Genomic DNA, 210,358 nt, shown 5'->3' on the forward strand with positions numbered 1-210,358 from the left:
GTTCAAAGGTTCCCAGATATTCAAACGAAAGGACTGTTTTTTGCCAATCAGTTATACTCTGTTGTCCCAAAGGAGATCGAGAATAACCAAAATATTGTGTTGATTCTAATTCAGAAGAGTTATAGTCATACCCAAACGTTAACCTATTGCTCAAATTTTCTAATGTATTGGTTTCAATAACTAAGCTATTAATAAAATGCTCACGATCACTTATGTTCTTGCTTTCAAGAATCTCACCGTTATTAACACAAATTGCATTTGGATCTTCACAGCCTGAAGCTCCAGAAAAGTTTCCTCCCGGTCCTCGGGTAACATTCAATACAAAACCATCCCCGTTATTTCCGGAGGGTACCCAATCTGTTTGGTCATTATTGTAGGAAGAATTAAAAGTGATAGATACTTCATCAATAGGATTGAATTGGAAGTTTCCTCTAAATCCTAATCCTTGGGTTCCGCCCCCATTATTGATAACTCCTTCTTCATTTTCATACTCACCGGATAGATAGTAGGTAAAATCTTCAACTCCGCTTGATACACTCAGATTATACCGTTGAACTAAGCCATTTTGTAACCAAGATCCGTTATCCGGACAATTCGCTTCTTGAAAGCGGGTTCCATCATAGGTTACTAAGTTATCTCCTCTACATTCTCCCATGAATAACCCCGTAGGATTATCTTCTTTTGGACCAAAATGTCCCATATTATTAAATCCACCCGTAACACCAGCATTCCATTGTGTTTGACCTGCCTGACCTTGCTTTGTGGTAATTCGAATAACACCACCCGAAGCCTCTGTTCCATACAATGTCGTAGCCGCAGCTCCTTTTACAACATCAATACTTTCAATATCATTAGGATTTATGTCATTCAACGGGGAAGATGACTGTCGAGAAGCTTGATGAGTTGGCGTATCATCTCCACTAATACGTATCCCATCTACATATATGATGGGATTATTATTTTGGGAAATACTGTTATTACCGCGAAGACGAATAGTACCTCCAGCACCTGGATTACCGGAGTTCGCTAAAATAGTAGCACCGGTAATACGACCATTTAAAATATCCTGAGTATTGCTTACCGCTCCAGCCTCAAAATCATCGGAACTTACACGCGAAAGACTGGTACCCACTTCTCTAGATCTCATTTCACCCGTAGCTGTTACTACTACCTCATCGAGACCTACGGATTCGGACTCGAGTTCAACATTCACCTCATTTGTTTGACCAACAACGGTAATTTGTTGACGATAATTTTTGTAGCCGATAAAACGTATCACAAGGGTATATTCACCCGCTTCAAGGCCTGTTATCTCAAAGTTACCATCTGCATCTACAGAAGCACCTTTATTTGTTCCTTGCAAAAGAACGTTTGCTCCTGGCAAAGGTTCTCCGGTACTAGCTTCAACAACAGTACCACTAATAACTCCATCCTGACCCTGAGCAAAACTGTCGGTAAAAACTAAAAACACACCCATTACCAAAATGGCAAGAATGGCACCTACCTTTCTTTTTCCACGTTTATCAAAAATTCGCCTGTAAATATTCGGTTTCATGTCCCTGATATTTTGATTTATAAAGTTATGTTCATGCCAGCTTAAGCCTTAAAACTTAAACCCAATAAAACGTCCATTGCATAATTTGCAACAACTATGCCAGCTATATATTAGAAGTTTTACGTAAGCAGAGGCCCCCTAAAAAACTAACGTTGTTATAATTCATCACGCTTTGTGAGAAAAGCTCACACAAAATTGTTACAATGCCATATTTAATTGTGTTATTTAACTTTTAGCATATACTTATTTAATGGCATTATTTCTGCATTTCTTAAAAGCAGTATTGTAAAGTTGAAAAAAAAATTTCTATGAATTTCCTCGGCATCCAGAAAAACCAAAAAATTATCCTGATTGCTGCCTTCGTAATCTTATTCATTACTATAGCATCTTTCTATCTATATAGGGGGGTTCTCAGGTCAGAAAAAGAAATAATTGAAGACAACAAAAATATCACTCAAACTGCCGTAAAAAAGGTCTTAGCTGAAGCAGAAAAAGACTTGACACCCGTTTGGACAGAGTATTTAGAAGGTAAGGATAAAATTACAAAGCAAGATGAAAGAGTAGCAGATTCTTTATTATCAAAAGATGTTAAAAATGTATTGAGAAATTTTCATCGATTAGAGGGGGGCCTTTATTTTTATGAGCTTGATGAATTCATTGGATATAGTTTTCCAACTATTGAAGATCCAAAGCCTGCTTTTGGCCCTCCCCCCCGTTCATATAATATAATTCGTGAACAAGCTCGTAAAACAATCCAAAAAGATACCTTATTAACTGAACTTCATCAGTTTGACCCTGCTATTTTTCCCCTTTCAACTATACCTATCTATGTAGATGGAAAATTAATAGGTGCTGCCTGGGCACGCATCCATATCGAAAGGAAACTTGCAGCCTCACAAAATATCCAAAGCGGTACCTTCTTTTTAACCTCTGGGGCCATATTGCTTGGACTATTTTTTACTGTTTTAATTGTTTGGGGATTACGGAAACGAGTACAAGAGATTAAAGAAGGGCTTTCCAAGATGAAGTATGATCCTTCACATCGCCTAAAAGAATACCGTGGTGCTTTTGGAGTTATTAGTAAGGCTATTAATGAAATGACCGATGCTCAACAGGAAGAGCAAGAAAAACGGAAAAAGCTAGAAAAGGAACTTTTCCAAAAAGAAAAAATGGCAACACTTGGAAATTTAATTGCAGGTACGGCCCATGAAATTAACACCCCAATTTCAATCATTAAAACCCGTATTCAAATTTGGGAACGTAAACTGAGTAAAATTAAAAATGGTCAAGAGTCTCCTTCAGTAGTTTCTGATAAATCATTAAAGCTTGTTCACAATGAAATTGAAAGGGTCTCAAAACTAATTAAAAGACTTTTGCTCTTCTCAAAACCAACCGTCGATCCTCATCAAAAAATAGATGTGAATAGTTTACTTGATGAAAAGTCTGACTGGTTAAAAGAAGCATATCCAACCCACGATATTACCTTTCAAAAAGACTTTCAAGAGGACCTCCCTTCTATATTCGGCAACAAAGAATCTATAGAGCATGTTTTAACAAATGTTTTAAAAAATGCTGTTGAAGCTTCACCGGAAATATGCCAGATTGTGCTATCTACTTCTTACAAACAAATGAATGATTTTTTAACAGTTAAGGTTAGAGATTTTGGATCAGGGATGCCTGAAAAAATTAAACCTAAAATCTTCGATCCATTTTTTTCCACCAAACCTAACGGCACCGGTCTTGGTTTGTCCATATGTAACGAAATAGTTAAAACCCATAAAGGATCGATATATTTCGAAAAACCTGACAAGGAAAATTCAATTTTAGAAACCTGGGATGATAATACAGATACAGAACAAGTGAAATTTACGCGTGGAACAATCTGTGTTATAAAACTTCCAGTATCAGATCAGCCTACTAACTAATTATGGTTTCTAATCACATCCTGGTAGCAGACGATGAACCCTCAATGCGGCTCAATATTATAGAGCTTTTAGAGGATGAAGGCTATTCAATATTACAGGCCTCAAATGGATCAGAGGCTATACAACTAGCTCTTGAACATCAGCCGCTTTTAATACTTATGGATATTAAAATGCCTGAGCTGTCTGGGTTACAAGCTTTAAAAACGATTAAAAAAAAGCTTTCAGAAATTCCAATCATTATCTTTACCGCATTTGGGTCCAATGAAAAACCCATCGAAGCTATGAAAGCCGGGGCATTTGATTACCTTGAAAAACCATTTGACATCGATGAATTTCTTTCAATTGTAAATGCAGCAATTGAACAACGAAATAAACTGGACTCCTTTGATACCGGATCATCCCAAAATAATAACAATGAATGGCCCGATATTGAGCAACATATCGTCGGTACTAGCAAAAAGATGCGGGAAATCCTCAAAATGATCGGCAAGATTGCTCCTAAAGATACAACCGTCTTGTTAGAGGGAGAAAGTGGTACAGGAAAAGAGGTAATTGCAGATGCCATCCATCGTCACTCTAACCGATCAAATGAACCATTTATTAAAGTAAATTGTGGTGCCTTGCCTGACTCGCTTCTTGAAAGCGAACTTTTTGGGCATGAGGAAGGTGCTTTTACCGGAGCAAATCAACTGCGATTGGGACGATTTGAACTAGCCGACGGAGGCACTATCTTTTTGGATGAGGTCAATGCTTTAGCACCAGCTACTCAAATTAAGCTACTTCGGGTACTTCAAAACTTCACCTTTGAACGTGTTGGGGGAGAAAAAACTATGAAGACAGACGCTCGAGTTATAGCTGCAACGAACAAAAATCTAAAAAAGGAAGTAGAAAATAATAATTTCAGAGAGGACTTATTTTATCGGCTTAATGTTCTAAACCTTTCTATCCCCCCCTTGCGTGAACGACTAGATGATATTGAACCTCTAACCAAATATTTCCTTAAAAAGTATGCGCAAAATAAGGAAATGTACATTTCCGAAGAAGCTCTTGAATATCTTAAATCTTATCATTGGCCCGGTAATGTAAGAGAGCTTGAAAACACTATTGAGCGAGCCACAGTATTAATGAATGGCACCGTTCTTGAGCGGAAAGATCTTTCCATATCGTTGAAAGCTGATCTCTCGAATATTTATGAAAGCCACACCGAAGATGGAAATATTCCAATGCAGAAGATTGTACAGTCAGTAGAAAAAGATCTAATCATCAAAGGACTTCACCGTACCAATTGGAATAAATCGAAAGCTGCCAAACTTTTGGGTATCAACAGACGTCTTCTGTATTCAAAGATTGATCAGTATAACATCAAAGAGAATTCCAGTTAACTAAACCTAAATTAAGTTAATCTCGCACAGGTTTTACGGATTTTTTGATAAAAACTTTGGGAGTTGAGTGTCTTAAGGAGGGGAGTTTTGATGATAACACGAATAGAAAAAGCTAATGCTACCTGCATAGTTGTTTTAGCATTGTTTTAGCACAAAATACTAAAGCCCTGCAACTCAATGAGTTACAGGGCTTTGCGTGGGACCGGGCGGAATCGAACCGCCGACACCGCGATTTTCAGTCGCGTGCTCTACCGACTGAGCTACAGTCCCAACTCGAATAAGAGTTGCCAAATATAAAATCTTTTAAACTTTATACAAAGAGGATATTCGGAATTTTCTTCCAAACCCTACTCTACTTCAACATCCCGCAAACGTATCTGCAACGTTCGGCGGCCATTCCATTCATTTTCCTCCAGTGAATAGGCAATATTAAGCTGATTATCATCCCCGTTTCGAATCACCGGCAGATATTCGTGCATGTTAAATCCGATTACATCGAATGCGCCCGAGCCGTTTTGCTTTACCTTCATCTTGAGATGTCCCTTGCCTACAATTGTGGGCACTCCCACCACTTCGACATCGCGGCTGACAAATATGGGGCGCAAATTTCCGGGACCAAAGGGCTCGAACTGGCTCATCAGTTTCCAAAAGCGCATATTTACATCGCTGAGATCAAGCTCACAATCAATTTTCAATTCGGGTTTAAAATCCTCGTCAGAAAGTCGTTCCGCAGCAATATCATTAATGCGCTGCCGAAACTCCTTGAGATTTTCTTTGGCAATTGTCAAGCCCGCGGCGTATTCGTGTCCGCCAAACTGCTCGAGTAAATCTTCGCATTCCTTAAACGCCTCGTAAATGTTAAAGCCGTCAATACTTCGGGCTGAACCCTTAATTTTTCCATCCACCGTACTCAACATAACGGCGGGACGACCATAAGTATCCACCAGCCGGGAGGCCACAATTCCAATTACCCCAAGATGCCAATCGGGATGGTGTAAGACCATTGATGAAATCTTATCCAGGTTATAATTTTTATCCACCATGGCCTTGGCCTCTTCCATGGTTTCCGAATCTTTATCGCGCCGCGCCACATTAATACTTTCCAGCTCATGAGCCCTGGATTTCGCTTCGGCAGGTGTATCAGAAATAAGAAGCTGCACCGCCTTTGTTGCATCCCCCATGCGTCCGGCTGCATTAATTCGCGGACCGATTGAGAATACAATATTTGAGGTTGTTATTGAACCAATACTTAAATTTATAAGATCCAGCAACGCCTTAATACCTATGCGGGGTTCCGAATTAATCAACTTAAGCCCTTCGCGCATCAATATTCGATTTTCGTCCTCAATAGGCACAATATCCGAGGCAATAGAAACAGCCACTAAATCCAACAACTTAAAAGCTATTCGATCCGCCAAGCCAAGTTTTTTTATCGTACCCTGGATCAGCTTAAATCCAACCCCGGCCCCCGAAAGTCCATCAAAGGGATAGTTGCAGTCATTTCGCTTGGGGTCGAGCACAGCCACCGCATCGGGAATGGTATCACCCACATTGTGATGGTCACAAATAATGACATCAATACCTTGCTCTTTAGCCTGCTCGGTTTCCTCAACGGCTGTAATCCCACAATCTACCGAAACAATCAGATCAGTATTGGTATCAATGGCATACTGTATTCCTTCCTGGTTGATACCATACCCCTCCTTAAACCGATGGGGAATATAGAAATCCACCTCAACGCCAAATTCTTTAAGGAAAATATACAATATGGCCGTAGACGTAGTACCGTCCACATCATAATCTCCATAAATAAGAATTCGCTCTCTGTTGCGGATTGCCTCTGCCAATCGAGTCGTTGCTTTATCCATATCCTTCATTAAAAAAGGATCATGAAGCTGACTCAGATCGGAACGAAAAAAAGCTTCCGCTTTATCATAGGTATCAACGCCCCGCAATACAAGGAGGCGAGCTATTTTTTGGGGAACTCCCAGCTGATCTTGTAAATCGGATACAGCTTCTTCGTTCTCCGGCGTGGTAAAAACCCAGCGAAAAGACATAGTTATCTGTTTTTTTCTTTTTTGTCATAAATAGCGTACCGACGATCAAGCCGAATAGCCATACTGCCCTGCCTTTATTGTAACGATCGGCCGGGGTTTTCATTGACTCTTAATTTAAAATACAATATCCGCAGTAAAATTCATCATCAAAACTAAGCACATTGCAACTTAATTTTAATCACCGGATACCGTAACAAGCCTCAAAATACTACTAAATTTGCGCCATTTTTTGTACTTTCCCATACGCTGTTTAATCAGGCTATTTTGATATAAAGTCTATTGTGATAGAAGATTTTTTATGCTGATAGGATCATTGAGGAGCAACAGTTTTATCGAACGTGTCAATGTGATTTAAACCATATAACCATGGAATCAACTACTTTAGAAAAAGAAACAGCTACCGAACTAAGTGGGGATTTCCCACTGTTCGACAAGCTGAAAAATTATGAACATGAACAAGTTGTTGTTTGCTCAGAGCCTTCGATGGGGCTTAAAGCAATTATCGCTGTTCATGATACAACATTGGGACCTGCTTTGGGCGGCGTTCGTATGTGGCCCTATAACAATGAACAGGAAGCCATTCGCGATGTGCTCCGTCTCTCTCGCGGTATGACCTACAAAGCAGCCATTTCGGGACTTAATCTCGGCGGCGGAAAAGCGGTTATTATTGGCGATCCGCGCAAAGAAAAAAACGAAGCCCTGTTTCGCGCTTTTGGACGGTATGTCGACAGCCTCGGCGGCCGATACATCACTGCTGAAGACGTGGGTACAGATGTTCAAGCAATGGAGTGGGTTCGCATGGAAACCAAATATGTAACCGGTTTACCAAAAGCGATTGGTGGAAGTGGTGACCCATCCCCGGTTACCGCTTACGGCGTATATAAAGGGATGAAAGCCTGCGCTAAAAAAGCATACGGATCTGATTCTTTGGAAGGAAAACGGATTTCCATTCAGGGAGCCGGGCACGTCAGTTCATACCTTGCAGAATTTCTGGAAAAGGAAGGGGCCGAACTCATTATCTGTGATATTTATGAGGATAAAGTAAATGACCTTGCCGATAAAGTTGGTGCCGAAGTTGTAGACCCCGATGACATTTACGGGCTGGATGTCGATATCTTTAGCCCCTGTGCTCTCGGCGGAATTATCAACGATGATACCATGGACCAGTTCAATTGCGACATCATTGCCGGTGCTGCAAACAACGTACTTGATGAGGAAGAGAAACACGGGCAGATGTTATTAGATAAAGGTATCTTATATGCTCCCGACTATGTTATTAATGCCGGCGGACTCATTAACGTGGCCAGTGAGCTGGAAGGTTACAATGAAGAGCGAGCCCAGGGCCAAGCCGAAAAAATTTATGATACCATTTTGGATATCCTGAATTATTCGGAAGAAAATGATACTCCTACTTTTACCGCTTCAAATATTCTTGCTGAAAAACGAATGAGCGATGTCGGTAAAATCCATAATATCTATACTTCACAAAGTAACTTTACCGGCCATATCGGTGATCTTTACAAACACGCGAACTTGTAATAGTGAAATTCCAATTTCATACATATGGCGGCTCAACAAAATGTTTGGGCCGCCTTTTTTGTTGAGCGTTTGAAAATGTAGAACAAAATGAAGGTTTATGATATCAAAAGAAGATTTTATACAAAAAGATCGTCTGATAAAAGGAATTGCCAAGGACGGGAGTCTTAAAATATCAGTCGTTAAAACCACAAATGTTGTTAAAGCAGCCCGTAAAAAACACGGCTTGTCCCTATTAAATACTGTACTATTGGGACGTGCTCTTACCGGTACCATGCTTATGGCATCAGAACTGAAAGGCGAAGAAAGACTCAAAATGCGTGTCGAGGGACAAGGTCCTGTAGGACTCCTTGTTGCCGAAGCCAATCGCGTGGGTGAAATCCGCGGCTATGTTCAAAATCCCCGGGCAAACCTCAATTATAACGGTGGAGATATCGATATTAGTGATGGTTTGGGTGTAGGCGTGATGACAATTAGCAAAACGCTATACAACGAAGCGGAACCCCGAAACAGCAGTATTGAACTCATCAACGGCAATATTACGGATGACCTGGCCTACTACATGGTGCAGTCTGAACAAATACCCTCGGCCATTTTGCTGGATGTGGGAATTGACAAGGATGGCGAAATCACTGAAGCAGGCGGATTGATGATCCAACGCATGCCGGATGCCCCAGAGGGAGTCATCGACCAGCTACAGCAAAAGCTTTTACAATTCGATTCCATCAGCCAGATGCTTGCCGATGACCTCTACATTGATGACATCATGGAAAAAGCCATGGATCCCATCAATGTAAAAGAGCTTGATCGCCAGCCGGTCGACTTTTTCTGCCGTTGTACGCGCAAACGATTTAAAGATGCCCTCGCTATGCTTGGCTACGAAGATCTGAAAGAGATTAGCGACGAAGGACAAGAGCTCGTATGTCACTATTGTAACGAGCACTATAATATCAGAAAAGATGAAATTGAAGAATTGTTGAGAGAGACCAAAGCAAAGATGAACTGAGAAGATATCAGAGGTATGGGATGTCAGGTCGCAAACATATTGTAATTATCGGTGGTGGATTTGGCGGTATTTCCGTAGCTAAAAAACTTAAAAAAGCGGATGTCGATATTACTATTATCGACAAAAATAACCACCACCTTTTTCAGCCGTTACTTTACCAGGTTGCTACAGCCGCTCTTTCGCCGGGAGATATTGCCGTCCCTATTCGCGCTATTTTGGGCAAACGCAAGGGATTAAAAGTATTGCTTGGCAAGGTTACCGGCGTTGATAAAAATGAAAAGTTCGTCTCCTTAGAAAGTGGGCAGAAAGTTAGTTTTGACTACTTAGTGCTGGCTCCTGGAGCACAATACAATTACTTTGGCAATGATGACTGGAAGCGATATGCTCCCGGACTTAAATCGGTAGGAGATGCCCTCCAAATTCGTGAGCGTATTTTGCTCTCCCTCGAAAAGGCCGAGCAACTCGAAGATCCTAAATTACGCGAACCCTATCTGACTTTTGTAGTTATTGGCGGCGGACCAACTGGTGTCGAGATGGCCGGTGCTATCGGCGAAATTGCCAAGCGCAACATGATGCGCGACTATAACACCTTCAGCAAAAATGAGACCCGCATTTTTCTGGTCGAGGCGGCACCCAAAATATTAAATGGTTATCCTGATTCTTTATCCGAACGTGCCCGTGAAACACTGGAGGAGATGGGCGTACGTGTCTTAGTAAATACTCCCGTTACTGATATCAACCATCAGCAAGTTTCATTTTCGGAAGGAGCTATCGATACCCCAAATATTATCTGGGCAGCCGGCGTTGCAGCATCACCCTTACTATCATCCCTTGAGACCGAGCAAGATCGCACCGGACGCGTATTTGTTAATGACGATCTTTCTATTCCCGGGCATTCGGATATTTTTGTGATTGGTGATGCTGCACATAAAGAGGATGAAAACGGAAACCCACTTCCGGCCCTGGCTCCTGTTGCTATTCAACAAGGTGAATTTCTCGGGACATCACTCCAGAATGAAATTAACAAAAAAGAACGGGGTACTTTCTATTATGTTGACAAAGGCACCATGGCAACAATCGGACGAGCCAAAGCCGTTGCCGATATCCGTGGATTTAAATTCAGCGGCTTTTTTGCATGGATATTGTGGTCGGTTGTGCACATTTTCTTCTTGATTGGCTTCCGAAATCGCTTTCGCGTTTTTGTAGAGTGGATGTGGCATTACTTTACCTTTAAGCGCGGTGTACGGCTTATCACTGATCGATTCAGTAAAAATGAAGAAAGGGATAACTCTTAGAAAAGACGTTGGCAAATCCTGAGAGTTTAGGAACGAAATCTTTTGTTACTTTGCCATTGCAACTCCCCTTTCGTATCTCCAATTTAGGTACAACCAACAACAAATTATTTATCCTATGAAATTTATAAACCTCCTCTTTTTACTCCTCCTTTTGTCTCCGGTTAATCTTTTGGCTCAAGATCAAAGTATTCGCGATTACGGTATTGAAATTGGAGTCTTACCGCCGGGTGAACAAAATGCAATCACTGATGTAGAAGGAGTTCAGGTGGGGCACCAAACGATCGTTGAGGGTGATAATGTCCGTACCGGGGTGACAGCTATTCTTCCACACGACGGAAACATTTTTCAACATAAAGTACCGGCTGCCGTGCATATTGGTAACGGCTTCGGAAAACTGGCCGGCTCAACCCAAATTGAAGAACTTGGCAACCTGGAAACGCCTGTCATTTTAACCAACACACTAAGCGTACCAACAGCCGCTGATGCCCTGATCGACCATACATTTAGTTTTTCAGAAAACGACAATGTCCGCTCTGTAAATCCAGTTGTTGGAGAAACCAACGACGGCTATTTAAATGACATCCGCGGTCGACATGTGTCCAAAAAAGATGTACTTACTGCTATTGAAAATGCGAAGTCAGGGAACGTTGAGCAGGGCAATGTGGGAGCCGGAACCGGTACCATCGCATTCGGGTTCAAGGGCGGCATTGGCACGTCCTCACGCAAACTTCCTAACGACCTTGAGGGATACTCGATAGGTGTTTTAGTGCAGTCTAATTTTGGAGGGGTACTCCAAATTGCGGGCGTTCCCATTGGAAAAGAGCTTGACAAATACTATCTGAGTGACGAACTGAATGAAACACCCAACGGTTCCTGCATGATTATTGTAGCCACCGATGCCCCATTGGATGCACGAAACTTAGAACGTCTGGCTAAACGTGCTATCCTGGGAATGGGGAAAACAGGCGGTATCGCATCGAACGGAAGTGGTGATTATGTTATTGCTTTTTCTACGGCCGAATCGGTACGGATTCCCTATAACTCAGAGCAAGATCTTAAATCCCAGAACGTTCTTCGTAATAGCGCAATGTCACCGCTTTTTATGGCAGTAAATGAAGCTACTGAAGAGGCCATTATTAACTCTCTTTTCCATGCTGAAACGATCACGGGCAGAGATGGCCATACCGTCAAAGAACTACCGGTAGAGCAAGTGTTAAAAATGATGGAGAAGTCTGGGAGAGATGGGAAATAGATCCTAACCCAAAGCTTTTCCCGACACATTGGGATTCAGGATCGACAAAGAAATTATTGCAAAACACCTGATGGATTTAAATGATCACGTTGCGAAAGAAGAGCCACACCCACAAGTTTCACTTGCATTGGGATTATCAAAAGTAAAACCCCGGGCATCCAGCCCATCGGGATAATCCACAGAAATTCCCTTTAGATACATCATATGCTTGGGATCAACGATAATTTTAATACCCTGACTGATGATCACTTCATCGTCTTCAGATTCATAATCAAAACCAAGCTTATAGCTCAATCCCGAACAGCCACCGCCTTCTACCGCAACGCGTAAGAAGATATCATCATCCAGATCTTCATCCTCCCGAATCCGGTGGACCTGTTCGGCAGCACGTTCAGTAAGCTGCACGGCAGGTCCGCTGAATTCTACCTCGGCAGATGCCTGCATTTCTTCCAATGGAGAACGATTCTGTTCTGCACTCTTATTCTCATCTTCATCATCAACGAGATCAGCAATGACACTATCTAAATTGTCTTCCGGTTCTGCAGGCATTGTAGTGATACTTAAAAATTAACGTTCACTTTTCTGTGAATATGTAAAGTAATCCGTGTTATCCTTCCGAGTCAAATTTAATATTTCAGCTGCTACCAAGTTCACCAAGGTTGCCGAAGCTCTATCCCGGGGAATATCCACGATTTGTGCAAATTTCTTAACGGTTATTTCACCATATTCATTCAAATATCGAAATAATCTTTGTTCATCAGGGCCATATTCAAAAGTTACCCCTTCATCCGAATTTTGTTTCTTTATAATCTCAATAAGTTCTTTACTGGCTACTTTGTTCTGATCGTTCTCGCGCATAAACACAATCTGTTCATTATCTCCTTTCACATACACCGGTTTATCAATCACTTCCGGCACTTTTATAACCAGAAGATCGCGCTCACCAAAGTGCACGATCTCAATTTTGATATCCACTGCCGGGTCACAGAGCTTCTTTGCAGCCTTATCAAGCAGAAACTCTTCTTCCTGATATCCCATCACCCCTACGAGCGATTTGTCATCATCCACACCAATAAGAAGGGTTCCCCCTTTGGTGTTGGCAAAAGCGGCAATTTCTCGTGCAATTTTATAAGCTGACGGGATGGTACGTTTAAATTCCAGATACATTCCTTCACCGGTCTGAGCCAGATTCTTCACATCGAGGTAATCCATCTCAGAAAGTGAGGCTGTACTACGATTTTGAGAATACATAGCCACTCAATCTTTTTTAGTACAAACGAAGGTAACAACAAAATATTAAGTACAAATGAACTTCCCGAACTTATAGCATTCTATCCTTTTGTACTCTAAATCACAATTTCCTCTTTGGGATTCCGGGTCATCAGGTCGTACAGCATATCTTTGGGATCCTCCTGTTCAAAAAGCACGTGGTAAACGGCCCCGGTAATCGGCATTTCAATATTTAGCTTGTTACTCCAATCAAAAACGGAGCGTGTCGTCTTAACACCTTCAGCTACCATATTCATTTTTGAAACAACCTCATCCAGACTCTTTCCCTGGCCGATATTATATCCTACAAAACGATTACGGCTGTGCTCACTGGTACAGGTTACAATCAAGTCGCCCATGCCGGCTAATCCGGAAAACGTATCTTGCGAAGCTCCCAACTGCATTCCCAGGCGTTTCATCTCGTGCAACCCGCGCGTCATGAGTGCTGCCTTCGCATTATCACCAAGCTCAGCCCCATCAACAATACCGGCGGCAATTGCCATAATATTTTTTACCGCTCCACCAATCTCAACGCCGATAATATCATAGTTGAGATATACCCGGAACATGGGAGTCAAGAAAGTTTCCTGAATAATCTGCGTGGTGCGCTTGGAATTAGCACTGGCTACTACCGTGGTAGGCTTAAACTTGCTGACCTCTTCGGCATGACTGGGACCCGATAGCACACCGATATGATCGTCTACAATAGTCCCCTGAAGTACTTCGCTAAGCACTTGGGACATCGTCATAAAGGTATCATTCTCAATACCCTTGGCAACGCTCACCACCATTTCATCTCCATTAAGATGTGGTTTTATATTCGCAGCCACTTCGCGCATAGCGTGGGACGGCGTCGCAAAAACCACCATCTCCGGATCATCAAAGCATTCTTTGGGATCTGTTGAACATTCTATGGAGTCCGGCAGCGTTACATCCGATATATAAGCAGGATTACGATGCCTTTTATTAATACCATAGGCGATCTCTTTTTCTCGCGCCCATAACTGTACTTTATTTCCAGCTCGCGCCAATACAATGGATAACGCTGTTCCAAAACTACCGGCGCCAATAATAGTTATTTTCTTCACAATAGTTAGCTACCCGATTGCGGTTTTTCTTCTTTATTGAGCCATCCAACGGCGGGTTTAAAAGAACTGATCTTGTTTTCGGTTCCATTCAAAAGCCGTTTGATATTTCCTTTGTGCTTAATGATTATTGCCAATCCAATAAACCCGGCAAAAATTAGGATACTGCCATCAATATCCCAGCCATATCCATAGCGTAACGCAACAAGCACCAACGGATAAACAAAGGCTGCAACTAATGATGCTAACGATACAAATCGACTGGTAAGTAACACAACAAGAAATACAGCGGCTGCAATTCCTACCGATACGGGCTCTATACCACACAGCATTCCTGCTGCCGTAGCCATACCTTTTCCACCCTCAAAATTGGCATAAAGTGGAAACATGTGTCCCACAACGGCCGCAATTCCACAAGTGATACTCAGAAAGGGAACCAAACTCCAAAATTCGAACAGGCTTACCGGACCAGACCCGATAAAATAAGCCAACTGGCTAATCCAAAGTGAACTGGCAAATCCCTTAAAAAAATCAATCGTTAATACAGCAACACCTGGCTGCCACCCTAAAAGACGAAAAGTGTTGGTAGCCCCGGCATTACCGCTGCCGTGATCTCGAATGTCAACGCCCTTGACAATTTTTCCAACCCATATTGATGAGGGAATGGATCCCACCAGATAACTCAACAATAAAACAACTCCAAGTGCAATCATATCTTCTGATTAAGTGAGAAATGCCAACCGGCTGAAATATAAAAGATCGCATGATAAACTCGAGGAAATTTCTCGAGTAGCTACAATATTCTTATACGTGCTCCTCAGCGTGGTATGATGATCGAACCAGCGGACCACTTTCAACATGCTCAATACCAAGTTCTTCACCAATCTCTTTATACTCTGCAAATTGATCGGGATGCACCCACTCCTCTACCGGCTGATGCATCTTGGTAGGCTGCATATATTGTCCAATAGTCAATACATCAACATCATGATCGACGCAATCTTTCATCAGTTCAATAACCTGTTCACGCTTTTCGCCAAAACCAACCATAATGCCGGTTTTTGAACGAATGCCCTGATCTTTCACGCGCTGAAGCAATTCGAGCGAACGCTCATATTTTGCCTGCGGACGGATGGTGCGATACAGATCGGGTACCGTTTCAAGATTATGACTCAATACATCGGGCGGCGTATCAATTACAATTTGCAGGGCCTCCCATACGCCTCGGAAATCGGGAATCAGGGATTCAATAGTCACACCGTCAATAGCTTCACGCAACTGGCGGTGACATTCGGCAAAAATAGGTGCCCCGCCGTCTTCACGCTCATCACGATTTACAGAAGTTAATACTACGTGTTTTAGCCCCATCTCTTTTGCCGCTTCGGTAACCCGTCGCGGCTCATCCCAATCCAATCCCTGTACCGGTCGACCTGTTTTAACCGCACAAAACGAACAAGAACGCGTGCAGACATCCCCCAGAATCATAAAAGTAGCCGTACCTCGTCCCCAGCATTCACCCATATTCGGGCAGCGAGCCTCCGAGCAAACGGTGTTAAGCGACTTATCCCGTACAGTCTCCGAAACTTCCTTAAACTTTTCGCCGGATGGCAATTTTACGCGTAACCAGTCCGGACGACGCTGAGAGGTTTCGTTACGATCTACAACGTTGAGTTCTTTAATCATGGAACAAAAATAAAATTATTGGGATGCTGCTTTTCTTTCAGAATTTTTAAGATACGAAAATTGATCGTCCAGTTCAGGCAATGAATCCACTTTTGATATGGTTACATCAAACACCTCCTGAAAATGGGTTAGAAGATGTTCTTTTACTTTTGATTCGTTCACCCTATGCCCCAGCAACTCTTCTAAGCTGGTTACTTCTTTATCCGTAATACCGCAGGGTACAATATGATTGAAATAGCTGAGGTCGGCATTTACGTTGAAGGCAAAACCATGCATGGTAACCCAGCGACTACACCGAATGCCCATGGCACATATTTTCTGATCCCCTACCCATACGCCAGTTAAACCGTCAATACGTCCGGCTTCTATGTCATATTCGGAACAAGTTCGGACTATGACTTCCTCGAGGTAACGCAGATACTTGTGGACATCGGTAAAATGGCGATCGAGATCCAGAATGGGATAACCAACTATTTGTCCGGGCCCGTGATAGGTGATATCACCGCCTCTATCAATCTCTATAAATTCGGCATCGATATTTGACAGTTCTGCCATTCCTTTGAGCAAGTGTCCCTTATCGCCGCTTTTGCCCAACGTATATACGTGAGGATGTTCTACAAACAGGAGCACATCGTTGCTTTCATCACCCGGCTTGTAGAGTTTCTGTTCTTTACGTCGACTCAATTTTTCATCTCCCAAGCGCTGTTGGATGGTTGTCTGCAGATCCCATACCGGGCGGTAGGGAGCGTGACCTAAATCGTAAAAGTTAACCGTATTCATAGCACCGTCGAATTAGGAATTAAAAATTTAGAATTAGGAATAAGAGTGATATACTCTCAATTCCTAATTCTTCATTCCTAATTTTTAATTACAACCCTCCTACCTTCAGAAAGATTCCGCAAAAAAACAGTTAGCTTCCTAAATGCACGCCTTCACCGTAAGCTTCGGCAGCAGCTTCCATCACTGCTTCTGACATCGTTGGGTGTGGATGCACAGCACTGATAATTTCGTGTCCCGTAGTTTCCAGATCACGAGCTACTACAACTTCTGCAATCAACTCAGTAACGTGCGATCCTATCATGTGGCAACCCAGCCATTCGCCGTACTTCTCATCAAAGACAACTTTAACGAATCCTTCTTCGTGGCCGAGCCCTGTGGCCTTACCGCTGGCAGAAAATGGAAATTTGCCGACTTTGACATCGTAGCCTTCCTCTTTGGCCTGCTCTTCCGTATATCCCACCGAAGCAATCTGCGGCTCGCAATAGGTACAACCTGGAATATTATTGTAATTCATTGGCTGTGGATCTTCACCGGCCAAGTTCTCCACACAGTTGATACCTTCGTGCGAAGCCTTGTGCGCCAACCATGGGCCACCGGCCACATCACCTATCGCGTAAATGTTTTCTACTGATGTTTGATAAGTCTCTTTATCAACCTGAATGGCCCCTTTTTCATATTCAACGCCGATATCATCAAGTCCGATTCCTTCTACATTCCCAGCAACACCAACGGCTGAAAGCACCACATCCGCTTCGACAACTTCCTCATCGTCACCGGATTTAATCGTAACTTTCACACCGTCACCGTCTTTCTCAACTTTTTCGACCGTGCTTCCAGTACGGATATCCATACCTTTCTTCTTGTAGATCTTTCCAAGCTCCTTGCCAATGTCTTTGTCTTCCACCGGCACAAGCGAATTCTGAAGCTCGACAATCGTTACATCGGTTCCGATGGTATTATAGAAATAGGCAAACTCAACTCCGATAGCACCGGCGCCAATAATCACCATCTTGTCGGGCTGCTCTTCGAGCTTCATCGCACGCTCCGAATCGATAATCATTTCTCCATCGATCGGCAAGTTCGGTAGTTCGCGCGGACTGGCTCCTGTAGCAATAATAAAGTTGTCGGCATTAATTTCTTCGACAACTTCATCACTGTCATCAAGTACATTCACCTGATCTTTTGAGGCAAAAACACCCTTTCCTTCAAAGACCTCTATCTTGTTAGCCTTCATCAAAAACTGAACGCCCTTGCTCATCTTGTTAGCCACATTTCGGCTGCGGTCAATCATTCCGCCAAAATCGGCAGAAAAGCCATCCACATTTACACCATAATCGCCGGCATGCTCGATACTTTCATACACTTCTGCTGAGCGCAGGAGCGCTTTCGTAGGAATACATCCAATATTCAAACAAACGCCGCCGAGGTGACGTTTTTCAATGATTGCTGTATTAAAACCTAATTGTGAAGCGCGAATCGCAGCCACATATCCACCGGGACCTGATCCAATTACGCAGACATCAAATTCTTTTGCCATGGGACTAATTGATTTATGTTTGAATAAAAATGGTTGAATGATTGATTTGAACCTTACATCGTTACATCAGCAATTTGATAAATCAATCATTCGGCCATTTTCAAAAGCCCTCTAATTTAAGAATTATAGACGAGAGATATAAGGTTTTACTCTGCGATTCTTTGGGATATAAAAACCTACTGTTAAACAAGGCTTTTATATCGGATTACTTAAAATCTTAGCTGCTATCCCGGGATATTCCCGAGCTAAATCTTCAGAGCTAATCATCTCAAAATCTTCAAACTCAAAGCCGGGACTCACCGTACAACCCACCAACGAATAGCTACCGGTGGTATAAGCGCGCTGACAACAATACCCGGGCACCAGCCGCTGGAACTCAACATCATCAGTAAAATCATTACCCAGCTTAAGCTTTTTTAGCTCTCCATCCCGATCAACTACTTCCAGAATCAGCGTATCACTGGCATAAAAATGCCAGAGCTCGTCCCATTGTACACGATGCCAATCAGATAATACGCCCTCCGTGAGTAAAAAATAGATCCCCGTTCCAGCGGACCGTTCCATCCCATCCAACAGTTTCACTTGTTGTTCGCTCTTATAAGTTTCTCGGTAGTACCCTCCTTCCGGGTGAGGACTTAAATCTAACCTATCAATTATTTGCTCAACATCATCCATATTAATTGTTGAAACTTTTTTGTTTCAGATCCATTTAAAAACAAGTGTTCACGAATTGTTAATAATTTAGACTGTTTTATGAAGCGAAGCAGATCATATTTGCCAGCCCTAATTATAGCAATTTTTATCGCATTTATTTTACAATCCTGCCTGGATTCAACAGGGCCTAAAAATGAAGAATCTGAACAATCCTATTCACATGTGCAAAATCCCGGGACTTCTGCCAATGATTTTCTGGCTGACTCTAACTTTACACATCTGGTTGTAGAAGTGGATTACATGCCGGGCTATGAGCCAAATGCGGAAGCCCTTGACAGCCTTGAAACATTTTTCAAACAGCGGCTTCACAAAAATTCCATCACAATAAAAGAGCCCACCGAAATCGAATCACGAAACCAGGATTCATACAGTGCTAACGATGTTAGAGATATCGAATCTGAAGAACGATCTACTTTTTCGGAGGGTGATACGCTGGCAGCCTATTTTATGATTGTTGATGGCGAATACAGTGAGCGTGAGCTGATGGGAATTGCTTATTATAATACTTCAAACGCTTTCTTTGGCCCGGCTTACGACGAGGCCAGCAGTGGTCCCGGCTCAATCTCCCGCTATCGAGTAGAAGCCATCTCATTCCGACACGAGTTTGGACACCTCTTCGGACTTGTCGATATTCCCAATTCGGGCACCGAAATGCAGGAGCCGCACCGAGATCAAGATCAGGGTAATCACTGTGATAACGACCAATGCCTGATGTATTATGCTACACAAACCACCGACTTAATTGGCAATACCGTAGGAGATGAAGAAATTACTTCCCTGGATGAAAATTGCATTGCAGACTTAAGAGGTAACGGGGGCAAGTAGTATTGAGTTCTGAGTAATGAGATTCATAAAAACTAACTCACATTAACTTAAACCGCATTTTATACAAATATCCGCGTTATGAGATTATTTAAACGAGTATCAGTCTTTATTCTTTGTTTTTCGCTGGCCATCTTCATTTATAGCTGTTCAGATTCCAGTACTGATCCAGGTGATCCGTCACAAGAAGAGTTTAACAGCAAAGCAGGAACCGGAGAGTCGGCCGAACACTTCTTACAAAGTGATACCTATAGCAATATCGAAATTGAACTTGACTATATGGAGGGATATAAACCAACAGAAGGAGCAATTGATAGCTTAGAATCCTTCTTAAATAATCGACTCAACAAAAACAGTATTACCATCAATACCAGCAAAATTCCTGCCCGAGGCGATGGCCCCTATTCCACAGAAATGATCACAACTATTGAAGAAGATGAGCGTGATAATTATACCGAAGCCAGTGGTAGTACGCTCCACGCCTATATTGTAGTTGTCGATGGCGAGCTCAGTGATAATCCTAATGTATTGGGAATTGCTTATTGGAATACCTCAATGGCTCTGTTTGGAGAAACAATCGACAACATAAGCAGTTCTGACCCTACAAGTCCCAGCGAACAACAGGTTGAAAATACAGTATTACGCCACGAAGTTGGCCATAACATGGGATTAGTCGGTAACGGTACTCCTACACAATCCGATCATAAAACGGAGGATAGCGCCCATTGTACAAACGATGAATGCTTGATGGCACCGTCGGTACAAACCGGTGATATTTTCCAGAATATAAGTGGAGATGTTCCTTCTCTTGATGAAGCTTGTATTCAAGACCTGAAGGCAAACGGAGGAAAGTAATATAGATTTGAGTATTGAGTCATGAGTAGTGAGTATGTTATAGTTCATATTTCACTACTCAAATACCATGACTATAATCAACCTTGCTTAAACTTGAAGAGGTTCTCGGCACCTACTTTCTCCTCGGCTTGGTTTAATGCATATTTGCTGTCAAACAGTACAATAGGATTTCCTTCCATATCCGTGGTCACGTGGGTAGAATAGCTGCTCTCCAGCTTATCGCTAACCTCCTGATCATCACTCAGCCAGCGCGCCGCGTGATACGAAACAGAATTCATATGCAGCTCGGTATTATATTCCGTTGACATACGATGTTTTACCACATCAAACTGAAGGGCGCCAACCGTTCCCAGCAATAGCTCATTCCCAACGCCATCGGGAACCTCAAAAACATGTACAACCCCCTCTTCGGCCAGCTGCTTGAGTCCCTCACGCAACTGCTTTCTTTTAAAGGGATCTTTGGTTGAAACCTTCATAAAGTGCTCGGGCGTAAAGAGTGGAATAACATCAAATTTAACAGGATCATCGCTGTAAATCGTTGTCCCAATGCGGAACGAACCGGGATTAAATAACGACACTACATCTCCGGGATAAGCTTCTTCCAAAATATTACGCTCGTCACCCATCAGCGTATGTGGTGTCGACATTTTTACCTTGTTGCCCGTATTACTTTCAGTGACTTGAAGTCCGCGCTCAAACTTTCCGGATGTAATACGAAAAAAGGCCGCACAGTCGCGGTGATCGGGATTCATATTGGCTTGCATCTTAAAAACAAAACCAGAGAATCCACGATCGAGGTCACGGTCTTCACCGCTTTCATCCTGATACGGCTGCGGAGGATTCGCCAGCTCTGAGAAGTAATCCAGAAACACATCCAGTCCAAAATTATTAAGTGCTGAACCGAAAAATACAGGCGTGGCCTTACCGTTGGCAAAAGCCTCATCATCCATCATCTCCATCATGTCTTCGGTCAGCATCACTTCTTCGCGAAATTTCTCCTTGTCAAAATCAGAGAGACGCGCTTCTTCAATTCCCTCTTCCAAATCGTACAATTCCGTTTCGGCCTTTTTTGCCCCGTGTTCTTCCTTTTTCTGCAGATGCAGTTTCTTGCCGATCAGATCATAAATACCCTGAAAGTCACGCCCGTAGCCCAACGGCCAGGAAGCGGGAACAGGCTCAATGCCCAACTGATTTTCAATATTGCTAATGACTTCCAGCGGTTCCAATCCGGGTCGATCACACTTATTTACAAAGGTGATAATGGGAATTTCTCGCATCTTACAAACTTCGAACAGCTTCTCGGTCTGCTCCTCAACTCCTTTGGCAACGTCAATTACCATAAGTGCGGTATCGGCAGCAACGAGTGTCCGCAGGGTATCCTCAGAAAAATCTTTGTGGCCCGGTGTATCCAGCAGATTGAATTTAATGCCGTCTTTTTCGAATCGAAGTACCGATGACGTCACCGAAATTCCTCGCTCCTTCTCAATAGCCATCCAGTCGGAAGCCGCATATCGGTTAGCCTTACGCTGACGGATAGAACCCGCTTCGTGAATCGCCCCACCATACAGAAGCAACTTCTCGGTAAGCGTTGTTTTACCCGCATCAGGGTGCGAAATAATTGCAAACGTACGCCGGCGCTTGGCCTCTTCTATAATTTCTTGCTGACGTTTTGTTTTGGTCTTGGACATGAAATAATCTCAGAGTTGGATATTCAAAAAGCCTGTAAAGATAAGGAACTTTCGGGCATATATCACCCTACCAAATAGACTTTCCAAGTTTTGTAAAGTCTTAGTACTATTTAAAACAAATTCATCTGTTTACTTTGCCGGTCTATAGGCCAGGCGGGCATCGGGTCAATTTCAACTAAATCAGACAATAGTTGGTGAAATCGTCGCGCATTTTTGGGCTGACTTACTTTATCGGGCGTATGGATAAACACATAGGGATGCAGGCCCTCTTTAATCCAATCGGCGACCACGATTGCCCACTCTTTTAAATAAGGTTCATTGCCAACGGGGTCGTTAGATCCCACGAAACGCACAAAAGGACGAGCCGCTGTATTATCAAATCGCACTGGTACTTTTGGCTTCTTCTTTTTTGCTTTGAGTACCGAGGTTTCCTCGGATTTCATGGCGTGCAATTTCCGCGTATCAAAAATTACCCGATCAATACTGTAGCTTTTAAGCAGTCGATTCAAGCGATGCTCCTGGCGGCCGTGATTAAAAAAGTCGGGATGCCGAACCTCTACGGCATAATGATAGGAACTGGGCAAAAGGCTAACTGCGTTTTCCAGCCGTAAAAATTCATCCGAAGAAAAATTGGGTGGGAGCTGAATATGAAATGGTCCCAACCGATCTGCAATGGGATCAAAAGTCTCAATAAAGTTTAGAATATCATCCTCAACATCATCCAGACGTTTTTCATGGGTTATTGACCGGTGAAACTTAAAACAGAATTTAAATCCGTCCGGCGTAGCCCTTTTCCATTTTGTCAGAGTCTCTTTCGAAGGGATATTGTAAAAGGTCGTATTCCCCTCTACGGCATTAAAAACTGAGGAATACTGTTTTAGAAAGTCGTCCGGTTTGGCATCATCGGTAAAAAAATTACCGACCCAATCTTTCAGGCTCCAACCGGTACAACCAAGATGATATTTTCGGATTCCCATGCGAAAATTTTAGCTATAACATTAACACCGTCTATCGTCTTCAACGGAACAGCATCAAATACCGTTCTTTTGAATCTACTTTTCCGGCGGCATAGTTCCAAAAATACGATCCCAGAACGTTGTAGAAACCCCAAAGGCCTTATCCGGATATTTGTAATGGTGCAGGGCATGATGCCTATATTTTGTTTTTAACACTTTCGGTACTTTTCGTTTGTGAACAGCAATGTGTACCGAGACGTATATAAGATAACCGGTCATGAATCCCGGCATAAACACATATACCCAATCACCTAAAATCAGTGAAAAGGCCAGATAGAGTAATCCAACGATAATCAGCCCGGGAATGGGCGGCATCATTAGTCGTTCTTTGTCCCGCGGGTATTCGTGATGAATCCCGTGAATCGTATGAGCTATTGCATGGGCAACTTTTGAATTCGGAAAATACTCATCAAGATGATTGATATACCGATGAAAAAGATATTCAAAAAAGGTCCAGAAAATCATGGCCCCAAAGAAAACGGCGACCGCGGTTCCAAACGAAGTCGCCATCCCTTTTATATAGCCGATATATAGCAATCCGAAAACAATACTGATATAGATTGTTGCCGATACAGGAGCCGGTGCTTTGGTCATCAATTCAAGCACATTATTATCAAATAAAGCGCCCTGCCCCTTGTTCTTTATCTCTTTCTGATTCATAGCTCCCTCTCTCCTTTTTATCCATTTAAAACCTCCCGAGGTATATTTTACATTTTTTGAATGATAAACGCTACTGTAATATCTACATGAGAAGATGTAAAAACTACTCTTGTTGAATGCTATCAACTGGATTAATAAGAGCCGCACGCAAGGATTGATAGCTTACGGTCAACAGACCGATACCGATTGTAACAATTCCTACCGTCACAAAGATAGCTGCAAGGTTCCATCCCAACTCTATTCGGTAGGGAAACTCCTGCAACCACTGAACTACTAAATAATAGATAACCGGCCAAGCTATAATATTTGAAATCACAATAAGCTTCAGATAATCCTTCGATAAAAGTGCGACAATATTGGGAACGCTTGCCCCCAGGGTTTTGCGGATTCCAATCTCTTTTGTTCGTCGGGAGGCCGTATAAGAAGCAAGTCCAAAAAGTCCCAGACAGGCCACTAAAATACATAACAGGGTGAAAAAGCCAGAGACGCTGCTCATTTGTGCTTCAGACTTATAAATTTCTTTTAGCTTTTCATCTTGAAAAAAGTATGTGAACGGATCTATATGGTTGACTCCTTTCCAGGTAGCTCTGAGATCTTCGATCCCATTTTGAGTACTTCCCGCTGCCAGTTTCACCGTGGCAAATTCAATATTTCTAACGGTCGGACGTCCTTCCTTTACCAGATTAATGACCAGCGGAGAAATCTCTTTCTTGATGGAGGTGTAATTAAAATCATCAACAACGCCAATCACTTCAAAAGGTTTGCGCTCGTCTTCTGCAGTTGTATAATAGAATCGTGCTCCCAACGCATCGCGCGGTGTTTGGGCATTAATTTGATTCAACATCGATTTATTAATCAGGATAGAATTCTCTGCATCGGCAGGATAATCTCGGGAAAAGCTCCGCCCGGCCAGTAATTCAATACCGTACGTTTCAAGGAAATCGTGCCTTACATGGAGTGTCATATTTGTAGGCGGTGCATCGGGCTGGTTCGCAGGCGAATATTTTGAAAAGATCTGCCTATCAGATCCCAAAATCTTGCTCATTCCGGTAACCCCCGTGATATGCGGACTCTTAAGCGCTTTTTCTTTAAACTGATCAAACTCCCAGGCGATAAGAGTCTGTGTAATCGGCATTACTACAACCTGCTCTTGATCAAAACCCATTTTTTTATCCTGCATGTGTTGCAGCTGCAAATAGACGATAAGAGTACCAATAATCAGAACCACAGAAAGAGTGAATTGAAATACCACCAACCCCTTACGCAACAATTTTTCTCCCGCACCGCTTTGCGTACTCTTAGATCCATGCATAATAGATACCGGTTTAAACCCAGATAAGTATAGCGCTGGATATAATCCCGCGAGCAAAGCGACTATAACAAATAAAATTAGTAACCCGGCAATTACCTTCCCATTCATTATAACTTCAGCTCCCAACGGGATATTCAAAAATTTATTAAACCAAGGTAATGACAGATAGACCAAAAAGAGTGCCATCAAAAATCCTAACCCTGTCATTAACATCGACTCTCCCATAAATTGCCCGAAAAGCTGCCCTCGTTGTGCTCCCAGCACCCTTCGTATTCCAACCTCCCGGGCTCTTTCGGTGGAGCGAGCGGTACTTAAATTCATAAAGTTAATGCCTGCAATAACCAAGATCAGTACCGCCACTACCGAAAACAGATACACATAAAAAATAGACCCATTGGCTTCCATCTCTTGGTCCAGATTGGAGTATAGGTGGATATCAGTGAGCGATTGCAGACTTAACGTAATTGTTTCTCCCTTTTCGCGATCAGCATAATTTTTATCTACAAAACCCGAGAATTGCGACTCCAACTCTTGCGGGGCAACACCGTCTTTAAGCAACACATATGTCCAGCAGGGATTCCAGAACCAGCGCTCCAAAAATTCACGTGACCCATACAACTCCGGTAAGCTGTTAAACGATACCAGCATATCAACCTGGAAGTGTGAAGTTTCAGGCAAAGCTTTCATCACTCCGGTAACTGTAAACTCTTCGACCCCTTTAAAAATCAACTGTTTGCCGATAGGATTCTCATCCCCAAAAAAGCGACGAGCCTGCTCTTCAGTAATTACCGCCGACCTCGGCTCATCAAGCGCTGTTTTTGGATTTCCTCGGACAAGATCAGCAGAAAAAACATCAAAAAAAGTAGAATCTACCACATAGAAATGGTCCACACGGAATGATTCTTCGGTCTGGGCATTCAGAATAGTTCGTACTTCTTCCTGCATATCAAAAAAGCGAACCGTTTTTTCTATCTGACCCGAAAAATCATTTTGTAATGTCGGCCCTACGGGGAAAGGCGTAGTAGCACCGGATTCGTTCTTGGAGGAAGTTTCCGTTGTTTGTGTTACGCGGTATATACGATCAGACTTTTCATGAAACTGATCATAACTGAGCTCATGCAACACATAAGCTGCAATAAGCAGACAACTGGCAATGCCTATTGCTAATCCCAATACATTAATAAATGTAAACCCCTTTCGCTTGCCCAAATTACGAAAAGCAATCTTCAAATAATTTTTAATCATAGCCTTTTAAACTTCTAAAACTCAATTACCTCTCAAGAATATTGCCGATCTTATATCAAGAAGAGCTACAGCACCCCCATTTGTTACAAAATTGGCCCTGTCTTAAAACAATTTAATGAACTATTATTTTGAAGATTGCAGGTAGGGAATAATCTGTTCGCGTAGCAGATTAAAAACCGGCTCTTTATAGCTGCGAGACTGCGTTGCATTATCGAGCGCACCGGTTAACACTATGGTGGCATCAAGTTCAGGGATCATAAAGATATACTGGCCCCCGAATCCCCAGGCAAAATATACCTTGTATCCGCCAACCAGTTTATTCCACCACATGTATCCATAATCGTAGGGATTAAAATTACTGCGGGTATAGGTTTTGAATGAATCGACAATCCAATCCCTGGATATAATTCTTTTCTCATTATAAACGCCATCATTCAACATCATTTGGCCAATTTTAACCATATCCCCAGGAGCTAACGCCATATTATTTCCGCCCATATAATACCCTTGCGGGTCGCGATCCCATCCGCCCACCTTTATATTCATCGGCCCAAAAAGCTGCTTTTCTGCAAACGACTTGGTACTCATTCCTGTAGTCTTACTTACAATTACTGACAACAAATGCGAGGTACCGGTACTGTAGGCCATATCACCGCCGGGCTGTTTTTCCAGCGGCTGATCCAAGGCAAATTCAACCCAGTTATTACTTATTACCCAGCGTCCGTAGTTGTGAAAACTGGTGGTTTCCAAACCGGATCGCATCGTTAGCAAATCTTTAATCGTGATCGTTTCCTTTATAGAATCAGGATTGGCGTTAAAATAATCCTCAAAATAAGGTCGGATGGGTTGCTCTATTGACTCGATATATCCTTCTTCTGCGGCTATGCCTACCAACAGCGAAATAATACTTTTTGAGGCAGATTTGATATTCGTCGTTTCGCCTTCTTCCATCCCGTTAAAATAGAATTCGGCTAACTGCCCACCGTCTTGCTGAATCAACAAGCTGGTAACGGAGTTAATGGAAGAAGCGCTTCGTTGAATTTGCTGAAGGGATACAGAATCGGGGTGAACTTCTGCTTTACCTAAACCGGAAACACCTAACAAAAAGAGAATTGGTAAAAAGGATTTAACTTTACTTATCATGAATCATATTCAAATCTACTTTTAGTCCTTATGTCACTCATACCATCTGCTCTTTGATATGGTTCCCTGTTACTTGTTTTTAATCTTTATCAAAAGTTATTCGCTACGTAGACTTTCTACAGGATTAATTGATGCGGCTCGCATTGCTTGCCAGCTAACTGTTGCCAAAGCAATACCTACGGCAATTAATCCTGAAATCAGAAAAATTCCGTATCCAATATCAATGCGATAAGCGAAATTCTGTAACCATTTATTCGTCACATACTAGGCAACAGGTACGGCAAGTATAAATCCCAAAAGAACAAGTTTTAAAAAATCCTTACTAAGCAAAGCTACGATACTCCCAATTCTTGCACCTAATACTTTTCGAATACCAATCTCCTGGGTACGACGCTCAGCAGCAAATGCCGATAGACCGTATAACCCCAAGCAGGCAATAATAATCGCAATAATTGTAAAAAGAACCACAATGCGTCCCAACCTAAATTCGGTTTTATACATTGCTTTAAATTTTTTGTCCAAGAACTCATAGTCGAATGGTTGGCTGGGCGCATACTCTTTAAGCTCTGACTCAATAATTTCCAATCCATTTGTAATTTTATCCGGCGATAACTGGACTAATAAATTACCAACCGTACTCCAGGACGTTGGTTCAAAAAGCTGAAGAGTTACAGGTTCAATTTCTTCTTTCAGTGATGTAATATGAAAATTCTCAACTACCCCAATTATTTTTCCCTCTTCTCTAAAATTAACGTTTTTACCTATAGCATCGTCAGGCATCCAGCCCAAGGCGGTAGCTGCTTTTTCATTAATCACATATGCCTGATTACGATCAGCAGATAAATCCTTTGAAAAATAGCGACCAGCAACCATATCAATATCTAACATTTTTAAAAATTCATAGTCCACCACGGTTGGAGCAAAAATAATTGGTTCATTTGAATCTGTTTTCACCTGTGATGAGATGGTTTCTGGTTTGTATCCTAACCTTAGATTAAATCCACCAGGCATACTACTCACTATCGAAACTTCTTGAATAGAGGAGTATCCACGCAATCGATCTTTGAGGTTTTCTCTGGTATCCCATGCTGTACTATTGGGCAAACGTACAGATACCACTTGCTCTCCGTCAAAACCCAGATCCTTTTCTTGTGTATATCTTAGCTGCTGATAAACAACTAATGCACTAATGATAAGTATAACTGCCAAAGTAAACTGTATAACCACAAGCGTTTTTCTGAGCCACGAAGCAGAACTTCCTTTCTTAAACTTATTGCGTAATACTGAAGCTGGTGCAAACCGAGACAGATATAATGCCGGATAAAATCCAGCCAAAACACCTATAATTGATGCCACCAGTAAGAGCCAAAGCAAAAAGCTGATATCAGTCTGCCAATGAAGTTCCGTCCCAAATAACTGATTAAAATAAGGAAGAGCCAATATCGAAATTATTCCACCTATAACATATGAGCTTATACTTATCAGGACTGATTCGCCCAAAAACTGACTAATTAATTGGGTTCGAAAAGCTCCCAATGTCTTACGAACTCCCACTTCTTTAACTCGGATAGAAGTACGTGCCGTAGCTAAGTTAACATAGTTTACGCACGCAATACCCAAAATAAAAAGGGCTACAGAACCAAAAAGATACAGATATGCTCTATTACCCGTAAAACCGCTATTGTTGCTAAGTTCTGACAGGTGCAATTCTTCCAATGGTAAACTAAAAAAAGATTGATCAGGTTCTTTGCCTTCCGATACTTCGTAATGAGCTTTCACCAACTCATCAAACTGATCTGAAAGCGAGTTTGCAGCCTCCGTTGATGTTAACAAACCATATGTATGGGGTGAAAACCCTCTCCACGATGAGATATCCCTTGCTGCCGCAGGTCTCGTTTTATATGACAAAAGCACATCATATTGCATAGTTGAATTGGCCGGAGCTTCTTCTACAATACCCGCTACCTGTAAAACCTTAACGGTATCGCTTCGCTGCCAATATATCCGTTGACCAATTAAATCATCAGATCGCCCAAAGATATTTTTTGCTGCTGAGGGCGTAAGTATAATATTATTCGGTGTCTTCAGTGCCTCTTGGGGATGACCCTGTAACAAATCAAAGGAAAAGAGTTCAAAAAAATCTGGCTCTACATATTTTGCATTATCAATTTTTACAAAGTTCTGCTCTGTATCGCTAAGAAGTAAATCACCGGTTATAGAAACCCGAGTCGCTTTTTCTATGGCCGGCATTTCCTCAACCATAGCATCAGCTAACGGATAAGGAGTTGCCCGCATTTTCCCCCACATATCGCCTTCGGTTCCTACGACAACGATACGATCAGACATTTCGTGAAAGGTATCGAAGCTCAGCTCTTCATTTACATACAGCGAGATGAGAATACAGCACGCCATTCCAAGAGCAAATCCGAAAATATTAATAGCCGTATAACTTTTATGGCGCTTAAAATTCCGTAGCGTCGTCTTGATGTAGTTTTTCAACATAATGGATGCTTCAAGTCTCCCAATAGTTTATTGGCGGCAATTTTATACCCTCTCTACAACCTACACGTGAAATCCGTCCTCAACTTCTTCTTGTACTATTTGTCCATCAAAAAGGTTTATTGTGTGCTCGGCATAACCCGCATCGTGTGGAGAGTGAGTCACCATCACGATAGTCGTGCCCTGGTCGTTAAGCTCTGCCAAAAGCTTCATCACTTCATCTCCGTGGTCGGAATCCAGATTTCCTGTTGGCTCATCGGCCAGAATTAATTTAGCGTTCGCTACAACTGCTCGAGAAATAGCTACGCGCTGCTGCTGACCACCGGAGAGCTGCTGCGGAAAGTGATTACGACGGTGTATCATATTCATGCGATCGATAGCAGCTTCCGCCTTTTCCTTACGTTCATCTTCGGGCATCCCCAGATACAGCAGTGGGAGCTCTACATTTTCAAAAACGGTAAGCTCGTCAATCAGGTTAAAACTCTGAAAAACAAAGCCGATATTTCCTTTGCGGAGTCGGGCTCGCTCGCGTTCTGACTTATCAGACACTTCATAATCCAGAAATTGATAGGTGCCTTCTGTGGGATTATCAAGCAGCCCCAAAATATTTAGCAGCGTCGACTTCCCGCATCCCGATGGACCCATAATAGCACAAAACTCTCCTTCACTTATTTCCAGATCTATGCCATTAAGAGCTGTTGTTTCAACTTCATCAGTGGTATATACCTTTTTAAGATTATTTGTCTTGATCATAGTCTAATGTATTAAGGTTTCAATTATTAGCATCATTATTCTAAATTTAGAACCTCATTTTCGCCAAAAGAACCGTAATTAGATGTTATCACACGATCGCCCTCATCCAGCCCAGATAGGACTTCAAAATAATTTGGGTTCTGTCTCCCCAATCGGATGTCATGCCTTACCGCTTTATCGCCATCCTCTGTAATTTTATATACCCAATTACCACCGGTCTTTTGATAAAATCCGCCTCTATCCAATACTAATGTAGATCCCGATTCCCCGAGCATAAGCTGAATGCGGAGTGTCTGTCCGCGAGTAAGATCACCGGGAACCTGTTCGGTAAATTCCATATCTACCTTAAACTGTCCGTTTTCCACAACCGGATATACCTTGGTAATCTCCAGCTGGTGGGTATTACCGTTATAATCAAACGTACCTTTCAGACCCGTTGTAACTCTGGAAAGATGATACTCATCTATTTGTACACGAACTTTGTAGTTATCCAAAATATCGACTTGCCCAATCCGCTCACTGGATGAAATAGATTGCCCGGGATTAAGCTCAATGGTAGATAGCTGTCCCGATATCGGGGCCATCACCACCAGGCGATCTAAAATATTTTGTACCGCTTCCAAACTTGTCCACATCCGCTCCAGCGACTGATCAATCTGGCGAAGTTGTTGGCTTGACTTAATAGAGTCCTGCTTAAAGGATTCATAGATCAAATCATACCGCTTTTGCTGGTAGTCGTAGTTTTCTTGCGTCTCCAGAAACTGCTGCTCGGCAATAAGATTTTGCTCGTACAACTTCTTCTCGCGTTCGAAATTCGATTTCGTTATTTCCAGCTGATTTTCTGCCTGTGCTAATCGCTCTTTCAGACTCAGTGTATTCTGCTCAATATTGAGACGAGAATTTCGCGTTTGGTTGATCTGGTCATATATAGCAGAGGTTTGTTGCAACACATTGAGACGTAAATCAGAATTGGAAAGGACCACAATCGTGTCTCCCTGCTCTACCATCGCTCCAAACTCTTCATAAATGTCATCAACCACTCCACCTTCTACTGCGTCCAAGTACATCGTCTGGATAGGCTGTACTGTACCCGTAACCTGGATAAACTCTTGAAAAGGTTCTTGCTGAACGGCACTGATATTTATTGTAGCTCGATCCACATTTAAGGACGACCGTGCATCCATAAAACCAAAACTGTATACAAAAGCCGACAGAATAACCACCCCCGTGATGATCATCCCCAGCTGTTTCTTGCCCCAGCTGCTTTTCTCAATCTTTTTATCCATTCCCTCACTGGAAATACGTGAATCATTCTCCGTGGCCATTACTCAGCCCTAAATTATTTTCAATTCCTATCTTTTTTTGTTGACTCGGAACTGCAAGAACATACCTTTCCCACATACCATTAAGTTATACAGGAGTTCCAATGAACCTACTTGTTACAAAAAAACACATTTTAGAAATCAATTACCGTATCACAACCAAATGTTAATCATCCAATATATCATCAATTCGATTCTTTAGTCTTCTGTCATATTTCTCGCGTTGATGCGATGGTACTGAATAGTGATACTCAGGATTTGTTATAATTATTTTGGTCTGATTCTTTCCAAGACGCTCTACAACGACTTTTCCCTGATCCTGCTGAACAGACTGATCATTAACAGCCGCCTGAGAATTAAAAATAATGGTATATTTATTTCCCTCATCCGACTTTTGAGCAAAACCTATATTGAGCGAACTACTACGAATGGCTTGTTCCACCGTTTCCACCATCGTATTAAAATCATGCTCATATGTAATAGAACGGTCACCCGAAGTGGTCTCCAGCGAACCACATCCTTGCAGAAAAGTTATTACTGTAATAGTAAATAAAACCAGCACTCTCTTTTTAATAGTATTCATAAAAATTGACGCTAAGTTATCTTTTAAATTTTGAAAAATTAGTATGAAAAATATATACAATAAATTGAGTTGTTTCTAAAACCTTTGTCCTCCTTACACTTGGGCGCTAACGAATACTTTTCGCCTTTTATCTATCACCTCGTATATTTCAGCAAATTAATAATCACTTTCGAGTTGCATAGTTATGCCCAAAAAGCCGCTGCTTACGGTATCCGTTGTTGTGCAAAATCATCGGGATGTTATCGAGTCCACGCTGACATCGCTCTATGAAATAGAGGGTATCCCTTTTGAACTTTTCCTTATTGATGACGGATCCAACGATAACAGTGATGAAGTTATTCAATCGGTTCTGGACTACTACCAGCACGAACAAACCTTCTATTTTACCCACGAAAAGCCGATAGGGTTGGGCAATTCGCTGAATGAGATTTTATCGCAACGGAATGGGCGACTCTTCTGGGCACCCCTGACCATCTCTGATATTGACATCGAACAATTAAGCCTACGGTTGGAACAACTCACTGAATCAACCAACAGTGTGCTGGCACTTCAAAATCATGAGCTGCCCACTGGATATAAAGAGTGGATCAACCTTCTTCAACAAAAGAACTGGCCACAGAACGGCTCTTTTATCTGGGATTTATCAGCCCTCTCAACTGGCAACAGGTTCTTCAATCCTTACCTAAAGGAGTTTCACGGACTTGAGCTGGCTGCCCGGCTCGGTGATATCTCATCGATCAAAAGTACAAAAAGCTGGTTTGCTCCAAGTAGCCTTTTTGAAGCTCCCGAACCCGACTTCAATATTCGGCAAGAACTGCTGTTGACCCTTCTTCGCCGTGCCGATTACGGTGGACAAATGCGAGAAACAATCCTTAAAACCCTTCAAAACCTCTCCGTAAAATCAAAAAAATCCTACGACAACGACCTACTTAACGAAGCAGTGCAGATGAAACAGGAGGGGCGATTTAACTCGGCGCTGGAACGTATTGAAGAAGTGCTGGAAAACAATCCAAGTCACAGTGGGGCCCGTAATCTCAAAATTAAAATCCTGGAAAAAAAGCGTCGATACGTAGAGGCATCAGAGCTCAAACACCAGATTTCAAAATCACAAAAGCAAAAAGAGAAAGAAGAAAAAGAAAAGCCCAAACAACAACCAACTACTGAAACAACTCAGCCATCCGAGCCTGAAGATGTTACCACAAGTCTGATTATCCCAACGACTACCTATGGCAAGCCCGCCCTCGAACACTGCCTTCTTTCGGTTTCGGAACATTGCGACACCTCTCAACTCGAACTTATTGTCATTGACAATGCCAGCCTGGATAACACACACGACTACCTGGATGAGCTCAAAGAACGAAACTTCTTAAACTGCCGGGTCATCACCAACACAAAGAATGCGGGCTTTGCTGCCTCTGTGAACCAAGCGATGGAAAAAGTGAACGGAGAATATGCCTGTATTATCCACAACGACATCGAGTTTGTTGACGACGCTATTACACAGCTTCGGGATTTGATGGAGTCTCAGCCCGAATACGCTATTATAGGACCCACAACAAATAAAACCCTCAATCCTGATCAAGCATCCCAGAACATTCAAGAAGACAGTTCCGATATTATTCGTGCAGAATATCTTGACAGTTTTTGTATGATGCTTCGTACAGATGCGAATTTAGAGATGGATGAGACCTTCCAACTGGCATTTTTTGAGGATATTGATCTCTGCTTTCAAGCTCGATCCAAGGATTTTAAAGTCGGTATTGCTCCGCATATTCAGGTTAAGCACCACTTTGGTACTACCACATTTTCGCTGGATCTGGATACCGAAAGCGAACAGTACTGGCAAAATGTCTCCTATTTTAATGAAAAATGGAATATCGAAGTCTTTTCTGAAGATGAACTAAAATCGCTCAGTACATTTGATCAGCTGTTGGCACTGGATGATCTCGTAAATCCATTATTCCCGGAGCCCAAAGTCCAACAGCAGTTCGAGCAGCTTTTCACCGATGAATTAAAAACAGAAATCCTAAAAACCCAGCACGATGAGGAAACGCTCTGCAAGCTTGTCCACCTGTTTATGGTGATGGAAGAGCGCGAAATTATGCGTCACCTCGAAGATAAGCTCAACAATATTGATATTCCTGCATCACTTATTTATCAACTGGTGCGCTTTTATTTCAACCGCAATATATATTCTCGTTGTAAGCACTACCTCAATCAACTTAAGCCGCAAAATGAATCGCTTCGCGCCGACCTGTATCGTTTAGCTATCCTCGTTGAAAACAAAGATCTTGATGAGGCTATACCTATGCTTAAAGAATTGATGGGGCACGCTCCTGCAAATCCAATGCTGTATAAACTGGCCGGTGATATTCACAAATTTAGCGGTAATAAAGAAGAGGCGATTTCATTTTACGATCTGGCAGAGCAAATCAATCCTTTTGAGTTTACCAACGAAGAGAAAGATGCGTTTGGGTTTAAACTCTAAAATGATCGCTTTCCCATAAAGACTGGCTTAAAAAAGAAAGACCCCACCGATCAAGGTAGGGCCTCCACTATTCATCAAGAGAGACGCCTAAAAAGGCGCCTTGTAATTTCATCAATTATATACAGAGTTCAAAATATGATTACGGTTAAATTTCGTAAAAATTTCTCAACGAACCATAATCTCTACGGTATTCAATAGCTTTTTTAGGCTTTCTGCCGTATCCAGCTTATCCTGCTTTTCATAACTGTTAATAAGATTCCGGATACATCGAGCAAGGATATCCTCCTCAGTGCTGGTCGAAAAATGTTTACTTTTGGGCTCTACACCGTTCTGTTTTAGAAAGTAATAACATTGATCGTACGTAACTACTTTTCCATGATCGAAAGGATCAATCAAAATTTCTTCGTTCGCCGTTTTATACTTCATCATAAAATGAATCGGCATGTTGATCCCATAAAATGGAAGATCCAGGCGCCGGCCAATAAACAGCACAATTAGGGCCAGCGAAATAGATAACCCTTGTCGCCGGTCAATTACGCGATTCAAATAAGAATTGTATGGATTATAATAGTCATTCGTGCTTCCACTAAACTCCAGATCCTCAAACACAAAATTGAGCACTTTGTGCATTTTTTGTGTCTGGCTGAGCGAATAGCGCACATCATCGGCAATCATGTCAGCAAAACGATCGAGTTTCTTCTTGTACTCTCTTTCGCGCAGTGTAGGATTATCAAATCGCGATAAAATAAACACCGCATTCTCCAACTGTTCCATATTCGAAAGCCCACCGTCGAGCACATCCATAAAATCCTGCTCTACACTTCCGAAGGTAATATGCTGAATAATCTCATTGATAAGCTCCCGCGCTTCTGCATCATTGGTCTCTCTTTTCTGTTGATCGAGCAATGGCACGGCTGTTTCCCCAAGCTCAAACAAGCGATTGCGAACTTCTGATTTTACAAAGGGATCGGGATCATCCAATAAATAAACAAGAGATTCTATTTCTGACTTTTTAGCTGACATTATTTTAAGGATAAATTCTATTTACCATCTGATTAGTATTTGGAAACAGCTTTGACCGTCAAATCGTGCGAACAAAATAGAGAAAAAGTTTTTGAATTATCTACCTAAATCTCAATTTAAATATTGCCCGTTCAAAACGTATATTTGGCCTTATGTAATAAGCTTATCGACCAATTTTTTAATCTATTCAATAAAAATATTCATGAAGCTATCCGTTACGTCCGAAACCGGATTATTAAAAAGCGTTATTGTCCACACTCCCGGCAAAGAGGTTTCGCTGGTAAACCCTGAGCTCAAAGACGAGCTCCTTTTTGATGATATCATTTTTGAAAGTGACGCTCGTAAGGAACACCTGGAGATGCTCAAAATTTTCAAAGCGGCTATGCCTGCCGATGGGGAAATTCATGAAATTACGGATCTGTTTGGCCAAGCTCTTGATACTGAAGATGCTCGCGGATATTTCATTGAGAAGCTAATCACCCGTATGCCGGAAGAAAATCTTAAAGCTATTGAACAAAATTTGCTTGCCCTTTCGGGGGGCGAACTGCTTCGCTTTGTGATTGACGGGGCAACACCTTCTATTCCCAACTTTAATATGCATCCCACGCCCAACCTCTTATTTACCCGGGATCTGGCTGCCGTTGTCAACGAGAGTATTCTCTTATCACGTCCGGCTAAAAAAGCCCGCGTTCGGGAAGCGGTGCTCATGGAAACACTGATCAAATTTCATCCGCTCTTTGCTGATATTAAAGAAAAGACTATAAAAATTTCGGACCAAGAATCCATTGAGGGGGGCGATGTACTTGTTGCCTCTGATAAAGTTGTGCTTATTGGTATGAGTGAACGGACCTCATTCAGCGGATTGATGAATGCCACTGAAGGGTTACTGCAGCAAGGCGTTGAACATGTTCTTGCCGTAGACATCCCCAAGCAGCGTTCTTCCATGCATCTTGATACTATTTTTACCTTTGCCAGCGAGAACGAATGCGTGGCTTTTCCTCCAGCTATCACCGTACGCAGTAACAACGTAGTTGCCCTGCGATCCCAAAATGGTTCTATTATTTCGGAATCCAAACCCTCATTAAAAACAGCACTTGAGGAATTATTGGATCGCGACTTAACGTTCATCAATTGCGGAGGAAATCAACGCACCAATCAATTTCGCGAACAATGGACCGACGGCGCTAACGTTTTTGCAATAGCGCCCGGTATTATTGTAGGCTACGAACGAAACACAAACACCTTTAACGAGTTGAAGGAACATGGATATCAACTGATGAATCAATATGAATTTATTGAAGAATACCACGATACTCCCTTTGACCCTACAGGCAAAAAAATTGCCATCAGCTTTTTAGGTCATGAACTCTGTCGCGGTCGCGGCGGCGCCCGATGTATGACCATGCCCATAGCAAGAGAATCCTAAAAACAGAGCAGCACCTTTGGATAACAAACCCACCACCGAGACAACCGGATTTCAAATCAGTGACTTTACAGCCAAACCCACTATTTGGGAAACTATGCAGCGCGATCTTGATTCCAAAACGGTAACCAAACATTTATCTTTATTTCTAATTACCGTTCTTACCGTTTCGCTGGCCGGCGCCAGCTTTGTAGGCTTTAATCCCGCACCATTTCCCTTAGCACTTCCTTCTTTATCTGACTTTTATCGCGGACTTCTTTTCTCCGGACTCCTTTTAGGATTTTTGGGTGTGCATGAATTTGGCCACTATTTTGCTGCTCTCTATCATCATATTAAAGTTACACTGCCCTATTTTATTCCTATTCCACTGGGCATTGGTACCGTTGGAGCTGTCATCCGTATCAAACAGAAAATTAACGACACTTATAAAATGTTTGATGTAGGCGTTGCTGGCCCTTTGGCCGGTTTTGTCGTCTCTCTGGGGGTTTTACTATACGGATTTTCAACCCTGCCCGATCCCTCATTCATCCAAAATTTCGCAGGTCACGAAGCAGTCAAAGAATACGTCGCCCAATACGGGGTATTTCCCGATAATCCATTACAAGAAACCAACGGTAAGGTTTTGATTGTTGGAGATACGCTGCTTTATGGTCTACTGGCTTCCTTTTTTGAAAATGTACCGCCTATGTGGGAAATGTACCACTACCCTTTTTTATTTGCGGGATGGCTGGGACTCTTTTTTACGGCCCTCAATCTAACACCTATTGGTCAGCTCGACGGTGGACATATACTCTACTCCCTCATCGGATTTGAAAAGCACAAAATCGTAGCACGGATCTTTTTTGCTGTGCTTATTACGCTGGGAGGAACTGAAGCAGTGCCTTTTATCCATTTGTCGCTTGGTGAATTTTCTTATCCCTATGGGCTGCTAAGCTGGATCATTTGGGGCGGCGTATTAATGATGCTGCTGCGGAAAGCCTTCCGAAACGACTTCGAGTGGATAATACCGGTATTTACAGCCTCACTTGGTGTAACAGCCTTATATTTATTTTTCGTTGTTGGGAACCTTACAACCGCAGGATCACTAATCTGGGTCGTCTGGTCATTTTTTATCGCTTATTTTGTTGGAGTTGAACACCCTCCGGCACTGCGTGAACGCGAGCTTGACCCAACCCGAAAATTTCTGGGATGGCTCAGTATGGCTATTTTCGTGCTCTGCATCAGTCCCAACCCACTGTATTTAATTTAAAAATCGTTATCTTTACTCGCTTTTAACCGCAAAAACCTAATCTCTCTATTTGATGCGTTATCTATTACTCTCATTTGTTGCCCTACTCTTTATTTCATGCTCAAACGAAACTCCTGAAAATGTATCTGAACGGGTAAATCAGCTCATTGCCGATGACAACTATACCCAGGCTTTGGATATCTTAGATAATGCCAATCCCGAACAAACAGATGCGGACCTGCCCAAACTCAAAGAAAAAACATATCTCAATTATGGACTGTACTTGGAGTATCGGGGTCCTGAAGACAGTACCATGCGCGACCGAATGACCTCTGCGCTGGAACAATTTATTGAGGTGCTTAAATTAAATCCTGACAATGAGAAAGCACGAAAAGAGATCCAACAAATTATGGGTATTTACAACACTATGCCCGAAAAATCGCCCGGTGAAGATATCGTTGCGGAGCTGAATAAGTTGGGGTTTGATTATTAAGTAAAGCTGTCAGCGTTCAGCTATCAGCCTGTACTTTTTTTAGTAATGACGCTAGCATACGCTTAATTTCGGTTACTTTTTTGAGCAATATTTTAAACGTTTTTTTATCAATAAATTCTAAATCTTTACTCAGTATCAACTGGTATTCTAATTCCGAAGCCGAACCAAACGCAATGTTTAAAAAACGTGCAAGTTGTGGCTGGGTATTCCTGCCACAGCCTTCAGCAATATTTGAAGGAATTGAGGCCGAGGATCTACGCATTTGACTTATCAAACCATACAATTCCTCTTTAGGATATGAAGAAGTGAATTTATAAATATCCAGTGTTAAGCTATGACTCTTTTCCCATATTTTTAAATTTCTAAAATTTTTCATGGCCCCTATTTTTAATAAGTTAACTGATAGCTGAACGCTGATAGCTTTAGCTTTGCTAACTTAGTAAGACACTTGAAGCTTAAAATCCTTACATCCTAAAACATGTCTAACAACTCCAATCCAACGATAAAAAACCGTAAAGCACGACACGACTATCATGTCGAAGAAACCTACGAAGCCGGTATCGTTTTACGGGGAAGTGAGGTTAAATCACTTCGCGATGGTAATGCCAGCCTTAGCGAGTCTTTTGCGTACCTCCAAGATGGAGAGGTATTTTTGCGGGATATGTATATTAAACCGTATAAAGAGGCTTCATACACCAACCACGATGAGCGACGTGAACGCAAACTGCTGCTGAACAAAAGAGAAATTGCTGAACTTGATAAAGCTGTTTCCCAAAAGGGATACACCATTGTACCTCTTAAACTTTATTTTAAAAAAGGTTACGCCAAAATTTTACTGGGTCTGGCACGCGGTAAGCAAAAACATGATAAACGTGAAGATATTAAAGAACGAGATACCCGACGCGAGCTGGAACGCAAGTATAAAGGCACCTACAAGGTTAACATGTAACCGGCAATGCCATGTTCGGGTTTAAAAAATGGCGGCGTAAACGTCTGTTAAAGAAAGGCTTTTCGGATAACCAGCTTGCGATTCTAAAAAAGCACGTTCCCTACTACCATCATTTACCAGCTCATCTTCAGAAAAAGCTGGTCGGATTAACAAAAATTTTTCTGTACGAAAAACGTTTTGAAGGATGCGCCGGTCTTATAATCACAGACGAAATTCGAATTAGCATTGCTGCCCAAGCGTCTATCCTTCTACTGGGAACGGAAGACCTCTCCTACTTTTATGAGGATTTACGATCGGTGCTTGTATACCCCAAAACATATGTAGCCAAAGTAAAACAACGGAATAACGGTATTTTTGTTGAGGAAGGGTTTGAACAACGCCACGGCGAAGCATGGTCACACGGCTATGTTGTTTTAGCTTGGAATGAGGTCCAACAGGGAGCCTCCGATATCCACGACGGACAAAACCTCGTATTTCACGAATTTGCCCACCAGCTGGACTACGAATACGGGGCTACCGACCAGATCGAACAGGATTATGGCGAATCCCATTTTTTATCCTGGGCTCGGATCTTAGGCAATGAATACCAACAATTTCTTACATCCATCAAGCAAAACCAGCAGACCCTTATCGATGAATATGGAGCTACCAATCCGGCAGAGTTTTTTGCTGTAGTCACCGAACTGTTCTTCGAAAAACCGAAAGAACTAAAAAGCAAACATCCCCAATTGTACAGCCAGTTCAAAGAATTTTACCAACAAGACCCCGCCGATTATATAAAGTTGTAGTAAATACACTATTGAGATCACTGAATCGTAACACTCGTATTCAGCTCGGGACTATTTTTTAACGTCTGATAAATTACGCAGTACCGTTCCGTTAATTCAATAAGCTTTTCTATTCTTTTCCCCGAGGCTGCTGTATTTAACTCAAAGTTCAATGTAATGGATTTAAAACCCACTGGTGCTTCTTTAGATACGGCCAGCGTACCCCGAAAATCAAGCACGCCTTCCGCTCTAACCGTACCCTCTCCGATCTCAATTTCCATAGCCGTAGCTACCGACTTTAACGTTACTCCGGCACAAGCCACCAATGCTTCCAGCAACATATCGCCCGAGCAGGCTTGCGAACCATCTCCCCCAGTAGCCGGATGTAATCCTGCTTCTGCTTCACCGGCATCAGTCGGAACAAAACATGCGATATCTTCTCCCAGCTTACCCTCAACATGCAGCGTATATTCACCTTCTTCGGGATTGGTCTTATATTTTTCCTTTAGTGGGGCTTGGCGGGCGCGTAACTCAGACTTCTTCATCTACAATATTTTTTTTGATTACACATTTAACGTTCAAAAAAGAAAATAAGCTTTCAATAACCCAGCTCCCAGTTAACCTTACATCAATTTACAACAGCAGACATATTTTTGGGGAAACATAAATTACAGCTCAAAGACAAAAGGCCGCCCTGTTCGGACGGCCTTTTGATATAGTTTCGAGGGATGATCTGTAAGCCGAATTCTGTATCCCGACTGCTGTCGGGATGGCAATCATTTATCTGGTCCCCGAATCACTTCGAGGCTCGAGCACTCTACCCGGCTGTATTGCGACGAGCAGCGCACAGCCTGCATGAGCTTGCACCCCATGAGGTTTTCCCTGCCTCCGAATGTTACCACCGGAGCGGTGAGCTCTTACCTCACCTTTTCACCTTTTCCCAGAAGCCAAATGGTCATCATGGGTAGTCTGTTTTCTGTGGCACTGGCTATCCCGAATAATCGGGATCTTCCCGTTAGGAAGCACGGTGCTCGTTGGTGTTCGGACTTTCCTCCCTCCTACGCCTTGACGCAGGTGGCGATTGCCCGATCATCCCTTTAATTCCATGACTTTAAAGAACTAAAACACTTCTATAAACGAAAAAGATGCACAACATCATATAAATTATATGCTGTACATCTTAAAAACAGTCAGCCAAGAAGAAACGTTCTACAGTGTGAGTTCCTCTTTGGCATTTTCAAAAAACGAAGGATGCACTACGATACGTCCACTGTTTTCGTCAATAATGATTTTATTCTTTTTTCGCACTTCAACCTGTGTCTGCGGAGGCAATGCCATTCCCAGTGCGGCACCACGTTCCATCGGCACAACTGCCAGACCGTTTGAAAGCCCTTCCCGGAGTCGTTTATAGCTTTTCAGATAGCGTTTATCGATATTTTTCTCGACCTCTTCGCGCTTATCCAAAAGCATATCTTCCTCTTTCTGGGTATCCTTTTTTACCTCCTCGAGGTTTTCTTGCTTTTCTTCGTGCAACTCTTCAATATCATCCAGCTTTTCTTGAAGCTTCTCCATCTCGGGGTCAACTTCTTGAAGACGCTTTTCTATCTCTTCTAACCGAGATTCTGAGTTTTCGATTACCTGCTTTTGAGATTCAATTTCTTTTGTCAGTGCATCATATTCGCGATTGTTACGCACCGACATCTGCTGCTCTTCATATTTCTCCATCTTATTTTCAGCATCCTTAATCTCGAGCTCCAGGTTATCTCTTTCAACCTTCAGCTCTTTCTTCTCTTCTTCAAGACGACTGATTTTTGCTTCCAGCCGATTGATGTCAGTTTCAATATCCAGAATCTCTTCTGGCAAATCGCCACGCAGTTGTTTAAGCTCGTCTATTCTGCTGTCGATATATTGAAGATTCGCTAATTGTTGTAGTACTTCTTCCATAGATTAGATTACGTCGTTTATTCCTGCGGATTTTGTTTAGCATCAGGCAAATACACCTGCATTGGATTGGTGATTACTTCGGTTTCAAGAACTTCCAGCTCTTCAAACGCCTCAGTAAGTTCTTGCTGAAGGGCCGCCACCACCGGCACTTCGCTTTCGTAATGGCCTACATCGACCAGTAAAAAATTCTCTGTATCAGTAAAATAATCGTGATATTTAATATCGGCGGTAACAAACGCCTGGGCACCTTCCCCTATCGCATTTCCGGTAAGTGAAACACCCGCACCGCCACAAACAGCTACTTTTTTAATGCGGTCAACGGATCCCGAAAAACGAACGGCTTTTACATCAAGTGCCTCGGCTACGGTATTTAAAAATTGTTGCTGGGTCAATCCCTTATCGCGATAAAAACCAACGACCCCCATACCTACATTCTTCGACGGACTGGCAACATCCATCACTTGAAAACTACCGTGGTGTAACAGCCCATTCTTTTCGAGCTCTTTCTCCAAATCAGCAACATGATGCTCATCAATAATAGCTTCGTATGTAAACTGATGGTCTTTTTTGCCCTCTACCTTGTAATAGTGTGCTTCCTCAGCCGAATAGTAGTTCAATAGCTTTAGCACCGAATCACTTTCGGAATGACTGGTTGTCAATACAATTTTTCGGCTGATATTGTAGCTGTTATCAAGGAACTTCAGATTTTCAAGACCCAACTCTTTTGCCAACACAAAAGAAACACCATCGAGGGCCGCATCGAGATTGGTATGAGCGGCAATCAATCCTATATCATTCTTAATGAGCTTAAAAATAATTTTGCCCTGCTCATTGGTAGGATTGATAGAATCAATACTTTTGAAAATCAGGGGATGATGTGCGACAATGAGATCGCAATTATTTGCTATCGCTTCATCAACAACATCCAGCGTTATATCTAAACAGGTGAGAATTCGTGACACTTGCTGGTTTGGATCGCCGACGAGCAGACCTACATTATCGTAGTCGAGTTTTGTGCTGGGCGGAGCCCATTGATTTAGGAAGGTGGATATATGCCGAACCTGAATATTCATTTGGGCTATCGGCCTCCGTGCTTTAAAGTTGCGATTCTACAGCACCTGAGGCGATGTAAAAATATATCAGAGTCGAAATAAAAAATACTCAGTGTGTGAACTGTCAATTTACCTTTTATTCTTTAATTCAGACTCATAAAATACCATTTTAATAGCTTTCTTAAAAGCTTATTTTTAAAGTGATGCTTGGTTGTTCATCAATCAATATCAACATTTAGTATAACCCAAACAGATTTGAAAACTGGTATTCTATGCCCGAAGACATTTGTAATAATATTAAAGAGCTACAAAACAGGATAACTCGAGCTTGCAAAAGTGCAGGACGCGATGCCAATGAAATTACGCTCGTTGCGGTCAGCAAAACAAAACCGGTTGAGGATATTAAGACAGCATATGGCTGCGGCCAAATCCATTTTGGGGAAAACCGGGCGAAAGAATTGCAGGATAAGATGGATGATTATGAGAATGAGGACATCCAGTGGCACATGGTCGGCAACCTGCAAACGAATAAAATAAAATACATGGTTGAGCGTGTAAATTGGATTCACTCTATCGAAAAAAGCAAATACCTCCGAGAAATAGAGAAACGGGCATCCCGTATTGATCGTGTCATCAACACCCTGATACAAATTAACATCAGCGGCGAGGAGCAGAAAAGCGGCTGCGAACCCAAAGACTTAAAAGAAATCCTCGAATATGCACAAGGACTCGACCACGTACGGGTACGCGGACTCATGGGGATGGCAACATTTGTAGATCCCGAAGAGGTAGAAAAAGTACGTCCCGAGTTTAAAATGCTCAAAGAAATACGGGATGAACATCAAAGCTATGAATCAGAAAATGTACAGCTCGATGAACTTTCTATGGGGATGACAAACGATATGGAAATTGCCATACAGGAAGGTTCTACTATGTTGAGGGTAGGCCGGGCCATATTTGGTGAACGTAACTACTGAGCAAAAATATCGTTATAAAACCTTTCAATCTTATTGAGATTTAGTACATTACAAAAGGTTAACTAAAATATCGCTTATTATGGCAGCATGGATTTGGGTACTTATACCGCTGGTTGCAATTATTGGTGCTTTCATCATCGAGTATCAGAAGAATAAGATGTCGATGAAGAATCGCAGCCGACAGAATGAGGAGGAAGTCGAAGATCTCCGAAAGTTGATCAATTCCCTAAAAGGTCGGATCGAAAACCTCGAAGCTATTGCTGCCGGCGAACCAGATGATTTTTCTACTGGGGCGGGACGAGGAATGGAAGAAATTGAAATTGACGAATCCTCAACCGTTAAAGAAAATAAGAAGGAAGTTTCTAATCTTGCAGATAAAAAAAGGAAAAAATCATGAGTGAAGATGCGATAATTGTAGCAATTGTTTTTGGATCAATCCTTGGCATGATTGCTATTCCCATGCTTATTAACTTAGCTAAGAAGTGGGTCGACCGGAACAACAGCTCCATTCCCGAAGAACAATTTGATCGGTTGGCCAAAGCGTTTATGCAACACAAGAAAGATACGCAGCGCCGTATTCAAAACCTGGAAGCGATTATCAGCGACGATGATCCCACTGAAAGCTCGCAAAATAAAGAAGCAACAAATAAAATTGAGGCTCCAAAGGAAAGCATAGAATTTGATGATTCTGATAATGTCTCGGAAGAATCAGAATCTAATGGTAATGAAAACAATTTGCGGAACATGCTTCGGGAATAGCATGTTAAACTAACCACTTTATTTGACAGATAGCTCATACATACTATGAAATTAACAGCTCTTGAAATAAAACAACAGGAATTTGATAAATCACTGCGTGGTTACGACAAAGACGAGGTTCAAGCGTTTCTAAACCTGATGTCGAATGAGTGGGAACACATGGTAGCAAAAAACCGTGAGCTCGAAAAACGAATTGACGAGCTGGAAGAAAAGCTTAAGCATTACGAGCGTGTTGAGGAAGCTCTTCACGAAACGCTGCAAACAGCCAAAGAATCGGCCGAACAAAAGCTAACTGGGGCCCGTAAAGATGCCCGCAACAAAATTGAAAAAGCTGAAATGGAGGCCGAGTCTATTGTCCGCGAAGCTACCCAGCAGCGACAACAGGTGCGACAAAGTATCATCCGACTGCTTGACCGACGTAAAGAAATTATTGGGGGCATCCGGTCCTACCTGGAGATGGCTCAGGAATCCCTCGAACAGTTTTCCAAAGACGAAGCTGCCCTTTTTGATCTACCAGCCGAGGAAGATGAGTTTTCTGAAAAGTTAAGCGAACAGGCCAAACGGCGCAATAAGGCTCTCCTTGATGAAGATGACAATCAACTCGATGATGAAGGACAGAGCATGCCCCCCGGCAGTGAAAATATTGATGATTTAATTGACGAACTCGACTAACTTCTTCTGCGTTTGTCATATCGGGCCTAACAATATCTTTTGGCAAATGTGATTTCCTATCTATATAGGCTTTTTATATTTTCTATAATCTATTTGAACCACTAAGATTACTGTATTTATGCAAAGAGATACTGTTGAAGAATTTCGAGAAAAGCGCGATGAAGCCCTTTCCTTTCTTAAAAATGAAACTGATGAACAACCGGATTATTTAATCATCCTCGGAACCGGACTCGGTCGCCTCGCTGATGAGATCGATGTTGTTGACAGTATTTCTTACTCCGAAATTCCACACTTCCCTGATTCTACAGTAGAAGGTCATGCCGGGAAACTTCTTTTTGGATCTCTCAGCGGGAAAAAGGTTGTAGCAATGCAGGGGCGCTTTCACTATTACGAAGGCTACTCCATGCAAGAGATTGCCTTTCCCCCTCGCGTTCTTCATGCTATGGGTGCCGAAACACTCATTGTCAGCAATGCCAGCGGGGGCATGAATCCCAATTATTCCCGCGGCGACATCATGCTGATTAACGATCATATCAACATGTTTGGTGACAACCCGTTAATCGGCCCCAATGACGATGAGCTCGGTCCCCGATTCCCTGACATGAGTGATCCCTATACGGAAAGCTTGCGAAAAGTAGCCGAAAAAGTAGCCTTGAAAAAAGGAATCAAAATGCACGAAGGGGTGTATTTAGCACTTAGCGGACCAACGATGGAAACAAAGGCGGAATATCGATTTCTCCGAAATATCGGTGCCGATGTGGTCGGCATGAGTACCGTCCCGGAAGTGATTGCTGCTGTCCATATGGGAATGGACGTACTCGGCATTTCGGTAATTACCGACGAATGTTTTCCCGACGCTCTTGAACCTGTCGATATTGAAAAGGTATTAGAAGCCGCCGGCGAAGCAGAACCGGCCATGACCGAAGTAATTACCGGTGTACTACAAGAACTTTAGTAATTATAAGATGCCAACTCGCTACAGCCATATTTTTCTGATTAGCTTTTCAATTCTTCTGTTAAGCTGTAGTACCACTGATAAAACGAAGACAGCCCCGGAAGTCTCCAGAGAAAATGTCAAAGTGGTGACAGAAACCAAACCTGCAATTATTGGAGGAATAGATGCTCTTTATCAGCAGCTAACATATCCTTCTAATAATTCGCGACAGACCTCGACTATTACATTAGAAGCCAACATACTGGTTAATAAAGATGGGACAGTGGGGCAAGTTTCCTTCAATAAAGATCAATATTCCAAATATAAAGAAGCAGCCCGTGAAGCCATACATGCAGTTAATTTCGTGCCGGGTAAACGCAATGGCGAAGCTGTTAATATGTTTATTACTATCCCCATTCAGTTCAATGCCCAATAAAGAAGGCAACTTGCTATATCCGTAAGAAAATTTACTGTCAGGAATAAAAAATTATATCAATTTTAATTCAAAAAGCGTTAATTTACAGAAGCCTTTCTTTTCTTTAAAAAGGATATAAGAAAGCAACTAACTTACCATATCACCAAACCTTAATCATATGTTTAACGGTGATTTTAATGATGATATTTGGGATGAGCATCAGTGGGAATCTCACCTGAATGATATCGAACGAAAAAGTACCCGCCTTCGGAAATTTATCATTCCCGAACACACCGGTAACATTCCCCGATGGCTTAAACTTCTACAGGAAAGCTCAGACGAGCTTGATGCAGTAGATGCCTTTATTGAGGAAGAGCTGCTCATTGATGAAGCCTATTTCCCGGGCGAAGACGATGAAGAGATTGATGATGACGATGATGGAGAAGAAGAATGGGAAGACTTTTTATTCGACGATTTTGAAGACGACTTCTTCTTCGAAGATGAAGAGGAATATGACGATTTTGATGCCGGCGAAGAGTGGAAGGAACTCAGCGATGACTTTGCAATGTCAAATATGGGTTCAATAGATACGCTCTACATATACAATACCTCTCGCACATTGGCGGCAGCCGTATTACAATGGGCCGAAACCATCAGTCCCAAAAACATTACGCCTGATTTCAATGAATTTATTGGCAATATATTAAAGGTTGGTGCTAAAATTGCCGGCGGATACAGTTTTGGATTTGATCGCGATTTTCTGGGCGGCAATATCGCCTATACCAAAAAAGCTCTGTACTGTTCAAATGATGCTCTTCTCATTTTGCAGCGCGACCTGAAAGGAAGCTCCTATATCACCCAAAAACAGTACTATTACTTCCACGAACAAACCTTTACCCTTCGCAATGATATTGGCATATATATCCAAGAGTTGCGCGATGAGTTCTACAATAGAATATAACAGTGCTAAAGTATTGTGGTGTTAAAGTGTGTGCACTTCAACACCACAATCTCCAAACACTTTCCCTTCTAATCCCAAATAGCCACCTCTCGGTTCCCTTCTGAATCCGAACTCCCGCGGAACATTCCGTTCGTATTCATATCCGTATATATATTTCCATATTTATCTACAGCAATCATTCCGGCCTCACCGGGATTTAAAACCTCTTGCAGCAGATAGTCCCCGGCTTCCTCCAACGATGCCGGCTTATATTTCATATACGAACTTACCGTATGTCCCGAAACAGCACGCATAATTTTTTCTCCCCAGCCGGTCATTGAAACAGCCACCACATCGCTGGCGTAGGTGCCGCTTCCAATAATAGGTACATCGCCAACGCGACCAAACTTCTTGTTTGTCATACCGCCTGTAGACGTTCCGGCAACGATTTGTCCATCCTTATCAACAGCTACAGCACCGACCGTACCGTATTTTTCGCCATCGGCATACAGGGCTGTTTTATCTTCTTCGGGGATAAGGCTTGACTGCTTGCCATCCCCTTCCTCCTCTTGATCCAGAGCCCGTTGTAAAGCCTCGTAACGAGATTCGGTATAAAAATACTCCTGATCTACGCGTTCAACACCCACCTTATCGGCATATCGTTCGGCCCCTTCCGTAGCAAACATTACGTGCTCAGAAGTCTCCATCACCTTTCGGGCAAGGGTAATAGGATTTTTGACGGTTTTAACACCTGTCACTGTTCCGGCTTCACGGGTATTCCCAACCATAAATGCAGCATCCAGCTCGTGTTCTCCATCATGCGTAAACACCGCACCTTTCCCTGCATTAAACCGGGGATTATCCTCCAGATAGTTAATCACCTTTTCTACCGCATCCTCAGCAGAACCCCCATCAGCTAAAATGTCTTCTCCAATAGTCAACGCTTCATCCAGATCATCAAAATAAGCTTGTTTTACCGAATCCGGGCGGTCTTCAGAAATGGCTCCCGCTCCTCCATGCAATGCCAGCGCCCACTCTTTTTTCTGCTGTTCCTGCTGGCCATCTGATTGCGTACATCCTACTACAAGTACAATGGCTAATAAACCAATAAACTTTTTCCCTAATCCCATATCAACATATCCTTTAGTTATTATTTAGAGGTTTCAAAATTATAAGCACCGCAATTCTCTTTTCAAAGTCGCACTATCAGTTATAACATCATTTAATAGCTGTAAGGTTTAGCCTCCTTAGCGGTCATACTAATGTGAGCATTCATCAAACATATCAATTTCCTTTCGCATCCTATCCTGCCATCAGAATAACACTATTGCTGGCGGCGGGTATTATCGTGGATTATCAGGCTGATCTTTCACTGTCGGTTTGGACACTTATTTTTGGATTTGCGGCTATCTTTTACCTCATAGCAGAAGTCACCTATCGCAAATCTCTGGATAGCCGGACCTATAATATCGCTATCCTTTCTTATTTAGGACTCATCCTCAGTTTTGGTGGAACCTGGCATTCTTTTTGGGATTATCGCGATCTCCCCGAAGAGGCTCAAGTTATTAATACCTACACCTGGGAAGAGCTGACATTTAGCGGAAATATCCACCAGATCAAACAAACAAGTACCGGTAAATTTCAGGTTGATGTCGATGTAGAAACCACAATTTTTCCTGATGATCTTGTTTGGGACAAGTCATTTACGTTACGGGCCGTACTCAATCCTGCTTATCATAATGTACCTGTGGACTTAGAGCTTGGAAATAAAATCACATTTGTAGCCACTGTATATCCACTCGAGGAAAAGCGAAACCCTTCCGAATTCAACTACAAACAATATCTTGCTTCCCAAAATATCCACGCCCAGGTGGGGATACAGCAAATAACATCGATCACTCCTGTCCATACTAATTGGCGGTGGACATTTCTGAGAAAACACGTACTTAATGCCATCGATAACAACTTTAGTAAGGAAAGCTCTTCCCTGGCCAAAGCTCTTTTAATCGGATATAAAAACGAACTGGCACGAGAAGATAAGATTTCGTTTTCAAGAGCCGGACTTTCCCACATCATGGCAGTATCAGGACTACATGTAGGATTTTTATTATTCCCATTTTGGCTGGTGATCCCATTCTTCTGGACACTCAAGTATGGTAAACAAATCGGGATTACCCTACTTATCATCACGTTATTTATATATGCTGGTCTCACGGATTTTTCTCCATCGGTAACCCGAGCTTCCTTAGTGGGAATACTGTTGGCCTATGGCAAGCTGTTTCATAAAGTCCGCGACTCCAAAAATCTCACCGCCGTTGCAGCGCTCATCATTTTACTAATCAATCCTTCAGATCTCTTTTCCATAGGATTTCAGCTTTCGTTCGGGGCCGTTTACATTATTCTGCTCACAGCGCCCGTCATTCAACGCCGACTACCTGCCTGGATTCGTTTCAGCTGGTACGGCAAGCCTATCATGATTATCATTATTTCATTTATCGTTCAAGTTGGTCTTTTCCCGCTGCTTGCTTATTACTTTGGTGAATTTTCACTCGTCGGTCCCTTGGCAAATGCTTTTGTCATTCCTTTTTTGGGGATTGTCGTACCCTTTGCCCTCGCCGTACTTTTAATAACACCCTTTGCCTCCGACGTTGCACAAACGTTGAATTATCCTGTTGATATCTTTCTGCAATGGTTACACAACTTTGTTGACTTTGCAGCCAATCTACCTTGGAGCTGGGTCCAAGTTCACGTTGACAGCCTGCTATTTTTCGGGATCTGGATTGTCATCATCTTTTTTATTGCTTCCCTCCCCATCCCCAAACTTCGCTGGAAGTTTTTAGCTCTGCTTTTACTCGTCAGCTGCCTTCACCAGGGAAACAGGGTTGTCCACAAACTTTCTCCTACTACACTAAATCTTACGTTTTTTGATGTGGGACAAGGTGATGCTGCGCTTATCAGCACTCCCAACAACAAACACTTTTTAATTGATGTAGGCCGTTGGCAACCCGACTACAACAGTGCAAAATATATCATCATACCCCACCTAAAAGAGCAAGGAATAGAAAAGCTGGACGCTGTTTTTCTTTCTCATCCCCATGCAGATCATATCGGCGGAATTCTCGAAATTATTGATTCTTTTCCGGTGGATACCATTTACAACTCTGGTACAAGCTATAATTCACAGCTTTATAAAACGTACAATCGAAAAGCTTCTGAGCATAAGATCCCTATTAAATCTCTGCACGCCGGTGATCAAATTAACATCGATCCCGCCATAAGAATGTTTGTTTATGGTCCACAGAAATCTGTTGCTCAATCAAATGTCAACAACCGATCACTGGTTTTAGAGTTAATTTATGGAGATACAGAGTTTCTTTTCATGGGTGATGCAGAACACCGGCAGGAAAAAAATATCCTAAAACACTTTCCCGGACTCATAAACACTGATTTCCTTAAAGTTGGGCATCACGGCAGTAAAACCAGCTCTGGCACTTTACTCCTGCAATCAACGACCCCTCATATAGGTGTTGTCTCACTGGCAAAAAGCAACCGATTCGGGCACCCGCATCGAGAGGCCTCCCGGCGAATACATGAGTATATTTCTTCACTCTATTTTACCAGTCTGGAGGGAGCAGTGCAATTTAGTTCCGATGGTAAAAACATCTATAAACAGTAATTAGCCTCAGCCCCTCCGCCATACAATTGTTTTACCACTACTAAACAAGAAAAGAGTTGGAATCTGATCACTAAAACTTTTTATTTATATGGTTTGAGGAAACATCTATTTTATTATATACAATTTTTATGCCCGAAAAGGAACGACCAAGCTTCGAAGAAGCTTTAAAAAGACTGGAAGACATCGTTAATCAACTTGAAGACGAATCTATTTCACTGGAAAAATCTATTGCTCTCTACGAAGAAGGGATAAAGTTATCCAAAATTTGTACAGAAACACTTGAAGAAGCAGAGCTTCGCATCAAAAAAGTAGCGGATCAGCATAATGATGACAACGAAAAAACATAATCACATATGGAATTTGAAAAAGTAACCCCTGGTCCTCTTTTAGCAGAAATTGATTCGCCTGACGACCTAAAGAAACTGGATCCTGAACAACTTGTGGACGTATGTGATGAGCTTCGGGATTTTATTATAGATATTGTTTCGATTCACGGTGGACACTTTGGGGCGAGCTTGGGAGTAGTAGAAATGACGGTGGCGCTCCACTATGTCTATGATACTCCCGAAGACCTTCTACTTTGGGATGTTGGTCATCAAGCATACGGACATAAAATTCTTACCGGTCGGCGTGATAACTTCCATACAAATCGTAAATATGGCGGGCTTTCGGGATTTCCTAAACGCAGTGAAAGCGAGTATGACACATTTGGCGTTGGTCACTCCAGCACTTCTATTTCTGCAGGACTCGGCATGGCCGTTGCCCGCGATCTTGATCAATCCGGCAAAAAGGTTGTTTCAGTGATTGGTGACGGAGCTATGACCGGCGGACTTGCCTACGAGGCCATGAATAATGCCGGGGTTATGAATTCCGATATTCTGGTTATCCTTAATGACAATAACATGTCTATTGATCCCAATGTGGGAGCAATGAAAGAATATCTGACTGAAATAACGACCAGCAAAACATTTAATAAGCTACGCGATGAAATTTATGATATGCTCGGTCACTTTAAATCGGCCGGCGAAAAAATGCGTACCGTTGCATCACGTCTCGAAAAAGCTATTTCCACCGCTATTACGCCCGGCGGATTATTTCAGGCATTAGGTTTTAAATACTACGGACCCGTTGACGGGCATAACGTGGATGCCATGCGTCGACATCTCGAAGATCTTAAAGATATTCCCGGCCCAAAACTCTTGCATGCCGTAACGGTCAAAGGAAAGGGATTTGCTCCTGCGGAACGTGAGCAGACTAAATGGCATGCGCAAAGCAGTCCGTTTGATAAAATTACCGGCAAGCAAATTGATCCGGACACGACGCCCAAGCCCCCCAAGTATCAGCACGTTTTTGGTGAAGCTATTGTAGAGCTTGCGGATGAAAACGAAGATATCGTGGGGATTACTCCTGCCATGCCAAGTGGATCGAGCTTATGGCCGCTGATGAACAAATATCCCGATCGTGCATTTGATGTCGGCATTGCAGAACAGCACTCAATAACCTTTGCAGCCGGGCTGGCGGCCGAAGGCAAAAAAGCATTTGCAGCCATTTATTCTACTTTTCTGCAGCGTGCTTACGACCAAGTAATACACGATGTGGCTATTCAAAAACTTCCGGTAGTATTTTGTATTGATCGTGCCGGACTGGTCGGTGCCGACGGGCCTACGCATCATGGTCTATACGACATTTCGTATCTCCGCAATGTGCCAAATATGATTGTTTCTTCTCCAATGAATGAGGAGGAGTTGCGCGATATGATGTATACCGCCTCAAAATATGATGAGTGTGCCTGGGCTATCCGTTATCCGCGAGGACGTGCAACCGGAATGGACTATCCCGAAGGTTTTAAAGATATGGAAATTGGCAAGGGACAAAAACTGCGCAACGGTGAAGAAATTGCGATCCTCAGCTTTGGTCCCTTCGGCAACTACGTAATAGAGGCTGCTGATGATTTAGCCGAAGAAGGCATTAACGTAGGACATTTTAACATGCGATTCGCCAAACCGCTTGACACCGATCTTATTGATGAAATCTGTCATACCTACGAACACATTATCACAATCGAAGATGGAACTAAGTTAGGTGGATTCGGAAGTGCAGTAACTGAATACTTGGCCGACAAACCGCACCATATTCCCACGACCATCGTGGGTGTTCCTGATCGCATTGTTGAACACGGTAAGCAGGAAGAGCTTCACCACGAAGTTGGACTCGATCCCGAAGGTATTAAAAAGAAATTACGCGAAGTCCATGAAGCTGTTTCTTTGAAAGCGTAACGATATTACATATAAGCTCCAGAACCAAAGTGTTTAAGTGAAAGAATAACTATAAAAGAGAGGCTGGCAAGAATAGGTGAGCCTTTTCCGCTTCATAAACGGGTTAGCTGTATCTCCTTCTTATCATTTTTTAATATACCATGTTAGCATTGAACCTCTTTTGGAGTCAATATAAATTTGTGGCAGAACTGCGCGAAAGGCCACTGAATCTGAACTTCGTTTCTTTTGATGTAAAATTTCAATCGCTTCCTTCACGTGGTATTTAGCATGTAGTCTGTACTTAAAAGCATTTTCTGAAAATACAAAGTCTACATTTCGGCTGCGTTCAACCTCAATATTATCCGACGCTATTACCATTGCGTATCGTTGATCCATAGCGCGATAGGTTGTCCAGGCATTTAGGGTATAAGTGTCTGCTTTTATTCCGGCAATTTTATAGAATCCAGTGGAGTCGGTAGTTACCCTTAACAAATCTGAATCTTCAAGAGGTAGATTGGATTTATCATTTAGAAAGACTGTGGCATTTGGAATTGGCTTAGCGGTTTCAAGGGAAATAATATAACCACTAATACTATATTGAGCGTTGACTGAATTTACTACGAAAATTAAACTAATCCCGAGGAATAGTAATTTTTTCATCTCCAGTGAATATTAAAATTTATAATGGGTTATCTATATCTCCATTTCCCCAAAGCAGTAAGAAAGATAATTGTTCTATATACCTAATGACCTTGCATATAACTTGTGTACATCTAGGCGTTTTTTAGAGACAATGACACATTAACTATCGATTTTTAAAATATGGAATATACCGTCATTAACACATTCTACTAATTTCGAATTGTGTGATGCAGGGATTCCAAAACTTCTAATCGTTTCTAATAGATATTTATCAAAAAGGATCTTTTCATGAATGGCCTGTTGACTTATATCATTAGGATAATCAGACATTGCTTTTTTAGAAGCCTCTTCCTGAGCTTTTTTGGCTTCCATACATACCTTATCACGAGTTGATGGATCGGAAGGATAACCTGGAATATTATTAACAACACCAGCTTGCGAATTTTTGATATACCACTTAGTCCCAGAAAAAAGATTAATTTGTAGCCAATCTTTTTGAGTTTTTTGGACTTCAAAAATATCACCTTTTTGGGCGACTATATTCAAAGAGGAACTCGTATTAGGCTGATTATAGAGATAAGCTTTATCTTCTATTACCTTAACATTTGTTTGTGCTGTACTTATGCATGGAAAGATAAGAAGTAAAATTAATGCTACTGATGAAATAGTAAGCTTTAAATGGCTACGCATATGATGTTATTTTAATAGTTAATGCTTTAGTACTGACTTAGAGTTTAGCAAGTTGCACCAAACAATATTTCAAACTTTTTTAGTCTATCTCAAAGTATCCTTGTGGAAATCTTACTAACATTGTAGTTACCTAAACATATCCCGTGGAGCCCACCAATTTTCAATTTTTGCATGCAGGTAACCGATGAAATAGTCACCGTAAAGCCAGCCCAAAAACAAGCAGATTATCGCATATAAACTCAGAACTAAATAAATAACAGTACTATTAGATAAATACACAACTGCAAAACTCATTGGAGTCACTTTAAGTAAAAATACACCAAAGAGTAAAGCAATTACGGCATTCCTCAGCTTTTGCCACACACTCGGCTTTTTACATTCTTTCATTTTTGTTTCATCTATCTCCATTTCACAGCATCACAATTTCATCTAATAATTAGGTACAACACCACACATAAGTCCAAATTGTCCTGGCCAAAACTTATAATATAGCGGACTAGAATCAGATCGATGTACCTTTTGTAATCTCTCCTCATTTTATCATTTCCACCAATTCCCCATCCTCATACCGCTTTTGTCTAGTAATATTGCCCTCTTCGTCGTACTCAGTCATAAGTCCCTGTTTCACCTGATCTCCGTTGTAAGAATGTTCAACTGAAAGCTGCCCATTCTTGTGCCACAAGCGGACATGACCCATTCCATCTTCACTCTCGGTAGGCGGGACATTTTCGTACACTAAAATTCCATTTTCATACATTTTCTTAAGCAAAGGTTGATTTAGATATATGCCATGCTTTTGTCGAACGGTGTCTCCGTCATCATAATAAATGACAGCCCTCGTTTGTATCCCGTCTTCAAAAAACTGCTTCATGTGCAGACTGTCAGTATCGGAGTGATAAATCTTTTGAGTCCCCGTGAAAGGTTCTCCGGAAGAAGTGTAATGGGTGCCTAAGGGCTTCCCAAGTTCCTCATTTCGTTTGGCATCATAATGAAGCTCTACATCGCTGTAGGTTGTCTGAGGATATTGAACCTTGTATTCGGTCTTTTTGGTGCAGAACGTAAGGACAAGCAAACCCAGCACAGGTAGGAGCAACAAGCCTTTAGAACCGGACCTTATAGGCGAATACGTTCGAAACATCATGCGCAATCGCTTTTTGGTTAGTGAATAGTTAATCCTGCTAGTCGTACTCATGGGTTTATTTGCGGCACATGCTTGAATCAGCAGTTTGTGGTAGTCGCTTGCCGATGAAACCTTGCTTACAACTGATCCATCTGCTATGAATTCATGATTCAATTGAACAGCGTGTTTGAATAGGTAGATGAACGGATTAAACCAAAAGATGACTTTCAGAAACTCGACGAATAAAACATCCAGAGAGTGTAACTGGCGGACATGTGTCAGTTCGTGATCCAGGATTTCCGGTTCAATATCCCCAGATTCATACTGTTCTTTTTCAAGGAATATAAACCTGAAAAATGATTGGGGAGTAGTAGGTTCATTTAGCAAGACCAGCGTGGCAGGACCTACTTTTTCATGCCTTCCGGCTTTAATTTTATTCCATATTTTCAATATTCCACCCGCAAACCGAATCAAAAGATAAAGTGTAATCAATCCATACAACCCAAACAACAGAACCAATATACTTACTGACCACTTTGAGCTTTCAGCTGTATCCGGGCTTATCTCAGCCTTGGGCATGGCTTCCTTTTTGGGTGCAATCAACGGATCAACCGTGTTATTTACGGCTTCGGCCGGGGCATTAACCACTCGCTCCATCTGTTTCATCTCAATTCCTGCAATTGACTGTCCGGGATAAATCTCAAAAGAGGTCAACGGTGCTGTTAGTCCAAAGACTAATGCGAATAACAAAAAGAACCGGTTGAAACGATGTATCTTTTCTTTTTCAAGAAGTAGTTTGTATAACCCATAAAGAAGCCCTAGCAGTAAAGTAGATTTAAATAAATAGATGATCATCGGTTTTTCCTCTCGATTTCTTTTTCAACTATAGTTTTCAATTCTTTCAGCTCTTCCTCGGAAAGCTCAGTTTCTGATGTGAAGAAAGAAGCAAACTGAGAAGCTGAATTGTTAAAAAACTTCTTGATTAGCTTGTTTACATGTTTTGAAAAGTAGTCCGATTTCTTCACCAGCGGATAATACTGCCGGGAACGACCCATTTGTTCATAACCGACAAAGCCTTTGTCTATCATCCGCTTAAGTAGCGTAGCAACTGTACTGTTCGCAGGCTTTGGTTCAGGATATTTTTCAAGCAGGTCATTGAGGAATGCTTCTTCAAGTTCCCAGAGATACTGCATCAATTGTTCTTCAGAATTCGATAACTTCATACCATTCTACATTTATAGAACTGTTTCTACAAATGTAGAAATAAAATGGTAAATAATCCAAATTCTTATTTAATAGTACTAAATTGATGAAAAAGAAGGGCTAAAGCCTACAGCTAACTCTATTCACTCTTATTTTTAAATCCTAAGGATAATTAAAATTCTGAGGTTTTTTTAATTTTATGTATTAACGACCTCAAACTCAGCTTCCTTTTCAAGCGCAGATTTTAATCGTTTTTCATACTCTTCAGCTGATATCTCAATACAGCCAAACTGTGCTAAATGCTCGGTCCAAAATTGCGTATCCCAAAGCTCAAACCCGCCCCTTTTTAGTACTTGGTGCGTCCAATACAAGGCCACCTTTGAAGCCTCTTTAGCCCAACCGAAAAGTGACTCTCCAAAAAAAGCAGCTCCCAGCGAAACGCCATATTGTCCGCCAACAAGCTCCCACTTTTTATTATAGACACTCACCGAATGCGCATGTCCCAATTCGTGCAAACGACAATACGATTCAATAATTTCGTGTGATATCCATGTAGAATCCCGATCTGCACACGCTTCCATAACCTGACGAAAATTGTAATCAAATTTGATATGGTAGTGTTGATTACGAACGATCCGCTGTACGTTGGATGAAACATGAAAATTATCCACAGGAATAATGCCGCGACGGCTTGAAGTGTACCACTTAGCCTCCTCATCATCACGTGAATCCGCCATCGGAAAAATTCCGTTGGCATAAGCATTTAATAATTCTTGGGGACCGATCATCTAAATAAAGCGTATCTCATTGTCATAATCTTACTACTACTTATAGATCCTGAAACCTCGATTGTCGGAACACAGCAAGTTCAGGGTGACACCAACTCATTACGCAGCAGAGCTACGCAACCAGACAATCATTAAGGATCTACACCTTTAATCTCGTTCTGTCCCTCCGGTACGGAACGTCATTTACTTATTTTTCAATTTCTCCAAATTATTTTCTGCTACTATATTTATTTAGACCCTCAAGGTATATAAAACCTGAGGGTTATGATCTATACTAATAGGAATAACTGCACTGCAAGAAGGTAGCATCGTCACTGCCAATGGGAGAACCCGGTGGTGGAGTCAACGGCTCCGTAGGCATAAACATTTCGCCTTTATCCTTAAATTGCTGCAACGTTCGATAGCCATACAACAATGAAGCCACCCGCTGTTCATTCTCGGCTCTATTTTCGGCCTCATCGCGCATCCACTCTCGTAACGCTTCAAGCTTAAAGTTCGTAACGGCACGCACTTGGGAGGAGGCATTTTCAGCTGCAGCCAAATTCATCATCTGATACAATACTACATGGTTGATCGTATTCTGTACGGCTCCCTTATATCCGCCGGAAGACTTTTTATGCCAAGTGTTTGCAATCACCACATCCAGCATATCTCCTAATCCCAAATTAGAAGAATCGCGTGCCTCCGATCCCACCAATCGGGCGGCTCTTTCCTTATTAAACAATAGTTTTGCACTCATGGCAGCAGCTGTTTCAGCAGCACCGATGGGATCAAAAGTAGGGTCAGTATGACTGTTAAATAACTCCCGCGAATCGTAGTATCCAATAGGCCTTGGAGGAATCAGCTCTACAATACGCTTAGGCATTGTCAGCTGCTCTGCGGATAATGTTTTAAGCATGGCATCTAATGCAGCACGTTGTGTTGAATCTGCCACCGGCTCAGGTCCCGACTGATTATCGCCCCGTAACTTATAGCTGTAATCCTGTCCACCGACAAGTTTTACCGTACCCTCTATTTGATAGCGGTGATACAGGTAAATCGGTACTAACGCATCCTCTAACTCAGCCATGGATGAACCCTGCGGAATATTTGACTCCGAAAAATTCTCCAAGGCAATATCCCGTACATCCAGAATATGGTGCAGCTGATCAACAGCATCTTCACCGTTATCCCAGAGATGGGCTTTGGGATGCGCTCCGCCTGCGGGACGAGCATCTGCATCAGAGATAAAAAGCAGTCCCTCATCAATAGCATCTTCGAGCACGTTATTCAACGCCGCCTCTTTGCTTGGTAAATTCGAAACATCCTTATATCCATATTCCACAGATACTTTATCCCATTCTCCAATACCGGTATCGTAGGCATCAGACAAATCAAGCGTACTGTCCCGGGTGATGCTTACTTTAGGAGCAGGATAATCCATAACCGACGCGCGATCGTTGGTGCTGGCGGCAAAGTTGTGGGCAATGCCCAGCGTGTGACCAATTTCGTGCGCCGAAAGCTGACGAATTCGTGCCAGCGCCATCTCCAGCATGGGATTATCTTCGTCAAAAGTTTCTCCCTCTTTGTAAGGGGATAATAATCCCTCAGCAATAAGATAATCCTGTCGTACACGAAGTGATCCCAGAAGCACATGCCCTTTTATTATTTCTCCGGTTCGCGGATCTACCACCGACGAACCATACGACCATCCACGCGTTGAGCGATGCACCCAGTTAATCATATTATAGCGCACGTCCATGGGATGCGCACTGTCGGGTAATACTTTAACCCGAAACGCATCCTTATATCCTGCGGCTTCAAAAGCCTCATTCCACCAGCGGGCACCATCCAGCAATGCCCCGCGAATGGGCTCCGGCGTTCCCGGATCTAAATAATAGACAATAGGCTCAACAGGCTCACTCATTTCCGCATCGGGATTTTTCTTCTTGAGGCGATGCTTGGTAATAAAACGTTTGGTGAGCGACTCACTGATCGGCGTGCTATAATCCTGGTAGCTGATACCAAAATAGCCCGCCCGCGGATCAAACTTACGCGGCTCAAAATTGTCGTCCGGAAGCTCCACAAAAGAGTGATGTTGACGAACAGTAATCGCATCCGAAGTGGGCGTCACTGAGCGCACCTGTCCGCCGGGATCACTGCCCGTAAAAGTAAGCATTGCTTCAAATTCCGTGTTTTTAGGAAAGTTCATGGTGGCCTCACGGTACAGTGCCGACCGACTTTTATCCACGCTGAAATTTCCTTCATTACTGCTCTTTAATCGCTCGCTGACCCCGTGAGCATCACGCATTAAAAAGTCCGTTATATCGATAAGCACAGCATCCTCATTCTGGGCAGCGACTTCAAATCCCCATAACACCGACCGAGCAAAAGCGTCGCGCACCGATTCCTTTTCTTTGGGATTGTCGGTGATCGCCCGATAGGAGTAGTTGGGCTGTATAATCAGCACCTTGGGACCGCGCCGCTCAAACTTAACAATGCGATCGTCGCCCAGCTGATTGCGATCGAGACCAATATCATTTGATCCAATTCCCGCGGCAAGTGAATTGACGTACAAAAATTCCGTATCGAACTTGTCAACTTCTAACCAAATCTTTCCGGAAGCATCGTCCCAATAATAAGTAAAGTATCCCTCCTGCTTTTCAACTCCCTGTGTTTTTTCACTGATCGAGGGGAGATCCTGAGAAAATCCGGTCGCCGTAATAAATAGAACTGTGAATAGTAAAACAGAAAGTCGTTTCATTGGTGCACTATTTTATTGGGAGTTAAAACCGTTGGTAAATAACTGTTTTTTGTAGAAAGATTAAAATCGGGATACATCTTTTAAAGAATATTGTCCAAAACAAAGATGCCCGGCGCTTTGGAAGTGCCGGGCATCTGAATAGCATCATAAAAGAAATCAATCGTTATTCATCGCCTTCATCATCGGCATATATTTTAGCCAGATCGTTAATCATCTGCTCGTCGATACCAGACGTTACAAATCCACCATCGTGATAGAGGTTCTGCATAGTAACTTTACGCGTAAGGTCAGAAAACAGGGTTACGCAGTAATCCGCACATTCATCAGCAGTAGGATTTCCCATAGGAGCGATCTTATCAGCAAAAGTGTACATGCCGTCAAATCCCTTGATACCTTTACCTGCCGAGGTTCTGGTCGGAGCCTGGGAAACCGTATTTACGCGGATTCCGCGGTCGGCCAGACGGCTTCCGTAGTTCCGGGCAATACTTTCGAGCAGTGCCTTCGCATCATTCATGTCGCTGTACTTAGAGAATATACGATGCGCACCGATATACGAAAGCGCAACAATGCTTCCGCCGTCAGCAAGAATATCTGCCTCATCGGCATAACGAATAACCTTGTGCAGCGAAATAGCTGAAATATCCATCGTCTGCTGCATCCACTGGTAATTCAGTTCTTTATAATCTTGTTTTTTACGCACATTCGGAGACATTCCGATGGCATGGAGCATAAAATCGATCTTGCCATGCTCTTCTTTTACATTCTGCATCAACTCCTCAATCTCATCCTCGTTGGTCACATCGCAGGGGAAAACCTCAGCGCCCGTTTCTTCCGATAACTCATCCAAATCTCCAAATCGAAGGGCCACCGGGGCATTGGATAATGAGAACTCTGCGCCCTCTCGCTTACATGCCAATGCGATCCTCCAAGCTATACTGCGCTCATCCAGCGCGCCAAAGATCAATCCTTTCTTTCCCTTAAGCAGTCCATATCCTTGTTGGTCAGCCATAAAATAGTATCCTCAATTTCTTTGAATTCAATAGATTTCTGTCGGAAGATAATAAAAGAATCATAAAAACTGTCATTACACATTTTGCCCGATCACTTACCATATTTCTAATAAATAATTCTGTTGATAACCCAAAAAAATGTCCTTATTTTGCGGGACTCTCATTCCCATGTCGTATCCGGGAATAGAAAAAAACAGTTTTAAAGCTTAGATAGTCAGTAACACATGTTTCAAGATCTCTCATCAAAATTAGATAGCGCCTTTCAGAAGCTGAAAGGCGAAGCTAAGATCACCGACGTCAACATTGCGGAGACGGTGAGAGAAATACGTCGCGCCCTGCTCGATGCCGATGTGAACTATGAAGTTGCCAAAGAGTTCACGAACAAGGTAAAAGAGCGCGCAATGGGTGAAGACGTGCTTACGGCCGTTAATCCCGGTCAGCAGTTTACTAAAATTGTACACGATGAGCTGACCCAGATACTTGGTCAAGAACGGGTGGATATTTCCGTTGCACATACGCCGCCCACGGTTATTTTGATTGCCGGCCTGCAAGGTTCCGGTAAAACGACCTTTAGCGCCAAGCTGGCCCGTTACTTGAAACAGGAAAACAATCGTAATCCTATTTTAGCAGCTGCCGACGTTTATCGTCCGGCTGCAATTGATCAGCTTAAGACACTGGCCGACTCTATTGACGTGCCGGTGTACTCTATCAATCAGAAAGATGCGGTGCGCGTAGCTAAAGAAGCTGTGAATATGGCCAAGAGCCTGGCACTTGATACTGTTATTATTGATACGGCCGGGCGTATGCACGTGGATGAGAAAATGATGAACGAGGTGGCTGAAATCAAAGAAGCTGTTGAGCCGCACGAAACGCTGTTCATTGTTGACTCTATGACAGGACAAGATGCTGTGAATACAGCAAAAGAATTTAACGAAGTCATCAATTATGATGGCGTAGTATTAACTAAGCTTGACGGTGATACCCGCGGCGGGGCGGCCCTTTCGATTAAGAAGGTGGTCCAAAAACCGATCAAGTTTGTAAGTACCGGCGAAAAGCTGGATGCTCTTGCTCCCTTTTATCCCGAGCGGATGTCGAAGCGTATTCTCGGGATGGGTGATGTTGTATCACTCGTGGAGAAAGCACAAAAAGAATTTGACGAAGAAGAAGCACAAAAGCTGCAGAAAAAGATTAAGTCGGACGAGTTTGATCTTGAAGACTTTTATCAGCAGCTGCAGCAAGTGAAAGGCATGGGCAACATTCAGGATCTGGTCGGAATGATTCCCGGCGCCGGAAAAGCCCTGCAAGAATCTGATACAGAAATTGATGAAGACTCCTTCAAGCCCATTGAAGCAATCATTTGCTCAATGACTCCGGAAGAGAAACACAATCCGGACATACTTAATGCTACGCGAAAACGACGCATCGCCAAAGGTTCCGGAACACGCGTTTCGGATATCAACGATCTGCTAAAACAGTTTGAGCAGATGAAGAAGATGATGAAGTCGTTCTCCGGCATGGGTAAGATGGGCAAATTAATGCAAGGCATGAAGGGGATGAAAGGAAATTTACCATTTGGTTAACACCACTGATGCCGACTGTTTAGCCCAGTAAGGTATCTTTTTATATAAATATATTGCGCAAGATTCCGACAATATCCTCTATTAGAAATCAACGCAAATTTAAAATTATAACTAAGGAGATAATCCATTGTTAAGAATAAGATTACAACGTAGAGGTCGAAAAAAGCGACCGATCCATCACATTGTTGTTGCGGATAACCGCAAACCCAGAGATGGTCGAATTATTGAAGATTTAGGTCGTTTTGACAACGTAACCCCTAAAAATCAGCTTGATTTAAATCGTGAGCGTGCGCTCCACTGGTTGAAGCAAGGAGCACAGCCCACCGATACCGTTCGTTCTATTTTCAAGGACGAAGGGATCATGTACGAAATGCACCTGATTCGCTGGGGTAAGTCGGAAGAAGAAATTGAAGAAGCTCTTGCTGAATGGCGTGAACGTCGTGAGGAAAAAGAAAAAGAAGTTCCTACGCGCAAAGAACGTCAGCAGGCACTCTTGGAAGCGGAGGAAAAAGAATTCCAGAAGCAGCTTAAGAAAAAAGCTGAAGAAGCTGCTAAAGAAAAAGCTAAGCAGGAAGCTCTTGCCTCTGAAGAAGATGATGAAGAGGAAGAAGCCGCAGCAGAGGATGAGGAAAAAGCAGAAGTAGCTGAAGAGGATGATCAGCAAGAAGCTGAAGCACAAGAAGAAACGGCTGATGAAGAATCTCCTGCACCGGAGACTTCGGAGACTGAAACTGAAGAAGTCGAAGCCCAAGAGGAAGAATCTGATGAAGATGATTCTGAAGATAAAGCTGAAGCCCAGGAGGAAGAGTCTGCCGAAGAAGCCAAAGCAAAGGAAGAAGAGGAAGACAAAGATACTGAAGCTGCTGCCGATGAGGACGAAGAAGAATCAGAAGCAGAAGGACAAGTATCAACAGATATGTTAGCCAAGGAGGCTATAGAACATATTGAGAACACTCCTCTTGATGAGCTTGAAGGCTTTGTCCCTGAAGACGAAGATCGGGTAACCGTTCAGCGTGCTTTGGACGATAAGAAAGAAGAATAGTTAATAAAGTAATTAGCTGAAGGTGATCTGCACCTTGAAGGTGAAGACCACCTGAGAATATATGCTGGAACCAGTTGAAAACCAGTACGAAAAAATCGGGTATATTTCCCGATCGCACGGCGTACAGGGAGAAGTATTAATTATTCCCGACATTTACGCGCCAACACTTTTTGATGTTCTTGATCTGGTACGTATTGAAACGGCCAGAGGGGATTTAGTCCCCGCTCGTGTTGAGTCGGTACGAGTGCAAGAAAAAAACAACCGACTTTCGTTCTTTGTAAAATTTGAACACGTAACGGATCGCACACAGGCCGAGAACCTAAAAAACTCTTCGGTCTATGCCGATCGCGAAATTGTTGAATCCCTGCTTGATACGGATACACTACCGCTGGATCTGACCTCCTTTGCAATACTAAGTGATGGACAATCCATTGGCAAGGTACAAGAAATGCTGGAAAACCCGGCACATCCGATCCTTCAAGTAGTCACAAACGAACAGGAGCAATTACTCATCCCTATTGTAGATGAGTACGTTGCCGATATTGATGAGGAAGCAAAACAAATTCAATGCAAAAATCTGGACCAGCTGAAAGGTATATAACATGATGCGCATTGATATCATATCGGCCGTACCGCAGCTTTTGGAAAGCCCGCTGAAACACAGCATTGTGGGCAACGCTCAGGATGAGGATTTGGTTGAAATCCATACTCATGATCTGCGTGACTATACTGAGGACAAGCATAACAAAGTAGACGATTATCCCTACGGCGGCGGTGCTGGCATGGTGTTAACACCACAGCCGATTTTTTCTTGCATTGAGCACCTGCAAAGCCAACGGAATTACGATGAGATCATTTTTACGGCTCCAAACGGAACACCGTTTAAACAGGAAGACGCCAACAAGTTGTCGACTGACAAAAATCTCATTTTTCTATGCGGACACTACAAAGGAGTCGATCAGCGTGTCATAGATTCGTTAATCACCAAGACATACAGCATTGGCGATTATGTACTTTCGGGCGGCGAATTGCCGGCTCTTGTGATGGTTGATTCCATTGTACGGGTATTGCCCGGTGTTTTAGGCGACTCTGAAAGTGCACTTACGGACTCTTTCCAAAATGAGAAACTACTGGAAGGTCCCGTTTATACGCGTCCCGCTGAATTTAAGGGGATCGAAGTGCCGGAAGTGCTGCGATCAGGTGATCATCAAAAAGTGAAGGAATGGCGACATCAACAGTCGCTTGAGCGTACGAAGGAAGTACGTCCGGATATTTACAAGAAATTTCGAAACGAACAGTAGTAAGGTAACATTATGGATAAGTTAAAATTAGCAGAACAGACATTAATTAACGATGAGTATCCCGAGTTTAAAACCGGTGATACCGTTGTTGTTCACTATCGCGTTCGCGAAGGCGATAAGGAGCGAATCCAGAAATTTGAAGGACTCGTAATTTCTCGCCGCGGTACCGGTGCCAACCAGACATTTATGGTTCGCAAAATTTCCGCAGGAAATATTGGAGTTGAGCGTATTTTCCCGCTCCACTCTCCTTTTGTAGCCAAAATTGAGCTCAAAAGACAAGGCGATATCAAGCGCTCCAAGCTCTATTATCTGCGTGAGCGTCAAGGAAAATCTGCACGTGTGAAAGAGAAAGATCAAAACCAAGATAACGTACGTGAGCTGAACCGAAAAGCTGAAGAAAAAGCAGCTGCGAAACAAAAAGCTGACGAAGAAGAGTAATCTCTTCTATACTTGCGTTGATTTTATTGGTCTGATCTGCAGATAACCAAACAAAGATTGGAAGGCCATTCTATCCCTTTAGTGTGGGTGGAATGGCTTTTCTATTTAATTTCTAAAAGAGCACCTTGCTTAGCCGCTCTATAGGAAACAACAATCTCTCATCACTACGTTCAAGATGACAAAAACTTTTATGCTAAATTACATAATTGTCATTTCGACCAGCGGGAAAAATCTTTGTTTAATACGTATTGAACAAAGCAACTTGGCAAGTCAATCGCCAAAGACCTATCTCTTCACTGCCTCATACACCGTCATTGGTGGAATATTACGCCATTCCCAAGAGGTTTTTACGTTGCCAAAGGTATCTCGAAGCGGATCTTCAAGATGTCCTGATGTTTGATAGGCCAGGAACTCCCCGCCATCGCGCAAGAGCTTAAAACTTTGGTCGAGAACAGACGATTTAACTTCCGCATCTAAAAAAGAAAATGGAATGCCGGAAATAATAAAATCTACTTGCCCAATGATATCCTCGGGCAACCACTCGGTTACATATTCTACGCTCTGGTCGTAAAACATGGTCCGGGGATCTTCAATCTGTTGCAGTTTCTTAAACAAGATCTCATTTGTTTCAAAAAGATACAGTTGCGAATTGGACGTCATTTGGTCAAGCAAATAATGAGCAAATACGCCCGCTCCGGCACCATATTCAACTATAGTGATATCTTGTGAAAAGTCAATCGGCTGACATACGGTGTGCACGCAAAAGCGTGAAGTGGGCGTAACCGAAGCAACATCTTTATCCTTAAAAAAACTTTTGAGATATGCTAATGTACTCATTGTTGGTTATTTGTTAATTGCTATTGGTTATTTGTACTTCCCGCTTACTAATAACAAATAACCGATAACTAATTTAGTCCAGTTCGTTTTCAAGTTGTTCGATCTGATCGCGGATGCGCGCCGCTTCTTCGAACTCCATATTTTGCGCAGCTGTATACATGGAATCACGAAGATATTCCAAAAATTCCTCTTTATCATCAAAGGTGACCTCGTTCATCGCAGGATTGGCCTTGTACTTTATACCATCGTCAGCCACTTTCACCACTTCAAGCGGATCCTCACGATCTCCATCTTTGTCTTCGAGATCAAAGTCTTTATTTGAAATAAGTGCAGGATCAACGAGTGGTTTAAGCTCTTTCTCAATGGTTTTTGGTGTAATACCGTGCTCTTCGTTGAATTCTTTCTGAATCTTACGACGACGCTCAGTTTCGTCGATTACCGTCTGCATGCTGTCTGTAATTTTATCGGCGTACATGATCGCTTTCCCATCGACGTTTCGCGCCGCACGACCAATTATCTGAAAGAGGGATGTCTCAGATCGTAGAAATCCTTCTTTGTCGGCATCCAAAATGGCTACCAGGCTGAGCTCGGGTATATCAATACCCTCCCGCAGCAGGTTGATTCCAACAAGCACATCAAAGTCGCCGCGTCGGAATTTGAAAAGCACCTCTACCCGCTCCATCGCATTAAGCTCGCTGTGCATGTAGGCAGCTGAAATACCGACGCTTTTGAGATATTCGCTGAGCTCTTCACTAAGTCGTTTCGTCAGTGTAATACAAAGCACTCGATCCCCTTTGGCAACACGCTCCTGAATTTGTTCCAGCAGATCATCAATCTGATTATCCACGGGACGTACCTCAATTTCAGGCTCCATCAATCCGGTCGGACGTACAATCTGCTCGACAAAAACACCCCCGCTTTTTTCAAGCTCGTAGTCACTCGGGGTGGCACTTACAAAGATAGCCTGATTCGTTACTTCCTCCCATTCCTCAAAAGTAAGCGGGCGATTGTCCATCGCTGATGGCAATCTAAAACCATTCTCTACCAACTCAATCTTACGGGATCGGTCCCCGCCATACATCGCCGAAATCTGAGGTACAGTCTGGTGACTCTCATCTACGACAAGCAGAAAATCATCCGGAAAATAATCGAACAAGCAGTACGGGCGTTCACCCGGCTTTCGGTTACTCAGATAGCGAGAATAATTTTCAATGCCAGAGCAATACCCGATTTCCTGCATCATCTCGATATCGAAAAGCGTCCGCTGCTCCAGTCGTTTGGCCTCCAGATGTTTTCCCTCATCGTTAAGAGTTCCAATACGCCAGTGCAGCTCATCCCGAATTTGCTCGATGGCGTCCTGAAGTCGATCTTCAGTCGTCACATAGTGCGATGCGGGATAAATTCGGAACTCCTCTACAGTGTCCAACAGATCCCCGCTTTCGGGATCTACAATTTCCATCTTCTCGATCTCATCGCCCCAAAAGTGAATGCGGAGTCCATGTTCGGCATAGGCCGGATACAGATCTACAACATCGCCTCGCACCCTGAACGTCCCGCGCTCAAATTCGCGATCGTTCCGCGTATAGTGCAGATCCACAAGGTCATAAAGCAATTTGTTTCGAGGGACTTCCGTGCCCGTTTCCAAGTTTATAATCAGCTTTTCATACTCAGACGGTGAACCAATACCGTAAATGCAACTCACTGATGAAACAATAATTACATCTCGGCGCCCGGAAAGCAGTGAGCTGGTGGCTCGTAGCCGAAGCCGCTGAATTTCATCATTAATTGACAGATCCTTTTCGATGTATTTATCCTGGGAAGAAAGATATGCCTCCGGCTGATAGTAGTCATAATAGGAGATGAAAAACTCGACCCTATTATCCGGGAAAAAGTCACTGAGCTCACGATACAGCTGGGCGGCCAGTGTCTTATTGTGACTCATCACCAGCGTCGGTCGTTCTACTTCATCGATCACGCCCGAAACCGTTCGTGTTTTCCCCGAGCCCGTAATACCAAGTAGGGTCTGATATTTATCACCGTTTTCAACCCCCTCTACCAACTGTTCAATAGCTTCGGGCTGGTCTCCGGCCGGCGGCCAGGGAGATTGTAAATCAAAATGGGACATGTATATTCTTTTAACTTTTGTCCCCCTTTAGATCCCCGGAGTTTCCCAAAAGACAAACTCCGCAAATATTTATTTCCCTCTTAATTAAACTCCGGGGATCTTGGAGGAATTTCTATTCACATTGTAATAAAACGAAAACAGCGCTGAATCATTCTCTTAAAATCCCATATTTTTAGGGAAATTAACAGCTAAGCTTCCATTTAATTTCCAGCTCCCATTGCGTTTTTTATCTATTGATAAATTTATTTCACGATCAATAAATTTGTATTTTAGGCAGCTTTAATACTAATACAGGCAGTTATCTGTGCCACGACTCGTAGCACGAGTTTAAACGCCAAATTTTTCAGGATAAAGAAGTTATGACCCCAAAAGAAAAGGAACTCGGTCCACAACGCAATCGCATTGATGAAATTGATTCTAAGCTCCTCGAACTTTTGGCCGAGCGTCGGGAGATTGTGCACGAAGTCATAGACAAAAAAATAAAAAATCAGCTCCCTATTTTTGCTCCTAAGCGGGAAGATGAAAAAATAGACAAATTTAGAGATATGGCTGCTGACCATGATCTCGATCCTGACTGGGCCGAGGATTTTCTTCGAATGATTATGGCTTCATCACGGGCAAGCCAATCTCGCAATGAATTCCCTCGAGCAACCGAAGCCCCTAAACACATCCTTATTGTCGGAGCCAAGGGCGGCATGGGGAGTCTTTACGCTCGCATTATCGAGCAAACGGGCCATCATGTTTACAAAATTGACAAGCATAACTGGCACGAACTCGAAGAAATTGTTCCTAAACTTGACTTGGCTATCGTTTCCGTTCCTATTAATGTAACGGTAGATGTCATTGAGCGGCTGGCACCGAAGCTCAAGTCAGAAACCATCTTAGCAGATTTTACCAGTAATAAAACTGGGCCTATCGAAGCGATGAAACGGGTTCATGACGGACCCGTTTTAGGATTACACCCTATGCACGGTCCCGATGTAGATAACCTCTCTAAACAGCTTATGGTTGCTTGTCCGGTACGTAATACCGAGGCTCTGCAGTGGGTAATCGAGCAATCAAAATTATGGGGCATGCGTGTAGTCGAGGCCAATGCTGAAAAGCACGATCACGTAATGCACATGGTGCAGGGACTCCGTCACTTTGTGGCTCTCACTCACGGCTCATTTATGAAAACCTATGATTTAAAACCACAGGATATTCTGGATTATTCATCGCCCATCTATCGTGCCGAACTGATGATGACGGGACGTATTTTTGCTCAAAGTGCGGAACTGTATGCTGATATTGTTTTTGCCAATGAAGAACGTCGCGAACTGTTGCTTAACTTTATCGAACACAACGAAAAGCTGGCCCGGATGGTCAAAAATGATGACAAGGAAGGATTCATTAAAGAGTTTGAGTCGGTCACTGATTTCTTTGGCAAGTTTGCATCCCAAGCCCTAAAAGAAAGCGGCTACCTTATCAACCGGCTGGCCGATCGATTTGCATGATTATTTCCCGTGGATCCTAACCATGGGGAATACTTAAGGTAAATGTAGATCCTTTGTCCAATTCACTTTCAACCGATATCTGTCCACCGTGCCGCTCGGCCAGTTCGTTGCAAAGTTTCAATCCAATACCACTTCCCTTTTCGTTTTGGGTTCCTTCTTTTTGGGGATGCTTCCGATCATGAAAAAGTCGCTCGACGTATTCCTCAGACATACCCATTCCCTCGTCCTTAACAGAAACGTGCCAGTGTTCCTCATCACGATTTATACTCACTTCTATTACATCACCTTCATCTGAAAATTTAAGTGCATTGGAGATGAAGTTTCGAGTAATCGTCGCAATCAATTGCTTATCAGCATAAACCTGAAATGATATCTCACTACTAAACTGCAAATCAATACCCTTCTGCTCAGCAATAATCGCAAGCAATTCAATCGTATCCCGTACTGTTTCACAAATTGAAAACTTCTTTTTATTTAGAGACAAATCATCTGTTTGAATACGCGCCCAATTCAACAGATCTCCCAATAAGTCTGACATTTTCAGCGCTGACTGTCGAATAATACTCAGGTTTTCTTTCAAAGCCTCTTCATCTTCCATTTCACTAAGCAACAAATCTGATAAACCCAAAATAGATGACAGCGGAGTCTTAAGGTCGTGGCCAACAACTGAATAAATTTTATTCGTCATATTATTCAACTTTTCAAGCTGCTGGTTTCGCTCAAGCAATTTATTCTCCATTTGTTTGCGCTCAGTAATGTCATTACTGATACCAACCAGCCCCACGATATTTCCGTTGCTGTCTTTCAAAGGAATCTTGGAAACCAGTAGCACATACTCTTTTCCATCAATTTGGGTGTAGGCGTCCTTGTCAATAATAGGTTCACCGGTTTCCAGTACCTGGCGGTCTTCATTTTCTGAAAGTGCTGCAATCCCTTTTTTGCTCAAGTCCGCATCCCTTTTTCCCAAAATCTGCTCTTCCCGGTCAAAGCCCCATAATTCATACTCGGACCGATTTGCCAGTATCTTGCGACCGTCCAGATCCTTTACATAAACGCATGCCGGAATGTTATCAATAATAGTACGAAGCAGATTATGTTCCTCTTCCAAATTTAGCTCAGCCTCTTTGCGATTATCAATATCAATAATACTTCCGGCCATACGGATCGGGTTTCCATCCTGATCATAGGTAGCCTTCGCCGAACCCTGAAACCACCTGTGTTCTCCAGACTTAGTCTGTAATCGATACTCTAAGGTTATAGAATTACCGGTCCCGGCACTTAAATAATTCTCCAGAGTATCAAATGCTCTTTTCTCATCATCGGGATGCATTAGTGATCTAAAATTATCAATATTGGCTTTAATCTCTTCCTCCTCGTATCCCAACAAGTTATAAAACTCGGATGACCACCACTGTTCTTTTTTATCAATATCCATCCAGTCCCAAATGCCTATATTGGCCTCATCTAGTGCCAATCTATACCGTTGTAAAAGTGTACTATCAGCTTCAGACAATGATTTATTTTTTAGTGTTGAAACTATTTCAGTATGGTCTATTAAATCCCCTGTTCCAATATATTTTTTATTCTGATTTTATTAAAATCAACTATTATAGGGAAAAGGAACCCTTTCTATTAATACTCTCATTAATGAAAACTTGCGATATCATCCAATTATTTTTTACTGATATCCGGGACTTTTACATTCTCTTCGGGATATCCTACCACTAAAAGAAGAAACGGTCGCTCATTTTCCGGACGACCTAATATTTCATTGAGAAAACCCATGGGACTGGGCGTATGAGTAAGGGAGGCTAATCCGACGTTATGAATAGCAGTGATTAATATTCCCGTTGCAATCCCAACCGATTCTTTAACAAAGTAATGCTTCTCCTTTTCACCGTTTTCTTTGATACCGTAACGCTGTGAAAATATAGCAATAAGATAGGGCGCCTCTTCCAGAAAAGGTTTATCAGCATCAGTACCAGGCGGAGCCAACGCCTCCAGCTATTCATCAGTAGCTCTGTTCTCGTAAAATTCTTGCTCCTCCTCTTCAGCTGCCTCACGAATTTCCTTTTTAACTTCCGGATCACCGACAACCGCAAAATGCTACGGCTGCTTGTTCGCTCCATTGGGAGCCGTACCGGCCGCTCGGATACAATCTTTAATTATCTCTATTGGCACTTCTCTGCTCGAAAAATCACGCACTGTCCTGCGCCGTTTTATATCTGTATAAAACGAACGGGCTCGCTGATACATTTCTTCAACAGGATACTTTTATAGTCTGTGTGTTCCACGAATTTTTACTGCTCATAATGTTGAAATAGTTTGTCTTTTATTTACAAATCTTACAACCAATAAGGTCAGGGTGATCCTGGACTTTTTTACCAGATCTGACATCACGCAGTAACCACAAAATTAATATGTCCCCGCTGGCTGCAAGGGTAAAAAAGAACCCAAATCCCAGCAGCCATCCATTCTGGAAGATAAGGGCAAATAGATAGGGTATTATACCTAACATGATCCCCGGCATTGCCACACCCCAGCGATAATTAGTTACCTCTATTGCTTCGGGACAGTGAACATAAGGCGTCAACACCATCCACTTAAATCCAAAATGAATTTTCTCCCACGGAATATCATCCATCCACCACCAGCTTAAAGCATGGATAAATTCATGTAAAACAATCCCCAAAAAAATAATAATTAAAAAGAACAACGGATTACCAATTCCCTGAATAATATCTACCCCAAAGGATGACCACCCATAAAGAAACCCATAGGGGATATAATATCCCACGATAATAGGAATATAAGCTAACAATGAGTACATATTAGCTTCCCAAAAAGATAGCGTATACTTCTTCATATCGGTGTTTCTCCTTTTATATTGCCTTTTAGACTATACTAAATCAATAAAGATTTAATCATAACTCCCATTTTCTCTACCCGTTTTCAAAAATTCCACCCACTCCCACTCTTGTTGCAATCGGTCGCGATAGCGATTTCGCAATGGTAATTTACTTAACTGCACCATAAGCTGTTTAGCCAAAACTATATTATTTTGAAATATTAAGTAATGAATCAACTGCTGGTAATCATCGAAATATTTTTTATCCAGCGATGCCTCCAATAACTGATGGGCATACAGTTCCACCATTTGCCACTTCTCCTGTTCTATTGCTTTGCGGACACTTCGAATCTTTGTCCGGTATAGTGCCTCATTAAAAGCAGCAGAATCAGGTAGCATATTATCGTAGGTCATCTGGCGATATATTTCCCACTGTAACCGATTATTCCGCGTTTCCAACGCCGGTTTTAGCAACGAGTCCGAATTTTCCTCAAACAACTGCTTACCTTCTGAAAGATGTCGATCTGCCATTTCCCAATCACCAACCATGGCAAAGGCATCCGCATAAAGAAGCTGTAAATCAACTGTCGTATCGACAAGCACTGCCGCCTGACGCACTTTTGGGGACTGCCCCTCTATCAAATTACGATAGCTCCACCCGGTTTTAATGGGAGCTGTGCTATCCGCTTCAACCAAGGCCCGGTCTAAAAATTGCAACGCCCGTGCGGTATCCTGATTCGCCAGAGAAAAGCGATAATTATCATGGGCAGTAGCAAAATCAGAAACTACATGCGGACACTCTTTTTCAAATAGCGATCGCATCCCAAAAATACGCCGTGCAACCTGTTGATCTATGGTATCTGTGTCAACGGTATCCAACACAGCATGCCATTCACTCGTCAATGTTTGCCAATCCGTTTGATACGCTTCTGCAATACCTCCTGTTTGGTAAGCTTTTTTCAGATATTCTATGGGATAATTCTGCATCAAAAACCGTACAAAAGATCCGCTTGTGGTATAATTAACGCCCGATCGTCCGCCGTAAAATCCCCAAAACGAAAATGCCCTTTCCAGTTCTTCTGCTGAAGGATATGGCTTTTCGGATACCACTAATTGGTGAATCGTTGAGGTCGATGAGGAACCTCCGTCAATAGCCACGGCAATGCCTTCAATCAGTCCGATAGTCCAGCTGGCGTTAAACCAGTTGCCAAACTTTTTGGACATCACGTGCACCAACTCATGTTTGAGGCTGCTGGAAATTTGCTCTTTGGCGATATGCAATTGATCCTGCTCTAACCACACCGGTACATAACTGGTGAACTTGGCGCCCACCAACTCCTTTTTCTGCCAGGGATGTCCGTATAAATAGCTTTCTATTTTATCTGCAGTATCTCTCTCAGTCAGTGCAAGCTGATTGGAAATCTGATCAAAATAAAACTCGTGCTCTTTCGCCAGCAAATTTATTTCGTAATCACTGTACAGCCGCTGATGGTAATACAGCTCAAAGTGCTCGGTGGATTGATGTCCGCCCAAGACTTTTTGTAGATGTGATCGCGGGGAGTTAATGCCTAACTCGGTTAGCTGTGTATAACTGATTAAGATTGCAACTGCCGAAAATCCCACCACCCATTTCGAATATCGATCTTTATCCAAAACTGGAATGTGCCAGAGAAGGATAGCCCACAACAACGTCAGCATGCGAAAAAAGCCGGTTGCTCTATTTACTCTCACAACCTCATCATAAATGGGTCCCGGCCAACCACCCCAAACGTGATTAAAAAAATACACCTGCGGATAGGTCAGCAGTTCAATCAGCAGAATGCCAATCCCGATAAATAACAGAATGCCAACCGTTATCGCCTTGGCATAGGATAATTTTAGGCTTCGAATTAGTCGACCGATTGCATATCCAAAGAAGACGCTGGGCAGTGGAAACAGCAACCAGTAGGCCAGCCCATGAATACTAAAACAGCCGGTAAGCAACGCATTTACAAGTAATGGCAAGCCTATCAAGAACAGGTAGCCGGTAATTTGCAAGGCCACATGAAAATCTCTTTCTGTGGATTTGTTGGTAGCCGAAATTCCAGCCCAGAAACATCCCACCAGAGAAATAAGTATGGCAGATTCGATGTGGAAGTCGCCGACCAAAGGGATAGAAAGTAGGGCGATTCCAGCAATGATGGGGATAAAAAATGTTTGCCACTTATATGCTGTCCAGTTATTCATAAAACATAATGTAAGGGGCAGAAGTGAAATGGCAAAGGTGAAACGAAACACACGTTTCACTTTTCACGTTTGCCATTTCACTCAACGTAAACACGCCCAATACACCCAGTAAATCAGCACAAATTGTAGTGGTAAGCGAAGGATCGTTACCATACTGTATAATGAAGTGTACCCTGATTTCTGAATGGATTCGACAGTCATATTGATATTTGCAGGAAATACGGCAACTAACAACAAAATCAGCCCCCATCCTGCCCAGACTTGTGTCCTCTCAAAGAGAATTCCCAATCCACCGAGCACCTCTGCCGCCCCACTAACGTAGACCATCATAAGGTGATAGGGAATGTAATCCGGCATAATTCCGGTAAAGAGCTTCGGTTTTACAAAATGGAGTATTCCTGTTATTAAAAACAGGGCTGCAAGAATATAACGGTGAACTTCAGGTGATATCTCCATATTATTTTTGAAATAACGTGGAAAGGACAAACCAGATATTTTCTTTTCGCTCCATCAGGCGGCGCTTAAAATAGGGAAACCACATAGTACCAAAGGGCACGTAAATACGGGCGTTGTATCCATTAGCGGCAAACTCTTCCATCGTTTCCTGGCGCAGACCATACAGCATCTGAAACTCAAATCGAGACTTCCCGATATCGTGTTCCCGAGTATACTTTTGAGTCCAATCAATTAATTCGTCATCATGCGTGGCGATGCGCGGATAAGGAGTATTATGCAACAACACTTTCGCGTATTCCTTGAAGGCCTCGCGGATGTCATCCATATTTTGTAGCGCGATATCTTTAGGCTCTTTATACGCACCTTTGCAAAGCCGTACATCGGCCCCAATTTCGGCCAACTGGTTGATGTCTTCTTTCGTACGATGCAGATAGGCTTGAATTACAATACCTACATGCTTGCCATACTCTTGAAAGGCCTCCCTAAAAATATCGATAGTCTGCTGGGTATAATCGGAACCTTCCATATCAATACGGACAAACTGATCGTTTTCGCGGGCAACATCGAGCAATCTAAACAGGTTATCTCTACAGTAGTTACGGTCGATATCCAGCCCCATCATCGTAAGTTTAATTGATATCGTGCTGTCCAATTCTGACTCATCGATATCATTCAGAAGCTGTATATAGTTCTCAACGGTCTCATCCGCTGTTTGGCGATCTTCTACGTTTTCGCCCAATAAATCGAGAGTTATCTTTATCTCTTTTCTATTCAGCGTTTTTACTTTAGGGAGGGCCTGATCAAACGATTCTCCCGCCACAAATCGCTTGGCAAGTACAAATGGTAATTTCATAAATCACTTTCATTTTATCCTGTTTCTAAGCTGTCTAAAAATAATGAATTGATAGCAGCTCTCCTACCTCCAAACCTTCTGTCAATTCCTAAATTTTTGAAACACTTTTGGAATAAATAACGTATAGGCAAACTGTGATTTTAAAAATTTTAACAAGGAGGTTTTATGACTGCCCGAAATGTATATTTAACCAAAGTTTTACTTGCTCTGACGTTCTCACTGATTTTAACTCTTCTTTTAGTGAGTACATCAGTTGCTTTAGTTAACTCCGGATCACTCGACCAAGATGATCCCTACCGTACCGAAGAATTTAATATTAACACCCCCGGAGAGCTTCAGGTTCGTACATCAGGCGGACATATTACCGTTGAGGGATCAAATTCCAACTCGGTTCGTGTTGAGATGTACGTACGCAAGGATGGTAAAAACCTTAGCCCAAGCGACATCAACCTTGACGAATGGGAGATTGATATATCAAAATCAAGAAATTCTGTCAAAGCCATTGCCAAATATAAAAAAAACAACAACTGGTCGTCATGGAATAACGATCGGCCGTCTGTTTCATTTGTCGTACTTGCCCCAAAGGAGATGAGTACCGACCTCAGAACAAGCGGTGGTCATATCGAGGCACAGAATCTTGAAGGAACTCAAACTATTGCAACAAGCGGAGGTCATCTAAACCTGAAAAATCTAACAGGAACCATTGACGCCAGAACCTCCGGCGGGCATATCGATCTTTCAAATCTTGAAGGTGATCTTAATGTTCGAACAAGTGGTGGACATATCAGTGCCAACATCATAGCCGGAACACTACAGGCTAAAACCAGTGGGGGACACATAAAACTTTCAGATGTAAACGGAAGTGTTAAAGCATCAACAAGCGGGGGTAGTATAACCGCCACCCTCAATGCTATTGATCAATTTGTCGATCTAAAAACAAGCGGCGGTAATGTAGATATCACCATTCCCAAAAACATTGGCGTTGATCTACATTTAAAGGGTTCTTTTGTTCGTGGAAAGTTTAATAACTTTTCCGGAGAGATGGAAAATGACGAAGTTGATGGCAACCTTAATGGCGGTGGGCCCAAAGTATCTGCCCGAACTTCTGGTGGGACTGTCTCGCTCTCTTTTAATTAACCAAACTAATCAGAAATTTTTTGGGGAGACTAATAGTACCACCTCCCTTATTTTTTAATTCTGATTAATAGTCACTGTATTTCCCTGACCTGACTGACGTACTTGCGCGGAGTTGTTACTTCCTCGCTGAGAAATATCAACATTGTTAAAACTACCACGCTGTACTGTCTTGATTGTATTTGATGCACCTGCCTGTTGCGATCTGAACAAATTGTAACTTCCGACCTGAAGGACTTCGTTTTCGGTTCGGTTAAAAGTGCCAAAAACGTCTCGTGAATAAATATCCTGTCTTACCCTATTATATGATCCATTTTGTGTTACAGACAATTGTGCATTATATGCATTAAAAACATTCTGCATGGTCGAATTATAATTCCCAATGGAGCGAACTATAAAATCTGAATAATATGTATTGTATAGAGCTTGATTCGTATAATTAAAATCTCCAACATGGGTTACTAATCGTCTATTTCCAAAACTGCCCACAACTTGATCATCCAGCTCATTATTTTGTCCAAGCTCGTTATAACTTAGGTTATTGTTTACTTGAGCAATTCTCGGTGATGACTGCCGGCTATTCTGCTGTATGAAATTAAAATCCATTGCCGTCACTCCTTGGTTATTTACTATCCAGCTAACACCAATTTTCTTAGCGATTTCAGGGAGATCAAAAAATAGATCCTCAGCTAACTGGTCTTGGTCAACCAGCTCGGATTCCTTATCACTTTTTTCAGGCTTTTTAAGCTTAATCTTTTCAACCTTTATACCCGAAGTATCAATATTCCTCTGAATATTCGGCTTTACAATTTTAGAATAACGATATAAGGGCACCGTCGGTTTACCAGTATAATCTAAATCGCTTAGTGTGCCATCATCCGGAATGTCTATATTAGGAGAAAGGAAATAAGAATTCGGGGGTGCTATCTGCTTCGATTCAGGAGCAGGAGGTGGTGAAGAAATGGTATCAATAAGCCGTTGCAAATCATGTTTCAAGAAAAATACCAGTGCTACCAGTATAACAAGAGAAACAAACCTATAGAACCAATATTTTTGACGTGAATTTTTCATATCTGAGAAATATCATAGCCACTCCTTATCAAACTATAACAACGAGCATTTAGTTACTTAGTCTGCGTATTTACCGCTTACCACCACAGAATCTATTGTGTTATGGTGAACATATTTTGAAAACTCAGCAATATTTTTTTCGCCGGCCGCAAGAGCCGTATCTCCTTCTTCCTTGGAAAAGGTTTCTCCTGAGGTGTAAATCTTAAAATAAACTTCGTATCTGTCTATTTCGATATCATCACTTCTGTTTGTCACTTCGTACTCCACATCCGCAAATGTACTGTCACTACCTGTGTTATCATTGTTAACCCTTCTTTCGTTCCAGGCACTTACTTCGGCCGTTAAACTTTTTTCCCCACTTCCATTTTTGGGATCAAGGTAAATCTGTGCCGTCGCTGTTTTACCTTCACGAACGTTCACGCTTACTGTTGTAGACTCAAATTCGGATTTACTGGCTGTTATATTATAGTTACCCGTAGTAACTTCATTAAGGCTAAAACTACCGTCCTCATTGGTGGCTATAGAGTTTGTGGCCGGAGAAGTAGTAATATTTGCCCCACCAATTCCCTCCTCGGTTTCACTGTTTAACACCTGTCCATCGATATTACCAAAGGTTTCGGGAGATATCGTTTCCTTGGAACAACCGACAAGTAAGGAAAAGCAGATAACAAATAGCAGACACTTATTTATGTACATTTCTAGAATATTAAATTTCACAAATTTATAGTTATTCAATTATAAGCTGTTGGTTTCGTGAACTGGACTCAACTTTAAAAACAGGCATTGACCCTTTTTGAAAGAAAAACTCAGATCCAGAGGCTGTAGGTACTTGTTCAGCTCTAATATTTGCTCCATTACCTAACATATTGATAGATGCTCCCATCGAATTACCGTCCTGGGTAAAATTAAGGGTATTACTATTTCCTTGAACATTCACAACAGAAATTAACCTATCCCCCTCTTGTGTAAGATCGGTTATATTACCACTGACATGATTCCCGGGACTTCCAATCAATATTTTGCCGATATTACTATTTCCATTTTGAGTCAGACTCGAAACATTGTTACTACCATATTGCGTTATTGAAGCATAATTTCCTTCAGCTGATACTCCACCAAACAAAGCACCCGTCGAACCTGAAAGTGCAAAGTTGTGGAATAGGCCAAAACTTTTTAAGGCTTCATTATGCTCGATTCCGGGATTCTCAACCTGTTCGATTGATACCGGACTTCTTTCCTTACTATCTTGAGCTTGTGCTCCCAAAAAACCAGCCAAGCAAAATACAATTGTGATAATTAGTGTTTTCTTTAACTTCATAGCAAACCTCTTTTTGGTTTATGAATATTCTTTCTCAATACGAGAATCATATTTTATGATAATTTATTGCAAAAACTTTGGTGAATAACTTACACCAGTACTTACGTTCCACATCTGATCATGTATCGACCCCTTACTTACTCCATCAAGTCCATCCCGAATCAAATAACGATAGTTAAATCCTACATGGACTCCAATTCGTTCTGATATCCGGTAATCTAATCCCGCTTCAGCCGAAACCGTTGGAAAATATCCCCTACTCGAAAATTCGGGCTTACTGTCATAAGTCATATTTCCCACGCCTATTCCAGCAAAAGGAGAAAGCTTTGAATTAGGTGTAAAGTGTCCATTTACCGTTAAATCAAAAGCGGTATAAGGTCTTGAAAACACCTGTTGTGCTCCAATTTTCGACCGTTCTACACTTCCTTTTAACGAAAGCTGTCGACTTAAAAAGTATTCAGCCTTTATAGCTCCACCAATCTCATCGTTCGCTGCAGAATAACTACCTATATGACTACCAAACAAAAAGTTTGCAGAAATATCTAAACCCGATCGCAACTTTTCGTTATCATACAAACCAAAGTAGTTTGTTTTTTCACGCTCTTCCCACTCCTTAATACTCTTATATTTTTTTTCATACTCATTAAAAGCAGTAGTGTCTCGAGCACTCCAAATCCCTTGATCTTCCCCTCTGATGATAAGCATTTTCACCGCCTCATCGATCGCTTCGGTAACAGCCATTAGGGGCGGTTCGTTATAAGTAAATCCAGCTTCCGTCTCCAATAGCCGATTAGTATCCACATAACGGAAGACACCGCTTTGCAGCTCCTGCGAAATTATTGATTTGGTTGTATGAACCGTTTCAAGCACCCGCCCGGTTTTTGTAGACACCGCTCGCAAATAGATCGTTACCTGGTCTTTTCGAAACTGTCCGGAAGCACCGGTTCCAAGCAAGCGTGCCCCACCTCCACCCGTAATAACATTGGTATCATATCCGATGATGCCCCCTTCTAATAACACTCCGGCAAATAACAACGGCGAAAGTCGACCGCTTTGGTTATTCTGCTGGCGTGTTTTTTGGATAATTTGGCGCTCATTCAACAAGTTCGATACCCCTTCTCGCTCAATGGGTGTAAACCAACCGGAGTCTTCCATTGATTTAATAAGTATGGAAGTAGCTCCCTGTGTAACAGCCGTAGACCAACTTGCAACCCTCTCAGAAGGCTTATATTGGCCGGTTTGATCGCGAAATCTATAAACGGCCGCAACTACTTTGCTTTGAGGTTCCGGCATCTCTTTCAGACTTTCGTGAACCTTGCTGTTAATTCCCGGTTTTACCCTTTCAGTCTCCAATGGTTGCAGTGTAGAACTACATGCACCTAAAGTCATCGTGATAAATAATAACAGTATACACGCTGTAACAGATTTATCTTGCATCAATTGTGCAATCTATGTTTTAGAAATATAATTTCTTGTAGTGTAGAAAACTGGTAGAGAAGATTCAATCTCCACCAATTATTAAGTTAAGTTGGAATATTTGAAGCTGATTCCAAAATTATCTAAATCATTTAATTCTGTGTAACATTTGTTGTGTTATTCATACCCTTTTGATTGACCGTAGCATTATTATTGTCAGAATGTTGATAGATATTAGCCTCGCTGTTTTGTGATGAAATATTAATACCAACGCCCTGATTAATTATTGCGTTATTATTGTCTCCATTTTGCAATATATATCCAGCGTTATCAAGAGCAAAACCACCATTAATACCTTGGTTTATTCTCACACCGTCGCCATTTCCATTATTGTCACCATTTTGAATAACAGTGGCTGTATTACCTTCAGCAGTTCCTGCTCCAGAACCGGGTCCGGCAAGTGATAATTTTGATCCCTGCAAAATAGTTGTAGATGAATTATTGTTGCCACTCTGAATTATCGTAGCAGTATTATCTAAGGAAGATGATTGGGCTTGTACCCCTTGATAGATTATACCTGTATTGCCTACTCCATTTTGAGTCATATTTGCACTCCCTCCTTCGGTACTACCTGCAAGACCCTGGCGAATTTGAGCGGTATTTCCACTCTTTCTTTGCTCCACGGAAGCATTTGTAGATACAGCAGTACCACCGTTATATACCCCTTGCAGAATATCTGCATAACCATCCGTTCCCGACTGGTCTATAGAACTTGAAGAATTTAGAGCAGTACCGGCATCACCCTGAATAATAAAGGCTTCAAAAGCACCATCTTGCATGATCGTAGCTTCGTTATCTTCTGCTACTGCTACAGGGCTCGACGCATATTTTTGCGTCCCTTGGTATACGGTTGCCTTATTATCCCCAACTTGGGTAACGGTGGCTTCGTTTTCATCCCCAACCTGTTCCGTTTCAGCATCATTCTGTGCAAAGCCCATCGTAGTTGAAAACAATACTAAAGCGGTAATGACAAATAACTTCTTCATAATATATTGCCTAATATTCAAATTGATGACTAAATAAAGTTTTAAAGAAAACCGTGAGAGGAGTCTTCCATCCTCTCCGGTCATAGTGTACTTGAAATTTTATGTTCCTCCTCCTACACCAGATTGACTTACCGTAGAGGAGTTGCCACTCCCAGTTTGGGTAACACCAGCACTGTGGCCGCTACCGGTTTGCGCTACCGTAGAAGAATTATTGTGGACTGACTGACTTACACTTGCAGTATTCCACAATCCGGTTTGATTAATCGTAGAGTTATGATCTGTTCCGCTTTGGTTAGAAATTGCTGTATCCCAAGCACCGTGAGAATCAATAATAGAAGTATTACCTTCTCCATTTTGAGAAATATCCGCATTTAGACGGGCTCCAACCTGCTCAACATCAGCAGTATTTATAGCTTGTTGAGGGCTACCAGTCTGTTTTACATCTGCTTTATTAAAAGCACCTATCTGAGTAATATCAGCATCAGCGTGATGTTCTTGCCAAACTCCAGCTTTTTGGAATGCACCAATCTGATTTAAGAACAGGTCATTTTTATCCGAAGAAAAGACTCCAGTACCGTTCTTTTGATATGCGTTTCCAGAGTAATCACCATAAGCACCAAGGACATTTCCATTTCCAGATTGATTTACAGTCAGCTCATTATATCCGGCTTGTTTTGAACGACTTTCATTCTCAGAACCCGTCTGTGTTACAAAGGCCTCAGAATTAGCCTGATTCTGATCTACAAAAGCAAAGTTTTCACTTCCGGCTTGCTGAGTGATTTCCGTCAAATGACCAGTTCCAAAATGGGAATCCTGATCAACAATAGCATTACTTTCGGAACCGGTTTGTGTCACCGTTGCATTATGACTATTACCATCCTGTTCCACTGTAGCATCGTTATTCTGTGCAAACGCCATAGAATTGGCAAATACCAGAACAAATAAAAGCGAGGTTAATTTTTTCATAAGTAGGTCTTCTTTTGTTGAAAATTAGATCAAATGGATAAATTAGCTCCCAGGATTTAAGCTACCTGGGAACTAAATGGAGTCAATTCTTTACGAGCCTCCTCCACTGGACTGCATTACATCAGCAGTATTATTATTTCCTGTCTGGGTTACTGAGCTGGAATGACCATTGCCAAATTGTTCTTGGTTTGACCAATTACCCATACCATCTTGTGAAACGGTAGCATTAAGATTACGACCATCTCCCAGTTGCCAGGCATTATTATCTTCACCAAGCTGAATAACTTCTCCATTATTACTGTGGCTTGATCCATGTCCTGTAAAGTCTTGGGAAGCATAATTACCAAGACCATCTTGATCGATGAGCATAACATCTCCCATGTATCCGTTATTAGAACCATTTAGATCTTGCATGGCTTCATTGGATTCGCCATTCTGATACACTTCCCCATGGTTATGAGCACCACTCGCGTCTTGATCTACCGTGTTGGAAGTACCATACTGTTCAGCAGTCAAACTTAAGGTATACCCGCTACCAGTAGACTGGGTTAGGATATTTTCTGATCCAGATTGAAGACCCCATACATCTTGCCCTCCATTATAACCGGGAGCATATTGCGTTTGGGTAGCTTCATTATCAGTTCCATCCTGCTCGATATAGGCAGAGTTCAGACCATTACCTCCACCCCCAGTTTGGCTTTGATCAACTGTGGCGACGTTGCCGGAACCCATCTGTATAACATCAGATTCCTGTGCCCCGCTATTATCTGTAAACTGAACTACATCAGCTTCATTTGTAGAACCCACTTGTTCCACATATGAATCTTGATTATCTCCTTCTTGATCCACTGTCGCATCGTTGTTCTGTGCAAATGCCATAGAACTGGCAAACACCAAAACAAAGAGTAATGTGGTTAATTTTTTCATAATATTATTTTTTTTGATTTGTACCCATAAACTGAGAGAATTTCTCCCAGTTTTAATTAGATAGAATAATTTTTAGTGATTATCGGGGAGAACAACTCTCCCCGTAAAATCACTAATGAAAACTATTTTAGTTTTGAATTACAGTGGCACTGTTAGCACTACCATTTTGGGTGATACCAGCAGTGTTATCCATACCAAGTTGAGAAACTGCTGCAGTGTTACCGACAGCTCCGTAAGCACCATCTTGGTCAACATTCAGAGTATGGCCTCCCTGGCCTCCCTGAAGAGCATAACTGCCGCTTCCGGACAGACCGTTAACGGAGTGCCCATCACCGAGCTGGTTAATATCTGCACTGGAACCACTTGTTCCATTTTGCTCCAGATAGATATCGGAATCACCGTCTTGTCTAACGTAAGCATCATTTGCACCTGCATCTTGCAGAATCTGTGCAAAAGCCCCATCGCGCTGTTTGATATTAACCAAGTCAGAGCCATACTGCTCAATACGCAGTTCACTTCCCAGACGTCGTACTCCTGTGGATCCCAGCTCTAATGTACCTTGCTGTTCAACATAGAGCTCGCTGTTCTCTTGATAGGCTTTAGTGCCTTCACCACCAAGCCCGAGGACTGAATGTTCTTCGCCGTAATCTTGGTTGATTTCGGCAATAGATCCATCAACTTGCTCAAGAGCAACATAGTCTCGACCTGTTTGATTAATTGTTGCTTCGCTACCATTACTCTGGTCTAAAAGCACATTATTGGTATAAGCACTGGAACCATACGGACTGGCTCCGGGATTATTCCCGTGCTGGGTGATATCGGCATCATTATCTCCCTGAACCTGTGTTATAGTTGCATTATTAGAATTGTTTCCATCTTGGTCGACCATAGCATCGTTACTGCTTCCAGTCTGGGAAACAGACGCATCGTGCTGCGCAAATGCCATGGAACTGGCAAACACCAGCATAAATAAAAGTGTTGTTAGCTTCTTCATACTAATTATGTGGTTTTTTATTTGAATAACTTTAATTAGAAGTGATTAATAGGAAAGGGAACACATCCCTTTCCTATAACCACCTATCAGATTTTATTAGTTCTGAGTAATTGTGGCTGAGTTTGAACTTCCAACTTGGCTAACAGCTGCAGTATTACCTGATGAGCTTTGCATAATATCTGCCATGTTAGAACTACCATCCTGTAATACAGAACGTACAATGTTGGAACTACCACTTTGATCAATCATCAGCTCGTTACCGTCACCAAGCTGAACGAGACCTTGTCCACCTTCTTGACCAGGTACTCCACCGGACTGTACGCTTTGCGTACCAGCGGACTGTCCCCAGCCATTTTGAACAATATCCATAGTGTTATTCACACCATCTTGGTAAGCACCCGTACCTGTTCCGGTACCAACAGCATGATCGCCGTCATCAGTTTGCAGGATGTCAATAATGTTACCAGCTGCACCAGTAGAGCGCTGTCCTTCAATATCAACGAAGTTGCCCACTCCCTCTTGCGTTATGTAAGCTTGGTTGCTTTGACCACTTTGGTCAACATCATGCACAGTATTATTATTACCGATTTGATCAACATCAATTAGACCATTGGTACTTGGCCCATGTTTACCTTGTTCTGCATGTTGTTTCACAAGGTTTCCATCGCCTATTTGTTCGACATCGTAAAGATTACCAGCACCATATTGATCCAGCAATGCCACATCATTTTGGTCACCGGCCTGATTAACAACAGCCTCATTCATGGCTGAAACACCATTTGCTGCCTGATACTCCTGATCAATACTGGCACTATTGCCTGAACCATTTTGATCTACCGTCGCATCATTCTGTGCAAATGCCATAGAACTGGCAAATACCAGAACAAAAACTAACGTAGTTAACTTCTTCATAATAGGTTACCCCTATGTTATTTTTATTCAGATTAATTGAATTAACAAGCCAACTTATAATTATTCCGATCACCGGAATATGATTCGGTGGCTTATTCCCGAATCTCATAGGAGCGAACAGTACGGAAGGCAAATCCCATTGAAGAAGCGATCACAAATTGTTATATTAGGATCTTTTAATGTTCTTCAATGGGCGGCATCAGAGTTCCACACTTCTCCAAACCTTTCGGTTGGAGAAGATCCCTGGTGCTGCCTTCCTTATTTTATTCAGCTCCTAAATGCTTCGTGCAATTCCATTACAATTCTCTTTGTTTTAACAATTTTACCTTAATTTCCTCCAAAGTTACTGCCGGAAAATCCCGAAGGAATCGTAATACTTGTAGACTCACCGGATAATATATTCTGGATATTGACCTGTACCCCATCGGGACCAGGATTTATACTGATGTTAAACTCTCCAAATTCATAGGTGCTCTGTTCACTCAGATCAATGCCCCCTTCACCACCAAAGCGATCACCAATAATTTGACGCGTCAATTGTGAGAGCACCTGGCGTTGCAGTGATTGTTCAAAGTTTGCTAATGGATCTCTTCTAAATCCGGATCCACCTTCTTGGAACTTGTTTTGCTGATTCGCAGAATTAAGCATCCACCCATAATTGGCCGGGCTACCCCCAAAAGCAGGATTCATCGGTCGATACACAAAATCCTGCGCTTGTGTTATTTGTGGAAGAAATAATGCAATTCCCACGAGCAATGATAAAACACCAATTATAAATTTACACTTTCTCATTGATTAATACCCCGCAAATTCATTTTGAATGGATGCTTGCTGAACTAATCTTTTTTTGCACAATGAAACAGCGCGTTTAGCTGCTTTTTCTGTTTTATAATAACGCGGCTCCAATCGATTCCTAAAGACCAGTTGATTATCAATTTCGATCTGTATCATCGTTCCGCGCGAAGGTGTTGGCTGTTCTGAAACCGTAATAGTAAAATTACTGATGTCCTTGGGATCTTCCCAGTGCTTATAAAAGATGGCATAAAAATCCCGTCCCATTTTACTTCGTGTTTCATCTAACACCATCCCCCCAAATCCCAATCCTTCATAACTATCTACCCCAGATCCTTCTTTCCTTTTCTTCTTTTTCTCTACTAACTGATTAAAGGTTTCCCGGAACTTTTTAAGCTTCTTGTCATCCTTCTTTTCCTTCTCTTCACGCTCAAATTTTTTGTTCATTGCTAACACCCTGTTAACATCATCTGTTGTTACAGTAAGGCGCAAATCTTGGACAATATGGGTGGGGATCTCCAGTTCTTGACCGGGATAGATGAAGTGGGGATTCTTAATCTTGTCTGCATTTGCTTTATAGATATCAATCCACCAAATAAAATTGCCGAATTCTGCAGCAATTTCGATCAATGTATCACCCGGCTCTACCTCATACGTTAATGGTTCCGGATCATAATCTGTTGTTCCGAGAAGGAAAAAACAAGACAGGATAAATATTATACAAGTAGCGAACCTCATGATCCATTGACCCATACTAACCTACTTACCTAAAACTAGATTTTATTGTCTCTTCTTGACTGCTTCTAATACGTCCTAATAGTCTCGATCTGAGCTCAAAAAATCAACTACTTTAAAAATATCTAATAGTTTTATAGCAAGGCTAAATATACTTACCTATTCGCAAGATGGGACATTCTTTTTTAACAGAAAACTACTTTTGCGTTTCTTTTCCCGTCATAACCATAATATGTGCCCATGGTTTTCCCGGTTCCATAATCCATGGAGCACCCTTACTGGCAGGTTTTTTGGATAGTCCCGTGGATTCTACTGTGGCATATGGAACATAAATAACATAAAGCGGTGATACATTTTTGACCATCCCTGTCGTGTAGTCAAATCCATTCTTTTTGCCTGTCAGAGAATAAAGCGCCATCGGTTTTTTAGGCAACTCAATTTTCCCCTCTTCAATTTCCTTATGGCGGATACTGTCAACCTTCTCTCGAGATAACCCTTTGGCTTTTAGTTCCCGTCCTCTTTGCATAAATGGCTCTAAGGCCTTGTGATAGCATACAACATGAAAATTACCTTGTTGGGGATCATCTGCAATACAAATTAACTGATTAGACCCCTCACGCAAGCTGGTCAACTCCCCATCCTCATTATACCCCAAAACCCTGGCTCCCTCTTTCATTTTATCGGGGGCGGGACTAACAGCAGCTTTTATCTGATCTTCTTTACTTAGCGTATCAGATTGTGCATGAACAATTGAGGTGCCAATTAAAAATACACTTGAAATAACAAGGATAAATATTGTAGTGATCTTCACAATGTGATGCTTTTAATTAAGCGGTTATAATGTGGGATCAAGTATAAACAAACCATTTGAAATATCACTAACAATAATAATCCCACTTTCAAAAAAGGGATAATTACTCCAGGCTCCATCAAAAACCTGATTATCATCATCGGGAAATGTATCAAAATAAGCGACTTCTTCCAGCTCTCCATCTCCAATATTATCGAGACTTAATATACGGAGTCCCGCCGTATAATTAGCCTGATAGGTATTGTTGCCCTTTATATACTGATTGTGATCAATGGACGTTGTATTTGCTTCATGCACACCAATCAACTCAGGATTGTCAAGATCTTGCAGATCCCAAATATAGGTCTGTGTACTGAGACCTCTTCGCTCATCAAATTCATCACCGAGTAAAAAATAGCGATGGTCTTCGGTTAACCATCCTTGATGAGCATAGCCATTATTTTCATAGGTAGATTTTGCTATCGTCTGGGTGTTTTCTTTATCGGTTACATTAGCAACCACCAAATGACTTTCGGCGGAGTTAATGCAAATCTCATCTCCATGATAATTCGTATCCGGACCATCGTATACCACACACTGTGTGTCGTGTACATATCCCGTAAAATCGAAACCAACGGTACTGTCACTGTGGAAACCTGCAAATTGAGGATCGAACGGACTTTTAAGATCGATGATATGCAACCCTCCACCATAGGTATCTGAACCAACGACATATCCATATCCTGTTTTTTTGTTAATGGCAATGTTGTGGGCATTTTCAAAACCATCGTAATGATAATCTTCCCTGAACATCACCGGCGCATTTTCTACTTCCCGAAGCCGAGTCAAATCAAAAACCTGCATGCCATGGAATTGACCATCACTTACCACATACAAGTGATTTTGGTATACCTTGAAATCGCGCCATGATGATTTATCCTCATGCATTACTTCTGCGCGCTTTCTTGTTTTTCCCGATGAACCCGAGGCAGATTCGGATTCCTCTAACTTTCCGACAACCTGAGGATCAGACGCAGTTGAAAGGTCTACAAATGTTACACCACCTACGAGCCCGACCAAGGCATACTCGGTTCCTGTTTCCGGGTCGGTCCATCCCCAAATATCATTTAAAGCCTGACCATCACTCAATGGTTCGGCCAATAAATTCTCGGGCGTTACCATTGCTACCAAATCGATGTTATTACATTCATACATCCCATTTGATAGCCCATCAACACATTCGAATTCTTCAGGAATCTCAATAGATGAATTAAATCCCTCGGCCCCATCATCATTTGTAGAATTGCTACTGCAACTAATGCCTAATATTAAAACAAAAATCAATAAAATTAGGACATGCGATTTCATAATAATCAGGGCTTTTACAATTCTAACTACACAAGACTGTCAAAGTTTCATTTTACGTCTTGCTTAAAGATATGCCCTTTTTAGAAATCTTAGAACAGTACTTATTCATTAATTACTATTCTTCGACCCGCTATTTTTAATTTGGGATATCACTCCACTCTTCGAAATACCCAAGTTAATTTCCCAACACAGCAATGGGTTTTATCTAAGCTAATTTCGATGGGATCATTTTGCCCATTTTGGGATTTGGCAAATAGTTTATTCTGTTCCTTCTGCAGACGCCGTAACATAGTTTCGTGAGATGAAGCAATAAGGAATATTTCATCAGGAGTAGGATCTTCATTGAGGTCAATTACAGCAATGTCATTCTCTTTTACCGTTGGAGCCATCTCATTCCCGTCACTAACAACCCCTATTAAACTGTTAGAACCCGGCAATCCACCAACCCCATTTGAAATATCGGTATAGATGTTCCCCGCTTTAGGACTGTTATTAAAATCTGGCCTCATATCTTTTATATCCAAAGATGTATAAACAGGAATAGCCTTTTGAATATTAGCCCCATCTACCGTTCTTTTGTCACCTTTACCCTCCAGCAACCAATTTTTATTTAAGTCACTGCATCTCTCAATTACTCTCTTCAGATCTAACCTTCCCCTGTTCTTTTGCATGCTTAGGGTACTGGGCTTAATGTCTAAAAAGTCTGCAACCTCTGCATCGGTCTCTAAATGATACGCCTCTTTTATACGTTCTAATATTGCATTCACTTTGTATTAATGCCTATATTTTATAAGTTCACATTATGTGAATAAACAAATATCCAATTTATAAATAAACAACTTTTAAATTGAAAACAAATGCAAAACAGAAAACGCAATGAAGCTGAAAAAGAGGTTATGAAAATGATGATTGATGCTGATATCACTCAAAAAATGATTGCCAAGCATCTTGATATTACCCCTCAAGCTGTAAACAATCGACTTAAAAGAGGCAGCGTCGACCCACTTATCAAGGCCATTGAGGAATTAAAAGAAAATCGTTCGTAAGCCAAAAAAGGACTACTCGCGAACTCTATTCAGTGTTTCTCATAAATAAAAGTTAGGGTTGAGAAACTTAGACCAGTTCGAAAAGCATACTTCGAATTTTATCTCAAAATCCATGCTCTTGAACAAATGATAAAGGAGCTTACCAAATTATCGTTCTTCGAAATAAAGATTCATAAACCGGCTTTCTTGGTCTAAATTCCCAATTAATACTAACTCACTATTGGGGTAAGTTTTTTATCTGGAGCAGGATTTATTTTCTGTTGTCCATTCTGTTTGATGGATAACACGCTGCATCCGGTATTTTTTCTAATATTGGATTCTACCAGGGTTTTGCCAACTAATAATTGCGGGTCTACAAGTTAAAGACATTTAGAGCTTCCGTGATCATAACTACGTCGTTACGTTCAAGGATATTAAAAATTACATCGGCTCCCATAGTGGCGTAAGACATTACAAAATCAGCTCCGGCTCTGTGCAATATTGACACATTACGCTGTAGCGTTGCCCGACTGATAATTTGGATATCGGGCCGCAGCCGACGAGCATAAATCGTTAGATAAATATTCATATCATCATGAGTTGACATGATGATGTACGGCGCCTCTTTAATTCCTGCTTTTTGGAGGATCTCCAGATCTTCGCCTCCTCCTAAAATATATTTCTCATTATCACGAATTCGTTCGGGATCTTTTTCTATAATCCGGTAGTCCATGCCGCGTTCTTCAAATGCTTCAGCCGTTCCACGTCCCTCCCGCCCCGCACCTACAATAATTACGGGGGGCCATAGATTGTCATATTTTCATCATAATTGCGAAACTGTTCAACTGACCCTGCTAAAAGAAATACACTTTCTTTGTTGATTAAGGTATCCGGTGTTGGCTTATTAAATTTCTACGCTCCCATACGCCCACAATATTAATGTTCAACTCTTCGCGCAGGTTACTTTCCGCTATCGTTTTGCCAACAAGGGGAGTCCCATCAGCTGTCGCTTCTGCAGTAACAAGCTCCTCAAAACGTCCTACTACGTGCACCCGCGAATCCTGACTTATTGTTCTTCGTGAGAGAGTCTTCCCCATCATTTCTCCCAGCTGAATAACATGATCTGCACCTGCCATCTTCAACAGGTCCACAAAATCGGCTGAGTTCGCCGTGGTAACTATCGTAACTTTATCATCAAACTCACGAACTGTATTACTGATATTGGAATTAACCATATCAGTACCCATAGAAACCACCATCGATGCATTTTCTACCCGCAGTCGCTTATACGTTTCGGGATCATCCAAGCCGCCAAACACAACTTGGTACCCTTCATCATATAACTCTAAAGCTTTGGGTAAATCAGTTACCAACAGGACATATTCATAGCCATATTGATCCAATTTTTCGATTAGTGATTCTGAAATAAGAGCAAGATGCGTGATAATCACATGGTTCCGGGTATCCTGAGGCAACTTTCGGGGTGCTCTTGCTTTGGATTGAGCCTCGAGCCAAGGTGCATAGAAAAATTCTATCAAGGTAAATGGCAGTGATATCATACCTGACATCAATACAATAACCGAAAACACTCTGCCCAAATCACTGGTAAAGGTAATATCGCCGAATCCAAGCGTGGACATTACCGTGAGCATCCAATAAAATCCTGTTACCCAGCTGTGCTGCTGTCCCTCATACAAATGATAAAATGAAAAATAACGTTGTACGCAATAATTAGAGTCGAAAGTGCTGCCAAAAATCGAAGGAGCCGCTTTATGTTTACTTTAGTATTGCGATTGGAAAGGAAGTAACTGATTTGCTAAGTAAAAAATTTTATGCTCTATCTAATAACCTGAACTAAATAAAATCAAAGACGTACTTGATCAATCTAATACTTTATTTTGATTCTTATGGAAATCTCTTTATCAAGCTCAGGATCTTAGCTCAATACGCTAATGTAGCACCAGCACAAGTAGATCTTATTCTAACACAAAGCGGAAGGTAATAGTACCCCATTGCGACTGCTGTGGTATCCCTGATGGCAATCGAGAAAAACGCCAACTGCGAAGCGTTCGCATTACTTCTCGTTCCAATTCCGGGTTCATTTTTTTGAGCGGCACAATACGTCCGATAGAACCATCCGGCTTCACCTCAAATCGAATAGTAATGGTTGCTTCGGCATCGGTTGTATTATCCGGGAGAGGCTGTACCATAGGATTTCGTTCGATATCACCCTCCCAATTAAGCTCGTACGGTGCTGACTTTTCCTGCTCATTACCGGTACCCTGATCGGCATTAAGTTCTCCGGTATTCCCTTGCTTATCACCGCTGCTTTCTGCGCCCTCTTGCTGCACTTCGTCTTCTTCTGTCTTCGGCGGGATGGTTACTTCTTTGGGTTCATCGGTTTCAGTATCTTCCTGCGGATCTACTTTATCGGTTTCCGGTGTTTCAATTGGCTCTTCCTCAATTTCTTCAGTTTGGTCGGGAGCATCTACCGGTTTCGTCGTTTCTTCGGTTGATTCCTGCTGTTCCTCAACCGGTTCGGGTTCTTCGGGCTCCGGGTTTTCAGGTTCAGTCTCTGACGGGTTGGGACGGGTGGCCACCTGCTCGGCCTGCTGCTCGGCATATTCCGCAGGCGTTCCCGTTTGAAACTCCCCGAACTCTACTTCAATAAATGAGGGGCGTACATTCGACTCAATAGAAAAGGTATAAAGTAAAAAAACAATAACCAGAGCCACGTGTATCCCACCCGTTACCGCAAGGGCAAAACGATCTTCTTCGTTATTGAATACAGGTTGCTCCATATACTCGTTTCTATCTTACCGTGATGCCTGTTCTGTTGCCATTACTATTTTTAAATTCAGTGCCTTTGCTACATTCATGACCCGCACAGCATTGTCAATAATAGCATCTTTATCTGCTCTTAAAACAAGTGTAGCTTCCGAACTATTCCCTCTGGCTTCCCGGAGTGCCGATGCCAGCATGCCACTACTGGTAGGCTCACCATCAACATAAAATTGTCCCTCTTTGGTTACAGCAACGGTTATAAATTGGGCCTCAGTCTGTGCACCGGTTTCTGCTTTGGGGATATCGACCTTAATCCCAAAGTTGGTAACAAACGACGAGGTCAACAGGAAGAAAATCAGGAGCAACAATACAATATCTGTCAGTGACGACTGTGAAAACAGCGTCAGTGGCTCCATACGGTCATCATCTTTTCTAAAGTCCATTATCCTACCTTCTCACGCTCTTTTTCTTTCTTATTTGATGGTGCCTGCAATAAGTCGATAAAATCTGCTGATGCATTTTCAAGCTCGTGAACCATACGGTTGATTTTACCCAACAAGAAGTTATAAAACCCATAAGCAATAATACCTACAATCAATCCCGTTGCCGTTGTAATCAATGCCTCCCAGATACCTCCAGCCAACACACTTGGATTTACATTACCCTGCAGCGACTGTATGTCCATAAAGGCCTCAATCATACCGGTAACCGTTCCCGTAAATCCTACCAACGGAGCAACACCAGCTATCGTAGCCAACCAGTTCATTCGTTTTTCAAGGTGATAAATCTCCTTTTTCCCGGCATTACCGATAGCATCTTCAATATCTCTAATGGGGCGTCCCAGCCTGCGGATACCTGCCTTAAGAATACGTGCCAAAGGTTTATCTATGCCATCGCAATAGGTTAAAGCACGCTGTCGGTCGCCATCTTTTAACATGCTTTCAACCGTGCGTAAAAAACCATCGATTTCTATTCGCGCATTATTTAACGAGCGCCAGCGCTCGGCAATAACATATACCGCTACAATCGACAGGATAAACAACGGAATCATAAGTACACCGCCTTCTGCCAGCAGTTCAAACATTGACATTTGTTCCTGTTCTGCAGCCATACTCAACGTATCTGCGGCTGTCGTATCAGTCTGTGCTTGTATTAACAAAAAGAATAACGCTTGCATAATTTTATATTGTTACGAGTATGTTATTGAATTCTTTTTATGAAATTATTATCTCGATATTGCTCTGGAATATCACCTGTTGCCTGCTGGGCATCACCAACCGTCTCAAACTGGCCAATACCAACACGGTAGTAGGTGGTTCCCTCTACCTGGGCCTGGCTTATTAATGCCCTATAGCCAGCCCCCTGTAATTGCTGACGATTTTGCTCTGCTTGTTGTTGATCTCGCAGAGAATGTACAACAATGGTATAACCATTAGCAATAGCTTGATTGGGTTCTCCCATCAGCCCATATCGATCTTGCTGCTGGGGAGCCGTTTCCGTACCAGTACCTTCTTCCCCTGTTGATACTGCTGACGGCTGCTCAGGTTCCACAGCCTCTTCATCTTCATCAGATTGTTCCTCTGACTCCGTATTATCAGAATTTTTAACAGGATCTACCGTCTCTGTAGGTTGAGGAGATGTCGTTGCAATTTCAGAACTGCCCGTTCCGGAAAAACCAAAATCATACATCAGCCATCCACCAATTCCTACAACCAATACCACTACTACAGCAACAATAACGGTTCCAATAGTATCCCTTGGCTTTTCATTTTGTTCCCCTACAACTTCTTCTTCAGAATCGTTTTCATCAGCCTCATCCTTTTGGGCTTCGACTTCTTCCTTCTCAGTCTCCAAAGACTCTGACACAGAAGAGGATTCCCCTGCTTTTCCAAAGACGGTATTAAAAACTTCTTCTGCTTCTTGCTGATCCTGTTCTATTATACCTTCACTATCTGTAATTTCCTGATCATCGGTAGTTTTATCATCCAGCTCCGGTTCAGACTCGACCGTTTCAGATTCTTGATCTTCGTCCTTCTCACTTTCGGTGGCACCAGAATCAAAAGCCCAATCATGCTCTGTATCCACACCACTGGATCCAGCCTCCGTCATATCTACGTCGGGGACTTCCTCATCACTTTCAGGCTCTTTAAAAGCCCCAATAAGCTCTATAGGTTTCATCCCCGCATACTTGTTGTTGATCTCCGTCTCAAGAGTGTCTCCGGGCTCAAACTGCAACCTTCCCTCCTCCATGCTAAAGGTCCCGAACCCTTCCACTTCAAAGGTTTTACCATCTTCAGCCGCCTTTTGGATTCTGTTTATCAACTCTGAGAGCTGCGCCTCAACCTGTTCGCGCTCCAATCCCGTTTTTTCCTCAAGAAGTGATATCAGCTGTTCCTTATCGATAGTCATATCCCCAGTTAATTTTCCGGAATAAAAGTGATGGTATCCTTAGGCGGCATCATCACAACCCGGCCGCTGTCATACTGTTTTTGAAACTGTTTCTGATGTTCAAATTCGAATCGGCCAACGCCTTCGAGATGTACATCATTTTTCCGAGCTATTTCTTCACGTATAACTTCAGAAAAAGCTTTGATAAACTCTTTATCCATCACCATTATAATTTTACTGTTACCCCGCCGTACGCTTGAAATGGTCGCTCATTATAGCCTTGCCAAACCTCGTAATCCTGACTTAATATATTTACCAATTTAATGTAAGCTCCAAACCGTTCTGTAATCTGCACATCAGCCTGGCCGCCAAGTAATATAAAGCTATCCAGCTTTTCGTTTGTTTGAAAAGTTCTTCGTGAACCTACATAATCAGCCCACGCTTCGAAAGTAATTCCATCGAAAGGTTGCACAGTTACACCGGAGTTAACACCAATTTTCTCCTCATACGGGATGCGTCCACCATCCTTAAGCTTGGGCGACCGCAGGTAGACCTTCCCATTTATCTGGAATTTTTCGGGAATAATTTGGTGTACCACACTCGCATAGGCAGAAACTTTATACGCATCTCGATACTGCATTTCATAATATTCATACCCTTGATTTCCGAACGGTCCATTATTAGAGCGCAGGAAAATGGGATAGTCCGACATATCCTCGTACTGGAATCCAAAGTTAAACTCACCCTGATCGGTATATTCTATACTGGCCTCTCCTTTTCCATACATGCGATAGGTATGCCGAAGTGTATTATTTACCGTCAAAAATCGGTTCTCTGAATGTCGCTGTTCTAATGTTTTTACGTAAGGGTTTGCCCCGGCAGTAACTTTTAACGTTAGTATATCCATCAGGGGATGCTCTACCGTAACCTCCGGTCCCAGATAAATCTGATCATCAAAACTATTTTGGGCAAAATAGACGCTGGCATCAATCTTTACATTGGTCGCATAGTTAAAAAGGCGTTCATACACTACACCACCTTGGGCGGTAAACCAAGAGTCTTGCGCTATCGTATTTTCGTAATTTCCACCCTTGGCACCAGCCTTAACAGTAAAAGTCTCGTCGGTATTTCCGCCAGCCCATCGTTTAGCCAAAGAAAGGTTATATACTCGTTCTTCACTCTTGCCTGTTAACGAACCCGCATTGTTCAGGTCAATATTATAGTAGCGGATATTGGCATCTGCCTTCCAACCGGTAACTGTATTTTTAAAATGTCTGAATTCAGTTCCTAAATTAATGCCGTTATACTCTTTGCGCGCATCGGCCGGTATAGTTGTAGTCGGAAGGTCGAACATGTTGTTAAAGCTCGTTTTAACACCCCCATTCACTGCCAGCTGACTTTTTTCGCTCAGCTTTGTAGCATATTCTGCATTGGCATCAAAAAAGCGAAAACTGCTGTTTTCGTTATCCAGATGTCCATCAGAAGAGGAATAGTCAAAATCCCCGCCGATATAACTTTTATTACTCAAACGCTTTACACCCCAAAATTCTGCTTCGGGACTTACGTAGCTTCCAAAACCCAACCGGCTGAATACATTCTTCGGAGAAGAATACGGAAATGCCATATATGCCGGCGGCTCGGGACGGGATAACTGACTTACCGGAAGATTGGCAACGACTTGCTCATGCGTTTCCATAAAGGGCGTGCGGTTGGGATCAATCTGATATACTCGTGGATTGGGATCAAAACCTAAAATGGGTTGTCGGCGCAATCCGGGAAATCGAGCCTCAAACTGGCTGCGGATCTCAATATCCTGTGGATCTATTTCCGGGAGCATCGAGGATTCCGAATCCTGCTGTTGTTGTGCAGCTATGGGGTTAGCTGCCAAAACCATAACGATAATAAATGCTATTGCTGATATCCCTTTCATAAGTTTTTTTTACTGCTATAATGCTCAAAAACAAGTGTTAAAGGTACTAATTTTTTTGCAACGATTAATGTCTCAATTAAGGCAATTTTATACCCGGTTCCGGCCTATCTGTTTCGAATAACGAAAAAAGAATCAGAGAATTGCTGCAAGACCTATTTTGCAACGAAAAAAGTCCTTACCCATTCTTAGAATAAAATCAGACAACCGGCTCACCCGCCTTGGTAGATCGGAGCTTATCAATAAACAGAAATACGGGCGTTATACTTGAAACAAATAACACCATTACTCCGTGGGTAACCGTAGCATAAGCGATTCCGGTAACGGCGGGGACGGCAAATAATACCAATAGCGACTGCTTTACAAAATAGTGATAAGTTCCCAATCCACCGGGCGACGGTATAGCAATACCGATGGCCGAAATAACAGTAATTACGAGTGCATCCAACATATCCAAATTATACGCCTCCTGCATATCAAACATCCAAAATGGAATATAGGTCATCAACGTGTAGCATAACCAGATAAGGATGGTATAAAGGATAAACAACCACCACCGTTCTACATCGCGTGCTGCCAACAGACCATTGCGAAACATAATAAAGACTCTTTTCGCCTTAAAAATCCATTTGCGCAGCACCTCAAACTTAGTACCAAGATAAACGATAAACTTAATCAGCAAAAAACCAATACCAACCACCGCTGCCAATAAAAAAGCCACCCATAAATAGGTAAGTATGCTCGATTCATTTGTGAGAAAGTTAATCGTTTCATTTCCAAAAATTTGCCGCAGCAGGTTCATATCGGCAATGACATACACCGATACCACAACCATCAGAAAAGCCATTACGGCAATATCAATTACCCGCTCTAATACAATTGTCCCCATTAATTTGGAACTGCTTAGTCCCTCTTTCTTACCCACATACACCGGACGGGATACTTCACCAAAGCGCGGGCCAACCAAATTCATCATGTATCCAACCAGTACTCCCGAAATCAAGGTAATGCGATCAAGCTCTTCTTTATCCTGTTCAATGAACAAGCGCCAACGTTCTGCTCTAAAGATATGACTAAACAGAGCCGTTACAACAAAAGGAAACAACCATCCAAACTGGATGTTCTTCGAATATTCCCACACTTCTTGCAGCTGTACATTACGAAAAGCCAACCACAGAAAAAGAGCCGCCAACGATAGTGCAAGCCCAATCTTAATTACTTTTTTATACATCAATCTCTAAGAATATATTAGTTTCGCATGTCAACTTTTTCAGCGCTCTCGGGATAGCTAAGCTTAAACATGTCCTCCTCGGGTTCCATAAACTCACCATCAGAAAAGGTAGTAGTAATTACATTATCAGCTGGATCTAAAGCTTCAATCTTTTTCGGCACCAGACTCTTTGAAAGGAAGATTTCGACCTTTTTATATATCGCAAAGGGATCTTCCGAAGACAATAATATATATATTTCATCGTCTCGCTTCTCCTGTGTCTGTACCGTAAACGTAGAATCAACTCCATTCAGAATTCGCGAGGGGGCAAAGTCATCATCCTCCGGCTCGTATTTGCTAATGATAACCCGATTTCTATCCTCGTCATAAACCATAGACGTTTCCCCATCCACAACCACAGATTTATTATCGGCTTCTACTCTATACTGCTGACCTCCAACCCAAATACGTCCATTGCTGGCAACAGTATCCTGGGTGTAAGAATCTACAGTTTGATGATGAAAATCAGCCTTAAATATAGATCCCTCTTCAAATGTCTGTTTTAATTCCGAGAAATAGGACTGCTGCCCCAGCGCCAACGCAGGCAACCCCAAACCAACAACTATTACAATGAAAACTATTTTTAAATTATCGCTCAAATTCTTCCAGATCATCTAATAATTCCTCTAATTCTTCTTCATCGTCAACTAACACATCTCGCGCCGTACTGCCCTGATACGGACCAACGATACCGGCATTATACAGCTGATCAACAATTCGTCCGGCACGATTATAGCCAATCTTAAGCTTACGCTGCAGCAGCGATACCGATCCCTGCTGGTGCAACACAATAACTTTGGCAGCCGCTTCAAAAAGTTCATCAATATCCTCGAGCGGGTCAGGGATGTCACCACTTGACGAGGTTTCATCTTCTAAAACAGGTAACTCGTACTTATTATTGTATCCCCGCTGATTTCCAATAAAATCGGTAATACTTTCCACCTCTTCTGTCGATACAAAGGCATTCTGAATTCGCGTCATGCCGCCGCCGTTGGTAAACAACATATCACCACGACCAATAAGCTGATCAGCACCGCCGGTATCAAGGATCGTTCGCGAATCTACTTTCGAAGCAACCTGATAGGCAATACGTGCAGGGAAATTAGCTTTTATCGTTCCGGTAACTACATTCACTGACGGACGCTGCGTTGCAACGACCAGGTGAATACCTACCGCACGAGCCAACTGAGCAAGTCGGGCAATCGGCTCCTCAATATCTTTTCCGGCTGTCATCATCAAATCAGCCAGCTCATCAATCAGCACCACAATATACGGCAGATGGCGGTGCCCTTCTTCCTCATCGAGCTCCCCGTTGTCAAACTTTTCATTATATGCCCGGATATCACGCACCATACCATCCTTAAGCAAGTCGTAACGCTCATCCATCTCTTTAGTTAAGCTTTCCAAAGTCTCTTTCGCTGCAGAGGTATCCGTAATAATAGGTTCTTCCGCGCCGGGCAACGTCGCTAAAAAATGTTTTTCGATTTTCTGAAACAGCGAGAGCTCAATCTTCTTGGGATCGATCATCACAAATTTCAGATCATCCGGGTGACACTTATACAACAGACACGTAATGATCGTATTGATACCCACCGTTTTACCAGATCCCGTAGCACCGGCAATAAGCAAATGCGGCATCTTGGTCAAATCTACCATAAACACTTCATTCTCGATAGTTTTCCCAAACGCCACCGGTAACTCAAAATCACTTTCTACAAATTTCTTTGTGTTAAGAACCGACTTGATAAAGACCGTTTCACGCGACCCATTTGGAACCTCAATCCCTACCGCCGATCGCCCGGGAATGGGTGCCATAATACGAAGTCCTTTCGCCGCCGTCGCCATCTTCAAGTCATTGGCATAACTCTCAATCTTACTGATTTTTACGTCCGGTGCTGGATCAAGTTCGTACAGCGTAACCGTAGGACCTACAATTGCATTAATACTGCGGATCTCAATATTGTGACGCTTCAGCTTATCGAGGATAATACGTTTGTTCTCCTTAATCTCGTCGAGGTCAACATCATTGCCTTCATTAGGCGGCGAATCCAGTAGATCAATCGTCGGGAACTTATAACGAACCTTAGGAACCTCCTTCGCCTTATCCTTATTCTGTTTATCCAGCTCTTTTTCACCGGCTTGCTCATCACCTTCACCCACATATACCGAGATATCGACATCGTCTTCCTCATCCTCAGCAATTTTCTTCTTCTCAATATCGGCACGTGGACGCTGATCGAGTGATTTTACTTCTTCTTTTTCCTGTCGCATTCGCTCACGATCACGTTTCTGCGACTCTTCTACAATATCATCAATAGAGCGAGGTTCAGGCTCCTCTTCTTCAGATTCGGTTTTTGTTTGGGGCTTAGCCCGTTGCTTTTCTTTGGTTTGGGATTTTTCACGCATTTGCTGTTCGGCCTGCCGCTGCTTCTCAATCTCTTTTTGCTCGGCTTCCTGCTGCTTGCGTTTTCTTTTCTCCTCTTTTTTCTGGCGGCGACGTTCCTTCCAATCCGCATACGACTGCTTTACATTTGCAATCCAATCCTTTACCCGCTCTACCGTATGCTGAAGATCACGGTCGAGCAGTGCCAGCAAGGTTGTTAGCAACAATACCGACAAAATAATAATAGAGCCAATGCCCGTAATATTTTGCAAGACGCGGGCTATATAAAAACCAGCCGAACCATTCCATACCGACTCAACCCACTCATAATTAGTATTGACCCACCCCAAAATAGTTGACAACAGTACCATACCCCAAATACCATAAGCTGTTGGCCACAGCATTAGGCTGATATCCCGATTTCTAAAAATGAGCCAGCCGTACCCTATGATGATAAGCGGTATGATGATGCTCATATATCCAAACAACAGATGGACAAAAAAGTGTGCCAGATAAGCCCCAATAACCCCCAATCCATTTTGGATACGCAGAACCGGTCCTTGATCAAGCGCAAACAAACTATCGGTCGACAGCGATTGGATGAGCGTATAATCCGATGGGTTATATGTAACAATACTAAACCCGATCAGGCCCCCGACGGCCATCACCAGAATACCCAGTATTTCCATTTTTCGGGATTCGGAAAGTCCTCCCAAAAATCCGCCTGATTTACTGCTTTTTGCCATTTATATCTGTAATAATTCCTTCTTTAAGTGCAGGTAAAATATCCGTAATACTGCGTTGACAACAGTACTCAAGATCATCTTCGCTTACAATATCCTTGAGGCGCACTGCATAATTCGATGATTTGATACTGTTTTCTATATCATCACCAAATTTTTCATAAAGACCAAAAGCAACTTTTGCTCCGTCCCTTGCCTCATTAGGCAAATCCCCCTCACAAAGTTCGTAAATTATATTCCCGGCACAAAGAATATCCTCCAGCGAAAGCCGGCCACGCCATCCGGCACAAACCAGTAGCACCTCTTCATCAAGATTCTGCAAATATTCAACAATGGCATCAAGGTTCAAAAACGAACCTACGATAATCTGGTCTGCCAAACTGCAGCGCCGAATTGCCTTTGTACCGTTTGTAGTATTCAGCATAATTGTCTTGCCATTTACCACATCCTCGGTATGTTCCAAAGGGGAATTTCCCAGATCATACCCGTCAATCGTTACCCCATTTTTTTCGCCACTCATCATAAAGCTCTTCGCATCTAAGTTATGCGAAATCTTGCTGGCCTCGTCCATATCCTCAACGGCGATAATACCCTTTGCTCCATTTTGTAATGCCGTAACCATTGTTGAGCTGGCCCGCAGCACATCAATCATTACCACTGCTTTGTCGCGAATATCCTCTTCCTTAAAAGAATGGGCCGACGAAAATACATCAATTTGATTTATCATATGCTATAAATTATAGTATCGTAATCTCTGTTTATCCCGGTTAACAACTTAGCAACAATTCCCTTATACAACTACTTTTTATTTCACAAACGGTGGTTTTGTTACTGCTGCCTCGGCTTTTTTGTTTCGAATCTCTACAAAAACAGATGATCCCTCATCAGCGTATCCAATATCCACATATCCCATAGCAATATTAGTGCCCAGCGTAATTGAACGAGAACCACTGGTTACAAAACCGATCTCATTGTCCTCTTCATCAAAAATAGTATAGCCCTTTCGTGGGATCGATCGCTTATCATCAATAGTGAGACCAACCAGCTTTCGTGAAAGTCCTTCCTCTTTGGCCTTAACAAGCGCATCACGCCCCATGAATTCGCCCTTATCCAATTTCGTGAGCCAGCCCATACGTGCTTCGAGAGGATGCGTGTCTTTTGTGATATCGTTGCCGTAAAGCGCAAATCCCTTCTCCAACCGCAGAGTATCCCGAGCACCTAAACCACAGGGCTCGATACCGAACTCTTCGCCCGCTTCCATAATCGCCTTCCAGATAGCTTCGGAATCAACGTTATTTTTATTGAAATAAAGCTCAAATCCTTTTTCCCCGGTATAGCCAGTGGCAGAAAGCGTCACATCATCAAAACCTGCCAGCTTACCCAGTTCAAAGGTATAGAATTTAATAGCAGAAAGATCCGTATCCGTCAGCTTTTGCAGGGTTTCTACGGATTTTGGTCCCTGTACCGCCAACAGGCAGGTATCTTCAGAAATATCAGTCAGCTCCGCATCAAACGAATTATTCTCGGCAATCCACTCAAAATCCTTATCGATATTTGAAGCATTTACCACCAGCATATACTCGTTCTCTCCCAGCATATAAATCAGAAGATCATCCACAATACCGCCGTCCTCGTAACACATTGCGGAGTACTGTGCCTTGCCGGGCACCAAATTTGACACATCATTAATAGTCACATACTGAATTAGATCCAGAGCTTCATCGCCCGTCACATAAAATTCGCCCATATGCGATACGTCGAACATACCCACCTTTTCACGCACGGCATTGTGCTCTTTTCGGATGCTCTCGTACTGCACCGGCATCTCAAATCCGCCAAAATCGATGAGCTTTGCTCCGGCTTGTTCATGAAGATTGTAAAAAGGGGTTCGTTTTAACATGGTGGTTTGGTATTTCTTTCATTTCTAAACTTTCAGTCGCCCAAAATACGGATTTCGCAATAGAATAGAGAATCATAATTAAACGCAGATACGTTTTGACTACCCCCTGTTAGGAATCTAATCCCGCGGATGAATCCATGAGCTAATTTTGTGCATAAATTCGCTTGAAGCGAATTTTTAAATACTCTTTTTAACCTGATGCGTTCAACTTTAGGTTATCGTTACATTAGCCTAAAACCATACGTACAGATCCTGAAACAAATTAAGGATGACATGTAAACTCATCAGTTATAATTTGTTCTAAGTTTCATTGGGTTCTATTTAACCGAATTCTTTCTCCCCAATCAGCGTTTAGCATGTGGCAAGAAATCCTTATCTTTCAAGACTGAAAAATTTAGCGACAACAGAACACTTTTACCCAATGGCCATTAACAAGCAACAAGTACGTACGGCACTTACCCATGTGATGCATCCTGAGATGGAAAAAGATCTGGTCACCCTCGATATGATCGAAGATCTTATTGTTCAGGATTCGTTCATCACCTTCACAATTGATCTCCCTGAAAAGGATCCCAAGTTGGAATCCAAACTCAAGGAGATGTGCGAAGATGCCATTCGTAAATTCGTGGACGAGAATGCCGTACTCGATATAACGACGGCCGTCAATATCTCGAAGTTTCGTAATAACGAAGACAAAGGCGAATTCCCGGGACAGGGACATCGAAAGAAAAAAGACCAGCAGCAAGATCAAGATGAAGAAGTCCTTTCGGGTGTTAAAAATATTATTGCTGTCGCTTCCGGAAAGGGCGGTGTAGGCAAATCTACAGTAGCGGTAAATCTCGCTTGTGGATTAGCCCGCACCGGTGCAAAAGTTGGGTTGTTGGATACCGATATTTACGGTCCCAGTATTCCTACGATGATGGATGCCCACGGACGACCTAATATTACCACCCAGAAGAAACTCATCCCCAAAGAAAAATATGGCGTCCGCTTTCTGTCTATGGGTATGCTTGTTGATCCCGACCAGGCGATGATCTGGCGCGGCCCCATGGTAACGAGTGCCGTCAAGCAGTTTATGAATGAAGTAGAGTGGGGCGAACTGGATTATATGGTCCTCGATCTCCCTCCCGGGACAGGCGATATTCAACTGACGCTGGTACAAACCGTCCCGCTGACCGGAGCTGTTATTGTTTCTACTCCTCAGGATGTAGCCCTTGATGATGCCCGAAAAGGCGTGGCGATGTTTAAGAAAGTAAATGTGCCAGTATTGGGTATGGTTGAGAACATGGCCTATTTCATCCCCGAGGATATGCCGGATAAGAAGTATCACATCTTTGGCAAACATGGGGTTCGCGACCTGGCTGAGCGCATGGGAACCAACTTTTTAGGTGAAATCCCGTTGGAACAAAAGGTGCGCGAAAGCAGTGACGAGGGCAAACCTATTGTGCTGGGCGATATGGAGACAAAGTCGGCACAGAAGTTTGTTGAGCTATCGAATAATGTAATTCAGCAGCTGGCTATTCGAAATCAGAAACAGGACGCGACTGAGAAAATCGACATTAAGATTCGTCCATGACCCTCATATCATGCTGAACTTGTTTTCAGCATCTATCGTTACAGATCCCGAAATAATACCTGTCCCAACCCATCGGGATTCTGTATACAACTCTGGACTTTTATCTATTAGTTTGACCTGAATTCCGTTTCTGCTTTTTTAGTATTATACCGCTGATCAAGTACCAGCTTTCGGTATTCAAAAATATCCCGCAGCTTATTTTTGATCAGCATTTTATTCACAAGCTTGCCAAGCATTCCATACGGAGGCATGTAGTTCACTTCATCAATCATCCTTACCCCCAATTCTGCCTCTTCTATTTTATGATAGTGATACCAAAAGCGATACGGACCAATGCGTTGCTCATCAACAAACTCTTTTCCCGGAACAATGTGTTTGATTTCGGTCACCCATTCCGAATGTCCCAGTAAAGGCAATTTCACATCATATTGAACCAACAAACCATTGTACATCATATCGGGCACTTCACTGATAATCGTAAAATCGAGTTCCGGGGGAGTAATCTCATTTAAGTTTTCCGGGCGGGATATAAATTCCCAAAGCTGATCTACTGAAGTATCTAACACCTGCTCTTGTCGCAATATATACATGGAACCGTTTATCATATTATCAGTTGTCTAACGATGAAGTACCAACCGAATTTCTTCACCCAAAGGTTCCATCATTACTCATTTTTATACCTTCTACATAGCTTGGAAGGCACAATATCAGAACTTTTTAATTGCCAAAGAGTAACAATTATTCTCGCTCACTTAATCCCAATAAAAAATTCCAAATCGTGAGGGCCGCCAATTTCGCGGTTTGATTGTCTCGATCATGCCGCGGATTAACCTCCGACAGATCAAAAGAGGTAACCTCCTTGTTGCGTCCGGCCAAGTATGCGGCTGTCAGCCACAAATCGGAAGGTAACCCATTTGCACACGGGGCACTTACGCCCGGCGCCTGTGATTGATCAACGGCATCCATATCAAATGTTACCATGAGTCGGTCGCTCTCGTGTTGATGGAACAACCCCGAAATTGAGGTAATATTGGTTTCATCCCGAAGAAGATATGCTCCACCGGACTCTTTTATATACTGCAGATGCGACCGAGATACAGAGTGAGGTTGTAATCCCGCTGCCAAATACATTTCCGCACAACTACTTTCATGTTCCATAGCCTGACGAAAGGGCGACCCAGAATGCGCTTGTCCATCTTTTAACGGACGCACATCCGTATGGGCATCCAAATTAAAGATTGCCGTTTTTAACCCTGCTTTGGCATAACCCAGAAAATGTCCGAAGGCTGTTTCGTGTCCGCCTCCTAAAATTATAGGCACTACTCCCTGTTCTAAACATTTGGCAACAACCTCACCTAACTCGTGCTGATCTTCCTCAACTTCATAACGGATATTTAAATCCCCCACATCTTTGGTAGCCCTAATCAAATCCAAAAAAGCATTATGGTTTTCCGGGTTAGGAGTCATCTTATATAGCTGTTCTCGAATGGTTTGAGGAGCATCCGCTGCACCCGCACGCCCTCCATTTATAGTTACCCCTTTATCCGAGGGGAAACCAATAATTACCGCCTCAGGCAAATCATTCTTAGCCAACTTTTTTTCTAAGAAATGACCTATTCGGGGATCATCATCTGAGGTATTCGGAACTGCTACTGTCGTCTTATTTAAATTCTCCATCACGGTATGTTCTATGTTTAAATTCCCTGACTGAAATTATAATAATTGTAATAACTGTTATCGGCAATATAAACCATATCATAGCTGCATTGAACAGGGGCAACAAGTTGTGTTGACTTGCTGTTAAGATCAGGTAAGTTGTGAAAACCAGATAATAGATTAAAAACAGCACTCCCTCCCATCGGGCAATCACGTTACCTGTAAAAAAGATAGGCAAGCACGCAATAGAAACAGCTATCATAACGGGTAAGTCAAAAGCGAGCACCCCATCTGCAACAGAAATATCCTCCGGCAAAACAGTGGCTGTTAATCCAACGATACACATCATATTAAAAAGATTACTGCCCACAATATTTCCCACGGCCATATCGCGCTCTCCCTTTATACTTGCCATAATGGATGTAGCAACCTCGGGAAGTGACGTTCCCGCGGCAACAATGGTGAGTCCAATAATAAGACTACTCAAACCCAGATACTCAGCAAAAGTTACTGCACTATCCACCAGCCAGCGAGCCCCCAAAACAAGCAGTCCGAGTCCTGCTACCACAAAAAATAGATGCCACAGCCAATGGTCGCCTGCCTGCCGTGAATTGTCTTCCGGCAACTGCTCCTGTTCTTCTGGATTATTTTGCTGAGAATCATAGACAAGGTATCCCAAGTAGATTAGCAGCGTCACAAAAAGGATAATTCCTTCAATCCTGTTTATTGAGCCACTTAACGCAAAAAGATAAAGCACAATTGAAACTACAATCATGAAGGGGACATCAAGCTTGATTAGCTTCTTTGATACCACGAGGGGAGTAATAATAGCAGAAAGCCCCAGTATAAGGAGCACGTTAAAAATATTGCTCCCAATAACATTACCGAGCAGCAAATCGGATTCGCCGGCAAATCCAGACTGCATGCTTATGGCAAGTTCCGGTGCACTCGTTCCAAATGCCACCACGGTAAGGCCAATCACTAATGAACTCATTCCCAAACGGGCGGCCAGTTTCGATGCTCCCCGAACTAATAGTTCAGCTCCACCAATAAGTAAAAGAAGTCCAGCAATAAAAAAGAGTATCGTAGCTACCACAACAATCTTACTTGTTAACTAATGATTTCGTTTATAGTAACGATACTATTTATTTAACAAAAAAATGCTATTCCCTTTCGCTAATTAATGCTCAGAATACAATATTAAGCAATTACCCTTCGTATCCTCGGTAATAACCGAATGCCCATAACAATCCTCGTCAAAGGATTTTATGCCCTTCCTCTTCCTTTTACCCAGCACATTTTGACGGTCAGAATTGGGCCGACTACTAATCCGTATTCCGCTCTACAATTTCGTTATCCTCATTAATAAAGCCCTCGTAGCGAGCCAGTTGAATAAGTGTTGTCGAAAGCAACTGATCAATATTCATAGATGACGATTTAAGCCATTTGTGAGTGGCTTTATCCTCGGGGTACTTTTCGATACACTGCTCGGTATACTTTGTAAATGCACGTACCTGCTCCAAAATCTGCATCAACTTGGCGGGACACTCACACTCGATCATATCCGCGTGCTTCTTTAGTTCTTCAACTGCTTCTTCACTTACCTGAACTCCGTCCTCTACAGTAATATCCATTGGTATTCTAAATTCTCTTTTAATCTTAGTTCATCGGCAATAGCCAGTGGGTAATAACCTTATTTTTCTTTCCTCTTAGCTTACGAGCCGGCATCTTTTGAAAATTAAAACTATCTGCGACATGCTCATAACTACTATCAGACAATAAGATATCCACCGAAAAATATTTGGTTAATCTTTCAATACGCGCCGCGGTATTCACCACATCACCAAGCACTGTTTTTTGATTAATTTGTTCGGTCTTAATTTCTCCATAAGCTACTTCTCCACTGTGGATCCCCACTCCAATCGTCACCACATTCTCTACATCCATATACCGCTTTGCATTAATTTCTTGTAGTGCCGCTCGCATTTCAATAGCTACCTTACACGCACTATCAATATGAGAATTATCTTCCTGAATCACTCCAAAATGTGCCAAGAATCCGTCTCCGGTAAATCGATCTACAGTGCCACCGCCCCGCTCAACCACTGTTCCCAGTTCGGCCAATACTGAATTTGCAAAAGCAACAGCCTTAAGCGGATCCTTCTCTTCAAACAAGTGGGTAAAGTTGCGGATATCACAAAACAGCACCGTTCCGCTTTTCCTTTCCGCATTAAAATTTTGTGGCATGTTCATCGACGAATTCATTCAAACTCCTAAAATAGTTTTCGTCCTTTTCTAAAACTTCTTAAACACTGTGCCCCCTTGTAATGATACATCCAGAAATCGGGATCGGGGGCATCAATAATTGCAAAATCGGCGGATTTCCCTTTTTCTATCGATCCTACTTTACGTTCTCGCTTGATCGCCTTCGCCGCATAAATCGTCGTCCCTTTCAATACCTCCGTAGGACTTAATCGCCCCTGATTACACGTTAGCATCATGGCCAGCGGCAGATCGTAGCTCGGTGCCGAACCGGGGTTAAAATCAGTAGCTACAGCCACTTCCACGCCTCTATCAACCAATTTCCGACAGTTGAGCGGATCCTCTTGCGTATATAAAGAAGCCAACGGAAGCGTCACCCCCACTACTCCGGCTTTTGCCATCGCCGCTATCCCTTCATCAGAAATCTTCTCCAGATGGTCGGCACTGGCTGCCCCCACTTCCGCCGCCAGTTCCGCTCCGCCACAAGAAGTCAACTGGTCGGCGTGGAGCTTGGGTGTAAGTCCGGCCGCTTTAGCAGCAGTTAAAATTCGACGTGACTCTTCTATATTAAAGGCCGATTCTTCGGTGAAAATATCACAGAATTCCGCCAGCTCTCGCTCCGCCACTTCCGGAATCATATCTTCAATTACCAAGTCGATATACGCTTGGCGATCATCTTTGTATTCCGGCGGAATGGTGTGTGCTCCCAAAAAAGTGGGCACAATATGCATTGGCTGATCTTCGGCAAGTCGCTTGTACACACGCAGTGTTTTTAACTCATCCTCCACCGACAATCCATATCCGCTCTTACATTCCACAGTGGTTACGCCCAGCTCAGCCATTTCCTTTAAAAAGCCGGATGCCTTTTTATACAGCTCATCTTCGGTGGCCCTCCGTGTCTCTTTTACCGTCGACAGAATTCCACCGCCCGCATTAGCAATATCAAGATAGCTTTTGCCCTGCACCCGCATCGCAAACTCATCGGGACGCCATCCCCCAAAAGCCAAATGCGTATGGCAGTCAACAAGACCGGGCACCACCATTTTTCCATCGGCATCAAACACATCTTCATTATAATACTGCGAAGGCAGATCAGCCTCCCGACCCACCCACGAAATAGTATCATCCTCCCAGGCTACAGCCGCATTTTTTATGGGATGGATCTCTCCCTGCCCGCCTTCCTCTTTACAAGTCGCTAAAAAACCGATGTTTGTTAATACTGGCATATCTTCCTGATCAGTTATCCAAAAATTCCTTCTTCTAAATCACTACCCTGATAATAACAAATAGCCCAAATTATTAGAAGATTCAAACATGATTATATGCAACGTTCTGCTTAGCTTTTCTATCAGATGCCATAAAAAGAGAGAGCATCACAAAAAATACTAAAAAAGGCTTTTTAAAGGGAGAGTATCATGACTTATTTAATCAACAAGAGATTTCTTTTACTATTTATCATAATTTTTATTCCAATCTTTGGTTATTCCCAAAGCTATTCCGGAAATGACTTTCGCAAACTTAGCCTCACTTTTAACGGAGGTGTAAGTCTCGGTGACACCAATCGCGGAGAATATTTTTTATCAAGCAACTTCAGCACTAATACTAAAGACACCTATTCTTTTGGAGGCGGGATACAATACGCCCTAACCCCAGCCTGGTCGCTCGAACTCGGTTATCAGCGGACACGAATCAGGGGATTGGATTCCCCATTTGAGACTCAGGTGAACATGATCTCATTCAACAATATTATCAACCTCAATCAACTTCTGCTTTTAAACTTAATTTCCGAGCGAATTAACCCATTTTTGTCAGCCGGGGTGGGATATGACTTATATAGCTACAGCGGCCCCAATGAAAAAAACTATAACCATAACTCGAGCTATAATCTTGGAGCCGGTATCGCCTATAAATTATCGAATACCGTAGACCTGTTCACGCATTACAATTACCATATAGGGTCTAACAAAATAGACAATGAAACTAATGGTTGGGGAGCAGACCTGATAAATTCTCTGACCGGTGGCATTCGCATCAATTTTGGTAAACCGAAGGCTATTCATCCATCCTGGAAACCACATCCCGCTGATTTAAGCCAATCCGATTACGACCTCTTCATGGCCCAGGGCGATCGTATTGATAAATTACATACGAAGCTTGATCAGCTTGAAAAACGAAGTGAACTCAACGATCAGCACCTTGATTCAACTATTCAAGATAATCGTACTTCCATTGACTCTCTGAATGTACGTTTGGATATCCTTGAGCAGCGAATGGATACTCTTGAATTAGCTCTATCCAATCTACAAGGATCAATTAATCCCGTTATTGTGAATCAGGAAACAGGCAGAGCAGAATTACTGCCGGCCGGACATTATGTGCAAATTTTTGCCTCATCTGGTATATCATCTGCTCAACGTGTAAGAAACCGTGCCGTTGCTCAACTAAATAGCTCTCTGCAAAATGCAAAAGAAAAGATTTTTATCATCAAGCGGAAACAGTATTACGAAGTTCTTATAGGAGTCTTTACAGAATTCAACGATGCCTCAAATATCCAGCAGATTATGACTGATTTTCATGCAGATGCATACGTGATATCATTTCCACGTCCGGTTAATCTTCTGCCAGATTTTGAAGGATTAAAAGTAATTGACTAATTCTTGTTGTAAGGACACGGCAGGCCGTGTCCTTACTTATTTTTACACTATATTTGTAAGCTCCTTTTCAACTTCTTCGACCATGCTTCGGTTTTGCAGTAGTTCCACCGCCTTACTAATATCATCCTTAAAATAGTGATCCTTCTCGGCGTGTGGGATTGCATCGCGGACAAATTCGTGCGCTATTTCCACTCCGCGTCCGGGTCGCAACGGTTTGCGAAAATCCAGTGCCTGGGCGGCCGTAAACAACTCAATAGCCAACACCTGCTCTACATTCTGATACACTTCGAGTAGCTTCAACGCACTGATACTCCCCATACTTACGTGATCCTCTTGTCCCAAACTTGTAGGAATAGAATCCACTGATGAAGGGTGACAAAGCACTTTGTTTTCTGATACCAGCGAAGCCGAGGTATATTGAGGAATCATAAATCCAGAATTAATACCTGTTTCCTCCATCAGCAGCTCAGGCAGGCCATCATGACCTTCGAGCAGCAAATACGTTCGTCGCTCGGAGATACTGGCAAACTCAGCCAGCGCAATTTTGGCGTGATCCAGCGCCAGTGCCAGCGGTTGACCGTGAAAATTTCCACCGCTGATGATATCCCCATTCTTAAAAACCAAGGGATTATCAGTTACCGAGTTCAGCTCCGTCTCGATTGTTTCCCGACTGTAACGCAGTCCATCGCGGCTGGCCCCATGAACCTGTGGCACACATCGCAGGCAATACGGATCTTGCACTTTACCACAGTTACGGTGCGATTCCAGAATTTCACTTTTTACCAACAGTTCACGCACATTTCGAGCTACTTGTTGCTGTCCGTTATGTGGGCGTATCTCATGGATGCGCTCATCAAATGGTTTGATACTCCCCTGCAACGCTTCCAAACTCATAGCGGCAATTAGGTCGGCCGATTTCATCAGACTAAGTGACTTTTCCAGCACATAGGCGCCGTACGCACTCATCAGCTGCGTACCGTTAATAAGAGAAAGTCCATCTTTGGGTTGCAGATCAATGGGATCGAGACCATGATCATTGAGTACTTTTTCGGCGGGGATAGTATCACTGCCATCTCTATTCCAGAACAATCCATAACCCAGTAGCGGCAACGACATATGTGCCAACGGTGCCAGATCTCCCGAAGCCCCGACACTCCCTTTTTCGGGCATGGCAGGGATCAGGTCATGATCAGAAAAATAGATAAGTCGCCTGAAAGTTTCTTCCGATATGCCGGAATTCCCCAAACCCAGAGAGTGAATTTTGATCTGCAGCATCAGCCGCGAAATATCCTTGGGGATCAATTCTCCAACCCCCACTGAATGCGACAGTACCAAGTTGCGCTGCAACTGTTTTAGCTCCTCCTTTCCCACCCTTTTATTTGCCAATGCGCCAAAACCAGTATTAATTCCGTACATCGGTTCATCGCGTCCAAGCGCATTTTCTACAATTTTTCGGGACTGCTGTACCGCAGAGGGGTCTTCTTTCAAACTTTCAATACTATCTGCAAGGTCGGAGTAGAGCTGATTTAATTTAATCATTGTACATCTAATGAATTTTCCTTTTTCTGAAGATAGTAGAATAGCGACAGTTGCCCAACCCATAATCATTCAACAAAACAAAAAAAACTGTTATTTATACCAGTGTATTGAGCAAGTCTAAAAGATAACGATCTGACCAATCCTTATATCCATCCAGCATAAAAAAAGGGATCAGCAGTTCTCCCGCCAATCCCTTTTTTAATTATATATTGAAAATGCTATTTAAGTTGACCCAACATCTTTTGGGCAACCAATTCTGATGAAGCGGGATTCTGTCCGGTAATAAGATTACCGTCTTCCAGGGCATATGCTTCCCAAGAGTCTGCCTTGCTATATTTACCGCCATTTTCCTTAAGCATATCTTCTACTTTAAAAGGCACCACATCGGTAAGACCGACGGCTTCTTCCTCTTCGTTTGAAAAGCCAGTAACTTTTCTGCCATTCACTAAGGGCTCATCATCCGTTCCTTTAACCTCTTTCAAAGCTGCTGGAGCGTGGCATACGAAACCAACCGGTTTATCTGACTTGTTGAACGATTCAATTAGATTGATAGAATCCTCATCTTCGGCCAGATCCCAAAGCGGCCCATGTCCGCCAGGATAAAATACAGCATCAAAATCTGCTTCATTAACGTCCGATAGCTCTTTTGTCTCCGCCAATTTTTTCTGGAGCTCTTCGTCATTTTTAAACCGTTCAGTTGCTTCTGTTTGAGCATCCGGGGTATCACTACTGGGGTCAATAGGAGGTTGACCTCCTTTTGGTGATGCAAGTGTAATGTCCGCTCCTTTATCCAGAAAGGCGTAATAGGGGCTTGCAAATTCTTCGATCCAGAAACCTGTTTTCTTCCCAGTATTTCCCAGTTTGTCGTGCGATGTTAATACAAAAAGAATATTCATAATGATATTTACTCTTTATTAATTATATGATGTTTGAACTATTATAACTTCAACGTATTTAAACTTGTACGACCATCTTCCCTTTATTCTTACCATCAAAAAGATCCAAAAAGGCCTGTGGGATATTATCAAAGCCCTCCACAATGGTTTCGGAATGTTCCAGCTTACCCTCACCCAGCCATTGAGCCAGCTGTTTAACGGCCTCCGGAAACTTTTCTTCATAATTTCCAACAATAAATCCCTGCATTAATGCACTCTTCTTGATCAGCATGGGCTCTACACGCGGCCCCATTGGCATCGACGTGGCATTGTAATGCGCAATAGCACCACAGTTAACAATGCGCCCAAATTGGTTAATATGTTGATGAACGCCGTCCGAAATTTCTCCGGCTACGTTATCGAAATAAATATCTACTCCATTGGGGCAAGCCTCCGCGATAACAGCTCCCATATCTTCAGTCGTTTTGTAATTGATACCTCCATCAAAGCCGAACTTCGACTTTAAAAGCTCTACTTTTTCATCAGATCCGGCAATGCCTACAACTCTACAACCTTTAATTTTACCAATCTGTCCGACAACGCTGCCTACAGCCCCTGCTGCCCCAGAAACTACCAGCGTTTCACCTTCTTTGGGCTTACCAATTTCTAACAGCCCCATATATGCAGTAAGTCCGGTCATCCCCAAAATGCCAAGATACGCCGAAAGTGGTGCCGCTTCAGGATCAACTTTCATCAGCCCTTCTCCATCGGATACCTGATACTCCTTCCAGTCCAGACGTCCCGATACATAATCTCCTTCCGTAAGGTTCTCTTTTTTGGATTCCACGACCTTGGCCACAATGCCGCCCTCAATGGGTTTTCCCAATTCAAAGGGGGCAACATAGGATTCTGCATCACTCATACGTCCCCGCATGTAGGGGTCAACAGACACATATTTGGTCTCCAGCAGTACTTCTCCTTCCTGAGGTGATGGCTTTTTTTCAGTTTCAAAATTAAAGTCTGATGTCTTTGGTCTTCCTTCCGGTCGATTTGCTAAGGTAATTACAGTGTTCATAATATTTTCTGATCTAATTCAATGTTATTCACTTTGTGATGTCAATTTATTTTTAGGCTTTGATAGCGTTCCAAGCCATCTGAAATGCCTCTTGTCTCAATTCTTCGGATAAATGATGCTCCTCACGCTCTTCAACAGCTACAAAAAAGGAAAGCGGATACACAGCATTTGCATATAATAGGTAGGGCGAAGCCTGACGAATTATCCCCTCCTGCTGTCCGCGTTTCCAAAGATCAAGCAATGGTTGCAGGTGTTTTAGGGCTTTCTCCCTGATCTCCTCCGAAATGATAGGTGAGTTGTCGCAGCGAGAAAGAACATTGGCTTCCATTCGGTTGTTCATCTTGTATTCAACCATATTGTGCCAAACATGCTTGAAACCCTCTTTCACAGGCATATCTTTAGAATAACCCTGGAAAGCCGCATCTGTAAACGCCTCCTTAGTCTTCAAATACAAACTATCAACAAGATCCTGCTTGTTATCAAAATAGAGATAAATAGTACCGGGAGATACATCCGCCAGCTTGGCAATCTTTGACATCGGCGCATTATGAAATCCGTTATTACTCACCAAGCTGAGCGTAGCTTCCAATAAGGCTATTCGCTTACTTTTTTCCTTATCCGCCATAACAATGTAGATTTTTATATTTGGCTTTTCTTCCCATTCCATGTGCTACAACAAATATGAATGAACATTCATTCATTGTAATATTTTGTTTGAACCCTTCTCCTTTTTGTATCAACTTTGAGCCAATTAAACCAAGTTTTTTTCTGTCTATTATGAATGCACTCTCCTGCATTTTGTGCAATAGCCCAAACGTTCAGCACTTTTATAAAGATACCTCTGAACACTATGCTTCGGATTATTTTCAGTGTCAAAACTGTCGGTTAATTTTTGCATCTCCCAAAGATCGTCCTCAAAGGGACGAAGAATTCGCCCGCTATGAAACGCACGAAAATGATCCTGAGGACGAAGGTTATCGCAATTTCCTGAGACAGCTATTTCATCCGTTAAACAATCTGCTTGAACCCGAAAGTACAGGACTGGATTTCGGATCAGGTCCGGGCCCTACCCTTAATCTCATGTTTGAAGAAGAGGGACATACCATGCGTTTTTACGATTCTTTTTACGATGATGATCCCTCGGTTTTTGAAGAGACTTACGATTTTATTACGGCTACCGAAGTGGTGGAGCACCTTTTCCATCCCGACAAAGAATTAGAGCGGCTGTGGAATTGCCTGCGTCCCGGCGGTTATCTCGGCATTATGACAAAAGTCGCCGAAGATGATAAAGAATCCTTCGCCGACTGGCATTACCGGCTGGACCTAACCCACGTTACTTTTTATACCGAAGATACGTTTCGCTGGCTTGCCGATCATTGGAATGCTCAACTCTCTTTTCCTGCTGACCGGGTAATTATCTTCCAGAAAAAACAATAACCTCTATCATTCTATCTTTTCAAAGAATACGTTTTTTGTGCGTCCGTTGGATGCATTAAATCCGGTTATCTCATCCTGTTTATTGCGAATAAACGAGAGGTCTGTGACAGGAAATGCGCCTGAAAAGGAATCCTCATCACCGGGAGACAGAGTGATTTCATCCAGATAATAATGCTGTAGCGCCAGACTGCTGTCTTCAAGTACGATCGTATAATTCGTTTCTATTTCCTCACTAAAATAACGGCCGGTATATTTTTCCATCTCGTCCATGCTTGGGTCCCACTCAATACGCTTTGCAATATGATTTCCATTCTGATGGAGCGTGAGAGAATCGGCAGTTCCATCGTCATTCAGATGGAACGTAACATCAGCATTAACCCCCTTCAGGCTAAAGGTAGAGTCGGAGGTAGCCGTTATATCTACTTCCGGCTGACCTGTCGCCTGGGTATAAAGCCGATCTCCGTCGCGATAGAATGAAAGCACAAAGCCCGGCTGAATAACCAGTTCGTATCGCCCTGTCAACGACTCAAAGTTTTCTGGGTCATAATTAAAGGATACATCCTCCTGACCTGTCCCCTCCGTTTCTTTGGGGTCCATATATTGTTCAAAATAGACATCCGCAATTTTTTGCGCCATATCACTCTGGAAAGAGCTATTATTACTTTGAGTTACAACTCCGGCATCGATCTCGGGGAAATACATCAGCATCGACCGGTGCGCCAGATCCGATCCGGCGTGATGAATATATTCGAGTCCCCTATACTCCTGTACAAAAAGTCCCAGCCCATATTTGGTAGGCTGCCCGTTATTTAGCTTATAAGGGGTAGTCATTTCCCGGACGATATCTTCACTGCCAACTTCTGGCTCCTCCAGGTTTCGAATCCATTTAGCTAAATCCCCAAGCGTAGTATAGATACCGCCAGCCCCCATAGCCCCACCTAAATCTGACACTTCCCTGTAATCTCCATCTTCGCTCATTGTATAACCCTGAGAACTTTCGGGTACTACCTGATTTCGGGTTTTCCGTACCAGTGTCTGATTCATTCCAAGGGGCTCAAAGACCTGCTCCTGCATATACTCAGGAAAAGACATATCAGTAACCCGCTTAATCACCTTGGGAATCAATGCATATCCGGTATTATTGTAATTCCATTGGGCCCCGGGTTTGTTTTGCAGTTCAGGCTGACGTTGAATCACCTTGATGATCATTTCTCGATCCAAATCACTACTCAGGTCCCGCCCCGTCATTGCCAATGTATTTAAAAACTCACGGTAGCCACTGGTGTGCGTTAGTAAGTGGCGAAGAGTTACGGTGTATTCGAACTCGGGCAATTCAGGAATATAATCACGAACATCATCATCCAGTGAAAGCTTATCCTGTTCGGCCAGTAGTAACAATCCAAAAGCCGTGAACTGCTTAGAAGTCGATCCGATATTGGTTCTGGTTTCAACATCAAAAGGAATATTATAACTGAGATCAGCCATCCCATAAGCCTCTGAAAAAATAACCTCTCCTTCCCGTATTACCATGGCTTCCGCTCCCGGAACATCATTCCCAGAATATGCCATCATCAACTGATCGACCCGAGCATCAGGCTCAGATGCAATAGGCTCTACCGTCGACACTAAAAAGGAATAGTCTCCTTCTTCCTCTTTATACGGTGCTACCTCAATCCGGTAAGTGCCGGATAGCTTCGTATCGAATTGAAAGAGCTCATGGCCTCGTGCCGGCCCATCAAAGGCAGCGACTTCCTCTCCCTTTGGATTATAGACTGTTACCACTACATCAACACTCTGCTGATCGGTCTTTCCGAACACAAATTGCCCTGAATCCAATTCAGTTGTATAAAAGTGTGAGCTATGTTGAGCTAATGTATTGTTCACTTCTTCTCCTGCTGCAATAGGGATCTCTTTTTGATCTGTTTCCTGACCATAGACACTAACTGTCAGAACCAGCAAAAAACATAGCGATGAGATAAAACCTTTCATTGGCATAATCCTTTATTGGAGTTTAACTGAATAGAATACTCTTTAATCTTTTCCCTTATATGTTTTTACGCTTCCAACTCTTTGGTGTTACAGTACGTAAAATCCCAACTCATTAAATGATCTCTTAATAATTAAATATGTATTAAGAAATAATACCCCATTACTCCGCTGGCAATAACTTTCATCAGTGTATTTACCAGTAATCCAGCAAATGATCCAATTGCCGATTTAAAGGCGCGATCGGATGTTTTACCTCCAACAAGCTCTCCCAGAAAAGCTCCGACTAATGGTCCAAGAATAATCCCAATCGGGGCAAAGAATAATCCTAAAAACATCCCTGCAATGCTACCCCATACTCCATAGGCAGACCCGCCAAACTTTTTAGTGCCATAAGCGGGAATTACATTATCTAATACCATTATTGATGCAACGATCAGTGCCCAGACTATCATAAAGGTTGTCGAAAAGGGTTGGGATGTTAATTGCAAAATCAGCAATCCACAATAGGTTACCGGAGTACCGGGCAGAATGGGTAAAAATGAACCTATTAATCCCGCAATCACAAATAATGCTGCTATTACTATAAAAACTGTTTCCATGCTCTAACGATTTTGTGAATGATGAACACTCTATCATACGTAAATTATGTTTTTTAGATACACGGGATAATTTGGTCATTAAAATCGAGAATCAGGAAAATACAGACCAGTCTTTGATCCCTAACTTGCTATCTTGGCCTACCTTTTGACTACTTTTTCCAACAACGAAGTTGATTCATCATCGTTTATTATTGGCTCTCCCTCAACAATAACCGTATGAATATCTTCCGTATTTTCGATGTCATCCAGTGGATTACCGTTAAGCAAAAGTAGGTCGGCCACATAATTTGGTCGGACTTTTCCATATTCATCAGAAACTCCAAAAAATTCAGGACCATTAATCACAGAGGTTTGCAGGGCCTCCAAGGGGGTAAGTCCTGCAGTCTCTAATTCCTGTAATTCTTTGTGAAGTGAAATTCCGGGATACACAAATGAATTATACGGTCCGCTATCAGATCCCGCCAAAATATTAACACCGGCATTATGGATATCAGGAATCATATCCACAAATAGTTTCCTTAAATTTCGGCGGCGTTGTGTTGCTTCTTGACTCTGGCTTTTAGCAGCCTGCAATCTCCCTTGATACGTTTCTTTTATGCCTTCACCAATATAATCTAAATATTTATCTCCGCTGTGATCCTCTTCATTTAGCTGTGCCAGTACCTTTCCGATATGCAGCGTAGGAACTACTGCAGTGCCGGACCCGGCCATTTGCTCATACGTTTTTTGTGCCGTTTGTTCATCATATGTTTCAATAACTTCCGTCAGCGCAGCCCAAAAACCATACTCCCCTTGGCGAACGGCCTCAGTTATCTTTTCTTCTTGGGATGAAGAACCCTTTAGTACATAATACATATGCTCAGTTGCATCAAGCCCGGCTTCCACAGCCTCATTGAAATCAACGGTAAACGGCATGTGTCCGGTAACCTTCAAGCCCCGTTTCTCAGCTTCTTTGACAGCAGCCAGGTAAACATCCGCAGGAATCGTACTATCATACAGTTTCACATAGTCAACCTTTAACGACTCCAACGAATCAAAAGCAGCGGATACCTGATCCACAGAAGTTAACTCAATTGAACCTGCCCAGGAAGGATCAGAACCATCAAGCTTGGGACCTGAAGTGAAAATTTGGGGTCCCAAAAGCTCTCCATTTTCAATTTGTTTCTCCCATTCCAGAATAGCAGGGGTAATATCTCCTCCGGCATCACGAACAGTTGTTACTCCATTGGCAATAAAAAGATCGAGCAAATTTTTATTCTCGGTAATCAGTGAATCCCCACCCCGGAAATGTACGTGCATGTCCCACAATCCCGGAATTACATATTTACCGGATCCATCGATTATATTCTCCCCATCGATGGCATTATCGCTATTATGAATTTCGGCAATTTTACCATCCCTAATTTCGATTGTCTTGCCCTCGGCTATTTCACCTGTTTCTACATCAATAATATTTGTATCAGTAATTACTACTTCAGCTGGATTTTGAGTAGTGCATGAAATAGCGAGATAGGATATAATCAGAAATAAACTTATTCGGGAAATCATAGTTATAAGGTAATAGTTGTGGATTAAAAGCTTCTGTAAGACGAGTCGTAATTCCGACTATTTCTATAGTCTGAAATTTAATTTACTCAGAACAATTGTAACCAAGATATCAAGTAATTAGTTACTACCACATTCACCCATCAACTTGTAGTATATAATATTATACAACTACGAATCTCATCTACAAAATAAACCGAGATATTACTATCTGCGTTTTTTAAAATCCTTTTTATGATACTTTCGATAAAATATTCACAAGGAATTTATCACATAGAGAGAACATAATGGATAAAAATAATGCATTGATATTTTTAGATGAGCAAACAGATTTTACGGGGGAAATCAAAGCATCAGATATAATTCTATATGGCAAAATAAGTGGTACCATTTGGGCAGAAGACTCAATTCGTCTTAAATCGGGATCGTACATGGAGGGTGAGGTTTATACAAAGGATTTTTTCCCTGAAAAAGGCGCTGTTTATAATGGGAAACTGCATATAATTAAGTCAGAATCCCAAAATGATACCACTAAAAAAAGTCAACCCAAACAATCGGGATTAAACTTCCGTACCGGACTGCAAAAAATATTTTCCATACTAAGCAGTTGGGCTCTTTAGAAACAGTGGTATCTTCAGGATAACTATCCGTATTTGACGATTATTCTACCATAGGTAGATCAACGCCGCGTTCCTTAGCTGTTCTAACAGCTTCATCATAACCGGCATCAGCGTGGCGCATTACTCCGCTCCCGGGATCGTTGGTCAGCACACGTTCGAGTCGTTCATCCGCCATTTCCGTACCGTCGGCTACGCAAACCATACCCGCATGAATAGAATAGCCGATTCCTACGCCACCGCCGTGATGTAGTGAAACCCAACTGGCTCCACTTGCCGTATTGAGCATTGCATTCAACAGCGGCCAGTCGGCTATGGCATCCGATCCATCCTTCATGTCTTCTGTTTCGCGGTTTGGCGATGCCACTGAGCCCGTATCTAAGTGGTCGCGTCCAATAACCAAAGGAGCATCCACTTTTCCCTTCTTAACCAGCCAGTTAAACTTGGCACCCATCTCGGCACGTTCGCCATATTCCAACCAGCAGATGCGCGACGGCAATCCTTGAAATTGCACCTGATCCTGCGCCTTTCGTATCCAGCGGTTGAGCGATTCTTTTTCCGGAAACGTATCCAGCACAGCTTGATCGGTCTTGTAAATATCATTGGGATTCCCCGATAGTGCTGCCCAACGAAATGGCCCCGATCCTTTGCAAAACAGTGGACGCACGAAAGCGGGTACAAATCCGGGGAAGTTAAATGCCTCTTCCATACCACGATGGTCGGCTACTTGTCCGCGGATATTATTTCCATAGTCAAACGTAACGGCCCCCTTCTCCTGCATCTTCAACATCGTCTCTACGTGTGTCACCATCGAATCCAGCGCAGCATCCTGGTACATCTCGGGATTCAGCTCCCGCTCTTCGGCCGCTTCTTCAACCGACATTCCGGCCGGAATATAGCCGAGTTGCAGATCATGGGCGGAAGTTTGATCGGTCAACACATCAGGAATAACATCCTTCTCCAGCATCTTCGGCAGCACTTCGGCCACATTACCGAGCAATCCAATCGAAAGGGCTTCTCCTTTTTCTTTGGCATCCAGTGCTTTTTCTATTGCCTCATCCAGATTGGTACATTTAATATCACAGTAACCGGTTTCCACGCGACGATCGATACGGCCTTCATCCACTTCGATTCCGATAAACGAAGCCCCATTCATCGTAGCCGCCAGCGGTTGTGCGCCGCCCATGCCTCCGAGTCCGGCAGTTACAACTAATTGCCCCTGCAACGTACCCTCAAATTTTTGGCGGGCACATTCAGCAAAGGTTTCATATGTACCTTGCAGGATGCCCTGAGTGCCGATATAAATCCACGAACCGGCGGTCATTTGTCCATACATGGTGAGCCCCATCTTGTCGAGACGACGAAATTCATCCCAATTAGCCCACTTTGGTACCAAGTGCGCGTTGGCAATAAGTACCCGAGGTGCTTCCTCATAGGTCCGAAAAACGCCCACCGGCTTACCGCTTTGTACCAAAAGCGTCTCATCATTCTCAAGTCGTTTCAGCGTTTCAACAATTTTATGATAGCTCTCCCAGTTGCGTGCAGCTTTGCCACCACCGCCGTATACAATCAGCTCGTCCGGCTTTTCAGCTACCTCCGGGTCGAGATTATTCATCAACATGCGCAGAGCGGCCTCCTGATGCCAGCCCTTGCATTGTAAATCTGTTCCTGTTGGTGCCTTTATATTTTGAACAACGCCTTTTTCTGTACTCATCACCACTATTTTTACTTCGGATTTTGAGGAAATGTAATAAATTTAATGCGTATTGCGTACCCCCTGCCCCGCTTAACTGCTTTAGCAACAACCGTAGAATTAATACAGACACTTAAAAGTTGCTTCACTTTGTCGGTTTAATTATCATGCACGGCGTAAATCAGATGTATTATTGGGAATTGCAATTCTAAATAAATACCAGTTTCAATGGCAAACGAACAATCAGGGACGGTAGACGCCGCCCAACAAAATGACTTTTTCGGTCATCCGAGGGGGCTGTCAACGCTATTCTTCACTGAACTTTGGGAGCGCTTCAGTTACTATGGAATGCGGGCATTGCTCGTTCTGTATATGACAGCTGAAACAATGACCGCAAATCCCGGCTTGGGCTTCAGTGTTGGTAAAGCTACAGCTATATACGGACTATATACTTTTTTCGTCTACGTACTTTCACTACCGGGCGGATGGGTCGCCGATAAACTTTGGGGACAACGAAAAGCAGTTTTTGTAGGTGGCGTTATTATTGCCGCCGGTCACTTTAGCATGGCTGTTCCATGGATTGAATTTTTCTACCTTGGTTTGGCACTCATCGTAATTGGTACCGGATTACTTAAGCCCAACGTCAGTTCCATGGTTGGCGATCTTTACCCTGAAGGCGGTGCCCGACGTGATGCCGGATTCTCTATTTTCTATATGGGAATTAACTTTGGAGCTATTTTAGGACCCCTGCTTTGCGGTGTTCTTGGCGAAGGCTACAACTGGCACTGGGGATTTTCACTGGCCGGCTTCGGAATGGTGCTTGGACTTATCTCTTACAAATACGGGTATAAATTTTTAGGAAATGCCGGAAACCTAAAAACCGGGGAAAGTGAAGAGGTCCTTCAAGCGCGCAGTCGTAAGTTTTATGCTACCATCTCGGCAGTAGCTGCAGGTATTGTCGCTTTTACCTTCTTAATGAGTTCTGGTGTTATTAATATTACGCTACAAACACTTGCTGAATACCTTGGTGGTGCGGCCGTTGCAATTACCGTTATCTTTTTTGGATACATCATCTTCTTTGGTGGACACAACAAGGAAGAGCAAAAGAAACTGGGCGTCATCTTTTGGCTGTTTCTTCTTGCCGCCCTCTTCTGGAGTGGGTTTGAACAAGCCGGTTCTTCGCTAAATCTATTTGCTAAAGATCTTACTGATCGTGCCATTGGAGGTGTTGCTTGGCTTGGACCAACTACAGCAGGATTGATCACTTTATTAATCGCTATTCCGGTCTTTTATATGGTTTACCGCGTATATAAACGCGATGACTTATGGAACTTTGCAAAAGGCGTTGTTGCTGTTTCTTCGGTTGGAGTACTCATCTTTCTATGGTGGCTCATCCAGCGCATTGGCATCGGATGGGAAACGCCAGCCAGTACGCTACAGCTTATTAATCCCTTTTTCATTGTTGTATTTGCCCCCATTTTCGGATTTATGTGGACGTGGTTGGCCGCGCGTAATGCCAATCCGTCTATTCCCGTTAAGTTTGGGTTGGGATTGTTTGGTCTCGCAGCCGGATTTTTTGTCCTATCCTGGGGCGCGGCTAATGCCACCGAAGCCAATCCGGTAAGTCCGGCCTGGCTCATCGTTACCTATTTTTTACATACAGCTGGTGAACTTTGTTTGTCTCCTGTAGGACTTTCATCCATGACCAAGTTGGCACCCAAAACACGGGTCAGCCAAATGATGGGAATCTGGTTTGTGGCAGCTGCCGTAGGAAACCTCTTTGCAGGTCTTATGGCTGGTCAGCTTGAAGTTCTCTCTGAAACCAGCCTTTTCTGGTGGGTAGCAATGATTGTAGGCGGTGGTGGAGTCATTGCCTTAATTGCAAGTCCATTTGTACAAAAGCTCATGGGCGACGTAGAGTAATACTCTAGAATCTTTTACCATAAATCCTGTCAAAGTGTACAGCTTTGACAGGATTTTTTATTTGAATGATATAAGGCATAAAACCCTTTATATTTAACTCTATGACAAAACAGGAAGCCTCTCCCAATACAGAAGAACAAGACATCAACCAGAAAGAACCCATTACCGCCATAGCTACTCCGGTAGGAGAAGGAGGTATTGCCGTAATTCGTGTATCGGGCAAAAATGCTATTGCTAAAGTTAACGAAGCATTTCGCGGCAAAGATCTCACCAAGCAAAATTCCCATACCGTTCACTTCGGTAATATTGTAAATAAGAATGACAACGTTGTTGACGAAGTTCTGGTAACCCTCTTTCATTCTCCAAAATCCTACACAGGAGAAGAAACGGTAGAGATATCCTGTCACGGCGGCGTACTCGTCACCCAAGCTGTTTTAGAAGTCATGCTGGAACTTGGCATCCGCTCCGCTGAACCCGGTGAATTTACCCAACGGGCTTTTCTGAATGGCAAAATGGAACTCAGTCAGGCCGAGGCGGTTGCCGATCTTATCCACGCAAAAAGTCAAAAAGCGATGGATGCGGCCCACCAGCAGCTCGAAGGTCAGCTCGGTGAACATATCAAACAGTTTCGGCAGCAGATCATTGACGCTACCGCCATGGTGGAACTGGAGCTCGATTTTGTAGAAGAAGACGTGGAGTTTGCCGACAAGGAAGAACTGGAGCGGCTTCTGAAAGAATTGGATGAAGAGATAGATAATCTGCTGGCTACTTACGAAACAGGACGCTTGGTTAAACACGGCGTACGAACCGTCTTCATTGGCCTGCCCAATGCGGGCAAATCCACCTTGCTAAATACCCTGGTGGGTAAAGAGCGCGCAATTGTCACTGATATCGCAGGCACTACCCGCGATACTATCGACGTAGACTGGAGCTATGACGGGCTCCGGTTTAAGCTCACTGATACGGCCGGACTCCGAGATACCGAAGATGTTATTGAGGCCGAGGGCGTTAAACGATCACAGGAGGCTTTCGAAAAAGCGGATCTGGCGGTTTATCTAAAAGATCTATCAAAAGAACTAACCCAGGAAGAGCGCGAAGACATTGCCCAATTCCAAAAAAGTGCGGGAGATACTCCCTTCGTGCTTATCGGGACCAAAAACGACATAGCACTGGATATTGAGGACGAGCGCATGGATTACGATCTTAAAATTTCGGCGCTGGAGGGGGGAAAAATTGACGACCTTAAAAAACTAATGAAGCAGCGGGCGCTCGAAAATAAAGAATACGACTCGTCAAGCCTGCTGGTTACTTCCAGCCGCCACCGTGATGCACTTCAAAATGCCCAGGAAAACGTGCGCAGCGCCCTACAAGCGCTCGACCAAGGTATGACAGGAGACTTTCTTTCTATTGATCTGCGATCGGCACTGAAAGATCTGGGAACCATCACCGGAGAAATTACTACCGAAGATATCTTGGACTCCATTTTTTCGCGGTTTTGTATTGGAAAGTGACGTACGCTTTAGGAATACCTTTTGTGGACAATAACCAGTATTAAAAGGCAAAATAACCCGAGAATCAGCAACCCAATAATAAAACCGTTCCAACTCCAAGCCGATAAAAATACGCCCGAAACAGTACCTATAATGCTGGATCCCACGTAATAGAAAAGCCAGTATAAACTGGTTGCCGTACTTTTTCCACTTCTCACCGAGACCGACACAATACGACTGGCCGTTGTATGAGCACCAAAAAAACCAAATGTCAATACACCAAGCCCTGCTACAAATACCCAGATATTGGTTGATAAAAGCATCAGCAACCCGACTATAACTGTCATGATCAAAGCTTTTAAAGTCGTTGCAGGAGTGTACAAATCCGACCATCGACCGGCAGCCATCGATCCTCCGATACCTGCTATATACATTACATAAACCAACGCAATAATATAATGAGGCATTGAAAAAGGCGGTCCTTCCAAACGGAAATTCAGATAGTTATACGTACTCACAAATACACCCATCAACAATGCCACAATTAAAAACATGGCAAGTAGTATAGGTCGACGCAGGAATAATTGCATCTGCCGAAATTTATAACCTACCTGTATTTTTTGTGATTGAAAATACTCCGACTTAGGCAAGGTCCATAAGAAAGCAACGGCTAATACTATCCCAATAATCCCAACTATGAACGTTGTATAACGCCAACCCAACCATCCATTGAGAAATCCGACTCCCACACGACCCGACATACCGCCAACAATATTTCCGCTCAGATATATACTGATAATAAAGCCCAAGGCATTACTATCCACCTCCTCAGCTAAATAGGCCAACGCTACTGCTGAAATGCCTGCAATAGTCATCCCTTTAATAAAATTGACAATCACCAGTGCTGCAAAATTGGGAGAACCCGCTGATACAATAGTAAACAGTGCAGTCCCAAACATGCAGGCAGACATTAACTTTTTTCGCGGCCATCGATCTGCCCAAAAGGCAAAAGCAAATAATCCGGCCGCCATCCCTGCTGTACCCCCCGAAATCGCCAAACTGCTTATAGCAGGGGAAACCGAAAATGCTCGTCCCAATGCAGGTAATAAAGGTTGAAAAAAATATAACTGTGCAAATATGGAAACTCCGGTAAGGATAATCCCCCATTGTATTCGTCGGTAATGCTGTGTTCCTTGTTGTGCTTTATTGGGAGCTATTTGGTTAGTGATAACCGCTTATTTAGCTATGTTTAATTTACTTTAATTTAATACAAATAATAGGGTTTTCATGGCAATAATTTACCATTGCTTTCCAAACGGAAGTCCCATCTTTTTCGTTTAGAATTAATCATCAATCCAAAATTTAACACCTATCAACTTTACTTATGAAAATTCTTCTTATTGGCGGCACCGGGACTATTGGATCGGTCGTAGCAAATCGCCTGAAAGACGATTATGAACTTGTCATTGTTGGTCATTCATCCGGTCAACTGCAGACCGACATCACAGATCCAAATGCTATAGAATCTTTATTTAAAAACGTTGGAAATGTTGATGCTGTAGTTGTTACCAGTGGTTCTGCACCTATGAAACCGATCGATGAATTAACAAACGACGATTTCCTGGAAGGCATCAAAAGCAAAATGATGGGTCAGATTAACGTCGCTCTCACCGCCCTGGACTACCTAAATGAAGGCGGTAGTATTACACTAACAACTGGCATTCTTTCACACGACCCTATCCCACAGGGATCAGTATTAAGTACTATCAATAATGCAGTAAACGGTTTTGTAATCGGCTCATACGGAGAGTTTTTGCAGCACGGGATTCGCATAAACGCGGTAAGTCCGGCCTTGGTAGAAGATTCTGCCGAAGCGTTGGGTGAATACTTTCCCGGTCATACTCCCGCAAAGATGGAACATGTGGTCAATGGTTACGAAAAAAGTCTCGGTACTTATATTACCGGACAAATTATTGATATCGATTAACCGGTAGCCATTTATTAGATTGCAGTAACAATAAATTAATCAATGGTGATTATGCGAAACCTACTAATCCCGCTTTTAGCCCTTCTTGTTACTTATGGCTGCCATCATGAATCCCCGGGGCAAAGGGATACTGACCTCTCTTTTGATACAACAGCGGTAGTTAATGAAGGAGAAAAAATTGCAAAAGCCACCTTTCAAACGTTAAGCTCAAACCTCAAAAATGCTATAGAAGAAGGGGGTATCGAGCATGCCCTGCAATTTTGTAATGTTGAGGCGATTCCCCTAACCGATTCGCTTTCATCACATCATGATGTAAGTATTCGCCGCGCCACTCACAAGCCACGGAACCCCTATAATACAGCTGACTCTCTTGAAGCTAACGTCATCAAACAATATATCGATAACATGGAATCGGGGGAAAACGTACAACCCGTTACCTATTCGGATGAAAATAGAATTACCTTTCATGCCCCAATTACAATTACCAATCAGCTGTGCTTAAACTGCCACGGCAAGGTGAATGAGGATATTGGCGAAGAACATTTGGCCACAATACAGGAACTCTATCCGAATGACCAAGCTACCGGTTTTGAGATGGGCGACCTGCGCGGTGTTTGGACAGTCCGCTTCCCGGCAACTCATTTTGATTCTACCGAAATTCAACAATTAAAGCAGTAAATAAACAAACGTTTTTTCCTACAATTCTGTTTTTCTGATCTAAATTATTTTTAAAATTTTAAGTAATTCATGAGTAAGAACTCCCTCTCAGACGTAAAATATTCCGTATTAGATTTAGCCGTCATTACCGAAGGACAAACCCCCGCCGATGCCATTAATAACAGTCGCGATTTAGCTAAACATGTGGAAGACTTGGGCTATACCCGATTCTGGATGGCCGAACATCACAACATGGAAAATATCGCCAGCTCGGCAACTTCTGTTCTGCTGGGATACGTAGCCGAAGCCACCGAGTCGCTCCGCATCGGTTCGGGTGGGGTAATGTTGCCAAACCACTCCCCGCTTGTTATTGCCGAACATTATGGCACGTTGGCTACACTTTATCCCGATCGCATTGATCTGGGACTGGGCCGCGCACCGGGCACCGATCAAAAAACAGCACAGGCCATTCGACCCGACCGCATGCAGCAGGTGCAGCAATTTCCCAGGAACGTACAACAACTGCAGCAGTACTTTTCTTCGGATAACAGTTCGGCAGATGTACGCGCTATTCCCGGAGAAGGAACCCAAGTACCATTATGGATTTTAGGTTCCAGCACCGATAGTGCTCATTTGGCAGCTGCTCTGGGATTACCCTATGTATTTGCCAGTCATTTTTCTCCACAGCAACTGCATGCCGCCCTGCAGGTGTATCGCGAAAAGTTTGAACCCTCCGATCAGCTGGATGAACCCTACGTATTACCCTGCGTTAATATTGTTATCGCTGACACTGATAAGCAGGCTGAATTTTTGTCTACATCCCTAAAACAGATGTTTATGGGTGTGGTTACCGGCAACCGTGATCCCATGCCTCCACCCGTTGACGACATGAATACGGTTTGGAATTTAAGAACAAAAATGGCGGTCGAACAGATGCTAAAATATACCTTTGTGGGTAGCAAAGAGACTGTTCGGGAAGAACTTTCGGACTTTACAGAACAAACAGATGCGGATGAAATTATGACAGCCACCTACATTTATGATCACAATCAGCGGCTTAAATCACATCGGCTTCTGTCTGAAATTATGAACGGCAAATAACAAAGCCCGATCTCCTATTAAGAAATCGGGCTTTAAAATCTTTAAGCAGTTCGAGAATTAGTTACCATCTCCCGAACCTCCATCATCATTGCCACCGTTACCACCTTGATTCTGTGGTAATTCAGGTACTGCAGACGGACTTTGAGTAGCATCCATCCCATTACCTTGTTGTGCCGGTGCCTCTACGCCACTTTGCTGTACCGCACTTTCGGAAGCACCTTCCCGCTCAATGGCAAAGTTTGCTAACACACTAAGCGCCAGCAATGCTGCTCCAAGTACCGTTGTTGATTTCGATAACAGGTCGGCTGTGCGACGAGCACCAAGCCCTTGTCCGCCGGCTTGTCCACCTGCCAAACCACCGGAAATTCCTTGTCCCTGCCCAGGTTGCAACAGGATAACAATTACCAATAAAATGCAGATAATAGTAATAACCGATAGTATAATTGTATAAAGCATAATTGTAATCTATATAACAGTAATTTTCAGACCCGTAAAGTTATTCAAAATTCCTTTTCTTTACAACGAAGAAATAATAGAACTTTACTTCTAATGCACATATACTAACTACTTGAATCAGCAAATATTTCATTGCCTAAATAATTAGCCGTGCAAGAGTTCCCAAATAGAGTTCAAGAGTTTATCCAAAATTCGCCGGGTATTAGCTATCAGCTTATCCTTACGATCGTTGCCATTTTTGTGATTTGGCTGGTTCGTCTTATCGCACTACGCATCATTAACAAAAAACTACCGGAGGCAAAAGCCCAATATAAATGGCGAAAAAATATGACCTATGTCGCCGTCTTCATAGGCTTTTTAATTGTAGGGCGTATCTGGTTTGAAGGGTTACAATCGTTGGCTACCTTTTTAGGATTGCTTTCTGCCGGTTTGGCGATTGCACTGAGAGGTCCGGTTACTGATTTTGCGGGATGGATATTTCTACTCTGGCGTAAACCTTTTGACGTTGGAGACCGCATCCAGGTTGGCGATGTCAAAGGAGATGTTATTGATGTCCGGGTTTTTAAATTTACCCTGCTGGAAATTGGCAACTGGGTGCATGCCGACCAAAGTACCGGTCGTGTTATCCATGTACCCAACCACCTGGTTTTTGATGATTCTCTGGCCAACTACACCAGCGATTTTGAGTTTATATGGAACGAGTTGGAGGTGCTTGTTACATTTGAAAGTGATTGGAAAAAAGCCAAACAAATGCTCCAGAAGATTGCTGACAAACATTTAGAAGACTATGTTAATGAAGCTCAATATCAGGTAAACAGAGCCAAGAAATCATACCTCATTCATTACAGTTATCTAACCCCTACAGTCTATACCGATGTGCGTGATAGCGGTATTTGCCTAACTATTCGCCATCTGTCTAATCCCCGGCGAAGACGAAGTCTTGGAGAGGCTATCTGGGAAGATATTCTCGATAAATTTAATGCCCATGATGATATTGATCTGGCTTATCCCACCATGCGAATTTATAGAGAAGGTGATCACTAATCGAGGCTATTGATTAGACTTCTCCGTGTTTCTATTTGGGAATCGGCTGAATAAGTTCCGGACTGTTATTTTCGGGATCATTGACATCCTCAGACACACGATTAACAGCCAACTCTGTCATAGTATAACCATTCATTACTTCCTCTAACTCCGACTCGCTTAATTCCTCATCTCCAAGCCATTGTACCTGATCATCAGGATGCACCAAAATAGGCATGCGATCATCAACCGGCTGTACGAGCGTATTGGCCTCAGTGGTAAGCATCGCGCAGGAATAAACATCACGTCCTGCAGAAGATTCCCAAACAGAATAGACCCCGCCAATGGCTGTAAGCTGATTCGAGAGTAACCGGATATAAAAAGGCGTACTTTTCTTTTCTGAAAATTTCCATTTATAGAATCCGTTTGCGGGGATCAGGCATCGCCGCTGTTCAACGCAATCGGTCAGCCATTCATCTTCTTCGAGATCCTCAACCGGAACAACAAAATTGTCATTGCCCTCAATTTCCTCTTCTGCATCGGGTGGAATCAATCCCCAGCGAAAGGTATAGATTTTACGTTTTCCATCCTCTTCGTAAACTACAGGGATAAGGGAACCGGGCGTGATATTATAATCCGGCTTAAAAAAATCATCCCGCGCCGTTGATACCCCAAACAGTTGTTCTACTTCCTGCTTTGATGCCTCTAAAACAAAACGATCACTCATAAATTTATGATTTCCTTCAGCTTTTCACGTAGATTATGTTGCCTTTATACTAAGGTAACCGAAGTAAAACTGCTAATGTTTCTTTATCCATGAATATCTTCATCAATGACGACGAACAGCGCCTTAGAGCCGGGTGGCGACTGTTAATCCAATTCATCCTCATGTTTCTCTTTGTTGGATTTGGCATAATGGTCGTGCAGCAAGTGCTCGATGATCCGCTGATGGCGTACACAACTATTCCTCAATTTGTGGGAATTATTCTGAGCGTCTGGATGGCATCAAAACTGTTGGATAAACGCTCTTTCTTTGATTACGGAATCAATTTTAACAAACAATGGGCAAAAGATTTTTTTACGGGATGCCTTATTGCTGCCATTTCCATCAGCTCTATTTTTCTTATCCAGTGGTCATTAGGATGGGTAACCATTGTAGAGTACGGCTGGAATACAGAAATGGAAACTCCCTTTGTTTCCGGAATTATCAGTTTTTTTGCAGCTATGCTAATGGTGGGATTTCATGAAGAACTCTTCTCTCGAGGCTACCAGCTTCTCAATATCACGGAAGGATTAAAATACCCTGCTGCCGGATCAAATAGCGCCCTTATTTCGGCAATATTACTCACCTCTTCCCTCTTTGGATTTATGCACTTCTTTAATCCCAACGCCTCATTTATCTCAACATTCAACATTATTTTAGCGGGAATTGTACTTGCCATACCATACGTTCTTACCGGCAGTTTGGGCTTATCTGTTGGACTTCATTTTAGCTGGAACTTTGTAATAGCCGGTATTTTAGGGTTTCCCGTTAGCGGGAAGAATATTGACTTTTCTATTCTCCGGATACGACAATCCGGTTCAGACTTTTTTACCGGTGGTGCTTTTGGACCCGAGGCGGGAATTTTTGGACTGCTGGGAATTACAATAATGTTAGGGGGTTCACTCGTTTACATAAAGCAGAGCCGTCGTGAACTTTACATTGATGAGTTGTTTAGAAAAGACTATCAACAAAACACGAAATCAGATGAGCAAACGGCATAAGTTTTGTATATTCTGCCATTGATACGCATCGCTTGGTTTTGAAGCGAATGCATGAAGAACAAACATTAATAAAATGAAAGGTTAGAACGTTGAAGTTTGAAGAAATAACGTTGAGCCCCAATATCATGAGCGGGCTTCAAGACATTAATTACACTGAACTTACTGAACTACAAGAAAAAGTAATCCCAGCTGTACTGGAAGGCAATGATGCACTTATAAAAGCCGAACCGGGAAGCAGCAAAATCGGCTCTTTTGTGATACCTGCACTTGAGCAGATCGACAAAAGAGAAGACAAGGATGGTACCTCACTACTGGTATTAACACCCAATCCCGAGGAGTCTCAAGAGATTGATGAACTTGTCTGGGCCATGGGTTACCATGCTCAAATTGAGTGTGCTTCCATCGATATGGATACTGATCTCGAGGAACAAAAGGAGGCTATCCAAAGTGAAGTAGAAGTTATTGTTGGTAATCCCGGCCCACTGCTGGATGTTTGCCAGGATCTGAAATTTATATTCCGCCATGTTGAAATGGTGGTTATCGATGCTGCGGACGAGATGGTAGCTCTAAATCTGCAGGATAAAATTCAGAATATTTTAAAACGTGTACTCAGTGATCATCAGACCCTCATCTATTCAAAAGAGGTTAATGATGATGTCAAAGAGCTCACCAAAAAGTATACTAAGGATCCTATCGCTATCGGTTTTGAAGATAAACCGGGCATGTTAACAGAACCTCCAAAGGTTGATCAAAATCTGACGCAGGGCTACATCTATGTGCCTAACCGCATGAAGATTACTACTCTGATGGCACATCTTGAGAATACCCCTCAAGATAACTGCATAATTTTTACAGCCTCTAAACGGGGGACGGACCGCCTCTATCGAACGCTGCGAAAAAATGATATGAAGGCCACAAGTCTGCACGGAAAGCTTTCGGATGAAAAACGATCGCAACGTTTCGCGAATTTTACTAACGGTGATGTACAATATCTCTTAGTTGCTGATACTCCCGCCGCTGAACTCGATCTGGATCGGGTTACACAGGTTATCAACTATGACGTACCTAACGATCCCGATGAATATCGCTATCGGGCCAACCTGGTCGGTTCGGGCACCGCATCACGCATTGTTTCTCTTGTTTCCAAACAAGATCGCAGCGATATAAACGAGCTGGAAAATAGCCTTGGACAAGCACCCAAGGAACTACCACTTCCAGACAAGGTTAAGCAGAAACTTGAAGAACGTAAGAAACAGAAAAAGAAAAAGTCACGAGGCGGTAAACGTGATAATCGCTCCAAACGAGGAAGTAATAATGGTCGCGGTAAAAAGAAAAATGATGATCTACAGTTACCACGCCCAAGCTATGACAAGTTAAGCGGTGGGAAGAAGGGTGATGCACCCAAGGATCAAAAATCCGGTGTTATCGGCTTAATCAAAAAGCTCTTTTCTTAATCCCAAAGTGAAATATTATTGTGTTTCAAAAGGACGAGCTTGTTGCTCGTCCTTTTTTGTTTGAATAATTTATTGTAAACATGTATTAGATATTCACAAGTTAAAAGGTACACATAAAATAAAGGGTCAGGCAGTAGGGCATTTACCTGCCCCCCTCACTTGATGAATAAATATTTCTTGAGTATTAGAAATGTAAATACACTATGTAACAAATTTATTATCTGTTAATTAATAGACTGTTATTTATACACGTACTCTTCATTAGCCATCTGCATGTGTTTATAATCCCAATGAGCGATCAAGATCACCTGCCATATTACCCTAATGCAGATTCTTTTGGACCGAATAGTCCAAGTTCTTGGTGTCAAAACCACAGAAAACACATAAGATTATCATTGCTTTAAAACCGCTTAATACATAGTTAAAGATCAGTCGTTATCATTTCCGCGTTATCCTCTATAACCTTAAATGTTGGAGTAATGATGACGGTCCTTTTTGAAGAAAAGCTTGAAGAATTTTATCGCACCGGGGAATACAAAGGGTTTTATGAAGTAATCGAACATGAACAGGAAAGAATGATACATCTGACCTTCACCGATGGGTTTCAAGAAATATCAGCATCGGGCATGTTCAAAAGTGATGCCTTGCAACGTATCTTTCATCAGATTGACAGCGTGCGATCAAATTAGTTATTGCGGAACTAAAAGTATGGAGAAACAAACTTTATAGAAATATCATCAAGTATCTCTGAAAAAGTTTATTGGTATACCTATGAACTAATAATAACCAAGTTACCTCTCCTTAATAGCTTCTCGCAATAAAAAAAGCCCCGCTGAATGATCAGCGAGGCTTCTAATAAAATTCGACTCTGCTTAAATAATTAAGCAGTCATTCTCTGTTTCTGCTTTTCTGCCTCAGCAAACACCACATCTTTTATCGCCTCAAATCCTTTGAGCGTTTTTTCGATGTGCTCTTTAGTATGAGCCGCAGTCGGTATCAGACGAATCAGCACCGTTCCTTTGGGTACTACCGGATACGCAACACCGCTTACAAAAATGCCGTGCTCTTCACGCATTTTACGCATTATAAGCTGACACAGATCAGTACTTCCTTTTGTTAAGACAGGTGTTACCGGACATTCTGCAGGCAATACGTTATAGCCCATATCCCGGAGTCCATCACGAAGCATATTCGTATTTTCCCACAGCTTTTCTCTCCACTGGGGATTGTTACGAATCATTTCCAACCGCTTGCGCGCCGACTTAACAATCGGCATCGGTACTGACTTCGCAAAAATTTGGCTGCGGACATTCGCTTTCAGGAATTCTACTACACGCTCATCAGTAGCTACAAAAGCACCAATCAAAGCAAAAGCCTTGGCAAAAGTACCAAAATAAAGGTCAATCCCATCGTGGCAATCCAGATGTGTTCCCGTTCCGGATCCATCTTCTCCCATCGTTCCTACGCCATGTGCGTCATCAACAAGCAAGCGAAAAGGGTATTCTTCTTTGAGAGCAATCATCTCATTCAAAATGCCCAGATCACCGGTCATTCCAAAAGCACCCTCTGTTACAACCAGAACAGCCCCATCATCCTTTTTCTTACGATGCGCACGCTCCAACTGTGTTTTAAAACTTTCAACATCGTTGTGCTTGAACACATACTTTTCAGCCATCGCAAGCTGCTTTCCATCAACAATACAAGCGTGGCTCAGCTCATCATAGATAAGAACATCGTTGCGATCTACCAGTGCATGAATAACGCTCATAATTCCCTGGTAGCCGTAATTCAGCAGAAAAGCATCATCCTTGTGAACAAAATCGGCCAATTCTTCTTCCAATTTTTCATGCTCAGTAGAATTCCCCGTCATCAGGCGGGCCCCCATGGGACTACTTAAACTGTAATCCTTGGCAATTTGGGCATCATATTCTTTTATCTCTTCATTGCTCCCAATACCCAAATAATCATTAATACTCCAGACAATTACATCATCACCATTAAACTTCATTTCGGGCCCCAACGGACCTTCAAGTTTAGGGTACGTATAATATCCGTATCCTTCTGATGTAAATTCCCCTAACGGGCTTGGTCTGGACTCAAGCTTATCAAATAAATCCATAAACTAATTTGTACTAATTGTTGGTTATATGTAGATGATTGTTCTGCTAATAAACAAAAAAAGTGCCTGTAAAAACATTTAAAAAAGGTAATGAAAATAACCTGCATGTCAAAAACAAACCCCCTCCAAACAGCCCACTATAACATACTGATATTACTATACTTATGGATAACATAAACTCATCTTATTAAATTTCTGCTATTTGTCGCTTCCTTTTAAACCCTATCTCGGCCCAACTTACCACCAATTTCCAAAACAACTTTTTCCAGAAGTTCTATATCCTCCTTCTTGGTGCGGGGGTTGATAAAACAAACCCGAAGTGCTGTTTTTCCTTTTATTTTTGTCCCCGTTAGAAAAACTCTTCCATCCGACTCAATTTCCTGAATAATATTATCATTCAACCTATTTAGCGTTGACTCCTCCATCCCACCGGGATTGTAGCGAAAACAAACAATCGATAACGGAACCGGGGCCATAAGCTCCAGCTTCTTATTTGAACCCACGAGTTCTGATAGATATCTTGCCTTATCCATATCAGAAGCTATTTCATCACGCAAACGGGTAGCACCATACGCCTTAATCGTCATCCAAACCTTTAGAGCCTTGAATTCTTTCGTAAGCGGTAGGTTGTATTCCATCAAATCGGTACGGCCGCCATTTTGCTCATCAGATTTCAAGTAGTCGGGAATAGTGCTGAACGTTTTTCGTAGATGATCGGGATTTTTAACCAGTACACCGCCGGCCTCAAAAGGTACATATAACCACTTATGGGGATTAACAACCACTGAATCTGCTTTTCCAATACCAGAAAACATTGAGCTCACTCCCTCAACCTTTGCAGCCGGACCTCCATACGCTGCATCAATGTGGTACCACAAATCGTAACGCTGACAAATATCAGCGACTGCATTCAAATCATCCACGGCGCCCGTATTGGTGGTACCTGCTACGGAAATGGCACAAATAGGATGAAGTCCCGCATTTTTATCATTCCTAATTTGCTCTTCCAGCTGATCGACATCAATACAGAAATCATCGTCAACCGGAATCTTACGCAAATATTTCTTGCCCAATCCCAGCATATCCATGGCCTTGTCAAAGCTTGAATGTCCCTCCTCCGAAACATATACCGTCATTGGTCGGGAGCCATAGATCCCCTCATCCGAAATATCAACCGGCGCTTTTATCTTACGCGCCACGGCCAGGCAATTAAAATTAGCCACCGATCCCCCGCTGAGCAACACCCCGGCACTGCTCGTCGGGTAGCCGATAAACTCAGCCACCCATCGCATTACCAATCTCTCCAGCTCAGTACTAACCGGAGACGAATGCCACTTTAGATTATTCTGATTAAGCGATGCCTTAATCATCTCTGCCAGCACCGCAACCTGATTGCCTCCACCTGTGATATATCCGAAATAACGGGGACCGGCGCTATTTGTAATGGTGCTCAACACCTTTTCACCGACTTCATCCAGCAGAGAACCAATATTCTTCGGATCCTCGGGTAGCGATTCATTCAAAAGCTCCTGCACCTCACTGGGGCTTTTCCCGGCAAAAACCTTCGATTCTCCATGTTCTTGGTAGTGAGATGCAATCAGCTTGCCGGCTTCATCAATCCAACGTTTAAATTGTTTAGGAGATACATCGAGACTCATTTTCTTACTATTTTACATTAATAAATTTGATATGACGTAGCCGAATATAGTCCTCTTCTACAGAAACTCCACAACTGATACTTCGATCTTTAAAAATGATATCAGAATCCCTCAAAAAAGTACTCTCCTAAGCCCAGCGTGAAAATCAGCCATCCGTACAGAATATGTTCTACCGTAACCCAAAAAAGGGATTGCGTTCTTTTATAGGTCATTCCAAATAGTATACCGCCACCAAAGCTGAGCCCTATTGCCATCCAGTTTCCATATACCAAGTGCAAAAAAGAAAATGCCAATGCACTAAACAAAACATCACTGTTCTTGAAGTAGAAGAAATCTTTGTATCGGTGGAAAAAGAATGTGCGATAGATAATCTCTTGTGGCAGCGCCGAAAAAACTGGATATAATACCATCACAAGCATCCATATCCATGGATCTTCAATGGGGAAAGCGAGTAAATTTACAGGATCTAATATCCACGCTAATCCAAATAATCCCGGAGCAATAATCAGCAGACGAAGCAATATGGTTTTACTGGCCTGATCAGCCTCAGACCTTCGAAAGAGTCCTTTTCCAAACATGGAATCCCGCCAAAGCACATAGCCACAGTACACCGCAACCAATCCAAGTAACACCAACTTGGGCAATGGACTTATTCCCACATATTCCGCCCCGGGCAATCCTATAAAAATTATTATCCCCTCTAATAAAAGAAGCCCAGATCCTGAATAAGTAGAACCCTTCTTATCACTATCACCGGTCATCATAAGCGAACGTATTTGTATTAAGGCATGTTTATATTGATTCGTCCATATGGATTAAAACCTCACTTTTTGTCATAAAATTTGTACCTTTACCCGTTTATAAAAACGCAAAAATAACTGAATGTCTCAGACCGAAACGATCTCCGATAAAGATCAATCACAAACCGACGAAGATCGCCCCATTATTGTCAAAGGGGCTCGCGTTCACAACCTTAAAGAAATAGATGTTGAAATTCCCCGAAACAAGATGACGGTGATTACCGGCGTCAGCGGATCGGGAAAATCGAGCCTGGCTTTTGATACTATCTATGCCGAGGGACAACGCCGCTATGTCGAAAGCCTCTCCAGTTACGCACGGCAATTCCTGGAGCGCATGGATAAGCCGGATGTAGACTTTATGCAAGGCATTTCTCCGGCCATGGCCATTCAGCAGAAAACCGCTTCTTCGAATCCCCGTTCTACAGTCGGGACCACTACCGAAATTTACGACTATATGCGGCTACTTTATGCCCGTATTGGTCGCACGATCTCTCCAAAATCCGGCAAGGAGGTCCATAAAGACAGTACCAAAACAGTTATTGAAGAACTGCATCATCAGTTTGATGAAGATACAAAATTTTATGTGCTGTTTTCTATTCCCGAGCACGAAGAAAAGGGGTTGGAAGATGAACTTCGCGTGTTAAAAGAAAAAGGGTATCCACGGCTACTGCATATTGAAGATGAAAGCATTTTGGATCTCACAACCGATGACGTAGATCCCGATAATATTGATGCGGATAATTATCGTGTTTTGGTCGATCGTCTCATTTTAAAAGATGATGAGGATACGCGAACTCGTATTGCCGGGTCACTTGAAACAGCCTTTCAGGAAGGCAGCGGACGCTGCTCGGTAAAAATACGCGATGGCAAAGAGCTGAATTTCAGCGAGCGGTTTGAACGTGACGGTATGGAGTTCACTGAACCTAAACCACAGATGTTTTCGTTTAATAATCCGTTTGGTGCCTGCGATAAATGTGAGGGATTCGGCAAGGTTTCGGGTATTGACGAGAACCTGGTTATTCCTGATCCCGAAGAAACTATTCGTAATGGAGCCATTGCTCCCTACAGCGGTGAAAAATTCAGCCGACACCTGCGTGATCTTATTAAAGTTTCGGCACGATACAGCCTGCCTATTGATACCCCTTACCAAGAACTTGATGATGAAGTCAAAGAAATTATCTGGGAGGGGAAAGACGAATATATCGGGATTCGTCCATTTTTTGATGAGGTCAAAAGCCAATCCTATAAAGTACATATGCGCGTATTCTATTCGCGCTATCGCGGATACAGCCGTTGTCCCGATTGTAAGGGATATCGCGTGCGAAAAGACGCCCTTTATGTAAAAGTGAACGAAAAGCATATCGGCGAAGTCGCAGAAATGACTATCGGGCATGCCAGAGACTTTTTCGAAAACCTGGAGCTAACAGAATTTGAAAAGGAAGTAGCCGAACAGGTGCTTTTTGAAATTCGCAAGCGACTTAAATATCTCGATGAGGTTGGACTTAGCTATCTAACACTCAACCGACTGGCGAAAACCCTAAGTGGCGGCGAGTCTCAGCGTATCAGCCTGGCAAACTCACTGGGCAGTTCGCTAATTGGCAGCCTCTATGTACTGGATGAGCCCACTATTGGATTACATCCCCGCGACAATGATCGCTTGATCAATATTTTAAAATCGCTACGAGATATCGGAAATACCGTACTGGTCGTAGAACACGATCCCGAGATGATAAAAGCGGCCGATAATATTATTGATATTGGTCCCTTTGCCGGCGTACACGGCGGAGAAGTAGTGTACAGCGGATCGTATAATAATCTACTGGAAGCCAATACATTAACCGGTAAATATATAAGCGGGCGAAAAGAGATCCCGGTGCCTGAAAAACGTCGCAAGGGCAGCGGAAAAGTTATCAAACTTGAAGGAGCGATGGAACACAACCTCAAAAGTCTCGATGTAGAATTCCCGCTCGAAAAACTGATCTGTGTCACCGGTGTCAGCGGATCGGGAAAATCGACCCTGGTACACGATACCCTCTATGCAGCTATTCAAAATCAGATGGGAACGTATAAAGACGAAATAGGTCATCATCGCAAAATTACCGGTACCAACTATATTGATTCGGTAGAGATGGTTGATCAGTCTCCCATAGGCCGATCTTCACGATCCAATCCTGCTACGTATACTAAAGCATTTGACGGTATTCGCGATCTATTTTCTAATACGCGCCAATCAAAAATCATGGGCTACGAACCGGGGCATTTCTCGTTTAACGTTCCCGGAGGACGATGTGAAGCCTGCCAAGGCGAAGGCATCCAAAAAATTGAGATGCAGTTTATGGCCGATATCGAGCTGACCTGTGAGGAATGCGGTGGCAAGCGCTATCGCAAGGACGTGCTACAGGTTAAATACCGCGGCAAGAATATCCACGACGTACTTAACATGTCTGTTTCTGAGGCCATCGAATTTTTTGTGGATGAGGATCGCATCACCAATAAACTACAGACACTTGAAGACGTGGGACTCGGCTACCTCAAGCTCGGTCAAAGTGCTCCGACGCTTTCCGGTGGTGAAGCACAGCGCGTGAAGCTGGCCAAGTTTCTCAGCAAATCAGCCGGTGACAGTACGCTCTACTTCTTTGATGAACCTACGACGGGGCTCCATTATGAAGATATTGCCAAACTGCTCGATTCCTTCAACGAGCTTGTCAATAACGGTCACACGGTCATTATCATCGAACACAATTTGGATGTAATCAAGTCTGCCGATCATATCATTGATATTGGCCCGGAAGGAGGTTTTGCAGGCGGAAAAGTGGTGGCAACCGGTACCCCCGAAGAAATTACTGAAGCCGAAGAAAGCTATACTGGCAAATACCTTAGCGAAGTCCTTTAACTTTATTCAACAGCACCCACGCCTTCGGTCGTCATTTGTACTTTTTGCAAGGTTCCGTCAGCATTATAATGCAGGGAGTCTACTGAAACCGAACGACGGTAACTACCACCCTCTGTTGGAATAGCACCAGTATGGTAAAAGAAATACGATTGCCCTTTGTAATCAATAATAGCTTGGTGATTGGTATTCGTATTTCCTGCCACCTCATTTAGTATCCCCTTAAAGTAATATGGGCCTTCAATATTATCGCTCATCGCATAAGCGGTCTTTTCGGGAAATTTATATGCATACGAAAGGTAGTAATAACCGTTTTTCTTGTGGATCCACGGTCCCTCCGTAAAGTGCGGTAAATCAATCGTTTTGATCTCGCCTTCTAACTCAATCATGTTCTCTTTCAGCTTCGAGTAATACAACTGTGTATTGCCCCAAAACATATAGGCCTGACCATCGCTGTCTACAAAAACAGTGGGATCAATATCATCCCAGGTAATATCTACATCGGTAGTCATATCATTAGTCACCAATGCCGAGCCACGCGCATCCTTAAACGGTCCGGTAGGACTATCAGAAACCCCCACACCAATCGCCTTGGCCTCATTTTCTGCGTGCGTTACCGTGGTATACCAGTAGAATTTTCCATCGTGATGGATGACTTCTGCTGCCCACGCATCGCCCGATGCCCATTCAAAATCTTTTGCGCAAAGCGGCACGTCATACTCCTGCCAGTTTACCAAGTCTGTGGAAGAATACACCAGCCATTCACGAAGATCATAAAATCCGTGTCCCGGCTCGGCCTGATCATGTCCCACATAAAGAAATACCGTATCCTTATAAACAATAGCTGCAGGATCGGCCGTGTATTTTTCAGTAATAATGGGATTACCCGGTTCCGGAACGGGCTCATCTGTAAGTACTTCCTCAGTTGATTCTTGCGTAGAGCATGAAAAGACTAATAAGGCCGCAACAAACACTCCCATAAATCCAAAAACGAATTTTCGACGATCGCATATACCCATAACATTGTAGCTTGAAGTAGCAGAAATAGTTAAGTGTTAAATATACAATTATTTTTGGATGCTTCTACTTTTCTAAAAAGAAACCAGCGATGATAAGGTATAACTTACCGTTTTCGAACCTTTGACTTTACAAAAGGATGATTAAAATAACAGGGGGAGGAACAAATGCTTGCTAATTCAATTTAAAGTTGTTCTAACAATTATATTGCTAAACTCAACTTATCTATAAAGAGGTGACGCTATGAAAAAACTATTTCTTCCTTTTATTATTTGTGGATTAATAAGCTTGGCTGTTGCACCCAAAGCATCGGCCCAGGCTGATTTTGGATTGCGCGCAGGTATTAATTTTGCCAACGTTAATGATAGACCAGACAACTTTGACCCCGATTCCCGAACCGGATTGATGGTAGGTGGATATCTCAATTTCAAAGTGCCAATGAGCCCCATATCCATACAACCGGAGGCGATTTATTCACAAAAGGGATTTAAAATTGGAAATGGTACTGCAGAAGTGGACTATTTGGAAATCCCCGTTTTGGCAAAATTTAGCTTTGCTCCTGGCCCTGTTCAGCCGCACGTTTATTTTGGACCCTATGCCGGATTTGTACTTAACAGTGAGGTCTCAGGTAACAACCTCAGCGTAGATATTGATAATACACAAACAGATTTTGGTGGTATAGTAGGAGCAGGAGCTGACCTTAATGCCGGAGTTGCAAAACTAAATTTGGGCGTCCGCTATGGATTTGGCTTCACTAATATGTTCGAAAACGGTGACGTCAAAAATGGAGTGTTTTCGGTTGTTGCAGGAATCAGTTTATAATTACTACATAGCCGAGTAATAACCAGAAACTAATAACCGCAATGACTATTCCCCTGCCGGCACAATTTGTCCGGTTGGGGTTATCTTTTCGCGTGGCCCCGGCTCCTCTTGAGGAAACTTGTCAATAGACACATTGGGGTCCCGATCATCCGGCACATAGTGGACATGCGAACCGTGTGACACAGCCGTATACGGCTTGGGATTGAAATATCCGAGCGAATCTGCCAGCGCTAACGAGGCCAATACAACTACCACAACAATAAAAATATACTTGAGCGTATTTTTTGAGGTCATATCGTCATCCTTCTGAATTATAAACAGCTTGCAAAAAGTTCTGCCAAACCTGCGGTGTCATCCTCAATTTTGTTTAGAATCTATATTTAGAAGACTATAATCAAACTTTTAGATTCTGAAACGAGTTCAAAATGACATATAGCGTGTTTTGCAAAGCATTATAAAGATAATATTGTCAGCTTGATTCCCGAAATGCTATTTTGAACATTAAAGAACTCCTGAATTTAGTGATGGATCATGCTGCGTAAGCTTATATATCTCAATTGGTCTGCGTTTTTAAACAGACTCACAAACTTCCAGACCTTTCTGGTAGTGGGGTATATTATTTTCCTGCTGTTTCTCTTTTCCAATCTTATCGGTTCGGCGCTGGTCATTGTGCTGTTTGATCAAAATCCTATTGTCGCCAATCGGCTGCCTTGGATTACTACCGAAATTCATCAACTCATCACCCTTATTTTTGCCAACGTTCTGTGGATTCTCCATTTCTCTTTTACCAGCACACGCCTGTTGAACATGGAAGAGAATCGAAAACTATTGGCCTACGGTTACCCGATAAAAAAACTGAGCTGGTACCTCAACCTAATGGGCTTCTTCCACCCACTAAACGTGATCTATAATTTCACCTGGCTGGTCTTTTTGCTGATGCAAATCCAAAACCTGATGTATATTCCGGTTGTGATTGCCGTAGTACTGCTAAATTATGCCGCTATATATTCGATTAAACACCGGTTTCTCAAAATTGTTGAAAAGCGTTTTAAGATCATCGTCTTTAGTGCGCTATTTCTCATTTTTGGAACCATACAGGCCATCGCCATCATTTCTCGTCAGTTCGAGCAAATTGTAGCAACTTACTTGCCAAGCATAGAAATCATCAATGGTTACCTGTTTTATACCCCTGGCGGACTGCTGCAATACACCGCAACCGGAACTTATAATTTAGCCGCGGCATCGGCCATTTACGGATTCTGCGCACTACTGATTTTCATGATCTTTAGAGATCACATTTTCAAAACCCGGGAAGGCCTGCAACAACCGGTTCGGGAACGAAAAATTTTCAAGCGTAATAAGCACTGGTATTATCTCAAAAAATGGCTTGGGCTCAACGCCGGTAAATTCTACTATTATGTATTTTCTCATTCTTACAACCGTCTGCAGTTATTAACTATCGCCCTTATTCCTGCCGTGTATATTCCCCTTCTGCTACAGTTGGGCAACAGTTATTACAGTGCTCTGCTCATTCCTACGATGTTGGCAGCTATCCCCGTTGCATTGCTCGCCATGGGCATGGCCAACATGTTTGGCTATGAAAACAAAGAGTTCCTGCTCCATAAACAATTCCCTGTACCCTTTGAAAAACAGCTTAAAGAACGGTTCTTGGGGATTATCGTTATACCCTTACTTATATTTTATCTAATTACAACCGCCGAGATCATCTACTTGCCACAACTGGGATCAGTTATTGAAATTTATGTTGCCAATACTTTTTTCTTTGTTTGCTTTACACTCGTATTTCTTTGGGCATCATTTTATTACTACAAAAAAGTCAACTACTCTTCCTTTAACTTCAAGCATCCCATAATTTCCCAGAAGGTCACTTTTATGATGATGTTCCTTATTTTTGGACTCGGCTATGCCGTTTTTGCACCAGTGGGAGAATTCCAGATTTATCGACTTTGGGTAATGGGAGCATTAATTATAGCTATCGGAATTTACCTTTGGCGTGACATGGACCTGTTAGTGCGTGCCTTTGATAAACATATTTTACACCGCGTTTGGATTGAAGCCGGCCAGTAACACTATAAAGAGTTTCAGATTCTATTTATTTCGATGATATTAAAGAACCGATGCTAATAACCCCCGTTTAAAATGGAAGAAGCAATTCAAATAGAAGGACTCCAAAAGTCATATGGCAATACTGCCGTATTGCAAAATTTTGAACTGGCTGTTCCGAGGGGTAACATTTTTGGCCTTATTGGCCCCAATGGTGCCGGTAAAAGTACGCTCATCGGCATTTTAACAGGTTTGCTCGATTATGATGAGGGGGAAATCATCATTAATGGACGCGAACTTAACGAGCAAAATGAGCTTATGATTAAACGAGAAGTGGCTTCGGTACTTCAGCCGCCACTACTTTTCGAGCACTTTACCAGCCATGACTTCCTGCACTATATCTGTGATATCTATGAAACTGATCCTGAAACACGACAGCAAAAAATGGATTCTCTGCTGGAATATTTAGGGCTTACTGAATTTGAACACGCTAAAATCAACAAACTATCTGCCGGAAGCCGTAAAAAACTGTCCTTCTGTGCGGCTATTCTTAGTGACCCTAAAATCTTATTTTTGGATGAGCCTTTTGAAAGCATTGATGTGATTTCAATTGGACGGATGAAAACCATCCTCAACCGTCTGCAGCAAAACGGGGTTACCATTATTATTACCAGCCATATTCTGGAGATCGTTGAAAACCTTTGCGACGATATTGCGATCCTCCATAATCAAAAAATTATTGCCTACCTCGATTCAGAAACGCGGAAGGAACTTCAAAAAGATGCCAGTCTTAGTGAAATTTTTGAGAATTATGTGCAGGTCGAGCAACCAAAAAATGACGTATTAAAGTGGTTGTAGTACTTAGCTTCTGTTAGATCCTGAAACAAGTTCAGGATGACACACTTTCTAAATTACATGATCTACTCCCATAAATCTTTCAGTTCTGGATTTGACCTTTTATCAAATTAAATTTCCACAACCGATGCCAATTCTTTAACTGCTTTTCTCTTTGTATTGCTTTATTAATGTTCGGATACTCCTCAAAATACAATAATACTTTCAAGTTGAAGTTGGCTGTGAATTTTGAACCATTCTCATATTTGTTATCAAGTATTCCCTTCTCTAATTCACTGGTAACACCATATAAAGCATACTTCGTTTAATGTTAGATGAAATATAAACGTAGCCATTTTCTCCTGATAAATTTTGATATGCTAAGTACATCTCACTTTATATTTTAAATAGCACCTCATTTATTAAGACCTTTTAAGGATTATAATCTTACAGAATCAAAAACCGTGTCATGCTGAACTTGTTTCAGCATCTCCCCCCCCTTCCATTGAAAAAGAGCCCCAAACAGTGAATGACTTTCATCGCGTCGTTAGTTATAATAAAAATACAATACCAATTTAGGGGGCGGATATGGAGACACGGAAAGCACAAGAAAACGTTAAGAATCCCAAACATAAAGTCGGCTACTTTGAAAAGCTGGCCACCCATGTTCATGATCTCCGCGATACTCCGCCCGATGTTTTTGAAGACGTTAGCGTTACCGATTGGTCGGGCCTAAGCTGGGAGCAAGTAAATCGTCCCTATAAAGTGGATACATGGGCCGAGGGCAAGAAGAAGTGGGAGGAAGAACACGGCGAACGTATGGGCGTCAAAGAAGGGTGGAAACATTTCAACAAGTCGTTTCATCAGCTTTTTATCAAAGACGTGCCCGAAGAGAAGCAGCAAGCGCGGTCGACTATCTGGAAAAACCTGATGAGCATGGATATCCACGGGGCGGGAGAAGCACTGGAAGAACTGGTACAGCTACTGGTTTGGAATAAAGTGCACCGAGTAGAAGACGCCATCTGGGATCCCCGCGGCAAAAGAGCGCTTTTTGAAGGACTGGATGTTGAAAAGCCGGAAGTACTGTTTCTGGGCGCGGCCGACGGTTATGAGGCCATGCAACTCATGGCACAATATCCCGGTGGACATGCAGTGCTGGTGGATTACGATGAGTTTTGCAAAACCGACCGCTATGGCAAATTTCCGGCTCAATATCCTTTCTTGGGCAACAATCCAGCCACCGGCAGCCACAAAGTGTACTACAAAGAGGATATGAATATTGACTTTGTGGTTGAGGATATTCGCAACCTGAAATACGGCAAGGAGTTTGATATTGTGGTAAGCATTGGTTTGATCGAGCACTTCCCCGATGAATACAAACACGAGGCCTTTGAGATGCATCGCCGTTTCTTAAAACCCGGTGGATATGCCATCCTGACAACACCCCGTAACCAACTACGTAGCAAAGCTTTTTATACAGTCATGAGCGACTACATGAATTACGGCTATCGCGAACTGATGGACATCAAACAGATGGGATTGTATGCCTGGGAACACGGTTTTGATATCCTCCGCGCCGGGTATATCAAGGCTCATAACGGGCTTATCTGTAAGGTGCGTTAACTCCCCTTCTCCTCAATTATCATTACCGAGGTTGCTACTATATTGTACTCTTTTCCTGACTTCCGAACTTCGTTCGGATCTTCACCCACATCTTCAGCATAATGCTTCGCTTGCTCTTCAGTAAGCGGCTTAACCTTGAAGGTCCCCGTCAATTGAACTTCTGCCCCGGCCGCATCAGTAGGAATAAAAAACTTATAATCTTTAAAGGTAATGCGAATATCGTTTTCACCGGCAGCAAGCATAAAAAAGCAACCTTTCTTCTGACATACCTGTTTTATTGTCCCTTTCGTTGCCACTGTTTGACCTTTAAATAGGTTGCTGTTTCTAACCAAGTATCTCGGGGCAAAAAACTGGGCATCATCCGGAAATTCACTGCCATATACCTCATAGTTCTCCCCCTTTTCTACCGGTTTCGCCAATTGCTCGCCTTCATCTGTATTTTGGGCAACGCCACTATTTGTTATAAATAATATTCCAAGAACTATTGTAGCAAAGTATTTCATAGTCAACTTCATCATTTTTTAATTAAAAAAGTGGTGAAACTACTCCACAAACTTTCTCCAACATATGTCGGTGTTCTTCGGTCATCGAATCTTTGGTGTGCGAATCGATATCCAGCTCGGCAACAAATTTTCCGTCCTTTTTAACAGGGACAACAATTTCTGCTTCTACATGTACGCTGCATGCCAGGTAGTTGTCTTCTTTGCTCACATCCTGCACCATGAAGGTTTCGTTAGTTTCAGCCGCTTGACCACAGATACCTTTTCCAAAAGGAATACGCGTGTGATCCGTTTCTTCTCCTATATACGGCCCAAGTATCAACTCTCGGTCAGCTTTGGGATCAACCAGATAAAACCCGACCCAGTCAAACTCGTCAATATGCTCTTCAAGCAACTCGCAAATTTGTTGCAGTTTTTGATCGCGTGAGGCATCCTCACGATCCACAATTTCGATAACAGTATTAACCAGTGATTGGTAATTTTGTGTTTCTTTTTGCTTCATTTATAATCTATTAAATACTTAAAAATTGGAGTCTAAATCTAAGATTAAATTTAACATTTGAAAAATGTATATCGCTGGCAAAAACTGTTAAACTTGTTTCATCTATTTCATATCTTTTGCCACTTATGTTTGAAGATCTTTTTAGCCAAAGCGACATATTTACATCATACTTATCAGGCACAACTACTCTTTTTATTGCCGCTTTTACGTCTATCATTTCGGTTGCTAATCCCCTGGCGGCCATGCCGGTATTTCTTTCGCTAACGGATCGCAATACCGATTCTGAACGAATAAACGTTGCCAAGAAATCGTCTTTCTATATGTTCTTGGTACTGATTATTTTTCTTTTAGTTGGAACCTATATCATGAGCTTCTTCGGCATCAGTCTGCCGGGTATCCGTATTGCGGGGGGACTCATTATTTTGCGTGCCGCCTATGCCATGTTAAATCCCGACGCCTCGGAGAAGAAGATATCAGATGAGGCACAAAAAGCTGCTAAAAAGAAGGAAGACATCTCATTTAGTCCCATGGCAATGCCCATGCTATCGGGACCGGGAAGCATTGCTGTAGTTATTGGTTTGGCATCGCAGGCAGAAGGATTTTTTGATTTACTTATTACAAGTGTCGCTATTCTGTTAGTAGCCTTTATTTCGTACAGTGTGTTGCGGCTGGCTCCCTTTTCAGCAAAATATATTGGCCCCACCGGGATGAATGTCATTACCCGCATGATGGGATTTATTGCCATGGCCATCGGTGTGCAATTTATCCTGAATGGCATTTCGAGTTTTTTTGGAGTCTAAGTAGCAGACGGGAAATGGCAGATGTGAAACAATATCCTGGCAATCATATTTGCCATCTAACATTTCGCGTCTCAATTCTGCTGCCTCTCCATAATCAGCCGTAAACCGTCCAGCGTCAACATCGGATCTATAACATCAAAATAATCGGTGTGCTCTGCTATCTTTTCTGATAATCCGCCCGTAGCAATAACTTTTGCCGATCCTCCCAGCTGCTTTTGCATCCGGTCAATAAGTCCTTCTATCATGCATAAGTGACCCAGTACAAGCCCCGACTGCATCGCTTCCATAGTACCACTGCCAATAACATTTTCAGGAGGCTCCAGCGGAATCTGGGAAAGTTGTGCGGTCTTCCCTACCAAGGCATCAATAGTCACTTTTAGCCCGGCACATATGGATCCACCTATAAGTTCCCCGGGATTCTGTACAACCATAACGGTGGTTGCCGTACCAAAATCTACGACAATACAATCATCCTCAAACACCGCATAGGCTCCCACCGCATCAGCAATAAGATCGGCGCCCACACTTTTGCGATTTACACGCTTGATAGCCAGCCCCGTATCCACCTCACCGTTCAGGATCAGCGCTTCGGTACGCGACTTTTTCTCAAACATTTTGCTGATTGTTTGAGTTAGCTGAGGTACCACACTGCTTATGATTATCTGATCAAACCTGCTAAAGGCAAGACCCTCTTCAGAAAACAAACTATTAAACATCACAACATATTCATCAGCCGTTTTATCTGTATCGGTCTGAATACGCCATTGGTGTCCCCAACTCCCATTTTCTGAGGCGCCAATCACAATATTACTGTTTCCAATATCGAGAGCGAGCAGCATAACAAGTTTCATTAATTAAAAATTACTACGATAAAATAGGAGCGTGCTCATCTACTTCAAAATTTGTATTATTTTTAAAATTCTAATATGCTTTTCGCATAAATAAAAAGGATTATGGACACTGCAGATCATTTACTTAGACTTTTCAGATACGATATTTGGGCAAATGAACAGATTTTGCTCAGCCTCCAAGATCATCTTGGCTTTGAGGGCTCAGATAGAGCGGTAAAATACTTTGCCCATATCACCGGATCACAACAAATGTGGTTTGCTCGGATCAATGGGGAATCGGTCGACGAAATCAAAATCTGGCCTGACTACGGTTTAGCAGATGCGTTGCAGCATCTAAAAACACTTAACCAACAGTGGAAGCAGTTAATAAACAGTAACAAAGAAAGCTTAGGACGCACCATATCTTATACCAACAGTAAAGGAACTCCGTACGAGACCCCTCTTTCTGACATCCTTACGCATGTCATTATTCACGGGCAACACCACCGGGCACAAATTGCCAAGTTGTTACGAAATGCAAAAGTTGCCCCCCCGGCTACTGATTTTATCTTCTTTAGTCGTTCTAATTAGTATATTTGGCCTGTTAATTTTATTCCTAACTAAAGACCAATCGTAGTTTGCAAGCTATAGAACAGTTTTTAAGTGCGTTTTCGAGTTTTATGTGGGGTATGCCACTCGTTTATCTGCTGGTAGGCGGTGGGCTTTTCTTTCTGATTTACTCGCGTTTTATCCCCTTTCTATACCTTAGGCACTCCCTCAACATCCTTCGGGGAAAGTACGACAACCCCGACGACCCGGGCGATATTTCCCACTTCGAAGCCTTATCGAGTGCGCTGGCGGCAACCGTTGGCATGGGAAATATTAGTGGTGTGGCCGTGGCCATTTTTATGGGTGGCCCGGGAGCTCTTTTCTGGATGTGGGTTAGTGCTTTCGTGGGAATGGCAACGAAATTCTTTACCTGTACGCTGGCCATCTTATATCGTGGCCAAGATTCTGAAGGAAAAATACAAGGTGGCCCGATGTATGTGATACGCGAAGGCCTCGAAAAAAATTGGGGCGGCAATTGGACCTATCTTTTCAAACCGCTGGCTGCACTATTTGCTCTGGCCGGCATTTTTGGCCCCCTGCCTATCTTCCAAGCGAACCAACTCACACAAATTCTGCGGGATTCTATTTATATCCCCCAAGGCTGGGTAGCGGCTAATGCTCACTTTGGCGGTGATCTCATTACCGGACTTGTGCTCGTTGTGATTGTTTCTTTTGTAATTTTCGGGGGTATTACCCGAATTGGAAAAGTAACCTCCAAACTGGTTCCCGCCATGGTCATTATCTACATCGGATGCGTGGTTGCTATTTTGGGAGCCCATATCACCGAAATCCCCCATTATCTTGGACTTATCATTACCGATGCCTTCAATGCGGATTACGTCCGCCAAAGCGCTATCAACGGGGAAGCAATGTTCGGGGGTATCGTTGGTTCGCTCATTGTAATTGGTATTCAGCGTGGAGTATTCTCTAATGAAGCCGGACTCGGTACCGAAGCCCTGGCCCACGGTGCCGCCAAAACAAAAGAACCCGTCCGCGAGGGATTGGTCGCCATGCTCGGTCCCGCTATCGATACCATTATTACCTGTACCATGACGGCCCTGGCCATTCTCGTTACCGGTGTTTGGAAGTCGACCGAAGCAAATGGCGTAACACTAACGCTTAATGCTTTTAATGAAGCACTTCCCGAATTTGGAACGTACTTGCTTGTAATATGTGTAGTCTTTTTTGCCATCAGCTCCATGCTCACCTACTCGTACTACGGAACCAAGTGTCTGGGCTATTTAATCGGTGCTGACAAACAACACTGGTACAACTACTTTTATGTGGGATCTATCATCTTTGGTTCCGTCGCCTCAATCGGTGCGGTTATCGACTTAATCGACGGTATGTTCGCACTCATGGCTATTCCTACGATGGTCTCTACCATTTTACTGGCACCGAAAGTCAAAGAGGCTGCCACGAGTTACTTTGAACGGATTGATAGCTTTAAAACTTTCAAATAATAATTTAGGGCCAATACGATTTTAATGGGTGAGAAATCCGTCGCAAATCCGTTATATTCAAATAAATCAACCTAACCGATTATTATGGCTGATGTCATTCTTGGTATCGATCCCGGCTCGCGCAACACCGGTTATGCCATCCTCACTGAAGAGGATAATAAACTGGTTGCCCTACGCTGTGATGTACTAAAGATGGCACACATGGATGATCATTCCGACCGGTTGCAGTTTATTTTTGAGGAAGTCTCCAAAATCATTTCTTCTTTTAATCCCGACGCCTGCGCTGTAGAAACCCCTATTTACGGGGTCGATCCGCTAGCCATGCTCAAACTGGGACGGGCGCAAGCAGCAGCCATGCTGGCTATCACCAATCATGATATTGGAGTCACTGAGTATTATCCCAAACAGGTGAAAAAATCGATTACGGGTAATGGTAACGCCAGCAAAGAACAGGTGGCGTTTATGCTGCGGAAAATGGTAACCCTGCCCGATGAAAAGCTATCCAAAGATGCTACCGATGCATTGGCTGTGGCATGGTGCCACTTGATGAAGCAGAACAGTTTTAACCGGCAGGCTCCCAAATCCAAGAAGAAAACGCACCAGAATAACAGTAAATCAAGCTGGGCCGATTTTGTAGAAAATAATCCTGACAGAGTTAAATAAAACATCTCCACTTTTCATGATTGCATACCTAAAAGGTATTATCCACGACAAGTCTCCTGACCAAGTAATTATTGATGTCCGCGATGTGGGATATCTGCTTGAAATATCAAATCAAACCTATAATGAATTGCCAGCTACAGGGGATGAGGTCGAGCTACTGGTCTATCATCATGTAACTGACAACGATCAGCGACTTTTCGGCTTTGCCAATCAAAATGAGAAAGATCTTTTTGAGCTGCTAATTACTGTTAAGGGCGTTGGACCAAAATTGGGACTCACTATCCTTTCCGGACTGCCCGCCCAACAAATTACGGGCGCTATTGTACAGGAGGACAAATCTGCCCTTTCCCAAATTAAGGGCATCGGTAAGAAAACGGCCCAGCGCATGATCCTTGAGCTCAAGGATAAAATGTCCGAAATGGTGGACGCCACCTATTCTCCGGACAGTGCCGCAAACCTCAGCAGCAACATAAAAGAGGAAGCCGTTTCGGCTCTGCAATCACTTGGCTTTAAGAAGAGAGACGCTGAAGAATCCATCGAGCTTGCTGCCAAGGGCGAAGACATTGATGGTAATGTCCAGGAACTGGTAAAAAAAGCCCTTTCACAGATGGACAAATAATTGCGAAATTATCTTTTATTTTGATTGTTTTGTCTTCGTCCAAATATAACTGTTCTAATTTCGCCAGTATTTGGGAATAAATATTACAAAAAGCGTAAATAATTCGAGGCGTCCGGCCCACATCAAAAAAATCATTACAACTTTTGAAAGCGACGAAAAGGCAAGATAATTATTCATTGGCCCTACAATCCCAAATCCCGGTCCAATATTTCCAATACAAGCCGCAGAGGCGCTCATTATCTCCAGAGTCTCCAGCTCAAGACCAATACGGTACGATTCGATCTCAATAATCAAAGCCCCTATCAAAAAGGTGAATATATATAACAGAATCATTATTGTGACACGACGAGCTGTTTCATTCTTAATAACATTTTTTCCCACTCGAATAGATTGGACTGCTCGTGGATAAATAGTTGTAAAAAGCTGTTTGAAGAATGTCTTAATCGTAACAATCCAGCGAAAAACTTTAATTCCGCCCCCCGTACTTCCGGCACAACCTCCGATAAACATCATCATAAACAATACTGTTTGTGCCATCGAATTCCATGTATTAAAGTCATGACTCGCATATCCGGCTGTTGTTACAAAAGTCAGTACTTGAAATAAACTATGGCGAATGGCATTCTGCGGTTCCTCAAAGGTATTCCCAAATGTCATCGCCAATATTATTGCAGTTGTGAAAAGGAGAATAAAGCTGTAAAAGAGGAATTCGGTATCTCGATACAATTTTCGGGGGTTCCCGGTAAACGCCCTCCACGTCAAGGCGTAGTTGACCCCTGCGATAAACATGAATGGAATAATTATCCATTGCACTGTTGATGAAAAAGCAGCAATACTTTCAGCTTCAGGTGAAAAACCACCGGTAGGCATCGTTGTTAGCGCATGGGCTACTGCATTATAAAGGTCCATTTCGGGGGAGAGTCCAATTAAATGAGACCCATAAAGCAAGCCCCCAAGTGTTATCGTAAGAACAACATAGAGCAACCATAAAATCCTTGCCGTTTCAACAATACGTGGTGTAATCCGATCGAACTGTGTACCTGGTGCTTCTGCTTCAATCAATTCTGATCCACCTATGGATAAACGGGGCAAAATAGCGATCCCGAGGACTATTATCCCCATACCGCCGAGCCATTGTGTAATTTGACGCCACAGCATGATTTCGGGACTATGGGTAACAAATGAAATAGACCCCATTACGGTAGCACCCGTGGTTGTAAAACCGCTCATACTCTCAAAAAAAGCATTGATAGGAATAGCCACTGTCCCTTCTCCAGCCAGCAAATAGGGAAGCCCCCCAACCAGGGTTACGCCCAACCAGCTTAATGATACCAACAGAAAAGTCTCCCGCAGTCCAAGTTTTGGATTGGTATCAAGTCGTTCCAACAGAAATCCCACTATCAATGACACTGCGACGGGTATCAAAAAAACCAATGGATTTTCACGACCAAATAACGAATAGATAAATGGTACGCCCAGAGGTACCGAAAGCCACTTTAAAATAGCCCCAAATAGGCTCAATACACATAAAATGTCAACCTGTTTTCTCATAGTTTTTCAACTATATCTTCAGCTTTACCAGTAGTCAGAATAACTAGCTGATCTCCCAGTTTTATAGATGTATCTGGCGTGGGAATAATAGAATGGTTTTGACGAACCATTGCCCCTACAACCAAAGGCTGGTCAAAGCTTTTTTCCAGCTCTTCAACAGTGTTATCCAAAGCTTGGCTTTCTGCATCTATTTTTATTTCAAATACCGCTCCACTTTCATGTTCCAGCTCTGTTACATTTCCTATATAACTATCTTGTATATAGTTGATAATGCTGGAAGCAACGACTTCTCTGGGATGAACTACCCGCGTAACGTCCAACGACTCAAAAAGCGATAAATACTGGTGTTCATGACCAACACTTACCACCCGCGGAGATTCGTAGTCTTTCCCTATTAGGGTCGCCAACACGTTTGTGGCGTCATCGCCTGTGCTAACCAACAGCATATCAGATTCAGGAATATTTTCTTCTTCCCACACAGTACGCTCGGTGATATCCGCCTGTAGAACCATGGCTTGAGACAGATGTTCAGAAAGAAATTGAGCCCGGTCGGGATCTTCTTCAAAGATACGAATGCTTAATGGCGTATTCTCCAATAACAATGCCGTTTGATAACCAATATCACCACCGCCGAGAATATCAAACGTATCTTGCACCGGCTCCATTTCAGTCGATGCTATTGAAATCCCAAAATCATCTACCTTTTGAGGCGATCCAAATACCGTAATACGGTCTCCTTCTTCAAAAGACGTATCCTTTGGAACAAGCATAAAATCACTATTACGGAAAATTCCGACGATATTAAGTTCTGAATACTTATTTGTTTGCTTAATTTTTTTACCAATCAGGTCACTCCCACTTTCCAACTTAAATTCTGACATTTTAACTTTTCCGTGGCAATACATCTCTTCATTAATCGATTCTTGTCGGGTCGATTGAAACCAAAGAAGCTCTGTAATTTGCCTTGCTGTTAATTTTGATCGGTCAATCATTGCATCAATACCAAACGCGCCCTCTCTTGTATCCCAGATATTAGCAAATGACGGATCGGATACGCGGGCAATCGTAAAACAATCAGTGAGAAGTTTAGCCATACTCCCAATAAGAACATTGGTGTGGTCTTCGGATGTCGTTGCAATCACAATCTCAGCCTCTTCTATTCCCGCCGATTTCAACACCTCTTCCTCAAGTCCATTTCCAGCACTCACATTAACCTCAAAGGGTATGTGATCCAAACTACTGGCATTTCTATCAATCATTGAGATCTCATGATCATCACTGAGAGCTTCCATCACACTCATCCCTACCTGTCCAGCACCAACAATTAGTATCGTCATAACAATCTAAATTATACAATAACCCAAATTTATATCACTAATAGACTTTTGGAACAAATAATCAATTAATAACACTGCTATTACACAAAGTAAAACAATGAACATGATATCCCATAAATTGGCTACCCAGACACCACATAAGAACTCTTTTGTCTCAAATTCATAACAATTATTTAACAGGCTTACTGTTTCAATTGCGGGAGGGGCTTTGTACTATTGCCTCTTAATATTTAAGCAACGTTTTACTTACCTTAATTTAATACATCAATCAATTTTTGAGCCGTGGCTGACAAACAAACCATCTTAGTAGTCGACGACGAACAAGATCTTCTCGATTTAATTGAATACAATCTTCAGAAAGAGGGCTTTGATGTATTAAAAGCCGAGGACGGTAAGGAAGGTATGGAAATGGCCCGCGAACACCGGCCTAATCTTGTCCTTCTGGATATCATGATGCCCAAAATGGATGGCATGGAGGTGGTAGAACGCATGCGCGCCGATAAAGAGCTCAAACACATTCCTATTATTTTCCTTACGGCCCGTGGCGATGAAAAAATGGAAGTTCAGGGCCTCGACAAAGGTGGGGATGATTACATCACTAAGCCGATCAGTACTACGAAATTGATTTCCCGCATTAAAGCTGTACTTCGTCGATTTGAAGAAACCAATCAAATGACAGATAAAATCGAAGCGCATGATATTGTCATCGATAAAGACCGGTATATTGTTACCAAGGGTGATGAGGAGTTCCAGATGCCGCGGAAAGAGTTTGAGCTTCTTTACTTCTTAGCCAGCCGCAAGGGTAAGGTTATGGATCGGCAAACCCTGCTTGATCAGGTTTGGGGTAACAATGTTTATGTCGTCGACCGTACAGTGGATGTCCACATCCGTAAAATTCGTGAAAAGATCGGAAGTGAGTATATTGAAACAGTTAAAGGAGTTGGTTACAAATTTAAGGAATGAGAAAAAAACCTTTCCAAAAATCATCGCGTCTTGCATTCCGCAGTGCCTTCTATTCAGCACTGTTAATTGGCACCGCTGTTGGAGTTGCTTCTACATTTCTATTGAATATTACCTTAAAAAACTCACTTTTTCTCAGCGGTGGAATCTTCGTGTTGTCAGGGGTTATTATCTACCTGATTATATATAAACTGCAATTTTCCCGTTTGGAGACTCTCAATCAAATCAATAAAAATATCCTCAAAAAACATTTTCGGGATTATGAAGAACTACAGGCAAAAAGTCACGATGAGTTGGATTATCTGATCAAGCAATCGGTGCGGGCCAGCAAAACTGTAGAACGGGAAATACAACGCCTCAACAGAATTGAAAATTACCGGAAGGAGTTTATCGGGGATATCTCTCACGAACTTAAAACACCCATATTTGCAATCCAGGGATTTATCGAAACTCTGCTAAACGGTGCGATTGATGATGAGGAAGTCAACCACAAGTTTCTTGAAAAGGCAATGCGAAATGTAAATCGCCTTATTTATCTCACCAAAGACCTAATGGAAATCTCCAAACTTGAAACCGGTGAATTGAAGTCTGACATCCAAAACATCAATCTCAAAGATCTGGTCATGGATGTAGTTACCAATCTACAATACAAAGCCGAAAAAGCCGACGTCGTACTGAAAACAGATCTCCCGCAAAATTACGTCGTCAGCGCCGACCGCAACCAAATTAGGCAAGTCCTCATAAACTTGATTGATAATTCTATCAAGTACAATGTTAAAGGAGGCAAAGTTACGGTTGGTGTAAAACCATGGTCAAAAGATAACACCCGCGTATTAGTGTATGTGAAAGATACCGGCATCGGGATTAGCCAGCAACATATTGAACGGGTCACCGAACGGTTCTTTCGGGTAGATAAATCTCGCTCCAGGGAAGACGGCGAAGGCACCGGTTTGGGATTGGCAATTGTAAAGCACATTATACAGGCACATAATGAAGAACTGTTTATCGAAAGTACTCCCAATGTCAGCTCTTCGTTTAGCTTTACACTCAGCAGAGCCGATCATACCTCGTTCAAAGATGAGCCTAACCAATAACGATACGAATGAATAATCCAGAAACCACTATTCTATTTCTTATTACCGGGCTCATCACCGCCTGCGGATCACATGAAGCGATGCCTATCCTGCAAAAAGCCCGGATGAAGGTTGTGAACAAGCAATATCTTGAGGCCATTTTTACCGCAGAGAAAATTGTGGAGCACTATCCCGGTACGGCCTTTGAAGAATCTGCACGAAAGATCATTTACCTCATCAATAAACATCACCTCGACGAAGAGTATACCGTCACCGTTTAATTATAGGATAGACCAAACAAAATCCCTTCACACTTGTTGGGATTTTCAATACCTTCCCTTTCCAAATTCATCCACACTAATATCCATTTATTTTTATGTTACATGCCGTAATTATGGCCGGTGGATCGGGCACTCGGTTCTGGCCGCGAAGTACTGAAGCTCATCCCAAACAGTTCTTAAACATTTTTGGCGATCGCACGATGTTGCAAGATACCGTGGATCGTATAAAGCCCCTCGTTTCAGCCGATCGCGTATGGGTGATCACTAATGATAAGTACGTAGATTTAGTGCAAGAGCAGCTTCCGGATGTGCCGGCTAGTAATATTGTAGGCGAACCGGTGGGCAAAAATACCGCTCCCTGCGTAGCAGCTGCGGCCACACTTATCCGGGAAAAAGATCCTGAAGGAACTATGGTTGTGCTGCCGGCAGATCACTTAATCGGAAAACCCAAAACATTTTTATCTGTTTTGGAAGCGGCTCAAGCCAAAGCACAGGAACCTGGCGCACTTGTAACTATCGGCATCAAGCCCGACCATCCCGAAACCGGTTATGGCTACATCGAATTTGATTCCGGCTCCTCTGACAAAAAAGAAGGACATGAAATCAAAAAAGTAAATCAGTTTCGCGAAAAACCTGACCTTGAAACAGCTAAAGCATTTATTGACTCGGGTAATTTCCTGTGGAATAGTGGAATGTTTATCTGGAAAGCGTCCACAATTTTGGAGAAATTTAAACAGCATCTGCCTACCATTTTTGATGAGATAAAAAAACTAAAACCTGCAGTAGGGTCAGAGAATCAAAAAGAAGCTGTTAATACATTTTATTACGGCTGTACCTCTATTTCTATCGACTATGGGATTATGGAACAAGCCGACAGCGTGTTTGTTGTCCCCGGCTCTTTTGAATGGAATGATGTGGGAAGTTGGAGAGCAGTTTATGACTTAAGATCCAAAGATGAGGAAGGCAATGTCATACAGACCGATACTTCTGCCACCGCTGATGCCAAGAACAATCTCATCCAAAGCGATAGTGGTAAAATGATTGCGCTTGTGGGCGTTGAGAACCTGGCAGTAGTAGAAACTGATGATGCCATTTTAGTCTGCGATCTGGATAGTTCTCAGGGAGTAAAAAAGGTGGTTAACAAACTTCGCAAAGATGATGATCTGAAACATTTTGTATAATCGGGCTTGCTATTCCAATAGATTACTCCACGTGTTGAACTTAATCGAGACAACAGAAAGCCCTTTAGTTGGATTATTACCTCGACTGTCATTTCGAACGTGCATAGCGTAGTGAGAAATCGTTGTTTAGGCGATTAACAACATCACGCAATGGTGAGCGTCAACTGATCATAAGCCAGCCGCACGTGTTCAGGCAGTCTTTTATTAGACTCCTCATGATTCACATACGAATTCATGTGGCAGAGATAGGTTTGAGGAATATTGAGCTCGTTAGCAATATCCACCGCTTCGGGAATAGTCATATGCGTAGGGTGCTCCGGCTTCCATCGCAAACCATCCAACACCATCACTTTTGATCCGCGGATACGTTCTTTCGCTGACTCATGCAGCTCCTTGACATCTGTAATATAAGACACATCATTCACACGATAGCCCAATACGGTAACTTTGCCATGAGTAGCCGGCAATGGAGTAATTTCCAAATCTTGAAAAGTGATGGAATCATTAATCTCCTGCAAGTTGATATCTGTCGCCCCAGGATAGCGATTGTGACCAAACATATACTCAAACCGACGGCGAATAGCATCTAAACAGGTAGCACTGCCATATACCGGAATTTTCTGTTCCTGCTTATAACAAAACGGACGCAGGTCGTCGAGCCCCGCAATATGATCCATATGTTCATGCGTAATCAGCACTAAATCTATTTCCGAAAGGCTGGCACGAATGGTCTGCAGTCGGAATTCCGGACCTGTATCAATAACAATGGACGATTCTTCTGTTTGTATCCACGCCGAACACCGCCAGCGAATATTACGCGGGTCACCATCAATTTGTTCCTTTCCAAATCCCCCGGCTGTTGGGACCCCCATCGAAGTGCCGGTGCCTAAAAACGTTAACTGCATTGTCTAAATATCAATATCCATTTCTTCAATTTCGCTGTCCTTGTACTTATCAAACCGATCCCAAAGTTCCTGGAGCTGCTTGCGAATTACCGGCTTAATATAGATATCAGCTAATTCCTGATCTTTATCTTTTAGAACACGAGCCAATAACCCCACCTGTTGTTGCTCCGGCTTTTTTTTATTTAGAACCACCAACTTTTGTCCCTCCATCACACAAGAATCACCCTGGAATGTTCCTTTTTCCTTTCGGATGGTATAGCCCAATTGTTCAACGAGTTCTTCAAGTTCTAAAAGTAATTTTTCAGTTTTCATCCGTTTAAAACGTAACTCCTATTTCGATACTATGTCCACTTAAATCGTAATCATAAACTTCATCTTCAACATCATAACTACGAAAATCATATTTATAACCCACTGATAACCCCAAATTATTATATAGTCGATCAATATAAAGCTTTCCAAAAGCATCTACTACGCCAATGGATCCACCCAAAAATCCGCCCGTGGCAAAAGAAAACCCATAACCCGGTATCGTCCCAAATCTTGCACGTATCTTTTTAGTCGGACGCAATTCTCCGCGAACCCCCACGCCGCCGGATATCATCCCATACTGAAACCTATTTACTGACTGAAAATTGATTGTTTGATTGTTTGTAATATTAGTGTATCGGGATGATAAACGAAGTGGAATTTGCAGGAGTAATTTTTGACTACGGTATAGATTTATCCCAAAGTCTAAATTACCCCCCGTATGAAAATAGGCGCCCTCATCTACACCGGTAATTTTTCCACCTGTAGCAAGAAATAAATCAAGGTCTGTGGTATTATAACCCATTTTTATTACCGGTCCAGAATATTCAAATGCTCCCGGCCTCACTTGACTATTAACACTCTGTGCTCCTTTATAGGTAGCCTCCATCGATTCTAATCCAATATAAACCTCCGAAAATGGAGCACTGTATCGAGAACCTGACTCTCCCACCGAAAACATTTGTGCCTGTAACATTGTTGTGCTTCCCGCCATCAATACAAACAGAATCGATAAGAAGGAGACTAATATTTTATATCTTTTTTCAAAAATAAGGGAATTCTTTGTTGTAGCTTTACATTTCATATGTATCATCCGTTAACTAATTGTATAAAATCTATGAAAACCGCAGGACTCTTAATAATACTTTTATCCATGTCGTTACATACTGCTGATACAACCACAGATTCCGTTCATGAGTTCAAAACTACAAACATTGATGGAGAAGTGACATCGCTGAATAAATATGAGGGAAAAGTTTTATTAATTGTCAATACTGCTTCGGAGTGTGGCTATACCCCACAATATGAAGGACTGCAAGCGTTATATGAAAAATACAGCAATGAGGAACTTGTGGTGCTGGGTTTTCCCGCTAATAACTTTGGGGGACAAGAACCGGGAACGGATAAAGAGATAAAACAGTTTTGTAAAGTGAACTATGATGTGAGTTTTCCGATGTTTTCAAAGGTATCAGTCAAAGGTGATGATCAGCATCCTTTGTTTTCTTATTTAACAACGGCTGATAATCCTGACTTTACCGGCGAAATAAAATGGAATTTTGAAAAATTCCTGATCGATACGAACGGAAAACTAATCCATCGCTACCGAAGTGACGTTAAACCGCAGAGCGATGAGATTTTAAGGGCAATAGAAAAGGAATTAAACAGTTGATGTAATGTATCCCTAATACATCCCATCACCATCCCGACGGAGGACCGTAACTGATACTTGCGGTCCTCCTTTTTTATTTAGTTTAATAAGTGTGAGGTAAGTAAAAATTCCGGTATTCGAACTTTTATTAACTTTTGGTCAGTACGCTCCATGGTGTAATACCCTCGCATACTACCGCGGTACGATTTTAGCACACAAAAGCTGTTGTACTCATGCTCTCCTCCCGGATCAATCGTTGGTTGTAATCCAATTACTCCTACTCCATCGACTTCATGATCTTGGCCGCCGGAGTCTTTAATTTTCCAGTGCCTTCTTAACAATTGTACACGCTCATCCCCCATGTTTCGAATCGTAACGAAGTAAGCAAATACATGTTTATTGACAACAGGGCTGGATTCTTCTTCTAAATAGGTGGGTTTTACCTCCACACTAATGTCGTGGGAAACCTCAATAAATGTGGGCTGATACATAAAATATGTTAGCTTAATTTTTATCTATAGTAATAAAATCCCTATGTGAATCAAAAGACCGAAAATAGCGTAAATTGTGCTTGACATAGGAGGTAAAAGGTCGTTATATTTGGGCTCTCATTTGGTCCGGTAGTTCAGCTGGTTAGAACGCCTGCCTGTCACGCAGGAGGTCGCGAGTTCGAATCTCGTCCGGATCGCAAATAACTAAGCCGCTGACTCGCAAAGAGTTAGCGGCTTTTTTGTTTGCAAATTATTCCTCCCTCAAAACTTATGAAATCGTTCTGGGACAGCTATGGGACAGCGAAATCTTGGTTACCTGCCTCACATAGTTTACACATTTGGGAACCTCTTAGTATAATAAGTGCCTATCCAATATCTTCAATTTAGTTGATCGGTTAACTTCAATACCTGGAAAGTTTAGACAATCAATTAAATTAGTCAGCCAATGGAATAAATAATTTTAATATGTAAGGCAAGAATTAATGGATATTGAAAATATTGAAAACGTAATTTCTAAATTAGAACAAATTCAATCAGTCTTTGGGACTTGGGGAATAATACTATTCATTATTCTCATACTCATAATTTGGTTGTCAGTTAGCTATTTGAAAAGCTCAATTGAATCATTACCACAAAAATCACTAAAAGAATTTCAGGCGGCACTCGATCAAGATCTAATTAAATTTGGTAGTACTTATAAAAAACAGTTAGATGCTATTCACACGATTTATCAAAAGTTTCAGAAGATGACTGGGCATCTCGATTATATAAAAAGCGGTGAAAATTTTACTCAACCAATTGAACCAAAAGAAGAAGTTGAGCTACTGATAAAATTCAGACATGAGTTCAAAATAGTATTCCAAAAAAACAGACTAATATTTTCAGAAGAGTTAGGAAAGAAAGTAGATGACATGATTGGTTCAATCGATAACTTTATCAAAATTTACCATAATGGGCTTTTTGATTTATCTCCAGAAGATATAAAGAGGAATAAAGAGGTTAATCATGGCACTTATATTGCTGGTCTATGGGAAAAAGATGAACTTGATCCCATACTTGAGGAGGTGAAGCAAATTAGATTAGAAATTGAACAGGAATTCAGAAAAATCTATGGTACAGAAACTTAACTGGTTTATTAGAATAGATGCTATTAATGAAATATGCGAAGTTGAAAAATAAGGCAAAAAAGTATGTAAGTAGATCTCTTATATTTCTTTTCATTACTGGCTTTGTAATGATACTTATTGGTGCGTTTTATTCAGGACCAACAATTGAAATTGCTGATTTTTCATTCCCTAATCCTATTCTGGGATTAGGATTCATATTCTTTATGATACCACTATTAATAATAGGATTGTTTTATCTGTTAGCATTTATCGGTGTCCTAATAACGACTATATTTTCCATATTCCCATTCTTAGACGACAATCCCGTTTTATCACTACTCGCTATAATTCTTGCCGTCCTGGTTGCTGTATTCTTGATTTTCGGATCCGGAGAAGAATATGATAGGATTCGCCATTGGCCTTTCGTACGATAGTAAATAGATGTTTCAATTTTTGTTTACTTTACCACCGTTCAAAAAAGCCTCTACATCCTCAATATCATACCGTATAGTTCGACCATTCTGTGAAAAGGGTATTTGTCGGCTATCTCTTAAATACTGAACTTGCCGGCGCGAACATTGAAGCATATCCATCACATCATTAGTTGTTAGCCACTTCTTCCTGGTTGCTTTTCGTATTAGTGCAGGCATTTCTTCTCGCATTACTTTTCTGACAGCTTTATAAATAGCTTCTTCAAACTCCTCTTTAGTAGGAATAAATACATTCATTTTTAAAAATTTTAAATCTATGGATGAGACTACTTTTATAGCCCTTTTAATTCACAAGAATACTAATTTTAGTTCTTAATTCATCTTTTAATCAACATCAATCCAGGATTCACCCTTTCTTCCCTGCTTATCTTTTATTAGTTACTCTTTCATATGCATGCATTTTAACTCCGGTACCTACCAGTTAAGCTTATACAGGACCTTTAGGTCAAAGTTAAATTAACCACTATTCAATGCTGATTTTAAACGACAAAAAATTCATCAAGTCACCGTTTGACAATGAGGCTGAACTTGAACAAGTAATCATAGATAATTACGAGCACATTTTTGGTCCTTCTTCTATTTATTTACCCAAAAAGAAAATTAAAACAGGTGATGGTGCAGGAACTATCCCCGATGGATTTGCCATAGATTTAGCATCCCAAAAATGGTACTTAGTTGAAGCTGAGTTGCTACATCACACAGTTTGGAATCACATTGCACCACAAGTTTCCAAACAAGTTATTGCCTCTCTACAACCCTATTCAAAAAAAGTTATTCAAGATTTAGCTGTCGAAACTTATTCAAGTGATGAAACAACCAAAGAAAAATTTCAGGAGCTTGGAATTAAAGAACTAAATGTTAGAAAGGTTATCCAAGATATTTTAGAAAAGGAACCAGTCATTGGTGTTCCGATTGACAACATTTCTTCTGACTTAAAAGAATGGGCAAGAACTTTAAAATATAATGTTAAGCTCTGGGTTATCTCAAAGTTTGTAGAGTTTAAAAACTCATCAAACGTGGTTTATGAATTTCCAGAGGAGTTCAAACCAGAAGTTGACACTGAAAAAGAAGAAGGAGTTGATAAATCAGGACAGGAAATTACAAGATATGATGTGTCAATTTCAGATCTAATTGAGGCAGGATTAATTTCAGTAAATGAACAATTAAATATGGACTACAAACCCAGAAATGGTGAACAAAAGCGATATTCAGCTTTAGTTCATGATGACGGATCGTTGGAGTTACTGGGCCAAAAATTTAGCAGTCCAAGCTATGCTGCATTAGCAGGTATTCAAGATGCGGGTAGTGATCGTCAAACAGTTAATGGTTGGACAAGTTGGAAAACGAAGGAAGGAAATCTTATTGCAGATTTGCGAGAAGAATATCTCCAGGAAGAAGAAAGAAATTAATATTAGCAACCCACCCATTCTTAACCTGTAAAGTTATGTATTATTTGATAGGAGCCGCATTTTGTATTGGTTTTGTAATTGGAATGGCTTTCGGTATGACAAAAGGTAAAAAGGAACTTGCAACAGAGATACAACAAAATATTATAACGGACCCGAATGGATCATTAGATCCTATTGCAAAAATAATTGAAGACCATAAGTAGAATTTGGGGGTTAAATTTTAGGTATAATTTATGATTCAACTTATTAAGCCATAACAATAAAACATCATCCATGCCTACAGGAATATTTCTAATCAATAAGAAAAATGAATTAGTAGAACTTGAAGAAACTGATTTTCAAAGTGAAGACATCTTTCAAGAGCTCCTTGAAAACTATCCCAACTTGCTTTCCGGTAAATTAATTGATCCAGAAGTGCCAAGATCTTGGTTATTAGTTGACCGTGAGGTAGGCATTCCTGGGGAAGAGAAAGGAGGAGGTCGCTGGTCACTTGATCATCTTTTCCTGGATCAAGATGGTATTCCAACCCTTGTTGAGGTTAAACGTAGTAGTGATACCCGTATTCGAAGGGAGGTAGTCGGTCAGATGTTAGATTATGCTGCCAATGCAATAACCTATTGGCCGGTAGAACAAATTATTTCTGTACTTGAAAATCGTTGTGAAACCCAGAATGAAGATCCCGTACAACTCATCAAAAATTTATTCGATGCTGAATATGAGACTTATTGGGATCGCGTAAAAACCAATCTTACCGCTGGCAAAGTTCGTATGATCTTTTTAGCGGATAAAATACCAATTGAATTAAAACGGATCGTCGAGTTTTTAAATGAACAGATGGATCCAGCAGAAGTACTTGCCCTCGAAATAAGACAGTTTAAAGCTGATGGTTTGCAAACACTGGTTCCAAGACTGTATGGCAATACTTCTGATGCAGAGAAACGAAAATCGACCTCATACAGCAAGCGAGAACCCTGGACGAAGGAAACCTTTTTTGAAGAATTAAGAAAAAACGTTTCACAAGAGCAGGTTGACCTTGCAAAGCAGATATTCGCGTGGGCAGAGAATACCTGTGATCAACTTGGATATGGTCGTGGCAAAACTATGGGATCGATGATACCCGTTATTGAAAAAGACGGGAAAGAACATTATCCCTTTGCTGTGTGGACTACAGGATATGTAGAGCTATACTTTCAGTGGCATTCTTATAAAAAACCGTTTGATTCAGAAGAATTACGGTTAGAAATGCTCGAAAAGTTTAAGCAAATAAAGGGCATTTCCCTCAACAAAGATGATATAAATAAAAGACCAAGTGTTCAGTTCAATATTCTTCAACAAGGAGATAATCTTGAGAAATTCTTCGAAATTCATGAATGGTTTATCAAACAACTGCATAATTGAACAGTGACTTATGGCTACTAAAACAAAGAAAGAACGAATTATCAAAAGTTTTAAAGATGGTGACTCACCTACAGAGATCTGCAAAAAATTCGAATGTACTATGGTCGCTCTAAGAAGATCTGTAAATGAAGCCATTGGAGAAGGCACTTTAAAAAGGTCTGACTTATATTTTTCGATACCAGAAGAGGTTAGGTCATATGTAAGTAAGCTTCATGATGATGGAACCAACATTCATGAAATTCAACTAAAAATGACCAAAAAAGGGTTGGATGCTGATTACATAGAACTCTTTAACTCTTTGGATAGCGAAGATAAGTTTTATGGGGATATGTATGAATATATAAGAGAAATAGAAATTACATTACATAATTTTATCAAGTTTGAGCTTATAAAAGAGTTTGGGAAAGGTGAAATGAATTGGTGGCGAGAAATCCCAAAAAATATAAGAAAATCTTGTGCTGTACGACGTGAAGAGGACTCAAATCCAACAGATTTTTATAACTATACATACATTATTGATCTAAAGAAAATTGTATCCAGTCATTGGTCGCTTTTTACGAGATCTTTGCCAAAAGAGTGGGCAAGTAATAAAAATGAATTTAAAAGATCCCTAAATAAACTAAATACCATCAGAAATTCAGTAATGCACCCTATAAAAGGTCGTGAATGGTCAATGAAGGATTTAGAATTTATTCGAAAAATACATAGGGTTACAAAACCGCTTTAATGGAGTAATTAAATAAGGTTCATAAATATTTAAATACATCCCTATAACTCCCTATTGACTTATATGTAATAGTTAATCTGTTCCGGTAATAACTTTTGCTCTCACTCAAAACACCAGCTCATTCAACTCCTCGCGCCGTTCCTTCCAGCTGGGCATATATTTCTCCAAGAGAGCTTTAAATCGCTCCGTATGAAGCCGTTCTTGCAGGTGGACCATCTCATGTACCACTACATACTCCAAGCATTCTGGAGCCTTTTTTGCCAGCTCCAGGTTAAGTATGATACGTCCCTCATCTGTATTGCATGATCCCCATTTCGTTTTCATTTGGCGAACAAGCCAATCGTTAACCTGAACGCCCATTTTTTCTTCCCATTTTTCGATAAGCGGAGGGATCTGCTTTTTTAATTCCGAACGGTAAAACTCTTTGACCACCTCTCTCTTCTTCTCTCTATCGCTTCCGGGCCGCACATACAGATCCATATACTTTTTGTTTCGGATCTCAACCTTGGGTGGGGCATCATGTTCTATAATATTTAACAAATACCGTTGACCCTGAAAGTAATGACTTTCCCGCTGGATGTACTCTCGTTCCGGCTGACGATCTTGCTCCTGCATATTTCGGATATGCTTTTTGATCCAGCCGAGTTTCGAAACGGCAAACAGACGAATCGACTTTGTTTCCATCTCCTTCGGACTGGAGATACGTACCCGTCCCGTTGGCGGATGGACCGACAAGTGCATATTCTTGATGTCTTTCTTTATGACATCTATATCAATACCGGAAACAGTAATTTGTGTTTGCTCAGTATTCATCCTGGTTCTTAATTACATCTAAGACTTCCTGTACGTTAAATTTCTCTGGCAGCTTTTGCTTAATCGCTCGTTTAACTTCCCGCTCCTTGATTTTATTGTCGCGCCATCCATCTTTGGCGGTATATTTAACGGTTTTATCAACTACTTTGGCAAGCTCATCATCGTTATTCAAGTTGTCATACAAGGCTTTCTGCCCAGATGTTTTAATCTGTTCTGGATAATCCTGCCCATTGAGCTGTTTGACCTTTTTGGTCAGTTCAACCAACTCCTGTAGATATTTCTTGTAATCCAACGCCTGCTGCTTGCGCTTTAAGATCAACTCTTCCAAAATATCCGACATCTTCTCAAAGTACTTCGGATTCGTTGGTCGCTCTTCGATAATGCGCTTACGGATGTTATTCTCAATCGTCTCGGCCACAGCTTCCGGATCGTTGCGTATTCCTTCGGGCAACTCGTTCACCGCATCTTCTCCTCGTTGTACTACAAGCTCGATAAGTGACAAATCATCCAGTGCTGAAATCTTCTCGCTCGGTTCAGCACTGATATACATATCGATCAGCTGACGCATCCCCGGCTCGTAGGTTTTCAAATCGATATAATCACCACTGGCATGTTTCACCTCATCACGAACATCGGAATAGAACTGGACTTGCTGTTTGATCTCGATGGCTTCCTGCTTCGTATATCCGGCGCGCAGCATCTCATTGGCAATGTCAGTATAGGCTCGAATCAGGGAGGCGGTCAGCTTATAAAGCGTAGTCCGCTGCTCTTCGGTTTCTTTGAGGTCATCCTCATTTTCAGGATCACCGCAAAAATATCGAATAAACTCCTTGGTGGTTTTCGGGTGGATCGGTTCGCAGAGTGCTTCCACTGCATCTAATGCTTCATCCAGTTTATTACGGGCCTGCTCGTACCGATCTTTTAGCAGTCCTTCTACATCATCCTTGTCATATCCTTCAAAGGCTTCGGAGGTATAATCAGCAATGGACTGCTCCAGGCTTTTAAACAGGTCCTTATAGTCAACCACATAACCGTACTCCTTATCTTCGGTATGCAATCGGTTAACGCGGCAGATTGCCTGGAATAGCCCGTGATCCTGCATCGGCTTGTCGATATACAGGTAGGTGGCCGGTGGTGCGTCGAAGCCGGTAAGCAACTTATCGACTACAATGAGCAGCTTCATTTGAGCGGGCTCGTTCACAAATTTCTTTTTGACATCTTCCTCAAACTGCTCAGTACTCTTTCCGTCCAGCATATCCTGGTACACCTTATACTTATGCAGCTCTTCGGTATCACCCGCGCCGGTTGACTCTCCCTTTACTTTGTCAATACTTGGATTATAGGAGGTAACAATAGCACAGTATTTACCCAACTCGTGCTCCTGGAACAGTTCATAAAACTTACAGGCATCATAGATGCTATTGGCCACCAACAGGGCATTCCCTTGTCCGGTACAAAGCCGATCCTTAATCTTGAAATCCTTAACAATATCATAGACAATCTTTTGCAACCGGTCTTTGGAGCTGAGCAGCTTCTTCATGGTTCCCCAGCGTTTCATCAGTTCTTCCCTCGCCACATCGTTGAGGCCTTCGGTCTCTTTTTCAAACCACTCGTCGATGCTTTCCTGGTCGGTAATCTTCTGATCTATGTCGCGAGCTTCATAGCGCAGGTCCAGTACAACGTTATCCTCGACCGCTTCATCAAACTTGTAGGTATGGATATAGGGCCCAAACACCTCCAAGCTGGTCTTCTTGTCGTTTTTGAGCAGAGGTGTACCCGTGAATCCGATAAACATGGCATCGGGCAGGATGGTTTTCATAGCCCGGTGTAGCTTGCCAGATTGCGTGCGGTGACATTCATCTACAAAAACATAAATGTCGCCTTTAGCCTTGAAATCCTTGGGCAGGTTTTGGCGGATCTCTTTAATGTAGCTTTCATACTCCCCTTCATCTTTGGTGCCGAACTTGTGGACCAGTGAGGAAATCAGGGGATACTCATTTTTATTGAGCTTGTCGATTAGGTCAGAACCGCTCTCGGCGCGCTCCATTGATTCACCGGCATCATCAAAAACCCGTACAATTTGTTTGTCCAGTTCGATACGATCGGTAATGACCAACACGCGCGAATCATCCACATGCTCGCGGATCCATTGGGCCAGCCAAACCATTGTTAGGCTCTTGCCGCTTCCTTGGGTATGCCAGATAATTCCATCTTCACGTTTTGTCACATTCTCCTGGGAGGCTTTAACGCCAAAATACTGGTGCGGCCGACATATTTTCTTCGCTCCCGCATCAAAGAGCACAAAGTCATGGATGAGCTCGATTAACCTTTCTTTATTACATAGCTGGACCAAGTGTTTGTCGAGTAGGTAATCAAACTCCTCATCGGTCTCTTCTTTCCATTTTTGATAATATTTCTCCGGGGTTTCGATGGTCCCGTACCGCAGGCCAGCGGTATCGTTACCGGCCATCACCAGCTGTATGGTATTAAAGAAGGATTTGATGAACTCCGGCTTCTGGTTGTCCAGGTTTTGCCGGATGCCTTTATTGACGGAAACTTTGGAACGTTTGAGCTCCAAAATACCCACAGCAATTCCGTTGACGTACAGCACTATATCAGGACGTTTATCAAACTCTCCAAGAACCGATACCTCCTCGGCAATTGCAAAATCATTATTCAGCGGATCCTGCCAATCGATAAAGTGAACCGTTTGTTTATTTTCTCCCTGGGAAGCCCGTACCTCGGTTCCATAGCGAAGCAACCTGTACACTTCCTTGTTGGTATTGTAGAGCGAATCGGCTTGGGACTGGGCTGCCCGTTCCAACTCAAATATGGCCTTATCAATAAGCGGTTTATCATAGCCCTGCCGGTTTAAAAAACGGCGGAGCAGCTCCTCCTCCACATTTCTATTGTTCTCCCGCTCTTCCCAGTTTCCCAAATAATCGTAGTCCAATCGCTCCTGAAATAGCTTGACTATCCGGTTTTGGGCATTGCGTTCTATTTGTCCAACGTCACTCATTCGCTATTTAAGTTTATCCCGATAAAGTTAAATAAGAACCACACTATTTAATAAAACAGCACTATTTTTAAATAATGAATTTTCATCAGTCATACAGCAAAAACCTCATAAAGCTCTCAGCTTCTCATATTCCCTTTTACACGTTTCCAAGTATTCATCATAATATTGGGTCATCTCATTTTTGTGCAGCTTAATTACTTCCTCCTGCCAATCATCTTTATCGCTTTCATAAACCCGCAACAGTTTAAGAGATTCAATACGATTGCGAACCTCATTCGACTCATTGAACTTCTCTTTCTTTACCTTGTAAGTGGAATTACTAAGTGAAGAATTAAGGCTACGAGAAACCAAGGCTAAGTTGCCAAATGAATCCAATAACTCTTTTGGAAGTTCTTTTTTTGTCTTTCCTCCTCTCGGATTTTGTGGAGCTATGTGTTCAACCGAATTTTTTGCTGTTATCTTAAATGAAGTAATCTTTTCCTCGCTACGCTCCTTCTTCATCTTGCGCCATAACAGATATTCAAGTTTATAGAACCAGTAATGTGGGAATTGTAGTCCCATTGGCTCTTCAAGCAAATAATTCGTGGGCTCATATTTCTGCTGGCCGCTAATATTTTGATTCTTTATCTCATCCATAAATACAGACGTTCTTTCAATCAGAGGATCATCCTCCATCTTGGTATCGATATTTAATAAATGATTATCCAGATATTGCAAATAAATACGATCCAAGCCAACCCGATCATCTTTTATAAGCTTCTTATAATTGGAATGAAGGAAGTATAAAAAAGGAGTAAGCCAGTAGAACGTACGCATCTCCTGTGAGTGATAGAGCTGACGTTGGAGCTGGCTTAATTCCGGTTTGTATTCTTTGGTTTGTCGGTAGAGATATATTTTATCCTTGTCCGGTTTCTCATAAAGCTTGCAGAGTTTGAGAATATCTGTACTCTCATCCTTTATCCACTTCACTATGTATTCATCAAAGACAAAACGGACCTCCCATAACAACTGAATAAAAGCTGCTACTTCCCGGGCTCTTTCTTTTTCATTTTTTATCTCATCCAATCTTTCAAAGAAATATTCTTCAAAGGTATGCAGTAACTCTTTGTCAAGAATCCGTTCGATGTCCCCCCAGCCGCGCTCTTTCAAATATATCCGTAGGGTATGTTGTAAAAACATGGGGAAATTGATTATGCTCTTGATCTCCTGCGAACGCTCATCTAAAACATCCTCGTCCGATTGATCGGACTGTTCTTCTTCTGATAACTCTTTGTTGAGCACCTCCTGGAGTCTTAATCCATCGCCATCAAACTCCTCACGCTGATTACTAACCCCACTGTTTCCTTCTTTGGAGTGATCTAATCTTTTTAAATCGCCCAGTACTGTATTAGCATCCTTATAAATTGTATAATTCTCGACCTTCGTATACGACTCCAGCTCGGTAAGACGCTTGCCGGTGGCATCCTGGAATCCCTTTTCAATAAATTCGTTCATGCCGGAACAACTATCCCAAAGCGTGGCGTAGTGATCCATACTATACTCCAGGATCTCTCTTCCTTTATGCATCGTTTCAAGTATCCGGGCTTTCAGGATTTGATGATGCTCAAGCTGGACACCCCGGTTGTTCAAGACCTCAAATAATTTATTCAGATCGGCATTGTCTGGGACGATCGTTTTTACCATCTGAACCTGATTCCGAATGTAGCTGCTTATCTCCTCTTTCTGCTCTTCATCCAGATAATTGGTGAAGAATGCATCGATTTCTTTAAAAGCGTTTGCCAGTGGATCCAACGCCCCGGTATCAAATCCCTTTTCTGGATTTTTTTGGACCAGATATTCCAGATCAAGTTCAGGTGCTTCCTCGTAGTCGTCGTAGTGTTCGACGATCTCCCTCATGAACTCTGATACCTGATCTCGAATATCAAACTCAATCCGCAACGGGATCTGATCTTTCTTTCCCGGCGCGCCGTTCTCCGGAAAAGCATACTCCTTGAGATCATTTTGCAGGTAGATAGACAAAAGCCATAGCGTAGTGAATCTCTGCTGTCCATCAATAAGCTCGTAGAATGTCTTTCCATCTCTGACATCTTCCTTAACTATGACATTTCCCAGGTAAAAGATCGAATCTTCTCCTGGATTATTTTTTTGATAGCTCGAAACTATATCCGACAGCAAAGCATGGATCTGTTCTTTTTCCCACACATACAGGCGCTGATAGATCGGGATTTTAAAAAAGATCCCCTCTTTAATAATCTGATCTACCGTAATAGGCTGTGATCGATATGCAAGATCATTCATTTGCATTACCCTTACTCCGTTTGATTACTTTTTTAGCAAACTTGGTCAAATCAAGATCATCCCCGTCATCTCCAGTCATTTTATCCCACCAAATGTCATAATACCTGTGGAAACCATTAAAACACCGTTCATTGACTCCACTTTTATCCAATACTCCATCATAATCTTCATCGGTAAGATCAACGTGGCGTGTTAACCGTTGCTCCCGGTCAGATAAAACATGCTGCTTTAACGATTCTAACACTTCAACAGGACGAAAGGAATGTGTAATGACATCAACAAGGTTATACTCGCGAATATATTTCAGGGCCGACTGTCGAAATATGTAGTACTGCTCCAGCCGTTTTATTCCGTGGGCCAAGCCCAGCAACTCAGCAAATTCAAACAACCGATCTGAGCCGTATTTATCGTAATACGTAACCGAACAGACCAGAAATAGTTCTTTCAAGTAGTAGGAGTTCTCTTCAACTATAGCATCGAAGTAATCCCGAAAATTCTTGATCTCTTGATCCTCGGTATCTTCACGAAATAGTTCATATAATAGCTCAGCATACTTCTCGGCAAATAAAAAGTAGTGAAGTCCACTGTGGATAGGTTGGCGTAATGTGAATGGGAGCAGCGAACTTTTTTCGGAGACTTTAATATTGCTGCCGGCTCGTTGCAATCCACCCTCTCTGGATTCCACCAGTTTTTCGCTCAGCATGTTCTGCCGATTGGGATACAATGGGATTTCCCGCCCCTGGGATCTGACCGCCCCATCTTGAAATTCTTCAATTACCAGATCCCGGTTTTCTTTTTCAACGTCTTCCCCCTTCCATCGTCGGGCACGCCAAAGGAGCTTATGGAAAAGCTCGAAAGCAAAATCATGCTCGGAACTCAAAATGCCTTTGAAGGTCTGTAAGTGCTCCCACCGTTTAGCACTGTTTTCTTCAAGATACCTTCTATCCTGATGATCCTCCGAGTCCAGTTGATTTATTTCCCGCAGGTGAAATGACTTTAACAGATCCGTGGATCTTAACCGGACGCCCCGGCTGTTCTGACTGTCAAAAAAGGTGAAAGCCAAGTCAATATCATCGGTTTCAATGATCGTAATCTCCAGTTCATTCAAAGAACTTCTAACTCCTTGTTTACCATCTCGATTGGATATAAAATCTTGAATGTGTTCCTTGGCCGACTTAATATTTTTGTATGACTCTTGGTGGTAGTAGCTAAGCTGCATTCTCTCTGTATCGATCTGACTATCACAAAGGATTTGATAGAGTAATAATAATGTAGTAAGCCGCTGCTGGCCATCGATGATATAAAGTCCTTCTTTTTCATGGTGCTCATGCAGCAAAATGCTACCCAGGTAATAGGCTCCCTTCGTATGACTTTTCAAGTCCTGGAGTAATTGAACAATCTTTCTCTGATCCCAGACATAAGGACGTTGATACCGGTCGATTCTCAGTGGATAACCAAATTTCCCGCTCTCATGGATCTTACCTGTTAGCAGATTATGAGTCTTACAAGTAAAAGCCGAAACTTTTTTATTCGAAATACCCATAGAAGCAAATAATTAGTTACCCGAACAACTCATAAGATTCATTAATAGCTCTCTTTATATTCTCATCGGAAAATATATCTCGTTCAAGTTTAGACTCCCATTCCGGATGAGATGCTATTACTTCTTTAACAGTGGATAATGTTACTTCTTGACCTTCTTTCCCCAACTCTATCCTTGCTTTGTCAACAGTAGTTAAAAGTTCAAGGTCATCATTACTCTGATAACGGAAATTCTCATCAATCCAATTAATCGCTTCTTGTCCATACCAGTTATCAAAATATGATTGTGCTTCTTCTATATTTTCACCGGATACAAAGCCTTTATACTTACCTTTTTGAGCTTTTCCCATATACTCTTTCTCTAAGGCTATTCGTTCAGGTCCCCCATATTTTGTTTTTGGATTGTATGGACCGGCAGCTTTCTTTCGGTATCCAGACACTTCATTATCAGTATATCGGTGTAAAAGATATGATAACTTTGTATACCGCTTACGGCCAAAAGCTATATCATCACCAAATTGATCAGCTAATGTTGCAATTATTACAGCCTCATTAAATGCCCAGCTATGAGTAGTAGAAATCTGTTTGGATTCTTGAAGTTCTTTTCTTTCTTCTTTGGCTTTAACTAACCTCGTCTTCCCTGTCAGCAGCTCCTGCATCATGCCCTGCTTAATTTGCTTGTACTTGTCGCGCTTGGACTCCAACGCTTTGATCTCAGCATCCATGTCACTGAGGATCTGAGCAATGGCTTTTTGTTCTTCTTCATCTTTAGGAAAAACTATGGACACCTTTTCTAATTCCCCCATATTTATCTTTTGGGGAGATGCATTTGTTAGTGCCCTTTTTTTGACCTCCTCAACGAATTGCTCCGATTCGGTATAGCGATAAAAATATTGAGTGTTAATTTTATCACTCAATTTTAATAAAGCTAAACTAACATAGATACTGGCGTCAATGTCCCAGTCAATTAATTTAGTTTTTCCAAGAGTTCCAATTCTGGTTAAGAGAACATCCCCTCTTTCAGGTTTGCAGCGTTTAATTAACTTTTCATGCTCTGTTTTTGATATGTATTTTACATCGGAATAATTATCAGCTGTAACATTTTCAACGCTATAGAATGGGATTCCATAATCAACATAACTGGGAGTATAATGAGTACCGTCACTTATTGAAATACACACTTCTCCCAATGTTTTCTCCTCCCACTCACCATCAAACCCGGGCAACCGTTTCTTACCGGTAAGCAGCTGCTGCATAGTGCCTTTTTTGACCTGCTGCTTCTTTTCGATGAGGGCATTAAGTTCGGCGATCAGGGCATCCACATCGCTAAGGGCCTCGGCGATGGCTTGTTGTTCTTCGAGGGTTGGGGGAAATGGCAACTTCATATCCGCAATCATCTCCATTCGAACAGAATCAACAGAAGACTTTGCAGTCATTCCCATCACTCGTTCATAAAAATATTGACTAAATGCTAAGTAGAAATAATATCCATCTATATCGTTATTGAAGTTACTGATCTTGTAAACACGCTGATGGTAATCGAACTTGCCATTGATATAATGAAATATCTTACCAGTGTTTACACCATCACCTGCCGTTAAAACTGCCTCCCCATCAAATGAATATGAGTTTATTCTTTCAACTTTTGAGGAGCGTACAAAGAAAGGGTATCTACCGTCATCAATTTTATCCTCTGTATTCTTAGCACCAGTCCCTATATGAGCTAAATCCTTTATAAGTCTCATTTCCCAATCATTTGGAATCACACCAACTTCGGTCCGCTTATATTCTTCGGGAACAGAATTTTTTGCTGGTTTATCAGTAACTACTTCCATGCAACCCCCATCGTTTCCAGGTGACTATTTATTTTTTCTTCCAGCGTTTCCACTTCTGAATCAATCTCAGCAACGGCGCGATCGTAGCGTTTGGCCAGCTCCTTCAAACGTCGGGTGAGGCTGCGAGAAACCGCTTCCACTTCATCCTCGATCTTACCCTGTATATCAGGTAGCCACTTGTCATCCACAACCAGTGTTTTTACTTCATCGGGCGTTAGTTCCGGATACTTCTCATTTACTTTTTTGCGAAGAGCTTTTTCAGCTTTCTTCACTTTCTTTTTGGCCTTGGAAGCTGCATCATAGGCGTCTTTATACTCCCGGACAATTTCGTATTCCTCTGCATCATCGGGACTGTTTTTAATTTCCTTCAACCGACTCTTTAGGTTGGTTTTGGTCACATTGCCCGCATCACTGAGACAGTTATCCAGCAACCCATCCTCGTGGGCATGTTCCTGCTCCAGTTCGTCCATGGTCTGGTCAGCTGTTTCCTGCTTCTGTTTGAGCTCTTCAATTTCGGCCTGCTCCTCCGGGAAGTAGCGATCGATCACCAGCTGTTTAGGAATTAGCTCACACTCAAACTGTCCCTTCTTGATCTTGCCCGTGCTGGTCCGCACCGGCTCCAGCGTGGCCTTCCATTCGTCCTCAACAATCATATAAAGGTCATCCTTCATAGTATCGGCCCAGTAGTCCATCAGGTGCTGGTAGATGTCGTACTTGTCAATGAGCGTGGTATCCGAGTAGGCCTTGAGCAGATCCTCCGAAAGATCTTCGATAAATTCAGTAGGACTGGTGTCTTTGGTGATCCCTTTCAACTCCTCATAATGGTCTTTCTCCCAGGCTTCGAAAACCCGATCCAGTTTCCGTTGGTACTGCTGAAATTCCGGATGGGCAAAAATGGTATCGTTGATGGCGTCCTTATCCACCGTTAGCTCAACGTATCCCTCCCGCAGCGGTTCAAACAGATCCTTTTTCAGCGTGGGATACACCTGCCAGAAGCGGTCCAGCTCGTCAATATCCCGCTCAGGGATCCCGCCTTTCAGGTGGGCTTCCAGATCCTGGTTGTCCTCCTCTTCGGTCGTATCAATATAGCGCGGAATGTTTAGGTTGTAATCGTTGTCGCGAATTTCTTCAAATGGAACCATCCGGGCATAACCATCGGCCTCACTCTGACTTCGGAAATAATCTACGATCTTGTGGATGTCCCGCTCCCGCAGCCGGTTTTTGTTGCCATCCTTCTTATAGCCTTCGCTGGCATCGATCATAAAGATACCATCCCGCGTTCCAGACTGTTTCTTATCCAGCACCAACACGCAAGCAGGGATACCGGTACCGTAAAACAGGTTGGAGGGTAAGCCAATCACACCTTTAATATATCCGCGTTCAATAAGATTACGACGAATCTCCTCCTCGGCATTGCCTCGGAACAGCACTCCGTGAGGCAAAATAACCGCTGCCTTTCCAGTATTCTTCATCGACTTGACGATATGCAGCAGAAAGGCGTAATCCCCATTACTCTTGGGCGGTACCCCAAAACCGTCAAAGCGATTGTAAAAATCATTTTGCGGATCCAGCCCGTTGGTCCAGGCCTTGTAGGAGAAGGGAGGATTGGCAACCACATAATCAAAGCGTTTCAGGGAACCGTTGTCAGTCCATTTGGGATCGGCCAGTGTATTGCCCCGCTTGATACTGTGCACCGCCGTAGGCTGGTTGTGGAGCACCATATTCATCTTGGCCAGGGCCGAGGTCGCATTATCCATCTCCTGCCCGTATATCGTAATATCCACATCCGCTTCATCAGCCACTTTCAGCAGGAGCGATCCACTTCCGCATGTCGGATCATAAACGGTATCCGTCGGGCTGTCAGCCTTTTCTACTCCTACAACCTTGGCCAGGATTCGGGACACCTCCGCAGGGGTATAAAACTGTCCTTTGCTCTTGCCCGATTCGGTAGCAAAGTGCCTCATCAGGTATTCATAGGCATCACCCAATAAGTCATCCCCACCGGCGCGGTTATCGGCAAAATTCAACGCTTCATTCTGGAAGATTCCAACCAGGTTAGTGAGCCTTTCTACCTTTTCCTTTCCGCTACCCAGCTTTTCGTCATCATTGAAATCAGTCTGGTCGATAACGCCTTTCAGATCATTGGCTTCGGCAATGGGAGCAATGATCTGCTTATTAATCTTGTCTCCAATATCCTTTTTGTTCTTGAGCTTGACCATATCCTCAAAGCTGGATCCTTCCGGAATCACAAGCAGGGCATCTTCCTGGCCTGCGTACTTATCAGATACGTATTTGATAAAGAGCATAGTCAGTACATAATCCTTGTACTGGGAGGCATCCATCCCACCGCGCAGCTCATCGCAGCTTTTCCAAATGGAACTGTATAGATCACTTTTCTTAATAGCCATTCGCAAACGTATTTCTATTTAAAATTTTCGATGCAAAAGTTTTTGTACCACAATAACAATTCTAACAAAGTATTAACAGCTGAACGATATGCATACTTTGTAACTGGTTCAGGATAGTCATGAGATTCTGTTTGTACCAAATCTACAAATCCACTTGTTAAATTTTTTATGTGTTCTGGGAAAACAGGTTCTGACCTTTGACTAACAATAGTTCTTCCATTCCGATCTCTGATTTCCATCCCTGAAAAATAGAACCAAGAACCTTTAATATTTACCCGTTCATCGTTATCACCATAGAAAAGATCCAAGGGAACCAGATCTTGGTCCTGATCATTAGCGTATGCTTCATCATAAAAGCTTTTAACAAAAGCCTCGTACATTTTTCTTAAAGGAGTGAACGCTCCATCCCTATTATACTTTGCATCACTTTCAAGCTGAGCCAATATTTCTATTAAATCAGGCATCTTATCCATGGGCATAAAACTTCGATCAAATACTTCAAACACATCGTTATACTTATTTTTTATCGCATAATCATCGGATTTTGAAACCTCTTCTTTTAAATAATCAAACATCTTTTTCTGATCACGGCCCTTGACGAACACTTCTTTGTTTCGCGTAACTGTGTCTGAATTTACCTTATCAAAATGTCCAGTATAGATACAATGGGGGAGATACTTTTCTTCAACATGAACTAATCTACTAATTTCAGCAAGTGTATCAGCAAGAGCACCAGCATCTCGTAATTTTGCTGAATCTGGTTTTTCAAAGAATAGTGCATCTAAAATTACAGCATCATATTTGTCATAATTATCTCGAATTTCTTGAATACCCTCCTGAGCATTTGTCAGCTTCTCTTTTATCAGCACCCGCTCACTTTTTGCTTCTTGAATAAAGTCAATCATTTTATCCGCTTCATCATCCAAGAGTAATACACTTATAGGTCTATCCATTATTCTTCTATCATTGGCATTAAAATTTCAAATTGTACTGGCCACATTTCTTCTGGCATAGGATTTTCAGGCTCTCGGAATATGCCATCAAGCTCTTCTACAATCCTTTTTATTTGAGCCCCTCCCAAACCGGTACCTCTATTTTTACCAGCGGATGTTCTTGCTGTAAGATAATCTTCAAAAGTATATCCATCTGGAAACGGCTTTCCATTATTTGCTATTAAAAGTCTTGCAAAAAAACCCTCACTCTCTTCAATCAAACCAACAGTCAAAACAAACTCATAATCAGATTTGTCCTCCGTAAACCCATGCTTGATAGCATTGTCCAGAAGATTTCTAAGCACCGTTTTAAACAAGGCAGGAACAAGAGATACAGTAATTCCTTTGGATGGCCAATTTTCACTTTTCTCTATTCGAACTGAATAGGTATCATCAATATTTACTCCTTGTTTCCAATCTTTTAAAAATTGAAACAATTCGACTTCTTGAAACTTGCTCTTATCAACCCCACTTACAATTCTGTCCATTTCTACTTCCAAAAAGTCGATGGCCGACTGTACATTATATTGTACTCGATCTAACGTACCTTTAATCGTTTCTTCTGGTTTTACTTCTTCACCCGGAAACTGTGGTGCAACGGGTTCCTCCAAAGAAATTACATCCTTTTCATTTAATGACTGTATATAGTTGGAAATGTTATTAATACCGGAAGATACATTGCCAAGAATTTGCATGAAATCATGTTTAAAACCAGACAGAAAATCTTTTTCAACTAATTTTAAACGAGAACTTATATTTTCAATTTCTGCAACTCTTGATTTTGCCACTTTTTTTATCCAGTCTCTAAAAAGAGATGCCTGCTTTCTTAGACTTGGCACCCTAACATATACATCCATCAAATCTCTTATTCGGATGTTAGGTATAGTTGATCCTTTTGGAAGTTTTGTAATTTGATTTCTAACAAACTCTGAATTGAGCTCACTTATCAAATACTCCGGATCCACATCTTTATTTGGCTCCAATACAATAACATTTTTGCCTATGTAAATGGGATTCCCTTCATACTTAAATAAGCTTGGCTTTAGATTGTTACCGACCTTACCTATCAACACTGCATCTTGATCCAAAACCATCAACTTAGAATTGTACTCTGATTTAGTTGATCGTTTAGATATATCCAACACAAAATCTGCGGGGTCATCAGTTAAATTAGACATGTTCATTAATGGATAACTGCCATCCACTTCTTTTCGAGGCAGTTTCAGTCTATTTGAAACCTCTGATAATTTTAAAATTTCCTCATCCTGACTTCTTTGATAAGACTCTGAATATACTTTGGGATTAAAGAAGGTTTGGGGGCCGAACTTAAACTTATTTTGTTCAATTTCTTCCCATGTAACATATCTCGATATACCGCGCTCTTCTTTCTTGCTCTTATACAACGATAGTATGTTATCTAAAGCATCTTGTAAAGACTTATTGGAAATATCCCGACCATTAATAAATAGAGGGGGAGTTTTATCATCTGATTTTGACAACACCAGAATTGAAGTTTCAATACTGGCATAAGGGAGGAAAGCACTTTTAGGTAAGTAGATTATGCTTTTAATATTGTTTTTCTTCGCTAAATTTTTGAGCAGCCCACTTCCATTAAACAGGTGTTTATTGGGAATGATAATAAATGCCTCCCCATCTTCTTTTAGCCCTCCCAACCCACTTAATAAAAATAGTTCTTCTAACGATTTAACGTTTTCAAGATATTTCCAATCTGGCTTATCTTTCCAAAAACTTTTATTCAATTTTCCCCAAGGAGGGTTCATTAATAATAAATCATACTTATTATCTACAGTCTCAAATGCATGATCCAGCAATTTAATCTCATCAATACCAAGCAATATTAGTCTTAAAGCGGATAGAACAAGTATTCTTGGATTCGTTTGAGCAATAGAGATACTGGATTGACCAGAATTATTTTTGATAAACTGAGCTGGTAATTCAGCATAGCTCGTATGTAAATCCGATACCCATTCATAATTGCCATTATCAATTAACTTTCCTACAAATCTTGATAGTTTATTTGGTGTATATCGCTCATTATGACCAGGACGATGAACTAAATTTTCAAATATCCTACCCAGAAAGTTATCAAAAGTTTTTATATCAACAGCAGAAAGCGACCAATCGTAATTAGATAAAAGGTTATAAAATTTAAAAGGAAGGTTATTATCTCCAACCACTTCAAACTTATGAATCTCAAATATTGGCTCAGTATCTGCAAAATCTTTGGGATACTTTCCAAAATAATCTCTAAAAATCATTTCAAAAGGTTCTAAGAGCTCATGAGCAGGCAAATCATTATTGGGTAGCTTTAATAGGTTCAACAATCTTTGCAGATAATTAAAACTATCTCCCTTTAGCTCAAGAGCTTCCTTTGTTGCATTATACCTGAAATAAAAAAGCATTATGATGAATAAATCATAACCTTCACTACCAAACTCGCCTCTCAATCTCTCAATGATCTCCGATAAATCTTCCTCCGAGTACTTTTGGCCAACTATAGATACAAATCCATTTCGAATTTCAAACTGATCATTATTTTCTTTCACACATTCTATGATGTCATTCTCAGTAACCTCATCCACCTCAAGCTGCTCAAAGTACATACCAATATCTACCAAATCTGATATAGACATTGGGCGCTCATTTTTATCAAGTATCTTTCCAATTGCATCAGCTAAAGTCATATTGCCTATCTACATTTTCACTTCAAGTTCGTGTACTAATTAGTACAAATGGTATACCAACCCCTAATTAGACATTAAATCCGCATAATACTTATATTAGACTATCAATAATTTAATATAGTTATCAAATATTGATATGAAAATACTCGTCTCTTGGCTTGCTTACAATAATGATTTCGATAACGGCCAAGTAAATACAGCTGGCCCGACATATAATTACCATCAATACTTCTTTGAGCAGGAAGGCTATGATCAACACCTCCTATTAGCAACTGAATCAAAGGAAGACCTCCCCATAACAAGACTTAAAAATAAACTTGATGCCGACTTCCCCAAACATAATATCCAGCCAAAGATCATTAGTATAAATGATCCGATTGATCTCAAAGAGATCAAAACAAAAGTCGAGCAGATTCTTTTAGAGTATTCAGATGATGAAATCGATATTTTCTTTTCTCCCGGTACCTCCGCGATGCAACTCGCATGGTATATCTGTCATACGACCCTTGGATTACAAACCCGCTTAATCCAACTCAGATCTTCCCGCTTTACCGATGACGATAAACCTGAACGTCTCTTCATAGATGTTGAGTCTACAGAAATACCCAAAGGAGTTATTCTAAAACAGAAGCAAACCTCATCAGATACCTTTGAGTATACCGAAGATTATTTGATAACAGACTCAATAAAACCGGTCTATGAGAATGCCTATAAAGTTGCCCAAACTGATAACGTAACCACCTTAATACAAGGAGAAACCGGCACTGGTAAAGAGCATCTTGCAAGATTTATCCATGAAAACTCCATCAGAAATAACAGTACATATATCCCTATTAACTGTTCAGCCTTTAATGATGATCTTTTAGAATCCAGACTTTTCGGTCATAAAAAAGGTGCTTTTACAGGTGCTAATGAGGATAAAGAGGGGATCTTCAAAAAAGCAGATGGAGGAACAGTTTTTTTAGATGAGATCGGAGATATATCGTCTTATATGCAACAAGTTTTACTTAGAGTTCTGGAAGAAAAAGAGATTACGCCGATTGGCGGGACCCCTGAAAAAGTTGATGTAAGAATAATAACAGCCAGCAATAAAGACTTAGTAGAACTCTGTAAGGAAGATCTGTTTCGGTGGGATCTTTTTTATCGACTAAATGTAGCACCATTAGAATTACCGAGCTTACAAGAGAGAGGTCGAGACGAAATAGAAAAACTTATCAGCTTCTTCGTAAAACAAAAAAAGAAGACACTTAAAAAGGACTCTCAGCTTGAGCTCACAAAAGAAGCTCGAAACCTACTTCTGAATTATGGATGGGCGGGCAATATCCGTGAGCTTGAAAATCTCATTGAGCGACTCTATGTATTCTCCGATAAGGAAGTAACCGTTGAGGACATACCCAGTTTTGTTAAAGAAAATAATAGTGAAAAATCTCTTCTACTGGATGATATTGAGAAAAGACATATTGATTATGTAATGACCCTGTACGATGGAAATCAAACGCGCTCAGCAGAAGCTATGGGAATTGCTTTGAACACTCTCAAAAATAAGATGGATAAGTATGGGTTAGATAGACAGAATTACTTGAATTAGCTATAATCAGCTAATCATATAACAGTTGGTTGGACACAAGGCTTATCATTTTCAATGTAACATAGCAATTTTCATATTTGTCCTGATAAGTTTACCAAGATCTGTTGCTATATCCATTTTACCATTTTCAATTTCAGAATCTTTCACCTGCTATATCAGCCAAATACCAATACAAGTATAATAATCTCTTTTCGATGTAATTTCATGTTCTAAAACAAACTCCATTAACTCATCAATCTTTTGTAGTGCATCTTTATCCCACTCTTTAATAGTTTTCTTATATAGCTTTATAAGGTCCGTTTGCCCACTTTCCTCAAACTCTTTAACAATCATAGTAAATACAGACCCAATCGCAGTCACTGTGGCATAATAGTCCCATCTATCCTGACCAAACCTATTTGCCAGCTCATTGGCATATACATTCATATGTTCTGGTCCGACTACAAGAGGATTAAATCCTGATAGTTTAGCTCGCTCAATAAATAATTCGACTTTCTCCTGATCACTTAGAGACATAGATTACTAAACCAACGCATTGGACTATTTGTCATCAACTTAGTACATACAGTAATGAATTATTATACAAATCTCATTTTTACATAATTGCTTAAAACATTTATATGCTACTATGAGGCCATTCACTAAGACTGGTAAAAAGGCGCTTTATATAAACATTTCCCTATTCCTATTGACAGGTTTAATATTGTACTGGGGTAGCAATGTTTTTAGCGACACCTTTAGTGCATCAGACTCTACGAGAACTATAGTTAAGATTTGGGATTTATTACGATTTACATCGGTGTTGGTACTTATAACAAATCTATTCTCATTCGCAGAGGCAGGCTACTCCGGCTACCTTCAACATAAAGGCACTTCATATACCATGTATGGCATGATCCTTTTCCCAGTCCTACTGGTGTTCATTATGCCGGTAACCTTTATATCTGTGGTAAAAAATTTATATACATTTTTACTACCACTTGCTATAATACATGCCACATCATTTGAATATCTTACAAAATATTATGTCCCTTTCATCGAAAGAAATTGGGATAGATTTGACGATGATCGCCATAGGTTAGTTTAAATATTTTCACTTATGTCAAAGAATATGGCTGAACGTATCGGGGGTTTTTTAAGTACTTTTTATTGGTATTGGTTTATTCCTGTAATATTGGGCCAAATTGCTCTTAGTCTTTGGGATTCACCACACTCTTGGAGAATCACTCATACCAACTTTAATTTTGTGATATTTAGTTTAATAATGTATCACGCTGGTTGGATATTAATTGACTATAAAAGGAAAGAAGAAAAGGAGAATTAAATTGAATCATTCTGTTTCCCCAATGGGGATCTTCATTTCAGCCGAAATAGGGACCCACTTTTTTTGCCTGGTACCCCTTCTTGAAATTAGCTTTGGGGCCCCCTTTTAAAATTCAAGAATGATTTGTAATCCCAGTGAAAGTCACATTCTTGCTGCACATTTGGCCAGACATATCGGCCCCTTTGATCTTATCAACTCATGTTAAATAGTATGTATTAGACCCGATCCTATCTTTCGAAGTGTTATATATCTATATTATTGTTATATAGTATGTATAATATGTAAATGCTGTACTATTAGTTAATTTAACCTTAGATGCTATGGCCAGACCAAAAAAGCTCCCTACGATCATAAATGAAGCCGAAATTCAGGCGCTAACAGCCCAAGCCAACTCAAGATATGTTACCGGTCATCGTAACCGAGTAATGATGCAACTGATGCTAAGTATCGGTCTTAGACTTGCAGAGGTGGTAAACCTTCGCTGGGATGACATCGACTTTCTTTCGGAGGTCCTGATGATCCGAGAAGGGAAAGGCATGAAAGACCGAACACTGTTTATCAAAGATAATAACTGGAGAGGCGTTGATGATAAAACTGCACTCCAAGAATGGAAAGAACGACAGGCCGAAGAGCTGGGAGAGCTGCCTGAATATGTTTTCACAACGATGTCTGCCAACTCCAGCGGAAACCAGTTAAACGACCGGTATGTCCAGGCAATGATCCGACGCTATAGCAAGCGCGCTGGTATCAACAAGAAGATTAGTCCTCATACGCTGCGACATACCTTTGCTACTCGACTATATAAGCACACTAAGGATATAGCCGTTGTTCAGAAAGCTCTGGGTCATAGCGACCTATCTACTACAATGGTTTATGTACATTTGGTAAGCAGCGATGTAGAAAAGGCCTTGTCAAATGTTAAGGATGAAAAGTAGAATTTTCTCGTTACTCTATAATGCTCGCACAAAATGGTCAAATAAAGGTATTAATTCATAAGCTCCAGCTTCTCCAAACTGGGGTTTTAGCCTGAGCACAGCAGACTGCCAAAGTGCCGTATTTTGATGGATTTGGATAATGATCCAGATAAAGAACTTTTTTTATCAAACACACCTTATAAATAAACTTGTCTTTACTTGCAGGCTGCTGCCGATGTTAAACTTCTTTAGCAGATGTCCTTTATGTCGTCTAAATGGAAGTTTGGGCTTTACTCCATTTCGGTGAAATCCTGTCAAGAAGTTTCTTTACGAGTATCGTTTCTGGTCTGCAAGAGCCGTTTTGCGTACCTTTTAGGTGAGTTTCCTAAAATTCTTAAAACCAGAAACCCATGCGGGGTGCCAGACCCTTAACCGACCCGGAAGTCCAGCAGATGTTGAACAAAGGATTTACCGGTAACTACCATCATCGCAACCGGTCTTTATTTGCCATAGGCATTAGTACAGGCTTTCGCGCCAGTGAGCTGTTAGCCCTGCAAATGCGCGACGTGATGCATCGCAAGTATCCAAAAGACTGGATTGCCTTGGAGCGGCGCCATACTAAAGGCAAGACCCAAGGCCGGACCAACCGGCTGATGGAGTTTGCTAAGAAAGCATTGCAACCGTGGATCGATGCCAGATTAGCAACTACAGAGCTTGCTGAGCTGCTTGATGAGCCGCTATTCATCTCCCGGGAAGTAGACACCCGTACGCGCCAAATACAGTCAATCTCCCTCCGGCGCGCCGGAATGATCCTGGCCGATGCCTACCAGCGATGTGGGATTACGGGATCGGTAAGTACCCACTCTATGCGGAAGACCTTTGCTAAAAAAGCTTACCAGGACGCGATTGAGAAATTTCAGACGGGGAAATTAATGAAAGAACCGATCTTTGTAGTTAAAGACCAGCTGGGCCACATGCATATCCAGACAACACTTCGATACCTTTCCTTCCTGGGGAGTGAACTCAGTGAGGATGTCTTTTCTTATCAAGTGGAAGTTTCCACTCACTAAATTGACAAACTTATTTATTAAATAAATAAGTTTATTTACGAGAAGGGTGATTTGGGTTCTCTTTCTTCTTTCGTAGGTAGAACCGGACGGCTTGCAGTTTATCATAAGTTTTCTGTTGCTCTTTCACTCTGTTACCCCATTTCTTCATCGGAGACCAAAGGTTCTCAATTTTCTCCTCGGACATTCCCCAAAAAGGAAAACTTATACAGAGTCCAAAGGTAATTGCAACAAATATGTACCGCATATTTGGCCTATCTGGAAAGAGTTCAGCTACCCTCGATGAAAGAGTGATTACAATAAACCAGAAAACGATGAAAATGAGAACAAATATACATCCCTTAACCAAATAATAGCCATACTTATTGATGACTCTTAAAATCGAAGTCCCAGCTCTTTCCTCCAACACTTTCATTTCTTTGGCCAATTGCTCATAGGTCATCCTCTCCCATTCAAAAGCCTTTCCCTGGAATTTTGTATGTATTTTAGCCCGTTCTTGATCCATCTTCTTGAGATATTGAGGCTTAGATAAATAAGTTTATTGATTTGATAAACAAACTTATTTAGTCAGATAGAATTAACATTTTTTAACAAGAGCCTTACTAACGGTTATAAATATACATATTTTTGTATGGTATACCATGTCGTTTTGATTAGACATTTCGCTTTACTTCTCCCTGATGCAGGGAGACAAAGAACATATCGAACAATCATTTGGCCTGGCGATCAAAGAATTGCGCCAATCAAAGAATTTGTCCCAGGCTAAGCTGGCCGAGCTGGGAAACTTCAACCGGACCTTTATATCTGATCTGGAGAGAGGAGTGTATCAACCTACCTTATTTTCAATATTTCGATTGGCCAAAGCCTTAGAAATAGCTCCTCACAAGATAATCCAACGAGTTGAAGAACTGGCAAAGCAATAAAATTATATAGGACTTAAACGCCTTTATAGGGTCTATTGCTTAAATAAAGCAATTGTTAAAAAAGAAAATTTGATTATATTATAAATATAAATTTATAATATAATCCTTATGCCATGCTATCAACCGAATTTGGGAACAATCTAAAAAAGATTAGGAAAAGCAGAGGATATAATCAGCAAGAGGTAGCTGACAAGATGGAAATGACCCAAGCCTCCATCTCTCAGTTTGAAAAAGGTAAGAGAGTACCCACTCCTTCACTGATCAGAAAATTTGCCAATGCCCTTGATGCAGATGTAGAGGAATTTGTTGGTAGCTCTGATGCAGAGTTTGAAAAACAAATGCTAATGAGAAATGTTAAGGACCTGTCGGCTGACTCAATTAAAAAAATAAACGAATTTGTCGAGCTTATTAAGGCCGGAAATAAGTAGTACAGATGTTAGATGAGTCAGAGATTATAAAGTCAACTATTCATTTAAGAGAGCATGTAGAGCTGAGCTCTAATGATAAAATTGACAATATTGAAAATTTAATTAACCAAGCTGGGTATGAACTTATAAAAAAAGATTTTCAAAATGATTTCTCCGGTTTCTCTAAATACGCAGGTGGGGCGGACTATATAATCGGTTTCAATACTCGACATAATTGGAGTACCGAATTTAAACGATTTACTTTAGCTCACGAACTGGGTCATTTAAACATCCCGAGCCATTTCAGCCTTCTACATCAGAAATCAATTTTAGTCTCATCCCCAGGTTATTATTCTATTGATACTATTGAACAAGAGGCTAATATTTTCGCTATTAACCTTTTGGCTCCCCCTAATATTTTTAAATCAAAACTTGATGAACTATCTATTTCCTTCTCTTCGCTAAAAAAACTGAGCTCTTATTACAAAATTTCGCTTGAAGCTGCTGCAATTCACATGATAAACTTAACAGATGATGACTGTTCTTTTGTAGTGAGTAACTCAGAAAGAGAAATATTATATGATATACGTTCGGAATCTTTTTTCAAGAGACATAGGCACACAACTATTAAAAATAACAACGTAGATAATCGATCTAATGTCTATACCTTTACAGGAAATGATGATTTAATAGAGGAGTCAAAGCTTAAATATTGGTATCCTTCTGTTCAGAATGATTTTACTATTGAAGAACATATTTTTGATTTAGGCTATCAAAATAAAATTGGAACCTTCATAACAGTAGATCCTAACTAATAAGCTCTTTGTATTTATTTTTTGAGTGTATTTTACTTACCAGCTGGGCTCTCCCTGAATAAGGACAATCCGACTTACATTTTGCCCTTCCTTTCCTAAAGGGATCAGGTAAAAAGTCAAAAAACATCCTCCAATCATTGGCCTTATCCTGTGATGCAGACTTGAAGGCCGTTTTAAGAGAAAGTGTGTATAATAATAAGCCAGAAGCAGTTGATAGGAAAGGCAAGGCTGCATCTCTATTGTTGGTAGGGGCTTCCACTTCTGTTTCTTTCTCCTTCTTAACCTCTCCCTTAGAACATTCAAGTTTCACATCTTTAATGTCATCCATTCGACAACGAATACAATCATCAGTATCATAAATATGCCGGTGTAACTGACTAAGCCAATCATGACCAGTCGTTGCATGCAACACAACTAAAGGGTATCTACTCATTATACGAGTTCTTACATCGCGCTCATTTGCCAGGCAATAGATTATATCAAATTTTTCGTCTTTGATTTCTTCTGCTTCATCATACCATTCTATAATGGGCCTACAGCTACCTTCTAAAGTCTCACCCAATATATCAACTTTATTCAGCGCCCGACCATCGAACCAATCTGAATGCTCCGGAATAAAAAGTAGTGACCTATTTGTGTTATGCAGTTGCACTGGATCCTTATCAATCAGAGTTAGTCTACCTTTAAACCCTAAAAGCCGTAACCAATATGTAAAAGCGCTTCCAACTGCTCCCGCTCCGATAATGAATGAGTTCCCAAGATCCGGTTTGCTGTTTAATACTTCTGGATAATTGCCTGCATCAAGCTTTACCTCTTCATAGTCCCACGCGCAGATTGCTAATGATCTGACAGGTTTATCAATCGTTTTCCGTAACAAAGCAGCAGCTGCTAAGGTAGAAGCCATTCCCGCCCCGATTTTGCTTTGATCTCCCCAATCAATACGGCCAATAGGATCTTTGCTTAAAATACCAACTGTTCCTCTACAACCTGTATAATAGGTTGTAGAAACATCTGTGTTACCTACCGTTATACTCGCCTCACAATCCATTAATTTATCTACAACCTGGAAGTCTCCATAAGGATCAATGGACTCAGTGAGCGATTGAATCGCTGCTGAGAACTTTGTCTCATTGATAAGAGGGTAATCATCTATTAAGAGAGGTTCGTCCTCTTCCACAATGACTGCTATTTGACGATGTACTCTGCTAAGCTGGTTTAAAAGAGTTAGAACTAATAATTGACCTATATAGCTCTGGCATGCCTTCTTCGATATAACAACACCGATTTTCTTATTTAAATGATCTGTGTCATCAATAAATGAAATTGTCCTCTTATCCCTTTCCGAATAAAACTCCTCGCTTTTAACATCCATCTTTGACCTCCCGTAAATCAATAAAATTGGGTAATACGTGCAAATTTTGCTTCACAGAATCCTCGCTACAAACAAACCAAGAACCATCATTAAACTGATGGATCGTAGACTCTGATAAATCAGTAAAACCTCGACCGTAATTAGGGACAACAATTGATAACATCCCTTCAAAAGGCATAATGATGAGATGGTCATCACCATCAGAATGTACGGTATCACTGCCTGGATGAGAATGTACTTGGCAAAGAATCGTAAGTCGGTTGGCCCTTGCTCTCCGGCTACATTGGCCAAAATCCTTCTCATCTACCATAACACGGTGTGCTCCATGCTCTGTATTTGGTGCAATTACAGATGTAAATATTGTAAGATTATTCAGCTCTCTACCACACCAGAACACCAAACCCTCATGGCCTCTGATCCCCTCTTTAGAATATTCAGTTAATATATTTCTCGTTTGAGAAATTACAGCTTCCGTAACGGCATATTCTCCAACGATAGGTCCTATTTTTATCTGATTCGTTCTATAGTATGGGTGAAGATACTTCATGATAAACGTGTTCTTGTAAATTTAAAATCACGATGAATTGCACTTAACATATCTCCCATCGTATCCGCAACGATCTTATCTCTTGCTGCATTAAGCCACTGTGCCGGTGACCCCCAATTAGAATGAGGGCCGTTATAATCATTATATGCTAAACGATTAAATGGAGCACAAATGACTCCGTTAGAATGGAAGATAGATGAACCGAATGGGGTGCTTTCACCTTTAGGGAAGTTTTGCTTCTTTACCTGATCACTCCAGCTGGAGTCTGTAAATATCCATCTTGGTGGTATTTCTCTGTAATCATCAAATAAACCTTGCAAATAATACAGGTCATTTGATACCGGCTGTGTAAATACGACCTGTAATTCAAGACGTTCTTCAAGCCACTCAAAGGGAATTTCGTGCCGCTTGGCCCAGGCCTCTGCGGCACGAATCTCTTCCTCAATTTCAAGCTTGGTAATTTCAGTTGGAACTGACACCGCCGCCACCTCCAACTAATTCAAGCTCATCTCCCTCTCTGACTCCTTCGGATACCAAATTTTTGGTGTTATCCAATATATCTTCACCCTTTTGGAATCGAGGTGGCTTTTCTGGTTCATAGCCGAAAGCATCCGCTGCTTCTTTTGCAGCTTCACCTACGTTTTTGTTCTTCTTCCAGGTAAACTCCTTGGAATCAAGGTTACGGGGAGCAAATACCTGTACTGTAATTTTATCTTTAGATTCGTTCTTCTTTTTCTTGGGATTCTTTTCCTTTGTTTTCATAGCATCTAAGACTTAATTATTGTTCGTTGTATAAAAATATAAATCCAAATTTATATAAAATCAAATCAAATAATTCTTAATAAGCTTATTTTATTTTGCCATATTTCTACTAATCCATTATAATGATAATGGATTAGTAACTGTGCAGTTAAAAAAGAGATCTTATGGGTTATCAACTATGGACATCTCCTTTAACCGGGTATCGAAGAAAGGGTACAAGACTCTCTGAAATAAGAAATCTCTTTGAAGAGGGGATAACTGCTAAGGCAATCCTTGAACCTCTGAAATCTTGTCCTATGGATGCGGATTCACAAGAAATGTATAAACGTTTAGAAAAACTTGATTTCGATGTAGCTGGGGTGAAAGAAAACAAGGAATCCCGAGTAGCTGGGTTTATTTACAAAAACGATCTAAAAGATTCGGATTTAGTGGGTGATGCAATAATTGATTTGACACCAAACTTCCTTATAGGTAGTGCTACACCCCTGGCCGAAATATTTGAAATATTGAAAACCAAAGATTTCATATTCGTTCTCGTTGGACAACAAGTTCAGGGTATTATTACCAGAGCTGATCTTAACAAACCACCAGTAAGAATATATCTCTTTGGACTTATCTCTCTTTTTGAAATGCATCTCACCTTTTGGATCCATGAAGAGTATAAAACCGAAGATTGGAAAAAGAGTCTTAACAAGAACCGACTCAAAAAAGCCAAACATATTCAAAAACTACGGAAAGAGCGAAATGAAGAGGTAGGTCTGCTTCATTGCTTGCAACTTTGTGATAAACGAGATTTAGTATTACAAAATGATGCTGTTAGAAAAATTCTCAATTTAGATGACTTGGATACCTCAAAAAATAACCTTGAAGAGATTGAACAGTTAAGAAACTCATTAGCTCATAGCCAGGTTGATATTGCTAATGGCTTAGAGTGGGATCAAGTATTCAAATTAGTGCCCTTCATGGAAAATACTATTAGCCAATCAGATTTAGTTGTTGAAGAGGAAGCATCCAAATCTTCTAAACAAGAAATAATTGATTTTTGGGCAACCGGTTAAGAAGATCACTTACTTAATGATTGCCAATCTTTGTCAACTTTAGCTTTTGAAAATCCAGAGTCCATATCAGATCCTGTCCTTTACCATTTCCAGCATTAGAATGGAATATCATCAACCGATTCACAATTTATATTGAATAAAAACTCTTCAATATTAAATTCCTTTTCTACATCTTTATCAGATTCATATTTTTCTACCATCTCATCTGCTTTTTGGATCAAGTAAGATACTGGATCATCAATTCCCTTCTCTTCCAGGATCTCTAAAGTCTTGCTAATATGTCCTTCTAAAGCAATATCAGAAATGTCTTGTAATACGTTCCTGTTAATCTTTTTAAACTTGTTGATCAAGATTGAGCTAATGTCCTCGTTAATGCTAATGTTAATTGCATCAGCACTGGCCTTGGTCTGCCCCTGAATTTGCTGTTTATTTTGATCCTTAGCCCCTGGCTTGTCCTTGACTTGGGGCAAAGTAAAGCCTGAATCCAAAAAAGCTTTCTTATTTATACAATTTGGATATTTACTTATGAACTCTTCTAAAAGTCCGTGTTTAACCAGTAACTTATAACATGATGGGCCCAAATTGTTACCAGTTGATAAAGTTCCCCAAGTTTCTCTGACAAAGTATTCAAGCCATAAAGTAGATTCATCCAAGAAGCTTATGGGGTATTCACTTGAACCTATTTTCTTGACAAAACTATTAAGATCAAGCTCCCCACCACAATGAAATTCAGCGAGCTTACAATTATGTTGATAAACCCCAACATTGTCACACTTAGTATTTACAAACCACCAAAATAACTTTTCAGCCTGGTTAAAATCACTGAAAAACGGTTTATCCCAAATCCTAATCTCTAAACTTCGTTTCTTCGAATCCATAATTATTCCCTCCCTGCTTCCTTGCGCTCTTCAAGCCATTCCTCAATATCAGACACCTTCCATCCAACGGCGCGCTCATGGATCTTTATCTGGGGAGGCAGTTCACCGGCTTTTTTCATCCGGTATAGGGTGGCAAGGGAGATAGATAATTTCTCTGCTAATTCTGCGGGGCGTATGATTAGATTCTTCATGATCAAGCATAGAGTTAATTGCGATTGCTTGATCTTATATTAGGGAGGATGAGAAAATTCCGTCTTAAAAAACTTGTTGGAAAAGCGTTGTAAATGTATTGGAAGTGCTAATTTTCGCCTTCATCCTGTTCGTAAAGAAAGGAATCTTCCCGAATTTGATCTATTTTTTCTTCAAGCCTTTTTGTCCAATGTGCTAAAGTACTATTACCGGTATTCTCAAGTTCATCTTTCATTTTTACATTTTTACAGTTACTAATCACAAAGTCCCGAATTTTCATCAAACCAAGTGAGGTACTTTTAAACAAGAAGTACCCTTTTAAAAAGTTCTCTATAGTTGATTGGCCAGTTTCTGAATGATTACTACTTGAAATCGCTATAGATACACTCTTAATGGCCTTTGTTAAGTTAGACCCCTTCTCCCATAATTGTTTTTTACTTACTATTGGTTCAACTGAGCCGTGCAGTATATATATACTTAGAAAGGTTTCAATTGCATAAAGTTTAGACTGTAAATGATGATATGAATGTAACAGAGCGGCTAAGTAAAAAATACCTTGTTCTCCTCGTTTCGAAACTGCTTCAATATCTTTTTTTAAATCAGCAATTTTGTCTGTTAGAACATCTTTTAATGCTCTAATTTCAGCTATCCCATGTTTTGAGTAAACCTTTCCTAAATTCATCTGAAACTCTTGAGACTTATCTTCAAATATTTCATCCAAAGAGGGATGCCCGGCAAGCACTGCTCCAAAACCAATATCAGAAATTGATATTGGAGGATTCCCATCATTTAAATCTAATTTTGCCATAACTAATTACTCCTTCTCTGTTAATATTTTGTTTAGATAGGCACTCCACTTTTCCAATGCCTCTCTCTTTTCATCAGTATAACTGTGTCGGTCATAAATAGCCGTAACCTGAGTATCTCCCGCCAGGCCTTTATGGTTGAGTATTTTCCCCAAGACGGTACGATCGACCTTCATCTTTGCCATATATGTTGCAACTGTGCGTCGCAAATCATGTGGACGAAAGTCGGGAACTTTAGAGTTGTCCTGAATAAATACCCTTGCCCTGGTGAGCCAGGAAATGGGCTCATTTTCCTTTTGAGGAGACTTGAATACATAATCACTGTCCTCATTCATTTCCCGCATCTTTTGGATGGTTTCTAACGCCATTTCAGAAAGCGGTACTTCATGAGGTTCTTTATTCTTGGCCAACTCTGCCGGGATAGTCCAGATCCCGTCATTGAGATCGCTCCACTTCATCTGCATGGTTTCGGTTTTCCGCTGACCGGTTATCAACAACATTTTCAAAACCGACTGGGTAGGTTCTTTCTGTCTCTCAAAGAACTTCCACAACTCTTTTATTTCCTTCTTACTATAAAATCTATCCCTCTTCGTATTACCGTCCTTATAAGTGGGTATTCCCTCCACTGGATTACTTTCAACCCAACCCCTGCCAATACCAAAATTATATATCTTTGATAACCGAGCCCTAATGCGATTAGCCATTGTTGGCGACTTACCCTTGAGTGCTTTTTTGTCTAATAACTCTCTAATTCGGTCCTTCTCTATTTCTTTAGCAGGAATTGTTTTAAGGTCAGGAAGCAGTTCATTGTCAATAATTCGCTCATATTCCTTTCGCGTACTTTCCCGCAGGGTAGGTAAATGTAACTTCTTAAACTCTTCAACGAGCTCTCCAAATGTTGGCAAGTCTTTTTTCTTCCTTTTTGTTTTTTTCTCCTCTTGGGGATCCTTGCCTTTTGCTATATCAGCTGCAAGGTCTTTAGCAATATCCCGTGCTTCGGCCAGCCCTACGTTAGGAAACTTTCCAATGGTATAACGCTTTCCCTTTGCACCATAACGATAGATAAAGGTTTTATAGCCAGTGGGAGTAACTCTTACAGCCAGGTTGTCAATCAATTCATCATAAATCTCAATCCTTCTATCTGGAGGATCTATGTTTTTTATATAAGTATGCGTTAGCTTCTTGGTTTGCACTTGTACCTCTTTCCAAATTCAGTAGGATTAATCTCTGGGACAGCCATGGGACAGCCCAATCATGAGGTACTATGCCAAATTTAGGTAAGACATGCAACCTTATGAGAACGAACAGAACACCATAAAGCCATGCATATCAATAATTTAGGACTTCTTATAAAATATTATGAGAAATTATGAGATAAGATATAGTCGCTTCCTGTCACGCAGGAGGTCGCGAGTTCGAATCTCGTCCGGATCGCTTTTACATAAGCCGCTGACTCCCAAGGAGTTAGTGGCTTTTTTGTTTTAGTATAAACCTTCCCAATTCTTGCCCTGTGTTAACTCTGGTACTAGAATGGTACTAGCACAGCATTCTCTCTTGTAGATTCATTTTACTGGCTTAGGCTGTTTATTTATTATTCGAGTACCTTTTAAATCATTTAAAAACTATTATGAATATTAATTTATTTACGGGGTCGGGGATACATTTTGAAAATGATATACCAGGTGTAGGCAGACTTACGGAAGAGGTTCTAGATGGAGAATGGTTTAGGAACTCCGATGGCAGATATTTTCCGATAGAAGATATTGGCGGCCCACTGGCTGAATTAAACAAGGTCGACCCACACCAAGATTTTTTGAAGCTTTTGAAAGAACTAAATGATAGATACTTATTTGATGGCTATCCTAGAATCGAATCCAATTATGAAGATCTTTACTTTTTAGTAGAACAAATCAATAAAGTAGAAAACGGTTCTATTGATAGTCTTCCGGTTAGTCGATTTATCAATGATATCATTCAACACACCTTTTCTTTTAGAAAAGACGCATCATTAACAAATGAACTAACAAGTCTATCGCAATTCACCCATAATACTCTCAACTTTCTTGAACATGCTGTTAGGTACCAACTTTTGGGGTATAAACCGGTTGGATTAGAACTAATTTCTCAAATTGTTAATCAGGAAGAGTTAAATAAGTTAAATATACTATCCCTGAACCATGACGACCTATTTGAAAAACACTTAAATGATCTGGGTTCAGATTTCTTTGATGGGTTTGATGAAGTTGATGGAGAAGTTATTTGGTATAACGATAGTTTTGGATATAAAGAAACAAAAATACGGTTATTTAAACTCCATGGCTCAGTAGATTGGTATTATGCCACTAATGAGAATACAGGCAGAACTGGTTATGCAAAGCTTACAGGAGATGATATCTGGCATATCGAAGATGCGGATGGCAACTGGGTGAGACCAAATATGACACAGGGGCACTTTTTGTCCGGCTATGGAAAGGACAAAAATTATCACTTCGGTATATACGCTGATCTTCACAATGCCCTTTATAACGAATTGAAAAGTTCAAATCATATCTTAATGTCAGGGTATGGCTGGGGAGACAAAATTATCAATGGAAAATTGCAAGATTGGACCTATCAGACAGTAGAAAATACAATTACTATTATTCATCCAAATAAAGAAAATCTTTTAGAGGAATCACTTAAAAAAACAAGCTCTTTAGCTTCTTTAAACCGAAATAATAAAATTAATTTCGTTGAAAAGGGATTTGAAGAATCAAGGTTTGAAGATATTGAGGAGTATTTGAATTAATCTGTCTTGGCTAACAACAAACAATTATTTCAGCTTTCAAAAAGCTTTTAAGGGCAACAAAGTATTTCTATTGTTGATTTCCGTCTTACACGGCCCATCAGATATATACCATCGTCAATGATACGAAACCTTAAAAACATAGCATCCCAAACAATTTTCAAGAGAACGCAACCCTTATGAAGCTTTAAAGTCTACTTTTTGGGTGGTAATGGAGGATTGTCTCAATTGTATTTACTAGCCTAAAATTGATCATATATTCAAGTAGAGTCAGTTATTTACGCCTATAATATTGCTGCAACCCCGTGGGGTATAAAGACTTTCTAATTTTACTGATCAGCAAAATTCAATTATTTTGCATTGTTCTTTGACATCTACTGTTAATGTGAGGCAAATGCTTATGTGAAGCTCATTGAAGCCGATTCAGTTCGGTAGCAACTCGTTGAAGTTGCCCCTATAGGTGTGGCATATTCGTTCCTCCTCTCGTGCCCTCGTGGATCTTTCCACATTGCACCCATCGTTGGAGGACACATTTCCACACTCTCTTGAGGACTCTATGTTTTCCCAGACTACTTGGGACAGGTTTCTCACCAATTGGGAAGGATTTAAGTATGGAGTAGTACGATGGACCATAGCATTTGTTTGTGGGACAGGACATCTGTTATAAGAGTCCATTAATTAACCGCAATTAAATCCATACTAATTATGGAACCTCAATCTTATATCTTTAAGAAGAAAAAGTTAACAGTGGAGAAAGACCGTACTACTCTTTCTGTCACAGAAGTTGAAATGCCGTTGAGTGCTGAGCAGCAGCCTGATAACGAGCAACCTGGTTTTTTCAAACGATATGTGATGCCTACTTTTTTTAGGCTTATTCAATATCTACCGGTATTTATCAAGTTGTTGTCAACTATGCAGGAGGCAAGTCAGTGGTAGTGGCGAGTCCTTCCCTTTCTTTTTAAACCCAATTACAGATGATAAAGAAACCTGAAAGATTAGCCTTCCTTCTCAGCTATAAGCTTTCTAAGCTTAAATCAATAGCCTCAAAGGCTCATGAGTATTACTACGAAGATAAGGAACCCAAAACAGATGATGACGGTAACGTTAGAAAAGAGAATGGTGATATAGTTTACCGCATACTCCATCCAAGCAGAGGTGTTTTAAAGCATATACAAAAGAGAATTCAAAAGGTCATCTTTAGAGAACTAGAGTTCCCTGATAATATCCAAGGAGGAATTAAAGGTAAAAGTAACATTACTAATGCCGAACTTCACAAAGGGCATAAATATTTTCTTTGCACTGATCTAAGTAAGTATTATCCCTCTGTAGGTCATGAACTAGTTTTCAATGCTTTGGTTGACAATGGTTTTTCTCATGATGTTAGCCATCTTTTAACCCGCCTAACTACTTACAAATATTCCTTACCCCAAGGTACTCATACTAGCCCTTATTTAGCCAATTTAGTGTTCTCAAAATATGATGAGCAGCTAACTAAACTTTGTGAAGACAAAGGACTTACATATAGTAGATACGTAGATGATATTGTTATATCTGGAAAGCATGACTTTAAGAATGAAATCACAGGAATATTAGAAGTTATCCATTCATCTCCTTTCAAAATTAACCACCAAAAAACCTTCTATAAAATTGGCCCTACTGTTGTTACAGGTATAGTAACAAAGAATAATGAGTTAGCTCCAAGAGAGGATCAAATTGAAAAGCTAACAGATGCAACTTTGAATGAAGCATCAAAGAAAGGACTCTTAGAATATATTCAGCAAGTCAGGAATAGTTAGATTTTGAGTTGGTAAAAACACCCATTTCTATCCATTATCCCGCAAATTTCGCTTCTAAGCGCCTATCCTCAATTAATTAATACTACTTACATTCAGACCAAATCATATATTTAACGTTTGCTTCATATAGTGGAGTGAATAGAGATCAATTAATCCTTATAGGCTTGAACAAAGCCCTTTAAGGAGTTAACCTATTTTTATTATAAATTATAATATATTATGTTTGTTTTCCGTTTTGGGAGGCTATAATCAGGCATCTACATCGTCAAAATGCAAAACTTAGAAAACATAGCCGGACACATCTTAAATAAGTTTCAGGGGAATATAACCCCTATGAAACTTCAAAAGCTACTTTACTATGTTAAGGTGTGGACAACTGTGGCTGGCAAAAAGACTATTTCTAATACTCCGGATCAAGCTTTTTATGCTTGGAAATATGGCCCCGTAAATCCTGAAATTTATCATGAATACAAAGGGTACGGCAAAAATCCCATAAAAGATATTCCACTGTTTAGCCCAATTCCTTCAAATGAAAAGAAGTTAATTAATTTCATTGTTGACAGTTATGGGTGCTATAATGCTATTACCCTGTCAAAAACGACTCACACAGAAGAACCGTGGATAAAAAATCAGGAGTTTGGTGGGAAAATTTCTGATGAAGAGATATTAGACTACTACTCTAAGGAGAGTTTTGCTCAAAATTTTCCTTTAGATAAGGACAATAAATTCTACCCGCCTAAGACTACCAGTCATCATGCTTATGTATTTGATATGGCAGAAGATGATGAAGCAACCAATGTCTATTTTGATTCTCTGGACGAATATCTGGACGAGTTTAATAAGGCTTCTAAGGAAGCCCACCTCTTTATGAATTCAAATACAGAAATCTTTGGCTAAAAGTGGCGAATTATCTCAATTAAAAGAATTAATAGAGGTATTCCCTGATAAATTTCCGCCTACTGATGAAGGCGTAAAAGCGGCCAATGCCTTAGCCAGAACTAATTACGAGGCTCTGGATAATGAAATTCTGCCAGATATTAACAGGCGGATACAGGAAGGAAGTTTAGTTCTCACCGATCATATCTGTTTACAGTTATGTAAAATTCTCCATGAATTCCTTTTTTCGGATATTATTTCAATTAATGGACAATTTCGAAAAAAAGAACACCCCAATAAGGGTGCCGTTTTCTTTGGCGGACAAAAAAGACAGGAATTCAGACCACGCTTTAGAGGGGCTCCGCCTGATAAAATACAAGACCATCTAAAAGAGTCTTTTAGTTTTTTGCGGAGAAAAAATGAAGACAAAGCGTTAGAAAATGCTCTTCATTTTTATCAGAAGTTTGTTTTTACCCACCCCTTTTATGACGGCAACGGTCGAATTGCCCGACTGTTTGTAAATATGTATTTATATCAATTTGGATTGTACATCAATTGGAAAAATCTTCAGGATAAAGGCTCCTTTCTTAAAAAACTGAATTACTACCATGAAACGAATATAGAAGAACACTTTGGCTGGTGGGTTCAAGTATGTGAAAAGGAAGTCTTCGAGATTTCGGAAGAAGATGAGGAATCAGAGTAGCATTTTCTCAATATGCCCCTACTTATGATCTTTACGGGTCAAAAACAGTGTTTATTTCGAATTTAGGCTGATCTATTTCTTTTTAATAGTAAACCATTGATCATTGAATGGTTTTGGGACGAAAGTATCGGTAACCAAGCACCCGAGTTTATCTTTTCAACTTTTGTCAATAAAACCTTTGCCAATATTTAGCCATGTGCAATTGTTTCCGCATAAGGTCGAATCACATTTTGCACTCTACATATATTAGCAAACCTCTCAATATCGTTAAATGAAGTTTTATTCTCTCTCATTCCGTCTTTCAAAGCTTCTATAGCTATATCAAGTCCTATCTTATTTCTAAATTTAAAACAGTCGGCAATCGTCTTGGCTGGATTATAGATTTGTACTTTTATCCCATCCACTTCATGCTCTTTAACTCCTTCGGTGAGACTCTTACCTGAGAAGCGATAGACTTTAATGGGAGGATGGTCAAGCTTGGGATCTCTACTGGTCCTGGGAAGAGCAATATGGACCTTGTGTGGAATTTCTGTTGTCATCTCGTGAAAATCCAGTGCTGAAACAAGACAAAGTTTAGCCTTTGGGATTTTCTTTGCTACAATCGCCAGATCAGGATTAGAAAGCATATCAGTATCTGAAAGTTTGTACACTCCACGCTCAAGCTTAGTTAGGAACCCTTTCTCCTCCATATGATAAAGTGTACGCCGGTATATACCCTCATCCAGAGCTTCTGAAGTTCTGAGTATGCCTCCATGTTTTTTAAAAACATTTATGGCATTATCTATCTTTTCTTTTGAAACATACATGTGCACAATTTTGCATACATTTATTTATAAATGTATGCGTTTTTGTACATAAGTGCAACTTTTCGGATGTCAGCATTCCTTTTATCTTGATACAAGGCTACCTCTCACATCCCGTTCAAAAAATACCCAGAAAGGCATGTTCGCTTTTTGCGAAACCTCTTTCAATAAAGTAGGATATCTATACCACTTGAGAAGAAAGCTCCCTAATAAATGATTTAGTTTCTATACTCTCCAACAACCCGTTCAGCATTCTTTTCCCGGGCCCGCTCTGCAACCTCTTTATCAACAACTTCTTTTCCAATAGGTGATAAAGAAATACGAGCAAGTTTACCGTGCTGAATTCCAAATGGAATCCCAATAATGGTTATAAAACTCACGATCGCTGCTAAAGCATGGCTTAAAGCAAGCCAAAAACCACCAAATATAAACCAAATTACATTTCCTAACATACCCCAACCACTGGTACCAACATCTTTTTTTCCTGTTAACACTTCTCGGTTAATTGCTTCTTTACCAAATGGGAAAAAAGAAAGTGTTCCTATTGTAAAACAAGCCTTCCCCCACGGAATCCCAATAATGGTTATGAACATAATAACCCCTGCAAACCACCATAAAAGGCCAGCCATAAACCCTCCAAACAAAAACCAAAGTACATTACCCAATGCTTTCATATCGCTTGCCTATAATTTCAAAACGTTTGGAATTAAATAGAAAATAATTAGAGAATTTCGAAATTCTGCTAAAGTCCAAACAACTGAATTTGAGAATCCACTTTAAAAACCTTTCTAAACACGCCAATATCCAGATCAAGTGTCTCCCTATAATTCTCCTATCAATATTCTGGGAAACCGTCCTCTGCTTTAACTTTAAATAATCAAATGATTACTACGGATTAATATATAGGACATTATGAGATAATACAGGTTTCGTTTTTTAAGAAAAAAGTACTTTAAGCGTATATGAAAAAGCGATCCGTAGACATTGTTGTTCTTTCAGACTTACACTTAGGAACTGTTGGGTGCCATGCCAGAGAATTGACTCAGTACCTCAATTCCATCGAGCCCCAAATGTTAATTTTGAACGGCGATATTTTTGATATGTGGAATTTCAAAAAATATTACTGGCCCAAATCACATATGCGTGTCATAAAATGTTTCTTAAGTATGTTGGCTAATGGCACTGACATCTACTACTTGACTGGTAATCATGATGAGGTCATCCGGAAAATATCGAGCCTTCAAATTGGGCCACTTTTTGTAAAAGATAAGCTACTCCTTGAGCTAAACGGGGAAAAGGTTTGGATTTTTCACGGAGATATTCTTGATATCACCATGAAACATACCAAATGGATAGCTAAAATCGGTGGACACGGATATGACATGCTGATTTTGCTCAATCGCCTAATAAACTATATGAGCAAAAAAATGGGCTATGGAAAAATGTCACTTTCAAAAAAGATCAAAGATAATGTTAAGAAAGCCATAAAATTTATTGACGACTTTGAGATAGCGGCTATAGAACTGGCCATACAGCATGAATATGACTATGTGATTTGTGGCCATATTCACCAACCTAAAATTAGGGGTTATCAGAATGAAGAGGGATCCGTCATCTATATGAACTCCGGCGATTGGATCGAAAATCTCACGGCCTTGGAATACCATCAGAACGAGTGGTCAGTATATAGGTATTACGACGACAAATTCATCAAGAGAGACGCTACGGCAGAACTACCAATTCGAAAATCCATTAAAAAAACATCCATTATCAGATGAAAATACTGTACGGCATACAAGGTACCGGACATGGACACATAAGCCGTGCCCGGGAACTGTTGCCTAAACTCTGTAAAGGGGCCAATGTGGACCTGTTAATCAGTGGTTACAATTGTGAACTTTCCCTGGAAAGGGATATTCGTTACCGGAAGCACGGCATAAGTATGAACTATGATAGCAGAGGAGGCATTTCCATTTTAGAAACGCTCCGTTCTCTTCGCCCGATTCGTTTTATCACTGATACCCAGTCGATTCCAATCGAGGAATACGATCTTGTGATTAGTGATTATGAGCCGGTGACGGCCTGGGCTGCTAAAACAAAAAATGTTCCGAGTCTGGCATTAAGCCACCAAGCTGCATTTCTATCACAAGCTACACCACGCCCCAAAACACGTTCGAGATTTGCAGAAGCTATTCTTCAGCACTTTGCTCCAACCGATCATGCCATCGGATTTCATTTCAAGACGTATGATTCCTTTATAGAGCCACCTATCATTCGGTCAGAAATTCAAAAGCTTTCTCCATCGCAAGCCGAACATATAACCGTATACCTTCCGGCTTTTGATCCCAATCTGTTAACTACCACCTTTCACAGATTTGATCACTATAATTGGCATATATTTTCGCCAAGTTGCAATAAGTATAGAAAAAGCAAAAATGTTCAGGTGTATCCAGTTAGCAACCAAATTTTTCTCGAAAGTTTTGAAAGTTGTCAAGGTGTTATTACCAGTGCAGGCTTTGAAATGTGTGCTGAATCAATGTATCTCGGCAAAAAACTCCTGACTATACCGATTCGCAATCAATATGAGCAACTGTGTAACGCTGCTGCCATGAAAGAGCTTGATGTAACCGTTCTGCATAGTATTTCTGATCAGCTTCAAGAGCTTGAACGATGGTTAGCATCGGACCGCGTGGTACCTCTCAATAATTCGGCGGATGTTGAAAACCTTGTTACAGATATATTTTCGCTGACAAAAACGAAATCGCCAATGCCAACTTTCCCTCCTGCTACAAGAACTAAAGATTATAACCTTCCTTCCATTTTTTAATCCACTTTAAAAGTAGTACCGCTTTTATATTTGCTGTGTTCAAGTAACTAATGCAACACTGCGGTATTTTAGGGTTTGTTGAATAGGATTAAGGTAATCAAATTTTCGTACCGGTCGAAAATTCAGATATTGCTCCACGGTTGTGATGCGCTCCTCGGAAACCGTTCGAAGATCCATGCCCTTGGGAAAGAACCGGCGAATGACGCCAATCCTGTTTTCGACTGTTCCTTTATCCTGGGAGGTATACGGGCGGGTAAAGTAGGTGTCCGCCTGGAGCTGT

The 210,358-nt window shown here is 41.8% G+C and carries 201 protein-coding genes, 2 tRNA genes, 1 other RNA gene and 2 pseudogenes (1 of these 206 cut by a window edge); 81 read left to right on the forward strand and 125 right to left on the reverse strand.

Annotated features, from left to right (window positions below):
• Window positions 1-1,555 carry the 5' portion of a SusC/RagA family TonB-linked outer membrane protein gene (locus CK503_RS03195; protein WP_095605347.1) on the reverse strand. Its footprint begins 1,415 nt before the window's first position, so only the first 1,555 of its 2,970 coding nucleotides appear in the window; the start codon lies at window positions 1,553-1,555; the stop codon falls past the left edge of the window.
• A 308-nt stretch (window positions 1,556-1,863) separates the two neighbouring features.
• Here CK503_RS03195 and CK503_RS03200 point away from each other — a divergent pair, with 308 nt between their 5' ends.
• A complete protein-coding gene (locus tag CK503_RS03200; RefSeq protein WP_095605348.1) occupies window positions 1,864-3,480 on the forward strand; it encodes an ATP-binding protein in 1,617 nt (538 codons plus the stop codon).
• A 2-nt stretch (window positions 3,481-3,482) separates the two neighbouring features.
• A complete protein-coding gene (locus CK503_RS03205; protein WP_095605349.1) occupies window positions 3,483-4,862 on the forward strand; it encodes a sigma-54-dependent transcriptional regulator in 1,380 nt (459 codons plus the stop codon).
• A 197-nt stretch (window positions 4,863-5,059) separates the two neighbouring features.
• On the opposite strand, the gene CK503_RS03210 is transcribed toward CK503_RS03205, so the two are convergent.
• Window positions 5,060-5,132, reverse strand: a tRNA-Phe gene (locus tag CK503_RS03210).
• A gap of 77 nt (window positions 5,133-5,209) precedes the next feature.
• On the reverse strand, window positions 5,210-6,919 hold the full coding sequence (recJ, locus tag CK503_RS03215; protein WP_095605350.1) for a single-stranded-DNA-specific exonuclease RecJ: 1,710 nt from the start codon (window positions 6,917-6,919) through the stop codon (window positions 5,210-5,212).
• Window positions 6,920-7,285: 366 nt separating this feature from the next.
• On the opposite strand from recJ, the gene CK503_RS03220 reads away from it, so the two are divergent.
• The 4 genes from CK503_RS03220 (at window position 7,286) to CK503_RS03235 (ending at window position 12,008) form a co-directional block, all read left to right on the forward strand.
• Window positions 7,286-8,458: a Glu/Leu/Phe/Val dehydrogenase dimerization domain-containing protein gene (locus tag CK503_RS03220; RefSeq protein WP_095605351.1), complete on the forward strand. Its 1,173-nt coding sequence runs from the start codon at window positions 7,286-7,288 to the stop codon at window positions 8,456-8,458.
• A 97-nt stretch (window positions 8,459-8,555) separates the two neighbouring features.
• On the forward strand, window positions 8,556-9,461 hold the full coding sequence (hslO, locus tag CK503_RS03225; RefSeq protein ID WP_255233321.1) for an Hsp33 family molecular chaperone HslO: 906 nt from the start codon (window positions 8,556-8,558) through the stop codon (window positions 9,459-9,461).
• Between the two features lie 20 nt (window positions 9,462-9,481).
• Complete coding sequence (locus CK503_RS03230) at window positions 9,482-10,756, forward strand: NAD(P)/FAD-dependent oxidoreductase (RefSeq protein ID WP_095605352.1); 1,275 nt, start codon at window positions 9,482-9,484, stop codon at window positions 10,754-10,756.
• Between the two features lie 115 nt (window positions 10,757-10,871).
• Window positions 10,872-12,008: a DmpA family aminopeptidase gene (locus CK503_RS03235; RefSeq protein WP_095605353.1), complete on the forward strand. Its 1,137-nt coding sequence runs from the start codon at window positions 10,872-10,874 to the stop codon at window positions 12,006-12,008.
• Between the two features lie 84 nt (window positions 12,009-12,092).
• Here the strand turns inward: CK503_RS03235 and CK503_RS03240 are convergent, their stop codons facing one another.
• The 8 genes from CK503_RS03240 to CK503_RS03275 all read right to left on the reverse strand — a co-directional run bounded on the left by CK503_RS03240 (window position 12,093) and on the right by CK503_RS03275 (window position 19,037).
• Entirely contained in the window at window positions 12,093-12,557 is a 465-nt protein-coding gene (locus CK503_RS03240) for a HesB/IscA family protein (RefSeq protein WP_176466192.1), read from the reverse strand.
• Window positions 12,558-12,575: 18 nt separating this feature from the next.
• Window positions 12,576-13,259, reverse strand: coding sequence for an AlbA family DNA-binding domain-containing protein (locus tag CK503_RS03245; RefSeq protein WP_095605354.1), 684 nt, complete (start codon window positions 13,257-13,259; stop codon window positions 12,576-12,578).
• A 95-nt stretch (window positions 13,260-13,354) separates the two neighbouring features.
• Window positions 13,355-14,365 (reverse strand): NAD(P)H-dependent glycerol-3-phosphate dehydrogenase, encoded by a 1,011-nt coding sequence (locus CK503_RS03250; RefSeq protein WP_095605355.1) that lies wholly within the window; start codon window positions 14,363-14,365, stop codon window positions 13,355-13,357.
• A gap of 5 nt (window positions 14,366-14,370) precedes the next feature.
• Window positions 14,371-15,075: a glycerol-3-phosphate 1-O-acyltransferase PlsY gene (gene plsY / locus CK503_RS03255; protein WP_095605356.1), complete on the reverse strand. Its 705-nt coding sequence runs from the start codon at window positions 15,073-15,075 to the stop codon at window positions 14,371-14,373.
• Between the two features lie 91 nt (window positions 15,076-15,166).
• Window positions 15,167-16,045, reverse strand: a complete 879-nt coding sequence (gene lipA, locus CK503_RS03260; protein WP_095605357.1) for a lipoyl synthase — start codon at window positions 16,043-16,045, stop codon at window positions 15,167-15,169.
• Window positions 16,046-16,060: 15 nt separating this feature from the next.
• Window positions 16,061-16,825, reverse strand: a complete 765-nt coding sequence (lipB, locus tag CK503_RS03265) for a lipoyl(octanoyl) transferase LipB (protein ID WP_095605358.1) — start codon at window positions 16,823-16,825, stop codon at window positions 16,061-16,063.
• A 130-nt stretch (window positions 16,826-16,955) separates the two neighbouring features.
• Entirely contained in the window at window positions 16,956-18,362 is a 1,407-nt protein-coding gene (gene lpdA, locus CK503_RS03270; RefSeq protein WP_095605359.1) for a dihydrolipoyl dehydrogenase, read from the reverse strand.
• A gap of 195 nt (window positions 18,363-18,557) precedes the next feature.
• Window positions 18,558-19,037, reverse strand: coding sequence for a cupin domain-containing protein (locus tag CK503_RS03275; protein WP_095605360.1), 480 nt, complete (start codon window positions 19,035-19,037; stop codon window positions 18,558-18,560).
• A gap of 78 nt (window positions 19,038-19,115) precedes the next feature.
• Here CK503_RS03275 and CK503_RS03280 point away from each other — a divergent pair, with 78 nt between their 5' ends.
• Together CK503_RS03280 and CK503_RS03285 are read left to right on the forward strand one after the other, a co-directional pair.
• Window positions 19,116-19,901, forward strand: a complete 786-nt coding sequence (locus tag CK503_RS03280; protein ID WP_095605361.1) for a M12 family metallo-peptidase — start codon at window positions 19,116-19,118, stop codon at window positions 19,899-19,901.
• 78 nt (window positions 19,902-19,979) lie between these two features.
• A complete protein-coding gene (locus tag CK503_RS03285) occupies window positions 19,980-20,753 on the forward strand; it encodes a membrane metalloprotease (RefSeq protein WP_095605362.1) in 774 nt (257 codons plus the stop codon).
• 77 nt (window positions 20,754-20,830) lie between these two features.
• Here CK503_RS03285 and CK503_RS03290 read toward each other — a convergent pair whose 3' ends face one another.
• The 9 genes from CK503_RS03290 to CK503_RS03330 all read right to left on the reverse strand — a co-directional run bounded on the left by CK503_RS03290 (window position 20,831) and on the right by CK503_RS03330 (window position 32,974).
• Entirely contained in the window at window positions 20,831-22,441 is a 1,611-nt protein-coding gene (locus CK503_RS03290) for a peptide chain release factor 3 (protein WP_095605363.1), read from the reverse strand.
• A 110-nt stretch (window positions 22,442-22,551) separates the two neighbouring features.
• On the reverse strand, window positions 22,552-23,418 hold the full coding sequence (locus CK503_RS03295; protein WP_095605364.1) for a DUF72 domain-containing protein: 867 nt from the start codon (window positions 23,416-23,418) through the stop codon (window positions 22,552-22,554).
• 75 nt (window positions 23,419-23,493) lie between these two features.
• Window positions 23,494-24,117 carry a sterol desaturase family protein gene (locus CK503_RS03300; protein WP_095605365.1) on the reverse strand — a complete coding sequence of 208 codons (624 nt, stop codon included), beginning with the start codon at window positions 24,115-24,117 and terminating at the stop codon, window positions 23,494-23,496.
• Window positions 24,118-24,220: 103 nt separating this feature from the next.
• Window positions 24,221-26,674, reverse strand: coding sequence for an ABC transporter permease (locus CK503_RS03305; RefSeq protein WP_095605366.1), 2,454 nt, complete (start codon window positions 26,672-26,674; stop codon window positions 24,221-24,223).
• A gap of 123 nt (window positions 26,675-26,797) precedes the next feature.
• On the reverse strand, window positions 26,798-27,817 hold the full coding sequence (locus tag CK503_RS03310) for a serine hydrolase domain-containing protein (RefSeq protein WP_095605367.1): 1,020 nt from the start codon (window positions 27,815-27,817) through the stop codon (window positions 26,798-26,800).
• Between the two features lie 264 nt (window positions 27,818-28,081).
• Window positions 28,082-30,319, reverse strand: a complete 2,238-nt coding sequence (locus CK503_RS03315) for an ABC transporter permease (protein WP_095605368.1) — start codon at window positions 30,317-30,319, stop codon at window positions 28,082-28,084.
• A 60-nt stretch (window positions 30,320-30,379) separates the two neighbouring features.
• Window positions 30,380-31,069: an ABC transporter ATP-binding protein gene (locus CK503_RS03320; RefSeq protein ID WP_095605369.1), complete on the reverse strand. Its 690-nt coding sequence runs from the start codon at window positions 31,067-31,069 to the stop codon at window positions 30,380-30,382.
• A gap of 35 nt (window positions 31,070-31,104) precedes the next feature.
• Window positions 31,105-32,394 carry an efflux RND transporter periplasmic adaptor subunit gene (locus CK503_RS03325; protein ID WP_095605370.1) on the reverse strand — a complete coding sequence of 430 codons (1,290 nt, stop codon included), beginning with the start codon at window positions 32,392-32,394 and terminating at the stop codon, window positions 31,105-31,107.
• A gap of 163 nt (window positions 32,395-32,557) precedes the next feature.
• Window positions 32,558-32,974, reverse strand: coding sequence for a hypothetical protein (locus CK503_RS03330; protein ID WP_095605371.1), 417 nt, complete (start codon window positions 32,972-32,974; stop codon window positions 32,558-32,560).
• A gap of 184 nt (window positions 32,975-33,158) precedes the next feature.
• Here CK503_RS03330 and CK503_RS03335 point away from each other — a divergent pair, with 184 nt between their 5' ends.
• Entirely contained in the window at window positions 33,159-35,462 is a 2,304-nt protein-coding gene (locus CK503_RS03335) for a glycosyltransferase family 2 protein (protein ID WP_095605372.1), read from the forward strand.
• Between the two features lie 165 nt (window positions 35,463-35,627).
• On the opposite strand, the gene CK503_RS03340 is transcribed toward CK503_RS03335, so the two are convergent.
• A complete protein-coding gene (locus tag CK503_RS03340; protein WP_095605373.1) occupies window positions 35,628-36,485 on the reverse strand; it encodes a transglutaminase family protein in 858 nt (285 codons plus the stop codon).
• 202 nt (window positions 36,486-36,687) lie between these two features.
• On the opposite strand from CK503_RS03340, the gene CK503_RS03345 reads away from it, so the two are divergent.
• From CK503_RS03345 to CK503_RS03355, 3 genes are read left to right on the forward strand one after another with little or no spacing between them, the layout of a single operon-like run.
• On the forward strand, window positions 36,688-37,911 hold the full coding sequence (locus CK503_RS03345) for an arginine deiminase (protein WP_095605374.1): 1,224 nt from the start codon (window positions 36,688-36,690) through the stop codon (window positions 37,909-37,911).
• A 16-nt stretch (window positions 37,912-37,927) separates the two neighbouring features.
• A complete protein-coding gene (locus CK503_RS03350; protein WP_095605375.1) occupies window positions 37,928-39,157 on the forward strand; it encodes a site-2 protease family protein in 1,230 nt (409 codons plus the stop codon).
• A gap of 52 nt (window positions 39,158-39,209) precedes the next feature.
• On the forward strand, window positions 39,210-39,629 hold the full coding sequence (locus tag CK503_RS03355) for a hypothetical protein (RefSeq protein WP_095605376.1): 420 nt from the start codon (window positions 39,210-39,212) through the stop codon (window positions 39,627-39,629).
• Window positions 39,630-39,645: 16 nt separating this feature from the next.
• Here CK503_RS03355 and CK503_RS03360 read toward each other — a convergent pair whose 3' ends face one another.
• Window positions 39,646-40,005, reverse strand: a complete 360-nt coding sequence (locus CK503_RS03360) for a four helix bundle protein (protein WP_095605377.1) — start codon at window positions 40,003-40,005, stop codon at window positions 39,646-39,648.
• A 102-nt stretch (window positions 40,006-40,107) separates the two neighbouring features.
• On the opposite strand from CK503_RS03360, the gene smpB reads away from it, so the two are divergent.
• On the forward strand, window positions 40,108-40,578 hold the full coding sequence (gene smpB / locus CK503_RS03365; protein ID WP_095605378.1) for an SsrA-binding protein SmpB: 471 nt from the start codon (window positions 40,108-40,110) through the stop codon (window positions 40,576-40,578).
• Window positions 40,579-40,589: 11 nt separating this feature from the next.
• Window positions 40,590-41,366: a M90 family metallopeptidase gene (locus CK503_RS03370; protein ID WP_095605379.1), complete on the forward strand. Its 777-nt coding sequence runs from the start codon at window positions 40,590-40,592 to the stop codon at window positions 41,364-41,366.
• 17 nt (window positions 41,367-41,383) lie between these two features.
• On the opposite strand, the gene CK503_RS03375 is transcribed toward CK503_RS03370, so the two are convergent.
• From CK503_RS03375 to CK503_RS03390, 4 genes are all read right to left on the reverse strand, one after another.
• The gene (locus CK503_RS03375) at window positions 41,384-41,890 is read right to left on the reverse strand and encodes an OsmC family protein (RefSeq protein ID WP_095605380.1); all 507 of its coding nucleotides are present in this window, start codon (window positions 41,888-41,890) and stop codon (window positions 41,384-41,386) included.
• Window positions 41,891-42,065: 175 nt separating this feature from the next.
• Window positions 42,066-42,442, reverse strand: an RNA gene (rnpB, locus tag CK503_RS03380) — RNase P RNA component class A.
• Between the two features lie 112 nt (window positions 42,443-42,554).
• The gene (locus CK503_RS03385) at window positions 42,555-43,289 is read right to left on the reverse strand and encodes a zinc ribbon domain-containing protein (protein WP_095605381.1); all 735 of its coding nucleotides are present in this window, start codon (window positions 43,287-43,289) and stop codon (window positions 42,555-42,557) included.
• Between the two features lie 17 nt (window positions 43,290-43,306).
• Window positions 43,307-44,362 (reverse strand): Nif3-like dinuclear metal center hexameric protein, encoded by a 1,056-nt coding sequence (locus CK503_RS03390; RefSeq protein ID WP_095605382.1) that lies wholly within the window; start codon window positions 44,360-44,362, stop codon window positions 43,307-43,309.
• A gap of 251 nt (window positions 44,363-44,613) precedes the next feature.
• On the opposite strand from CK503_RS03390, the gene CK503_RS03395 reads away from it, so the two are divergent.
• The 7 genes from CK503_RS03395 (at window position 44,614) to CK503_RS03425 (ending at window position 49,059) form a co-directional block, all read left to right on the forward strand.
• On the forward strand, window positions 44,614-45,318 hold the full coding sequence (locus tag CK503_RS03395) for a YggS family pyridoxal phosphate-dependent enzyme (RefSeq protein ID WP_095605383.1): 705 nt from the start codon (window positions 44,614-44,616) through the stop codon (window positions 45,316-45,318).
• 79 nt (window positions 45,319-45,397) lie between these two features.
• Entirely contained in the window at window positions 45,398-45,715 is a 318-nt protein-coding gene (locus CK503_RS03400) for a hypothetical protein (RefSeq protein WP_095605384.1), read from the forward strand.
• Window positions 45,712-46,077: a hypothetical protein gene (locus tag CK503_RS03405; RefSeq protein WP_095605385.1), complete on the forward strand. Its 366-nt coding sequence runs from the start codon at window positions 45,712-45,714 to the stop codon at window positions 46,075-46,077. Before CK503_RS03400 ends, CK503_RS03405 begins: the two co-directional genes overlap by 4 nt.
• 45 nt (window positions 46,078-46,122) lie before the next feature.
• Complete coding sequence (locus CK503_RS03410; protein ID WP_095605386.1) at window positions 46,123-46,749, forward strand: DivIVA domain-containing protein; 627 nt, start codon at window positions 46,123-46,125, stop codon at window positions 46,747-46,749.
• Between the two features lie 118 nt (window positions 46,750-46,867).
• A complete protein-coding gene (locus CK503_RS03415; RefSeq protein WP_095605387.1) occupies window positions 46,868-47,704 on the forward strand; it encodes a purine-nucleoside phosphorylase in 837 nt (278 codons plus the stop codon).
• Between the two features lie 10 nt (window positions 47,705-47,714).
• Complete coding sequence (locus tag CK503_RS03420) at window positions 47,715-48,119, forward strand: energy transducer TonB (protein WP_095605388.1); 405 nt, start codon at window positions 47,715-47,717, stop codon at window positions 48,117-48,119.
• 157 nt (window positions 48,120-48,276) lie between these two features.
• Window positions 48,277-49,059: a hypothetical protein gene (locus tag CK503_RS03425; protein WP_095605389.1), complete on the forward strand. Its 783-nt coding sequence runs from the start codon at window positions 48,277-48,279 to the stop codon at window positions 49,057-49,059.
• A 68-nt stretch (window positions 49,060-49,127) separates the two neighbouring features.
• On the opposite strand, the gene CK503_RS03430 is transcribed toward CK503_RS03425, so the two are convergent.
• Window positions 49,128-50,168, reverse strand: coding sequence for an isoaspartyl peptidase/L-asparaginase family protein (locus CK503_RS03430; RefSeq protein WP_255233322.1), 1,041 nt, complete (start codon window positions 50,166-50,168; stop codon window positions 49,128-49,130).
• A 134-nt stretch (window positions 50,169-50,302) separates the two neighbouring features.
• On the opposite strand from CK503_RS03430, the gene CK503_RS03435 reads away from it, so the two are divergent.
• The 3 genes from CK503_RS03435 to dxs all read left to right on the forward strand — a co-directional run bounded on the left by CK503_RS03435 (window position 50,303) and on the right by dxs (window position 54,990).
• On the forward strand, window positions 50,303-52,714 hold the full coding sequence (locus CK503_RS03435; protein ID WP_176466193.1) for a DNA internalization-related competence protein ComEC/Rec2: 2,412 nt from the start codon (window positions 50,303-50,305) through the stop codon (window positions 52,712-52,714).
• A 128-nt stretch (window positions 52,715-52,842) separates the two neighbouring features.
• Window positions 52,843-53,061 carry an exodeoxyribonuclease VII small subunit gene (locus CK503_RS03440; protein ID WP_095605391.1) on the forward strand — a complete coding sequence of 73 codons (219 nt, stop codon included), beginning with the start codon at window positions 52,843-52,845 and terminating at the stop codon, window positions 53,059-53,061.
• 6 nt (window positions 53,062-53,067) lie between these two features.
• Window positions 53,068-54,990, forward strand: coding sequence for a 1-deoxy-D-xylulose-5-phosphate synthase (gene dxs, locus CK503_RS03445; RefSeq protein ID WP_095605392.1), 1,923 nt, complete (start codon window positions 53,068-53,070; stop codon window positions 54,988-54,990).
• A 123-nt stretch (window positions 54,991-55,113) separates the two neighbouring features.
• On the opposite strand, the gene CK503_RS03450 is transcribed toward dxs, so the two are convergent.
• The 8 genes from CK503_RS03450 to CK503_RS03485 all read right to left on the reverse strand — a co-directional run bounded on the left by CK503_RS03450 (window position 55,114) and on the right by CK503_RS03485 (window position 63,164).
• Window positions 55,114-55,629: a carboxypeptidase regulatory-like domain-containing protein gene (locus CK503_RS03450; protein WP_095605393.1), complete on the reverse strand. Its 516-nt coding sequence runs from the start codon at window positions 55,627-55,629 to the stop codon at window positions 55,114-55,116.
• Window positions 55,630-55,770: 141 nt separating this feature from the next.
• The gene (locus CK503_RS03455; RefSeq protein WP_095605394.1) at window positions 55,771-56,301 is read right to left on the reverse strand and encodes an SH3 domain-containing protein; all 531 of its coding nucleotides are present in this window, start codon (window positions 56,299-56,301) and stop codon (window positions 55,771-55,773) included.
• Window positions 56,302-56,427: 126 nt separating this feature from the next.
• The gene (locus CK503_RS03460) at window positions 56,428-56,709 is read right to left on the reverse strand and encodes a hypothetical protein (RefSeq protein ID WP_095605395.1); all 282 of its coding nucleotides are present in this window, start codon (window positions 56,707-56,709) and stop codon (window positions 56,428-56,430) included.
• Between the two features lie 124 nt (window positions 56,710-56,833).
• A complete protein-coding gene (locus tag CK503_RS03465) occupies window positions 56,834-58,171 on the reverse strand; it encodes a M56 family metallopeptidase (protein ID WP_176466194.1) in 1,338 nt (445 codons plus the stop codon).
• 101 nt (window positions 58,172-58,272) lie between these two features.
• Window positions 58,273-58,644 (reverse strand): BlaI/MecI/CopY family transcriptional regulator, encoded by a 372-nt coding sequence (locus CK503_RS03470; RefSeq protein ID WP_095605397.1) that lies wholly within the window; start codon window positions 58,642-58,644, stop codon window positions 58,273-58,275.
• 177 nt (window positions 58,645-58,821) lie between these two features.
• On the reverse strand, window positions 58,822-59,412 hold the full coding sequence (aat, locus tag CK503_RS03475; protein WP_255233323.1) for a leucyl/phenylalanyl-tRNA--protein transferase: 591 nt from the start codon (window positions 59,410-59,412) through the stop codon (window positions 58,822-58,824).
• Between the two features lie 274 nt (window positions 59,413-59,686).
• A complete protein-coding gene (locus CK503_RS03480) occupies window positions 59,687-62,155 on the reverse strand; it encodes a zinc-dependent metalloprotease (protein WP_095605398.1) in 2,469 nt (822 codons plus the stop codon).
• A 163-nt stretch (window positions 62,156-62,318) separates the two neighbouring features.
• A complete protein-coding gene (locus CK503_RS03485) occupies window positions 62,319-63,164 on the reverse strand; it encodes an enoyl-ACP reductase FabI (RefSeq protein WP_095605399.1) in 846 nt (281 codons plus the stop codon).
• 225 nt (window positions 63,165-63,389) lie between these two features.
• Here CK503_RS03485 and ffh point away from each other — a divergent pair, with 225 nt between their 5' ends.
• The 5 genes from ffh to rplS all read left to right on the forward strand — a co-directional run bounded on the left by ffh (window position 63,390) and on the right by rplS (window position 67,526).
• Window positions 63,390-64,745, forward strand: a complete 1,356-nt coding sequence (gene ffh, locus CK503_RS03490) for a signal recognition particle protein (RefSeq protein ID WP_095605400.1) — start codon at window positions 63,390-63,392, stop codon at window positions 64,743-64,745.
• Between the two features lie 127 nt (window positions 64,746-64,872).
• Window positions 64,873-65,787: a 30S ribosomal protein S16 gene (gene rpsP / locus CK503_RS03495; protein WP_095605401.1), complete on the forward strand. Its 915-nt coding sequence runs from the start codon at window positions 64,873-64,875 to the stop codon at window positions 65,785-65,787.
• Window positions 65,788-65,848: 61 nt separating this feature from the next.
• Window positions 65,849-66,388 carry a ribosome maturation factor RimM gene (rimM, locus tag CK503_RS03500; protein ID WP_095605402.1) on the forward strand — a complete coding sequence of 180 codons (540 nt, stop codon included), beginning with the start codon at window positions 65,849-65,851 and terminating at the stop codon, window positions 66,386-66,388.
• Between the two features lie 4 nt (window positions 66,389-66,392).
• Window positions 66,393-67,088, forward strand: coding sequence for a tRNA (guanosine(37)-N1)-methyltransferase TrmD (trmD, locus tag CK503_RS03505; RefSeq protein WP_095605548.1), 696 nt, complete (start codon window positions 66,393-66,395; stop codon window positions 67,086-67,088).
• 12 nt (window positions 67,089-67,100) lie between these two features.
• Window positions 67,101-67,526, forward strand: a complete 426-nt coding sequence (gene rplS / locus CK503_RS03510; RefSeq protein ID WP_176466195.1) for a 50S ribosomal protein L19 — start codon at window positions 67,101-67,103, stop codon at window positions 67,524-67,526.
• A gap of 285 nt (window positions 67,527-67,811) precedes the next feature.
• Here the strand turns inward: rplS and CK503_RS03515 are convergent, their stop codons facing one another.
• Window positions 67,812-68,363: a class I SAM-dependent methyltransferase gene (locus tag CK503_RS03515; protein WP_095605404.1), complete on the reverse strand. Its 552-nt coding sequence runs from the start codon at window positions 68,361-68,363 to the stop codon at window positions 67,812-67,814.
• 73 nt (window positions 68,364-68,436) lie between these two features.
• Window positions 68,437-70,488, reverse strand: a complete 2,052-nt coding sequence (uvrB, locus tag CK503_RS03520; protein ID WP_095605405.1) for an excinuclease ABC subunit UvrB — start codon at window positions 70,486-70,488, stop codon at window positions 68,437-68,439.
• 359 nt (window positions 70,489-70,847) lie between these two features.
• Between uvrB and tyrA the strand changes: the two genes are divergently transcribed.
• Window positions 70,848-71,981 (forward strand): bifunctional chorismate mutase/prephenate dehydrogenase, encoded by a 1,134-nt coding sequence (tyrA, locus tag CK503_RS03525; RefSeq protein WP_095605406.1) that lies wholly within the window; start codon window positions 70,848-70,850, stop codon window positions 71,979-71,981.
• A gap of 16 nt (window positions 71,982-71,997) precedes the next feature.
• Here tyrA and CK503_RS03530 read toward each other — a convergent pair whose 3' ends face one another.
• The 6 genes and pseudogenes from CK503_RS03530 to CK503_RS03555 form a co-directional block, all read right to left on the reverse strand.
• The gene (locus CK503_RS03530; RefSeq protein WP_095605407.1) at window positions 71,998-73,494 is read right to left on the reverse strand and encodes a sensor histidine kinase; all 1,497 of its coding nucleotides are present in this window, start codon (window positions 73,492-73,494) and stop codon (window positions 71,998-72,000) included.
• 158 nt (window positions 73,495-73,652) lie between these two features.
• A pseudogene (locus tag CK503_RS03535) lies at window positions 73,653-74,237 on the reverse strand (nitroreductase family protein).
• A 76-nt stretch (window positions 74,238-74,313) separates the two neighbouring features.
• Window positions 74,314-74,847: a DUF3267 domain-containing protein gene (locus CK503_RS03540; RefSeq protein ID WP_095605408.1), complete on the reverse strand. Its 534-nt coding sequence runs from the start codon at window positions 74,845-74,847 to the stop codon at window positions 74,314-74,316.
• A gap of 54 nt (window positions 74,848-74,901) precedes the next feature.
• Window positions 74,902-77,055 (reverse strand): hypothetical protein, encoded by a 2,154-nt coding sequence (locus tag CK503_RS03545; RefSeq protein WP_095605409.1) that lies wholly within the window; start codon window positions 77,053-77,055, stop codon window positions 74,902-74,904.
• Between the two features lie 81 nt (window positions 77,056-77,136).
• Entirely contained in the window at window positions 77,137-77,511 is a 375-nt protein-coding gene (locus CK503_RS03550) for a DoxX family protein (RefSeq protein WP_095605410.1), read from the reverse strand.
• Window position 77,512: 1 nt separating this feature from the next.
• Window positions 77,513-78,364, reverse strand: a complete 852-nt coding sequence (locus CK503_RS03555; RefSeq protein WP_095605411.1) for a proline dehydrogenase family protein — start codon at window positions 78,362-78,364, stop codon at window positions 77,513-77,515.
• A gap of 240 nt (window positions 78,365-78,604) precedes the next feature.
• Between CK503_RS03555 and CK503_RS03560 the strand changes: the two genes are divergently transcribed.
• A complete protein-coding gene (locus tag CK503_RS03560; RefSeq protein ID WP_141239874.1) occupies window positions 78,605-79,501 on the forward strand; it encodes a DUF4097 family beta strand repeat-containing protein in 897 nt (298 codons plus the stop codon).
• Window positions 79,502-79,555: 54 nt separating this feature from the next.
• On the opposite strand, the gene CK503_RS03565 is transcribed toward CK503_RS03560, so the two are convergent.
• The 14 genes from CK503_RS03565 to CK503_RS03630 form a co-directional block, all read right to left on the reverse strand.
• Window positions 79,556-80,569 carry a hypothetical protein gene (locus CK503_RS03565; RefSeq protein WP_095605413.1) on the reverse strand — a complete coding sequence of 338 codons (1,014 nt, stop codon included), beginning with the start codon at window positions 80,567-80,569 and terminating at the stop codon, window positions 79,556-79,558.
• A gap of 57 nt (window positions 80,570-80,626) precedes the next feature.
• Window positions 80,627-81,265: a carboxypeptidase-like regulatory domain-containing protein gene (locus tag CK503_RS03570; RefSeq protein WP_141239875.1), complete on the reverse strand. Its 639-nt coding sequence runs from the start codon at window positions 81,263-81,265 to the stop codon at window positions 80,627-80,629.
• A 31-nt stretch (window positions 81,266-81,296) separates the two neighbouring features.
• Entirely contained in the window at window positions 81,297-81,887 is a 591-nt protein-coding gene (locus tag CK503_RS03575; RefSeq protein WP_095605415.1) for a curlin repeat-containing protein, read from the reverse strand.
• Between the two features lie 63 nt (window positions 81,888-81,950).
• A complete protein-coding gene (locus tag CK503_RS03580; protein ID WP_176466196.1) occupies window positions 81,951-83,276 on the reverse strand; it encodes a CsgG/HfaB family protein in 1,326 nt (441 codons plus the stop codon).
• A gap of 179 nt (window positions 83,277-83,455) precedes the next feature.
• Window positions 83,456-84,349, reverse strand: a complete 894-nt coding sequence (locus CK503_RS03585) for a hypothetical protein (protein WP_176466197.1) — start codon at window positions 84,347-84,349, stop codon at window positions 83,456-83,458.
• A gap of 99 nt (window positions 84,350-84,448) precedes the next feature.
• Window positions 84,449-85,315 carry a hypothetical protein gene (locus CK503_RS03590; RefSeq protein WP_095605549.1) on the reverse strand — a complete coding sequence of 289 codons (867 nt, stop codon included), beginning with the start codon at window positions 85,313-85,315 and terminating at the stop codon, window positions 84,449-84,451.
• 90 nt (window positions 85,316-85,405) lie between these two features.
• Window positions 85,406-86,242 (reverse strand): hypothetical protein, encoded by an 837-nt coding sequence (locus tag CK503_RS03595; protein ID WP_095605418.1) that lies wholly within the window; start codon window positions 86,240-86,242, stop codon window positions 85,406-85,408.
• A 127-nt stretch (window positions 86,243-86,369) separates the two neighbouring features.
• On the reverse strand, window positions 86,370-87,236 hold the full coding sequence (locus tag CK503_RS03600) for a hypothetical protein (RefSeq protein WP_095605419.1): 867 nt from the start codon (window positions 87,234-87,236) through the stop codon (window positions 86,370-86,372).
• A gap of 96 nt (window positions 87,237-87,332) precedes the next feature.
• A complete protein-coding gene (locus CK503_RS03605; RefSeq protein WP_095605420.1) occupies window positions 87,333-88,148 on the reverse strand; it encodes a hypothetical protein in 816 nt (271 codons plus the stop codon).
• Window positions 88,149-88,475: 327 nt separating this feature from the next.
• A complete protein-coding gene (locus CK503_RS03610; RefSeq protein WP_095605421.1) occupies window positions 88,476-88,940 on the reverse strand; it encodes a curli assembly protein CsgF in 465 nt (154 codons plus the stop codon).
• Between the two features lie 3 nt (window positions 88,941-88,943).
• On the reverse strand, window positions 88,944-89,693 hold the full coding sequence (locus tag CK503_RS03615; RefSeq protein WP_095605422.1) for a CsgE family curli-type amyloid fiber assembly protein: 750 nt from the start codon (window positions 89,691-89,693) through the stop codon (window positions 88,944-88,946).
• Between the two features lie 178 nt (window positions 89,694-89,871).
• On the reverse strand, window positions 89,872-90,486 hold the full coding sequence (locus tag CK503_RS03620) for a hypothetical protein (RefSeq protein WP_217988321.1): 615 nt from the start codon (window positions 90,484-90,486) through the stop codon (window positions 89,872-89,874).
• Between the two features lie 24 nt (window positions 90,487-90,510).
• Window positions 90,511-91,833: a choice-of-anchor B family protein gene (locus CK503_RS03625; RefSeq protein WP_095605423.1), complete on the reverse strand. Its 1,323-nt coding sequence runs from the start codon at window positions 91,831-91,833 to the stop codon at window positions 90,511-90,513.
• A gap of 149 nt (window positions 91,834-91,982) precedes the next feature.
• Window positions 91,983-92,600: a LexA family transcriptional regulator gene (locus tag CK503_RS03630; RefSeq protein ID WP_095605424.1), complete on the reverse strand. Its 618-nt coding sequence runs from the start codon at window positions 92,598-92,600 to the stop codon at window positions 91,983-91,985.
• Window positions 92,601-92,690: 90 nt separating this feature from the next.
• Between CK503_RS03630 and CK503_RS03635 the strand changes: the two genes are divergently transcribed.
• Complete coding sequence (locus CK503_RS03635) at window positions 92,691-92,879, forward strand: winged helix-turn-helix transcriptional regulator (protein WP_095605425.1); 189 nt, start codon at window positions 92,691-92,693, stop codon at window positions 92,877-92,879.
• A 209-nt stretch (window positions 92,880-93,088) separates the two neighbouring features.
• Here CK503_RS03635 and CK503_RS16225 read toward each other — a convergent pair whose 3' ends face one another.
• The 14 genes from CK503_RS16225 to gcvT form a co-directional block, all read right to left on the reverse strand.
• On the reverse strand, window positions 93,089-93,166 hold the full coding sequence (locus CK503_RS16225) for a hypothetical protein (protein WP_255233329.1): 78 nt from the start codon (window positions 93,164-93,166) through the stop codon (window positions 93,089-93,091).
• 65 nt (window positions 93,167-93,231) lie between these two features.
• On the reverse strand, window positions 93,232-93,651 hold the full coding sequence (locus CK503_RS16230; RefSeq protein WP_217988330.1) for a potassium channel family protein: 420 nt from the start codon (window positions 93,649-93,651) through the stop codon (window positions 93,232-93,234).
• An 88-nt stretch (window positions 93,652-93,739) separates the two neighbouring features.
• Window positions 93,740-94,510 (reverse strand): potassium channel family protein, encoded by a 771-nt coding sequence (locus CK503_RS16235; protein ID WP_217988322.1) that lies wholly within the window; start codon window positions 94,508-94,510, stop codon window positions 93,740-93,742.
• A 324-nt stretch (window positions 94,511-94,834) separates the two neighbouring features.
• Window positions 94,835-95,659, reverse strand: coding sequence for an energy transducer TonB family protein (locus CK503_RS03645; protein WP_095605426.1), 825 nt, complete (start codon window positions 95,657-95,659; stop codon window positions 94,835-94,837).
• 15 nt (window positions 95,660-95,674) lie between these two features.
• On the reverse strand, window positions 95,675-96,085 hold the full coding sequence (locus CK503_RS03650) for an ExbD/TolR family protein (protein WP_095605427.1): 411 nt from the start codon (window positions 96,083-96,085) through the stop codon (window positions 95,675-95,677).
• Window positions 96,085-96,819, reverse strand: coding sequence for a MotA/TolQ/ExbB proton channel family protein (locus tag CK503_RS03655; RefSeq protein ID WP_095605428.1), 735 nt, complete (start codon window positions 96,817-96,819; stop codon window positions 96,085-96,087). The genes CK503_RS03650 and CK503_RS03655 overlap by 1 nt, the downstream gene beginning before the upstream one ends.
• Window positions 96,820-96,842: 23 nt before the next feature.
• The gene (locus CK503_RS03660; protein WP_095605429.1) at window positions 96,843-98,051 is read right to left on the reverse strand and encodes an HU family DNA-binding protein; all 1,209 of its coding nucleotides are present in this window, start codon (window positions 98,049-98,051) and stop codon (window positions 96,843-96,845) included.
• A gap of 8 nt (window positions 98,052-98,059) precedes the next feature.
• Window positions 98,060-98,251 carry an HU family DNA-binding protein gene (locus CK503_RS03665; RefSeq protein ID WP_176466198.1) on the reverse strand — a complete coding sequence of 64 codons (192 nt, stop codon included), beginning with the start codon at window positions 98,249-98,251 and terminating at the stop codon, window positions 98,060-98,062.
• 5 nt (window positions 98,252-98,256) lie between these two features.
• Window positions 98,257-99,960 carry a TonB-dependent receptor gene (locus CK503_RS03670; RefSeq protein WP_095605431.1) on the reverse strand — a complete coding sequence of 568 codons (1,704 nt, stop codon included), beginning with the start codon at window positions 99,958-99,960 and terminating at the stop codon, window positions 98,257-98,259.
• A 196-nt stretch (window positions 99,961-100,156) separates the two neighbouring features.
• Complete coding sequence (locus CK503_RS03675; RefSeq protein WP_095605432.1) at window positions 100,157-101,188, reverse strand: lysylphosphatidylglycerol synthase transmembrane domain-containing protein; 1,032 nt, start codon at window positions 101,186-101,188, stop codon at window positions 100,157-100,159.
• Window positions 101,189-101,205: 17 nt separating this feature from the next.
• Window positions 101,206-101,841, reverse strand: a complete 636-nt coding sequence (locus tag CK503_RS03680) for a LolA family protein (protein WP_095605433.1) — start codon at window positions 101,839-101,841, stop codon at window positions 101,206-101,208.
• A complete protein-coding gene (locus CK503_RS03685) occupies window positions 101,816-104,356 on the reverse strand; it encodes an FtsK/SpoIIIE family DNA translocase (protein WP_095605434.1) in 2,541 nt (846 codons plus the stop codon). Before CK503_RS03685 ends, CK503_RS03680 begins: the two co-directional genes overlap by 26 nt.
• Entirely contained in the window at window positions 104,340-105,080 is a 741-nt protein-coding gene (locus CK503_RS03690) for a 2-phosphosulfolactate phosphatase (protein WP_095605435.1), read from the reverse strand. Before CK503_RS03690 ends, CK503_RS03685 begins: the two co-directional genes overlap by 17 nt.
• A gap of 78 nt (window positions 105,081-105,158) precedes the next feature.
• Window positions 105,159-106,253: a glycine cleavage system aminomethyltransferase GcvT gene (gcvT, locus tag CK503_RS03695; RefSeq protein WP_095605436.1), complete on the reverse strand. Its 1,095-nt coding sequence runs from the start codon at window positions 106,251-106,253 to the stop codon at window positions 105,159-105,161.
• A gap of 421 nt (window positions 106,254-106,674) precedes the next feature.
• Here gcvT and CK503_RS03700 point away from each other — a divergent pair, with 421 nt between their 5' ends.
• Entirely contained in the window at window positions 106,675-107,829 is a 1,155-nt protein-coding gene (locus CK503_RS03700; RefSeq protein ID WP_095605437.1) for an Mrp/NBP35 family ATP-binding protein, read from the forward strand.
• 107 nt (window positions 107,830-107,936) lie between these two features.
• On the opposite strand, the gene CK503_RS03705 is transcribed toward CK503_RS03700, so the two are convergent.
• The 6 genes from CK503_RS03705 to hutI all read right to left on the reverse strand — a co-directional run bounded on the left by CK503_RS03705 (window position 107,937) and on the right by hutI (window position 112,973).
• The gene (locus CK503_RS03705) at window positions 107,937-108,434 is read right to left on the reverse strand and encodes an SRPBCC family protein (protein WP_217988323.1); all 498 of its coding nucleotides are present in this window, start codon (window positions 108,432-108,434) and stop codon (window positions 107,937-107,939) included.
• Window positions 108,435-108,567: 133 nt separating this feature from the next.
• Window positions 108,568-109,506 carry a formimidoylglutamase gene (locus CK503_RS03710; protein WP_095605439.1) on the reverse strand — a complete coding sequence of 313 codons (939 nt, stop codon included), beginning with the start codon at window positions 109,504-109,506 and terminating at the stop codon, window positions 108,568-108,570.
• Window positions 109,490-110,581: a calcium/sodium antiporter gene (locus CK503_RS03715; RefSeq protein WP_217988324.1), complete on the reverse strand. Its 1,092-nt coding sequence runs from the start codon at window positions 110,579-110,581 to the stop codon at window positions 109,490-109,492. Before CK503_RS03715 ends, CK503_RS03710 begins: the two co-directional genes overlap by 17 nt.
• 229 nt (window positions 110,582-110,810) lie before the next feature.
• Window positions 110,811-111,119, reverse strand: coding sequence for a hypothetical protein (locus CK503_RS03720; protein ID WP_095605441.1), 309 nt, complete (start codon window positions 111,117-111,119; stop codon window positions 110,811-110,813).
• Between the two features lie 25 nt (window positions 111,120-111,144).
• A complete protein-coding gene (locus CK503_RS03725) occupies window positions 111,145-111,750 on the reverse strand; it encodes an adenylate/guanylate cyclase domain-containing protein (RefSeq protein WP_095605442.1) in 606 nt (201 codons plus the stop codon).
• An 8-nt stretch (window positions 111,751-111,758) separates the two neighbouring features.
• Complete coding sequence (hutI, locus tag CK503_RS03730; RefSeq protein WP_095605443.1) at window positions 111,759-112,973, reverse strand: imidazolonepropionase; 1,215 nt, start codon at window positions 112,971-112,973, stop codon at window positions 111,759-111,761.
• A 189-nt stretch (window positions 112,974-113,162) separates the two neighbouring features.
• Here hutI and CK503_RS03735 point away from each other — a divergent pair, with 189 nt between their 5' ends.
• On the forward strand, window positions 113,163-114,401 hold the full coding sequence (locus CK503_RS03735) for an SPOR domain-containing protein (protein WP_095605444.1): 1,239 nt from the start codon (window positions 113,163-113,165) through the stop codon (window positions 114,399-114,401).
• Between the two features lie 42 nt (window positions 114,402-114,443).
• On the opposite strand, the gene hutH is transcribed toward CK503_RS03735, so the two are convergent.
• The 4 genes from hutH to CK503_RS03755 all read right to left on the reverse strand — a co-directional run bounded on the left by hutH (window position 114,444) and on the right by CK503_RS03755 (window position 118,515).
• Complete coding sequence (gene hutH / locus CK503_RS03740) at window positions 114,444-115,940, reverse strand: histidine ammonia-lyase (RefSeq protein WP_095605445.1); 1,497 nt, start codon at window positions 115,938-115,940, stop codon at window positions 114,444-114,446.
• A 218-nt stretch (window positions 115,941-116,158) separates the two neighbouring features.
• Complete coding sequence (locus tag CK503_RS03745; protein WP_095605446.1) at window positions 116,159-116,836, reverse strand: type 1 glutamine amidotransferase domain-containing protein; 678 nt, start codon at window positions 116,834-116,836, stop codon at window positions 116,159-116,161.
• Between the two features lie 58 nt (window positions 116,837-116,894).
• Window positions 116,895-117,890: an NADP-dependent oxidoreductase gene (locus CK503_RS03750; RefSeq protein ID WP_095605447.1), complete on the reverse strand. Its 996-nt coding sequence runs from the start codon at window positions 117,888-117,890 to the stop codon at window positions 116,895-116,897.
• Between the two features lie 52 nt (window positions 117,891-117,942).
• Complete coding sequence (locus tag CK503_RS03755; RefSeq protein ID WP_095605551.1) at window positions 117,943-118,515, reverse strand: TetR/AcrR family transcriptional regulator; 573 nt, start codon at window positions 118,513-118,515, stop codon at window positions 117,943-117,945.
• A 152-nt stretch (window positions 118,516-118,667) separates the two neighbouring features.
• Here CK503_RS03755 and CK503_RS03760 point away from each other — a divergent pair, with 152 nt between their 5' ends.
• Window positions 118,668-119,327, forward strand: coding sequence for a class I SAM-dependent methyltransferase (locus tag CK503_RS03760; protein WP_095605448.1), 660 nt, complete (start codon window positions 118,668-118,670; stop codon window positions 119,325-119,327).
• Between the two features lie 6 nt (window positions 119,328-119,333).
• On the opposite strand, the gene CK503_RS03765 is transcribed toward CK503_RS03760, so the two are convergent.
• The 3 genes from CK503_RS03765 to CK503_RS03775 all read right to left on the reverse strand — a co-directional run bounded on the left by CK503_RS03765 (window position 119,334) and on the right by CK503_RS03775 (window position 123,463).
• On the reverse strand, window positions 119,334-121,316 hold the full coding sequence (locus tag CK503_RS03765; RefSeq protein WP_176466200.1) for a serine hydrolase: 1,983 nt from the start codon (window positions 121,314-121,316) through the stop codon (window positions 119,334-119,336).
• A gap of 131 nt (window positions 121,317-121,447) precedes the next feature.
• Window positions 121,448-121,915 carry a DUF456 domain-containing protein gene (locus CK503_RS03770; RefSeq protein WP_095605450.1) on the reverse strand — a complete coding sequence of 156 codons (468 nt, stop codon included), beginning with the start codon at window positions 121,913-121,915 and terminating at the stop codon, window positions 121,448-121,450.
• A 138-nt stretch (window positions 121,916-122,053) separates the two neighbouring features.
• Entirely contained in the window at window positions 122,054-123,463 is a 1,410-nt protein-coding gene (locus CK503_RS03775; RefSeq protein WP_095605451.1) for an amidohydrolase family protein, read from the reverse strand.
• Between the two features lie 284 nt (window positions 123,464-123,747).
• Here CK503_RS03775 and CK503_RS03780 point away from each other — a divergent pair, with 284 nt between their 5' ends.
• Window positions 123,748-124,080 carry a bactofilin family protein gene (locus CK503_RS03780; RefSeq protein ID WP_095605452.1) on the forward strand — a complete coding sequence of 111 codons (333 nt, stop codon included), beginning with the start codon at window positions 123,748-123,750 and terminating at the stop codon, window positions 124,078-124,080.
• A gap of 40 nt (window positions 124,081-124,120) precedes the next feature.
• On the opposite strand, the gene hutU is transcribed toward CK503_RS03780, so the two are convergent.
• On the reverse strand, window positions 124,121-125,791 hold the full coding sequence (gene hutU / locus CK503_RS03785; protein ID WP_095605453.1) for a urocanate hydratase: 1,671 nt from the start codon (window positions 125,789-125,791) through the stop codon (window positions 124,121-124,123).
• A 207-nt stretch (window positions 125,792-125,998) separates the two neighbouring features.
• Between hutU and CK503_RS03790 the strand changes: the two genes are divergently transcribed.
• Together CK503_RS03790 and mnmE are read left to right on the forward strand one after the other, a co-directional pair.
• A complete protein-coding gene (locus CK503_RS03790; RefSeq protein ID WP_095605454.1) occupies window positions 125,999-127,693 on the forward strand; it encodes a peptide MFS transporter in 1,695 nt (564 codons plus the stop codon).
• A 101-nt stretch (window positions 127,694-127,794) separates the two neighbouring features.
• A complete protein-coding gene (gene mnmE / locus CK503_RS03795; RefSeq protein WP_095605455.1) occupies window positions 127,795-129,204 on the forward strand; it encodes a tRNA uridine-5-carboxymethylaminomethyl(34) synthesis GTPase MnmE in 1,410 nt (469 codons plus the stop codon).
• 8 nt (window positions 129,205-129,212) lie between these two features.
• Here the strand turns inward: mnmE and CK503_RS03800 are convergent, their stop codons facing one another.
• Window positions 129,213-130,280 (reverse strand): MFS transporter, encoded by a 1,068-nt coding sequence (locus tag CK503_RS03800; RefSeq protein ID WP_255233324.1) that lies wholly within the window; start codon window positions 130,278-130,280, stop codon window positions 129,213-129,215.
• 287 nt (window positions 130,281-130,567) lie between these two features.
• Between CK503_RS03800 and CK503_RS03805 the strand changes: the two genes are divergently transcribed.
• The 3 genes from CK503_RS03805 to CK503_RS03815 all read left to right on the forward strand — a co-directional run bounded on the left by CK503_RS03805 (window position 130,568) and on the right by CK503_RS03815 (window position 132,928).
• Window positions 130,568-131,170 carry a short chain dehydrogenase gene (locus CK503_RS03805; RefSeq protein ID WP_095605457.1) on the forward strand — a complete coding sequence of 201 codons (603 nt, stop codon included), beginning with the start codon at window positions 130,568-130,570 and terminating at the stop codon, window positions 131,168-131,170.
• A gap of 51 nt (window positions 131,171-131,221) precedes the next feature.
• A complete protein-coding gene (locus CK503_RS03810) occupies window positions 131,222-131,848 on the forward strand; it encodes a Tll0287-like domain-containing protein (RefSeq protein WP_176466201.1) in 627 nt (208 codons plus the stop codon).
• A 69-nt stretch (window positions 131,849-131,917) separates the two neighbouring features.
• A complete protein-coding gene (locus CK503_RS03815) occupies window positions 131,918-132,928 on the forward strand; it encodes an LLM class flavin-dependent oxidoreductase (protein ID WP_095605459.1) in 1,011 nt (336 codons plus the stop codon).
• Between the two features lie 57 nt (window positions 132,929-132,985).
• On the opposite strand, the gene secG is transcribed toward CK503_RS03815, so the two are convergent.
• Window positions 132,986-133,384 (reverse strand): preprotein translocase subunit SecG, encoded by a 399-nt coding sequence (secG, locus tag CK503_RS03820; protein ID WP_095605460.1) that lies wholly within the window; start codon window positions 133,382-133,384, stop codon window positions 132,986-132,988.
• Between the two features lie 150 nt (window positions 133,385-133,534).
• On the opposite strand from secG, the gene CK503_RS03825 reads away from it, so the two are divergent.
• The gene (locus tag CK503_RS03825) at window positions 133,535-134,428 is read left to right on the forward strand and encodes a mechanosensitive ion channel family protein (RefSeq protein ID WP_095605461.1); all 894 of its coding nucleotides are present in this window, start codon (window positions 133,535-133,537) and stop codon (window positions 134,426-134,428) included.
• A gap of 31 nt (window positions 134,429-134,459) precedes the next feature.
• Here CK503_RS03825 and CK503_RS03830 read toward each other — a convergent pair whose 3' ends face one another.
• Window positions 134,460-135,134 (reverse strand): SOS response-associated peptidase, encoded by a 675-nt coding sequence (locus CK503_RS03830; RefSeq protein ID WP_095605462.1) that lies wholly within the window; start codon window positions 135,132-135,134, stop codon window positions 134,460-134,462.
• A gap of 89 nt (window positions 135,135-135,223) precedes the next feature.
• On the opposite strand from CK503_RS03830, the gene CK503_RS03835 reads away from it, so the two are divergent.
• From CK503_RS03835 to CK503_RS03845, 3 genes are all read left to right on the forward strand, one after another.
• Complete coding sequence (locus CK503_RS03835) at window positions 135,224-136,171, forward strand: CPBP family intramembrane glutamic endopeptidase (RefSeq protein ID WP_095605463.1); 948 nt, start codon at window positions 135,224-135,226, stop codon at window positions 136,169-136,171.
• Window positions 136,172-136,260: 89 nt separating this feature from the next.
• Window positions 136,261-137,625, forward strand: a complete 1,365-nt coding sequence (locus tag CK503_RS03840; RefSeq protein ID WP_095605464.1) for a DEAD/DEAH box helicase — start codon at window positions 136,261-136,263, stop codon at window positions 137,623-137,625.
• A gap of 479 nt (window positions 137,626-138,104) precedes the next feature.
• Window positions 138,105-138,314, forward strand: coding sequence for a hypothetical protein (locus CK503_RS03845; protein WP_141239876.1), 210 nt, complete (start codon window positions 138,105-138,107; stop codon window positions 138,312-138,314).
• Between the two features lie 191 nt (window positions 138,315-138,505).
• Here CK503_RS03845 and CK503_RS03850 read toward each other — a convergent pair whose 3' ends face one another.
• The 3 genes from CK503_RS03850 to CK503_RS03860 all read right to left on the reverse strand — a co-directional run bounded on the left by CK503_RS03850 (window position 138,506) and on the right by CK503_RS03860 (window position 142,166).
• Entirely contained in the window at window positions 138,506-139,744 is a 1,239-nt protein-coding gene (locus CK503_RS03850; RefSeq protein ID WP_095605466.1) for an aminotransferase class I/II-fold pyridoxal phosphate-dependent enzyme, read from the reverse strand.
• Window positions 139,745-139,959: 215 nt separating this feature from the next.
• Window positions 139,960-141,402, reverse strand: coding sequence for a pyridoxal phosphate-dependent decarboxylase family protein (locus tag CK503_RS03855; protein ID WP_095605467.1), 1,443 nt, complete (start codon window positions 141,400-141,402; stop codon window positions 139,960-139,962).
• 101 nt (window positions 141,403-141,503) lie between these two features.
• Complete coding sequence (locus CK503_RS03860; protein WP_095605468.1) at window positions 141,504-142,166, reverse strand: CPBP family glutamic-type intramembrane protease; 663 nt, start codon at window positions 142,164-142,166, stop codon at window positions 141,504-141,506.
• 118 nt (window positions 142,167-142,284) lie between these two features.
• On the opposite strand from CK503_RS03860, the gene uvrA reads away from it, so the two are divergent.
• Window positions 142,285-145,095 carry an excinuclease ABC subunit UvrA gene (gene uvrA / locus CK503_RS03865; RefSeq protein WP_095605469.1) on the forward strand — a complete coding sequence of 937 codons (2,811 nt, stop codon included), beginning with the start codon at window positions 142,285-142,287 and terminating at the stop codon, window positions 145,093-145,095.
• Between the two features lie 2 nt (window positions 145,096-145,097).
• Here uvrA and CK503_RS03870 read toward each other — a convergent pair whose 3' ends face one another.
• Entirely contained in the window at window positions 145,098-146,111 is a 1,014-nt protein-coding gene (locus tag CK503_RS03870) for a glycoside hydrolase family 43 protein (RefSeq protein ID WP_217988325.1), read from the reverse strand.
• A 241-nt stretch (window positions 146,112-146,352) separates the two neighbouring features.
• Between CK503_RS03870 and CK503_RS03875 the strand changes: the two genes are divergently transcribed.
• Window positions 146,353-146,931 (forward strand): porin family protein, encoded by a 579-nt coding sequence (locus tag CK503_RS03875; protein ID WP_095605470.1) that lies wholly within the window; start codon window positions 146,353-146,355, stop codon window positions 146,929-146,931.
• Between the two features lie 45 nt (window positions 146,932-146,976).
• Here the strand turns inward: CK503_RS03875 and CK503_RS03880 are convergent, their stop codons facing one another.
• Entirely contained in the window at window positions 146,977-147,225 is a 249-nt protein-coding gene (locus tag CK503_RS03880; protein WP_095605471.1) for a hypothetical protein, read from the reverse strand.
• A 237-nt stretch (window positions 147,226-147,462) separates the two neighbouring features.
• On the opposite strand from CK503_RS03880, the gene CK503_RS03885 reads away from it, so the two are divergent.
• Together CK503_RS03885 and CK503_RS03890 are read left to right on the forward strand one after the other, a co-directional pair.
• Entirely contained in the window at window positions 147,463-149,019 is a 1,557-nt protein-coding gene (locus CK503_RS03885; RefSeq protein ID WP_095605472.1) for a hypothetical protein, read from the forward strand.
• A 72-nt stretch (window positions 149,020-149,091) separates the two neighbouring features.
• Window positions 149,092-149,853 carry an ABC transporter ATP-binding protein gene (locus tag CK503_RS03890; RefSeq protein WP_095605473.1) on the forward strand — a complete coding sequence of 254 codons (762 nt, stop codon included), beginning with the start codon at window positions 149,092-149,094 and terminating at the stop codon, window positions 149,851-149,853.
• Window positions 149,854-149,932: 79 nt separating this feature from the next.
• On the opposite strand, the gene CK503_RS16390 is transcribed toward CK503_RS03890, so the two are convergent.
• The gene (locus CK503_RS16390; RefSeq protein ID WP_141239880.1) at window positions 149,933-150,109 is read right to left on the reverse strand and encodes a GIY-YIG nuclease family protein; all 177 of its coding nucleotides are present in this window, start codon (window positions 150,107-150,109) and stop codon (window positions 149,933-149,935) included.
• Window positions 150,110-150,417: 308 nt separating this feature from the next.
• Between CK503_RS16390 and CK503_RS03895 the strand changes: the two genes are divergently transcribed.
• The gene (locus CK503_RS03895; protein WP_095605474.1) at window positions 150,418-151,452 is read left to right on the forward strand and encodes a class I SAM-dependent methyltransferase; all 1,035 of its coding nucleotides are present in this window, start codon (window positions 150,418-150,420) and stop codon (window positions 151,450-151,452) included.
• Here CK503_RS03895 and CK503_RS03900 read toward each other — a convergent pair.
• Both CK503_RS03900 and CK503_RS03905 read right to left on the reverse strand, forming a co-directional pair.
• Window positions 151,449-151,955: a DUF4920 domain-containing protein gene (locus CK503_RS03900; RefSeq protein ID WP_176466202.1), complete on the reverse strand. Its 507-nt coding sequence runs from the start codon at window positions 151,953-151,955 to the stop codon at window positions 151,449-151,451. The two genes, CK503_RS03895 and CK503_RS03900, sit on opposite strands and share 4 nt — an antisense overlap.
• 22 nt (window positions 151,956-151,977) lie before the next feature.
• Window positions 151,978-152,454: a GAF domain-containing protein gene (locus CK503_RS03905; protein ID WP_095605476.1), complete on the reverse strand. Its 477-nt coding sequence runs from the start codon at window positions 152,452-152,454 to the stop codon at window positions 151,978-151,980.
• A gap of 125 nt (window positions 152,455-152,579) precedes the next feature.
• Between CK503_RS03905 and CK503_RS03910 the strand changes: the two genes are divergently transcribed.
• Window positions 152,580-153,254: a MarC family NAAT transporter gene (locus tag CK503_RS03910; RefSeq protein WP_095605477.1), complete on the forward strand. Its 675-nt coding sequence runs from the start codon at window positions 152,580-152,582 to the stop codon at window positions 153,252-153,254.
• 71 nt (window positions 153,255-153,325) lie between these two features.
• Here the strand turns inward: CK503_RS03910 and CK503_RS03915 are convergent, their stop codons facing one another.
• Window positions 153,326-154,105, reverse strand: a complete 780-nt coding sequence (locus CK503_RS03915) for a type III pantothenate kinase (RefSeq protein WP_095605478.1) — start codon at window positions 154,103-154,105, stop codon at window positions 153,326-153,328.
• A 102-nt stretch (window positions 154,106-154,207) separates the two neighbouring features.
• On the opposite strand from CK503_RS03915, the gene CK503_RS03920 reads away from it, so the two are divergent.
• The 4 genes from CK503_RS03920 (at window position 154,208) to ruvA (ending at window position 157,438) form a co-directional block, all read left to right on the forward strand.
• Complete coding sequence (locus tag CK503_RS03920) at window positions 154,208-154,675, forward strand: DinB family protein (protein WP_095605479.1); 468 nt, start codon at window positions 154,208-154,210, stop codon at window positions 154,673-154,675.
• 47 nt (window positions 154,676-154,722) lie between these two features.
• Window positions 154,723-156,156, forward strand: a complete 1,434-nt coding sequence (locus CK503_RS03925) for an alanine/glycine:cation symporter family protein (RefSeq protein ID WP_255233325.1) — start codon at window positions 154,723-154,725, stop codon at window positions 156,154-156,156.
• A gap of 84 nt (window positions 156,157-156,240) precedes the next feature.
• On the forward strand, window positions 156,241-156,819 hold the full coding sequence (gene ruvC / locus CK503_RS03930; protein ID WP_095605481.1) for a crossover junction endodeoxyribonuclease RuvC: 579 nt from the start codon (window positions 156,241-156,243) through the stop codon (window positions 156,817-156,819).
• Between the two features lie 16 nt (window positions 156,820-156,835).
• Window positions 156,836-157,438, forward strand: coding sequence for a Holliday junction branch migration protein RuvA (gene ruvA, locus CK503_RS03935; RefSeq protein WP_095605482.1), 603 nt, complete (start codon window positions 156,836-156,838; stop codon window positions 157,436-157,438).
• A gap of 54 nt (window positions 157,439-157,492) precedes the next feature.
• On the opposite strand, the gene CK503_RS03940 is transcribed toward ruvA, so the two are convergent.
• Both CK503_RS03940 and trkA read right to left on the reverse strand, forming a co-directional pair.
• Window positions 157,493-158,989, reverse strand: coding sequence for a TrkH family potassium uptake protein (locus CK503_RS03940; RefSeq protein ID WP_095605483.1), 1,497 nt, complete (start codon window positions 158,987-158,989; stop codon window positions 157,493-157,495).
• Window positions 158,986-160,326: a Trk system potassium transporter TrkA gene (trkA, locus tag CK503_RS03945; protein ID WP_095605484.1), complete on the reverse strand. Its 1,341-nt coding sequence runs from the start codon at window positions 160,324-160,326 to the stop codon at window positions 158,986-158,988. The genes CK503_RS03940 and trkA overlap by 4 nt, the downstream gene beginning before the upstream one ends.
• Before the next feature lie 282 nt (window positions 160,327-160,608).
• Between trkA and CK503_RS03950 the strand changes: the two genes are divergently transcribed.
• The 4 genes from CK503_RS03950 to CK503_RS03965 all read left to right on the forward strand — a co-directional run bounded on the left by CK503_RS03950 (window position 160,609) and on the right by CK503_RS03965 (window position 163,821).
• A complete protein-coding gene (locus tag CK503_RS03950) occupies window positions 160,609-161,289 on the forward strand; it encodes a response regulator transcription factor (RefSeq protein ID WP_095605485.1) in 681 nt (226 codons plus the stop codon).
• On the forward strand, window positions 161,286-162,380 hold the full coding sequence (locus tag CK503_RS03955; RefSeq protein WP_095605486.1) for a sensor histidine kinase: 1,095 nt from the start codon (window positions 161,286-161,288) through the stop codon (window positions 162,378-162,380). Before CK503_RS03950 ends, CK503_RS03955 begins: the two co-directional genes overlap by 4 nt.
• Window positions 162,381-162,388: 8 nt before the next feature.
• The gene (locus CK503_RS03960) at window positions 162,389-162,640 is read left to right on the forward strand and encodes an outer membrane protein assembly factor BamD (RefSeq protein WP_095605487.1); all 252 of its coding nucleotides are present in this window, start codon (window positions 162,389-162,391) and stop codon (window positions 162,638-162,640) included.
• 95 nt (window positions 162,641-162,735) lie between these two features.
• The gene (locus tag CK503_RS03965; RefSeq protein ID WP_095605488.1) at window positions 162,736-163,821 is read left to right on the forward strand and encodes a mannose-1-phosphate guanylyltransferase; all 1,086 of its coding nucleotides are present in this window, start codon (window positions 162,736-162,738) and stop codon (window positions 163,819-163,821) included.
• A 143-nt stretch (window positions 163,822-163,964) separates the two neighbouring features.
• On the opposite strand, the gene CK503_RS03970 is transcribed toward CK503_RS03965, so the two are convergent.
• Genes CK503_RS03970 through CK503_RS03980 form a run of 3 tightly spaced genes read right to left on the reverse strand, consistent with a single transcriptional unit; the run spans window position 163,965 to window position 165,840 of the window.
• Window positions 163,965-164,726 (reverse strand): MBL fold metallo-hydrolase, encoded by a 762-nt coding sequence (locus CK503_RS03970; RefSeq protein WP_095605489.1) that lies wholly within the window; start codon window positions 164,724-164,726, stop codon window positions 163,965-163,967.
• Between the two features lie 3 nt (window positions 164,727-164,729).
• Window positions 164,730-165,038: a hypothetical protein gene (locus tag CK503_RS03975; RefSeq protein WP_095605490.1), complete on the reverse strand. Its 309-nt coding sequence runs from the start codon at window positions 165,036-165,038 to the stop codon at window positions 164,730-164,732.
• A gap of 4 nt (window positions 165,039-165,042) precedes the next feature.
• Window positions 165,043-165,840 (reverse strand): hypothetical protein, encoded by a 798-nt coding sequence (locus CK503_RS03980; RefSeq protein ID WP_095605491.1) that lies wholly within the window; start codon window positions 165,838-165,840, stop codon window positions 165,043-165,045.
• Window positions 165,841-165,909: 69 nt separating this feature from the next.
• Between CK503_RS03980 and CK503_RS03985 the strand changes: the two genes are divergently transcribed.
• Complete coding sequence (locus CK503_RS03985) at window positions 165,910-166,425, forward strand: glutathione peroxidase (RefSeq protein WP_255233326.1); 516 nt, start codon at window positions 165,910-165,912, stop codon at window positions 166,423-166,425.
• Window positions 166,426-166,502: 77 nt separating this feature from the next.
• Here CK503_RS03985 and apaG read toward each other — a convergent pair whose 3' ends face one another.
• Complete coding sequence (gene apaG / locus CK503_RS03990) at window positions 166,503-166,895, reverse strand: Co2+/Mg2+ efflux protein ApaG (protein ID WP_095605493.1); 393 nt, start codon at window positions 166,893-166,895, stop codon at window positions 166,503-166,505.
• Between the two features lie 123 nt (window positions 166,896-167,018).
• Here apaG and CK503_RS03995 point away from each other — a divergent pair.
• Both CK503_RS03995 and CK503_RS04000 read left to right on the forward strand, forming a co-directional pair.
• A tRNA-Asp gene (locus tag CK503_RS03995) sits at window positions 167,019-167,092 on the forward strand.
• A gap of 285 nt (window positions 167,093-167,377) precedes the next feature.
• Window positions 167,378-168,022, forward strand: coding sequence for a hypothetical protein (locus CK503_RS04000; protein ID WP_095605494.1), 645 nt, complete (start codon window positions 167,378-167,380; stop codon window positions 168,020-168,022).
• A gap of 425 nt (window positions 168,023-168,447) precedes the next feature.
• Here CK503_RS04000 and CK503_RS04010 read toward each other — a convergent pair whose 3' ends face one another.
• Entirely contained in the window at window positions 168,448-168,729 is a 282-nt protein-coding gene (locus tag CK503_RS04010; protein WP_095605496.1) for a helix-turn-helix domain-containing protein, read from the reverse strand.
• A 233-nt stretch (window positions 168,730-168,962) separates the two neighbouring features.
• On the opposite strand from CK503_RS04010, the gene CK503_RS04015 reads away from it, so the two are divergent.
• From CK503_RS04015 to CK503_RS04025, 4 genes are all read left to right on the forward strand, one after another.
• The gene (locus tag CK503_RS04015) at window positions 168,963-169,901 is read left to right on the forward strand and encodes a restriction system modified-DNA reader domain-containing protein (RefSeq protein ID WP_095605497.1); all 939 of its coding nucleotides are present in this window, start codon (window positions 168,963-168,965) and stop codon (window positions 169,899-169,901) included.
• Between the two features lie 35 nt (window positions 169,902-169,936).
• Window positions 169,937-170,104, forward strand: coding sequence for a hypothetical protein (locus tag CK503_RS16040; protein ID WP_176466203.1), 168 nt, complete (start codon window positions 169,937-169,939; stop codon window positions 170,102-170,104).
• Between the two features lie 70 nt (window positions 170,105-170,174).
• Window positions 170,175-171,299 (forward strand): PDDEXK family nuclease, encoded by a 1,125-nt coding sequence (locus tag CK503_RS04020; protein WP_095605498.1) that lies wholly within the window; start codon window positions 170,175-170,177, stop codon window positions 171,297-171,299.
• 10 nt (window positions 171,300-171,309) lie between these two features.
• Window positions 171,310-172,026, forward strand: a complete 717-nt coding sequence (locus CK503_RS04025) for a hypothetical protein (RefSeq protein ID WP_095605499.1) — start codon at window positions 171,310-171,312, stop codon at window positions 172,024-172,026.
• Between the two features lie 105 nt (window positions 172,027-172,131).
• Here CK503_RS04025 and CK503_RS04030 read toward each other — a convergent pair whose 3' ends face one another.
• From CK503_RS04030 to CK503_RS04065, 8 genes are all read right to left on the reverse strand, one after another.
• Entirely contained in the window at window positions 172,132-172,839 is a 708-nt protein-coding gene (locus CK503_RS04030) for a M48 family metallopeptidase (RefSeq protein WP_095605500.1), read from the reverse strand.
• On the reverse strand, window positions 172,829-175,858 hold the full coding sequence (locus CK503_RS04035) for a type I restriction endonuclease subunit R (protein ID WP_095605501.1): 3,030 nt from the start codon (window positions 175,856-175,858) through the stop codon (window positions 172,829-172,831). Before CK503_RS04035 ends, CK503_RS04030 begins: the two co-directional genes overlap by 11 nt.
• Window positions 175,859-175,963: 105 nt before the next feature.
• Window positions 175,964-178,156, reverse strand: coding sequence for a DUF262 domain-containing protein (locus CK503_RS04040; protein WP_176466204.1), 2,193 nt, complete (start codon window positions 178,154-178,156; stop codon window positions 175,964-175,966).
• Window positions 178,149-179,699, reverse strand: a complete 1,551-nt coding sequence (locus tag CK503_RS04045; RefSeq protein WP_095605503.1) for a DUF262 domain-containing protein — start codon at window positions 179,697-179,699, stop codon at window positions 178,149-178,151. The genes CK503_RS04040 and CK503_RS04045 overlap by 8 nt, the downstream gene beginning before the upstream one ends.
• A gap of 16 nt (window positions 179,700-179,715) precedes the next feature.
• Complete coding sequence (locus tag CK503_RS04050) at window positions 179,716-181,533, reverse strand: restriction endonuclease subunit S (RefSeq protein WP_095605504.1); 1,818 nt, start codon at window positions 181,531-181,533, stop codon at window positions 179,716-179,718.
• Complete coding sequence (locus tag CK503_RS04055) at window positions 181,524-183,941, reverse strand: type I restriction-modification system subunit M (RefSeq protein WP_095605505.1); 2,418 nt, start codon at window positions 183,939-183,941, stop codon at window positions 181,524-181,526. Before CK503_RS04055 ends, CK503_RS04050 begins: the two co-directional genes overlap by 10 nt.
• 14 nt (window positions 183,942-183,955) lie before the next feature.
• Window positions 183,956-184,867, reverse strand: coding sequence for a hypothetical protein (locus CK503_RS04060; protein WP_217988326.1), 912 nt, complete (start codon window positions 184,865-184,867; stop codon window positions 183,956-183,958).
• A 26-nt stretch (window positions 184,868-184,893) separates the two neighbouring features.
• Complete coding sequence (locus CK503_RS04065; RefSeq protein WP_095605507.1) at window positions 184,894-187,638, reverse strand: N-6 DNA methylase; 2,745 nt, start codon at window positions 187,636-187,638, stop codon at window positions 184,894-184,896.
• 136 nt (window positions 187,639-187,774) lie between these two features.
• Here CK503_RS04065 and CK503_RS04070 point away from each other — a divergent pair, with 136 nt between their 5' ends.
• Entirely contained in the window at window positions 187,775-189,226 is a 1,452-nt protein-coding gene (locus CK503_RS04070) for a sigma 54-interacting transcriptional regulator (RefSeq protein WP_095605508.1), read from the forward strand.
• A gap of 150 nt (window positions 189,227-189,376) precedes the next feature.
• On the opposite strand, the gene CK503_RS04075 is transcribed toward CK503_RS04070, so the two are convergent.
• Window positions 189,377-189,742: a hypothetical protein gene (locus tag CK503_RS04075; protein ID WP_095605509.1), complete on the reverse strand. Its 366-nt coding sequence runs from the start codon at window positions 189,740-189,742 to the stop codon at window positions 189,377-189,379.
• Window positions 189,743-190,325: 583 nt separating this feature from the next.
• On the opposite strand from CK503_RS04075, the gene CK503_RS16045 reads away from it, so the two are divergent.
• The 3 genes from CK503_RS16045 to CK503_RS04095 all read left to right on the forward strand — a co-directional run bounded on the left by CK503_RS16045 (window position 190,326) and on the right by CK503_RS04095 (window position 192,534).
• Entirely contained in the window at window positions 190,326-190,550 is a 225-nt protein-coding gene (locus CK503_RS16045) for a hypothetical protein (RefSeq protein WP_095605511.1), read from the forward strand.
• 320 nt (window positions 190,551-190,870) lie between these two features.
• Window positions 190,871-191,485 carry a tyrosine-type recombinase/integrase gene (locus CK503_RS04090; RefSeq protein WP_095605512.1) on the forward strand — a complete coding sequence of 205 codons (615 nt, stop codon included), beginning with the start codon at window positions 190,871-190,873 and terminating at the stop codon, window positions 191,483-191,485.
• A gap of 389 nt (window positions 191,486-191,874) precedes the next feature.
• Window positions 191,875-192,534, forward strand: a complete 660-nt coding sequence (locus tag CK503_RS04095; RefSeq protein ID WP_095605513.1) for a tyrosine-type recombinase/integrase — start codon at window positions 191,875-191,877, stop codon at window positions 192,532-192,534.
• A 31-nt stretch (window positions 192,535-192,565) separates the two neighbouring features.
• Here the strand turns inward: CK503_RS04095 and CK503_RS04100 are convergent, their stop codons facing one another.
• Complete coding sequence (locus tag CK503_RS04100; protein ID WP_095605514.1) at window positions 192,566-193,036, reverse strand: hypothetical protein; 471 nt, start codon at window positions 193,034-193,036, stop codon at window positions 192,566-192,568.
• Window positions 193,037-193,211: 175 nt separating this feature from the next.
• Here CK503_RS04100 and CK503_RS04105 point away from each other — a divergent pair, with 175 nt between their 5' ends.
• From CK503_RS04105 to CK503_RS04115, 3 genes are all read left to right on the forward strand, one after another.
• The gene (locus CK503_RS04105) at window positions 193,212-193,454 is read left to right on the forward strand and encodes a helix-turn-helix domain-containing protein (protein WP_095605515.1); all 243 of its coding nucleotides are present in this window, start codon (window positions 193,212-193,214) and stop codon (window positions 193,452-193,454) included.
• A 113-nt stretch (window positions 193,455-193,567) separates the two neighbouring features.
• Window positions 193,568-193,882, forward strand: coding sequence for a helix-turn-helix domain-containing protein (locus CK503_RS04110; protein ID WP_095605516.1), 315 nt, complete (start codon window positions 193,568-193,570; stop codon window positions 193,880-193,882).
• Between the two features lie 5 nt (window positions 193,883-193,887).
• Window positions 193,888-194,676, forward strand: coding sequence for an ImmA/IrrE family metallo-endopeptidase (locus CK503_RS04115; protein ID WP_095605517.1), 789 nt, complete (start codon window positions 193,888-193,890; stop codon window positions 194,674-194,676).
• Here the strand turns inward: CK503_RS04115 and CK503_RS04120 are convergent.
• From CK503_RS04120 to CK503_RS04135, 4 genes are read right to left on the reverse strand one after another with little or no spacing between them, the layout of a single operon-like run.
• On the reverse strand, window positions 194,669-196,048 hold the full coding sequence (locus CK503_RS04120; protein WP_095605518.1) for a ThiF family adenylyltransferase: 1,380 nt from the start codon (window positions 196,046-196,048) through the stop codon (window positions 194,669-194,671). The genes CK503_RS04115 and CK503_RS04120 overlap by 8 nt on opposite strands.
• Entirely contained in the window at window positions 196,038-196,595 is a 558-nt protein-coding gene (locus tag CK503_RS04125; protein WP_095605519.1) for a Mov34/MPN/PAD-1 family protein, read from the reverse strand. The genes CK503_RS04120 and CK503_RS04125 overlap by 11 nt, the downstream gene beginning before the upstream one ends.
• The gene (locus CK503_RS04130; protein WP_095605520.1) at window positions 196,592-197,074 is read right to left on the reverse strand and encodes a hypothetical protein; all 483 of its coding nucleotides are present in this window, start codon (window positions 197,072-197,074) and stop codon (window positions 196,592-196,594) included. Before CK503_RS04130 ends, CK503_RS04125 begins: the two co-directional genes overlap by 4 nt.
• Entirely contained in the window at window positions 197,058-197,357 is a 300-nt protein-coding gene (locus tag CK503_RS04135) for a hypothetical protein (protein WP_095605521.1), read from the reverse strand. Before CK503_RS04135 ends, CK503_RS04130 begins: the two co-directional genes overlap by 17 nt.
• A gap of 164 nt (window positions 197,358-197,521) precedes the next feature.
• On the opposite strand from CK503_RS04135, the gene CK503_RS04140 reads away from it, so the two are divergent.
• On the forward strand, window positions 197,522-198,415 hold the full coding sequence (locus tag CK503_RS04140; RefSeq protein WP_095605522.1) for a CBS domain-containing protein: 894 nt from the start codon (window positions 197,522-197,524) through the stop codon (window positions 198,413-198,415).
• 95 nt (window positions 198,416-198,510) lie between these two features.
• On the opposite strand, the gene CK503_RS04145 is transcribed toward CK503_RS04140, so the two are convergent.
• From CK503_RS04145 to CK503_RS04160, 4 genes are all read right to left on the reverse strand, one after another.
• A complete protein-coding gene (locus CK503_RS04145) occupies window positions 198,511-199,293 on the reverse strand; it encodes a hypothetical protein (protein WP_095605523.1) in 783 nt (260 codons plus the stop codon).
• Between the two features lie 2 nt (window positions 199,294-199,295).
• Window positions 199,296-199,484, reverse strand: a complete 189-nt coding sequence (locus tag CK503_RS04150; protein WP_095605524.1) for a helix-turn-helix transcriptional regulator — start codon at window positions 199,482-199,484, stop codon at window positions 199,296-199,298.
• Window positions 199,485-199,591: 107 nt separating this feature from the next.
• Window positions 199,592-200,290, reverse strand: a complete 699-nt coding sequence (locus CK503_RS04155) for a hypothetical protein (RefSeq protein ID WP_095605525.1) — start codon at window positions 200,288-200,290, stop codon at window positions 199,592-199,594.
• A 6-nt stretch (window positions 200,291-200,296) separates the two neighbouring features.
• Window positions 200,297-201,481 carry a tyrosine-type recombinase/integrase gene (locus CK503_RS04160; protein WP_095605526.1) on the reverse strand — a complete coding sequence of 395 codons (1,185 nt, stop codon included), beginning with the start codon at window positions 201,479-201,481 and terminating at the stop codon, window positions 200,297-200,299.
• Window positions 201,482-201,915: 434 nt separating this feature from the next.
• Between CK503_RS04160 and CK503_RS04165 the strand changes: the two genes are divergently transcribed.
• The 5 genes from CK503_RS04165 (at window position 201,916) to CK503_RS04185 (ending at window position 206,448) form a co-directional block, all read left to right on the forward strand.
• The gene (locus tag CK503_RS04165) at window positions 201,916-203,076 is read left to right on the forward strand and encodes an SIR2 family protein (protein ID WP_095605527.1); all 1,161 of its coding nucleotides are present in this window, start codon (window positions 201,916-201,918) and stop codon (window positions 203,074-203,076) included.
• Window positions 203,077-203,778: 702 nt separating this feature from the next.
• The gene (locus tag CK503_RS04170) at window positions 203,779-204,009 is read left to right on the forward strand and encodes a hypothetical protein (protein ID WP_095605528.1); all 231 of its coding nucleotides are present in this window, start codon (window positions 203,779-203,781) and stop codon (window positions 204,007-204,009) included.
• 38 nt (window positions 204,010-204,047) lie between these two features.
• Window positions 204,048-204,869 carry a reverse transcriptase family protein gene (locus CK503_RS04175; RefSeq protein WP_095605529.1) on the forward strand — a complete coding sequence of 274 codons (822 nt, stop codon included), beginning with the start codon at window positions 204,048-204,050 and terminating at the stop codon, window positions 204,867-204,869.
• Between the two features lie 333 nt (window positions 204,870-205,202).
• Entirely contained in the window at window positions 205,203-205,766 is a 564-nt protein-coding gene (locus CK503_RS04180) for a Panacea domain-containing protein (RefSeq protein WP_217988327.1), read from the forward strand.
• Window positions 205,759-206,448 carry a Fic family protein gene (locus CK503_RS04185; protein WP_095605531.1) on the forward strand — a complete coding sequence of 230 codons (690 nt, stop codon included), beginning with the start codon at window positions 205,759-205,761 and terminating at the stop codon, window positions 206,446-206,448. The genes CK503_RS04180 and CK503_RS04185 overlap by 8 nt, the downstream gene beginning before the upstream one ends.
• Before the next feature lie 188 nt (window positions 206,449-206,636).
• On the opposite strand, the gene CK503_RS04190 is transcribed toward CK503_RS04185, so the two are convergent.
• Complete coding sequence (locus tag CK503_RS04190) at window positions 206,637-207,254, reverse strand: type IV toxin-antitoxin system AbiEi family antitoxin domain-containing protein (protein WP_095605532.1); 618 nt, start codon at window positions 207,252-207,254, stop codon at window positions 206,637-206,639.
• A gap of 215 nt (window positions 207,255-207,469) precedes the next feature.
• The gene (locus tag CK503_RS04195) at window positions 207,470-207,925 is read right to left on the reverse strand and encodes a YccF domain-containing protein (RefSeq protein ID WP_095605533.1); all 456 of its coding nucleotides are present in this window, start codon (window positions 207,923-207,925) and stop codon (window positions 207,470-207,472) included.
• A 288-nt stretch (window positions 207,926-208,213) separates the two neighbouring features.
• On the opposite strand from CK503_RS04195, the gene CK503_RS04200 reads away from it, so the two are divergent.
• Together CK503_RS04200 and CK503_RS04205 are read left to right on the forward strand one after the other, a co-directional pair.
• On the forward strand, window positions 208,214-209,029 hold the full coding sequence (locus tag CK503_RS04200; RefSeq protein ID WP_095605534.1) for a UDP-2,3-diacylglucosamine diphosphatase: 816 nt from the start codon (window positions 208,214-208,216) through the stop codon (window positions 209,027-209,029).
• Entirely contained in the window at window positions 209,026-210,078 is a 1,053-nt protein-coding gene (locus tag CK503_RS04205; RefSeq protein ID WP_095605535.1) for a glycosyltransferase family protein, read from the forward strand. The genes CK503_RS04200 and CK503_RS04205 overlap by 4 nt, the downstream gene beginning before the upstream one ends.
• A 39-nt stretch (window positions 210,079-210,117) precedes the next feature.
• Here the strand turns inward: CK503_RS04205 and CK503_RS16050 are convergent.
• Window positions 210,118-210,358 (reverse strand): annotated as a pseudogene (locus tag CK503_RS16050) (IS30 family transposase); the annotation flags it as partial.

This window comes from Fodinibius salipaludis (assembly GCF_002287075.1).
Taxonomy (GTDB): Bacteria; Bacteroidota; Rhodothermia; order Balneolales; family Balneolaceae; genus Fodinibius; species Fodinibius salipaludis.

Bases quoted from the DNA above. Each gene is read 5' to 3' on its own strand.
- CK503_RS03600 (WP_095605419.1), bottom strand. From the start codon at position 87,236: ATGAAGAAGCTAACAACACTTTTATTTATGCTGGTGTTTGCCAGTTCC.
- CK503_RS03550 (WP_095605410.1), bottom strand. From the start codon at position 77,511: ATGGAGATATCACCTGAAGTTCACCGTTATATTCTTGCAGCCCTGTTT.
- CK503_RS03955 (WP_095605486.1), top strand. From the start codon at position 161,286: ATGAGAAAAAAACCTTTCCAAAAATCATCGCGTCTTGCATTCCGCAGT.
- CK503_RS03895 (WP_095605474.1), top strand. From the start codon at position 150,418: ATGGAGACACGGAAAGCACAAGAAAACGTTAAGAATCCCAAACATAAA.
- CK503_RS03235 (WP_095605353.1), top strand. From the start codon at position 10,872: ATGAAATTTATAAACCTCCTCTTTTTACTCCTCCTTTTGTCTCCGGTT.
- CK503_RS03395 (WP_095605383.1), top strand. From the start codon at position 44,614: ATGCCCGAAGACATTTGTAATAATATTAAAGAGCTACAAAACAGGATA.
- CK503_RS03985 (WP_255233326.1), top strand. From the start codon at position 165,910: ATGTCGTTACATACTGCTGATACAACCACAGATTCCGTTCATGAGTTC.
- CK503_RS04200 (WP_095605534.1), top strand. From the start codon at position 208,214: ATGAAAAAGCGATCCGTAGACATTGTTGTTCTTTCAGACTTACACTTA.
- hutI (WP_095605443.1), bottom strand. From the start codon at position 112,973: ATGCCAGTATTAACAAACATCGGTTTTTTAGCGACTTGTAAAGAGGAA.
- CK503_RS04135 (WP_095605521.1), bottom strand. From the start codon at position 197,357: ATGAAAACAAAGGAAAAGAATCCCAAGAAAAAGAAGAACGAATCTAAA.
- CK503_RS03390 (WP_095605382.1), bottom strand. From the start codon at position 44,362: ATGAATATTCAGGTTCGGCATATATCCACCTTCCTAAATCAATGGGCT.
- lipB (WP_095605358.1), bottom strand. From the start codon at position 16,825: ATGAATACGGTTAACTTTTACGATTTAGGTCACGCTCCCTACCGCCCG.
- uvrB (WP_095605405.1), bottom strand. From the start codon at position 70,488: ATGTCCCATTTTGATTTACAATCTCCCTGGCCGCCGGCCGGAGACCAG.
- CK503_RS03590 (WP_095605549.1), bottom strand. From the start codon at position 85,315: ATGAAAAAATTAACCTCGCTTTTATTTGTTCTGGTATTTGCCAATTCT.
- CK503_RS03765 (WP_176466200.1), bottom strand. From the start codon at position 121,316: ATGAAAGGTTTTATCTCATCGCTATGTTTTTTGCTGGTTCTGACAGTT.
- CK503_RS04015 (WP_095605497.1), top strand. From the start codon at position 168,963: ATGCTGATTTTAAACGACAAAAAATTCATCAAGTCACCGTTTGACAAT.
- ffh (WP_095605400.1), top strand. From the start codon at position 63,390: ATGTTTCAAGATCTCTCATCAAAATTAGATAGCGCCTTTCAGAAGCTG.
- CK503_RS03815 (WP_095605459.1), top strand. From the start codon at position 131,918: ATGAGTAAGAACTCCCTCTCAGACGTAAAATATTCCGTATTAGATTTA.
- CK503_RS04030 (WP_095605500.1), bottom strand. From the start codon at position 172,839: ATGAATACTGAGCAAACACAAATTACTGTTTCCGGTATTGATATAGAT.
- CK503_RS03245 (WP_095605354.1), bottom strand. From the start codon at position 13,259: ATGTATTCTCAAAATCGTAGTACAGCCTCACTTTCTGAGATGGATTAC.
- CK503_RS16235 (WP_217988322.1), bottom strand. From the start codon at position 94,510: ATGCTCACGGTAATGTCCACGCTTGGATTCGGCGATATTACCTTTACC.
- CK503_RS04090 (WP_095605512.1), top strand. From the start codon at position 190,871: ATGGCCAGACCAAAAAAGCTCCCTACGATCATAAATGAAGCCGAAATT.
- CK503_RS03660 (WP_095605429.1), bottom strand. From the start codon at position 98,051: ATGACTATCGATAAGGAACAGCTGATATCACTTCTTGAGGAAAAAACG.
- ruvC (WP_095605481.1), top strand. From the start codon at position 156,241: ATGGCTGATGTCATTCTTGGTATCGATCCCGGCTCGCGCAACACCGGT.
- CK503_RS03575 (WP_095605415.1), bottom strand. From the start codon at position 81,887: ATGAAGTTAAAGAAAACACTAATTATCACAATTGTATTTTGCTTGGCT.
- CK503_RS03440 (WP_095605391.1), top strand. From the start codon at position 52,843: ATGCCCGAAAAGGAACGACCAAGCTTCGAAGAAGCTTTAAAAAGACTG.
- CK503_RS03860 (WP_095605468.1), bottom strand. From the start codon at position 142,166: ATGATGACCGGTGATAGTGATAAGAAGGGTTCTACTTATTCAGGATCT.
- CK503_RS03880 (WP_095605471.1), bottom strand. From the start codon at position 147,225: ATGACCTCAAAAAATACGCTCAAGTATATTTTTATTGTTGTGGTAGTT.
- gcvT (WP_095605436.1), bottom strand. From the start codon at position 106,253: ATGTTAAAACGAACCCCTTTTTACAATCTTCATGAACAAGCCGGAGCA.
- CK503_RS03890 (WP_095605473.1), top strand. From the start codon at position 149,092: ATGGAAGAAGCAATTCAAATAGAAGGACTCCAAAAGTCATATGGCAAT.
- CK503_RS16045 (WP_095605511.1), top strand. From the start codon at position 190,326: ATGTCAAAGAATATGGCTGAACGTATCGGGGGTTTTTTAAGTACTTTT.
- CK503_RS03745 (WP_095605446.1), bottom strand. From the start codon at position 116,836: ATGAATATTCTTTTTGTATTAACATCGCACGACAAACTGGGAAATACT.
- trkA (WP_095605484.1), bottom strand. From the start codon at position 160,326: ATGACGATACTAATTGTTGGTGCTGGACAGGTAGGGATGAGTGTGATG.
- CK503_RS03425 (WP_095605389.1), top strand. From the start codon at position 48,277: ATGTTTAACGGTGATTTTAATGATGATATTTGGGATGAGCATCAGTGG.
- CK503_RS03830 (WP_095605462.1), bottom strand. From the start codon at position 135,134: ATGAGTGATCGTTTTGTTTTAGAGGCATCAAAGCAGGAAGTAGAACAA.
- CK503_RS03845 (WP_141239876.1), top strand. From the start codon at position 138,105: ATGATGACGGTCCTTTTTGAAGAAAAGCTTGAAGAATTTTATCGCACC.
- CK503_RS03295 (WP_095605364.1), bottom strand. From the start codon at position 23,418: ATGGGAATCCGAAAATATCATCTTGGTTGTACCGGTTGGAGCCTGAAA.
- CK503_RS03940 (WP_095605483.1), bottom strand. From the start codon at position 158,989: ATGAGAAAACAGGTTGACATTTTATGTGTATTGAGCCTATTTGGGGCT.
- CK503_RS04150 (WP_095605524.1), bottom strand. From the start codon at position 199,484: ATGAAGAATCTAATCATACGCCCCGCAGAATTAGCAGAGAAATTATCT.
- dxs (WP_095605392.1), top strand. From the start codon at position 53,068: ATGGAATTTGAAAAAGTAACCCCTGGTCCTCTTTTAGCAGAAATTGAT.
- CK503_RS04035 (WP_095605501.1), bottom strand. From the start codon at position 175,858: ATGAGTGACGTTGGACAAATAGAACGCAATGCCCAAAACCGGATAGTC.
- CK503_RS04025 (WP_095605499.1), top strand. From the start codon at position 171,310: ATGGCTACTAAAACAAAGAAAGAACGAATTATCAAAAGTTTTAAAGAT.
- CK503_RS03750 (WP_095605447.1), bottom strand. From the start codon at position 117,890: ATGAACACTGTAATTACCTTAGCAAATCGACCGGAAGGAAGACCAAAG.
- CK503_RS03710 (WP_095605439.1), bottom strand. From the start codon at position 109,506: ATGGAGAATTTAAATAAGACGACAGTAGCAGTTCCGAATACCTCAGAT.
- CK503_RS03915 (WP_095605478.1), bottom strand. From the start codon at position 154,105: ATGAAACTTGTTATGCTGCTCGCTCTCGATATTGGAAACAGTAATATT.
- CK503_RS03580 (WP_176466196.1), bottom strand. From the start codon at position 83,276: ATGACTTTAGGTGCATGTAGTTCTACACTGCAACCATTGGAGACTGAA.
- rplS (WP_176466195.1), top strand. From the start codon at position 67,101: ATGGATAAGTTAAAATTAGCAGAACAGACATTAATTAACGATGAGTAT.
- CK503_RS03385 (WP_095605381.1), bottom strand. From the start codon at position 43,289: ATGGAAGAAGTACTACAACAATTAGCGAATCTTCAATATATCGACAGC.
- CK503_RS03920 (WP_095605479.1), top strand. From the start codon at position 154,208: ATGGACACTGCAGATCATTTACTTAGACTTTTCAGATACGATATTTGG.
- plsY (WP_095605356.1), bottom strand. From the start codon at position 15,075: ATGATTGCACTTGGAGTTGTTTTATTGTTGAGTTATCTGGTGGGATCC.
- CK503_RS03755 (WP_095605551.1), bottom strand. From the start codon at position 118,515: ATGGCGGATAAGGAAAAAAGTAAGCGAATAGCCTTATTGGAAGCTACG.
- CK503_RS04170 (WP_095605528.1), top strand. From the start codon at position 203,779: ATGGAACCTCAATCTTATATCTTTAAGAAGAAAAAGTTAACAGTGGAG.
- CK503_RS03455 (WP_095605394.1), bottom strand. From the start codon at position 56,301: ATGCGTAGCCATTTAAAGCTTACTATTTCATCAGTAGCATTAATTTTA.
- CK503_RS03735 (WP_095605444.1), top strand. From the start codon at position 113,163: ATGACTTATTTAATCAACAAGAGATTTCTTTTACTATTTATCATAATT.
- CK503_RS04070 (WP_095605508.1), top strand. From the start codon at position 187,775: ATGAAAATACTCGTCTCTTGGCTTGCTTACAATAATGATTTCGATAAC.
- tyrA (WP_095605406.1), top strand. From the start codon at position 70,848: ATGACCCCAAAAGAAAAGGAACTCGGTCCACAACGCAATCGCATTGAT.
- CK503_RS03610 (WP_095605421.1), bottom strand. From the start codon at position 88,940: ATGAGAAAGTGTAAATTTATAATTGGTGTTTTATCATTGCTCGTGGGA.
- CK503_RS04075 (WP_095605509.1), bottom strand. From the start codon at position 189,742: ATGTCTCTAAGTGATCAGGAGAAAGTCGAATTATTTATTGAGCGAGCT.
- CK503_RS03320 (WP_095605369.1), bottom strand. From the start codon at position 31,069: ATGATCAAGACAAATAATCTTAAAAAGGTATATACCACTGATGAAGTT.
- CK503_RS03960 (WP_095605487.1), top strand. From the start codon at position 162,389: ATGAATAATCCAGAAACCACTATTCTATTTCTTATTACCGGGCTCATC.
- CK503_RS03850 (WP_095605466.1), bottom strand. From the start codon at position 139,744: ATGGATTTATTTGATAAGCTTGAGTCCAGACCAAGCCCGTTAGGGGAA.
- CK503_RS03910 (WP_095605477.1), top strand. From the start codon at position 152,580: ATGTTTGAAGATCTTTTTAGCCAAAGCGACATATTTACATCATACTTA.
- CK503_RS03460 (WP_095605395.1), bottom strand. From the start codon at position 56,709: ATGGAGATAGATGAAACAAAAATGAAAGAATGTAAAAAGCCGAGTGTG.
- CK503_RS04175 (WP_095605529.1), top strand. From the start codon at position 204,048: ATGATAAAGAAACCTGAAAGATTAGCCTTCCTTCTCAGCTATAAGCTT.
- CK503_RS04195 (WP_095605533.1), bottom strand. From the start codon at position 207,925: ATGAAAGCATTGGGTAATGTACTTTGGTTTTTGTTTGGAGGGTTTATG.
- CK503_RS03835 (WP_095605463.1), top strand. From the start codon at position 135,224: ATGAATATCTTCATCAATGACGACGAACAGCGCCTTAGAGCCGGGTGG.
- uvrA (WP_095605469.1), top strand. From the start codon at position 142,285: ATGTCTCAGACCGAAACGATCTCCGATAAAGATCAATCACAAACCGAC.
- CK503_RS03405 (WP_095605385.1), top strand. From the start codon at position 45,712: ATGAGTGAAGATGCGATAATTGTAGCAATTGTTTTTGGATCAATCCTT.
- apaG (WP_095605493.1), bottom strand. From the start codon at position 166,895: ATGTATCAGCCCACATTTATTGAGGTTTCCCACGACATTAGTGTGGAG.
- CK503_RS03680 (WP_095605433.1), bottom strand. From the start codon at position 101,841: ATGATCTGGAAGAATTTGAGCGATAATTTAAAAATAGTTTTCATTGTA.
- CK503_RS04140 (WP_095605522.1), top strand. From the start codon at position 197,522: ATGGGTTATCAACTATGGACATCTCCTTTAACCGGGTATCGAAGAAAG.
- CK503_RS03770 (WP_095605450.1), bottom strand. From the start codon at position 121,915: ATGGAAACAGTTTTTATAGTAATAGCAGCATTATTTGTGATTGCGGGA.
- CK503_RS03450 (WP_095605393.1), bottom strand. From the start codon at position 55,629: ATGAAAAAATTACTATTCCTCGGGATTAGTTTAATTTTCGTAGTAAAT.
- CK503_RS03675 (WP_095605432.1), bottom strand. From the start codon at position 101,188: ATGTATAAAAAAGTAATTAAGATTGGGCTTGCACTATCGTTGGCGGCT.
- CK503_RS03965 (WP_095605488.1), top strand. From the start codon at position 162,736: ATGTTACATGCCGTAATTATGGCCGGTGGATCGGGCACTCGGTTCTGG.
- CK503_RS03480 (WP_095605398.1), bottom strand. From the start codon at position 62,155: ATGAAACGACTTTCTGTTTTACTATTCACAGTTCTATTTATTACGGCG.
- CK503_RS04145 (WP_095605523.1), bottom strand. From the start codon at position 199,293: ATGGATTCGAAGAAACGAAGTTTAGAGATTAGGATTTGGGATAAACCG.
- CK503_RS03975 (WP_095605490.1), bottom strand. From the start codon at position 165,038: ATGAAAACTGAAAAATTACTTTTAGAACTTGAAGAACTCGTTGAACAA.
- CK503_RS03615 (WP_095605422.1), bottom strand. From the start codon at position 89,693: ATGGGTCAATGGATCATGAGGTTCGCTACTTGTATAATATTTATCCTG.
- CK503_RS03555 (WP_095605411.1), bottom strand. From the start codon at position 78,364: ATGAAATTACCATTTGTACTTGCCAAGCGATTTGTGGCGGGAGAATCG.
- CK503_RS04010 (WP_095605496.1), bottom strand. From the start codon at position 168,729: ATGAATGTATTTATTCCTACTAAAGAGGAGTTTGAAGAAGCTATTTAT.
- CK503_RS03650 (WP_095605427.1), bottom strand. From the start codon at position 96,085: ATGGACTTTAGAAAAGATGATGACCGTATGGAGCCACTGACGCTGTTT.
- CK503_RS03885 (WP_095605472.1), top strand. From the start codon at position 147,463: ATGCTGCGTAAGCTTATATATCTCAATTGGTCTGCGTTTTTAAACAGA.
- CK503_RS03760 (WP_095605448.1), top strand. From the start codon at position 118,668: ATGAATGCACTCTCCTGCATTTTGTGCAATAGCCCAAACGTTCAGCAC.
- CK503_RS04125 (WP_095605519.1), bottom strand. From the start codon at position 196,595: ATGAAGTATCTTCACCCATACTATAGAACGAATCAGATAAAAATAGGA.
- CK503_RS03300 (WP_095605365.1), bottom strand. From the start codon at position 24,117: ATGAATCAGAAAGAGATAAAGAACAAGGGGCAGGGCGCTTTATTTGAT.
- CK503_RS04065 (WP_095605507.1), bottom strand. From the start codon at position 187,638: ATGACTTTAGCTGATGCAATTGGAAAGATACTTGATAAAAATGAGCGC.
- hslO (WP_255233321.1), top strand. From the start codon at position 8,556: ATGATATCAAAAGAAGATTTTATACAAAAAGATCGTCTGATAAAAGGA.
- CK503_RS04095 (WP_095605513.1), top strand. From the start codon at position 191,875: ATGCGGGGTGCCAGACCCTTAACCGACCCGGAAGTCCAGCAGATGTTG.
- CK503_RS03430 (WP_255233322.1), bottom strand. From the start codon at position 50,168: ATGGGATTAGGGAAAAAGTTTATTGGTTTATTAGCCATTGTACTTGTA.
- trmD (WP_095605548.1), top strand. From the start codon at position 66,393: ATGCGCATTGATATCATATCGGCCGTACCGCAGCTTTTGGAAAGCCCG.
- CK503_RS03670 (WP_095605431.1), bottom strand. From the start codon at position 99,960: ATGAAAGGGATATCAGCAATAGCATTTATTATCGTTATGGTTTTGGCA.
- CK503_RS03855 (WP_095605467.1), bottom strand. From the start codon at position 141,402: ATGAGTCTCGATGTATCTCCTAAACAATTTAAACGTTGGATTGATGAA.
- CK503_RS04040 (WP_176466204.1), bottom strand. From the start codon at position 178,156: ATGAATGATCTTGCATATCGATCACAGCCTATTACGGTAGATCAGATT.
- CK503_RS04020 (WP_095605498.1), top strand. From the start codon at position 170,175: ATGCCTACAGGAATATTTCTAATCAATAAGAAAAATGAATTAGTAGAA.
- recJ (WP_095605350.1), bottom strand. From the start codon at position 6,919: ATGTCTTTTCGCTGGGTTTTTACCACGCCGGAGAACGAAGAAGCTGTA.
- CK503_RS03230 (WP_095605352.1), top strand. From the start codon at position 9,482: ATGTCAGGTCGCAAACATATTGTAATTATCGGTGGTGGATTTGGCGGT.
- CK503_RS03485 (WP_095605399.1), bottom strand. From the start codon at position 63,164: ATGGCTGACCAACAAGGATATGGACTGCTTAAGGGAAAGAAAGGATTG.
- CK503_RS03805 (WP_095605457.1), top strand. From the start codon at position 130,568: ATGAAAATTCTTCTTATTGGCGGCACCGGGACTATTGGATCGGTCGTA.
- CK503_RS03585 (WP_176466197.1), bottom strand. From the start codon at position 84,349: ATGAAGAAGTTATTTGTCATTACCGCTTTAGTATTGTTTTCAACTACG.
- CK503_RS03780 (WP_095605452.1), top strand. From the start codon at position 123,748: ATGGATAAAAATAATGCATTGATATTTTTAGATGAGCAAACAGATTTT.
- CK503_RS04050 (WP_095605504.1), bottom strand. From the start codon at position 181,533: ATGGAAGTAGTTACTGATAAACCAGCAAAAAATTCTGTTCCCGAAGAA.
- lipA (WP_095605357.1), bottom strand. From the start codon at position 16,045: ATGATTAAAGAACTCAACGTTGTAGATCGTAACGAAACCTCTCAGCGT.
- CK503_RS04110 (WP_095605516.1), top strand. From the start codon at position 193,568: ATGCTATCAACCGAATTTGGGAACAATCTAAAAAAGATTAGGAAAAGC.
- CK503_RS03200 (WP_095605348.1), top strand. From the start codon at position 1,864: ATGAATTTCCTCGGCATCCAGAAAAACCAAAAAATTATCCTGATTGCT.
- CK503_RS03595 (WP_095605418.1), bottom strand. From the start codon at position 86,242: ATGAAAAAATTAACCACATTACTCTTTGTTTTGGTGTTTGCCAGTTCT.
- CK503_RS03570 (WP_141239875.1), bottom strand. From the start codon at position 81,265: ATGTACATAAATAAGTGTCTGCTATTTGTTATCTGCTTTTCCTTACTT.
- CK503_RS03635 (WP_095605425.1), top strand. From the start codon at position 92,691: ATGCAAAACAGAAAACGCAATGAAGCTGAAAAAGAGGTTATGAAAATG.
- CK503_RS04105 (WP_095605515.1), top strand. From the start codon at position 193,212: ATGCAGGGAGACAAAGAACATATCGAACAATCATTTGGCCTGGCGATC.
- CK503_RS03275 (WP_095605360.1), bottom strand. From the start codon at position 19,037: ATGGATGATGTTGAGCAAATAATTGATAGGTTAGATTTAAGTCCTCAC.
- CK503_RS03900 (WP_176466202.1), bottom strand. From the start codon at position 151,955: ATGAAATACTTTGCTACAATAGTTCTTGGAATATTATTTATAACAAAT.
- CK503_RS03315 (WP_095605368.1), bottom strand. From the start codon at position 30,319: ATGTTGAAAAACTACATCAAGACGACGCTACGGAATTTTAAGCGCCAT.
- CK503_RS03870 (WP_217988325.1), bottom strand. From the start codon at position 146,111: ATGGGTATATGCGATCGTCGAAAATTCGTTTTTGGATTTATGGGAGTG.
- CK503_RS03410 (WP_095605386.1), top strand. From the start codon at position 46,123: ATGAAATTAACAGCTCTTGAAATAAAACAACAGGAATTTGATAAATCA.
- CK503_RS03625 (WP_095605423.1), bottom strand. From the start codon at position 91,833: ATGAAATCGCATGTCCTAATTTTATTGATTTTTGTTTTAATATTAGGC.
- CK503_RS03700 (WP_095605437.1), top strand. From the start codon at position 106,675: ATGGCCATTAACAAGCAACAAGTACGTACGGCACTTACCCATGTGATG.
- aat (WP_255233323.1), bottom strand. From the start codon at position 59,412: ATGATCGGTCCCCAAGAATTATTAAATGCTTATGCCAACGGAATTTTT.
- CK503_RS03655 (WP_095605428.1), bottom strand. From the start codon at position 96,819: ATGCAAGCGTTATTCTTTTTGTTAATACAAGCACAGACTGATACGACA.
- mnmE (WP_095605455.1), top strand. From the start codon at position 127,795: ATGACAAAACAGGAAGCCTCTCCCAATACAGAAGAACAAGACATCAAC.
- lpdA (WP_095605359.1), bottom strand. From the start codon at position 18,362: ATGGCAAAAGAATTTGATGTCTGCGTAATTGGATCAGGTCCCGGTGGA.
- CK503_RS03810 (WP_176466201.1), top strand. From the start codon at position 131,222: ATGCGAAACCTACTAATCCCGCTTTTAGCCCTTCTTGTTACTTATGGC.
- CK503_RS03980 (WP_095605491.1), bottom strand. From the start codon at position 165,840: ATGAAATGTAAAGCTACAACAAAGAATTCCCTTATTTTTGAAAAAAGA.
- CK503_RS03790 (WP_095605454.1), top strand. From the start codon at position 125,999: ATGGCAAACGAACAATCAGGGACGGTAGACGCCGCCCAACAAAATGAC.
- CK503_RS03705 (WP_217988323.1), bottom strand. From the start codon at position 108,434: ATGATAAACGGTTCCATGTATATATTGCGACAAGAGCAGGTGTTAGAT.
- CK503_RS03540 (WP_095605408.1), bottom strand. From the start codon at position 74,847: ATGAAGAAGTATACGCTATCTTTTTGGGAAGCTAATATGTACTCATTG.
- CK503_RS03665 (WP_176466198.1), bottom strand. From the start codon at position 98,251: ATGGATAAAGAGTTTATCAAAGCTTTTTCTGAAGTTATACGTGAAGAA.
- CK503_RS03290 (WP_095605363.1), bottom strand. From the start codon at position 22,441: ATGTCCAAGACCAAAACAAAACGTCAGCAAGAAATTATAGAAGAGGCC.
- CK503_RS04045 (WP_095605503.1), bottom strand. From the start codon at position 179,699: ATGGGTATTTCGAATAAAAAAGTTTCGGCTTTTACTTGTAAGACTCAT.
- CK503_RS04055 (WP_095605505.1), bottom strand. From the start codon at position 183,941: ATGGCTATTAAGAAAAGTGATCTATACAGTTCCATTTGGAAAAGCTGC.
- CK503_RS03360 (WP_095605377.1), bottom strand. From the start codon at position 40,005: ATGAAAAATTTTAGAAATTTAAAAATATGGGAAAAGAGTCATAGCTTA.
- CK503_RS03645 (WP_095605426.1), bottom strand. From the start codon at position 95,659: ATGGAGCAACCTGTATTCAATAACGAAGAAGATCGTTTTGCCCTTGCG.
- CK503_RS03605 (WP_095605420.1), bottom strand. From the start codon at position 88,148: ATGAAGAAGTTAACTACGTTAGTTTTTGTTCTGGTATTTGCCAGTTCT.
- CK503_RS04180 (WP_217988327.1), top strand. From the start codon at position 205,203: ATGAAACTTCAAAAGCTACTTTACTATGTTAAGGTGTGGACAACTGTG.
- hutU (WP_095605453.1), bottom strand. From the start codon at position 125,791: ATGAGTACAGAAAAAGGCGTTGTTCAAAATATAAAGGCACCAACAGGA.
- CK503_RS03280 (WP_095605361.1), top strand. From the start codon at position 19,116: ATGAAGCGAAGCAGATCATATTTGCCAGCCCTAATTATAGCAATTTTT.
- CK503_RS03285 (WP_095605362.1), top strand. From the start codon at position 19,980: ATGAGATTATTTAAACGAGTATCAGTCTTTATTCTTTGTTTTTCGCTG.
- CK503_RS03875 (WP_095605470.1), top strand. From the start codon at position 146,353: ATGAAAAAACTATTTCTTCCTTTTATTATTTGTGGATTAATAAGCTTG.
- CK503_RS03470 (WP_095605397.1), bottom strand. From the start codon at position 58,644: ATGAAGTTATCGAATTCTGAAGAACAATTGATGCAGTATCTCTGGGAA.
- CK503_RS04205 (WP_095605535.1), top strand. From the start codon at position 209,026: ATGAAAATACTGTACGGCATACAAGGTACCGGACATGGACACATAAGC.
- CK503_RS03205 (WP_095605349.1), top strand. From the start codon at position 3,483: ATGGTTTCTAATCACATCCTGGTAGCAGACGATGAACCCTCAATGCGG.
- CK503_RS03370 (WP_095605379.1), top strand. From the start codon at position 40,590: ATGTTCGGGTTTAAAAAATGGCGGCGTAAACGTCTGTTAAAGAAAGGC.
- CK503_RS03220 (WP_095605351.1), top strand. From the start codon at position 7,286: ATGGAATCAACTACTTTAGAAAAAGAAACAGCTACCGAACTAAGTGGG.
- CK503_RS04165 (WP_095605527.1), top strand. From the start codon at position 201,916: ATGAATATTAATTTATTTACGGGGTCGGGGATACATTTTGAAAATGAT.
- CK503_RS03545 (WP_095605409.1), bottom strand. From the start codon at position 77,055: ATGAATAACTGGACAGCATATAAGTGGCAAACATTTTTTATCCCCATC.
- CK503_RS03970 (WP_095605489.1), bottom strand. From the start codon at position 164,726: ATGCAGTTAACGTTTTTAGGCACCGGCACTTCGATGGGGGTCCCAACA.
- rimM (WP_095605402.1), top strand. From the start codon at position 65,849: ATGCTGGAACCAGTTGAAAACCAGTACGAAAAAATCGGGTATATTTCC.
- CK503_RS03415 (WP_095605387.1), top strand. From the start codon at position 46,868: ATGCAAAGAGATACTGTTGAAGAATTTCGAGAAAAGCGCGATGAAGCC.
- smpB (WP_095605378.1), top strand. From the start codon at position 40,108: ATGTCTAACAACTCCAATCCAACGATAAAAAACCGTAAAGCACGACAC.
- CK503_RS03305 (WP_095605366.1), bottom strand. From the start codon at position 26,674: ATGATTAAAAATTATTTGAAGATTGCTTTTCGTAATTTGGGCAAGCGA.
- CK503_RS04100 (WP_095605514.1), bottom strand. From the start codon at position 193,036: ATGGATCAAGAACGGGCTAAAATACATACAAAATTCCAGGGAAAGGCT.
- CK503_RS03310 (WP_095605367.1), bottom strand. From the start codon at position 27,817: ATGATAAGTAAAGTTAAATCCTTTTTACCAATTCTCTTTTTGTTAGGT.
- CK503_RS04115 (WP_095605517.1), top strand. From the start codon at position 193,888: ATGTTAGATGAGTCAGAGATTATAAAGTCAACTATTCATTTAAGAGAG.
- CK503_RS03720 (WP_095605441.1), bottom strand. From the start codon at position 111,119: ATGGATATTACTGTAGAGGACGGAGTTCAGGTAAGTGAAGAAGCAGTT.
- CK503_RS03375 (WP_095605380.1), bottom strand. From the start codon at position 41,890: ATGAAGAAGTCTGAGTTACGCGCCCGCCAAGCCCCACTAAAGGAAAAA.
- CK503_RS03565 (WP_095605413.1), bottom strand. From the start codon at position 80,569: ATGAAAAATTCACGTCAAAAATATTGGTTCTATAGGTTTGTTTCTCTT.
- CK503_RS04190 (WP_095605532.1), bottom strand. From the start codon at position 207,254: ATGTATGTTTCAAAAGAAAAGATAGATAATGCCATAAATGTTTTTAAA.
- hutH (WP_095605445.1), bottom strand. From the start codon at position 115,940: ATGATTAAATTAAATCAGCTCTACTCCGACCTTGCAGATAGTATTGAA.
- CK503_RS03355 (WP_095605376.1), top strand. From the start codon at position 39,210: ATGCGTTATCTATTACTCTCATTTGTTGCCCTACTCTTTATTTCATGC.
- CK503_RS03240 (WP_176466192.1), bottom strand. From the start codon at position 12,557: ATGCCTGCAGAACCGGAAGACAATTTAGATAGTGTCATTGCTGATCTC.
- secG (WP_095605460.1), bottom strand. From the start codon at position 133,384: ATGCTTTATACAATTATACTATCGGTTATTACTATTATCTGCATTTTA.
- CK503_RS03340 (WP_095605373.1), bottom strand. From the start codon at position 36,485: ATGTCAGCTAAAAAGTCAGAAATAGAATCTCTTGTTTATTTATTGGAT.
- CK503_RS04120 (WP_095605518.1), bottom strand. From the start codon at position 196,048: ATGGATGTTAAAAGCGAGGAGTTTTATTCGGAAAGGGATAAGAGGACA.
- CK503_RS03335 (WP_095605372.1), top strand. From the start codon at position 33,159: ATGCCCAAAAAGCCGCTGCTTACGGTATCCGTTGTTGTGCAAAATCAT.
- CK503_RS03775 (WP_095605451.1), bottom strand. From the start codon at position 123,463: ATGATTTCCCGAATAAGTTTATTTCTGATTATATCCTATCTCGCTATT.
- CK503_RS03325 (WP_095605370.1), bottom strand. From the start codon at position 32,394: ATGGCCACGGAGAATGATTCACGTATTTCCAGTGAGGGAATGGATAAA.
- CK503_RS16040 (WP_176466203.1), top strand. From the start codon at position 169,937: ATGTATTATTTGATAGGAGCCGCATTTTGTATTGGTTTTGTAATTGGA.
- CK503_RS03515 (WP_095605404.1), bottom strand. From the start codon at position 68,363: ATGAGTACATTAGCATATCTCAAAAGTTTTTTTAAGGATAAAGATGTT.
- CK503_RS03685 (WP_095605434.1), bottom strand. From the start codon at position 104,356: ATGGCAAAAAGCAGTAAATCAGGCGGATTTTTGGGAGGACTTTCCGAA.
- ruvA (WP_095605482.1), top strand. From the start codon at position 156,836: ATGATTGCATACCTAAAAGGTATTATCCACGACAAGTCTCCTGACCAA.
- CK503_RS04155 (WP_095605525.1), bottom strand. From the start codon at position 200,290: ATGGCAAAATTAGATTTAAATGATGGGAATCCTCCAATATCAATTTCT.
- CK503_RS03725 (WP_095605442.1), bottom strand. From the start codon at position 111,750: ATGAATTCGTCGATGAACATGCCACAAAATTTTAATGCGGAAAGGAAA.
- CK503_RS03400 (WP_095605384.1), top strand. From the start codon at position 45,398: ATGGCAGCATGGATTTGGGTACTTATACCGCTGGTTGCAATTATTGGT.
- CK503_RS03905 (WP_095605476.1), bottom strand. From the start codon at position 152,454: ATGAAGCAAAAAGAAACACAAAATTACCAATCACTGGTTAATACTGTT.
- CK503_RS04000 (WP_095605494.1), top strand. From the start codon at position 167,378: ATGGATATTGAAAATATTGAAAACGTAATTTCTAAATTAGAACAAATT.
- CK503_RS03345 (WP_095605374.1), top strand. From the start codon at position 36,688: ATGAAGCTATCCGTTACGTCCGAAACCGGATTATTAAAAAGCGTTATT.
- CK503_RS03690 (WP_095605435.1), bottom strand. From the start codon at position 105,080: ATGATAAATCAAATTGATGTATTTTCGTCGGCCCATTCTTTTAAGGAA.
- CK503_RS03330 (WP_095605371.1), bottom strand. From the start codon at position 32,974: ATGAATACTATTAAAAAGAGAGTGCTGGTTTTATTTACTATTACAGTA.
- CK503_RS03420 (WP_095605388.1), top strand. From the start codon at position 47,715: ATGCCAACTCGCTACAGCCATATTTTTCTGATTAGCTTTTCAATTCTT.